The sequence below is a fragment of the Stenotrophomonas sp. SAU14A_NAIMI4_5 genome, from assembly GCF_003086795.1.
Lineage (GTDB): Bacteria > Pseudomonadota > Gammaproteobacteria > Xanthomonadales > Xanthomonadaceae > Stenotrophomonas.
In genome coordinates this window covers 1,824,650-2,052,607 of record NZ_CP026003.1, presented here as the reverse complement: position 1 = coordinate 2,052,607, position 227,958 = coordinate 1,824,650, and the positions used below count along the sequence as shown (strand labels likewise).

The 227,958-nt window shown below is 66.2% G+C and carries 204 protein-coding genes, 1 tRNA gene, 1 other RNA gene and 4 pseudogenes (2 of these 210 only partly in view); 88 read left to right on the top strand and 122 right to left on the bottom strand.

Translation table 11 applies throughout. From position 1 onward, the window contains the following. Both C1925_RS09710 and C1925_RS09705 read right to left on the bottom strand, forming a co-directional pair. Window positions 1-97 carry the 5' portion of a CheR family methyltransferase gene (locus C1925_RS09710; protein WP_108759365.1) on the bottom strand. The gene continues 728 nt to the left of window position 1, outside the view, so 97 of the gene's 825 nt are visible here — the first part of the coding sequence; its start codon is at window positions 95-97; its stop codon lies off the left edge, out of view. Next, complete coding sequence (locus C1925_RS09705; protein ID WP_108768688.1) at window positions 94-3,198, bottom strand: response regulator; 3,105 nt, start codon at window positions 3,196-3,198, stop codon at window positions 94-96. Before C1925_RS09705 ends, C1925_RS09710 begins: the two co-directional genes overlap by 4 nt. Window positions 3,199-3,375: 177 nt before the next feature. Between C1925_RS09705 and C1925_RS09700 the strand changes: the two genes are divergently transcribed. Both C1925_RS09700 and C1925_RS09695 read left to right on the top strand, forming a co-directional pair. Next, on the top strand, window positions 3,376-4,506 hold the full coding sequence (locus tag C1925_RS09700; RefSeq protein WP_108768687.1) for a PAS domain-containing sensor histidine kinase: 1,131 nt from the start codon (window positions 3,376-3,378) through the stop codon (window positions 4,504-4,506). Continuing rightward, a complete protein-coding gene (locus tag C1925_RS09695; RefSeq protein ID WP_108768686.1) occupies window positions 4,499-4,858 on the top strand; it encodes a response regulator in 360 nt (119 codons plus the stop codon). Before C1925_RS09700 ends, C1925_RS09695 begins: the two co-directional genes overlap by 8 nt. Window positions 4,859-5,063: 205 nt before the next feature. Here C1925_RS09695 and C1925_RS21220 read toward each other — a convergent pair whose 3' ends face one another. The 3 genes from C1925_RS21220 to C1925_RS09690 all read right to left on the bottom strand — a co-directional run bounded on the left by C1925_RS21220 (window position 5,064) and on the right by C1925_RS09690 (window position 5,899). Continuing rightward, window positions 5,064-5,174 (bottom strand): DUF3827 domain-containing protein, encoded by a 111-nt coding sequence (locus tag C1925_RS21220; RefSeq protein WP_216822000.1) that lies wholly within the window; start codon window positions 5,172-5,174, stop codon window positions 5,064-5,066. 92 nt (window positions 5,175-5,266) lie between these two features. After that, on the bottom strand, window positions 5,267-5,443 hold the full coding sequence (locus C1925_RS21110) for a hypothetical protein (RefSeq protein ID WP_174213507.1): 177 nt from the start codon (window positions 5,441-5,443) through the stop codon (window positions 5,267-5,269). Window positions 5,444-5,822: 379 nt separating this feature from the next. Further along, window positions 5,823-5,899, bottom strand: a tRNA-Arg gene (locus C1925_RS09690). Between the two features lie 119 nt (window positions 5,900-6,018). Between C1925_RS09690 and C1925_RS09685 the strand changes: the two genes are divergently transcribed. The 6 genes from C1925_RS09685 to C1925_RS09665 all read left to right on the top strand — a co-directional run bounded on the left by C1925_RS09685 (window position 6,019) and on the right by C1925_RS09665 (window position 11,941). Further along, complete coding sequence (locus tag C1925_RS09685; protein ID WP_108768685.1) at window positions 6,019-6,657, top strand: phosphatase PAP2 family protein; 639 nt, start codon at window positions 6,019-6,021, stop codon at window positions 6,655-6,657. 83 nt (window positions 6,658-6,740) lie between these two features. Continuing rightward, window positions 6,741-7,112, top strand: coding sequence for a hypothetical protein (locus tag C1925_RS21105; protein ID WP_174213506.1), 372 nt, complete (start codon window positions 6,741-6,743; stop codon window positions 7,110-7,112). Between the two features lie 80 nt (window positions 7,113-7,192). Then, entirely contained in the window at window positions 7,193-8,302 is a 1,110-nt protein-coding gene (locus C1925_RS09680) for a polysaccharide biosynthesis/export family protein (RefSeq protein ID WP_108768684.1), read from the top strand. Window position 8,303: 1 nt separating this feature from the next. Then, complete coding sequence (locus C1925_RS09675; protein ID WP_108768683.1) at window positions 8,304-8,987, top strand: YjbF family lipoprotein; 684 nt, start codon at window positions 8,304-8,306, stop codon at window positions 8,985-8,987. 3 nt (window positions 8,988-8,990) lie between these two features. Then, entirely contained in the window at window positions 8,991-9,743 is a 753-nt protein-coding gene (locus C1925_RS09670) for a capsule biosynthesis GfcC family protein (protein ID WP_108768682.1), read from the top strand. Beyond that, entirely contained in the window at window positions 9,743-11,941 is a 2,199-nt protein-coding gene (locus tag C1925_RS09665; RefSeq protein ID WP_108768681.1) for a YjbH domain-containing protein, read from the top strand. Before C1925_RS09670 ends, C1925_RS09665 begins: the two co-directional genes overlap by 1 nt. A 66-nt stretch (window positions 11,942-12,007) precedes the next feature. On the opposite strand, the gene C1925_RS09660 is transcribed toward C1925_RS09665, so the two are convergent. Then, window positions 12,008-12,442 (bottom strand): low molecular weight protein-tyrosine-phosphatase, encoded by a 435-nt coding sequence (locus C1925_RS09660; protein WP_108768680.1) that lies wholly within the window; start codon window positions 12,440-12,442, stop codon window positions 12,008-12,010. A 115-nt stretch (window positions 12,443-12,557) separates the two neighbouring features. Next, the gene (locus tag C1925_RS09655; protein ID WP_174213505.1) at window positions 12,558-14,168 is read right to left on the bottom strand and encodes an undecaprenyl-phosphate glucose phosphotransferase; all 1,611 of its coding nucleotides are present in this window, start codon (window positions 14,166-14,168) and stop codon (window positions 12,558-12,560) included. 239 nt (window positions 14,169-14,407) lie between these two features. On the opposite strand from C1925_RS09655, the gene C1925_RS09650 reads away from it, so the two are divergent. The 7 genes from C1925_RS09650 (at window position 14,408) to C1925_RS09620 (ending at window position 20,973) form a co-directional block, all read left to right on the top strand. Beyond that, window positions 14,408-15,940: an aldehyde dehydrogenase family protein gene (locus C1925_RS09650; protein ID WP_108768678.1), complete on the top strand. Its 1,533-nt coding sequence runs from the start codon at window positions 14,408-14,410 to the stop codon at window positions 15,938-15,940. Further along, on the top strand, window positions 15,940-16,743 hold the full coding sequence (locus tag C1925_RS09645; protein WP_108768677.1) for an SDR family oxidoreductase: 804 nt from the start codon (window positions 15,940-15,942) through the stop codon (window positions 16,741-16,743). Before C1925_RS09650 ends, C1925_RS09645 begins: the two co-directional genes overlap by 1 nt. A gap of 112 nt (window positions 16,744-16,855) precedes the next feature. Next, on the top strand, window positions 16,856-17,140 hold the full coding sequence (locus C1925_RS09640; protein ID WP_108768676.1) for a DUF4190 domain-containing protein: 285 nt from the start codon (window positions 16,856-16,858) through the stop codon (window positions 17,138-17,140). A gap of 5 nt (window positions 17,141-17,145) precedes the next feature. Continuing rightward, window positions 17,146-17,916 carry a class I SAM-dependent methyltransferase gene (locus tag C1925_RS09635; protein WP_108768675.1) on the top strand — a complete coding sequence of 257 codons (771 nt, stop codon included), beginning with the start codon at window positions 17,146-17,148 and terminating at the stop codon, window positions 17,914-17,916. An 8-nt stretch (window positions 17,917-17,924) separates the two neighbouring features. Next, window positions 17,925-18,980, top strand: a complete 1,056-nt coding sequence (locus tag C1925_RS09630) for a quinone-dependent dihydroorotate dehydrogenase (RefSeq protein ID WP_108768674.1) — start codon at window positions 17,925-17,927, stop codon at window positions 18,978-18,980. A gap of 8 nt (window positions 18,981-18,988) precedes the next feature. Then, complete coding sequence (murB, locus tag C1925_RS09625; protein WP_108770669.1) at window positions 18,989-20,053, top strand: UDP-N-acetylmuramate dehydrogenase; 1,065 nt, start codon at window positions 18,989-18,991, stop codon at window positions 20,051-20,053. A 50-nt stretch (window positions 20,054-20,103) separates the two neighbouring features. After that, window positions 20,104-20,973 carry a DMT family transporter gene (locus C1925_RS09620; RefSeq protein ID WP_108770668.1) on the top strand — a complete coding sequence of 290 codons (870 nt, stop codon included), beginning with the start codon at window positions 20,104-20,106 and terminating at the stop codon, window positions 20,971-20,973. A gap of 887 nt (window positions 20,974-21,860) precedes the next feature. Here C1925_RS09620 and C1925_RS09615 read toward each other — a convergent pair. Then, complete coding sequence (locus C1925_RS09615) at window positions 21,861-22,868, bottom strand: aminoglycoside phosphotransferase family protein (protein ID WP_108768673.1); 1,008 nt, start codon at window positions 22,866-22,868, stop codon at window positions 21,861-21,863. 126 nt (window positions 22,869-22,994) lie between these two features. After that, on the bottom strand, window positions 22,995-23,606 hold the full coding sequence (locus C1925_RS09610; protein ID WP_108770667.1) for a TetR/AcrR family transcriptional regulator: 612 nt from the start codon (window positions 23,604-23,606) through the stop codon (window positions 22,995-22,997). A gap of 105 nt (window positions 23,607-23,711) precedes the next feature. Between C1925_RS09610 and C1925_RS09605 the strand changes: the two genes are divergently transcribed. Then, window positions 23,712-24,788, top strand: coding sequence for an MBL fold metallo-hydrolase (locus tag C1925_RS09605; RefSeq protein ID WP_108768672.1), 1,077 nt, complete (start codon window positions 23,712-23,714; stop codon window positions 24,786-24,788). Window positions 24,789-24,859: 71 nt separating this feature from the next. On the opposite strand, the gene C1925_RS09600 is transcribed toward C1925_RS09605, so the two are convergent. Beyond that, complete coding sequence (locus tag C1925_RS09600; RefSeq protein WP_108768671.1) at window positions 24,860-25,114, bottom strand: hypothetical protein; 255 nt, start codon at window positions 25,112-25,114, stop codon at window positions 24,860-24,862. A 161-nt stretch (window positions 25,115-25,275) separates the two neighbouring features. Next, the gene (locus C1925_RS09595) at window positions 25,276-26,055 is read right to left on the bottom strand and encodes an NAD(P)H-dependent oxidoreductase (RefSeq protein ID WP_108768670.1); all 780 of its coding nucleotides are present in this window, start codon (window positions 26,053-26,055) and stop codon (window positions 25,276-25,278) included. Between the two features lie 84 nt (window positions 26,056-26,139). Here C1925_RS09595 and C1925_RS09590 point away from each other — a divergent pair, with 84 nt between their 5' ends. Next, on the top strand, window positions 26,140-27,033 hold the full coding sequence (locus C1925_RS09590) for a LysR substrate-binding domain-containing protein (RefSeq protein ID WP_108768669.1): 894 nt from the start codon (window positions 26,140-26,142) through the stop codon (window positions 27,031-27,033). 57 nt (window positions 27,034-27,090) lie between these two features. Here C1925_RS09590 and C1925_RS09585 read toward each other — a convergent pair whose 3' ends face one another. From C1925_RS09585 to C1925_RS09545, 9 genes are all read right to left on the bottom strand, one after another. Continuing rightward, window positions 27,091-28,062, bottom strand: a complete 972-nt coding sequence (locus C1925_RS09585) for an ABC transporter substrate-binding protein (protein ID WP_108768668.1) — start codon at window positions 28,060-28,062, stop codon at window positions 27,091-27,093. Window positions 28,063-28,075: 13 nt separating this feature from the next. After that, a complete protein-coding gene (locus C1925_RS21445; RefSeq protein ID WP_108768667.1) occupies window positions 28,076-29,827 on the bottom strand; it encodes an amino acid ABC transporter permease/ATP-binding protein in 1,752 nt (583 codons plus the stop codon). Further along, window positions 29,824-30,384 (bottom strand): GNAT family N-acetyltransferase, encoded by a 561-nt coding sequence (locus tag C1925_RS09575; RefSeq protein WP_108768666.1) that lies wholly within the window; start codon window positions 30,382-30,384, stop codon window positions 29,824-29,826. The genes C1925_RS21445 and C1925_RS09575 overlap by 4 nt, the downstream gene beginning before the upstream one ends. After that, a complete protein-coding gene (locus C1925_RS09570; protein ID WP_108768665.1) occupies window positions 30,381-31,601 on the bottom strand; it encodes a M20 aminoacylase family protein in 1,221 nt (406 codons plus the stop codon). The genes C1925_RS09575 and C1925_RS09570 overlap by 4 nt, the downstream gene beginning before the upstream one ends. Before the next feature lie 4 nt (window positions 31,602-31,605). Further along, window positions 31,606-32,949, bottom strand: a complete 1,344-nt coding sequence (locus tag C1925_RS09565; protein ID WP_108768664.1) for an LLM class flavin-dependent oxidoreductase — start codon at window positions 32,947-32,949, stop codon at window positions 31,606-31,608. Window positions 32,950-32,967: 18 nt separating this feature from the next. Next, entirely contained in the window at window positions 32,968-33,945 is a 978-nt protein-coding gene (locus C1925_RS09560; protein ID WP_108768663.1) for an LLM class flavin-dependent oxidoreductase, read from the bottom strand. A gap of 14 nt (window positions 33,946-33,959) precedes the next feature. Then, window positions 33,960-34,322, bottom strand: a complete 363-nt coding sequence (locus tag C1925_RS09555; RefSeq protein ID WP_108768662.1) for a DUF3088 family protein — start codon at window positions 34,320-34,322, stop codon at window positions 33,960-33,962. Between the two features lie 168 nt (window positions 34,323-34,490). Then, window positions 34,491-35,072, bottom strand: coding sequence for an FMN reductase (gene msuE, locus C1925_RS09550; RefSeq protein WP_108768661.1), 582 nt, complete (start codon window positions 35,070-35,072; stop codon window positions 34,491-34,493). A gap of 16 nt (window positions 35,073-35,088) precedes the next feature. Then, a complete protein-coding gene (locus C1925_RS09545) occupies window positions 35,089-37,674 on the bottom strand; it encodes a TonB-dependent receptor (protein WP_108768660.1) in 2,586 nt (861 codons plus the stop codon). Between the two features lie 234 nt (window positions 37,675-37,908). Here C1925_RS09545 and C1925_RS09540 point away from each other — a divergent pair, with 234 nt between their 5' ends. Then, window positions 37,909-38,901 carry a helix-turn-helix domain-containing protein gene (locus C1925_RS09540; RefSeq protein ID WP_108768659.1) on the top strand — a complete coding sequence of 331 codons (993 nt, stop codon included), beginning with the start codon at window positions 37,909-37,911 and terminating at the stop codon, window positions 38,899-38,901. Here the strand turns inward: C1925_RS09540 and C1925_RS09535 are convergent. Next, window positions 38,873-40,339 carry an HD domain-containing protein gene (locus C1925_RS09535; protein ID WP_108768658.1) on the bottom strand — a complete coding sequence of 489 codons (1,467 nt, stop codon included), beginning with the start codon at window positions 40,337-40,339 and terminating at the stop codon, window positions 38,873-38,875. The two genes, C1925_RS09540 and C1925_RS09535, sit on opposite strands and share 29 nt — an antisense overlap. Continuing rightward, window positions 40,336-41,751 carry a radical SAM protein gene (locus C1925_RS09530; protein WP_108768657.1) on the bottom strand — a complete coding sequence of 472 codons (1,416 nt, stop codon included), beginning with the start codon at window positions 41,749-41,751 and terminating at the stop codon, window positions 40,336-40,338. The genes C1925_RS09535 and C1925_RS09530 overlap by 4 nt, the downstream gene beginning before the upstream one ends. A 43-nt stretch (window positions 41,752-41,794) precedes the next feature. On the opposite strand from C1925_RS09530, the gene tmk reads away from it, so the two are divergent. Beyond that, on the top strand, window positions 41,795-42,430 hold the full coding sequence (gene tmk / locus C1925_RS09525) for a dTMP kinase (protein WP_159097506.1): 636 nt from the start codon (window positions 41,795-41,797) through the stop codon (window positions 42,428-42,430). A 5-nt stretch (window positions 42,431-42,435) separates the two neighbouring features. Here the strand turns inward: tmk and C1925_RS09520 are convergent, their stop codons facing one another. Together C1925_RS09520 and C1925_RS09515 are read right to left on the bottom strand one after the other, a co-directional pair. Further along, window positions 42,436-42,936, bottom strand: a complete 501-nt coding sequence (locus C1925_RS09520; RefSeq protein ID WP_108768655.1) for a hypothetical protein — start codon at window positions 42,934-42,936, stop codon at window positions 42,436-42,438. Window positions 42,937-43,027: 91 nt separating this feature from the next. Continuing rightward, window positions 43,028-43,615 (bottom strand): TetR/AcrR family transcriptional regulator, encoded by a 588-nt coding sequence (locus C1925_RS09515; protein WP_108768654.1) that lies wholly within the window; start codon window positions 43,613-43,615, stop codon window positions 43,028-43,030. Between the two features lie 345 nt (window positions 43,616-43,960). Here C1925_RS09515 and C1925_RS09510 point away from each other — a divergent pair, with 345 nt between their 5' ends. After that, window positions 43,961-44,131 carry a CsbD family protein gene (locus C1925_RS09510; RefSeq protein ID WP_079221650.1) on the top strand — a complete coding sequence of 57 codons (171 nt, stop codon included), beginning with the start codon at window positions 43,961-43,963 and terminating at the stop codon, window positions 44,129-44,131. A gap of 124 nt (window positions 44,132-44,255) precedes the next feature. Further along, a complete protein-coding gene (locus tag C1925_RS09505; protein WP_174213539.1) occupies window positions 44,256-44,600 on the top strand; it encodes a response regulator in 345 nt (114 codons plus the stop codon). Here C1925_RS09505 and C1925_RS09500 read toward each other — a convergent pair. After that, on the bottom strand, window positions 44,557-47,457 hold the full coding sequence (locus C1925_RS09500; protein WP_174213504.1) for a PAS domain S-box protein: 2,901 nt from the start codon (window positions 47,455-47,457) through the stop codon (window positions 44,557-44,559). The genes C1925_RS09505 and C1925_RS09500 overlap by 44 nt on opposite strands. 216 nt (window positions 47,458-47,673) lie before the next feature. Here C1925_RS09500 and C1925_RS09495 point away from each other — a divergent pair, with 216 nt between their 5' ends. Next, window positions 47,674-48,105 (top strand): BLUF domain-containing protein, encoded by a 432-nt coding sequence (locus C1925_RS09495; protein WP_108768651.1) that lies wholly within the window; start codon window positions 47,674-47,676, stop codon window positions 48,103-48,105. Window positions 48,106-48,123: 18 nt separating this feature from the next. Here C1925_RS09495 and C1925_RS09490 read toward each other — a convergent pair whose 3' ends face one another. The 3 genes from C1925_RS09490 to C1925_RS09480 all read right to left on the bottom strand — a co-directional run bounded on the left by C1925_RS09490 (window position 48,124) and on the right by C1925_RS09480 (window position 49,973). Continuing rightward, the gene (locus C1925_RS09490; protein ID WP_174213503.1) at window positions 48,124-48,408 is read right to left on the bottom strand and encodes a hypothetical protein; all 285 of its coding nucleotides are present in this window, start codon (window positions 48,406-48,408) and stop codon (window positions 48,124-48,126) included. 62 nt (window positions 48,409-48,470) lie between these two features. Beyond that, window positions 48,471-48,902: a BLUF domain-containing protein gene (locus C1925_RS09485; RefSeq protein ID WP_108768650.1), complete on the bottom strand. Its 432-nt coding sequence runs from the start codon at window positions 48,900-48,902 to the stop codon at window positions 48,471-48,473. A gap of 129 nt (window positions 48,903-49,031) precedes the next feature. Continuing rightward, window positions 49,032-49,973, bottom strand: a complete 942-nt coding sequence (locus C1925_RS09480) for an AraC family transcriptional regulator (RefSeq protein WP_254051417.1) — start codon at window positions 49,971-49,973, stop codon at window positions 49,032-49,034. Between the two features lie 100 nt (window positions 49,974-50,073). Between C1925_RS09480 and C1925_RS09475 the strand changes: the two genes are divergently transcribed. From C1925_RS09475 to C1925_RS09450, 6 genes are all read left to right on the top strand, one after another. Further along, the gene (locus C1925_RS09475) at window positions 50,074-50,907 is read left to right on the top strand and encodes an oxidoreductase (RefSeq protein ID WP_108770665.1); all 834 of its coding nucleotides are present in this window, start codon (window positions 50,074-50,076) and stop codon (window positions 50,905-50,907) included. A 183-nt stretch (window positions 50,908-51,090) separates the two neighbouring features. Further along, window positions 51,091-52,683, top strand: coding sequence for a sensor domain-containing diguanylate cyclase (locus C1925_RS09470; RefSeq protein WP_254051416.1), 1,593 nt, complete (start codon window positions 51,091-51,093; stop codon window positions 52,681-52,683). Window positions 52,684-52,803: 120 nt separating this feature from the next. Beyond that, complete coding sequence (locus C1925_RS09465; RefSeq protein ID WP_254051415.1) at window positions 52,804-54,570, top strand: sensor domain-containing phosphodiesterase; 1,767 nt, start codon at window positions 52,804-52,806, stop codon at window positions 54,568-54,570. A gap of 114 nt (window positions 54,571-54,684) precedes the next feature. Beyond that, window positions 54,685-55,134 (top strand): chemotaxis protein CheW, encoded by a 450-nt coding sequence (locus C1925_RS09460; protein WP_108768647.1) that lies wholly within the window; start codon window positions 54,685-54,687, stop codon window positions 55,132-55,134. 105 nt (window positions 55,135-55,239) lie between these two features. Further along, window positions 55,240-55,800, top strand: coding sequence for an alpha/beta fold hydrolase (locus C1925_RS09455; protein ID WP_108768646.1), 561 nt, complete (start codon window positions 55,240-55,242; stop codon window positions 55,798-55,800). A 662-nt stretch (window positions 55,801-56,462) separates the two neighbouring features. Beyond that, window positions 56,463-56,819 carry a hypothetical protein gene (locus C1925_RS09450; protein WP_108768645.1) on the top strand — a complete coding sequence of 119 codons (357 nt, stop codon included), beginning with the start codon at window positions 56,463-56,465 and terminating at the stop codon, window positions 56,817-56,819. 105 nt (window positions 56,820-56,924) lie between these two features. On the opposite strand, the pseudogene C1925_RS09445 reads toward C1925_RS09450, so the two are convergent. Then, a pseudogene (locus C1925_RS09445) lies at window positions 56,925-57,059 on the bottom strand (SDR family oxidoreductase); the annotation flags it as partial. A 348-nt stretch (window positions 57,060-57,407) separates the two neighbouring features. On the opposite strand from C1925_RS09445, the gene C1925_RS09440 reads away from it, so the two are divergent. Further along, window positions 57,408-58,667, top strand: coding sequence for a hypothetical protein (locus C1925_RS09440; protein ID WP_108768644.1), 1,260 nt, complete (start codon window positions 57,408-57,410; stop codon window positions 58,665-58,667). Between the two features lie 151 nt (window positions 58,668-58,818). Here the strand turns inward: C1925_RS09440 and C1925_RS09435 are convergent, their stop codons facing one another. From C1925_RS09435 to C1925_RS21285, 3 genes and pseudogenes are all read right to left on the bottom strand, one after another. Further along, the gene (locus C1925_RS09435; protein ID WP_108768643.1) at window positions 58,819-59,601 is read right to left on the bottom strand and encodes a 3-hydroxybutyrate dehydrogenase; all 783 of its coding nucleotides are present in this window, start codon (window positions 59,599-59,601) and stop codon (window positions 58,819-58,821) included. Between the two features lie 73 nt (window positions 59,602-59,674). Then, window positions 59,675-59,962: pseudogene (locus tag C1925_RS21290) on the bottom strand (type 1 glutamine amidotransferase domain-containing protein); the annotation flags it as partial. Further along, window positions 59,955-60,113 (bottom strand): annotated as a pseudogene (locus C1925_RS21285) (DUF2958 domain-containing protein); the annotation flags it as partial. The pseudogenes C1925_RS21290 and C1925_RS21285, both read right to left, overlap by 8 nt. Window positions 60,114-60,431: 318 nt before the next feature. Between C1925_RS21285 and C1925_RS09420 the strand changes: the two are divergent. Beyond that, window positions 60,432-60,725 (top strand): helix-turn-helix transcriptional regulator, encoded by a 294-nt coding sequence (locus C1925_RS09420; RefSeq protein WP_108768641.1) that lies wholly within the window; start codon window positions 60,432-60,434, stop codon window positions 60,723-60,725. Window positions 60,726-60,868: 143 nt separating this feature from the next. Here the strand turns inward: C1925_RS09420 and C1925_RS20945 are convergent, their stop codons facing one another. Beyond that, window positions 60,869-62,041, bottom strand: coding sequence for a hypothetical protein (locus C1925_RS20945; protein ID WP_159097505.1), 1,173 nt, complete (start codon window positions 62,039-62,041; stop codon window positions 60,869-60,871). Window positions 62,042-62,201: 160 nt separating this feature from the next. Further along, window positions 62,202-62,438 (bottom strand): annotated as a pseudogene (locus C1925_RS09415) (DUF932 domain-containing protein); the annotation flags it as partial. A gap of 434 nt (window positions 62,439-62,872) precedes the next feature. Here C1925_RS09415 and C1925_RS09410 point away from each other — a divergent pair. Next, on the top strand, window positions 62,873-63,541 hold the full coding sequence (locus tag C1925_RS09410) for a hypothetical protein (RefSeq protein WP_108768640.1): 669 nt from the start codon (window positions 62,873-62,875) through the stop codon (window positions 63,539-63,541). Window positions 63,542-63,653: 112 nt separating this feature from the next. On the opposite strand, the gene C1925_RS09405 is transcribed toward C1925_RS09410, so the two are convergent. Further along, a complete protein-coding gene (locus tag C1925_RS09405; protein ID WP_108770663.1) occupies window positions 63,654-64,001 on the bottom strand; it encodes a DUF2958 domain-containing protein in 348 nt (115 codons plus the stop codon). 423 nt (window positions 64,002-64,424) lie between these two features. Between C1925_RS09405 and C1925_RS21280 the strand changes: the two genes are divergently transcribed. The 12 genes from C1925_RS21280 (at window position 64,425) to C1925_RS09345 (ending at window position 79,702) form a co-directional block, all read left to right on the top strand. Beyond that, a complete protein-coding gene (locus C1925_RS21280) occupies window positions 64,425-65,522 on the top strand; it encodes a hypothetical protein (RefSeq protein WP_108768639.1) in 1,098 nt (365 codons plus the stop codon). After that, window positions 65,522-66,433, top strand: coding sequence for a hypothetical protein (locus C1925_RS09395; protein WP_108768638.1), 912 nt, complete (start codon window positions 65,522-65,524; stop codon window positions 66,431-66,433). Before C1925_RS21280 ends, C1925_RS09395 begins: the two co-directional genes overlap by 1 nt. Further along, the gene (locus C1925_RS09390) at window positions 66,430-67,347 is read left to right on the top strand and encodes a restriction endonuclease (RefSeq protein ID WP_108768637.1); all 918 of its coding nucleotides are present in this window, start codon (window positions 66,430-66,432) and stop codon (window positions 67,345-67,347) included. Before C1925_RS09395 ends, C1925_RS09390 begins: the two co-directional genes overlap by 4 nt. 36 nt (window positions 67,348-67,383) lie before the next feature. Next, a complete protein-coding gene (locus C1925_RS09385; protein WP_108768636.1) occupies window positions 67,384-68,682 on the top strand; it encodes a hypothetical protein in 1,299 nt (432 codons plus the stop codon). Beyond that, window positions 68,669-69,844 carry a hypothetical protein gene (locus C1925_RS20940; protein WP_159097504.1) on the top strand — a complete coding sequence of 392 codons (1,176 nt, stop codon included), beginning with the start codon at window positions 68,669-68,671 and terminating at the stop codon, window positions 69,842-69,844. Before C1925_RS09385 ends, C1925_RS20940 begins: the two co-directional genes overlap by 14 nt. Before the next feature lie 65 nt (window positions 69,845-69,909). Continuing rightward, window positions 69,910-72,930: a DEAD/DEAH box helicase gene (locus C1925_RS09375; RefSeq protein ID WP_108768634.1), complete on the top strand. Its 3,021-nt coding sequence runs from the start codon at window positions 69,910-69,912 to the stop codon at window positions 72,928-72,930. 15 nt (window positions 72,931-72,945) lie between these two features. Next, on the top strand, window positions 72,946-74,880 hold the full coding sequence (gene qatA / locus C1925_RS09370; RefSeq protein WP_108768633.1) for a Qat anti-phage system ATPase QatA: 1,935 nt from the start codon (window positions 72,946-72,948) through the stop codon (window positions 74,878-74,880). Beyond that, a complete protein-coding gene (gene qatB, locus C1925_RS09365; protein WP_108768632.1) occupies window positions 74,880-75,764 on the top strand; it encodes a Qat anti-phage system associated protein QatB in 885 nt (294 codons plus the stop codon). The genes qatA and qatB overlap by 1 nt, the downstream gene beginning before the upstream one ends. Beyond that, window positions 75,761-77,128 (top strand): Qat anti-phage system QueC-like protein QatC, encoded by a 1,368-nt coding sequence (qatC, locus tag C1925_RS09360; RefSeq protein ID WP_108768631.1) that lies wholly within the window; start codon window positions 75,761-75,763, stop codon window positions 77,126-77,128. The genes qatB and qatC overlap by 4 nt, the downstream gene beginning before the upstream one ends. Before the next feature lie 10 nt (window positions 77,129-77,138). Next, complete coding sequence (qatD, locus tag C1925_RS09355) at window positions 77,139-77,942, top strand: Qat anti-phage system TatD family nuclease QatD (RefSeq protein WP_108768630.1); 804 nt, start codon at window positions 77,139-77,141, stop codon at window positions 77,940-77,942. Then, window positions 77,942-79,165: a TIR domain-containing protein gene (locus tag C1925_RS09350; protein WP_216821999.1), complete on the top strand. Its 1,224-nt coding sequence runs from the start codon at window positions 77,942-77,944 to the stop codon at window positions 79,163-79,165. The genes qatD and C1925_RS09350 overlap by 1 nt, the downstream gene beginning before the upstream one ends. 177 nt (window positions 79,166-79,342) lie before the next feature. Continuing rightward, window positions 79,343-79,702, top strand: a complete 360-nt coding sequence (locus C1925_RS09345; protein WP_108770661.1) for an AlpA family phage regulatory protein — start codon at window positions 79,343-79,345, stop codon at window positions 79,700-79,702. A 24-nt stretch (window positions 79,703-79,726) separates the two neighbouring features. Here C1925_RS09345 and C1925_RS09340 read toward each other — a convergent pair whose 3' ends face one another. From C1925_RS09340 to ndk, 14 genes are all read right to left on the bottom strand, one after another. Next, window positions 79,727-80,983 (bottom strand): site-specific integrase, encoded by a 1,257-nt coding sequence (locus C1925_RS09340; protein ID WP_108768629.1) that lies wholly within the window; start codon window positions 80,981-80,983, stop codon window positions 79,727-79,729. Between the two features lie 300 nt (window positions 80,984-81,283). Further along, window positions 81,284-82,849: a glutamine-hydrolyzing GMP synthase gene (gene guaA, locus C1925_RS09335; RefSeq protein WP_054171531.1), complete on the bottom strand. Its 1,566-nt coding sequence runs from the start codon at window positions 82,847-82,849 to the stop codon at window positions 81,284-81,286. Window positions 82,850-82,958: 109 nt separating this feature from the next. Then, window positions 82,959-84,416, bottom strand: coding sequence for an IMP dehydrogenase (gene guaB / locus C1925_RS09330; protein WP_108747812.1), 1,458 nt, complete (start codon window positions 84,414-84,416; stop codon window positions 82,959-82,961). Window positions 84,417-84,998: 582 nt separating this feature from the next. Next, on the bottom strand, window positions 84,999-85,877 hold the full coding sequence (gene folD / locus C1925_RS09325) for a bifunctional methylenetetrahydrofolate dehydrogenase/methenyltetrahydrofolate cyclohydrolase FolD (protein WP_108768628.1): 879 nt from the start codon (window positions 85,875-85,877) through the stop codon (window positions 84,999-85,001). Between the two features lie 266 nt (window positions 85,878-86,143). Further along, window positions 86,144-87,979 (bottom strand): monovalent cation:proton antiporter-2 (CPA2) family protein, encoded by a 1,836-nt coding sequence (locus C1925_RS09320; RefSeq protein WP_108768627.1) that lies wholly within the window; start codon window positions 87,977-87,979, stop codon window positions 86,144-86,146. Between the two features lie 30 nt (window positions 87,980-88,009). After that, window positions 88,010-88,210, bottom strand: a complete 201-nt coding sequence (locus C1925_RS20935; RefSeq protein WP_159097503.1) for a hypothetical protein — start codon at window positions 88,208-88,210, stop codon at window positions 88,010-88,012. A 23-nt stretch (window positions 88,211-88,233) separates the two neighbouring features. After that, window positions 88,234-89,370, bottom strand: a complete 1,137-nt coding sequence (gene moeB / locus C1925_RS09315) for a molybdopterin-synthase adenylyltransferase MoeB (RefSeq protein ID WP_108768626.1) — start codon at window positions 89,368-89,370, stop codon at window positions 88,234-88,236. Window positions 89,371-89,586: 216 nt separating this feature from the next. Further along, window positions 89,587-90,984, bottom strand: a complete 1,398-nt coding sequence (der, locus tag C1925_RS09310) for a ribosome biogenesis GTPase Der (protein WP_108768625.1) — start codon at window positions 90,982-90,984, stop codon at window positions 89,587-89,589. A gap of 15 nt (window positions 90,985-90,999) precedes the next feature. Beyond that, window positions 91,000-92,208, bottom strand: a complete 1,209-nt coding sequence (gene bamB, locus C1925_RS09305; protein ID WP_108768624.1) for an outer membrane protein assembly factor BamB — start codon at window positions 92,206-92,208, stop codon at window positions 91,000-91,002. Further along, window positions 92,208-92,846 (bottom strand): tetratricopeptide repeat protein, encoded by a 639-nt coding sequence (locus C1925_RS09300; protein WP_108768623.1) that lies wholly within the window; start codon window positions 92,844-92,846, stop codon window positions 92,208-92,210. The genes bamB and C1925_RS09300 overlap by 1 nt, the downstream gene beginning before the upstream one ends. A 64-nt stretch (window positions 92,847-92,910) precedes the next feature. Beyond that, a complete protein-coding gene (locus tag C1925_RS09295; protein ID WP_108768622.1) occupies window positions 92,911-93,777 on the bottom strand; it encodes a helix-turn-helix domain-containing protein in 867 nt (288 codons plus the stop codon). 19 nt (window positions 93,778-93,796) lie between these two features. After that, window positions 93,797-94,600, bottom strand: a complete 804-nt coding sequence (locus C1925_RS09290; protein WP_108768621.1) for a tetratricopeptide repeat protein — start codon at window positions 94,598-94,600, stop codon at window positions 93,797-93,799. Beyond that, window positions 94,587-95,792 (bottom strand): 23S rRNA (adenine(2503)-C(2))-methyltransferase RlmN, encoded by a 1,206-nt coding sequence (rlmN, locus tag C1925_RS09285; protein ID WP_079221620.1) that lies wholly within the window; start codon window positions 95,790-95,792, stop codon window positions 94,587-94,589. The genes C1925_RS09290 and rlmN overlap by 14 nt, the downstream gene beginning before the upstream one ends. A gap of 10 nt (window positions 95,793-95,802) precedes the next feature. Further along, on the bottom strand, window positions 95,803-96,228 hold the full coding sequence (ndk, locus tag C1925_RS09280) for a nucleoside-diphosphate kinase (protein WP_008265389.1): 426 nt from the start codon (window positions 96,226-96,228) through the stop codon (window positions 95,803-95,805). Window positions 96,229-96,548: 320 nt separating this feature from the next. On the opposite strand from ndk, the gene C1925_RS09275 reads away from it, so the two are divergent. The 3 genes from C1925_RS09275 to C1925_RS09265 all read left to right on the top strand — a co-directional run bounded on the left by C1925_RS09275 (window position 96,549) and on the right by C1925_RS09265 (window position 101,001). Continuing rightward, entirely contained in the window at window positions 96,549-97,202 is a 654-nt protein-coding gene (locus C1925_RS09275) for a TetR family transcriptional regulator (protein WP_108768620.1), read from the top strand. A gap of 53 nt (window positions 97,203-97,255) precedes the next feature. Next, window positions 97,256-99,628, top strand: coding sequence for a 3-hydroxyacyl-CoA dehydrogenase/enoyl-CoA hydratase family protein (locus C1925_RS09270; RefSeq protein ID WP_108768619.1), 2,373 nt, complete (start codon window positions 97,256-97,258; stop codon window positions 99,626-99,628). 164 nt (window positions 99,629-99,792) lie between these two features. Beyond that, on the top strand, window positions 99,793-101,001 hold the full coding sequence (locus tag C1925_RS09265) for an acetyl-CoA C-acyltransferase (RefSeq protein ID WP_108768618.1): 1,209 nt from the start codon (window positions 99,793-99,795) through the stop codon (window positions 100,999-101,001). 433 nt (window positions 101,002-101,434) lie between these two features. Here the strand turns inward: C1925_RS09265 and galU are convergent, their stop codons facing one another. The 8 genes from galU to cmk all read right to left on the bottom strand — a co-directional run bounded on the left by galU (window position 101,435) and on the right by cmk (window position 109,742). Next, window positions 101,435-102,316: a UTP--glucose-1-phosphate uridylyltransferase GalU gene (galU, locus tag C1925_RS09260; RefSeq protein ID WP_108768617.1), complete on the bottom strand. Its 882-nt coding sequence runs from the start codon at window positions 102,314-102,316 to the stop codon at window positions 101,435-101,437. Beyond that, on the bottom strand, window positions 102,317-104,227 hold the full coding sequence (locus tag C1925_RS09255) for a nucleoside-diphosphate sugar epimerase/dehydratase (protein ID WP_108768616.1): 1,911 nt from the start codon (window positions 104,225-104,227) through the stop codon (window positions 102,317-102,319). A gap of 15 nt (window positions 104,228-104,242) precedes the next feature. Further along, window positions 104,243-105,220: a glycosyltransferase family 4 protein gene (locus tag C1925_RS09250; RefSeq protein WP_108768615.1), complete on the bottom strand. Its 978-nt coding sequence runs from the start codon at window positions 105,218-105,220 to the stop codon at window positions 104,243-104,245. 3 nt (window positions 105,221-105,223) lie between these two features. Continuing rightward, window positions 105,224-106,402: a lipopolysaccharide assembly protein LapB gene (lapB, locus tag C1925_RS09245; protein WP_108768614.1), complete on the bottom strand. Its 1,179-nt coding sequence runs from the start codon at window positions 106,400-106,402 to the stop codon at window positions 105,224-105,226. 6 nt (window positions 106,403-106,408) lie between these two features. Next, window positions 106,409-106,693, bottom strand: a complete 285-nt coding sequence (locus C1925_RS09240) for a LapA family protein (RefSeq protein WP_108768613.1) — start codon at window positions 106,691-106,693, stop codon at window positions 106,409-106,411. Between the two features lie 77 nt (window positions 106,694-106,770). After that, entirely contained in the window at window positions 106,771-107,076 is a 306-nt protein-coding gene (locus C1925_RS09235; protein WP_005409286.1) for an integration host factor subunit beta, read from the bottom strand. An 89-nt stretch (window positions 107,077-107,165) separates the two neighbouring features. Beyond that, on the bottom strand, window positions 107,166-108,851 hold the full coding sequence (gene rpsA, locus C1925_RS09230) for a 30S ribosomal protein S1 (protein ID WP_012510790.1): 1,686 nt from the start codon (window positions 108,849-108,851) through the stop codon (window positions 107,166-107,168). Between the two features lie 213 nt (window positions 108,852-109,064). Next, window positions 109,065-109,742 (bottom strand): (d)CMP kinase, encoded by a 678-nt coding sequence (gene cmk, locus C1925_RS09225; protein ID WP_079221613.1) that lies wholly within the window; start codon window positions 109,740-109,742, stop codon window positions 109,065-109,067. Window positions 109,743-109,939: 197 nt separating this feature from the next. Between cmk and ykgO the strand changes: the two genes are divergently transcribed. From ykgO to C1925_RS09195, 6 genes are all read left to right on the top strand, one after another. Continuing rightward, window positions 109,940-110,065 carry a type B 50S ribosomal protein L36 gene (gene ykgO, locus C1925_RS09220; RefSeq protein WP_054656844.1) on the top strand — a complete coding sequence of 42 codons (126 nt, stop codon included), beginning with the start codon at window positions 109,940-109,942 and terminating at the stop codon, window positions 110,063-110,065. Window positions 110,066-110,214: 149 nt separating this feature from the next. Beyond that, complete coding sequence (locus C1925_RS09215) at window positions 110,215-110,544, top strand: hypothetical protein (RefSeq protein WP_108768612.1); 330 nt, start codon at window positions 110,215-110,217, stop codon at window positions 110,542-110,544. A 39-nt stretch (window positions 110,545-110,583) separates the two neighbouring features. After that, entirely contained in the window at window positions 110,584-111,621 is a 1,038-nt protein-coding gene (locus tag C1925_RS09210; RefSeq protein WP_108768611.1) for an agmatine deiminase family protein, read from the top strand. Between the two features lie 160 nt (window positions 111,622-111,781). Continuing rightward, window positions 111,782-112,669: a carbon-nitrogen hydrolase gene (locus C1925_RS09205; RefSeq protein WP_108768610.1), complete on the top strand. Its 888-nt coding sequence runs from the start codon at window positions 111,782-111,784 to the stop codon at window positions 112,667-112,669. 14 nt (window positions 112,670-112,683) lie between these two features. Beyond that, window positions 112,684-113,214: a GNAT family N-acetyltransferase gene (locus C1925_RS09200; RefSeq protein ID WP_108768609.1), complete on the top strand. Its 531-nt coding sequence runs from the start codon at window positions 112,684-112,686 to the stop codon at window positions 113,212-113,214. Then, entirely contained in the window at window positions 113,207-114,439 is a 1,233-nt protein-coding gene (locus tag C1925_RS09195; protein ID WP_174213502.1) for a TraB/GumN family protein, read from the top strand. The genes C1925_RS09200 and C1925_RS09195 overlap by 8 nt, the downstream gene beginning before the upstream one ends. 141 nt (window positions 114,440-114,580) lie before the next feature. On the opposite strand, the gene C1925_RS09190 is transcribed toward C1925_RS09195, so the two are convergent. Genes C1925_RS09190 through C1925_RS09180 form a run of 3 tightly spaced genes read right to left on the bottom strand, consistent with a single transcriptional unit; the run spans window position 114,581 to window position 122,342 of the window. Further along, window positions 114,581-117,664: an efflux RND transporter permease subunit gene (locus C1925_RS09190; RefSeq protein WP_108768607.1), complete on the bottom strand. Its 3,084-nt coding sequence runs from the start codon at window positions 117,662-117,664 to the stop codon at window positions 114,581-114,583. Then, window positions 117,661-121,125, bottom strand: coding sequence for an efflux RND transporter permease subunit (locus tag C1925_RS09185; RefSeq protein WP_108770660.1), 3,465 nt, complete (start codon window positions 121,123-121,125; stop codon window positions 117,661-117,663). Before C1925_RS09185 ends, C1925_RS09190 begins: the two co-directional genes overlap by 4 nt. A gap of 56 nt (window positions 121,126-121,181) precedes the next feature. Further along, window positions 121,182-122,342 (bottom strand): efflux RND transporter periplasmic adaptor subunit, encoded by a 1,161-nt coding sequence (locus C1925_RS09180; RefSeq protein ID WP_108768606.1) that lies wholly within the window; start codon window positions 122,340-122,342, stop codon window positions 121,182-121,184. A 206-nt stretch (window positions 122,343-122,548) separates the two neighbouring features. Between C1925_RS09180 and C1925_RS09175 the strand changes: the two genes are divergently transcribed. Together C1925_RS09175 and C1925_RS09170 are read left to right on the top strand one after the other, a co-directional pair. Then, window positions 122,549-122,938, top strand: coding sequence for a c-type cytochrome (locus tag C1925_RS09175; RefSeq protein WP_108746511.1), 390 nt, complete (start codon window positions 122,549-122,551; stop codon window positions 122,936-122,938). Between the two features lie 9 nt (window positions 122,939-122,947). Next, on the top strand, window positions 122,948-123,409 hold the full coding sequence (locus C1925_RS09170) for a cytochrome c (protein ID WP_108768605.1): 462 nt from the start codon (window positions 122,948-122,950) through the stop codon (window positions 123,407-123,409). A gap of 174 nt (window positions 123,410-123,583) precedes the next feature. Here the strand turns inward: C1925_RS09170 and C1925_RS09165 are convergent, their stop codons facing one another. Next, window positions 123,584-125,467: an ATP-binding cassette domain-containing protein gene (locus C1925_RS09165; protein ID WP_108770659.1), complete on the bottom strand. Its 1,884-nt coding sequence runs from the start codon at window positions 125,465-125,467 to the stop codon at window positions 123,584-123,586. A gap of 280 nt (window positions 125,468-125,747) precedes the next feature. Here C1925_RS09165 and dbpA point away from each other — a divergent pair, with 280 nt between their 5' ends. Further along, window positions 125,748-127,124, top strand: a complete 1,377-nt coding sequence (gene dbpA, locus C1925_RS09160; protein WP_108768604.1) for an ATP-dependent RNA helicase DbpA — start codon at window positions 125,748-125,750, stop codon at window positions 127,122-127,124. Window positions 127,125-127,202: 78 nt separating this feature from the next. Here dbpA and C1925_RS09155 read toward each other — a convergent pair whose 3' ends face one another. Next, window positions 127,203-127,742: an adenine phosphoribosyltransferase gene (locus C1925_RS09155; protein ID WP_108768603.1), complete on the bottom strand. Its 540-nt coding sequence runs from the start codon at window positions 127,740-127,742 to the stop codon at window positions 127,203-127,205. A 297-nt stretch (window positions 127,743-128,039) separates the two neighbouring features. On the opposite strand from C1925_RS09155, the gene C1925_RS09150 reads away from it, so the two are divergent. Continuing rightward, complete coding sequence (locus tag C1925_RS09150) at window positions 128,040-130,463, top strand: membrane-bound PQQ-dependent dehydrogenase, glucose/quinate/shikimate family (RefSeq protein ID WP_108768602.1); 2,424 nt, start codon at window positions 128,040-128,042, stop codon at window positions 130,461-130,463. 101 nt (window positions 130,464-130,564) lie between these two features. Continuing rightward, window positions 130,565-131,419 carry an IclR family transcriptional regulator C-terminal domain-containing protein gene (locus C1925_RS09145; protein ID WP_108768601.1) on the top strand — a complete coding sequence of 285 codons (855 nt, stop codon included), beginning with the start codon at window positions 130,565-130,567 and terminating at the stop codon, window positions 131,417-131,419. A gap of 78 nt (window positions 131,420-131,497) precedes the next feature. On the opposite strand, the gene pcaC is transcribed toward C1925_RS09145, so the two are convergent. The 15 genes from pcaC to C1925_RS09070 form a co-directional block, all read right to left on the bottom strand. Beyond that, window positions 131,498-131,884, bottom strand: coding sequence for a 4-carboxymuconolactone decarboxylase (gene pcaC, locus C1925_RS09140; protein WP_108768600.1), 387 nt, complete (start codon window positions 131,882-131,884; stop codon window positions 131,498-131,500). 22 nt (window positions 131,885-131,906) lie between these two features. After that, complete coding sequence (gene pcaD, locus C1925_RS09135) at window positions 131,907-132,692, bottom strand: 3-oxoadipate enol-lactonase (RefSeq protein WP_108768599.1); 786 nt, start codon at window positions 132,690-132,692, stop codon at window positions 131,907-131,909. Between the two features lie 26 nt (window positions 132,693-132,718). Further along, window positions 132,719-134,062: a 3-carboxy-cis,cis-muconate cycloisomerase gene (locus tag C1925_RS09130; protein ID WP_108768598.1), complete on the bottom strand. Its 1,344-nt coding sequence runs from the start codon at window positions 134,060-134,062 to the stop codon at window positions 132,719-132,721. A gap of 90 nt (window positions 134,063-134,152) precedes the next feature. After that, a complete protein-coding gene (gene pcaG, locus C1925_RS09125) occupies window positions 134,153-134,716 on the bottom strand; it encodes a protocatechuate 3,4-dioxygenase subunit alpha (protein ID WP_108768597.1) in 564 nt (187 codons plus the stop codon). A 4-nt stretch (window positions 134,717-134,720) separates the two neighbouring features. Continuing rightward, window positions 134,721-135,431 (bottom strand): protocatechuate 3,4-dioxygenase subunit beta, encoded by a 711-nt coding sequence (gene pcaH, locus C1925_RS09120; RefSeq protein ID WP_079221590.1) that lies wholly within the window; start codon window positions 135,429-135,431, stop codon window positions 134,721-134,723. A 69-nt stretch (window positions 135,432-135,500) separates the two neighbouring features. Further along, window positions 135,501-136,709, bottom strand: a complete 1,209-nt coding sequence (gene pcaF / locus C1925_RS09115) for a 3-oxoadipyl-CoA thiolase (protein ID WP_108770658.1) — start codon at window positions 136,707-136,709, stop codon at window positions 135,501-135,503. A 7-nt stretch (window positions 136,710-136,716) separates the two neighbouring features. Further along, window positions 136,717-137,364: a 3-oxoacid CoA-transferase subunit B gene (locus tag C1925_RS09110; protein ID WP_108768596.1), complete on the bottom strand. Its 648-nt coding sequence runs from the start codon at window positions 137,362-137,364 to the stop codon at window positions 136,717-136,719. Beyond that, complete coding sequence (locus C1925_RS09105; protein WP_079221588.1) at window positions 137,361-138,041, bottom strand: 3-oxoacid CoA-transferase subunit A; 681 nt, start codon at window positions 138,039-138,041, stop codon at window positions 137,361-137,363. Before C1925_RS09105 ends, C1925_RS09110 begins: the two co-directional genes overlap by 4 nt. Before the next feature lie 171 nt (window positions 138,042-138,212). Continuing rightward, entirely contained in the window at window positions 138,213-139,532 is a 1,320-nt protein-coding gene (locus C1925_RS09100) for an MFS transporter (protein ID WP_164073143.1), read from the bottom strand. A 53-nt stretch (window positions 139,533-139,585) separates the two neighbouring features. Continuing rightward, window positions 139,586-140,437, bottom strand: a complete 852-nt coding sequence (aroD, locus tag C1925_RS09095; protein ID WP_254051413.1) for a type I 3-dehydroquinate dehydratase — start codon at window positions 140,435-140,437, stop codon at window positions 139,586-139,588. A 35-nt stretch (window positions 140,438-140,472) separates the two neighbouring features. Further along, window positions 140,473-141,786, bottom strand: coding sequence for a carbohydrate porin (locus C1925_RS09090; RefSeq protein ID WP_108768593.1), 1,314 nt, complete (start codon window positions 141,784-141,786; stop codon window positions 140,473-140,475). A gap of 22 nt (window positions 141,787-141,808) precedes the next feature. Then, window positions 141,809-143,320, bottom strand: coding sequence for a NosD domain-containing protein (locus C1925_RS09085; protein WP_108768592.1), 1,512 nt, complete (start codon window positions 143,318-143,320; stop codon window positions 141,809-141,811). 855 nt (window positions 143,321-144,175) lie between these two features. Beyond that, the gene (locus C1925_RS09080; protein ID WP_108768591.1) at window positions 144,176-145,741 is read right to left on the bottom strand and encodes a YdiU family protein; all 1,566 of its coding nucleotides are present in this window, start codon (window positions 145,739-145,741) and stop codon (window positions 144,176-144,178) included. 31 nt (window positions 145,742-145,772) lie between these two features. Beyond that, on the bottom strand, window positions 145,773-146,462 hold the full coding sequence (locus C1925_RS09075) for a glutathione S-transferase (RefSeq protein ID WP_108768590.1): 690 nt from the start codon (window positions 146,460-146,462) through the stop codon (window positions 145,773-145,775). 120 nt (window positions 146,463-146,582) lie between these two features. Then, the gene (locus C1925_RS09070) at window positions 146,583-146,792 is read right to left on the bottom strand and encodes a cold-shock protein (protein ID WP_004153307.1); all 210 of its coding nucleotides are present in this window, start codon (window positions 146,790-146,792) and stop codon (window positions 146,583-146,585) included. A gap of 302 nt (window positions 146,793-147,094) precedes the next feature. Here C1925_RS09070 and C1925_RS09065 point away from each other — a divergent pair, with 302 nt between their 5' ends. Further along, on the top strand, window positions 147,095-147,580 hold the full coding sequence (locus C1925_RS09065; protein WP_108768589.1) for a YaiI/YqxD family protein: 486 nt from the start codon (window positions 147,095-147,097) through the stop codon (window positions 147,578-147,580). Window positions 147,581-147,597: 17 nt separating this feature from the next. On the opposite strand, the gene C1925_RS09060 is transcribed toward C1925_RS09065, so the two are convergent. Then, the gene (locus C1925_RS09060) at window positions 147,598-148,476 is read right to left on the bottom strand and encodes a pseudouridine synthase (RefSeq protein ID WP_108768588.1); all 879 of its coding nucleotides are present in this window, start codon (window positions 148,474-148,476) and stop codon (window positions 147,598-147,600) included. A 150-nt stretch (window positions 148,477-148,626) separates the two neighbouring features. Between C1925_RS09060 and C1925_RS09055 the strand changes: the two genes are divergently transcribed. From C1925_RS09055 to C1925_RS09045, 3 genes are all read left to right on the top strand, one after another. Then, complete coding sequence (locus tag C1925_RS09055; RefSeq protein ID WP_108768587.1) at window positions 148,627-149,175, top strand: YaeQ family protein; 549 nt, start codon at window positions 148,627-148,629, stop codon at window positions 149,173-149,175. After that, the gene (locus tag C1925_RS09050; RefSeq protein WP_108768586.1) at window positions 149,172-150,356 is read left to right on the top strand and encodes an NAD(P)/FAD-dependent oxidoreductase; all 1,185 of its coding nucleotides are present in this window, start codon (window positions 149,172-149,174) and stop codon (window positions 150,354-150,356) included. Before C1925_RS09055 ends, C1925_RS09050 begins: the two co-directional genes overlap by 4 nt. A 91-nt stretch (window positions 150,357-150,447) precedes the next feature. Beyond that, window positions 150,448-152,517: an EAL domain-containing protein gene (locus C1925_RS09045; protein ID WP_108768585.1), complete on the top strand. Its 2,070-nt coding sequence runs from the start codon at window positions 150,448-150,450 to the stop codon at window positions 152,515-152,517. Window positions 152,518-152,643: 126 nt separating this feature from the next. Here the strand turns inward: C1925_RS09045 and fabV are convergent, their stop codons facing one another. The 6 genes from fabV to queA all read right to left on the bottom strand — a co-directional run bounded on the left by fabV (window position 152,644) and on the right by queA (window position 160,620). Next, a complete protein-coding gene (gene fabV / locus C1925_RS09040) occupies window positions 152,644-153,903 on the bottom strand; it encodes an enoyl-ACP reductase FabV (RefSeq protein WP_108768584.1) in 1,260 nt (419 codons plus the stop codon). A gap of 923 nt (window positions 153,904-154,826) precedes the next feature. Then, window positions 154,827-155,807 (bottom strand): protein translocase subunit SecF, encoded by a 981-nt coding sequence (secF, locus tag C1925_RS09035; protein WP_108768583.1) that lies wholly within the window; start codon window positions 155,805-155,807, stop codon window positions 154,827-154,829. A gap of 15 nt (window positions 155,808-155,822) precedes the next feature. After that, complete coding sequence (gene secD, locus C1925_RS09030) at window positions 155,823-157,679, bottom strand: protein translocase subunit SecD (protein WP_174213500.1); 1,857 nt, start codon at window positions 157,677-157,679, stop codon at window positions 155,823-155,825. 61 nt (window positions 157,680-157,740) lie between these two features. After that, window positions 157,741-158,085: a preprotein translocase subunit YajC gene (gene yajC / locus C1925_RS09025; protein WP_057498089.1), complete on the bottom strand. Its 345-nt coding sequence runs from the start codon at window positions 158,083-158,085 to the stop codon at window positions 157,741-157,743. A 137-nt stretch (window positions 158,086-158,222) separates the two neighbouring features. Next, window positions 158,223-159,353, bottom strand: a complete 1,131-nt coding sequence (gene tgt / locus C1925_RS09020) for a tRNA guanosine(34) transglycosylase Tgt (RefSeq protein ID WP_079221572.1) — start codon at window positions 159,351-159,353, stop codon at window positions 158,223-158,225. 199 nt (window positions 159,354-159,552) lie between these two features. Continuing rightward, window positions 159,553-160,620, bottom strand: coding sequence for a tRNA preQ1(34) S-adenosylmethionine ribosyltransferase-isomerase QueA (gene queA, locus C1925_RS09015; RefSeq protein WP_108768581.1), 1,068 nt, complete (start codon window positions 160,618-160,620; stop codon window positions 159,553-159,555). Between the two features lie 210 nt (window positions 160,621-160,830). Here queA and C1925_RS09010 point away from each other — a divergent pair, with 210 nt between their 5' ends. After that, window positions 160,831-162,327, top strand: coding sequence for an aminotransferase class III-fold pyridoxal phosphate-dependent enzyme (locus tag C1925_RS09010; protein ID WP_108768580.1), 1,497 nt, complete (start codon window positions 160,831-160,833; stop codon window positions 162,325-162,327). A 102-nt stretch (window positions 162,328-162,429) separates the two neighbouring features. After that, window positions 162,430-163,023 (top strand): TIGR00730 family Rossman fold protein, encoded by a 594-nt coding sequence (locus C1925_RS09005; protein ID WP_079221569.1) that lies wholly within the window; start codon window positions 162,430-162,432, stop codon window positions 163,021-163,023. A 22-nt stretch (window positions 163,024-163,045) separates the two neighbouring features. On the opposite strand, the gene C1925_RS09000 is transcribed toward C1925_RS09005, so the two are convergent. Beyond that, window positions 163,046-165,850 carry an EAL domain-containing protein gene (locus tag C1925_RS09000; protein ID WP_108768579.1) on the bottom strand — a complete coding sequence of 935 codons (2,805 nt, stop codon included), beginning with the start codon at window positions 165,848-165,850 and terminating at the stop codon, window positions 163,046-163,048. A 263-nt stretch (window positions 165,851-166,113) separates the two neighbouring features. On the opposite strand from C1925_RS09000, the gene C1925_RS08995 reads away from it, so the two are divergent. The 5 genes from C1925_RS08995 to C1925_RS08975 all read left to right on the top strand — a co-directional run bounded on the left by C1925_RS08995 (window position 166,114) and on the right by C1925_RS08975 (window position 170,346). Then, window positions 166,114-166,668: an RNA polymerase sigma factor gene (locus C1925_RS08995; RefSeq protein ID WP_275427005.1), complete on the top strand. Its 555-nt coding sequence runs from the start codon at window positions 166,114-166,116 to the stop codon at window positions 166,666-166,668. After that, on the top strand, window positions 166,665-167,684 hold the full coding sequence (locus tag C1925_RS08990) for a hypothetical protein (RefSeq protein WP_108768577.1): 1,020 nt from the start codon (window positions 166,665-166,667) through the stop codon (window positions 167,682-167,684). The genes C1925_RS08995 and C1925_RS08990 overlap by 4 nt, the downstream gene beginning before the upstream one ends. Window positions 167,685-167,718: 34 nt before the next feature. Beyond that, window positions 167,719-168,315, top strand: coding sequence for a YigZ family protein (locus C1925_RS08985; protein WP_108768576.1), 597 nt, complete (start codon window positions 167,719-167,721; stop codon window positions 168,313-168,315). After that, window positions 168,308-170,080, top strand: a complete 1,773-nt coding sequence (locus C1925_RS08980) for an ABC transporter transmembrane domain-containing protein (RefSeq protein ID WP_108768575.1) — start codon at window positions 168,308-168,310, stop codon at window positions 170,078-170,080. Before C1925_RS08985 ends, C1925_RS08980 begins: the two co-directional genes overlap by 8 nt. 71 nt (window positions 170,081-170,151) lie before the next feature. Beyond that, window positions 170,152-170,346 carry a hypothetical protein gene (locus C1925_RS08975; RefSeq protein WP_108768574.1) on the top strand — a complete coding sequence of 65 codons (195 nt, stop codon included), beginning with the start codon at window positions 170,152-170,154 and terminating at the stop codon, window positions 170,344-170,346. A 206-nt stretch (window positions 170,347-170,552) separates the two neighbouring features. Here C1925_RS08975 and C1925_RS08970 read toward each other — a convergent pair whose 3' ends face one another. From C1925_RS08970 to C1925_RS08960, 3 genes are all read right to left on the bottom strand, one after another. After that, entirely contained in the window at window positions 170,553-171,683 is a 1,131-nt protein-coding gene (locus C1925_RS08970) for a prephenate dehydrogenase (protein WP_108768573.1), read from the bottom strand. Then, window positions 171,680-172,588, bottom strand: coding sequence for a pyridoxal kinase (gene pdxY, locus C1925_RS08965; RefSeq protein ID WP_108768572.1), 909 nt, complete (start codon window positions 172,586-172,588; stop codon window positions 171,680-171,682). Before pdxY ends, C1925_RS08970 begins: the two co-directional genes overlap by 4 nt. Window positions 172,589-173,235: 647 nt before the next feature. Then, a complete protein-coding gene (locus C1925_RS08960) occupies window positions 173,236-174,435 on the bottom strand; it encodes an MFS transporter (RefSeq protein ID WP_108768571.1) in 1,200 nt (399 codons plus the stop codon). Between the two features lie 73 nt (window positions 174,436-174,508). Between C1925_RS08960 and C1925_RS08955 the strand changes: the two genes are divergently transcribed. Then, a complete protein-coding gene (locus tag C1925_RS08955) occupies window positions 174,509-175,306 on the top strand; it encodes a helix-turn-helix transcriptional regulator (RefSeq protein ID WP_108768570.1) in 798 nt (265 codons plus the stop codon). 128 nt (window positions 175,307-175,434) lie between these two features. Here the strand turns inward: C1925_RS08955 and dnaJ are convergent, their stop codons facing one another. From dnaJ to hrcA, 4 genes are all read right to left on the bottom strand, one after another. Next, the gene (dnaJ, locus tag C1925_RS08950; RefSeq protein WP_108764837.1) at window positions 175,435-176,562 is read right to left on the bottom strand and encodes a molecular chaperone DnaJ; all 1,128 of its coding nucleotides are present in this window, start codon (window positions 176,560-176,562) and stop codon (window positions 175,435-175,437) included. Window positions 176,563-176,716: 154 nt separating this feature from the next. Beyond that, window positions 176,717-178,639 (bottom strand): molecular chaperone DnaK, encoded by a 1,923-nt coding sequence (gene dnaK / locus C1925_RS08945; protein WP_108768569.1) that lies wholly within the window; start codon window positions 178,637-178,639, stop codon window positions 176,717-176,719. A 185-nt stretch (window positions 178,640-178,824) separates the two neighbouring features. Beyond that, entirely contained in the window at window positions 178,825-179,340 is a 516-nt protein-coding gene (gene grpE, locus C1925_RS08940; RefSeq protein ID WP_108768568.1) for a nucleotide exchange factor GrpE, read from the bottom strand. Window positions 179,341-179,403: 63 nt separating this feature from the next. Further along, window positions 179,404-180,468: a heat-inducible transcriptional repressor HrcA gene (gene hrcA, locus C1925_RS08935; RefSeq protein WP_108768567.1), complete on the bottom strand. Its 1,065-nt coding sequence runs from the start codon at window positions 180,466-180,468 to the stop codon at window positions 179,404-179,406. 114 nt (window positions 180,469-180,582) lie between these two features. On the opposite strand from hrcA, the gene recN reads away from it, so the two are divergent. After that, window positions 180,583-182,259, top strand: a complete 1,677-nt coding sequence (gene recN / locus C1925_RS08930) for a DNA repair protein RecN (protein ID WP_108768566.1) — start codon at window positions 180,583-180,585, stop codon at window positions 182,257-182,259. A 114-nt stretch (window positions 182,260-182,373) separates the two neighbouring features. On the opposite strand, the gene C1925_RS08925 is transcribed toward recN, so the two are convergent. Continuing rightward, window positions 182,374-183,291 carry a LysR family transcriptional regulator gene (locus C1925_RS08925; protein WP_108768565.1) on the bottom strand — a complete coding sequence of 306 codons (918 nt, stop codon included), beginning with the start codon at window positions 183,289-183,291 and terminating at the stop codon, window positions 182,374-182,376. A gap of 97 nt (window positions 183,292-183,388) precedes the next feature. Here C1925_RS08925 and C1925_RS08920 point away from each other — a divergent pair, with 97 nt between their 5' ends. Beyond that, window positions 183,389-184,639, top strand: a complete 1,251-nt coding sequence (locus C1925_RS08920; protein ID WP_108768564.1) for an SGNH/GDSL hydrolase family protein — start codon at window positions 183,389-183,391, stop codon at window positions 184,637-184,639. Between the two features lie 60 nt (window positions 184,640-184,699). Here the strand turns inward: C1925_RS08920 and fur are convergent, their stop codons facing one another. After that, a complete protein-coding gene (gene fur / locus C1925_RS08915; RefSeq protein WP_005409235.1) occupies window positions 184,700-185,107 on the bottom strand; it encodes a ferric iron uptake transcriptional regulator in 408 nt (135 codons plus the stop codon). 103 nt (window positions 185,108-185,210) lie between these two features. Here fur and bamE point away from each other — a divergent pair, with 103 nt between their 5' ends. After that, complete coding sequence (gene bamE, locus C1925_RS08910) at window positions 185,211-185,600, top strand: outer membrane protein assembly factor BamE (RefSeq protein WP_108768563.1); 390 nt, start codon at window positions 185,211-185,213, stop codon at window positions 185,598-185,600. A 36-nt stretch (window positions 185,601-185,636) separates the two neighbouring features. Here the strand turns inward: bamE and C1925_RS08905 are convergent, their stop codons facing one another. After that, window positions 185,637-185,894 carry an RnfH family protein gene (locus C1925_RS08905; protein WP_108768562.1) on the bottom strand — a complete coding sequence of 86 codons (258 nt, stop codon included), beginning with the start codon at window positions 185,892-185,894 and terminating at the stop codon, window positions 185,637-185,639. Window positions 185,895-185,897: 3 nt separating this feature from the next. Next, on the bottom strand, window positions 185,898-186,323 hold the full coding sequence (locus C1925_RS08900; RefSeq protein WP_079221549.1) for a type II toxin-antitoxin system RatA family toxin: 426 nt from the start codon (window positions 186,321-186,323) through the stop codon (window positions 185,898-185,900). Window positions 186,324-186,380: 57 nt separating this feature from the next. Between C1925_RS08900 and smpB the strand changes: the two genes are divergently transcribed. Beyond that, window positions 186,381-186,884: an SsrA-binding protein SmpB gene (smpB, locus tag C1925_RS08895; RefSeq protein ID WP_079221548.1), complete on the top strand. Its 504-nt coding sequence runs from the start codon at window positions 186,381-186,383 to the stop codon at window positions 186,882-186,884. 84 nt (window positions 186,885-186,968) lie between these two features. Here smpB and C1925_RS08890 read toward each other — a convergent pair whose 3' ends face one another. Continuing rightward, window positions 186,969-187,541 (bottom strand): hypothetical protein, encoded by a 573-nt coding sequence (locus C1925_RS08890; RefSeq protein WP_108768561.1) that lies wholly within the window; start codon window positions 187,539-187,541, stop codon window positions 186,969-186,971. 220 nt (window positions 187,542-187,761) lie between these two features. Here C1925_RS08890 and ssrA point away from each other — a divergent pair. From ssrA to C1925_RS08875, 3 genes are all read left to right on the top strand, one after another. Next, window positions 187,762-188,154, top strand: a transfer-messenger RNA (tmRNA) gene (ssrA, locus tag C1925_RS08885). A gap of 154 nt (window positions 188,155-188,308) precedes the next feature. Further along, entirely contained in the window at window positions 188,309-188,683 is a 375-nt protein-coding gene (locus C1925_RS08880; protein WP_108768560.1) for an NINE protein, read from the top strand. A gap of 89 nt (window positions 188,684-188,772) precedes the next feature. Next, a complete protein-coding gene (locus C1925_RS08875) occupies window positions 188,773-189,243 on the top strand; it encodes a hypothetical protein (protein ID WP_108768559.1) in 471 nt (156 codons plus the stop codon). 16 nt (window positions 189,244-189,259) lie between these two features. On the opposite strand, the gene C1925_RS08870 is transcribed toward C1925_RS08875, so the two are convergent. After that, the gene (locus C1925_RS08870) at window positions 189,260-189,715 is read right to left on the bottom strand and encodes an isoprenylcysteine carboxylmethyltransferase family protein (RefSeq protein WP_108770657.1); all 456 of its coding nucleotides are present in this window, start codon (window positions 189,713-189,715) and stop codon (window positions 189,260-189,262) included. Window positions 189,716-189,836: 121 nt separating this feature from the next. Here C1925_RS08870 and C1925_RS08865 point away from each other — a divergent pair, with 121 nt between their 5' ends. Next, window positions 189,837-191,846 carry an alpha/beta fold hydrolase gene (locus C1925_RS08865; RefSeq protein WP_108768558.1) on the top strand — a complete coding sequence of 670 codons (2,010 nt, stop codon included), beginning with the start codon at window positions 189,837-189,839 and terminating at the stop codon, window positions 191,844-191,846. 20 nt (window positions 191,847-191,866) lie between these two features. Here C1925_RS08865 and C1925_RS08860 read toward each other — a convergent pair whose 3' ends face one another. Next, the gene (locus C1925_RS08860) at window positions 191,867-193,975 is read right to left on the bottom strand and encodes a TonB-dependent receptor (RefSeq protein WP_254051412.1); all 2,109 of its coding nucleotides are present in this window, start codon (window positions 193,973-193,975) and stop codon (window positions 191,867-191,869) included. Between the two features lie 177 nt (window positions 193,976-194,152). Here C1925_RS08860 and C1925_RS08855 point away from each other — a divergent pair, with 177 nt between their 5' ends. Together C1925_RS08855 and C1925_RS08850 are read left to right on the top strand one after the other, a co-directional pair. Further along, the gene (locus C1925_RS08855; RefSeq protein ID WP_108768557.1) at window positions 194,153-194,392 is read left to right on the top strand and encodes a hypothetical protein; all 240 of its coding nucleotides are present in this window, start codon (window positions 194,153-194,155) and stop codon (window positions 194,390-194,392) included. A 129-nt stretch (window positions 194,393-194,521) separates the two neighbouring features. Further along, window positions 194,522-195,379: an endonuclease/exonuclease/phosphatase family protein gene (locus C1925_RS08850; protein ID WP_108768556.1), complete on the top strand. Its 858-nt coding sequence runs from the start codon at window positions 194,522-194,524 to the stop codon at window positions 195,377-195,379. A gap of 16 nt (window positions 195,380-195,395) precedes the next feature. Here C1925_RS08850 and C1925_RS08845 read toward each other — a convergent pair whose 3' ends face one another. The 7 genes from C1925_RS08845 to C1925_RS08815 all read right to left on the bottom strand — a co-directional run bounded on the left by C1925_RS08845 (window position 195,396) and on the right by C1925_RS08815 (window position 203,630). Further along, window positions 195,396-195,659, bottom strand: a complete 264-nt coding sequence (locus C1925_RS08845) for a hypothetical protein (protein WP_108768555.1) — start codon at window positions 195,657-195,659, stop codon at window positions 195,396-195,398. Between the two features lie 150 nt (window positions 195,660-195,809). Further along, window positions 195,810-197,231, bottom strand: a complete 1,422-nt coding sequence (locus C1925_RS08840; RefSeq protein ID WP_108768554.1) for an efflux transporter outer membrane subunit — start codon at window positions 197,229-197,231, stop codon at window positions 195,810-195,812. After that, window positions 197,225-197,962, bottom strand: a complete 738-nt coding sequence (locus C1925_RS08835; protein WP_108768553.1) for an SDR family oxidoreductase — start codon at window positions 197,960-197,962, stop codon at window positions 197,225-197,227. Before C1925_RS08835 ends, C1925_RS08840 begins: the two co-directional genes overlap by 7 nt. Before the next feature lie 63 nt (window positions 197,963-198,025). Next, the gene (locus C1925_RS08830) at window positions 198,026-201,196 is read right to left on the bottom strand and encodes a multidrug efflux RND transporter permease subunit (RefSeq protein ID WP_108768552.1); all 3,171 of its coding nucleotides are present in this window, start codon (window positions 201,194-201,196) and stop codon (window positions 198,026-198,028) included. 127 nt (window positions 201,197-201,323) lie between these two features. Next, a complete protein-coding gene (locus C1925_RS08825) occupies window positions 201,324-202,544 on the bottom strand; it encodes an efflux RND transporter periplasmic adaptor subunit (RefSeq protein ID WP_108768551.1) in 1,221 nt (406 codons plus the stop codon). A 91-nt stretch (window positions 202,545-202,635) separates the two neighbouring features. Then, a complete protein-coding gene (locus C1925_RS08820; protein WP_108768550.1) occupies window positions 202,636-203,406 on the bottom strand; it encodes an SDR family NAD(P)-dependent oxidoreductase in 771 nt (256 codons plus the stop codon). Further along, entirely contained in the window at window positions 203,403-203,630 is a 228-nt protein-coding gene (locus tag C1925_RS08815; protein WP_108768549.1) for a hypothetical protein, read from the bottom strand. The genes C1925_RS08820 and C1925_RS08815 overlap by 4 nt, the downstream gene beginning before the upstream one ends. Before the next feature lie 146 nt (window positions 203,631-203,776). On the opposite strand from C1925_RS08815, the gene C1925_RS08810 reads away from it, so the two are divergent. After that, window positions 203,777-204,805 carry a LysR family transcriptional regulator gene (locus C1925_RS08810; protein ID WP_108768548.1) on the top strand — a complete coding sequence of 343 codons (1,029 nt, stop codon included), beginning with the start codon at window positions 203,777-203,779 and terminating at the stop codon, window positions 204,803-204,805. Window positions 204,806-204,907: 102 nt separating this feature from the next. Here the strand turns inward: C1925_RS08810 and C1925_RS08805 are convergent, their stop codons facing one another. After that, entirely contained in the window at window positions 204,908-205,798 is an 891-nt protein-coding gene (locus C1925_RS08805; protein WP_108768547.1) for a LysR family transcriptional regulator, read from the bottom strand. 119 nt (window positions 205,799-205,917) lie between these two features. On the opposite strand from C1925_RS08805, the gene C1925_RS08800 reads away from it, so the two are divergent. Both C1925_RS08800 and C1925_RS20930 read left to right on the top strand, forming a co-directional pair. Then, the gene (locus tag C1925_RS08800) at window positions 205,918-206,643 is read left to right on the top strand and encodes an SDR family oxidoreductase (RefSeq protein WP_108768546.1); all 726 of its coding nucleotides are present in this window, start codon (window positions 205,918-205,920) and stop codon (window positions 206,641-206,643) included. 268 nt (window positions 206,644-206,911) lie between these two features. After that, window positions 206,912-207,052, top strand: coding sequence for a hypothetical protein (locus tag C1925_RS20930; protein ID WP_159097501.1), 141 nt, complete (start codon window positions 206,912-206,914; stop codon window positions 207,050-207,052). 9 nt (window positions 207,053-207,061) lie between these two features. Here the strand turns inward: C1925_RS20930 and C1925_RS08795 are convergent, their stop codons facing one another. Beyond that, window positions 207,062-207,757 carry an OmpA family protein gene (locus tag C1925_RS08795; RefSeq protein ID WP_079221528.1) on the bottom strand — a complete coding sequence of 232 codons (696 nt, stop codon included), beginning with the start codon at window positions 207,755-207,757 and terminating at the stop codon, window positions 207,062-207,064. Window positions 207,758-207,895: 138 nt separating this feature from the next. After that, complete coding sequence (locus C1925_RS08790; protein ID WP_108770655.1) at window positions 207,896-209,311, bottom strand: deoxyribodipyrimidine photo-lyase; 1,416 nt, start codon at window positions 209,309-209,311, stop codon at window positions 207,896-207,898. Window positions 209,312-209,419: 108 nt separating this feature from the next. On the opposite strand from C1925_RS08790, the gene C1925_RS08785 reads away from it, so the two are divergent. Further along, on the top strand, window positions 209,420-210,004 hold the full coding sequence (locus tag C1925_RS08785; protein WP_108768545.1) for a hypothetical protein: 585 nt from the start codon (window positions 209,420-209,422) through the stop codon (window positions 210,002-210,004). A gap of 19 nt (window positions 210,005-210,023) precedes the next feature. On the opposite strand, the gene C1925_RS08780 is transcribed toward C1925_RS08785, so the two are convergent. The 5 genes from C1925_RS08780 to C1925_RS08760 form a co-directional block, all read right to left on the bottom strand. After that, complete coding sequence (locus tag C1925_RS08780) at window positions 210,024-210,392, bottom strand: DUF6547 family protein (RefSeq protein ID WP_108768544.1); 369 nt, start codon at window positions 210,390-210,392, stop codon at window positions 210,024-210,026. A 129-nt stretch (window positions 210,393-210,521) separates the two neighbouring features. Continuing rightward, complete coding sequence (locus C1925_RS08775) at window positions 210,522-211,148, bottom strand: inorganic diphosphatase (protein ID WP_108768543.1); 627 nt, start codon at window positions 211,146-211,148, stop codon at window positions 210,522-210,524. 11 nt (window positions 211,149-211,159) lie between these two features. Further along, a complete protein-coding gene (locus C1925_RS08770) occupies window positions 211,160-212,509 on the bottom strand; it encodes a metallophosphoesterase family protein (protein WP_254051429.1) in 1,350 nt (449 codons plus the stop codon). 11 nt (window positions 212,510-212,520) lie between these two features. Beyond that, complete coding sequence (locus tag C1925_RS08765; protein WP_108768541.1) at window positions 212,521-213,636, bottom strand: phytase; 1,116 nt, start codon at window positions 213,634-213,636, stop codon at window positions 212,521-212,523. Next, window positions 213,636-216,212 carry a TonB-dependent receptor gene (locus tag C1925_RS08760; RefSeq protein ID WP_108768540.1) on the bottom strand — a complete coding sequence of 859 codons (2,577 nt, stop codon included), beginning with the start codon at window positions 216,210-216,212 and terminating at the stop codon, window positions 213,636-213,638. Before C1925_RS08760 ends, C1925_RS08765 begins: the two co-directional genes overlap by 1 nt. 155 nt (window positions 216,213-216,367) lie before the next feature. Between C1925_RS08760 and upp the strand changes: the two genes are divergently transcribed. Beyond that, complete coding sequence (gene upp / locus C1925_RS08755; protein WP_108768539.1) at window positions 216,368-217,000, top strand: uracil phosphoribosyltransferase; 633 nt, start codon at window positions 216,368-216,370, stop codon at window positions 216,998-217,000. Between the two features lie 66 nt (window positions 217,001-217,066). Here the strand turns inward: upp and C1925_RS08750 are convergent, their stop codons facing one another. Further along, window positions 217,067-217,546 (bottom strand): SRPBCC family protein, encoded by a 480-nt coding sequence (locus C1925_RS08750; protein ID WP_108768538.1) that lies wholly within the window; start codon window positions 217,544-217,546, stop codon window positions 217,067-217,069. A gap of 152 nt (window positions 217,547-217,698) precedes the next feature. Here C1925_RS08750 and C1925_RS08745 point away from each other — a divergent pair, with 152 nt between their 5' ends. Next, window positions 217,699-217,989 carry a PsiF family protein gene (locus tag C1925_RS08745; RefSeq protein ID WP_108768537.1) on the top strand — a complete coding sequence of 97 codons (291 nt, stop codon included), beginning with the start codon at window positions 217,699-217,701 and terminating at the stop codon, window positions 217,987-217,989. 318 nt (window positions 217,990-218,307) lie between these two features. Here the strand turns inward: C1925_RS08745 and C1925_RS08740 are convergent, their stop codons facing one another. The 6 genes from C1925_RS08740 to rsmD all read right to left on the bottom strand — a co-directional run bounded on the left by C1925_RS08740 (window position 218,308) and on the right by rsmD (window position 223,152). After that, window positions 218,308-219,195: an MBL fold metallo-hydrolase gene (locus C1925_RS08740; protein WP_108768536.1), complete on the bottom strand. Its 888-nt coding sequence runs from the start codon at window positions 219,193-219,195 to the stop codon at window positions 218,308-218,310. Window positions 219,196-219,327: 132 nt separating this feature from the next. Next, window positions 219,328-221,058: a gamma-glutamyltransferase gene (gene ggt / locus C1925_RS08735; RefSeq protein WP_108768535.1), complete on the bottom strand. Its 1,731-nt coding sequence runs from the start codon at window positions 221,056-221,058 to the stop codon at window positions 219,328-219,330. Further along, window positions 221,055-221,336, bottom strand: a complete 282-nt coding sequence (locus C1925_RS08730; RefSeq protein ID WP_079221516.1) for a YfhL family 4Fe-4S dicluster ferredoxin — start codon at window positions 221,334-221,336, stop codon at window positions 221,055-221,057. The genes ggt and C1925_RS08730 overlap by 4 nt, the downstream gene beginning before the upstream one ends. 131 nt (window positions 221,337-221,467) lie before the next feature. After that, window positions 221,468-221,959, bottom strand: coding sequence for a hypothetical protein (locus tag C1925_RS08725; protein WP_108768534.1), 492 nt, complete (start codon window positions 221,957-221,959; stop codon window positions 221,468-221,470). A 78-nt stretch (window positions 221,960-222,037) separates the two neighbouring features. Next, window positions 222,038-222,547, bottom strand: a complete 510-nt coding sequence (gene coaD / locus C1925_RS08720) for a pantetheine-phosphate adenylyltransferase (protein ID WP_008267036.1) — start codon at window positions 222,545-222,547, stop codon at window positions 222,038-222,040. A gap of 26 nt (window positions 222,548-222,573) precedes the next feature. After that, window positions 222,574-223,152, bottom strand: a complete 579-nt coding sequence (gene rsmD, locus C1925_RS08715) for a 16S rRNA (guanine(966)-N(2))-methyltransferase RsmD (RefSeq protein ID WP_108768533.1) — start codon at window positions 223,150-223,152, stop codon at window positions 222,574-222,576. Between the two features lie 836 nt (window positions 223,153-223,988). On the opposite strand from rsmD, the gene htpG reads away from it, so the two are divergent. After that, the gene (gene htpG, locus C1925_RS08710) at window positions 223,989-225,875 is read left to right on the top strand and encodes a molecular chaperone HtpG (RefSeq protein WP_108768532.1); all 1,887 of its coding nucleotides are present in this window, start codon (window positions 223,989-223,991) and stop codon (window positions 225,873-225,875) included. 81 nt (window positions 225,876-225,956) lie between these two features. On the opposite strand, the gene C1925_RS08705 is transcribed toward htpG, so the two are convergent. Then, window positions 225,957-226,253: a flagellar basal body protein gene (locus tag C1925_RS08705; protein WP_108768531.1), complete on the bottom strand. Its 297-nt coding sequence runs from the start codon at window positions 226,251-226,253 to the stop codon at window positions 225,957-225,959. 130 nt (window positions 226,254-226,383) lie between these two features. Between C1925_RS08705 and ftsY the strand changes: the two genes are divergently transcribed. Then, window positions 226,384-227,688, top strand: coding sequence for a signal recognition particle-docking protein FtsY (gene ftsY / locus C1925_RS08700; RefSeq protein WP_108768530.1), 1,305 nt, complete (start codon window positions 226,384-226,386; stop codon window positions 227,686-227,688). Between the two features lie 83 nt (window positions 227,689-227,771). Further along, a protein-coding gene (gene mutY, locus C1925_RS08695) for an A/G-specific adenine glycosylase (RefSeq protein WP_108768529.1) crosses the window boundary here: on the top strand, window positions 227,772-227,958 show its 5' end (the start). 938 nt of this gene lie beyond the right edge of the window; only the first 187 of its 1,125 coding nucleotides appear in the window; it begins with the start codon at window positions 227,772-227,774; the stop codon falls past the right edge of the window.

Below are 227,958 nucleotides of genomic sequence, written 5' to 3'. Positions count from 1 at the left end.
AAGACACCGCGTAGCTGCGGAAGTCGTAGTGGTAGCGCTGGTACAGCGCCTCCAGCAGGACCTTCAGCTCCAGGTCGAACAGCGCCTGCTCATTCATTGGCGCGAGCACCAGACCCGGCACAGCGAGACCAGCTTGTCGACGTCGATTGGCTTGGCAATGTAGTCGTTGGCACCGGCCTGCAGGCAGCGTTCGCGGTCATCGGGCATGGCCTTGGCGGTCAGCGCGATGATCGGCAGGTCCTGCAGGTGGCGCTGCGCACGGATCTCGCGCATGGCGGTCAGGCCATCCTTCTCCGGCATCATGATGTCCATCAACACCAGGTCGACCTCGCGCTGGGCCAGGCGATCCACTGCTTCCTGACCATTGCGCGCGATCTCCAGGGTCACGCCCAGCGGCTCGAGCACGCTGGACAGGGCGAAGATGTTGCGCACATCGTCCTCTGCCAGCAGGACGGTGCGGCCATCGAGCACAGTGTCGCGGCGGCGGGCCTCACGCAGCAGGCGCTGCTGGTCGCTGGGCAGGCTGGCCTCGACGCTGTGCAGGAACAGGGTCACCTCGTCCAGCAGGCGCTCGGGCGAGCGTGCGCCCTTGATGATGATGCTCTTGGAATAACGGCGCAGGCGCTGCTCTTCCTCACGGCTGAGCGCGCGACCGGTGTAGACGATCACCGGCGGGAAGCCGACGTCATCGTTGCCGGCCATGTGCTCCAGCAGGTCGTAGCCACTGCCGTCGGGCAGCGACAGGTCCATCACCATGCAGTCGAAGGTCACCGTGCTCAGCTGCTCCACCGCAGCGGCCAGGGTACCCACCGCCACGATCTGCAGCTGGTCGCGGCCCAGCAGCAGCTCCAGGTTGCGGCGCAGATCGCTGTCGTCCTCGACGATCAGCAGGCGGCGCACATCACGCTGGCTGGTCTGTTCCAGCTGCTCGATGGCAGCGGCCAACCGCTCGCGGGTCGCGGGCTTCACTGCGTAACCGATCGCTCCCAGCTCGCGCGCCACCTGGCTGCGGTCCATACCCGAGACCACGTGCACGGGAATGTGGCGGGTTTCCGGGTTGCGCTTGAGGCGTTCGAGCACGCTCAGGCCGGACACGTCCGGCAGGCCGATATCGAGCAGGATCCCGTTCGGCCGCAGCTCGCTGGCCAGGGTCAGCGCCTCTTCGGCGGTGGTCGCCACCACGCAGTCGAAATCAAGTTCATGTGCCAGCGACACCAGTGCCTCGGCGAAGCTGGCATCGTCTTCCACTGCCAGGATCAGGCGCCCGGCACGCTGGCGACGGCCACGATCATCGGCAACGCTGGTGCCGGCCACCGCCGGTGCGGCGGCCATCGCCAGCGGTGCGGCAGCGGCGACGTTCTGCACTGACGCCATCGGCGCCGGCGCCATCGCGGCCGGCTCGGCCGGCACATCGCTGGCCGGTGCACCCTGCAACGGCAGTTCCAGGATGAAGCAGCTGCCGCGACCCGGCTCGCTGTCCACCTGGATGTCGCCGCCCATGCGCACGGCCAGGTCGCGTGAGATCGACAGACCCAGGCCGGTGCCACCGTAGCGGCGACGGGTGCTGCCATCGGCCTGGCGGAAGGCTTCGAAGATCACCTGCAGCTGGTCACGGGCGATGCCGATGCCCGAATCGCAGACTTCGAAGCGGATGCGGCCATTGCCACCCGCACGCACGTGCAGGCTGACCTTGCCGTGCTCGGTAAACTTCACGGCATTGGCCAGCAGGTTCTTCAGGATCTGCTGCATGCGCTGGTTGTCGGCCACCAGCTGGGTCGGCGCCAGCGCGTCGGCCTCGATCTGCAGGGCCAGGCCCTTCTGCCGGGCCATCGGCTCGAACGTCTCGCGCAGGCGCTGCAGTACGCTGTCGACCACCACCACTTCGTCAGCCAGTTCCACATGACCGGCTTCGATGCGCGACAGATCGAGGATGTCGTTGATCAGCGCCAGCAGGTCGTTGTTGGACGACAGGATCGCGCGGGCGTACTTGACCTGTTCCTCGGTCAGCGTGCCGTCCTTGTTGTCCGCCAGCAGCTTGGCCAGGATCAGCGAGCTGTTCAGCGGCGTGCGCAGTTCGTGCGACATGTTGGCCAGGAATTCGGACTTGTAGCGCGAAGTCGCCGCCAGCTCGTTGCTGTTGCGCACCAGCTGGCCCTGCGCCACCAGCAGCGCCTGCTTCTGCGCTTCCAGCTCGTGGGTACGCTCTTCCAGCTGCACGTTGCTCTGTTCCAGCTCGACCTGCTGCTGTTCAAGGCTGGACTGCGACTGCATCAGGCTGCGGCTCTGCTCTTCCAGCTCCTCATTGGCCACGCGCAGTTCTTCCTGCTGGGCCTGAAGTTCTTCGCCCTGCCGCTGCGATTCTTCCAGCAGCACGACCAGCTGCGCGCGCAGCAGCGAGGCTCGCAGCGCCATGCCGAGCGTCTCGCCGCAGCGCTCCAGCAGCTCCGCATCCAGCGTGCGCTGGCCCGCGGCCTGGGCACGGCCCAGTTCGACCACGCCCACCACCGCGCCATCGCTGCTGATCGGCGCCAGGATGCGCTCGCGCACCGTCACCTGGCCCAGGCTGGATTGCAGCTGCAATGCATGCTGGTCGTCGCCCTGCACATGGCGGATCTGCTGGTCGCGCGCGGTCTGGCCCAGCAGCCCCTCCTGCAACGTCACCGAAGACGACAGCCCACTCGGCAGCGAGACGCCCCCGGTCAACTGCAGCCGACCGCCTTCGATGCGATACATCACGCCCACATCGGCCTGCAGCTGTGCGGCCAGGCTGACCATCGCCGCATCGGCAATCTGTTCGGGCCCCAGGTCGCCACGCAGGCTCATCGACACGGCGTTTTCGGCTTCCTGCAGCCACAGCGCACGCATTGCCTCGCGCCGGGCAGTGATGGCGCGCGAGACGATCAGCGCGATCATCAGGAAGCCAATGCCACCGATGGACCGGTTGACCAGGGAGAACGAGGAATTGGTGCTGGCCGGTGCCACGTTGTAGCCGATGGCCAGCAGGCCGCAGGCGATCACCGCAACGATGAATGGCGCCCGTGCACTGCGCTGGAACACGGTGACGCCGACGGCCATGAAATAGGTCAGCCAGGCCGCATAGCCCAGCGGAACCACCAGTTCCATGGCGATGGTCACTGCCAGCAACACGGCGGCAGCCATCCAGATCCAGCGGTCACGCGTTGTTGCACCAGGACGCATGCAGGCAGGTTCCAAAACACGAAAGGCCGATGATGTTACTCCCTGTCGCATTCAGCCGCATACGACCAATGGCACAGGTGTCGCGTGCACAAATCCTTCACGCTCGCCTGCCTACGGTCGCAGCCCTTACAGGGGTATTACTGATTTTACGTGGACGCTCTTGCTTCTACGCCCTCCGTGCTTACGGACACGTCCCGACAACTGCGATTGCTGATCGACAGCGTTCGCGACCATGCCCTGTACCTGCTCGATCCTCAGGGTATGGTCTGCAGCTGGAACCCGGGCGCCGAGCGGATCAAGGGCTACCGTGCCGACGAAGTCATCGGCACCCACTTCAGCCGCTTCTACCTGGCCGATGAACGCGAGGCCGGCGAGCCGCAGCGCCTGCTGCACCTGGCCGCACAGAACGGCCACGTGGCCAGCGAGGGCTGGCGGGTACGCCGCGATGGCTCGTCGTTCAGGGCCAGCATCGTCATCGAGGCGGTGCGCGAGAACGGCGAGCTGCTGGGTTTCGTCAAGATCACCCGCGACATCACCGAGCACTGGCAGGCCCAGCGCCTGCTGCGCGACGCCCAGCGCGCCCTGCGCCAGACCCAGCAGTTCGAGACCGTGGGCCGGCTCAGCCGCGGCCTGTCGCACGAGTTCAACAACCTGCTGACCACGGTCGGCAACGCGCTGGACCTGCTGTCGATGCGCCTGGGCAGTGACGCCCGCGCCGCCGAACTGCTGACCACCGCGCAAGCTGCCACCGACCGTGGCGCCCTGCTGACACGGCAGCTGCTGGCCTTCAGCACCGGCCAGACCCTGATCCGCGAGACGCTGGACATCAACCAGCAGATCCGCGAGTGGCTGCCCGGGCTGCGCAGCGCCTGCCCGCCCGGGGTCACCGTGGAAGCAGCACTGGCGCCGGGCCTGCCCCTGCTCAGCACCGACCCGTTGCAGCTGCAGACCGCACTTGCCAACCTGGTCGCCAACGCTGCCGACGCTACGCTCGGCGGTGGCCGCGTGCTGGTGGCCACCGCGCTTGAGCATCGGCTGGATCCAGACGCGGACACCGCGCTGCAGCGTCGATATGTGACACTAAGCGTCTGCGACGAGGGCCACGGCATGGCCCCGGACATCGCTGAACGGGCCACCGAGCCCTTCTTTACGACCAAGGACATCGGCAAAGGCAGCGGCCTGGGCCTCAGCCAGGTGTTCGGTTTCACTACCCAGAGCGGCGGCTTCGTTGATGTGTCCACCACGCCCGGTGTCGGCACCACGGTCAGCCTGCTGCTACCCGCAATGGAGGACCCCGCCCATGACTGATGACCCGCTCCGCGTATTGATGGTGGAGGACCAGTCCGATCTGCGCGAGATGATCGGCCTGGCGCTGCGCGATTTCGGCATCGATGTGGCAACCACGTCCGATGGCCACGAAGCCGTCGCCCTGATGCAGCGCGGCGAGCGCTTCGATGTGGTGTTCAGCGACGTCAGCATGCCCAACGGCATGTCCGGCATCGAGCTGAGCGAGCACGTGGCCCGCGACCAGCCGCACGCGCGGATGATCCTTTCTTCAGGGTATGCGCGCTCGCAGCTGCCGCCGTTGCCCGACCAGGTGGAGTTCCTGCCCAAGCCCTACCGGCTGCGCCAGCTGGTGGAGCTGTTGAAGCAGGATTGAGGCATCACCGCCGTGTGGTGGGTGCGGGAACCTTCATCCACGCATGGCGTGGATCTACAACCCCGGTGGTGGGTGCGGAAACCCCCATCCACGCGCGGCGTGGATCTACAACCCCGGTGGTGGGTGCGGACCGTTGGTCCGCACTGCGGAAACCCTCATCCACGCATGGCGTGGATCTACGGTCGCCTGCGCCGGCTCAACGCCTTTACCAGCGCATGAACAGCGTCACCACGAAAATGGCCAAGGCCACGCCGATGACGATCCACAACCCTCTGCTCTGGCGCCAGGAGGGCTTACGGGTGCCGGGGTTGTTCATCGCTTTCTCCATCGTGATAACAGGGATGGAACGAGCTTCGCGTGCTACATGTGGAGTGCGCGTGCATGGCCGCCACATGCGAACCAATGCATTCAGGAATCCGCGTCGCGGTCGACCCGCAGACGACTGACCCGCCAGCCGCCGTGCGAATTGAATCGCCCGGTGTCACCGGTCAGGCCGTAGCGCAGCGCCAACCAACCGGCGCGGACCGAGCCCACATGCCATTCCCGCACTTTCCTGTACGCATACCGAAAACGACGAGCTTGCATGGGCACACCCTAAGCGTGATGGTCATCACGATTTGCGGACGATAGCGCGAATTCATTTCGGCTGGAAGACACCCGCCAAGCCAAGCCCCATCAGCGTTTGCGACGGCGCCAGGCTCGGTCTGCGACATGGACGAGCCCAAGCAGGCAGGCGGCCACCAGCGCTACCTCACCAACGGCGAGCAACAGGTCCACGGGGATACTCCGGACGGCAGGGTCGCGGCCAGGTTGATGCCGTGGAAATGACGGCCAACCTGTGCTGCAGGATCACCGTAAGCGCAAACGGCCTCGCCGTTCTGCAGGGTGATACGCATTTCCGGCAATCGGGTGCGGATGAATGCGGGGAATAAGGGCGGCACTGCGAATGAGGCCGCCAGGAGCATGGTGACCCCGGCCCGATTCGAACGGGCGACCTTCCCCTTAGGAGGGGGACGCTCTATCCAGCTGAGCTACGGGGCCATTGGCAGCTGGGAAGGATACCGCGTCTGGCTGAATGGACCAAGCCACCTACCGTCGACACGGGTGTCAACGTCGCTATTCTGTCCGCCCCCACCCCACTGCCATCCGACCTTCGCCACATGATGACTCTCTGGGAGAGCCTGTCCGCCCTCGGCGACAGCCGCGCCCTGCTCCCGCTCGCCGTGATTCTGGCGTTGTTCCTGCCCGCCACATTCCGCCCACTGCAGTGGCGATGGGCCGCGGCCATCGCCGTGGTCGCCAGCGTCACACTGGCCAGCAAGATCGCCTTCATGGGCTGGGGCCTGGGTGTGGAGTCATGGGATTTCACCGGCATTTCCGGCCATGCCGCGATGTCCAGCACGCTTTATCCGGTGGTCTTCTGGTTGCTCGCCAGCGGCCGCAGCCGTCAGCCATCGGCCTGGGCGATCACCGGTGCCGTGCTCGCCCTGGCGATCGCGTGGTCGAGAGTACCGCTGCGCGCACATTCCCTTTCCGAGATCATCGTCGGGCTCGGAATCGGCTTTGCCGCGTCGCTCTGGGTGTTACGCGGCATGCGTTTGACTGGAATGAATCTGGCCGTGCGCGCCTATGCGGTGCTGCTGGCCATTGCGGCAGCTGTTGCCACCCCGACATTGCTGGCGGACCTGCACACCCATGACGTCGTCAAAGCCACAGCAAAGGCACTATCCGGCCGCGAGCGGGCGCTCGAACGTGACAACCTCCGCAGTTCGACCTCGCCAGTTGGTAACCGCCATTGACAGGCTGCCCCACAAACCTTGACAGCCAACGTTCATACACCGAACATACCCATGGAATTTTCCCTGACGGAGCAGGCCTCCCCATGTTCAAGAAGACGATCGCAGTTGTGGCCCTGGCGGCCTTTTCCGCCTCCCCGATGATGAGTTTCGCGCAGGAAGCGCAGGCTACGGCCGGCGCGGAGTCCTCCTCGGGAGCTACTGCCGCTGAAATCGCAGGCGCAGAAGCTGCTGGCGTCTCGACCGCTGCCGTGGTTGGCACCACCGTGATTGCAGTGGCGGCTGCTGCCGTTGCTTACAGCATCGGCGGCGACAGCACCAGCGGAAGCAACGATGGCGGCGGCGGCACCGATCCGGGCGGCCCGGGCCCGGGCGGCCCCGGCACCGGCGGCACGGGTGGCACCGGCGGTACTGGTGGCACGGGCGGCACCGGCGGTACGGGCGGCACCGGCGGCTGATCGACGCTCTGCGTACCACACAGGCCCTCGCCGGGCGCGACCCGGCGGGGGTTTTTTATGCCTGCCAGAATTTCATCCTCATGACCAACACCACCCCTCGCCTTCTTGCCGCCGCACTCACTGCGCTGGTGCTTTCCGGCTGCGCGCTCGCACCCGGCCAGCACCTGCGCCGCAGCGACGTATCCATTGACCGCCACAGCGGCGATGGCCAGCTGGAAATTGTCACCATCACTCCGAAGTTGATCGCACAGGAAAGTGCCGCGCGCGCGCAGAAGTCGCTGCCGGCTGCGTTGTTCGACTACCAACCTGCACCCTACAAGGTTGGCGCCGGCGACATTCTGTACGTCACCGTGTGGGATCACCCGGAACTGACGGTTCCGGCGGGCCCTCAGCAGCAAGGCACGTTGGCCGGCCGCCTCGTGCAGAGTGACGGCTCGATGTTCTACCCCTATATCGGCAAGGTGATGGCCTCTGGCAAGACGCCGATGGAGCTCCGGGAAGAGATCAGCAATCGCCTGGCCAAGTACGTTGAGTCGCCCCAGGTGGATGTGTCTGTCCTCACCTATGGCAGTCAGCGCGTCTGGGTCACCGGCGCTGCCCAGCGATCCTCGCCCATCGCACTTGGCACCTCGCCGCTGACACTGGCCGACGCGATCAGCCAGGCCGGCTTGGACAACCTGCAGGCCGACCTGTCGGGCATCCAGCTCAGCCGCGAAGGTGTGACGTACAACATCAATCTGGAAACCCTTGCCCGCGAGTTTGGCGGCCGCCAGCTGCTGCTCAAGGATGGTGACTCGATCTTCGTCCCTTATCTGGATCGCAAGGAAATCTTCGTGGTGGGCGAGGTCAATCAGCCTGGCGCGTACAGTTTCCGCACGGGTGACGTCTCGCTGAACCAGGCACTCGGTCGCGCGCGAGGGATCATGCAGCAGACTGCCAATGGCAATGCGGTGTACGTCATCCGCGGCAGCACCGACCTGCAGCAGGAGCCGTCAATGGTCTACCAGCTGGAGGCGCGCTCGCCCACCGCATTCGCGGCCGGCAGCCAGTTCCACCTGCAGCCGGGCGACGTGGTATTCGTCGGCGCCGCCGGCGTCAGCCGCTGGAACCGCTTCGTGAACCAGCTGCTGCCCTTTACCAACATCCTGTACAACGCAGCGCGTACCGGAACCGAAGTCAGGGACAACTGATATGGCCCGCATGGACGCGGCCAGCCAGCGGCCGGCACACCGCGCGCTTGCCGCGCTGCTTCCCGCCGTCGTCGCCACCCTGCTGTTCACCGGCTGCACCACTGGCAGCCGGTCCACGGCCGAGACCTTCCGGCTGATCACCTATCGCCCGGCACAGGCCACCACCGAGGGCGTGGCCAGCAACCGCTTCCCGCAGATACAGGTGGACACGCCCGACATCGTCGCCGTGGCCGTGCTGGGCTACATCGACGGAGGTCGCCAACAATGGTTTGCCGGTTCCCACGCGGTGTTCGAGCTGGACCGCCACGGCCTGCTGCTGGGCGGCAGCGGCCTTGGCCAGCAGTGGCACGCGCGGATCGACGGTGCATCGCCGTTCGATGACCTGCGCACGGTGACCACACCGGTGACCGTACAACGCCGCTATGACTGGGTTCCCGCCTACCAGGTCGACGTGGCCGTGACCGGCACCCTGAGCAAGGGTGCACTGGAACAGGTGGACATCCTCGGCACGCGCCGCACCCTCCAGCGTTTTGACGAACAACTGCAGGGCGGCGGCATGCACGGCCGCAATGTCTACTGGGCCGATCCGGCCACCGGCTTCATCTGGAAGAGCCGCCAGCATCTGGCGCCCGGCCGTATTGCTGAGCTCACCCAGCTCAAACCCTATCGCCCGGCCAAGGACTGAGCCATGACGTTTCGACTTTCCTGCGCGGCCGTCATCGCCGCGCTGCTTGCAGCCAGCGTCGCCCACGCGACCCCGGTGCGCATCGAAGGCGCGGCCGAGACGACCGGCACGCGCGAGCTGCCGGCCAATGCGCGCCTCGCCGACGCCCTGCTGCTGGCCCGCCCACGCGCTGACGCCTACCTGCTGGGCGCCAGCTTCGAGCGACCGCAGGCCCTGGAGAGCCAGGTGCGCCTTCGCGCCGGCCTGCAGTATGGCGCAGGCCAGCTGGCAGACTCCAGCGACCCGCAGCTTTCGGCGTTGGCGCAGACGCTGCAGGCATGGCTCGATGCACATCCGGCCACTGGGCGCATCACGATCACCAGCTCCGCGCGACTGATCCAGGTTCAGCCGGCAAACAACCCGGTGCTCGCCGCCGGCGATACGCTGCGCTTCCCGCAGCAGCCGCGCACGATCACCGTCATGGGCGCGGTCGGGCAAGCCTGCGTACTGCCCCACATCCCGCAGCGCGATGCACGCGACTACCTGCGCGACTGCCGTCCCAGCGCCCTCGCCGACCGCAACGACATCTTCGTGATCCAGCCCGACGGCCGGGTCCAGCAGCTGGGGGTCGCCTTGTGGAACCGCGCCGATCCCCAGGCCATTGCCGCCGGCGGCACGCTGTTCGTCCCTCTGCGCGCCTCGCTCCTCAAGCGCCTCGATCCGCTGTTCAACAGCGACTTCGCCGCGTTCATCGCCACCCAGCCAGTCAGCCCGTGATGACCAAGCCCTGCACGCGTGCGCGCTTGGCGCGCCCCGCCCGTTTCGCGCTGAGCGCGCTCGCCCTGTCACTGTCCTGCGCACTGCATGCCCAGGAAGCGCCTCCGCCCACCGCCAACGAGTGGGGTGGCATCGGCCTGCTGCAGACGCCGACCGCGCGGATGGCCGACGATGGCGACCTGAGCTTCACCGCGTCCCACAACACCAACTACAGTCGATACAACCTTACGTTGCAGCCAATGTCATGGTTGGAAGCATCGTTCCGCTACATCAACGTCACCAACTTGCGTTACGGGCAACCCAACGTCAGCGGCAGCCAGAACTACAAGGACAAGTCGATCGACTTCAAGGTCCGCATCTGGCGGGAATCACGCTGGCTTCCCGATGTGGCGTTCGGTGTCCGCGACATGGGTGGCACCGGGTTCTTTGCCAGTGAGTATCTTGTCGCAAACAAGAGCTTCGGGCCCTTCGACGCCTCTCTGGGCGTGGCTACCGGCTACATCGGCAATCGAGGCGACTTCAGTAATCCACTAGGAATCATCGATGACCGGTTCAAGGATCGTCGACCAATCGCGAACAGTGACATCACGAACGCAGGACGATTTGGGGTCAGCAACATGTTCAAGGGACCCGTCGGCATCTTCGGCGGCGTTTCCTATCAGACGCCACTGGACTCACTGATTGTCAAGGTTGAATACGACGGCAACGATTACAAGCATGAGCCTCGCGGATTCAACGTGGCCCAGCGCACCCCCATCAATGTGGGCCTGCTTTACGTTCCGTCCCGGAACGTTGAGCTGACGGCTGCCTGGGAGCGCGGCAACACAGCGATGTTCTCGCTCACCCTGCGCGGCAACCCGGGCAACTCACCTGCGGCGCCGAAGCCGTTCGACCCGTCACCGCAGCGACTGCTGCCCGCAACCGCCGTCACCGAGCAACGCGCAGCCGTCGCCAGCAGCGATGCCTCCGGTGCCGGCGCCGCACCCGCCACCAGCACCGACTGGGCAGCAGTCACTGCCGAACTGCAGCGTAATGCCGGCTTCCGTGTCGAGCGCATCTCCCGCCGCGGTGACGAGCTGTACATCGATGGTTACCAGACCCGCTACCTGCACGCCGCCAAAGGCCTGGGGCGCGCCACGCGCATCCTTGCCAATGCGACCGGCGATGACTACGACTGGTTCACCCTGCGCACCACCCGCGTGGGCATGCCGATCGCCGACCTGTCGATCAACCGCGAAGCGTTCGCCGGCTACCTGGACGGCACCGTCAGCGAAGACGTCCTGCGCCGGAGCACGGAACTGCAGGCGCCCGACGCGCGTGCGCGGGAGACGCTGTACAAGCCCAAGCGCTCACCGTTCGGTGGCGGCTTCAACGTCGGCTACCGGCAGAACCTCGGCGGTCCCGACGGATTCATCCTCTACCAGGTGGCCGCCAACTATTCGGGCAGCCTGTTCCTGCGTGACAACATCTGGCTGACCGGCACCGTCAGTGCCGACGTCACCAACAACTACCACAAGTTCAAGTACAACGCCCCCAGCCGCCTGCCGCGCGTGCGCACGGACATCCGCCAGTACCTGACCACCTCCGACGTCATGCTGCCTAACCTGCAGGCCAACATCGCCGGGCGACTGGCACCGGACCTGTATGGCATTGCCTATGCGGGCTACCTCGAGTGGATGTATGCCGGCGTCGGCGGCGAGCTGCTGTACCGCCCCAGCGGCGAACGCTGGGCGGTCGGCGCGAACCTCAACCGGGTACAGCAGCGCGACTACGACCAGCACTTCGGCCTGCGCGATTACCGCATCACCACCGGCCACGCCACGTTCTTCTACGCGTTTGACGCCCGTGAGCGCATCATCGGCTCGCTTTCGGTTGGCCAATACCTCGCAGGCGACAAGGGCGCGACACTGGACCTGGCCCGCGTGTTCGACAACGGCGTGACCATGGGTGCCTATGCAACCAAGACCAATGTCTCGGCGCGCGACTTCGGTGAAGGTAGCTTCGACAAGGGCATCTACTTCAGCATTCCGCTCGATGGCTTCCTGCCGCGCTCCACCCGTGGTCGTGCCGCGTTCAACTGGAATCCGCTGATCCGCGACGGCGGTGCGATGCTCGGGCGCAAATACGGCCTGTACGGCATGACCGGCGACCGCGACGAGCGCTTCTTCTACGACAACCTGCGTACTGTCGGCGATTGAAAGAAAGGCCGGGAGCTTACTGCTCCCGGCCTTTCATCTGTCGCGCCCCTGGCAGGTCGCGGGTGTTCAGAGGTAGCGCACCCAGCCTTTAACGCCCTCATCCATCAGCGTGTAGACGTGCTCGAACGCAGCACGCTGCTGGCGATAGGGATCGGGAATCTCGCGATCGGACTGCCACTTGCCCAGCAGGAAGGTCTTTCCCGATGCCTCCGGCGCGATCTCGATGATGCGATGGACGTGCTTGCGCTCCATCACCAGCACCAGATCCGAAGCCCCCAGGATGCTGCGGTCGATCTGCCGCGCACGATGGCCGCTGCCATCCAGGCCATGCTCGACCAACAGCGCCTGTGCGGTGGCGTCGACACCATGGTTGACCAGGGCCCCCAGGCCGGCCGAGGACACCGTGATGCCCTTGCCCTGCACTGCTTCACGCAGCATCACTTCAGCCGACGGACTACGGCAGATGTTGCCGACACATACAACCAGAATATTCTTGAACACGGACTACGGCTTCCATCAGTTCTTCGATACATGAAACGCAGCGCCCGGTCGCTGCTGCAGACCGGGCGCTTCCACGTGGACGGGGCCGGCGCAACGCCGACAACAGCCTCAGTGCCTAGTATGCCGACTTCTGGCCCAACACCTTGAATGCCGTCATCACAATGATGCGCACATCCAGCGTCGGGCTCCAGCGGCGGATGTAGTCGATGTCGTACTGCACGCGCTTTTTCATCGAACGCAGCTCGGGGGTCTCGCCCCGCAGCCCATGCACCTGTGCCCAACCGGTGATACCCGGCTTCACGTAGTGGCGGTGCATGTAGCGGTCGATCAGGCGCTCGTAGTGGTTGTTGTGCTGCACGGCATGCGGCCGCGGCCCGACCACCGACATGCTGCCGCCCAGCACGTTGAAGAACTGCGGCAGCTCGTCCAGGCTGCTGCGGCGCAGGAAGGCGCCGAAGCGGGTCACGCGCGGATCGTTGCGGGTGGCCTGGGTGATCTTGTCCGAAGAACCTTCCGCATGAACCCGCATGGAGCGGAACTTCAGCATCGAGAACTCCTTGCCGCCCAGGCCATGGCGGCGCTGGCGGAACAGCACCGGGCCAGGCGAGCTCAGCTTGACCCCGATGGCCAGCACCGCGAACACCGGCGCCAGCATGATCACCGCCAGACCCGCCACCAGGATGTCTTCCACGCGCTTGGCCAGCCGGAAATTGTGATCCGCCAGGCCTTGGCGCACACCGATCATCGGCACGTTGCCGACCTGGTGCACGCCCGGATTCAGGGTGCCCCAGCCCGTGGTGTCCGGGATCAGCCGGACCGGCACCGGGAAGCGCTCGATCTGCTTCAGCATCGCCTTCATGTCACCGGCGTCGCCCGGGGTCATCGACACCCACAGCTGATCGAATTCGCCACGATGCTTGTCCATGTAGCGCGGCAGGTCAGCCAGCACTCCCAGGCAACGGGGTGTATCACCGCCACGACGGACTGCCAGATCGCCCTTGGCGGAGAAGTAGCCGACCACTTCCTTGCCCAGCTCAGGCTTGCCGCGCAGCAGGCGGTGCAGCTTCAGCCCCGACGAGCGCAGGCCGACCAGCAGCACGCGCTCGCGATCCAGGCCGCGCGCGCGCAGGCGGTGCAGTTGCACCCGCAACAATACGCGCACGCCCACCATGCCGATCAGGCCTGACACATACCAGGTCAGCAGCCAGCGCGTGGGAACGGCCCCGGCCATGTCGACCAGGACCGCATAGAAGGAGAACAACCCGAAACTGCAGGACCATGCCAGCAGCAGCACCCACAGATCCACCACGAGGCCGCGTCCACGCCAGGCCCGGTACACCGGCCCGATCATGAAGCAGACCATCGCGCTCAGCAGCACGGCGCCAAACACCACCCGCTGCGACGGGTCCGGCGCGGCCGAACCATAGAACACCATGTGGGAAAGAATGGCGGACACCGGGACTACGAACAGATCCCCGAGGCGCAGCGCCAGTTCGAGGGCGGCACGCGCCTCGACACGTCGACGTGATCGAGTGGGGTGGCTGGCAAGCTCTTCTACGGATCCATGTAGCACGAGACAACTCCTATGACAGTTCCGCAGATCCGGCGAGATCCCAAACAGCGCCTGCCTCCCCAGGAAGCGCCTGCATTTTGTTGCGGGAAGATTGAATACCGATTGATTGTGTCCGAACTCCGTCACAAAAGATAGCAGCAAGCTGACGTTCATGGACGTCATAACGTCTCAAACCGAGATGCAGACCGCTGATTTTTATCACTTTGCATGGATTTGAACCGCCTCAAATCGTGACGCCCGCGCCGTCAAGCGTTTGGCGCCAAGGCCCCCAACCCCACCCCGCACTGCACCAAGCCCCGCCACATCCCTCTGCTACCATCGCCGGTTCAGTCCGCCGCATCCCCCACCTGCCCGTGGCGGCACCAACTACGTAACGAAACACAGGAGTCTGCATGTCTTCCGAGCTGCTCAAGTCCCTTGGTCTGGACGCGATCAACGCTGGCACCTACCTGGGCAACGGGGAATGGTCGAGCGCCACCGGCGGTGAGCTGATCACCCCGGTCAACCCGACCACCGGCGAGCCGATCGCGCAGGTCCGCGCCACCACCGAGGCCGAGTACGAAACCGTCATTACCCGTGCCCAGGAAGCCTACAAGACCTGGCGCACCACCCCGGCCCCGCGCCGCGGCGAAGCCGTGCGCCTGTGCGGCGAAGCGCTGCGCAAGCACAAGGACGCCCTGGGTTCGCTGGTCGCACTGGAAATGGGCAAGAGCAAGCCCGAAGGCGACGGCGAAGTGCAGGAGATGATCGACATCGCCGATTTCGCCGTGGGCCAGAGCCGCATGCTGTACGGCTACACCATGCATTCGGAGCGCCCCGGCCACCGCATGTACGAGCAGTACCATCCGCTGGGCCTGGTCGGCATCATCTCGGCCTTCAACTTCCCGGTCGCGGTGTGGAGCTGGAATGCCTTCCTGGCCGCCATCTGCGGTGACATCTGCATCTGGAAGCCGTCCAACAAGACCCCGCTGACCGCCATCGCCTCCATGCGCATCTGCAACGACGCGCTGCGCGAAGCCGGTTTCCCGGACATCTTCTTCCTGGTCAACGACGCCGGCACCGCCCTGTCGGAAAAGATGGTCGACGACCGCCGCGTACCGCTGATCAGCTTCACCGGCTCGACCCAGGTCGGCCGCACGGTCAACGAGAAGGTCGCCCGTCGCCTGGGCCGCTGCCTGCTGGAGCTGGGTGGCAACAACGCCATCATCCTCGACGAGACCGCCGACCTGAAGCTGGCCGTGCCGGGCATCGTGTTCGGTGCGGTCGGTACCGCCGGCCAGCGCTGCACCACCACCCGCCGCCTGATCGTGCACCGCTCGATCTACGCCGACGTGCTGGCCACCCTGGTCAAGGCCTACAAGCAGGTGGAAGGCAAGATCGGTGACCCGACCGATGCCGCCAACCTGATGGGCCCGCTGAACAGCGACGGTGCCGTGCAGCAGTTCCTCGATGCCATCGCCCAGGCCAAGGCCGCTGGCGGCACCATCGAAACCGGCGGCACCCGCATCGATCGTGCAGGCAACTTCGTGCTGCCGGCCATTGTCTCGGGCCTGAAGAACAGCGACGCCGTGGTCCAGCACGAAACCTTCGCGCCGATCCTGTACGTCATGCCGTACGACAGCCTCGATGAAGCCATCGACATGCAGAACGGCGTGCCGCAGGGCCTGTCGTCCTCGATCTTCACCCAGAACCTGAAGACCGCCGAGAAGTTCCTGTCGGCGGCCGGCAGCGACTGCGGCATCGCCAACATCAACATCGGTACGTCCGGTGCGGAGATCGGCGGCGCGTTCGGTGGCGAGAAGGACACCGGCGGTGGTCGTGAGTCGGGTTCGGATGCGTGGAAGGTCTACATGCGCCGCCAGACCAACACCATCAACTACTCGGATTCGCTGCCGCTGGCCCAGGGCATCAAGTTCGACCTGTAATGGCAGAGGTTTCGGCCATTGCTGCGGGTCAGAGCCCCTCCGGGGATCTGACCCTCGACTTCAGCGGCCGCCGCGTACTCATCGCCGGCGGCAGCAAGGGCATCGGCCGTGAACTGGCGCTGGCATTCGCCGGCGCCGGGGCACGGGTCTCGGTCTGCGCCCGCGGCCTGCCCGGGCTGCAGGCACTGCAGGCCGACGCCGAGGCACAGGGCACGCCTGTGCATGTTGTCGCGGCCGATCTGGCCGAGGTCGAGCAGATCGGTGGCTGGCTGCAGGCCGCCGCCGATGCGCTCGGCGGCATCGACGTGCTGGTCAACAACGCCACCGGCTACGGCATGGCCGACGACGAGGACGGCTGGGCGGCCAGCCTGCAGATCGACCTGATGGCGGCCGTGCGTGCCTCCCGCCTGGCCCTGCCCTGGCTGCGGGCCTCCGATGACGCCTGCATCCTCAACCTGTCCTCGATCGCCGCGCAGCAGCCCCGTCCCGGTGGCGCGCCGTATGCGGCGGCCAAGGCCGCACTCTCGCACTACACCAGCTCGCAGGCGCTGGCGTTGGCGGCGGACCGCATCCGGGTCAATGCCATCGCGCCGGGCTCGATCGAGTTTGCCGATGGCCTGTGGGACCGACGCCGCGTGGAGGATCCCGCGCTGTACCAAGCCACCCTGGCGCGGATCCCGTTCGGCCGCTTCGGCCACCCGCGCGAGATCGCCGACGCCGCGCTGTTCCTGTGCTCGCCGCTGGCGCGCTGGATCACCGGCCACGTGCTCAACGTGGATGGTGGCCAGGTGTTGATGGGCTGAAGCTGGGTCGCGCGCCGCGCTCGCCGGGCATGGCCCGGCGCTGCCGCGCTGCCGCCCATGGGCTTGCCGGCCCGCAGGCACTATCATGTGTGCACTGCCAAGGAGGATCCCCATGAGCGTGGCACCCCGACAGACAAGCGGCCTGGCCGTCCTCAGCCTGGTGCTGGGCATCGCCAGCTGGACCGTGCTGCCCTTCGTGGCCAGCATCGTGGCCATCATCACCGGGCACATGGCCCGCAGCGAGATCCGCCGCCGTCCCGCCGAGCTGGAAGGCGATGGACTGGCCCTGACCGGCCTCATCCTGGGCTGGTTGAACGTGATCATGCTGGGCCTGGGCCTGCTGGTCCTCGTCCTGTTCTTCGGCGGTCTGGCCTGGCTGGCCACGCTGTCGAACTGACCGCCATGAGCGCGTCGGACAGCACTGAACGCTTCAGCAGCCGGGTCGCCGATTACGTGCGCTACCGCCCGGACTATCCCGCTGCCCTGATGGACTGGCTGCATGGGCCGATGGCCGTGCCCACCGCGGCGCTCGTCGCCGACATCGGAGCCGGCACCGGCATTTCCAGCCGCCAGTTCCTGGCCGCCGGCCATCCGCTGGTGGCGGTGGAGCCGAATGCGGCCATGCGCGCGGCGGCCGAGCAGTGGCTGGCACCGCAGTTTCCGCTGTTCCGCGCCGTCGATGGCCGCGCCGAGGCGACCGGGCTGGCCGATGCCAGCGTCGATCTGGTCAGCGCCGCGCAGGCCTTCCACTGGTTCGACACCGTGGCGGTGCGTGCCGAATGGCAGCGCATCCTGCACCCGGGCGGACTGGCCCTGATCTACTGGAATTCGCGCCTGCTCGATGCCAGCCCGTTCCTGGTCGGCTACGAGCAGCTGCTGCTGGACTACGGCACCGATTACACCGCGGTGGCCGAGCGCTACCAGGACGACGCCACCATGCAGGCCTGGTTCGGCCCCGGCCTGCGCGGCATGATCGAGCTGCCCAACGTGCAGCACCTGGACTTCGACGCCCTGCGCGGGCGCCTGCTGTCTTCTTCCTACGCACCGCAGCCCGGGCACCCGCGCCATGCGCCGATGCTGGCGGCGTTGCAGGACCTGTTCAACGCCCATGCGGTGGATGGACAGGTCGCCTTTGAATATCGAACCCGAGCCTTCCTCGGCACGCTGGACTGAACCGACGCATGTATTCGCTTGCCCGCCCCTTCCTGTTCTCGCTCGACGCCGAGCGCGCCCACGGCCTCGGTCTGTCCGCACTGGACCTGGCCTACCGCACCGGCACCACGCCGCTGCTGGCCGCACGCATCGCGCCGATGCCGAGCACGGTGTTCGGGCTGACCTTCCCCAATCCGGTCGGCCTGGCCGCCGGCCTGGACAAGAACGGCGAGCACATCGATGCCTTGTTCGCGTTGGGCTTCGGCTTCGTCGAGATCGGCACCATCACCCCGCGCCCGCAGGATGGCAACCCGAAGCCGCGGCTGTTCCGGCTCCCGATGCACCAGGCCATCATCAACCGCATGGGCTTCAACAATGCCGGTGTCGATGCGCTGGTGCGCAACGTCGAGCGCGCGCGCAACCGCCGCGGCCTGCTCGGCATCAACATCGGCAAGAACAAGGACACCCCCAACGAGCAGGCGGTCGATGACTACATCGCCTGCCTGGACAAGGTGTATCCGCTGGCCGACTACATCACCGTCAACATCTCCTCGCCCAACACCGCGGGCCTGCGCGAGCTGCAGGAAGAGACCGCGCTGCGCCAGCTGGTCAGCCAGCTGCGCGACCGCCAGGAAGCCCTGGCCGCGCAGCACGGCCGCCGTGTGCCGATGCTGGTGAAGGTGGCGCCTGACCTGAGCGAGCGCGACATCGACGCCGCCGCCCGCGTGCTGGGCGAACTGCAGGTGGACGGCGTGATCGCCACCAACACCACCATCGATCGCAGCGGCATCGCCGGCGATCCGCTGGCCAGCGAGGCCGGTGGCCTGTCCGGTGCGCCGGTGCTGGACCAGTCGACCCTGGTGCTGCGTCGCCTGCGCGCACGCCTGCCCGAATCGGTGCCCCTGGTCGGCGTGGGTGGCATCCTTTCCGGTGCCGACGCGGTGGCCAAGATGGCCGCCGGCGCCGCCCTGGTGCAGTGCTACAGCGGCCTGATCTACCGAGGCCCGTCGCTGGTGGCCGAGTGCGTGGAGGCGATCCGTCGCCGCCGCGAAGCGCCCAGCCGTGGCGCGGTGGCGCCGCTGTGAGCGCGCCCATGGACGGCCACGACACCTCCGCCGCACCGCTGCGCTGGACCCTTACCGAAAACGCCCCGCTGCAGGGATTGAACACCTTCCACGTGCGCGCCAATGCGGCGCAGCTGCTGGAACTGCACGACCCTGCCCTGCTGCCGGACGTGCTGGCCCTGCCCAGCGTGGCCAACGGCCCGCTGCTGGTGCTGGGCAGCGGCAGCAACGTGCTCATCGCCGATGACCTGCCGGGCACCGTACTGGTATTCGGCAACCGCGACATCAGCTTCCTCGAACACCGTGCCGACCACGCGGTCATCCGCGCCGGCGCCGGTGTGTCCTGGCACGGCCTGGTGATGTGGTCGCTGCAGGAAGGCCTGTCCGGCCTGGAAAACCTCGCGCTGATTCCCGGCACGGCCGGTGCGGCGCCGATCCAGAACATCGGTGCCTATGGCGCGCAGGTGGGCGAGTTCATCCAGACCGTCGAAGCCTGGGACTGCCAGGAGCAGGCCTGGGTGCGCATGGACAACGAACAGTGTGGCTTCGGTTATCGCGACAGCGTGTTCAAGCAGCAGCCCGACCGCTACCTGATCACCGCCATCGAACTGAGACTGCCGCTGCTGCACGACCTGCGCATGGACTACGCCGGCATCCGCGAGGAACTGCAGGCACAGGGCGTGGAGCTGCCCAGCGCGGTGGACGTGGCCAATGCGGTCATCACCATCCGCCGCCGCAAGCTGCCCGACCCGGACGTGCTGGGCAACGCCGGCAGCTTCTTCAAGAACCCGGTGCTGCCGCTGGAACAGGTGGAGGTGCTGCAGCAGCATTTCCCCGAGCTGCCGGTGTTCCCGGCCGAGCGCGATGACCAGCGCAAGGTCTCGGCGGCCTGGATGATCGACGCCTGCGGCTGGAAGGGTTTCCGCGAAGGCGACGCCGGCGTGGCCCCCAGTCATGCACTGGTGCTGGTCAACCACGGCAACGCCACCGGCGCCGAACTGCTGGACCTGGCACGACGCATCTCCGCCTCGGTGCTGGAGAAATTCGGCGTGCCGATCGAACCGGAGCCGCGCCTGCTCGGCGCCCAGTGGTGAACGCCACGGCACGGCCCGCGCTCGCCACCCCGGCGCGGGCGGCGCTGCTGATGCTCGCCAGCACGATGGCGTTTGGCCTGATGGCCATCGCCATCCGCTATGCGACGCGCTACGTGCCGACCCAGGAAGTCGCGTTCTTCCGCAACGCGTTCGGCCTGCTGGCACTGTTGCCGATGCTGCTGCGGCCGGGCCGTGCGCCGCTGAAGACCCAGCAGCTGCCGCGCTATTTCGTGCGCAGCGCGATCGGCCTTGGCTCGATGCTCTGCGCGTTCTGGGCGTTGGGCCACCTGCCCCTGGCGCAGGCGGTGTCGCTGTCCTATTCCACACCGTTGTTCGTGACCATCGCCGCAGTGCTGTGGCTGGGTGAAACCGTGCGCGTGCGGCGCTGGGCGGCGGTGGTGGTCGGTTTCATCGGCGTGCTGGTGATCGTGCGGCCGGGCACGGCGGGGTTTTCCGCCGGGAGCCTGATCGCCGTGGCAGCAGCCCTGCTCAGTTCGCTGGTGGCGATCCAGATCAAGCAGCTGACCCGCGTGGACAGCGCCGACACCGTGGTGCTCTACACCTACGTGTTCTGGGTACCGCTGTCGCTGGTCCCGGCCGTGTTCGTGTGGGTCTGGCCCACCGGCATGGCCTGGGTGTGGCTGGTGGCGACGGGCGTGATGGGCACGGTCGGCCAGCTGCTGTGGACGCGCGCTTTGCGCTTGGGCGAGGTATCGGCCCTGACCCCGATCAGCTTCCTGCAGCTGCCGCTGGTGACGCTGTGTGGCTGGCTGTTGTTTGATGAAAGCGTGGACCGTTGGACGCTGATCGGTGCCGGCATCATCCTGGCGGCGAATGCGTATATCGCGCACCGCGAGGCAGTGCTGGCACGGCGCGCCGCGAGCGTGGCAGCGACGGCGGCGGCCAAGCCGGCGGAGTAAGGGTTGTTCGGCAGGGCTTGCAGCCCTGCACCTGCGGTAGTGCCGGCCGCTGGCCGGCAACCTCAAGATCAAGAGCGGCATTCCGCGGGATGGCGGGGCGGTGTGGGTGGTCAGGACACGCCGTAAACCCATCCATGGGGGCTCGATGGCGCCATCCATGGCGCCAACGGTCCTGCCCACCCACACCGCCCCGCCTTCGACAGTTTCCTGCGGCTGTTGGGAACTGCTGGTGGTGGGTGCCGACCGTTGGTCGGCACATCTGTCAGATGTCGAATGAGTCATCCACGCATGGCGTGGCTCTACTGGGACATGCGGCTGTTGGTAGGTGTCGACCGTTGGTCGGCACATCTTTCAGATATCGAATGAATTCATCCACGCATGGCGTGGCTCTACTGCGACAGGCGGCTGTTGGTAGGTGTCGACCGTTGGTCGGCACATCTGTCAGGTATCGAATGAATTCATCCACGCATGGCGTGGCTCTACTGCGACAGGCTGTTGGTAGGTGTCGACCTTGGTCGATACGATCTTTCTATCAGATATCGAATGAATTCATCCGTGCCGACCAACGGTCGGCACCCACCAACAGCAGCGTCATGCCATTCCGACAGATCGCGGAGGTCTGTCGAAGGCGGGGTGGGTCCGGTTGAGGGGGTGTGAGCGGCATGGATGCCGCGACCAAGCCCCCATGGGTGAGAGCGTTTTGCTTGCGAAGCACTGCTTCGCAAGCGCCCGAACGCACAGCCGCCAGCGGCTGGGCCGGACCCCGGAGGGGGGTTTACGGCGTCCCCCTCAACCGGACCCACCCCGCCAACCCACGGAAAGCCCGCTTTTGCCGTTGCCGTCGCCGTTGCATTGAGCAGGTGCAGGGCGCAGCCCTGCCGAAACCCCTACACCGCGCTGTAGGCCCGTTCTGCCGCGCAGAACACATTCCCCGGTGCGAACAGCTCGCCCAGATGATGCAGCGCCTGCCGACGCTGCTGCGGCGGCCGGTAACCGCCCTCCACGCCCATCAGCATCTGCTGGAACGCCACCAGATCCTCCAGGATGCGCACATGCCGATACCACGCGATCCACTGCGCATCGCCCAGGTCATCGCCATACCCCTCGGCAAACCCCTGCGGGCGCTCGCGCCCCCAGCGGCCACCCACTGCTGCCCCGACGAACATCAGGTCGCGCTCGCGCGGCGCCAGTGACAGACCGTCCCAGTCGATCAGGTGCAGCGCCCCGTCGTGCCCCATCAGCAGGTTCCCCGCGTGCAGATCGGTATGGCAGGGATGCAGCAGCGGCTCACGCTCGGCCAGCGCCTGCTGCAGCGCCAGCGCACGCCGGTGCAGCGCGGTGATGCGCACGCGCTGTAGCGCCCACACCGCGTGGAAGGCACGCCCCCAGCGATCCTGCGCGGCGGGCAATGCCGCCGGTTCCTGCAGCCAGTGCCCTACCATCTCAAGTGCCTCGCAGCACAGCGATTGCCGCGGCAGTCCTTCGGCCAGCGCCTCCGGCAGCTGCGCCGTGTGCAGGCGGCGGAGAATTTGACCCAGACGCTGCCATTGCGCCGCACTCAACGGCGCTTCGAAACCGGACTGCCCTTCGATATACGGGAACAGCGTGAACTGCAGGCCCCAGCGCTGCACCGACGCACCACCGGTCATGGCCGGCCACGGTGCCACGATCTCCTCGATGCCCAGCGTGCCGCGCAGCCAGTGCAGACCGTCCCACACCTGCGGCGCCACCTGGTAGCTGCGGCACTTCAACCACCACTGGCTGCCGCGCGCATCGATGCGGAACACGCTCGCGTTGGCGTCGGCACCCACCACGCGCGGGACCACCGCGGTGGCGGTGATGCCGTAGGACTGCTGCAGTACTTCATTGATCTGCTGCGCCGACGCGAAGGACATAAGGCGGTCTTGCCGTGGAATCCTGACGCAGTGTCGCAGATGGCCAAGTCGGTTCGATGGCGATCCCGTCACAACACCGCATCAGTGGTCAGCGATGCGCTGCTATGTCGCAGTCGCTGGCACAGCTCAGCGTGCGTAGAACCCCAGGAACATCGCCACCGCCGATTCGGCGACCTTGCGCCGTTCGACCGGGCCCAGCGGCGGCTGGCCCATGGTGACCTGCGGCCAGAACGCGAAGCCCTTCACCAGGCCCTGCAGTTGGTGGTCGGCGAATTCCGGATCGACCTCACGCAGGCGTCCATCGGCGATGGCGGCGCGGATCCATGCGCTCACGCCACCTTCCTTTTCGCCCATGCGGCAGACAATCGCCTGCGCACGCTCGGGCGAATGGATGATCTCGGCCATCGCCACACGCGCCAGGTCGATGAAGTTGGCATCGCCCAGCAGGTCCAGTTTCTGCCCGAGCAGCTGCAGCAGCTGCACGTCCAGCGGCTGGTCGGCGCGGTACGGCAGCACCACGGCGGCCATGCTGCTTTCCCACAGCTCTTCGAGGATGTGGCCGAACAGCTCTTCCTTGCTGGGGAAATGGTTGTAGACCGTGCGCTTGGACACGCCGGCCGCCGCGGCGATGCGGTCCATGCTGGTCGCCTCGTAGCCGGCGCTGCGGAACTCCTCCACGGCCGCGCGCACGATGGCTTCGCGTTTGCGGTCGGTCAGGCGTTGCGGGGCACGGGACATGGCAGGGAACCAGGAAACTGAACGGATGCGCATATTTTACACCGACCAGTGTACTTTCCTGAAATCGGGAACTACACTGTGCAGTGTACCCAGCGGACGTCCCCGATGAAGCGCCTGCTCCTCATCCTCCTGATCGGAACCCTTGCCGTGACCGCCTATACCTTCTGCAAGTCGTGGTCCCTGCCCGACTTCCCTGATTCTCCGCAGTACCGTGATGGCCGGTTCCAGAATGTCCTGCCGAAACCGGCGATGGGCCTGCGTGCGGGCGTCGAGCTGTGGTGGACCTTCCTGTTCAACCGGCCCAAGGGCACCGTGCCGACCGACCCGATCCCGGTGCAGGCGCTGGACCGTGCCACCTTGGACGCCGCACCGGACCGCACCCTGTTCCGGCTTGGCCACTCCACGATCCTGCTGAAGCTGCGCGGCCAGTACTGGCTGACCGACCCGGTGTTCTCCGAGCGTGCCTCGCCGGTGCAGTGGATGGGCCCGGCACGCTTCCACGCACCGCCGATCAGCATTGAAGACCTGCCGCCGATCGCAGGCGTGATCCTCTCGCACAACCATTACGACCATCTGGACCATGCCGCGGTGATGCAGCTGGCCGGCAAGACCGCGCGCTTCATCGCGCCGCTGGGCGTGGGCGACCAGTTGATTGCCTGGGGCGTGGATGCGGCAAAGGTCGAGCAGCTGGACTGGTGGCAGTCGACCGAGGCCAACGGACTGCGCCTGACCGCAACGCCGGGTCAACACTTCTCCGGCCGCGGCCTCGGTGACAGCGATCGCAGCCTGTGGGCCTCGTGGGTGATCCAGGACGGCGATTTCCGCGTCTTCTTCAGCGGCGACACCGGCTATTTCGACGGCTTCAAGGCCATCGGCGAGAAGTACGGCCCGTTCGACCTGACCATGATCGAGACCGGCGCCTACGACAAACGCTGGGCCTTCGTGCACATGCAGCCCGAGGAGACCCTGCAGGCGCACCTCGACCTGCGCGGCAAGTGGCTGCTGCCGATCCACAACGGCACCTTCGACCTGGCCCTCCACGCATGGCAGCAGCCGTTCGAGCGGATCACCGCGCTGGCGGCGGCGAAGAACGTGCCCGTGGCTACGCCGATCATGGGCCAGGCGCTGGACATGCAGGCGCCTGTGGCGGGTACGCGATGGTGGGAGACGGCGAAGCTGTAACGCAGCCCGGTAGAGTCGAGCAATGCTCGACTGTTTTCTGCTCTCCGCGGAACGCAGTCGAGCGCGCTTATTTACCCGGCCAGATCCAGGTTCACATCGACCAGCTCGGCACCAGGTACGGCGCTTTGCACGTGTTCAAGCGCAGAGGCCAGCGCAGATGCAGCACTCTCAGACTCCCTGTAGAAGGCCAACGCCAGGTACCCCGGTTGACCGCTTCCCAACAGTGCATCATCGCAACCTGCATCGGCCAGGCACTGCTCGATCAGGTCGATGTCATGGGGGGCGTGCGGCAGGCGATATGTGAGCGTGAAGGTGAATTCCACCACGGGGAGTCTCCGGCGACAACGCGGCACAGGGCTCTTGCACCCTACCGCCTGTGCCCAGCAGCGCCAGAGCCATCTACGACACCCGCGCTCTGGTAGCTGCCAACCTTGGTTGGCGCTCTCCGTCGACCAAGGTCGACGGCTACCCGAGCGCCCCAAGGCGATCACCCTTGCTGGTGAATCCCAAGACCCTCGGCTCCTTCTGCCAGACCCGGCCGCAGTTCCAGCGAAGGAAACAGGTAGTCCCCTGCGTTCTGCCGGCGGTACGGAATCACCGCGTCAGTGGCCAGGCCATCCAATCGCCTGCCCAGCCCTTCCAGCACGTCCGCCACGTTCTGCTTGCCCACCTTGCTGCTGCGGTAGATCACGTGGGGCGGCAACACATCGAAACCGGGATAGAACAGGATCCCGTGCTGGATCGGGAACAGCAGATCATCGATCGGACCGTTGATGCCGCGGGCGGCGTAGTGCGACTCCCAGCCACCGGTGGTCACCACCAGCATCGCGCGCTTGCCGGCCATCACGCCCTCGCCATAGCGATCGCCCCAATGGTGGTCCGAATGCTCACCCACGCCATAGGCGAAGCCATAGGCGTAGACCCGGTCGATCCAGCCCTTGAGGATCGCCGGCATCGAGAACCACCACAACGGGAACTGCAGGATGACCGTGTCGGCCCAGCGCAGCTTGTCCTGTTCGGCGGAAATGTCGTCACTCTGGCGGCCATTGGCATAGGCCTCGCGCGAATCCAGCGAAGCATGGAAAGGGCGCTGCGGATCGCGCCCCGGATGGTCATCGCCATCGATCGGCGCCTTCCAGCGCATGGCGTACAGGTCTGACACCTGCACGGTATGTCCTGCCGCCTGCAGGCGCTGCACGGCGAAGTCCTTCAGCGTGCCGTTGAGCGAGGTGGGTTCGGGATGGGCGTAGACAAGCAGAACGTTCATGGATCACCAGATCAGGGAATGCCGATGACGATAGGCAGCATCACGCTATAGTTGAAATGAATTCCCGCAATTGCCCCCATTGCCATGGACAATATCCTGCGTCGCATCGACCTCAACCTGCTGGTGACCCTGCAGGCGCTACTGGAAGAACAGAACGTGACCCGCGCGGCCGAACGCCTGCACCTGGCCCAGCCCACCGTCAGCATCCAGCTGGCGCGGCTGCGTGACTTGTTTGATGACCCGCTGCTGCTGCCGGGTTCGCGCGGCATGCGCTGTACGGCCCGCGCCGAGGCGCTGCGCGAGCCGCTGGCCGAAGCACTGGAAGCGGTCCGGCGCACCGTCGCGCCGGTGCAGGCGTTCGATCCTGCCCGTGCACAGCAGACCTGGCGGATCATGGCGTCGGACTTTGGCGAATCCACCGTGGTGCTGCCTGCACTCCCAGGCATCCGCGATGCCGCGCCGGGCACACGCCTGGCGGTGGTCAGCCTGGCGCCGGCGCAGATGGTGGCGCAGGGCGAGCGTGGTGAGATCGACCTTGCCATCCACATCGCGTCTGAAGCGCCGCCGTCACTGCATCAGCGTCCGCTGTTCCAGGAGCGCTATGTACTGGCCGGCCGGCGCGACCATCCGAAATTGAAGCGGCGGCCGACGCTGAAGCAGTTCTGCGCGTTGCAGCACGCGATCGTGTCCCCCGATGGCGGCGGCTTCCACGGCAACACGGACAGCGCGCTGGCGCATGTCGGCGCCCGCCGCGAGGTCGTGCTGTCGGTGCCGCACTTCCTGTTCCTGCGCAGTGCCCTGCTACGCACCGACCTGGTCGCGATGATGCCTTCGCGCCTGGTGGAGGCTGACCCTGCGTTGAAGGCGGTGGAGGCACCGATCGACGTGCCGGGATTCGAGATGATGCTGTTCTGGCACGAGCGTGTGCATCGCGATCCCGCGCATCGATGGCTGCGGGAGCGTCTGGCAGCCCTGTAGAGGCCAACCTTGGTTGGCGCGTCCCGTCGACCACAGTTGGCGGCTACCAAAGCGTGGTCACAGATCCGGCAAGCCCGGCGGATTGGTCTGCGACTGCGGCACGGCCTCTTCGGCCAGGTTCCAACGCGCCAGGGCCTGCGCATATGTGCCGCTGCGGATCTGCGTGTTCAATGCTGCGGTGATGGCGTCGGCCAGGCCGCTGCCCTTGCGGGTAGTTGCCGAAATCGCCGCCGCATCCGGCCAGCCGCCGGGGAACAGACCGACCCGGCGCACCTTGCCATCGCGCGCCGAATAGGCGCCCGTAGCGTTCGGCTCGAACGACACATCGGCACGCCCGGTGATCACCGCCAGCCGCCCCACCACCGCATCGTCGAAGTACTGGTACTCCACCGGCTTCAGGCCGGCGGCGATGTTCTGCTGGTCCCAGTGGCGCAGGATCTGGTCCTGGTTGGTGCTCGCGCCCACCACCACCTTCAGCCCGGCCACGTCGGCCGGCTTCTCGATCTTCTGGATCGGCCCGTCGGTGCGGGTGTAGATGCCCAGCAGGTCGAACCGGTAGCTGGAGAAGTCGAACTTCTTCTTGCGCTCCTCGGTCACCGTCACGTTGGACAGCACCGCATCGTACTTGCCGGATTCCAGTCCCAGCGGCCAGTCAGGCCATGCCACCGGCACCAGCACCAGCTTCAAGCCCAGGCCATCGGCGATCAGCTTGGCGATGTCCGGCTCGACCCCCACCACCTGCTTGCTGTCGGCACCGTAGTCGGCCAGCGGCAGCTGCGCCGGATGGGTTGCCACGGTCAGCACACCGGGGGTCACGAAACGATAGCCAGCCGGAATCAGCGCCTGCGCCTTCGGGTCAGGCGTGCCGGTCAGCGCAGGCGCATCGGCACCGGCCAGGGTCACACTGGCGGCAGGCGCATCAGCGGGCGCGCGCACGCGGGAGTAAACGATGCCGGCGATGCCGATGACCAGCACAGCGCCGATCAACAGGGTGCTGCGCGAGGGGCGGCGGGATGCTGCAGGCCTCATGGAAGTCCTCGGGTTACAGGGTCTTGGCCAGAAAATCGGCCGTGCGTTGCTGGCGTGGGCGCTCGAACAGCGCCTCGGGGCTGCCCTGCTCGATCACCCGCCCCTGGTCCATCATCACCACGGTGTCGGCCACGCGCCGGGCGAAGCTCAGTTCGTGGGTGACGATCACAAGGGTGGTGCCGGAGCTGGCCAGCTCCTCGATCACGCTCAGTACTTCGGCCACCAGTTCCGGGTCCAGCGCCGAGGTCGGCTCGTCAAACAGCAGCACCTTCGGCTGCAGCGCCAGTGCACGGGCAATGGCAATGCGCTGCTGCTGGCCACCAGACAGCTGCCGCGGGAAGGCATCGGCCTTGTCGGCCAGGCCGACACGCTGCAGCAGGTCGCGCGCCTGCTGTTCAGCCTGCGCACGCGGCAGGCCACGCACGGCGATCGGCGCCTCGATGATGTTTTCCAGCGCGGTCAGGTGCGGGAACAGGTTGAAGCCCTGGAACACCATGCCGACCTCGGCACGTCGGCGGCGGATCTCGCGCTCGGGCAGCTCGTACAGCGTGTCCCCGTCGCGGCGGTAGCCGATCAGCTGCCCGCCCACGGTCACATAGCCACCGTCGGCGCGCTCGAGATGGTTGATCAACCGCAGCAGGGTCGACTTGCCCGCGCCCGAAGGACCAATCAGCACGGTCACGCTGCCGGCGCGCAGCTCAAGGTTCACATCCTCCAGCACCGTCTGTTCGCCGAACACCTTGCCGACACCGTGCAGCGCCACCGCGGCGCCCTGCCCGGGCTCGACCTGGGCCGCGACACGCGGTCGGCTGGCCACGCGCGGTTCCCCCTGCGCTGCGGGCCTTACCGGTGAGGACACCCGCGAGATGCTGCGCTCGCGCTGCAGCTGGCCACGCGCGAAACGCTGCTCCACCCGCCGCTGCAGCAGCGACAGCACGGTGAGAATGACCAGGTACCAGACCGTGGCCACCATCAGCAGCGGCACCACCTCCAGGTTGCGCCGGTAGATCACCTGCACGGTGTAGAACAGCTCCGGCAGTGCCAGCACGTAGACCACCGAGGTGCTCTTGGCCAGCCCGATCACATCGTTGAAGGCCGCCGGCAGGATCGAGCGCATTGCCTGCGGCAGGATGATGCGGCGTACCTGGCGACCGCGCGGCAGGCCCAGCGCCGCGGCGGCTTCGTACTGCCCATGGTCGACCGAGAGGATACCGCCACGGATCACTTCGGCCGAGAACGCCGCCTGGTTCAACGTCAGGCCCAGCACCGCCGCGGTGAACACACCGATCAGCTGCGTGGTCGGGTACGAGAACAGGCTGATGCCGGTGAACGGCACGCCCAGTTCGATGGTGCTGTAGAGGTAGCCGAGGTTGTTCAGCAGCAGCAACAGCACCAGCAACGGAATCGAACGGAACAGCCACACGTACCCCCATGACACCGCCGACAGCAGCGGCGAGCCGGAGACGCGGGCCAAGGCCAGCAGCGTGCCGAGCGCGAAGCCCAGGCCGGTGCCCAGCGCGGTCAGCAGCAGGGTGCGGCCCAGCCCTTCCAGCACCGGGCGCGCGAAGAACCATTCGGCAAACGTGCCCCAGCCCCAGCGCGGGTTGCCCAGCACCGACTGCAGCCCGATCAGGATCAGCGCCAGCGCGAGGACCGTACCGACGGTCTGCAGCGGATGCCGCGCCGGTACGATCTTCAAGGCGGGCGCGGGCACGTTTGCTGGGCGCGCGGCGATGCCCTCCAGCGCGGTGGACGGCGTGCTCATGCATGGGCTCCGTGCAGCAGTGCAGCACTGGCCGCCGGCAACGGCGCCGACGCGTGCAGGTGTTTCTCGAATGGCAGATGGGCGATGGACGCCGGGTCCGCCTGCAGATCGAACAGCGCGGTGTAGCCATGGCTGAGGTACAGGCCCACCGCCTCGGGCTGGCGGAAGCCAGTGGTCAGGAACACGCGGCGATAGCCCTGGCGTGCGGCTTGGTCTTCCAGCTCCTGCAGCACGCGACGGGCAATGCCCTGGCGGCGCAGACCGGGCAGCGTCCAGATCCGCTTGAACTCGGCGGTGTCCGCGTCGCGGTGCGGCATGAAGGCGCCGCCGGAGATGGCGACGCCATCGCGCAGCAGAAGCACGAAGGCCCCCACCGGTGCGGCAAACGCCTGCGCCGGGTAGCGCTGCAGCTCCTCGCGTGCACTCCCGCCGACGCGTCCGCGCACATCGGCGTAGCGCCTGTCGTACTCCTGCTCCAGGCCATCGAACAGCGGCCGCGCCAGTGGATCATCCACCGAGGTGTAAAGGAAGCGCTCGTTGTCGAACTGCACGCTCATGCCGCGTCCTCCACCAGATAATGCTCGGCCAGGCGCGCCCACAGGCTGGCCGCCGGGGCGATGGCTGCGTCGTTGAACACGTAGCGCGGGCTGTGCAGCGGCGCGCTGTCGCCGTTGCCGACGAAGACAAAACTGCCGGGCCGCGCCTGCAGCAGGAAGGCGAAGTCCTCGCTGGCCGTACGCGGCGCGAACGCCCGCACCACCTGCGCCTCACCAAAGCCCTGCCGCGCGACCTCGCGGATGTAGGCGGTCTCCTGCGGATGATTGATGACGCTGGGGAAGCCGCGCGGGAATTCGATCTCGGCACGCGCACCAAACGCAGCGGCGGTCTGCTCGGCAATGTCGGTGACCCGGCGGCGCAGGGTGTCGCGCACTTCCGGCAGGTAGGCGCGCACGGTCAGCTTCAGCTCCACCACGTCGGGAATCACGTTGGCCGCCTGCCCGCCGTGGATCGAGCCCACGGTGACCACGCCCATCTGCCGCGGGTCCACGTTGCGCGAGACCACGCTCTGCAGCGCAGTGATGATGTGCGCGGCCACCAGGATCGGGTCGACGCTGCCCTGCGGCTCTGCGCCATGGCCGCCCTTGCCGATCACCTTCAGCCGCGCCCAGTCCACCGATGCCATCGCCGGCCCATCGACGAAGCCGAAGTGCCCCACCGGCACGCCCGGCCAGTTGTGCAGGCCGTAGATGGCATCCACCGGGAAGCGCTCGAACAGGCCGTCCTCGATCATCTTCGAGGCACCCGAACCGGTCTCTTCGGCCGGCTGGAACACAAGCTGCAGGGTGCCATCGATGCGCCCGTGATGGGCCAGGTAGTGCGCCGCCGAAAGCAGGATGGCGGTGTGGCCATCATGCCCGCAGGCGTGCATCAGGCCTTCGTTCTGGCTGGCATAGGCCAGGCCGGACGCCTCCTGGATCGGCAGTGCGTCGATGTCCGCGCGCAGGCCCAGCCGGCGACTGCCCTGCCCACGCTGCAGCGTGCCCACCACGCCAGTGCCACCGACGCCCGTGGTCACCGCATAGCCCCACTCCTGCAGCAGCTCGGCCACGCGGGCGCTGGTGCGATGTTCCTCGAACGCCAGTTCGGGGTGGCGGTGCAGATCGTGGCGCAGGGCGATGGCTTCTTCGGCGCGTGCTGCGATCTGCGGCAGCACACCGATCGTTTCATCGTGTCGGCGGGCGTGGCCCGGGGCGACCGGCAGTTCTCCGCTCATCGTCCTACCCCACCTTCCGCGCCGGCTCGGCGTCGGTCGCATGGCGGCTGGCCTTGCGCGGCAGGCCCAGATGGTCGCGCAGGGTCTGCCCCTGCAGCTCGCGCTGGTGGTAGCCACGCGCCTGAAGAATCGGCAGCACCAGCTTCACGAAATCATCCAGGCCCTCGCGCTGCGCGGCAAAACCCAGGATGAAGCCATCGCTGGCACCGGCATCGAACCAGCGGATCAGTTCGTCGGCCACGTGCTGCGGCGTGCCGATGAAGTTCGGCCGCGGGCTGACCGCCTGCAGCGCCACCTGGCGCAGGGTCAGGCCCTGCTCGCGGGCGTCCTGCTTGATGCGGTCGGTGGTGGAGCGGAACGAGTTGCTGCCGATGTCGCCCAGCTCAGGGAACGGCGCATCCGGGTCGTACTGGCTGAAATCATGGTGGTCGAAGAAGCGCCCCAGATAGGCCAGCGCATCGTCCAGGCTGGCCAGCGCGGCAATGGCCTGGTACTTGGCCTCGGCCTCGGCCGCCGTATGACCAACGATGGGGCCGATGCCGGGGAAGATCTTCACGTCGTTGCCGCTGCGGCCATGGGCGATGGCCGAATTCTTCACCTTCTGGGTAAACGCACGCGTCTCTTCCAGCGAAGGCGAATGGGTGAACACCGCATCGGCGTACTTGCCGGCCAGCGCGATGCCATCATCGGACGAACCTGCCTGGAAGATCACCGGCTGCCCCTGCGGCGAGCGCTGGATGTTCAACGGGCCTTCCACCTGGAAGAACTTTCCCTTGTGGTCCAGGCGGCGGAATTTCTCCGGCGCGAAGAAGGTGCCGCTGTCGCGCTCACGCACGAAGGCATCGTCATCCCACGAATCCCACAGGCCCTGCACCACGTCCAGGTACTCATCGGCAATCTGGTAGCGCAGCGCATGCTCCGGGTGCGGGCGGCCGTAGTTGCGGCCCGAGCCTTCCAGTGGCGAGGTCACCACGTTCCAGCCGGCGCGGCCACCGCTTAGCAGATCCAGGGAGGCGAACTGGCGGGCGACGGTGAACGGATCGCTGTACGAGGTCGACAGCGTGCCGGCGAGGCCGATCTTCTTCGTCGCGGTCGCCAGCGCGGACAGCAGCGAAATCGGCTCGAAGCGGTTGAGGAAGTGCGGGATCGACTTCTCGTTGATGTACAGGCCATCGGCAACGAAGCCGAAGGCGATGCCGTTGTCCTCGGCGGTGCGCGCGATGTCGATGTAGAACTGCAGGTTGACGCTGGCGTCGGTCGGGTTCGAGGGATGCTTCCAGGCATGCATGTGGCTGCCGGGGCCCTGCAGCATGATGCCGAACGGAATGTGGCGCGGAGGGGTGCTCATGGGGGTCGCTCCTGCAGGTCAGGCCACCGCCGCGCGCGGCGCGGGCGACAGCAGTTCAAGGGATGTCAGGCGGGCATCCAGGTCGGTCACGGGGGTGTCGAGGATGAATTCACCCACCCCAAAGCGCCGGTGCAGTGCGTCCAGTTCGCCCCGCACGTGCGCGGCATCACCGGACAGCACGCTGGGACGGGTTTCCTCGATGCGGAAATCGCTCACCCCGACCTGCCGCGCGTACTCGGCGGCGGCTTCCGGGCTGGGCAGGTTCACCGTCTGACCCGGGCCGAGGTGCAGCTTGTAGACGCGCAGTGCACCGATGTGGCGTGCGGCGGCTTCGCTCGTGGGCGCAGCGAAGGCGACGGTGGCCAGCAGCGGCGGCTGTGCAGACACCGCGCGATAGGCCTCGAACGCCGCTTCGATATGGGCTGGATCGCCATCGAAGTGCGCGGCATAGACGAAGCGCCAGCCGAGCTCGGCCGCCTGTCGCGCGCTCTGCGGGCTGGCGCCCAGCAGGAAGCGTTCGGGTGCACTGTGTGGCACAGGCCGCGCCTGCGCGTCTTCCTGCGTGCCGGACAGATAGCCTTCCAGATCACGCAGCTGCTGGGCGAAGTCGGCGAAGGCCGGTCGACCCGCGGCCAAAGCTGCGGTCGAGGCCGGCAGCCCACCGGGGGCCTTGCCCACGCCCAGATCCACGCGGCCCGGCGCCAGCGCTGCCAGCAGGTTGAAGTTTTCGGCCACCTTGTACGGTGCGTAGTGGCGCAGCATCACCCCGCCGCTGCCGATGCGGATGCGCCGGGTCTGCGCCAGCACCCACGCCGCCAGCACTTCCGGCGCCGGGCTGGCGAGGGTCGGTGCGGCATGGTGTTCGGCGAACCAGTAGCGGTGGTAGCCGAGTTGTTCGGCACGCTGCGCCAGCTGCAGGCTGTTGCGCAGTGCCTGCTCGGGCGTGCCACCGTCGGCCACCGGGCTCTTGTCCAATACGCTGATCAGGTAGCTCATGCGCGCGTCCTCGCTCAGGGATGGGCCACGGGAATGCCGAGCAACCCGTTCAGGGCAGCCAGGATGGGTTCGGCACCGGACACGTACTGGCGCTCGTGGTGGGCACCGTTGGCGTGTTCGCTGTGCACGCCCTGCGGCAGCACCAGCTTGGGCAGCGACTGGTCCTGTTCGCCGATCTCGGCAATCACTTCGCGGCGCGGCCGTGCAAAGCCGATCCGGCGCACGTCCAGGTGTGCATCCAGGCCATCGATGCTCGACAGCGCGCCTTCCAGCAGCAGGCTGTGGCGGCAGAAGAAACGCTGCCCGGGCAGCTGGCCGTCCTCGAACTCGCGGTCCAGCAGGAACAGGATGGGTTTGGGGGTTGCGTCTACAGCCACGGGGTCGTCCTCATCAGGTCCGGCACCGCAGTGCCGCTTCGTCTTCGATGCTAGAGAAGGCCGGCGCTGCATCTGCGCCATCGCGCGACAATCGGCGGTCAGATCCGGCCACGCAGATGCGCCTTGGCCATAAGCAAAGCGCCGCCGGTTATGCCGCGCGCTCGCCGCTTACGCGATACGCCGCAATGGCGCGGGTGCAGCGACCGCCTGCACCGCCAGGTGTCCAGCGGCACGATCGGCCGCCAGCGCGATGCGCGCCTGCAGCGCCGCGCTGTTGATTTGCGCGCCATCGAAGTCGGCCGGCGTGGCATACACCCCGATCGGCAGCGTGTACGCCTGCAGGAAACTGAACAACGGGCGCAGCTGGTGGTCGATCACCAGTGCATGGCGCTCGCTGCCACCGGTGGCGGCCAGCAGCACCGGCGTGTCCACCAGCGCCTCCAGCTCGATGAAATCCACCAGGTGCTTGAACAGCCCCGGGTAGGAACCGCGATACACCGGCGTGGCCACCACCAGCAGATCCGCCGATTCCACGGTGGCCAGTGCCTGCTCAACGGCCGGTTCTACCTCGGCACGCGTCAGCGACTGCCCCAGCGAGCGCGCGATCGGCGCCAGCTCCACCAACGTCACGCTGGCATGCAGGCGCTCCTGCAGCGCGTCCAGCAGGTGTCGCACCAGCAGCAGCGTCCGCGACGTCGCCGAACTCGACGGCGAACCAATCAATGCAACCACGTTCAATGCAGATGACATGCAATGCTCCTTTCAATCAAAACCGGAAATTGACCCGCCCGTACCAGAACGCACCCACGGTGCTCAGCACATCGCCGGTATCCCAGGTGGTTTCGATGCTGGCCACGTCGCTGGCGCTGCGCGCGTACTCGGGCACCTTGCGGGTGCGCTTGTCGAACAGGTTGTTGATGCCCAGCGTCGCGCTCCAGCCGCCGCCCAGCTCGACGCCGCCGGACAGATTGGTCACCAGCACCGGCGGCTGCTTGTACTCCACGCCGTTGTTCAGGCGCTTGATCGGGCCGTAGTAGGTGAAGTCCAGGTTCGAGCGCCAGCGCCCGTTCTGCCAGCCCAGGCCCGCCACCTGCGTGTAGCTGGGCGTGCGGAAGCGCAGTGCGTATTCGCTGGATTTCGTCAGCAGGTTGATGTTCGGCAGGCCCTGCAGCGCGGCAGGAATGTCGCTGACCTTCTGGATGGTGGTACGGCCGACGTTGGCCGCGTAGGTCCAGCGCAGCTTGCCCCACGCGGTGTCCTGGTTCGCTTCGAGGGTCAGCTCCACGCCGCGCGTACCGGTATTGCCGACGTTGGTGAAGTAGCTGGCATAGAACGCATCGCCGGGCAGGATGCTGATGCCGGCCGTGCCCAGCAGCGCATCGATGGTGCTCTTCTGCGCCGCGGTCAGCACCGTGCCGCTGTTGTCGGTGATGTTGGCCGGGTCCTGCGCGTTGTAGCCGATCTGGCTGGACTGGCCCAGCTGCCCACGGATGTCGATCTGGTAAGCGTCCACCGCCAGATGGAAGGCCGGGCTCGGGTCCCAGGTGACGCCCAGGCTGTAGTTGGTGGCCTTCTCCGGCTTCAGCGGCGTCGCACCGAGCGCAACGGCCGCCGGCGATGACACCTGTGCCACCAGCGTGGTGCCGCACGGGCAGCTGCCGGTGGCCTGGTAGAACTGTGCCCCCAGGCTCGGCGCATGGAAGCCGTTGCTGACCGTCGCGCGCACGCCCAGCGCATCGGTGAAATCAAACCGCGTGGTCAGGCGCCCGGTCGACACACTGCCGAAGTCCGAATGGTCTTCCCAGCGCGCGGCTGCATCCAGGTACCAGCGCGAGGTGATGTTGCTGGCCGCGCCCACGTACACCGCCTTGCTGTTGCGCGTGGCCTTCACCGCATCGGCGGTGGAGTAGCCGACGAAGGCGGCGGCACCGAATCCGGTGTACGACTCCCACTGCCCTGCCCCGCGCTCGTACTGTTCATGCTGGTACTCGGCACCGGCACTCACCTCCAGCGGCGAGGCCAGCGCGGCGACGTCGAAGCCACGACGCAGGTCGAGGTTCGCGATGCCCTGCTGGTAATCCAGCTTGCCGTCATAGAAGTCGGTGGGCGAGCCCGGGTACGGCAGCGAGAAGTTGGCCGAGTTGCGCGTGTAGGTGCGCACCGTGCTGCGGTTGCCGGTCAGGCTGGCGTCGTAATCCCAGCCCGCCAACTGTCCCTTCACCCCGGCACTGCCGGTGTACTGCTTCTCCTTGGTCTCCAGGACCGGCAGGAAGCCGTCGGGCCAGACGCTCAGCACGCTCGGTGCCTTGTAGGTGGTGAAGATCGTCGCTGGCAGGCGGAAGTTCTGGATGGCCTGCGCGCTGCGGTCACTGGCGGTCGCCGTGGCGTAGAACTGGGCGTTCTCGCCCAGGCCGTGGCCGGCGTTCAGTGCAAAGGACTTCAGCGAATACGACGGCGAACTGAGGATGGTATTGGCTTCTGCATCGCGCGTGGCCTCGGCCGGGTTCGGCGTGGCACCGGCGGGAAGCTGGTTGTTCGGCCGCAGCGCGACCAGATTGCCGTCGGCATCCACTGCCGGATAGCTCAGGTAGCCATCGATGTAGCGCCGCGTGCGGATGGCGTGGTGCTGGCGGGTGGTTTCGCCAGACAGGTTGACGAAGCCATCCTCCCCCCACGGCAGGCCGACGTTCGCGCGCACGCTGGTACGCGTGCCGTCGCCGTCGATGCTCTGCCCGCTTTCCACCGAAACATCGCCACCCTGCGCCTGCGACTTCAGGATGACGTTGACCACGCCGGTGATGGCATCGGAGCCGTAGATGGCCGAGGCGCCATCGCGCAGCACTTCGACATGGTCAATGGCCGCCACCGGAATCAGCGCGAGGTCGGCCCAGGCGTGGCCGGGATAGCCGCCACCGTTCGCACCGCTGACATAGGCGCTGGCATTGCGGCGTTTGCCGTTCACCAGCACCAGCGTGTAGCCCGGCGACAGGTTGCGCAGCTGGTAACCGCGGATCAGGCTTTCCTGGTCGCTCTGGTAGCCGCCGATCTGGCTCAGTGACGGCAGGCTGCGCTGCAGCGCTTCCAGCAGGTTGGCCTGGCCGGTGGCGGCCAGGTCTTCGGCGGAGATCACGTCGATGGGCGTGGAACTGTTCTTGACCGTGCGCGTACTGGAGCGTGAGCCGGTGACCACCACTGCATCCAGGGTGGACGCGGCGAGGTTGGCCGAGGTTGCCGTGGCCGCACTGGCAGGCGCATCGGCGTCCGCGTCGGCGGCATGGGCGGTGGTGGCGGCCAGCGCGGCCGCGATCAGGACAGCAAGGGTATTCAGGACAGGCGAATGGGCGGCAGGCATGGGGGCTCGTGGGGGTGGGCCGGAGACACACCTCCATTCAAAGACCCGAGCCGGCGACGCAACAGCCGATATCGCGTCACCCAACCGTCATATCCGGCCAGCCACATGACCGCTGGTAATGACCTTACGCAAGGGGTGATGCCAGGGGTCAGATCCCTTCCATATACCCCGCTGGCATCTGCACATGCCCGCACGCCACTGCGCGCACCGCAGCCGCCTCGGTAGCATCAAGCCATGAGCATCGACCCGACCGCGCCCACCGTCGCCATCGTGGCCTGCCACGGCCAGGGGCTGTTCGAGTTCGGCTGCGCGGTCGGCCTGTTCGCGCCCATCCGCCCGGAACTGGGCGTGGCCTGGTATCGCACCCAGCTCTGCGCCGGCGAACCCGGTGCACTGCGCATGCTCGGCAGCGCCCAGGTGCAGCTGCCCTACTCGCTCGCTGCCATCGACGACGCCGACATCATCGTCATCCCCGGCTGGCGCGAGCCCAGCGAACGCCCACCGCAGGCGCTGCTGGACGCGCTCATCCGCGCCCATGCGCGTGGCGCACGCATCACCTCCATCTGCTCGGGGGCCTTCGTGCTGGCCTGGGCCGGCCTGCTCGATGGCCGCCAGGCCACCACGCACTGGCGGCTCACCGAAGCGCTGGCGCGCGACTTCCCGCGCATCCACGTGCGCGAGGATGTGCTGTACGTCGACACCGGCGACATCATCACCTCGGCTGGCTCGGCAACCGGCATGGACATGATGCTACACATGGTCCGCAAGGATTACGGCGCGCGCGTGGCCAACCTGGTGGCCGAGCGCCTGGTGCTGGCACCGTGGCGCGATGCCGAGCGAAGCCAGCGGGTCAGCCGGGCCATTCCCAACGGCGAACCCACGCGGCTGGCCAAGCTGATGGAATGGATGCGCCACAACCTGCGCGAGGCGCATTCACTGGGCAGCCTGGCCGAGCAGGCCGCGTTGAGCCAGCGCACCCTGCAGCGGCAGTTCCTCGAAGCCACCGGCCTGTCACCCATCGACTGGCTCATCCGCGAGCGCGTGGCGTTTGCCCGCGAACTGCTGGAATCCACCGACCGCCCGCTGCAGTGGGTAGCCGAACAGGCCGGCTTCGGCTCGCAGGAATCGTTCCGCCGGCATTTCCGCGGGCTGGTCGATGCCAGCCCGACGGAATACCGCAACCTGCATCGCGGTGCGCTCAGTGCGGATCGGCTGGTGGGGTGCTGATCATCCCGGCGCGTTCCAGCTCGGCCGCGACAGCCACTTTCAGGCGCTCGGTGATCGCATCCTCCAGCCGCTCACCCAGCCCCTTCACCGTGTCATCGTAGTAGATGCGATGGATGGTGAATGCCGCAGCACTGGCAACAATTGGCGACACCGATGCGATATCAACGATCAGGCCGCCATGCGCAACGTTGATCTGTTGCGGATGCCCACCCTCGATACGCCTTTCCGTGTACAGCTTGCGGGGATAGGTATCGTAGTGGCATGAATCCTGCCAGATGCCAGCGTCACCCGTGAGCGCGGCACAGGCTGCTTCACAGGCGTTGTGCAGGACACCGACGCGTTCACTGGCCGACAGCGCCATGTAGCCACGATGCTTCACCGCGAGGCCTTCGGCGATGCGCCAGACATCATGTCTGGGGTACGAACGCCGCTCGGCAAAGCGCTTGGCCAGTTGGCTGACCGCCTCGTCCGGTGCAGCCAGGAACAGATGCAACGAGCCCCAGAACAGCGAGTCATCCAGCACCAGGGTGTGCTCGAGGTTGCCCGGTTCGCGGAAGAAGTGCACCAACGGATGGGTGTCGCTCAAGCCGGCCTTCTCTGGAGCGTCCTCACCGATCAGTTCGAACACCCGCACCATCAGCCTCGAGAACATGTGCTCGAACCCACGTGTACGGTGATGCAGGTACAGGGTGGGATAGAGCTGGAACACGGTCACCATGAACTGCTCGATCGAGATGAACGCCTTGCTGTCGACGTAGAAGAACTGGCCGGACGAACGCGTCCCCAGGCGCAGGTGATCCACCAGCCAGTCGAGATCGATGCCGCCGGAGGACACGCCAGCGAAGTACGGATCGCGCTTTGCGTAGTCGAGGCGATCGGCATCCAGCTGGCTGGAGACGATGGACGTGTAGATGCAGTCCGGGTCCTGCTTCTCGATCATCGCAGCCACTTCCTCGGCGAAGCCATCACCGCCGATGCGCTCCAGCACCTGCGCCACGGAGGTCTCGGTCACGATGCGGCGGCTCAGCTTCTCGTGGTTGACCGCGTCCTTGAACTGCTCACCTACCTCGGGGTGGGTCTCGATGAACTTCTCCATCGCGTGCTCGAATGCATGGCTGAACATGCCATGGCCTACGTCGTGCAGCAGCGCTGCCGCCAGGCAGGCCTTGCCCTTGCGTGACCAGTCATCACCGCGGCCCTTTGGCTCCACCACCGACAGCAGACGCTTGGCAACGCCATACACCCCCAGCGAATGGGCAAACCTTGAGTGCGTGGCCGAGGGAAACACGTGGTCGGAGAACCCCAGCTGCTTCACCCGCCGCAGCCGCTGGAAGTACGGGTCCGACAGCAGGTTCTTCAGTTCCAGCTCGGCCGCGCCTTCAAACTTCACCGCCCCGTGGATGGGGTCCTTGATGGTCTTGCTCGTATCCACAGTCACCTCGTCGTTCTCTGGTTCATTGTCGGCGCATCGCCAGCGGTCCGGAAAGGCAGCCTTGCCGGATCCGAGCGGGCCACGTCGTGGTCGAAATCGTTCCTCCCATAGTCCCGCGGGTAATACGAAAACTGCTTGAGCCGGAAATACTGGTCTGCATCCATGTAGCGGCGCGACAGCTGCAGACTCAAGTGTTCGGCATCGGTGGCATCGATCTCGTGGCTTGGATGGATACGGCTGATGCCGGTCTCCTGCGCGCTGCCCGCATCGATGGTGCGCGCGCCCAGTTCAACCAGCTCGTGCAGAAACGGGTCGGCCGTCTTCGGTGGCCCGTACGCCACCACCGGGCCCACCGACACACCGGCGATGCAACCGGCATGCTCATCCAGCCACTGCTGCGTCTCGCCCAGGGTCCTGGCCGTTTCGCCGCCATAGATCAGCACGTTCACCTTGGCCTGCACGCCCTCACGCGCGCAGGCGTTCAGCAGCCGCGAGGCGCGGTCCAGGTAGCGGTCGGGAAACCGCGACTTGTTCATCGCCACGATCTGCTGCGGCGAAGCAGTCTCCAAACCGAGGTCCAGGACCTTCATCCCCGCCGCGGCCAGCGCCGCGATGGTGTCCTCGGTCAGCGCGTCCACCCGGCTCTCGGTCCGCCACGCAATCTGCAGGGTGTCGCGCTGCACGCACTCGGCCAGCGCTTCGGCCCAGCGTGAGGTGGGCACGAACATCGAGGCCTGCAGGTAGGGCCGGATCTCGCCGCCGGCGTACTGCGCCTGTACGGCCTTCATCGTCGTCCACAACCGTTCGGCCGGGCCCAGCTTGTCCACGGGGATGTCACGTTCCTCGCAGAAGCCGCAGCCCATGCCGCACCCGCGCGACGCCTCCACGCTGGGCTGGTAACGCAGGTAGCCGTCCACCAGCGGGTGCTGCAAGGGCCGGTCGGGCCGCGGCACGCGCGGTCGGCCCATCTCCGGCAGGCCGGTCAGCAGCGCCTCGATGTACGGCTCGGCCAGCCCTGGCACGAACACCTCGGCCTCGGGCAATTTGCCGCGCAGCCACTCCGGGTCGGGGCCCACCACCCAGCGCCCGCCGACGACGATGCGGCAATCGGGCAGCGCGCGCCGGATCAGCGTGCAGAACGTGCGCGCCCACGGCAGCGCATGAAAGCTGGGCAGGGACAGCATCAGCGGATACACCGAGGGCAGCCGGCCCGATTGCAGCAGCGCTGCAACGACACTCTCGGGCGTCTCATGTTCACCGTGCACGACAGAAGTGTCGTATCCGGCCAGAGACAAGGTCGTCGCCAGCGAAAGCGCGCCGTAGTTCAAATACAGCTGCCGCCGCGCCAGCGCATGGTCGCGCTTCTTTGGCGAGGACATGCCTGCCGATACGAACACCACTGCCTCGGAGTGCTTCATGCCATGCTCAAAACCGTCGTTAATGATTTATAGGGCAGACACGATGGCTTTTGTCACGTTTGAAGGGATAGATGGCAGTGGAAAGACGACGCAGGCCAAGCGTCTGGTCGCAGCATTGGGCGAACGCGGCATTGAGGTCGTCGCTGCGAAGGAGCCCGACGGTGGCCATATCGGCCCGGAAATACGGGCAATCCTGGTGAAACAGCGCGCGCGCAGGCTCGACGCCTACGAAGAAATGCTGCTGGTTTCCGCCGCGCGCCATGACCACGTCCGAAGCGTGATTCGCCCAGCGCTTGATGCGGGGTCGTGGGTTGTTTGCGACAGATTCATCGATTCAACGTTCGCTTTCCAGGTCTTCGAGAACACGGTGTCCGAGTTGTTCTCCGATGTCGTTTCGAACCATGTCACCGGCCAGACGCGTCCGGACTTCACCTTCATCCTGGATCTCGATGCCAAGACGGCTTTGCAACGTCGTGATGCAAATGCACCTGCGCGACACAGCGACCCGGCCGAGGCGCATCGCAACTTCGGTCGCATCCGTCGCGGCCTGCTGGAGGCGGCGCGGCGTGATCCGCAGCGCTGCCACGTGATCGACGCCACGGGCAGCGAGGAATGGATCACCGCGCAGATCCTTGATGTGCTGCAGGCCGCCGGCCGACTTCACCCGATCGCAGCCTGATGGCATCAGGCCCGCGCATGTTTGTTGCGCGCATGGATGCGCCAGCACTGCGCGGCGAAGCCGATCACGAACACCACCGCGCAGCCCAGCAACACCTGCAGCACCACCGGTGCCAGCGGCGCGGCGGCAATGGGATGGCCCACCGGCACGCGGGTCAGCGTTTCGTTGGTGCCCGGCACCAGTGACAGCAGGAAGCTGAAGGACAAGGCGAACGTCGACAGGTACGGCGCCAAGCGGCCTAGGAAACGCAGCCGCCCCGCGAACACGCCGCCGAAGGCTATCAGCAGCACGATCACCCCGAACGCATGGCCGGGGTTCAACCCGCCGGTGCTGGAGATGGTGAAGGCCGTCGCGACCGACAGCACCAGGCCCAGCAGGTAGAGCTTGCCCGAGCGCGTGGCCGGGTCGATCGCGCGATGGCGGATGAAGCCATACAGGCCGGCCAAGACCGGGATCAGGCTGACGGCAGTGTGGATCGCGCCGAGGGTGGACAGGGGGTGTGCCATGGGATGTCTCCGAGAATGATTAAACCTACTAGTAGGTAGGATTTAAGGGTAAAAAGAAGGCCCGCGTTGCCGCAGGCCCATCACACAAACCTCAGGCTGCCGCGCTGACCCGCGCGATGGCCAGGCGCGCCAGCGCCGCAAACGTGGCCGCATCACCCAGGCCGCGCGCGGCCAGCATCGCGCCGTGCACCGATGACATGAACGCCTTGGCCTCATCCGCTGCCGAACCCTGCAGCCGCAGCTGGCCGGTCGCCGCGCCCTTCTCCAGGGTCAGCGCCAGCCAGCCACTGAGATCCTCGAAATGGCCGCGCACTTCATCGGCAATCTCGGCCGGAATCATCGGCGCCTCGGCGGCCAGCATCGCGCAGATGCAGAACGAGGACGTGCCGCCGGCAATGCAGCTGGACCAATAATCCACGTAGGCATTGAGCTCCTGCAACGGGTCGCCCAGCTGCCGGTCGAGCAGCGCCAGGCCCTCGCGCGCCTCGGCCCGGTAGAGCACCACCACCGTCCGCACCAGATCCGCCTTGCTGGGGAAGTGGTGATGGATGCTGGCCTTGCTGATGTTCACCCGCGCCGAGACGTCGGCGTAGCTGAAACCGTTGTAGCCGCCGGCTTCCAGCAGCGAACGGGCGTGGGCGAGAATCTCGTGGGCTTTGGGGGAGAGCGGGTCTTTCATGGGGACTCACCCTACTAGTAGGTAGATTCGCTGTCAATCCGCCGGGCATGGCCCGGCGCTACCGGGGGTCGTCGCCTCGCGACCCTGTTGGCTGGGGGTCGTGGCCTCGCCACGCTGTTGGTGGGTGCCGACCGTTGGTCGGCACGCTGTCGGGTCCGCGGGCCATAACTCGATGCTCGCCAGGCATTGCTTTGCGCCACCGAGGGGCCGCGCCGCATTTCCCGCCAGGCATGCCCAGGCGCTACCGGCGTGAGGATGGCGCTCGCGTTTCTTTCACTGGCACGCCACCCCCGCGCACGCAGGATCGAAGCCCCCATCCCGGGCTTTCCAGAAAGGTGTTCTGCAATGGACAAGAATCGTACCGAAGGTGCCAAGAACCAGGTCAAGGGCACGGTGAAGGAAGTGGCCGGCAAGGTCACCGGCAACAAGACGCAGGAACTTGAAGGCAAGGCACAGAAGGGCGTTGGCAAAGTGCAGAGCGCCGTCGGCAAGGCCAAGGATGACGCGCGCCACTGATTCACTGGAATACCGCCGCGCCTCATCACGCGGCTTCCGGGTGCCCTCAATCGAGGGCATCTGCAGCTCCGCCACATGCATCGAGAACTCCCCCGCTGTGACTCCACCGACGACGCAACGCATCCTGCTTGTAGAGGATGACACGGCCATCCGCGAACTTACCGAGGATGTCCTGTCCGAGAGCGGCTACGAGATCACTGCGGTTGGCGATGCAGAAGCGGCGGTTACTGCGCTGTGCAGCGCCGGGTCGTTCGATCTGCTGATCTCGGACATCCGGCTGCCAGGCATGAATGGTTGCGAGCTCGCGCGCCACGCGATGGGCCGTGACCCCGCCCTGCGCGTCCTGCTGATGACCGGCTACGCTGGCCAGTTCGCGGGCGATCCGGAGATCCTGCCCCGCCACATACCCCTGCTGCGCAAGCCGTTCACGCTGCGGGAGCTTCTGAAGTCGGTGCACTCCACGATCTGAATTCCCCTGCCAGCAACCGGTCTACGCGCCGCTCGAGTTCTACGGCAGAGAAGGGTTTGGTCAGAATCTCCATGCCCGCCTCAAGGTGCTCACCGCCCACCGCCGCAAATGCTGCGTAGCCGGTGATGAACAGGACAGGCATCGCCGGTCGCGTCTGCCGACCCGCGTCGGCAACCTGGCGTCCATTCAATGCTCCCGTCAGGCCCACATCGGTCACCAGCAGGTCGAACGAATGGTCAGTCGCCAACAACGAAAGCGCCTCGCTGCCATTCGCCGCTTCGGTCACGTGATGACCCTGCGTGCTCAGGACATCGCGCACCAGCGCCCGGATGGACGCTTCATCCTCAACCAGCAGCACTGAGCGGCCCGAGAGCATTGGCATGGTTGAGGCATCGGCCACGGGCTCGGCGCAGGTCGCCGGCGCGGGGCTGAACTGCGGCAGATAAAGGCTGATCGTGGTGCCCTGCCCCGGCGTGGATTCGACGTCCACCTGCCCGCCCGACTGCCGGGTAAACCCGTAGATCATCGAAAGGCCGAGCCCGGTGCCCTGGCCGATCGGCTTGGTGGTGAAGAACGGTTCGAATACCTTCTCCAGCACGCTGGCATCCATACCGGTCCCGGTATCACACACGGAAAGGCGCACGTACGTCGCTGCGGGCAGTCCAAGCTGCTCACCGCGTGCGCTTGTCACCACCTCGATGTCCGAGGCGATGACCAGCGTTCCGCCTTCGGGCATGGCGTCGCGGGCGTTGATGCAGAGATTGAGCAGGGCGTTCTCAAGCTGCGGCGCATCCACCAGTACGTCATCGCCGCCGTCCTGCAGTCGCGTTTCAATGCCGATCGAAGGCCCGATGGAACGACTGAGAATGTCCAGCATGCCGCTTACCAGCGTGGAAACGCGCACCGACGATGGTGCCAGGGTCTGCCGCCGCGAAAACGCGAGCAGACGTTGGGTCAGTGCCGCAGCCCGGTCGGCGCCACCTCGAGCCATCTCGAGATAACGCTGCAGATCCTCCACGCGTCCCTGCCCCACCCGCAGTTCCAGCAGCTCCAGACCCATCGAAACAGCGGTCAGCATGTTGTTGAAATCGTGCGCGATGCCGCCGGTCAACTGGCCCAGCGATTCCATCTTCTGGCCCTGCCGCAGACGCTCTTCCATGGCCATCAGTTCGGCCGTTCGTGCCTGCACCCGCTCCTCCAGGGTCAGGGTCAACTGTTGCAGACGCTGCTGGGCAATGCGGCGGTCGCTGATGTCAGCCGCTGCACCAAACCACTCCCGTACCTGCCCGTCCTCATCCAGCAGCGGCACGGCACGCATCTGCAACCAGCGAACCTCGCCGTCGGGCATCAGGCTGCGGTGTTCCACCTCCAGCGCCGAACCCGTTTCGCGTGCCTGTTCGATGGCGGCATCCACGGCGTCACGATCGGCAGGATGGATCAACTGATCGCGCCACGACCCGCCGGCCTCGCGAAGGTCCGCGGCGCCGCCCTGGCGATAGATCAGGTTTACCTGCTGCCAGTCGGCAGAAATGGCGTACAGCGACTGCGTTGCTGCAGCAACCAGCGCCCCCAGTCGTCGCTCGCTCTGTACCAGCGCTTCGGAAGCGTGTCGCTCGGCCGTGCGGTCGCGGAATACCACCACATAACCCACGGCCTCGCCTTCATGGCCACGCAGGACCGCCATTGAACCATGTGCCCAGAACCGATCCCCGTCGCGCCGACGCAGCCAGCGCTCACCGCTCAGACCTCCCCGCAACCGCGCCTGGTCCATGTTGTAGCGGAAGCGGCCGGCCAGTCGGTCATCGTCCAGGTAGAGCACCTCTCCATGACGGCCCAGCACTTCGGACTCATGCCAACCGAGTATCTCCTCCGCGCCGCGGTTCCACAGGGTCACCAGACCGTCCATGTCGAAGGCGATGATCGCGTAGTCACGGGCACTGTCCATGATCTGCCGGTGCCGCGCCTCGGTCAGCGAGAGGTGACGCTCAAGCGCCACCTGCGGCGTCAAGTCCAGGCCCTGCACGAAGATGCCGTTGACCCGCCCCGCCTCGTCCTTGCACGGCTGGAACACCACGTCGACGATATGGCGCGGATCGCTGCCGGCCTGCGCGATGCCGCTGTCGTAGGCCACCTTGCGCCCGATGTACGGCTCACCCGTGCGGTAGACCTCATCCAGCAGATGCAGATACCCCTGGTCCAGCACCTCCGGCAACGCCTCGACAATGGGGTGGCCAATCACCTCGCGGTGCCCGATCAGGCTTGCATAGCCCGGATTGACCAGCTCGATGCAATGTTCCGGCCCGGTCAGGAACGCCATGAACAGCGGGGACTTCTCGAACAGCGCGATCAGCCGTTCGTTCTCGCGTGCCAAGCGATCCTGCGCCACCACCATGCCGGTCACTTCCTTGGTCACGCAGAAGGCGCCCGCGACCTTTTCCTCGTCCCCGTACAGCGGGGAGAACGAGAACGTCCACCAGGTGTCTTCCGGCGTCCCATAGCGGTTCATCGCCACCGGCACATTCTCGAAACGCGACCCCTTCCCGGCAAAAGCCTGCTCGATCGGCTCGCGTACTGCAGGCCACGCATCGGCCCAGAGGCTGCGCAGCGGTGCGCCCATCGCTTGGTCCAGGCGCGGCCCCAGGATCGGTGCATAGGCATCGTTGAACAGGAAAACCAGCTCGTCGCCCCAGACCAGGTACATGCTTTCCGGGGAATTGAGCATCAATTCCACCGCACAGCGCAGTGAAGCGGGCCACTGCGCAACGGCCCCAAGGGCTGTCGCCGACCAGTCGTGATGACGGACACGCTCGGCCGCAGCGCCTGCAGCACGGGGGAATACGGGAAAATGGGGCTGCATTTCAATTCCTGGAGAAAAGCGGGAGTCGCAGCACCCCAGGGGCATCCGGCCCGCTGCAGAAAGTGAGACTGTCGACACCAATGTACGGCATCGGGGCGCACGCCGCCGTCAACGGATCCCCCGCGCAGCGCTTGCCCGCAGAACGCGTGAGCAAAGCCTCACGCCTCCCCGAAGGCGGCTCCGTATAGTGACGCGCGTCACATACGAACCCCTTCCATGCTCCGTGCATTTGCGTACTCCAGCCACATGTCGGCTGGCCTTTCCGATGACAAGATCCGCGGCATCATCTCCCAATCGGCCTCGTTCAATCGCGTTGCAGGCGTCACTGGGGCATTGCTCATCAGTGGGCAGCAGTTCTTCCAATACCTCGAGGGCCCCCCGGACGGGCTGACGACCGTCATGCATCGCATTCACGAAAGCCGCTCGCACCACGGCCTGGTGCAGGTGCTGGATGCCCCGATCGAAACGCGTGCGGTGCCCTACTGGGCAATGACCCGGGTCGAAACCGGCCAGACCATCGTCTCCGGCCTGGTCAACGCGCAGTGGGACGAGTTCGGGCGCCGCGCCACCGTGGCCAGCCCCGGCATGGAGCTGCTTGCCTCGCTGCTGCGCCCGCACTTCCCTGCCTTGGGCGGTGCAGCAGCGTAAGCAAGGTTGAGCGCGGCGTCAGGCGGCCTCGCGCCGCCCCAGCGAACCCATCGTGAAGATATAGCCCGCCTCCAGCAGGAAGCCACGCATGCGCTGCTCGGCAGTCCGTGGGCAGGAGATCAGCTCTGGGCCGTACAGGGCGTAGACCCAGTGGTCTTCGCCCAGCTGCTCGCGGCGCACACCCGAACGCGGCGACTGGCAGGCCCAGGTCCACGCCTCGCGCAACCGTTCCGGGCCGATCGATTGCCCATTGCGCAGCCGGAAACTCAGCCAGCGCACCATACCGCCGTTCGATTCTTCCATGCTTCCCCCTCGTGTGAGCAGCCACCCTAGCCGCTCACCCCGTCATGCCGGAGTGAGCACGCTCACGCGTGCGGCAGCTCCCAGAAGTCCACCAGTGGCGCCAGCCCCGGCACCGCACGGCGGTCCTCGCGCACCGTGGGGAAATGCCGCTTCCATTTGCCCGCGGCGATGGCGTGCAGGGCCGACACGTCCACGCTGCGGCAGACCATCGACCAGGTGCGGAAGTAGCGCTCGCTGACCGCTTCATCAAACTGCACCACGACATTGCCATGGCGCGTGGCGGCCTCGATCCGGCTGAAAACCTGGTAGATGGCCTCTTCCGGGCCTTCCAGATACTGGAAGAACCGATGCCCATCGAACAGCAGCACGCCGGTCACCGACAGCGCCTGGTTACGCGCCATGGCATCGATGAGCAGTTCGTCTATCGAATCGGCGGCCAACGGACACGACACGGTGCTCTGGTAGGCCAGCGCACGCAAAGGCAGGGCAGACATGGGGACTTCCGGAAAGGAGAATGACGCGACGTAGAAAGTCGTGCCGGAGGTGGAAACGCGTGCGTCACGTTAACCAGCCGCCTGTGCGGGTCTTGTGACTATCAGCCGACACGCGCGTCCGGTCAGTCCTCAATGCGACGACACATACACCGCATCCACCGGCGCCGGCGGCAGTGCGAAGCTGCGCCGCATCCGCGCCACCTCCGCTGCGGGCGGCAGCGCGAACAATCGCTTGAACTCCCGATTGAACTGCGAGGCACTGGCGTAGCCCACTCCCAGCGCGGCCGCCTCGGCCGTCATGCCCTGGCGCAGCATCAGCAGGCGCGCCTGGTGCAGCCGGGTCGACTTCACGTATTGCATCGGCGAGGTACCGGTGATCGCACGGAAGTGATCGTGGAAGGTCGGCACGCTCATCTCCGCCTCGGCCGCCAACGCGTCCACATCCAGCGCCGTCGCGTAGGCCGCATGGATATGCCGCAGCACCTTGCCGATGCGGCCAAAGCGCCCGCGCATCGCCAGTGCCTCGCGCATCGCGCCACCCTGTGCACCGGTCAGCACGCGGAAATACAGCTCGCGCACCAGCGCCGGGCCGAGCACCGCCGCCTCCAGCGGATCACCCAGCGCCTCCAGCAGACGCAGCACGGTGGCCTGCATCGCCGGCTCCATCGGGCTGGCCATCATGCTCTGCGCCGGTGCTGGCACAGCATCCGCGTGCGCCTCCAGCTCCAGCATCAGCTCCGCGGCCAGCTGCAGGTCCAGGTGCAGGTAGATCGCCAGCAGCGGCGCGTCGGCGCTCGCCTCGGTTTCCATGGTGAACGGCACCGGCACCGACACCGCCAGGTAATGCTGCGCGTCGTACTGGTAGACCTTTGCGCCCATGTAGCCGCGCTTCACGCCCTGGCAGACGATCACGATGCCCGGGTCATACAGCACCGGCGTCCGCGCCAGCGGCCGGTCCGAGCGCAGCAGGCGCACGCCCGGCAGGGCCGTCAGCGTGTAGCCCTCCTGCGTGGCCTGCGCCTGCAGCAGGCCGACCATGCGCGCCTGCAGCGACGGTTCAACAGCGGGCACGGGCACCTCAGAGGAATAGGCAAGAATGACCGAATCCTAGGCCTGGGCCGCCTTCCAGGCAAGCACTAACGTGCAAGTCCCGCAACCGAGACCCATGACCATGGCGACCTCCCGCCTCTTCCTCATCACCGGCGTCAGCAGTGGCTTCGGCCGTGCCCTGGCCGAGCAGGCCCTGCAGGCCGGCCATCGCGTGGTCGGCACCGTGCGCAGCGAAACCGCCCGCAGCGACTTCGAAGCCCTCGCCCCCGGCAAGGCATTCGCGCGCCTCTTGGACGTCACCGATGCCGACGCCATCGATGCCCTCGTCCGCCATATCGAAACCGACATCGGCGCCATCGACGTGCTGGTCAACAACGCCGGTTACGGCCACGAAGGCGTGCTCGAGGAATCGACACTCGCAGATCTGCGCAAGCAGTTCGAGGTGAACGTGTTCGGCCCGGCCGCCCTCATCAAGGCCGTACTGCCGCACATGCGCGCGCGCCGCCGCGGCCACATCCTCAACATCACCTCCATGGGCGGCTTCATCACGATGCCGGGCATCGCCTGGTACTGCGGCAGCAAGTTCGCGCTGGAAGGCATCAGCGAAGTGCTGGCCAAGGAAGTGGCCGGCTTCGGCATCCACGTCACCGCCGTCGCGCCCGGTTCGTTCCGCACCGATTGGGCCGGCCGTTCGATGGTGCGCTCGCCACGCGCGATCGGGGATTACGACGCCCTGTTCGACCCCATCCGCAGCGCGCGCGAGGCCAAGAGCGGGCAGCAGCTGGGCGACCCGTTGAAGGCCGCGCAGGCCATGCTGCAGCTGATCGACAGCTCCGCCCCGCCCGCCCACCTGCTGCTGGGCAGCGATGCGGTGCAGCTGGTGCGCGGCAAGCTGCAGGATCTGGCTGCCGGTATCGAGGCGTGGGAGGGCCTGAGCCGTTCCACCGACGGCTGAGCCGGCTTGGCCGCTGCGCTCGCCGGGCATGGCCCGGCGCTACCGGGGCACGACCCTGTTGGTGGGTGCCGACCGTTGGTCGGCACGCTGCCAGGCCCTTGGTCCACGTGAAGGCCGCGCGCACGGTTCGCCCTCCCCCCGGTTGTAGCCTGAGCGCCTACCAGCAGCCAGGGAGGCGCGAGGGTGAATGCATCGATCCGGCAGGTGAACCTGCAGCGGCTGATCCTCGCGCTCGCCACGCTGTCGGCACTCGTCATGCTGGCCAATACGCTGTGGGCCAGCTACCAGGTGCAGCACCAGCAGCTCGTCGAAAAGAGCCTGGAAGCCAACCGTGTGTACGCCCACTCGCTGGCCCAATCCACCCAGCACTTCGTATTGAACGCGCAGCAGCAGCTCGCGCTTGGAGCCGAGCGGCTCAGTCGTGGCCTCGGCCAACCGACCGCCCATGACGATGAAGTCGAGCGCATCAAGCTGCAGACCGATGCCTTCAACAGCGTCATCGCGGTGAACGCGCAGGGCGTGGTGGTCGGCACTTCGCCCGCGCTGCCGGAACTGCAGGGCAAGGCGCTCACCAGCGCCGCCAACCGCAAGGCCCTGCAGCAACGGCTGCCGATGGTCAGCGATCCGTTCATGGCCCACACGGGGAACCTGGTCGTCACCCTCTCGCACCCGGTGTTCGATGCCGACGGCGAGTACGCCGGCTACATCACCGCCTCCATCCACCTGCGCGACCCGAACGTCCTGCATTCCCTGCTCGGCACGCACCCCTACGAGGATGGTTCGTACCTGTACGTGGTCAGCCGCGATGGCACCGTGCTCTACCACCCCGAGCCGGACCGGGTCGGACAGGCCGCCACCCGCAACGCCGCCGTCGATGCACTCAGCCAAGGCCGCGCCGGCGCACTGCATTCGCACAACAGCCACGGCGTACACATGCTGGCTGGCTTCGCACCGGTGCCCGCTGCCGGCTGGGGCATCGTCGCCCAGCGTCCCATCGAAGCCGCCACCGCGCCCATGGGCAGCCTGTTCGGCACCGTGCTGCGCAATGCCGCGCCGCTCGGCCTGCTGTCGCTGGTCCTCATCTGGCTGTGCTCGCGACGCATCGCCGCGCCGCTGCAGCAGCTGGCCCGGCACGCACAGGAAGGCGATGTCGGCGCCGCCATGTCGCGGGTCAAGGCGGTCAATTCCTGGTATTTCGAAGCCGCCCAGCTGAAGCAGGCGGTGCTGGTCAGCTTCCGCAATCTCAGCGACCGCATCGGCAAGCTCGACCTGGCCGCGCTCACCGATCCCCTCACCCAGCTGCTCAACCGGCGCGGGCTGGAACGCGCGCTCAGCGCGCTCACCGCCTCCGGCGTGCCGTTCGGGGTCATCACCCTCGATGTGGACCACTTCAAGGAGGTGAACGACCGCCACGGCCACGACGCCGGTGACCAGGTCATCGCCGGCGTTGCCCAGAGCATGCGCGCCAACGCCCGCCCGCAGGACGTGCTGTGCCGCCTCGGTGGCGAGGAGTTCCTGGTGCTGCTGCCGGAGGTCACTGCCGAAACCGCGCTGCAGGTGGCCGAGCGCCTGCGCGCCGCCATTGAAGCGCAGGCCTTCCCCAAGGTCGGGCACGTCACCATTTCCGCCGGGGTCAGCCATTACCCGGAAACCCAGGCCAACCCCGATCTGGCCATCCGCCAGGCCGACAAGGCGCTGTACCGGGCCAAGCACGGCGGCCGCAACCGTGCCGTGCTCTACCGCAGTCGCAACCCTCGGCCTGCAGCGCCCTCTTGACGTGGTGCTTGCTGCGTCTACACGGCACCACCGCAATACACCTGCAACTCTGGCTTTGCTCACAGTTCAAGGCATTGCGACGATCTGGCTCCCGCGCTCCCGTTCAACCGGTTAAAGCACATGGCCCCTACCCGCTCTGAAGAACGCATGTCGACATTGGGCAGCCTGGATGCCCTGGATGAGGTTGTCAGCAGTTCACTGGACCGCCTCACCGAGCTGGCCACGCGCCTGTTCCAGACCGAAGTGGCCTTCGTTTCCCTCGTTGAGACTGAACGGCAGCGGATGATCGCGCGGCAGGGCCTGGATGCTGCCGAAATGCAGATCGAGCATTCCATCTGCGCTCACACGATCCGCTCGGCCGACGGCATGGTGGTCGCCGACCTGCGCGCCGACCCTCGCTTCGCGGGCAACCCGCTTGTGGTGAAGCCGCCACATCTTCGGTTCTACGCTGGCGCACCGCTGCTGGCCAAGAATGGCGTAGCCATTGGCGCCCTCTGCGTAATGGACCCGGCAGCCCGAACGTTTTCCGAAGACGACCGCAGGCAGCTTCAGACACTGGCCATTGCGGTCATGAATGAGCTTGAGCTGCGGGTCCTCACGGGCCGCCGCGACCCTGTCAGCGGACTGCCCAACCGTCATCAGTTCGCCCTCGACTACGCCGCCTGGTCGGCACGCGCCCCACAGCGCGTGTGTGTGGCCGTACTGGTAGACGTGCTGGATCTGCCAAGGGCAAATGAAGCTGGGCAGGTGCTGGGCATGGCCCCGCTGGAAGCGCTCATCCGCCGCGCGGGTGCGCGCATCAAGTCTGCCCTGGAAGGCGTCGCCGAGGTCTACCACGTGGGGGTAACCCGGTTTGCATTCGTGTTGAGGAAATCTGACGGTGAGGCTGCCGAGCGGATGGTGAACGAGCTGCAGGGCCGCCTGACCCGCCCCATGCTTGCTGCCGCCGTACCGATGTCCCCGATGTTCCATGCAGGCCTGTGCGAAATCGAACTGGACCGCCACAGCGCCGACGATGTCCTCCGGCGCATGCTGATCGGCCTGCACTGCGCGCACAGCACCGGCGCACCGTTCTGCTGGTACTCAGCCAGCCGGGATGCCGGCTTGAAGCGCGGCTATCGTCTGGCGACCGACGCCGAGCGCGGACTTCTGAATGATGAGTTCTATCTGGTGTACCAGCCGCGCTATCGCGCGCGGGATCTGGTGCCGGTGGCCGCTGAGGTGCTCCTGCGCTGGAACCATCCCGACCTGGGCGCAGTGAGCCCGGCCGAATTCATTCCCGTGTTCGAACGCACTGCACTGATGGAGGTGGTGACCGACTGGGTACTGGACCGTGCATTGACGCAATTGGCCCAGTGGCGTCGGGAAGGGATTTCGATGGTGCTGTCCATCAACCTGTCGCCACGTGATGTTGCACGTGTTGGCATGGCCACCCGCCTACTTGCGCATATCGAGAGGCACGGCCTGCGCTGCCAGGATGTGGAGATCGAAATTACCGAAGGCGAGTGGCTTCGCGCGGATTCCCCGCCCGGCGAGCAACTGAAAGAGCTGGCTGCTGCGGGAGTTCGCCTGGCCGTGGATGATTTCGGCAGTGGCTACAGCAACTTTGGCTACCTCACCGAATTGCCCATCCACACGATCAAGCTGGACAAGTCGATGATCGACGACCTTTCCACGGATACCCGCGCGCAACTGAAGGTGCAGGCAGTCATCAGACTGGCCCAAGGCCTGGGTTACAACACGGTGGGCGAAGGTGCAGAGACCCCTGGGCAGGTGGCCCTGCTGCAGGCGTACGGCTGCGACGAGATCCAGGGCTTTGCGTTGTCACGCCCGGTAAGCGCCACGGACCTGGCCGAACTGCAGACGGTGCCGTACGTTCTGGCATGAGTCATACGCCGGGCTGAACGGGGCTGAGTGCGTTCATCTTCTTCGCACACTGTTGTCGAGGCGAAGCGGGCATGATGGCGGCGTAGCAGCAATGCCCCTTCCACTGGATTCCTTTTGCAGCCGTCTTCCTCTTCGGCCGGATCACCGGCCTCGCCGTCGCGTTCTTTCTTTGAATACCTGGCCGTACGGGCCGGTGAGCAGTGGTTTGCGGTGGATGTCCAGGCCGCCGTCGAGATCCGCGGCCAGGAGACCTTCGACCGCCCTGTGGGCGAAGGCGGGCCCAGGCTGACCGTCCGCGGGGACGCCCTGCGCGTGGCCGATCTGCGCCGCCTCAGCGGGCTGACACCGTTTACCTATACCTGCCCGGCGATGACGCTGGTGCGGGCCGGCGTGGATGTGATCGGCCTGGCCGTGGATGAAGTGGGCGATATCGAAAGCGTGCCACGCAAGCAGCTGCGCGCCGCCAATCCGCTGGGGTATGTGTTCTGCAGCCAGAGCATTGCCATGGCCGACAACGGCGAGATCCCGCTGATCGACCCCGCCCTGCTGATCGCAGCACCGTAGCGCCGAGCCCACCCGGTAGCGCCGGGCCATGCCCGGCGAGCACAGCGGCCCGGCACCGCCGGCAGCCCACGAGCAACCAACGACATCACCACACCCACCATCGGCATGCCCCACACCGGCCGTACCGATGACCGCGTTTCCCCCGGCCAGCACCCGGAACGCATCACCGCCATCGTTTCGCAGAATGGCAACGCCTATGAAGAAGGCCTGGGCGAACTGTGGGAACCGATCAATCGCTACTGGAGCGCGCCGACCGCAGCCAACCGCGATGCACTGCGCGGCATGTTCACCCCGGAAAGCATCCAGTGGCAGTACACCCACGGCGCGCCGGATGCGATGCGCATCGCGCCGGAAACCTACACGCTGGACAACGAGCGCCTGGCGCGCCCGGGCAATCTGGATATCCAGCTGGACCTGATGCTGGATTACCGCACCAATGTCGTGATGTACCCGCAGCTGCAGAAGTACTTCCGCGACCGCAAGCCGCCGCTGCTGGCGGTGTGGGGGCGGAACGATGCGATCTTCATTCCGGCCGGTGCCGAAGCGGTCAAGCGCGATCTGCCGAAGGCGGAGGTGCGTTTCTATGACACCGGGCATTTCGCGTTGGAAAGCCATGTGCAGGAGATTGGGCCGGTGATCCGCGCGTTCCTGGATGCGAATCCGTAAGGGCCGTTTGCGCGGGCCACGTTCGCGCCTGCGTGCGCCAACTTCGCGCTTCGCCCGACCAACCCTCTGCTAGCGCCGGGCCATGCCCGGCGAGCGCAGCGGCCGCATGACGCATCCGGCACGACAAATCGGCCGGATGCGTCACGTCGTTCTACGCATCGGGTCGCCCACACGTTCGGCCGGAATGCTTCATACAACGACTGGTAAGCGAGAAGCGTCACGCGCCTCACTCCAATGCGGGCCGTTTGCGGCATTGCATGTCGTCTGCACGAGTGCCTGGTCGCGCCCGCGTCATCCCTTGTCGCTTCCGCCATTGCCGGTGCGTGCGACACTCTTTCCCGCTCTCTCGATTCATCCGCACGTTTCGGATTTTTCTCATTGAAGCGAACGTGCATGCGTAAACATCATGGCGCGCCACCGACAACGGGTGGCCGGGTCTGCAAACCCGTGTGGCAAAAGCGACTGCTGTTTGCGCTTGCCCGTCGGCACCGACCGGAAACCGGTGCCGGCGGGCAATCCGTCGGCCTGTATGGCGGGCGGTGCGTGGGGGTCCACGGACCCACCGGTCTATTTCGCTTAGCTACCCGGTTTGCAGCCACGCACCGTCCGCCACCCGCTTCCGCGCGGTGGCGCTGTTAAGTACAGCCACGGAAGCCGACGCCATGAGCACCCGCAAGAACCCGCCCTTCTCCGTCGATGACTCGATCAACGACGACAACAACCCCTCCTCCGACCTCAGCACCTTCCAGGGCTGCCTCAAGCGCATCCGCGATGGCGAAGGCTCCGATGGAATGTTGTGGCCGGAAGAGAACCTCTCCGAAGGGCGGCGGCAGTCGCTGGCCCGGATTGATCGCGCGGCCGTGGCGATCCTCACAGCCGTCGAAATGCTGCACGCAGCAAGCCGCTGCGAGTCAGTAGCCACGCCCAACCGTCACCTGGACGAAGGCGTGGTTGAGGGACTGTTCTTTGCCTGCCGGGAGCTGGCCGAACTGGTTTGCAGGGAAGTCAGGCCCGCCTGACGCCGCCGCGCTGCGCGCTCGCGGGGCATGGCCCCGCGCTACCACCCTGCCCCGGTAGCGCCGGGCCATGCCCGGCGGGGAATCAAACATCCCGCGCAGCCACGCTTAGCGTGCGGTCCAACCACCATCCATCGGAAGCGCCGTGCCCGTCATCTGCGCCGCGGCGTCCGACGCCAGAAACACCACCATCTCCCCAAGCTGCTCCGGCGTAACAAATTGCAAGGACGGCTGCACTTTGGCTGCCCAAACGTTGACGCTACCTGTTTGCATCTACTTGTACATCACCATCCTCGTGGAGACTTGTACCAAGCGGGCGATGCAGGTGATTCAGAAAACGGGAGCTGCCGGTCCACTAGGTGCGCGTGCTCTCGCTCGATGCGTAGCAAATGACGCTCAGCATGCGGGAAAGAGACCTCAATCCTTCAGAGCCATCACCGATCACCTGTTGGTGGACATTGCAAGTACGTGGAATTTCCGCTAAATCATCCTAGTAAGAAAGCTTACGAGTCTTTTCCCTTGTTTGCCGATGGAGTGTCTTGCGCTGCAGGACGCTGGCCAGCAGGCAGCTGTTTCTAGGATGAGCAAACCATGTGCGACCTACCCATTGCCGACGCAATATTCTCTGCCATCCTGAACAATGACATGGCCGCGATCGGCGCCATCGAAGAGCGCCGCTCCGGGGAATGTGCGTACATTCGCACCGTACTCTGCACCGACGCTCCGGGTGCGGTTGACTTGGATCTCGGACTGGGCGCTTCTTCAAGCCAGTACGTGACCCCGTTCTTCAAGGGACCGCGTGCACTTTTCCTATCAGCAGGAACCGCCATCGACGCCCGACTAAACGGCGGCAGCTCCAGTGTCCAAATCGATTTCTCGCTCAGCTTTGATTCCAATTTCGCGGAGAAGCTTCGGGCGGTTGTTGCTGGCGAGAACATCCAGCAAGTCGAACGCGACAGGGTCGTCGAAATTCTCATGCTGAAGGCTCAAAACAACCGTGTCCAATTCGATGTAATGCCCTTTCTTATAGAGAACACGCGACTAGTCCGGGAGGATCCTTCCAATGGGCGCCCATTGAATACACTGATCGCATTCCGCATGCTCGACCACCTCGATTGGGACGCCTTGCGACGTGATGCCAGCCAGCTCGTCTTCGACACCCCGCCGCAGAATCTGAGGGACCGGCTCAGATCCGAAGCCGATGCGTTCCTGCTCGAACTGCAGAGCAGTGAGGAGATAGCGCGTCTTGAAGCCAACAGCATTCGAACGCGTGCGTTGCTACTACGTTTCGCTCGACTCTGGCACGGGCCCGGCACAAGAGACAAGGGCCGAATACTGGGCGAGCTTCTCCATTTTTGCATTGACACCCTAGGGTCGATATCACTAACCGAGCTGCATCTGATCTGGAGTGGCATGATCACCAATCAGGGCTCCCCATTCTTCGGGCCAATCATTGGGAAATCTGCTGGAATGCTGCAGAAGATTCGCGGCATGGCCTGGGACATGACGTTGCTACGCGCAATGGAGAAGACCGCTACTAAGAATGAGGGAGATACATTTTTTATCCCCTATTTCGTGTCGCTCGATCGGCGTTGGCGCGATCTGCTTCGTCTAACTCCCGTAAGTATGATGGTGATGGATGATGAAAATCGTCGTGTACTCTTCGCCAGAATTGACGAACTGGATTTTCAACGTGCTCTCGGAAATTGCGCCCCAGCCGCACTGCAATCAGAGATGGCACCCGAAAAGGTCGAGGCGCGCCGCACATCTGCGCGAAACGTCGATCTCGGAACAGTACAACGGCTCGCCGAAGAAGAAGAGCGCCACTGTGTGGCACTGGGATTGACTTGATTGCGCGCAGAAAGGATCCGGGCCCTGAAAGAGCGCCTGGATACGCCGCCCTAGGCTGGCTGAACCGATAGCCGGTTCAGCCAGGCGCAACGCTGCGTCGTGTGAAATCACGCCGCGACAGGTCAAAGGCAGCGGCCTACTAGCGCACCCGTTATCGCGCTGTCCAACCACCATCCATCGGAAGCGCCGTGCCCGTCATCTGAGCCGCAGCATCCGACGCTAGAAACACCACCATTTCCCCAAGCTGATCCGGCGTCACGAACTGCAGCGAAGGCTGCTTTTCAGCCAGCAGCTCACGGGCGGCCGACTCCTGGTCGGTTCCCTCCCGCTTCGCCAGCGCAGTGATCTGCTTCTCAACCAGCGGGGTCCGCACCCACCCCGGGCAGATGGCATTGGCCGTGATGCCCGTGCCCGCGTTCTCCAACCCGGTCACCTTGGTAAACCCAACCACGCCATGCTTGGCCGCCACATACGCCGACTTGTTCACTGAGCCCACCAGGCCGTGCGCCGACGCGATGTTGATGATGCGGCCCCATCCCTGCTGCTTCATGTGCGGCAAGGCCGCCGCCGTTGCATGGAACACCGCCGACAGATTCAGCGCCAGGATCGCATCCCACTTCTCGACGGGGAATTCCTCGATCGAGGCGGTGTGCTGAATGCCCGCGTTGTTCACCAGGATGTCGATGCGGCCCATCGTAGCAACGGTGTGGGCGATCATCTCCCGCACAGCCTCGCCAAGCGAAAGATCGGCGCCGTCATGCGCCACCCGTACACCGAACTCGGTCTCCAGGCTGGAGCGGATGCGTTCGATGTCCTGCGCATCGCCGAAGCCATTCAGCACGATGTCGGCACCTTGCCTCGCCAAAGCGGTCGCGATGCCAAGACCGATACCGCTGGTGGAGCCAGTAACTACCGCGACCTTTCCAGAGAACATGGGGGAGATTCCTTAGGACGGAGGCCCAAGTGTAGATCCACGCCACGCGTGGATGGTCCTGCTCAGCGCCCCATCACTTCAGCCGCTCAACCAACCGCTGCCCCACTTCCTGCGCCGAAGCCGGGTTCTGCCCAGTGATCAACTCGCGATCCACCACCACGTGGCCGGTCCACGGCGTGGTGTTGCTGCTGAAGCGCGCACCCGCCCGCTCCAACCCCGTCTGCGGGTAGAACTTCATCTCACCGCCGCCCAGCATCGGCTTGGCCTGCTCTTCTTCCTGGTTGCTGATCACCGTCATCTGATAACCGCTGTAGATCCACTTCGGTGTAGTGGGCTTGGCTCCCGCTTCCAGCTTCGCTACGATCGAGCGACACCAGCAGCCAAGTCACATGCGCGTCCGGGGTGAATAGGCGCGCCACGGGCAGCGGGTCGAGCCGCTGTCTAGCGGCGAGCGCCGCGCCGTGAGCCAGCAGCCGGGCGCGTTCATCAGCGGTGACAAGCGGCAGGGTCATAGGCAGCTTCTCCGCTTAACCGAGGATGCACGGATGCGCTTTGGTGTCGAAGCGCAGAACCGCCGAAACGCATCCGTGCATTTGTGTGGAAGCACGGATGCGCAAACCATCGCATCCGCAGAAGAACAGAAGCGCCGAGGCGGAATTGCCAGAAGCCGGAAAGACACGGATGCGATTCCCCGGTTCTGTCGGAATCCGTAGATGCGGATCTCCGTAAAAGCACGAAAGCGGCCTTTCAGCCACGAATGAACACTATAGATTGAAGCTCTATAGGGCGCAACGAGCTGTCATCTTGGTTTTTATGGGGAAACCAAGTTAGTGACAGCAAAGCACTCATTGGCAACGGCAATACGGACAGTCAGGAAGGCGCGAGGCTTGAGCCAGGAAGCGTTCTCCGACGTGTCCAGTCGCACCTATATGAGTACGCTGGAACGCGACTTGAAAAGTCCGACTCTGCACAAGCTGACCGAGCTGTGCGAGGTCATGGAAGTGCATCCGCTGACGCTGTTGACGCTGGCCTACGCCGGCGACGACGCGCATAAGTTCGATGAACTGCTGGCGCAGGTGCGCCAGGAGTTCGAGGCTGTTTTGAAGGAACGCGACGCTCCCTAGTGCGTTTGGATTCCGCGGGTGGTGCGCACAGGCCGACAGGCACTAAGGCTTGAAGGATTGACGCCAAGCGGACGTGACGCCACGGCACGGCTCATAAGCATGGCGAGGTATCGCGCCAACATGAGGCTAGATAAACGCTCCCCTTATTTTGGTTCCATTTCAACAAGCGATTTTATCTTTGTGAGCGAATCATGAATTTTCTCAAAAAGACTATCATAAATTATTTCGTGAGACGCATTCGATGCGTCGATGAAAAGTCTTTCGTTTATTGTCTTGGTTTTTGTCATTACTGTTTCTTGAGACTGCAAGTGACAAACATTTATTCTGTAGTCATAAAGCACAAAGAATGGCGACATTATTGCTCGTGCTTCAGTTTGGTTAGATAGATTCTCAATAACACCCTGAAGTAACTTCAGCCCGCGTGCTCCAGGCGCAATTTTGACATCACGAGAAACTAGAAACTCTTTTAGGAAATCTTCGTTTAGTGATTCAATAAATATTCGATTAAGTGATTCGACAACTGGCGCCACATGTCGATCTTTCCAAAAAATCGGTTTCTGCAACCCTGCAATAGTTACTCCAATCTCATTCGGAAGTTTATAAAGGCTATTGCCATAAAGGATTTTTACTTTATCGGAGATTTCCCGCCTTAAATTCAGGCAGATATTCTCGATGGCGCCCTCTGACCAATGATTTTCAATTTGCGCATCAAAAAAGTCAGAGTGAATATCAAATGCAGAAGGAATATTCTCCGAAAGCAAATATTGCTGCTCTTTGATTGGCAGTTTATCAATGTCGCCAAGCCACATAATTACCTGTTTGCTGGCATTGACGCCAAATGATATTTGCCATTCATCGCCCTGGGCTATGCTGCCGTATGTTCCCGAAAATATATCAATTGTGTATTTGGGATTTTGAGTGTACTTGTTTAAGACTTCATTATTGAAATACACAGGAGCAAGAAATCCGTCGTGGCTGAAGTCACTCCCCAGCCCCGGTATGGAAAGATACTCAAGGTTAGAGTATTCAAATTGAACAGAATGGCAAAAATTGTCGAATCGCTTGTTTTGTATGTGAGGTGGCGGCGCGATTCCGTCAATAGATGACTTCCCGTCCTTCTTGGCTATTTCAACAAGCTTTTCTAGTACGACATCGGTAAATGGAGTTTTATAAAGTTTGCTGTCGCGGCCATCACGCAAATACGGCATCCCCTTTGTTCTAACAACAACACCATTAAAGCTGTCCTCTACCTCGTCAAATGTCAATTCCAAATTTTGTCCATCGTCAGTTTTATAAGAATCAATTCGTTCTATCATAAGTTGCAATCCGTTTAATATGCTGTTGAAGATGGATAACTTGCCGCCCAGTACCTTGGTGCATCATTTGAGGGGGTTCGAGACGATCACTTTACAGCCAGTTATCACACCTAGCAGCAAGAATAGGAAGCGGCAGGGGCTGCTCCTGCCGCCTTGAAGTTCAGGCCTTCAACTGGCGCAGGCCATCGGCCAGCATCCAGAGAGCACGGTTGAGGCGCACATCGGAATCAATGCCCTGCACGGGGCGGGTCTGCTGGCGGCGTCCGTTGGCACTGCGGCCATGCAATCCGCCTTTGGTCAGGTTTTCCTGCGTGCGATTGAACACGCTCCACAAGTCCGGGCGGCGGTCATCGAACCGGCGCGGCATCAGGACTTGCGATTCGGTGATGGGCGCGGGGGCCCTGTTGCCACCGTCTTTCCTGAGTTCATCACCCGCGGCCAAAGGAGCACGCGGACGGGGCCGTCAAGGAAAGGAAACAAGCGCAGGGTTGGTGCGGCCCGCAGGCGCAGCCGAGGACACGACCCTGCGCGCCTTGAAGGCACACAGACGCGGGCTACAGGCGCGGACAAGGTGATGAAGTCAGGAGAGACGGCTGGACATGGCAACGGCCGCCTCGATGTGCAGACCGCACGCAAGCGAAGCGCGCAGGCCCGGAGCTGGAACCCGGGCCGGAGGCGTCAGCGATGAGGAAGGCTGGCGAATGCCAGTCCCGTCAGGGATAAGCGGATAGCGAACCTGGAGCAGCGCGATCCGCGAAGCGGAGACGCACAATTTATTCGTTTATTCTCTACGCTTGATATGCGCAACTTGCACTCGATGAAGGGGAAAAAATGAAGATGATGCTGGCCAGTGAACTTCATGCAGGCGATGTTCTGCTTTGCTACAAAGATGCAAAAATCGACCCAATTGGTAAAGGCATCAACCGAGTAACAAACAGCGAATACACGCACGCTGCGATTTGCATTAGCTCCGGCACTGCGGCAGAGGCAACGGTTCGAGGTGGGGTGTCCAAGGTTGAGATTGAAGACCTCATCAAACGGTACGATCATGTCGCGGTATTCCGTCAACCTGATGCGTGGCAACCTCCAGAGCGCGTGCAAGCCGCAAATGCATTTATAGATTCCATCGTGGCCTCTGGAGCTAAATACAACTTGCGCGACGTAGTAACTTTCAAAAAAAGAAATGAGATTCACCAGCTATCGCTTACCGACCAGCTCCATGCGTACTTCAACGGAACCTACGCTCCAGCGCCAGTCGAGAAAGGTAGTTATTTCTGCTCTGAGCTTGTGGCAAGCTGCTTTGTCGTCACCGGCTTCTTAGATCCTAGCGCAGCCGTCGTCTACAAATCAGATCTCACTTCGCCTGGTGCATTAGGGAGAGATCCAACTTTCGGAACGTTCTGCGGTTATGTTTCGACCGTGCCAAATTACTCGGTTCCGGCTACGGATGAGTTTATCAACCACTCGACATTCAATGAGATATTCGGCAGTGGCGCATAACAGCGAGGTTCGGCCTTGGCAATTGAAAGCGTGATATTGAAGCCCACTGTTTGTCGTGGTACGGACGCAGCATAAAACGCGCGCCGCCCGAAGGGCGGCGCGCTTGCTCTGATCACACGATGATCTGCCCGGCGTGCCGCGCATTGCGCGCATAGGCACTCAAGCGTTTCTCCGCACGGATGTGCAAATCGCGCTCGATCGGCAAGCTTAGTCGCCCGCGCAAGATCGCCAGCTCCTGCAAGCTGACCCCGCCAAGTTCGGGCATCCCCAGGCCCAAGTCGCACAAACCAAAGGCGTGGTCGTGATCGTCCGGGCCAATCTCGATCAGCAGCCAGGACGCGCCGGCGTCCGGCGTGAACAGCTTGACCACGGGAGCCGGATCGAAGTCAGGGTTATCCAAGGATTCGCGGCCATTGGCCAGCAACAGAAAGCGTTGTTCGTCGGTAATGCATGCTCTCATGGCGATCCCCGGTTGCACTGGCAGAGTTACCCGGAACCGTCGCCAGCTTGGCGCAGCACAGCAGTCAGGGGGCAAACCAGGTCGCGAGGACGCCAGCGCCATGGGCGCGCCGCCGTTGACGGCGAGAAAGCCGTGGTACGGTGAAGGAAACAGCAAGAGCGCCCTCCCCTCGCAGCTATCCGCAGGCAGGTAGGCGAGGCGCACAGGCCTGCAGTGGCCGATGGCGTCGGGGGCCCGCGACTCGGCCCGAGGCGCGGGGCGTAGCCCGCGAACCTAACGCTGGAACGCCAGGGCGCTCACTGAACCTTCCTTAGCCCAAGCACAGCCGGCCTCACTTTCACTGCGCAGTAAAAATTGCAATTTCGCTGAATATTCGGCATAGTGTCGATATTTACTGAACAGTGAACAAACCATCCGTGCCTTATGCCTGAGTCCTCATCCCTGACCGAACAACAGCTGATCGCGCGCTTCATCGAGGCTTTGCGCGAGCTTCCAGAGGTACGGGCAGACCTCGACCATAGGGAGCCCACCGGGAAGTATGGCGACCGTGGGTACGATGCTCAGGTGGATTTGCACGTCGCCGGCAAGTCCTTCGTCTTACTGCTCGAAGCCAAGAAAGCCGTCTTTCCGCGAGATGTCCGCCAAGTGATCTGGCAGCTTCGGGCGTCAAGCCACAGCAGCCCAACAGCGCACGGGGACGAACCCCTGGCGCTTCTCGTAGCAGAGTCCATTTCCCCCGGCGCGAAGGAGCTGCTCAGAAGCGAGCGCGTGGCCTATTACGACAGCGGCGGCAGCCTGTATCTACCCGCGCCCGGCGCCTACCTCTACGTCGATAAACCTCCGCCCAAGGCGCTGACGAAGTCGGTGCGGACGCTGTTTACCGGGCGGCGCGCCCAAGTGCTTCATGCCCTGTTGGTTCAGCATCAGAACTGGTTTGGCGTCACAGAGCTGGCACAGCAGGCGATGGTGTCGCCTGCCACCACATCACAGGTGCTGACCGAGCTGGAGCGCTTCGACTGGCTGGAGTCGCGTGGGCAAGGCCCGAGCAAGGAGCGCCACCTTCGCGAGCCGGCAGCATTGCTGAACGCCTGGGCTAAGCAACTCGCCACCATTCGTCCGCTAGCCCTGCGCCGGTACTACGTGCCAGACACAAAGGCCGACACGCTGGCGGCGCGGATCGGCCGTGCCTTCGACGCGCACGACGTCCAGTACGAGGTCAGCCACGAGGCCGCCGCGCAACGCTATGCACCGTTTCTTTCCAACGTCTCCCAGGTGCGCGTGAGGGTACTGATCGGGGCGAACGCCGATGCCGCGATCGGCGACTTGGATGCACGTGTCGTCAACGAAGGCGCTAACTTGGGCGTCATCGAAGCCAAGTCTCCGGGTGAGCTGTTGTTTCGCGAGCAGATGGGTGGCCTATGGCTGGCTAGCCCAATCCAAATCTATCTCGACCTGTTGCGTGGCGAAGGCCGTTCCAAGGAAATGGCCGAGCACTTCCGCAAAGAAAGGATCGGCTTCTGATGGCCAAGCCCGCAACGCTCGACGGTTATAGCGACCAGTACACGGTGGACTGCGAACGTGTCCTCGTGACGCTGCTGCGCGGTCTCGGGCCGTGGAAGGATTCGGTCTACCTGGTTGGTGGGCTCACACCACGGTATCTCGTCGCCGCGCGACCGCCTGTGGTTCCGGCGCACGCAGGCACCCTGGACGTGGACATCGTGATCGACCTGCAAATCCTGGCCGATACCGAGGCGTATCACACGCTGGAGGACAATCTCAAAAGAATGGGCTTCGAGCGTGCCGAGAACGAAGCTAGGAAAAAACTCTCGTGGCGTTGGCAGACTCGCACCGAACATGGTGCACTGATGGTCTTGGAACTACTGGCGGACGCCCCAGATCTCGCCGGCGGCAAGGTACAGCCCCTGCCGACCGAGGGAACGATCTCGGCCCTGAACATCCCGCATTCATCGATTGTCTTCGACCTGCATCAGGTTACCGAAATCCAGGCGGAGCTGCTGGGTGGCAACGGCGTCGCCACCGAGAAGATCAAGCATGCCAATCTCGTCAGCTTCACCTGTCTGAAGTCCTTCGCGTTCGACCAGCGATTCGAGCGTAAAGACGCACACGATCTGATCTATTGCATCGAGCACGCGCCCGAAGGCATGGACGCCGTGGCCGAACACTTCCGCAAACAGAGAGCTGGCAAGCATGGCGCCGTCATCGAGGCCTCGTTGGCAATCCTGCGTAGCCGTTTCACCAACGACGAGAAGACAGAGGGGTATCGCAAGGATGGCCCCGTGTCGGTTGCCAAGTTCGAGCTGGGCGAAGGCGATGATCCCGAGCAACGCGAGGCGCGGGCGTTGCGGCAGCGTCAAGTCAACGACCTGATTGAACAACTTCTTGCACGGCTCGCCGATGGGAGCGCCGAATGAGTTTTCCCGCAGACATTCAGGGCTGCATGAAGGACTGCATCCTGTCGCTGTTCTGGCCACGAAAAGACATCGTCGGCTTCTTCGAGAAGCATGGCTGTACGAAGGCAGAGATCGCTTCCGTGCAGATTGAAGGTGACAGCGCCCTCAAGCGGCACGAAGTCATTGAAACGCTGTTCGCGGCGCTGGCTGCTCGGTCAGACAGCGGTCTCGGGCCTTTCCGCGCAATGCTCCAGTCGCTGTTGAACTGGTCGCACTTCGATCAATACTACTTCGAGAAACTGCGTAAGCTAGATAGAGCAACCGCGACCCGGAATTTGGAGCACCTGCGTCAACTCCAGGAAATTCGGGACGCTAAGATCAAAACAGATCGTGAGCGCCGCGCGGCGCAAGAAGCGGCGCGTCAGCAACCGACCGCGTCGCTTGATGAATTACGCACCGAATACCTCGATCTGCTTGCCAACAAGACCTCGCGGCAGCAACGAGGCTACGCGCTGGAACGCATCTTGGCCGACCTGGCTCGCCTTTCACGGTTGGAGGCCACTGAAGCCTTTCGCGTCAACGGCGAGCAAGTAGATGGAGCCGTGAAGTTCGATGGCGAACACTACCTCATTGAAGCCAAGTGGCAAGAGCGGACCGCCAGCAATGAGCCGGTATACCAATTCGCAGGCAAGGTGTCCGGGAAGCTTTACGGCCGAGGCCTCTTTATCTCTGTGAATGGTTTCAGTCCGGACGTCATCAGGAGTCTCGTCATGGGCAAGGAGATCCAGACGCTCTTCATCGACGGGGAAGACCTGATTCTGGTGCTAGAGGGACACCTCACGTTGCGAGATATGATCGACCGTAAGGTAAAGGCGGCCCAGACAAAGGGGCTGATCTACGTGCATCCGATTTCAGGTTCCGAGAAGAAATCGTAGGCGAATCACCGATAGGGAATTCAAGGGGGAAAATTTATGGATCGTGAGGCTATCGGCCGGCGGGCGCAAGATGTACAGTCTGGCCTGCGTGACGTCTCGGATTTGCGCGTGTCGGCCACAATACCGATCACGCGACAGATCGGCATGGCAGCGCAACTCGCTGTCCACATCCGTGGCCTGGACATCATCGAGAACATCGTTGGGTTCCACGGTTTTTGCAGTAATCTAGGTATCTCATCGGATTCGCTGCCTACTGTGCTGGGCACGCTGGAACAGATCGGTTGGATACGCGTAGTTCCAAATGTCTATGCACCAACGCGCATTGAGGAATCCATCCCGTATTTTCAAGAGGTCTACGGGGCGCTCGGCGAGCAGTGGTCGCTGCGCAGGCCTGGCGAACTTGAGCAGGCGACGATGGCAATCATTGATCGGCTCACCGTCGCGCCGGTACCTCTTGAAACTTTGGCGTCTGAGCTCGGACTGAAGGCAACTGACATTCAAACGGTTGTGGATATCGGTGACCTGGGTGGCTACCTCCGGCAATACGACTCACCGAGGGACCGCGTTCCGATTCTCTACGCGCCGCTCTTCTCCGAAGAGAATCCCGAGACGTTGCTGAATTTCATTGCAAAGAATCCAGGTGCGCACGGCGAAATCGAAGCCGTCTTCCGCGCGGCGAAATCACATCCTGGCGCACCAATCAGCACTCTTGAGCAGAGCACCCCATTGGTTGTGGAGCTGGTCAACGAGAACATCCTGCGTGCACCCGCCATTGTGTCATCTGGTGGCACACAGTCGTTTGCATTCGCGCCCTTCAAGACCACCCAACCCCGCGCCATAGTTGAGAAGGCTCGTATCATCTTGGCGTGTGTTCGCTATGGCGAGGGTTATTCCTCCATCACCAAAATTTCGGACCCTAGCTCTATCTTGAGAGGGCTTAGGGACCGGAAGATGATTGGACGTACGCCACATTCCAATATCCAGTCGCAATACGCCGCTGCGGCAAATATGGGAGTGGGATGGATCGAGCCCGAGAACGGGCGTTTCCGATTCCGCCTGTATGACACCGAGGACAACCTAGCCGCAGTAGACCTAGCTATTGCCATGTGCTCCGGTCAGAGCGAGGACGTGGCGTCATCGCTGCTCTTGCCAGCCGAGGTCAAGGGCTATTTCACGAGGGCTGAACCAGGCGGCCTACTTCTTCCAGAGGCAAACCGGAAGCGTGCGCGCGATCTTATCGCCACGCGCAAACTGGACCCCAATACGCGCACCGCCGCACGACTTGGGCGCGCGCTGCTCGACGACTTGCGAGGGATTCATCGTGTCATCAAGTGATCAAGACCATTCCTACAAGTTGCAGGGCAAACGCATGGCCTGGGCACTAGGCTATGTGCCACTGATCAACGTACCCGTAACTCTGCCTGCAGATACCAACTCTCGCGCAGGTACCGACTTAACCGATGCCGACGTGCTCGGCTTTCGCTTCAGCCCAAGCGGGGGCGTCTCGCGGCTTCTGATCGATTGCAAGACCACCACTGGCAGAGCTGTCGATCGGGTCCTATGGGTTAGAGGACTGCAGGACGTTCTTCACCTCGAGGAGCTATATCTTTTCAAGAAGAAGGTTCCCGAAAACGCACGTTGGCTAGCCCACGAACTGAAGGTTAATTGCCTTGATGAAGGCGAGTTACATGAGCTCGATACTCGACTCGGATTAAATCGTCTAAAGGGACCATACTTTGACGGCAGTGGATACGAGAACATCGAAACGCTGCTTGCGTTCCCGAAGGGAAGCGAATACCGCGCCGTGGCCCAGTTTCTTCGGACGACACTTTGGACGCTAAAGCCTGCACATAGGGTTCTTACGCTACTAAATCTCGGCCAGCAAAAGGATCTACATAGAAAACTACGTTTGGATGATCGGGCTCATATGTGCCTAGTTCTTCTTGCCACACGAGCCCTCGCAATAAGTCTTGGGCTGCTGATAAGTGAGTTGAATGTCGTGGACGTTCTCAATGTAGAGTCGCGGCTACGCGAGGAGCTTCACGGCGGGGCAGAGTCGCTCGCTCAGAAGGTGCGTTTTGCAGACGCAATCCGTCGACTGACGGGGGACGCCGATTCCCAACAGGCTATTGATCACGAGGAGTTTCCCCGCCTGCTTGAGGAGGTCAACCGATTGCTGATCAGACGTTATGCTTTAAACGACGCCATCCGGATCACGGATCTGGCGTTGCACTACTTCGCGGCCGGTACGGGCACACTGCCTCGACACTTGAGCGGCAGCGATTCCAATCTTTCGGCAAAAATGGCCTCCGACATCCTTGCTCTCTTTGTAAAGAGCAACTCTCTCGATACCGGTTTTTCGCGCGCGATCATAAGTTTGCTTGCCACGACGCCCGAAGTCGTTTCCGAGCAGAGCGATGATCAGCGTCAAGAGGTCTCAGGCAAAGGGGAACAAATTTCGCTGCTAGCGCCACTCCCCCCTTTAGAAGAGAGATAAGGCGCGCGTTGTGTGTCCATGCAGGTGAGCAGACCTTTCTAGGAACTGTCGGGTGAGGAATTGGCGTGACGATAAAAGCGATTTTCGTTGGCATCAACAAGCATCTCGATAACTCTATCCCCGAATTGAGCGGAGCGCGACGCGACGCGACAGCGTTGTGGGCGTTGTTCACCGATACGATCGAAGGCCTGAGTGCACGTCTGCTGGTAGACGAAGCCGCGACACACACGGAAGTTTCAAGCGTCATGCTCGGTACCTTGGCTGCCGCGAGCGCGGACGACGTGGTGGTCATCGCGTTCGCCGGGCATGGCTCGCCAGATGGCAGCTTGGTGCTGTTCGACACGAACGCGAGTGACCTTGCAGGAACGGCCCTGTCGATGGCCGGTTTGGCGGATGCCTTCAAAGCAACGAAGGCCCGTGCAGTCCTGTGTATCCTTGACTGCTGCTTTAGCGGTCAAGCGCCGGCGCGCGTGCTGGAGACGGCAGCTCGCCCGCGCAGCGGGTTCGCACTCACCAGCATTTACGGTGAGGGACGCATCCTCCTGGCCGCCTGCGCAAGCAATGAATCTGCATGGGAGCAACCGGGCACGGGGCACGGGCTACTCACACATGCGGTGATCGAGGCCCTGACCGGCGACGCCGGCGAATCGGTCAGCTTCCCCGAGATCGCGGGCGAGATCATCCGATTGGCACGGGTGGAGGCCGAGCGCATCAGCGTCACGCAAACTCCCGTGTTCCTAGGCAACGTTCAGGGCGGCCTGACGTTCCCGGTTCTCAAGCGCGGCGACAACTACGCCGCGGTCTTTCCCGCCAAAGCCGTGCAGCAGATGTCCGGATCGTTCGCGGAGTTTTCCGCACACGGCTTTCCGCCCGAGATCGTCGAGCGATGGTCAGCAGACTTTCCTCAAGGCCTCAACACACTGCAGCTCAAGGCCGTCAACGAGTTCGGCGTACTCAGCGGCAATTCCTTGTTGGTGGTTGCCCCGACGAGTTCAGGCAAGACGATGGTCGGCGAGGTGGCGGCGATCCAGGCGGTCACCGCTGGTAAGAAGGCAGCGTTCCTCTTGCCCTATCGCGCACTGGTCAACGAGAAGTTCGAGGAGTTCACCGAGCGATATACGTCGGTAGGGCTGCGCGTCGCACGTTGCAGCGGCGATGCCACTGACGGCATTGGGCCCGTGCTGGCTGGGCGTTATGACCTGGGCTTCTTCACTTACGAGACTTTTCTCAACCTCGCCCTGGGCTCGCCACGGCTTCTGACACAGCTCGGCCTGGTCGTGCTGGACGAGGGGCAGTTCATCACCGACCCGCAGCGTGGCATCACCGTCGAACTGATCTTCTCGCTGCTCCTCCGGGCCCGCCAGCGAGGTATCGAGCCGCAGCTCGTCATCCTGTCGGCGGTCATCGGCAATCTGAACAGCTTCGACCGATGGCTTGGCGTTCCGCTCCTTCTGTCGCGCGAGCGGCCCGTGCCGCTGATCGAAGGCGTGCTCGACCGACGCGGAACATTCCAGTACGTCGATGCCGATGGGAGCACGAAGACCGAGGCCTTACTGCCTTCAAACCGCATCGTGCAGCGCCGGGACAAGCCCAGTTCCCAGGACGTGATCGTGCCCCTGGCACAGCAGCTGGCGGGACAAGGCGAGAAGCTGCTGATCTTTCGCAACATGCGAGGCCCCGCCCAAGGTTGCGCGAAGTATCTCGCCAAGGAACTGGGTCTTCGGCCAGCAACCGCCGTCCTCGACGTTCTGCCGACACAGGATCTGACCGGTGCCTCACAGGACTTGCGGGAATGCCTAAGTGGGGGCACCGCGTTTCACAACACCAACTTGCTGCGGGCGGAGCGCGAGGCCGTGGAGCGAGGGTATCGCAGCGCCTCGGGTGGCATTCACGCGCTGGTCGCCACAACAACACTGGCGGCCGGCATCAACACGCCGGCGTCGACGGTCGTGCTCGCGGAAAGCGAGTTCGTCGGTGAAGACGGCCGGCAATTCACGGTGGCCGAATACAAGAATATGGCGGGTCGTGCCGGACGGTTGGGCTTCAACGAGATTGGCAAGGCCATCATCCTGGCGGAAACGCCGACGGAACGTGCGCAGCTCTTTCAGCGCTACGTGCTGGGCGTGCCCGAGGACGTGAAGTCTTCCTTCCAGCAGCGCGATCTGCCGACATGGACGTTGCGCTTGCTTAGCCAGGTGCGCGGCGTTCGCGCCGATGAAATTCCGGGCTTGCTGGTCAACACGTTCGGAGGATATTCGGCGTCGCGCGCGAATCCGCAATGGATCGCGATAGTGGAGCGGGACGTAACCACGCTTGTTGATCGCCTCCTGCAGGCGGGACTGGCCGAGCGCGAAGGCGATCTCATTCACTTGACGCTGCTCGGGCGCGCCTGCGGCTCCTCATCATTATCGTTCGAGTCGAGCTTGCGTCTGGTCGAGTTGATGGGACACCTTAACGTAGCGCAGACGCCGCCCGCCCACATCCTCGCGATGGTGCAGGTATTGGATGAATTGGATGCCATCTACACGCCAGTCATGAAGAAGGGCCAATCGGAGAGCGTGCGCGCCGGCGAGGCATCGCAGCGCTTCGGGCATCAGATGCCTCAGATGCTGCAGCGGTATTGTCGCGACCAGATCGAGTTCTGGGCTCGCTGCAAGCGCGCGGCGCTGCTTCATGACTGGATCGAGGGAACGCCCGTTGACGTGCTGGAGAAGCGCTACTCCACCACTCCATTTGGCGGGGCCATCGGCTACGGAAACATCATCGGCATTGCCGATGCGACGCGCTTTCACTTGCGCTCCGCGCATCAGATTCTCGCAACGCTATTCCCTGATCAACCTGATTTCCTCAAGGGCTTGGACGAGATTCTTCAGCGGCTCGAATTCGGGCTGCCCTCCACCGCCCTACCCCTCACGAAGGTTTCGGTGCGGCTGACACGCGGCCAATGCCTGGAATTGTTGTCCATCGGTGTTCGCAACGAGGATGACCTGAAGAATCTGGACGACGACCGACTTCGCCACTGCGTGGGGGCAGGCACAGCCACACTATTGCGCCCGCGGAGTGATGCGGCTGGCGTTGGCGTATGAACGGGAAAGAGACTAATGATCCTGACCGATAACGAAACCAAAGTTGATCTGCTGAACAACGAGGCCATTGCCACCACGATCATCGGGCTGCTTCGCGCGAAGCCCGACCATCCGGTGACGATCGGCGTGCACGGCGACTGGGGTGCGGGAAAGTCCAGCGTACTCGAAATGATCGAGGCTGGCTTCGCCGATCAGGAAGATGTCCTGTGCCTCAAGTTCAATGGATGGCGCTTCCAAGGCTTCGAGGACGCCAAAATCGCCTTGATCGAGGGAATCGTCACAGGCTTGGTCGAAAAACGTCCAGCACTAAAAAAGGCGGCAGTGGCCGTCAAGGATGTTTTCAGTCGCATCGACTGGCTGAAGGTCGCCAAGCGGACCGGGGGCCTGGCCCTAACCGCATTCACCGGCATCCCGACGCCCGAGCAAATCGGAGCCATCGTCGGCTCACTCGAAGCACTCGTGGCAGACCCCGCCAAGCTCCTCACGAAAGAAAACCTTTCGACAGCTATTGACGAGGCGAAGGCCGTCCTGAAACCGGGTGAGTCCAAGAACGTGCCTGAGGAAGTGGAGGCCTTCCGCAAGGCATTCGACCAGCTCCTGAAAGATGCAGGCATCAAACAGCTTGTCGTCCTGATCGACGACCTTGACCGATGCCTGCCCGACACCGCCATTGAAACGCTTGAAGCCATTCGGCTGTTCGTGTTCACCGCGCGAACGGCCTTCGTCGTCGCGGCCGACGAGGCAATGATCGAATACGCTGTGCGTAAGCACTTTCCCGATCTGCCCGATAGTACCGGGCCGCGAGACTATGCCCGCAATTACCTCGAAAAACTCATACAAGTTCCGTTCCGCATCCCGGCCCTGGGTGAAACCGAAACGCGGATCTACGTGACGTTGTTGCTCGCTGGCGCCGAAGTTGGCGAGAACGACGAGAACTACGGGAAGCTGATCGCTGTAGCGCGAGAGAAGCTGAAACGGCCGTGGACCAGTGGCGGTCTGGATGCCGCGACGGTTAAGACAGCGCTCGGCCAACAAGCCGAGAAGGCAAACAATGCGCTGGCGCTCAGCGACCAGATCGGACCCATCCTCGCAAGCGGCGCAAAGGGCAACCCGCGCCAAATCAAACGCTTCCTCAATACGCTTTTGTTGCGCGAGCGCACTGCGACTGCACGCGGTTTTGGCGACGACATCAAGCTCCCCGTACTCGCGAAGCTCATGCTCGCAGAACGATTCATCCCAAGGTTGTTCGAGCAAATCGCGTTCGTCGCAGCGATCCATCCACAAGGGCTGTGTGAAGACCTCGAAACGCTGGAGAAGAGCCTGGTGTCGGCTGACGGCAAGGATAGCGAGTCGAAGGGGCAAAAGGCCGCCGAAGCGGTGCCCGCCTCCGACAACGCCGTGTTGAACGAGTGGAAGTCGTCGGAGACGGTGCGCGACTGGGCGCGCCTCTCCCCGAAGCTATCAGGAATCGATCTGCGCCCCTACTTGTTCGTCACAAAGGACAAGAAGGACTACTTCGGTCCGGTGTCGGTACTCGGCCACCTAGCTGGCGTGGTCGAGAAACTGTTCGGCGGCAAGATGACCGTCCAGGGCTACGAAGCCGAGTTGAAGCAGCTCGTGCAGCCCGAAGCCGAAAAGGTGTTCGAGGCAGTGCGCAGCAAGATCATGAGCACGGGCACCTTCGATACCAGGCCTGCAGGCATCGATGGTCTCGCCGTCCTTGTGAAGGCGCAGCCTGGACTCCAGAGCCGGTTGATGGATTTCCTGGAGGCACTGCCTAGTGGCAAGTGTGGGCCTTGGGCTGTCAGCGGCTGGCAAGGCGTCATCAAGGACAGCGAATGCGCTGCTCGCCTGACGAAGCTGCTGGGAGACTGGAGCAAGGTCACCAATAACCCCGGCCTCAAGGCCAGCGCCGAAGCGGCGCTCAAAGATTTGAAGGGAGGACGTTGATGGGAACCTCGACGGCTTACGGCGGCCCTGGCGGCGGAACACCGCTTGTTCCGTCATGGTTGGGTGACGCCGATGGCGCGGGCGCCCCTGCAGCCCCTCCTGGCGACGGCGCAGTCCCTGACGGCCAGCCGCCAGTGGACGGCACCGCGCCGCCGGTGCCGCCGAACCGCGCCCCCATCCCCAAAACGGCAGACCCGCAGCGTTTCTCCGGTGCTCGCAACAGCTTCACGCGATTTGCCGGTTCTGGCGGCAGCGACCGTGCCAACCTGGGCCGCGCAGTCTCAAGATACGTCTCAACATCAGCCGGCGGCGCGCGCCAGGCTGCCCGACGTATGGGTGCCTCGCGCGGAGCGGGTGCACGGCTGCTTGGTTTTCTGGCCGATGCACAAGCAAGGGGTGTGCGCGAGGCACTGCGGGCGCTGGACCTGGAATCACTGGCCGGACGACCGCTCACGGAAATCTTCGTCGGCCTAGCCGACTACGTCTGCCCAGGCGCGGGCACCGTCGATGAAGGCATCGCCCGCGAGGCGTACATTGAAACCATCGTTGAACTGGCAAGTGAAGGGCTTACCGATTTGACCACCTTCACGCCGGATCAGATGCAGACAGTCTTCGAGCTGTATGCCACACACGCGATAGAAGCCCGCATCTGCAACGACATTGGCACAAAGGCCGTGACCATGCCAGCGGACACGCAAGCTGCGCACCGCGTCGAACAGCAGTTGCGCGACTTCATCCGGGGCGGGGTGAGCGATGCGCTGACGCGGGCCCGTGCGGACACGCCGAATCTCACGCCCGAGCGAATTCAGGGTTTCGTCGATGCGTTGTACGAGTCTGCATTTGCAATCTTGCAAACCCTGGGCGATGCGGAGGCGGACCAATGAAGCGACAACTCCTGGCGGGCCGCTTCGGTCCTGACGACAGCTTCGATGTGACGGCGGGCGCCGATGAACAAAGAACCTACCTGCAACTCGTTGCCGGCGAGAAGTCTTTGGATCATGGCATCGGTGGCGCGCTGACTAGCTTGAAGAAAATCGGTTTGTTTCCCTCGGAGATCGGCATTGACCTGCTGGTCTTGGCCGCCCATGTCCATGCGGCGGACACACGCATCTCTCGCACCGAGCAATCGCAGGACTCATGGACGCGCGAGATACGACTGGTTGTGCCGGTAAGCGATCCATCTCGCTGGACCGCTGCGGCACCGACTCTCAAGAAGTCTCTGGATTTTCTGACGGGCGATCGCTGGACGATCGGGTTCAGGGCACGTCCAGATCGGTTCGCGACGATCACCCAAGCAGCGCCTCCGAGTCTGATCGCTCCTCCCTTTGATGCCGTCAGCCTGTTCTCGGGTGGATTGGACAGCTTGATCGGGGCCATCGATCTGCTAGAAGACGGCGCCACTCCCCTACTGGTCAGCCACTTCGGCGAGGGCGCGACGAGCGATGCTCAAGGCAAGCTGTTCGCAGGTTTGAAGAAGCACTACGTCAAGTCATCTTTCGAGCGTTTGCGGGTCGGCATGACCTTCGTGGATGGTCTTGTGGAAGGCGTCGGCGGCGAGAACAGCACACGAGGCAGGTCGTTCCTGTTCTTCGCTCTCGGAGTGTTCGCGGGTACTGGGCTTGGGCGGCGTTTCATCCTGCGTGTCCCCGAGAATGGGTTGATCGCGCTAAATGTGCCTTTGGACCCCCTGCGGTTGGGATCAAACAGCACCCGCACCACGCATCCGTATTACATGGCGAGGTGGAACGATCTGCTCGTCGCACTTGGCATCGACGGCGAGATCCGGAACCCATACTGGGATAAGACGAAGGGCGAGATGGCCGCAGCCTGCCGCAACCCAGACCTCTTGAAAAAACTGGCGACAGATTCGTTGTCGTGCTCGTCGCCCGCCAAGGCCAGATGGCTAGGACATGGTATCGAACAATGTGGCTATTGCCTGCCATGCCTCATCCGTCGCGCAGCGTTGACAGCAGCATGGGGGACCGGGAACGACCCGACGACGTACACGGTACCCGATCTTCATGCAAAGCCGTTGGACACACGCCAGGCGACAGGAGTGCAGGTCAGGTCGTTCCAGTACGCTATCGAGCGCTTGAAGGGCAAGCCCCAGCTCGCGAACCTCTTGATCCACAAGCCCGGCTCGCTTGCCGATGAAGCCGCACACTTGGACCAGCTTGCCGACGTCTACCGTCGCGGCCTGGGCGAAGTCGCACGACTCATCGACGGTGCAGAGGCGAAACCAAGATGAGGGTACGGGCATGATCGCCACTGCGGGCCTCGTGGACTTCCACTGCCATCTTGACCTCTACCCGGACCATGCAGCGGCGGTCCTGGATGCGGAGGCGTCCGGCGTGTTCACGCTGACCGTAACGACGACACCTCGCGCGTGGCCCCGCAATCACGAACTCGCGCAGCGCACAAAGCATGTTCGAGCAGCGCTGGGGCTGCACCCCCAACTGGTCGCGGAGCGTGAAAGCGAGATCGAGCTGTGGGATCGGCACCTTTCGGAGACGCGCTATGTTGGCGAAGTCGGATTGGACGCCGGTCCCCGATTCTTCAAGTCGCTCGATGCGCAGAAGCGCGTCTTCCAACATGTGTTGCAGCGTTGCGCGCAGGCCGGCGACAAGATCATTACGGTCCACAGCATCAGATCGGCCAAGGCGGTACTCGATCTCGTCGAAGCGAATCTACCGCCCGAGCGCGGAAAAATCGTTCTCCACTGGTTCACGGGAACCAAGAGAGAGGCGAAGCGCGCGTTGGAGCTGGGCTGCTACTTCTCCATCAACGCGGGAATGCTTGCCAATGAGAGGCATGCACCGATGGTGCAGGCTATTCCCTTGGATCGGATGCTGACGGAAACCGATGGTCCATTCACAAAAACGGATGATCGCCCATCTAAACCTGCCGATGTTGCTGTAGCGATCGAAGCGCTTAGTCGGCTACACGGGATGCCAACTTCAATGGTTGTCGCTACGATACGGGCGAATCTGCGTACCCTACTCGAACCGAATGATGGAGCGAAGAACAGTCCACCCCCTCCGTCTGGGGTTGCCGACTCTTAATGGAGGCTGCCGAAGTGCCCAAAAAATTTCATGTTGCCTTGTCCTTTGCCGGCGAAGATCGTGTGTATGTCGACGCCGTGGCCAAGGCGTTGCGAGCCGAAGGCGTCGATGTCTTCTACGACAAGTTCGAGGAAGTCGATTTGTGGGGCAAGGATCTGTACACACATTTGAGCGATGTCTACCAGAACCGAGCCATCTTCACTGTCATGTTCGTTTCCGACGCATACCGGAAGAAATTGTGGACGAACCACGAGCGCAAGAGTGCCCAAGCCCGTGCATTCACCGAAAGCCACGAATACATCTTGCCGGCCTTTTTTGATGAGACTGTCGAAGTGCCTGGTCTCTTGAAGACGACAGGACACATTGCTCTTAAAGATCGTTCGCCCGCTGCCCTGGCCGAACTCATCATCAAGAAACTGCGAAAGGCCGGTGTACGCCTGAAGCAGGCCTTTTCATACTCGGACGAGGCCAAGGCGGATGTGGACTTCCCGCTAAAGAACGGAAACAAAATCGCCGGTCTCATTAAGGCGATGAAGACCTACAACTGGTACCAGCAGAACCCGGCCGTCGTGGCCGTACTTGAACTCGATTGGGGCAAGATCAGCGCTAACGAAGCCTTTGTGCTGGGCCGTAATCTATATCAATGCGCTTGTGGAAATGAGAATCGGGCGGTCGCGTTCTTGGACAAGCTGCGCCAGGAGTTGGCGTCCATTCCAATCGAGCGGGCGCTTGACCTGTTGAACGGGATGTTCTTCGAGGTCTACTTCAATGCTGCTGGTGAGTTTCGTTCCGGCAAAATCAAGGGACGGTGTTTAGAGAAGCTCCTGGCTATCCAAACGGTGAAGAAGTACGAGTCCGCAATGCTATTCATCCAGCGGACGCTTGAACCATATCGCGACGAGCTTCCGTTTGTGCCTTCCACTGCGCCACAGGAAGTGGTTGTGGAGTTGAGCGTTAAGCGAAGTGCTCCACCGCTCATCAAGGCGCTGAAGATTGGGGGACGCAGTCTGCTCAGCGAAGATAAGGACAGCGATAGCCCAGATGGGCGGGTGTGGCGGTTGTCATTCCGTGGCTTCACAGTCAAGGAACTGAAGGCGCAACTTGCCGATGAATGGAGCATTCCCCTCGCCTTACTAAAAATTGAGTCCGACCGGGAGATGGACTCGAAACTTGAACTTGAACTCCCGGACGGGGTGAGCATTCGATGGCCAGCGCGCACATGATGTTGATGCGTGTTTTTTGCGCGTGCCGATGAGCAGGCGGTCCACCGCGTCGCGAGAGATCGTCCGAAGTCCAGTTCTGGAGACAGTCCAAGAGCGCACCGAGTTCGCTGCGCTACGCCCCAACAAGTTGTCCCGATAGGTACCGAACGTCATCATGTCTCCATGCAGTGTGTGCTCATGGAGTCCGAGGTGGAACAGCTATCGAAAACATCCAACGCGCTCCCATTACCGGGGACGGAAGCCTACGAGGCGCTGCCGCAGTTTCCGCATCGCAGCCCCCTTCCTTTCCGGCGCACCATTCGCCGTGAAGAACTGCGGCAGATCGTCCCCTTGGCCGAAACGACGATCTACGAAATGGAGCGACGCGGCGAGTTCCCGCGTCGCTTCAACCTGACGCCGCGCTGCCTCGTGTGGGACTTGGCCGAAGTGGAAGCTTGGGTCGAGCACCGCAAACAAGCCCCTCGCGGCGGCGTCTCGAAGCCGGATGTCCACCTAAGAAAAACCCGCCCTGTCCGGGTAGGTTCGAGCGAGGAATGAATCTGGGCAGCGGCTCTCATCCAATCAAGCCATCGCACTCAACGCCGGCACTACCGCGTTCTCCGGCATCAGCTTCGGCACGTTGGTCTGCCCGTCGACCCAGGCATCGACCATGTTGGCCCACTCCTGCAGCATGTGGCGCCGCTGCTCGGCATACTCGGCCTTGTTGTAGATCGAGCGTGAGGAACGCCCGTCCTCGTGCGCCAAGCATTTCTCGATCCAGTCGCGGTTGAAGCCGATCTCGTTGAGCAGCGTCGAGCTGGTACGGCGCAGGTCATGGACGGTGAACGGCTCTAGCGGCAGGCCAGCGGCTTTGGCCCGTTCCGCCACGATCTGCGTGACCCGGTTGAGGGTCGCGTTCGACATGCAGCGGTCGGCGTCATAGCGCGACGGCAGCACGAACTTAGAACCGGCCGCGCACGTGTGCAGCGCCACGAAGATGTCGAGCGCCTGGCGCGAGAGGTAGACCACGTGGGGGTTGCGCCCTTTCATCCGTTGCTTCGGGATGGTCCAGGTCGCGTTCTCGAAATCAACCTCATCCCAGGTGGCTTGGATCAGCTCGCTCTTGCGCACCAACGTCAGCAGGATCATGCGTAATGCCAGCCGGATGGTCGGATAGGTCGCCACAGATTCCATCTGTCGTGCCATCAGGCGGATCTCAAGCGGCGACAAGGCGCGATCCTTCGGCACGAAGGTCGCGATCGACGCAGCTCCCACATCGGCAGCGGGGTTCTCCACTTTCTCGCCATGCAAGATGGCAAAGGCATAGATCTGCTTCACGATGTCGCGGATGTGCACCGCAGTGGCGGGCGCTCCGCGCTCCTTCACCTTGTTGCACAAGGCTCGCAGATCGTCGGAAGCAATTTCGTTGAGCTGCCTGTTCTCGAAGGCCGGCAGGATGTCCCGATCAACGATGCTCCTACGCATCGCTTTGGTGCTGTCGGCCATCCGGGCGCCCACCAGCCACTTCGCGGTCATCTCGCCGAAAGTCTTGGCGGCGGTCAGGCGGCGCTTCTCGCGCTGCTTCTCCAGCGCAGGGGACTTGCCCTGAGCGACGGCCTTTTTGGCGTCGATCAGCTTTTCACGGGCAAGAGCCAGCGAAATACCGGCAGGTCCGTAGCGGCCAATGGTGAGGGTTTCGCGGCGTCCATTGAGACGGTAGTCGTAGCGGAAGGTGACGGTACCGGTTGGCGATACCGTTACGTACATCCCGTCGCGGTCTGAAGCCTTATAAATCTTGGACTTAGGCTTGAGATTGCGCAGTGCGGTGTCGGTAAGCATCGAGGTTTTCTCCTGTTTCGTGACGGCTCTTACCGTCAGGGGCCAGGAGACCTGCTGATGCCGGGAAAGCCGCATAAAACAAGCTTTCCCGAGGAGACCTTTACCGTCAAAGACGGGTTTGGTCTAAATAGTGAACGGGACGGTCTTAATCCGGCCCTCAGTTCTTACCGCCAGTTCAACCGCCAACCAGATTTGCTGGCCGGCGATAGCCACCGATAGCAATCGTGACGTATTTTCTTTTAACTCAATACGTTACGTAAGTTTTACGATAGTCAGCGACAGTCTCCGAAGGACCTGATTTCACTCCCACTCAATAGTAGCCGGCGGCTTCCCCGAGATGTCATAGACAACCCTCGACACCCCCCGCAACTCATTGATGATCCGGTTGCTCACCGTACCCAGGAACTCATACGGCAGATGTGCCCAATGCGCCGTCATGAAATCAATCGTCTCCACCGCACGCAGCGCAATCACCCACTCATAAGCGCGCGCATCGCCCACCACGCCCACTGACTTCACCGGCAGGAACACGGCAAACGCCTGGCTGGTCTTGTCGTACAGGTCCGCCTTGCGCAGCTCATCAATGAAGATGGCATCGGCCTTGGCCAACAGCTCGGCGTACTCACGCTTCACTTCGCCCAGGATACGCACGCCCAGGCCCGGGCCCGGGAACGGATGGCGGTAGACCATGGTGCGCGGCAGGCCAAGTTCGACGCCCAGGCGGCGCACTTCGTCCTTGAACAGCTCGCGCAGCGGCTCCACCAGGCCCAGCTTCATGTGCTCCGGCAGGCCGCCCACGTTGTGGTGGCTCTTGATCACGTGCGCCTTGCCGGTCTTGCTGCCGGCCGACTCGATCACGTCCGGGTAGATGGTGCCCTGCGCCAGCCACTTGGCGTTCTTCAGCTTGTTCGACTCTTCGTCGAAGATTTCAACGAACAGGTTACCGATGATCTTGCGCTTGGCTTCCGGGTCGCTCACGCCTTCCAGCGCGCTGAAGTAACGGTCGGCGGCATTCACGCGCACGACCTTCACGCCCATGTGCTCGGCAAACATCGCCATCACCTGGTCGCCTTCCTGCCAGCGCAGCAGGCCGGTATCCACGAACACGCAGGTCAGCTTCTCGCCGATGGCCTTGTGCAGCAGCGCGGCCACGACGGACGAATCGACGCCGCCGGACAGGCCCAGGATCACTTCGTCATCGCCCACCTGTTCGCGCACGCGGGCGATCTGGTCGTCGATGATGTTGGCGGCGGTCCACAGGGTCTGGCAGCCGCACACATCCACCACGAAGCGGCGCAGCAGCGCCTGGCCCTGCAGGGTGTGGGTCACTTCCGGGTGGAACTGCACGCCGTACCAGCGCTTTTCTTCGTTGGCCATGGCGGCCACCGGAATGCGGTCGGTGGTGGCGGTGATGGTGAAGCCCGGCGGCGCGACGGAGACGTGGTCGCCGTGGCTCATCCAGACATTCAGCTTCGGCTCGCCGCCGTGGTCGCTCAGGCCCTTGAACAGTGCATCGGGGTTGATGACGTTCACTTCGGCGTGGCCGAACTCGCGCTGGTCAGCCGCTTCGGTGGCGCCGCCCAGCTGGGCAGCCAGGGTCTGCATGCCGTAGCAGATGCCGAAGATCGGCAGGCCGCTGTCGAACACTTCCTGCGGTGCGGCCGGGGCGCCCGGCAGCGTGGTCGATTCCGGGCCGCCGGACAGGATGATGCCCTTGGCGCCAAACGCCGCGATCTCGGCCGGGTTGTGGTCCCAGGCCCAGATTTCGCAGTAGACGCCCAGCTCGCGGATGCGGCGGGCGATCAGCTGCGTGTACTGCGCGCCGAAATCGAGGATCAGGATCTTGTCGTTATGGATATTGGTCATGGCGCCCTGGCAATGCAGTAGGGAAAACGAAACTTCAAATAATTTGCTGCGGCAGATGGAAAAAGAGGAACGGGAATCAGCTTCCTCGTTCCTCTTTCTCCGGCCCGCGTCAGGCGCGGTAGTTCGGCGGTTCCTTGGTGATCGTCACGTCGTGGACGTGACTCTCACGCTGGCCGGCGCCGCTGATCTTGACGAACTTGGGCTTGGTGCGCATGTCGTCGATGGTGGCGCAACCCACGTAGCCCATGGTGGCGCGCAGGCCGCCCATCAGCTGGTGGATGATGCCGCCCACCGGGCCGCGGTACGGCACGCGGCCTTCGATGCCTTCCGGCACCAGCTTGTCGGCGGTGGCGGCGTCCTGGAAGTAGCGGTCCTTGGACCCCTTCTCCATGGCAGCCAGCGAACCCATGCCGCGGTAGCTCTTGTACGAACGGCCCTGGTACAGCTCGGTCTCGCCCGGCGATTCCTCGGTACCGGCCAGCAGGCCGCCGACCATGATGGTCGAGGCACCGGCGGCCAGCGCCTTGCCGATGTCACCCGAGTAACGGATGCCACCGTCGGCGATGAGCGGGATGCGGTCCTGCAGGGCTTCGGCCACCAGATCGATGGCGGTGACCTGCGGCACGCCGACGCCGGCGACGACGCGGGTGGTGCAGATCGAGCCCGGGCCGATGCCGACCTTGACTGCGTCCGCGCCGCTGTCCAGCAGCGCCAGTGCGGCTTCGCCGGTGCAGATGTTGCCACCGATAACCTGCACGTGCGGGAAGTTCTTCTTGACCCAGGCAACGCGGTCCAGCACGCCCTGCGAGTGGCCGTGCGCGGTATCGACCACGATCACGTCCACGCCGGCGGCAACCAGCGCTTCCACGCGGCGGTCGGTGTCACCACCCACGCCGACGGCAGCGCCGACCAGCAGGCGGGTCGACAGATCCTTGGCGGCGTTGGGGAAGTCGGTGTTCTTCTGGATGTCCTTGACGGTGATCAGGCCACGCAGGGCGAAATCATCGTTGACCACCAGCACCTTTTCGATGCGGTTGCGGTGCAGCAGCTGCAGCACTTCATCGCTGGCGGCGCCTTCCTTGACCGTGACCAGGCGATCCTTCTTGGTCATGATGTGGCGGACCGGATCGTCCAGCTCGGTCTCGAAGCGCATGTCGCGATGGGTGACGATACCGGCCAGCAGGCCGTCGCTGCCCACCACCGGCACGCCGGAGATGTTGTGCGCCTGGGTCAGGGCCAGCACGTCGCGGATGGTGGTTTCCGGGCCGACGGTGATCGGGTCGCGGATGACACCGGCCTCGAACTTCTTGACCTTGGCCACTTCCGCGGCCTGCTGTTCCAGGCTGAGATTCTTGTGGATGATGCCCATGCCGCCGAGCTGGGCCATGGCGATGGCCAGGCGGGCTTCGGTGACGGTATCCATGGCCGCAGACAGGATCGGAAGCTTCAGCTTCAGGTCGCGAGTCAACCGCGTTTCGAGGTTGACGTCCTTGGGCAGGATGGTCGAGTGGGCGGGGACGAGCGAGACGTCGTCGTAAGTGAGTGCTTCAGCCTGGATGCGCAGCATCGGCATACCCGAGATGTGGGGAAGCGCGACATTTTACCCCTTTTTCACGCCCCGTGGGAGGGGGTGGATGCGACGCAGTGTCGCGCGGGCGGGGCCTTTGGAATGTGCCGACCAACGGTCGGCACCCACCAGAAGCCAGCCCGGCCTGTTTTTGGTAGGTGCGGACCGTTGGTCCGCACTACCCGGCAATGTGCCGACCAACGGTCGGCACCCACCAAGAGCCGGTCTTCGGCCTGCTTTTGGTAGGTGCGGACCGTTGGTCCGCACTGTCCGGCAATGTGCCGACCAACGGCCGGCACCCACCAGAAGCCAGCCCGGCCTGTTTTTGGTAGGTGCGGACCGTTGGTCCGCACTGTCCGGCAATGTGCCGACCAACGGTCGGCACCCACCAGAAACCAGCCCGGCCTGTTTTTGGTAGGTGCGGACCGTTGGTCCGCACTACCCGGCAATGTGCCGACCAACGGTCGGCACCCACCAGAAGCCAGCCCGGCCTGTTTTTGGTAGGTGCGGACCGTTGGTCCGCACTGTCCGGCAATGTGCCGACCAACGGTCGGCACCCACCAACCCACCAGGAGCCGGCAATCAGCTCAGCGCTTCCGCAGCTTCCAGCGTGTTCTGCATCAGCGTGGCCACGGTCATCGGGCCGACACCACCCGGCACCGGGGTGATCCAGCTCGCCCGCTCCGCCGCAGCCTCGAAGCCGACATCGCCCACCAGGCGGCCGTCTTCCAGCCGGTTGATGCCGACGTCGATCACCACCGCGCCCGGCTTCACCCACTCGCCCGGCACGATGCCCGGGCGGCCCACGGCCACCACCAGGATGTCGGCATTGCGCACGGCCTGTTCCAGCACGTCCTTGGGGGTGAACTTGTGGCAGCTGGTGACGGTGCAGCCGGCAATCAGCAGCTCCAGGCCCATCGGCCGGCCGACGTGGTTGCTGACACCCACGATGGTGGCGTTGCGGCCGCGCACCGGCTGGTCGGTGTGGCCCAGCAGCGTGGTGATGCCGCGCGGGGTGCACGGGCGCAGGCCGAATTCACGCAGGGCCAGGTGGCCGACGTTTTCCGGGTGGAAGCCGTCCACGTCCTTGCGCGGGTCGATGCGCTGGATCAGGCGGCGCGCGTCGGGAATGCCCGGCAGCGGCAGCTGGATCAGGATGCCGTTGATCTTCGGATCGGCGTTCAGCTGGTCGATCAGGGCCAGCAGTTCGGCCTCGCTTGTGCCGGCCGGCAGATCGTAGTCATGCGCTTCGATGCCGACCTTTTCGGCCGCACGGCGCTTGTTGCGCACGTACACGGTCGACGCCGGGTCGCCACCCACCAGCACCACGGCCAGGCCGGGGCGGCTGCCACCGGCAGCCACCCGGGCGTCGACGCGCACCTTCAGGCTGTCGAGCAGGTCCTCGGCAATACGGCGGCCATCGAGGATGCGGGCAGGAAGCTGGGCGGCGGAGTCAGTCATCGAATGCGGGGGCAGGCGGCGGCGGGGACGCTATTGTCCCTGATTCAGGCCCCCTCGCCCACCGGGATGTGGCAGCGGGGTCGGATCCCTTTGCCTCAGGCAAAGGGCTCTGACCCCACCGACCAAGCTCAGGTACCGGTAGTGCCGGCCGCTGGCCGGCAACCTCATGAGCGCAGCAATGCCGGCCAGCGGCCGGCACTACCACCGTCACGCAACCAGCACGGGGTCAGAGCCCTTTCCGTTGGAAAGGGATCCGACCCCTGCCCTCAATCCTCTTCTTCTTCCGGCACCTGGTCCGCATTCAACGTGCGGGCCTTGCGCTTGGGCGCGGTGAACGGGGTCGGGGTCGGCACGCCCGGCAGCGCGCTGCCGAACACCATGTGCGCGCCAGCACGCAGGCTGCCGCCGGCCATTTCCAACTCGAAGCGCTCGGCATCGCGCTCGCGGATCTGCTCGGCGATCTCCTGCGCGTCGTCCTCGTCCGCACCCAGCTCCATCAGCGCGGCCTGGCCGAACATCAGCGCCGATTCAAACGTCTCGCGGATCTGGAAATCGACGCCGGCATGAATCAGCCGCAGCGAGTGCTCGCGGTCGAACGAGCGCACCAGCAGCTTGGCCTGCGGGAATTCATGCGCGACCAGTTCAACGATGCGGTCGGCATCCTCGGCATTGTTCACGCACACCGCGATCGCCCGTGCGGTACCGGCGCCGGAGGCATGCAGCACGTCAAGACGCGTGCCATCGCCGTAATAGATCTTGAAACCGAAGCGCTCGGCGTTATGGATCATCTCCACGTCGTTGTCGATGATGGTCACGTCCACGTCGCGGGCCAGCAGCGACTGGCTGGCCACCTGGCCGAAGCGGCCGAAGCCGATCATCAGCACGCTGCCGGACAGGCCGTCGGCGGTGTCCACGCCTTCCAGGCTCACTTCCGGCTTCGGCGCCACGCGCTTGTAGACCAGCACCACCAGCGGGGTCAGCGCCATCGACAGCACCACCACGGCGGTGAAGTTGGCATTGATATCCATGTCGATGACGCCGGCACTGGCCGCGGCGGAGAACAGCACGAAGGCGAATTCGCCGCCCTGCGCCATCAGCACGCCGCGGTCCATCGCCTGCGCGTGGTCGCTGCCCATCAGCCGCGCCACCACGTAGATGCACAGCGCCTTGGCCGCCATCAGCGCCAGCACCAGGCCGACGATCATCGGCCAGTTGCCAGCCACCACGCCCAGGTCCAGCGCCATGCCCACGCTGAGGAAGAACAGCCCCAGCAGGATGCCGCGGAACGGCTCGATGTCCGCTTCGATCTGGTGACGGAAGGTGGATTCGCTCAGCAGCACACCGGCAAGGAACGCGCCCATCGCCATCGACAGGCCGGACAGCTGCATCAGCAGCGCCGCACCCAGCACCACCAGCAGCGCGGCGGCGGTCATCACTTCGCGTGCTTTCGATTCGGCAAGCAGGCGGAACAGCGGATTGAGCAGGAAGCGGCCGACCAGCACCAGGCCGACGATGGCGCCGACGCCGATCGCCACCGACAACCAGCGCGAGCCCTCGCCATCGGCACTGCCGGCGCTCGGTGCCATCCACGCCACCAGGGCCAGCAGCGGCACGATCAGCAGGTCTTCGAACAGCAGGATGGAGACGATCTTCTGCCCCGACGGCAGCGCGATGTCACCACGCTCGGCCAGCAGCTGCATCACCACCGCGGTGGAGGTGAGCACGAAGCCGGTGGCGCCGATGAAGGCGACCTGCCACGGCAGGCCGAACAGTTTGGCGATGCTGGTCAGCACCAGCGCGCAGGTGACGATCTGCAGCGTGCCCAGCCCGAAGATTTCCTTGCGCAGGCTCCACAGATGCGAGGGGCGCATTTCCAGGCCGATGACGAACAGGAACATCACCACGCCCAGCTCGGCCGTATGCAGGATCGCCTGCGGGTCGGAGAACCAGCCCAGGCCGAACGGTCCGATCGCCAGGCCCGCGGCGAAGTAACCCAGCACCGAACCCAGGCCGAGCCTGCGGAACAGGGGCACCATCACCACTGCCGCGCCCAACAGGGCCACGACCTTGACCAGTTCGCTGGTCGCTGCTTCTACCGCCATGCGGTGTATCCCCGAAAACCGAAATCGGCCTCAACGATAGAGCAAGTTTTCTGACGGCAATAGCATCGACGTTGCGTTTAGTTGTGCCGGAAATGGAACGATGGCGGGATTGATACCCAGCATCGTTCCGGAATAGCCGACATTCATCCACGCATGGCGTGGATCTACTGGATTATCGCGGCGTGTCATCGACGCATCGCGTGGATCAACGCCGCAGTAGATCCACGCCATGCGTGGATGAGGGTGCGCAGCGATCACCCGCCCCGGCAGAACGCGGCGTAATCGATGTACCCCGGGAACGGCACCCCGGGCGCGCACACCGGACATTGGGGATCAGGCTGGATACGGGTTTCGCGGAAGCGCATGCCCAGCGCATCGAAGCGCAGCAGCCGGCCAACCAGCGGCTCGCCGATGCCCAGCAGCAGCTTCAATACCTCGGTAGCCTGCAGCACCCCGGCCAGCCCGGGCAGCACGCCGAGCACGCCCGCCTCGGAACAGTTGGGCGCGAACTCCGGCGGCGGCGGTTCAGGGAACAGGCAGCGGTAGCACGGGGCCACGCCACGCTGGCGGCCGGCGTCAAACACGCTTACCTGCCCGTCAAAGCGCTCGATGGCGGCATAGACCATGGGCGTCGCGTGCTTGATGCAGGCGTCGTTGAGCAGGTAGCGCAGCGGGAAGTTGTCCGAGCCGTCCAGCACCACGTCGACGCCGTCCAGCAGGCGATCGACGTTCTCCGAGGTCACCCGCTCGGGCACGGCTTCGACCTCGATGGACGGGTTCAAGGCCAGCAGGCGTTCGCGCGCCGAATCGACCTTCAGCTGGCCGACGCTGGCCTCGGTATGCACGATCTGCCGGTGCAGGTTGCTGCGCTCGACCCGGTCATGATCGGCAAAGCGCAGATGCCCTACCCCGGCCGCGGCCAGATAGAAGCCGGCTGGCGCGCCCAGGCCACCCGCGCCCAGCACCAGCACGCGCGACTGCTGCAGGCGGCGCTGGCCAGCCTCGCCCACCTGCGGCAAGAGCAGATGGCGTGAGTAGCGGTCGTAGAAGTCGCGGTCAGCGGCATCCAGCATCGGTTGCACCAATGGCAGCCCCTGCTCGCGCCAGGCCACGGTGCCGCCAGCCACGGAGGCCACGTTTGAATAGCCTGCGGCCAGCAGCGCCTGTACCGCGTCGGCCGATCGCTTGCCGCTCTGGCAGATCAGCAGGATGTCCTGGCCCTGGACCGGCAGGTGCGCGGCCGGGTCGGCCAGCAGGTCACCCTTGGCCACGCCACGCGCGCCCTCGGCCATGCCACCGGCACGCTCATGCGCCTGGCGCACGTCGATCAGCACTGCACCGTGGGCCACGCGCGCCTGCGCCTGCTGTGGGGAAAGCTCTGGAATGCTCATGCGCCCATTGTAGGCCGCAGCCGCCGGGCACGGCCCAGCGCGGTAGAGTCGACCGTTGGTCGACTGCGCTTCGCCCAATGCCAGAACCCCGCGCTGCGCGCGGTAGTCGACTGACAGTCGACTCTACCCCGTCGATTTCCCCCGTTGGTTTCCCCCGGTCGGTTTTCCCGCCGGGTTCCAACGAAAAAGGCGGCCCTGCGGCCGCCTTCTCTTGGATCACTTGCCCTTGACGTGCTTCATCAAGCGCCGCTTGGCCTTGACCTGCCGCTCGGTGAGGACGTTCTTCTTGCCCTCGTACGGGTTGGTACCCTCGCGGAAGATGAAGCTCACCGGCGTGCCGATCAGCTTGAAGCGCTTGCGGAAGAAGTTCTCCAGGTAGCGCTTGTACGATTCCTGCAGCTCCTTCAGGCGCGTACCGTGCACGATGAAGGTCGGCGGGTTGGCGCCGGCCGGGTGCACGTAACGCAGCTTGGAGACGTGGCCGCGGATGGTCGGCGGCGGGTTGGTCTCGTAAGCCATCTCCAGCGCCTTGTTCACTTCGCTGGTGGTGAAGGTCTTGTTCGCCGATTCGTGCGCACGGTGCACCGCACGGAACAGCTCACGCAGGCCCGAACCATGCTTGGCCGAAATGCGCACCGACTCGGCCCACGGCACGAAGCCCAAACGCAGCGACAGCATCGTTTCCGCCTGCTCGCGCTGGTATTCGGTCAGGCCATCCCACTTGTTGATGGCGATGACCAGCGCACGGCCGGCGTCCAGCACCGCGCCCAGCACGGTGGCGTCCTGGTCGGTCACGCCTTCGGTGGCGTCCAGCATCAGCACGGCCACCTGGCACTGCTCGATGGACTGCATGGTCTTGACCACCGAGAACTTCTCGACGACCTCGTCCACGCGCGAACGACGGCGCAGGCCGGCGGTATCGATCAGGCGGTATTCGCGACCGTCTCGCTCCAGGTCCACGGCGATCGAGTCTCGCGTGGTGCCCGGCACGTCCGAGGCGATCATGCGTTCTTCGCCAAGGATGCGGTTGACCAGCGTCGACTTGCCCACGTTGGGGCGGCCGACGAAGGCGATGCGGATGCGGTTCGGATCGTTGTCCAGCTCTTCGCCGCTGCCTTCTTCGGGCAGGCGCTGGATCACTTCGTCCATCAGGTCATCCAGACCCTGGCGATGGGCGGCCGACACGGTCAGCATTTCGCTGAAGCCATACCGGGCGAATTCCGAGCGGACGGTGTCCTCGTCGGTGCCGTCGATCTTGTTGATCAGCAGCAGCGTCGGGCGCGACAGCTTGCGCAGCCAGGCCAGGATCTCGTCATCCATCGCCGAGGTGCCCTCGCGGGCATCGACGACGAACAGGATCAGATCGGCTTCGGCCGCAGCGGCGCGAGCCTGGCGCGTGGTAGCGCCGGCCAGGCCTTCCTCTTCCTCGGCAATACCGCCGGTGTCCACGACGAGGAAGTGGTTGTCCTCGTCCAGACGGCAGACGCCGTAGTTGCGGTCGCGGGTGACGCCGGGCTGGTCATGGACCAGGGCGTCACGCGTGCGGGTCAAAGCATTGAAAATAGTCGACTTGCCGACATTCGGCCGTCCAACCAGGGCGACCAAAGGCAGCATCGCGATTACTCCGTATTAATTTGCCAACCGGAATGCGGTCAGCTTGCCATCAACATTCTGCACCAGCAGCACCCCGTCGACGACGATTGGCTGGGCCAGCAGGGCGTCACCGCCGCTCTTGGCCCGCGCCGCCATCGCGCCGTCGGAGGCCTGCAGCCAATGCAGGTATCCCTTGTAGTCACCGACGACCACATAATCACCCTGCAGCGCAGGGCCGGTCAGCGAACGTCGCGCCAGACCGGTCTGCGACCACATCGCGGTGCCGCTGGTCTTGTCCAGGCCGAACACGCCGCCCTTGGGGTCGGTAACGAACACATTGCCCGAAGACACCGCCACGCCGCCGGCACCGCCGTGGTCGCGCGCCCACAGCGGGCGACCGGTCGGGCCTTCGATGGCCATGGTCTGGTTCTTGAAGCTGCTCACGAACAGCGTATTGCCTTCCAGCACCGGAGCGCCGTCGACGTCGGCCATGCGGTCCAGCTCGGTACGGCCTTCGGGGCTGCCCACGGTCTGGTCCCACAGGGTGCGGCCATCCTGCATGGCCAGGGCGGCGACAGCGCCGTCATCCTTGCCGATGAACAGCACGCCCGGACCGGTGACCACCGGCGCGTTGCCACGCACGGTCAGCGCCGGCAGCTCGCTGGGATTGAACCACTTCTGGGTGCCGTTGGAGGCTTCGAACGCGGTGACGCGGCCATCATTGCTGCGCACGAACACCAGGCCCTGCGACACGGCCGGGGCCGAGATCACTTCGCCCGGCACGCGGGCGCGCCACTTCTCGCTGCCATCGTTGATGTCCAGCGCGATCACCTGGCCATCGAGGGTACCGATGACCACCAGGTTCTCGCCGACACCCGGGCCGCCGGACAGGCGCAGCTTGGCCTTCTTCTTTTCCTTCTGCGGCTCCCAGGTCCAGACCTTCTTGCCGGTCTCCAGGTCGATGGCGTGCACGCCACCGGTGATCGCCGCAGCGAACACATGGCCATTGGCCACGGCCGGGCCCTGGCGCACGCCGATGCGGCGCTCGCCCTTGCCCAGGTTGACCGACCAGGCCTTGTTGACCTTCAGGGTCGGCTCGAACTTGACCAGTTCGGCCGGCTCCTGCGCCTTCTTGGCGGCGGCATCCTTACCGGCGAACCAGCCCTTCATGGTGCTGCAGCCGGCCAGTGCCATGCCCAGCAGCAGGACGGAGGCGACGCGCGTAATCATGACCTTCTGACTCATCAAACCGACTCCGCAGGGGCGGCGACGGTGCCGCCAGCGTCCATAACCTTGGTTTCCAGCACACGCCGCTGCGGTGCTGCCACGTCCAGCGTCTTAAGCGCCTTCTCATACTGCTCACGGGCCGCGTCACGCTTGCCCTGCGCCAGCAGCGCATCGCCCTGGATTTCCAGGCTGCCGCTGTCGGTGGCGCTGCCAAGCAGCTTGATCGCTTCGTCGCTCTTGCCGGTGGCCACCAGCAGGCGGGCCACGCGCTGGTCAACCACGCGCTGCAGGTCGCCTTCGACCTTCACGCCGCGCAGGGTGGCCAGTGCTTCTTCGTTCTTGCCGGCATCGACCTGCGCCTTGGCCAGCTGCAGGGCCGCCAGGTCGCCATAGATGCTGTTCGGGCCAGCCTCCAGCGCCTTGACCGCCTTTGCCGCGTCATCCAGCTTGTTCCCCTGCAGGCCAACCAGCGCCTTCTGGTACTCGACATTGGCCGAGGCCAGCTTGCCGCCCTGGTTGGTCTGGTACCACTGCCAGCCGGCAATGGCGCCGATGGCGATCGCTACGCCACCGAGGATGCTGGCGCCATTCTTCCGCAGCCAGCTGCGGACACGTTCACTTTGTTCGTGCTCGTCGAGCAGATCGTCGATCGCCATGCGTACTCTCGCCCCGCCCGTAGGGAGGGACCATTGGGATTATCGAAGGTGGTGAAACCGCGTCTCAGTGTGAAACCGGGACAACGGAGCCTTCAGAGGATACCTGAAAGCGGGCCACGTTGGCTCGCTGGTAGGGAGTCAGATCGACGATAGCGCCGTTCTGCTGAACCTGGACCGCCGAAGCGTTGCCCAGGGTCACGCGGCTCACCTGGCCGGGCGTGAAGCTGCGGGTCTCGCCGGCCTTGATCAGCGCCTTCTCGACCGAGCCGCCATCGGGGCCAGCGATATCGACCCAGCTGTCGCCACTGAACTGCATGTCCAGGTTGGCGGTAGCCGGGGCGGCCGGGGCCGGGCGCGGCACCGGGGCCAGCGAGGCCACGTAGGGGGTGGCTGCCGGCTTGGCGGCGGCAACCGCCGGCTCGGCACTGGCGGCCGCAGGTTCATTGCCGACCGAGGACGGGGCCACCGGCACGGCGGCCGGCACCACGTCCAGCGAGGCCGTGTTCGGGGTCGCCGGGGTGTTGTCGAAGTGGCCGCGGGTGGCGAACCACACCGGCACCGCCAGCACCGCGGTGATACCGACATACAGCATGCGCCGGCCGAGGTTCTCGGCGATGCGGCGGGCACGCGGGGTATGGGTATGGCTGACCAGGGTGGGCGGAACGACCGCACCGACCTGGGCCTGCTCCAGCAGCTGGCTGATATCCACGTTCAGCAGGCGCGCATAGCTGCGCAGCTGGCCACGGACGAATACCGGGGCGCCGAGCTTCTGCCACTGCTCTTCTTCAAGCGACTTGACCACCTGGACCGGCATGCGCAGGCGCTGGCCGACATCATCAAGGGTCAGTCCGGCCGCCTCGCGGGCCTGGCGCAGGCGGGTGCCGCAGCCGGCCGCAGTATCGAGAGCGCTCACAGTCTGGTCATCAATCACAATGCATCAACCCTGGAGGTTAGGAGCCCGCGTCCTGCGGAAATTCCTGTCGAATCCGCTGCAGATAACGATCGGATGCCGCCTGATCGCCCAGTCGCGCCTCGATTTCAGACGCAAGTTGTAACACGGAACGTGTGGCCGGTGCAGCCGCAATCCTACGTTCGGCGAAGGCGCGCGCCTCGAAGAACTGGCCACGGCGGACGTTGAGCTGGGCCATCGCCTCGAGTGCGACCGGGTTGGCCGGCACCATCACCAGCGCCGCGCGCAGGTCGCGTTCGGCGCGCTCGACCTGCCCGGCATCGAGCGCACAGCGACCGGCATTGGCCAAAATGCCGCCTGCCGAAGCGCTGCCAGGAAGCTGCAGCGCACGGTCGAACCACACCAGCGATTCGGCGGGATTGCCGTTCTGGCACAGCCAGGCGCCGTAGTTGTTGAGCACGTCAGGGCGCTGCGGTGCCAGTTCGGCGGCGCGGCGGAAGCCCTCGCCAGCCTGCTGGGTACGGCCGCGACGGTCGTCGATGCCGGCCATCAGCATCACCCCGTCCACGCCCTTGGGCTTGAGTTTGATGGCCTGTCGCACCTTGCGCTCGGCCTCGTCCAGGTTGCCCACCTGCATGTCGCGGGCTGCCAGCGCCAGCTGGTCCTGGTAACGGAATTCCTCACGGACGCCCGGCGCATCGCGCACATGGCGTTCCGGGGCGATTTCACCGCCGCGGGTGTATTCCTCGGGGAGGTGCGATTTGGTGGTCTTGCTGCAGCCACTGGCCGAAACGGCCAGCACCCCTGCAATCAGGACTGGCCAGAGGCGGTCATGCGGCCGCATCGCTCCCCTTCCCTGCCTGCAACGTCTTGTTGAACTCCGCCTGGCGGCGGGTGCGGTCCATCACCTGGCCCTTGAGCTGGCCACAGGCGGCGTCGATGTCGTCGCCACGGGTGCGGCGGACCATCGTCAGCACGTTGCTGTCGAGCAGGATCTTCTGGAAGGCGCGGATGTGCGCTTCTTCCGAACGCTCGTAGCGGGTGCCCGGGAACGGGTTGAACGGGATCAGGTTGACCTTGCCCGAATCCTTGGCCTGCACCGCGTTGTCGAACTGGCGCATCAGGCGGGCCAGCTCACGGGCATGCTCGGGCTTGTCGTTGATGCCCTTCATCAGGGTGTATTCGAAGGTGACCGATTCGCGGCGCTTGTTGGCGCGCAGGTAGCGTGCGCACGAAGCCATCAGCTCGGCGATCGGGTACTTCTTGTTGAGCGGCACCAGCGTCTCGCGCAGCGCATCGTTCGGCGCGTGCAGCGACACCGCCAGCGACACGTCGCTTTCGGTGGACAGGCGGTCGATCTGCGGCACCAGGCCGGAGGTCGACAGGGTCACGCGCTTGTTGGCCAGGCCGTAGCCCAGATCGTCGCGCATCACGCTCATGGCGCGCACGACGTTGTCGAAATTCATCAGCGGCTCGCCCATGCCCATCATCACCACGTTGGTGAGGCGGCGCATCTGGTGCGGCACGTTGCCCAGGTGGCGTGCAGCAACCCACACCTGGCCGATGATCTCGGCGGTGGTCAGGTTGCGGTTGAAGCCCTGGGTGGCGGTGGAGCAGAACGTGCAGTTCAGGCCGCAACCGACCTGCGAGGACACGCACAGCGTGCCGCGGGTCTTGTCGGGGATGTACACGGTCTCGATGGCGTTCTTGCCATCCACGCCCATCGCCAGCAGCCACTTGTGGGTGCCGTCGGCGGAGGGCTTGTCGAACACGATGTTCGGAACCAGCACCTCGGCATGGGCCTGCAGCTTGGCGCGCAGGACCTTGCCGAGGTCGGTCATTTCATCGAAATCGGTGACGTAGCGATGGTGGATCCACTTCATCACCTGATGGGCACGGAACTTCTTCTCGCCGAGAACCTCGACGAAGAACTTCTCCAGGCCCGCGCGATCGAGGTCGAGCAGGTTCTGCTTGCCAGCCGTGGGTGCCGACTTCGGCAGCGGCTGGATGGCGGGGGACTGTACGACCTCATTCACGGCATTACTCTCAGCGCGAGACGACTTCGGTGGCGGCGAAGAAGTACGCGATTTCAATCGCGGCATTCTCGACCGAGTCCGAGCCGTGGGCGGCATTGGCATCGATGGATTCGGCGAAGTCGGCGCGGATGGTGCCCGCAGCGGCTTCCTTCGGGTTGGTGGCGCCCAGCAGGTCGCGGTGGGCCAGGACGGCGTTCTCGCCTTCCAGGGCCTGGATCATCACCGGGCCGGAGATCATGAACTCGACCAGCGCGTTGAAGAACGGACGCTCGCGGTGCACGGCGTAGAAGCCTTCGGCTTCACGACGCGACAGCTGCTTGTACTTGGCGGCCACGACCTTCAGGCCGGCCTTCTCGAAGCGGGCGTAGATTTCGCCGATGACGTTCTTGGCAACGGCGTCCGGCTTGATGATCGAAAGGGTGCGCTCCAGCGCCATGGGATGTCTCCAATGGAATCGGGCCGCTGATGGCCCGAAGGGTAACATGAAAAAAACCCGCGTCGGGACGCGGGCTTAGCCTGATAAACGTAGGCGAATTGTAAGAGATCCTGCCCAGTAGTGCCAGCCCATGGCTGGCAGGCCTGATGCCCGGCATTTTCGGCCCGCGGGCTCCCATTCAGGATCGCCGGCTGCCAGCCACGGGCTGGCACTACTGAATCCCTTGTAACCGTCCCGGCCATTTTGCTGCACTGCAAAATGCCATACGCCCCCGTCTGGTCCTAGTATCAAACAATCGTTTGATTAAGGTCCGCCGCCCCATGGCCAAGCCCGCCCACTTCTCGACCAAGGACCGGATCCTCGGGGCCGCCGAGGAGCTGTTCGCCCTGCATGGCTTCGCCGGCACCTCCCTGCGCCAGGTCACCAGCCAGGCCGACGTCAACATCGCGGCGGTCAACTACCACTTCGGTTCCAAGGAAAATCTGGTCAACGAGGTGTTCCGCCGCCGCATGGACGAGATGACCAGCGTGCGCCTGGCCCAGCTGGAGCGCGCCCGCAGCGAACACCCCGGCGAACTGCGCCCGGTGTTGGCCGCCTTCGTCGAGCCCGCCCTGGCCATGGCCCAGGACCGGCAGAGCGGCGGCGCCTTCGTGCGGGTGATCGCCCGCGCCTACGCCGAGAAGAACGACAACCTGCGCAAGTTCCTGTCCGACCACTACGGCCACGTGCTGCGCGCGTTCGGCAAGGCCATCGCCGAGTGCGTGCCGGGCCTGAGCAAGGAAGAGCTGTACTGGCGCCTGGATTTCCTGGCCGGTTCGCTCACCTACGCCATGGCAGATTTCGGCCTGATCAAGCGACCCGCAGGTGTCACCGAAGCGGCGCATCGTGCCAATGCCGCCCATGAACTGATCCATTTCGCCGAAGCCGGGTTCCGCGCCGCCGCACGCGGCAGTGCCCTGCCCGCTTCCCCGTGATTCCACCGGGTGTGACCCACCCAGTAACTGCTGACCAACAAAGGCCCTACACCATGTCCAATTCCCTGCTAGTCCGCCGCGCCGCCGTGCTGGGTGCCGGCGTCATGGGTGCCCAGATCGCCGCCCACCTCACCAACGCTGGCGTCGACACCGTGCTGTTCGACCTGCCCGCCAAGGAAGGTCCGGCCGACGGCATCGTGCTGAAGGCGATCGCCAACCTGGGCAAGCTGAGCCCGGCACCGCTGGCCAGCAAGTCGCTGGCTGAAGCCATCACCCCGGCGAACTACGAGTCGGGCCTGGACCAGCTGAAGGACTGCGACCTGATCATCGAGGCCATCGCCGAGCGCATGGACTGGAAGCAGGACCTGTACAAGAAGATCGCCCCGTTCGTGGCAGACCACGCGGTGCTGGCCTCCAACACCTCGGGCCTGGGCATCAACAAGCTGGCCGACGTGCTGCCGGAGCAGCTGCGCCACCGCTTCTGCGGCGTGCACTTCTTCAACCCGCCGCGCTACATGCACCTGGCCGAGCTGATTCCGGCCACCACCACCGATGTCGCCGTGCTGGAAGGCCTGGAAGCATTCCTGGTCACCACCCTGGGCAAGGGCGTGGTGTACGCCAAGGACACCCCGAACTTCATCGGCAACCGCATCGGCGTGTTCTCGATCCTGTCCACCATCCACCACACCCAGGAATTCGGCCTGGGCTTCGATGAAGTGGACGGCCTGACCGGCCCGCTGGTCGGCCGCCCGAAGTCGGCCACCTACCGCACCTCCGATGTGGTCGGCCTGGACACCATGGCCCACGTCATCAAGACCATGGGCGACACCCTGCCGAATGACCCGTGGCATGAATTCTTCAAGTCGCCGAAGTGGCTGGACGCGCTGATTTCCAAGGGCGCGCTGGGCCAGAAGACCGGCGCTGGCATCTTCCGCAAGGTCGGCAAGGACATCGTCGTCCTCGACCTGGAAAAGCAGGACTACCGCCCGGCCGACCGCACCGCCGCGCCGGAAGTGGTCGAGATCCTGAAGATCAAGAACCCGGCCGAGAAGTTCGCCAAGCTGCGCGAAAGCCAGCACCCGCAGGCGCAGTTCCTGTGGGCGACCTTCCGCGACCTGTTCCACTACAGCGCCTACCACCTGGCCGACATTGCCGAGACCGCGCGCGACGTGGACCTGGCCATCCGCTGGGGCTACGGCTGGTCGCTGGGCCCGTTCGAAACCTGGCAGGCCGCCGGCTGGAAGCAGGTCGCGCAGTGGATCGCCGATGACATCGTGGCCGGCAAGAGCATGAGCAGCGCGCCGCTGCCGGACTGGGTGTTCGATGGCCGCGACGGCGTGCACGCCGCCGAAGGCAGCTACAGCCCGTCGCGCAACGCCAAGCTGCCGCGTTCGGCGCTGCCGGTGTACCAGCGCCAGCGCTTCCCGGATCCGCTGCTGGGCGAGAAGTTCGCGCCGGGCGAGACCGTGTTCGAGAACGACGGCCTGCGCATGTGGCACGACGGCGACGGCATCGCCGTGGTCAGCTTCAAGACCAAGATGAACACCGTCTCCGACCAGGTGCTTGATGGCCTGCAGGAATGCGTCAGCCGCGCCGAGAAGGATTTCCAGGGCCTGGTGATCTGGCAGCAGAAGGAACCCTTCTCCGCCGGTGCCGACCTGGCCGGTGCCCTCGGCCTGCTGCAGGCCGGCAAGGTCGACCAGTTCGAAGAAATGGTGGCCAACTTCCAGCGTACCAGCCAGCGCATCAAGTACTCGCTGGTGCCGGTGGTTGCCGCCGTGCGCGGCCTGGCCCTGGGTGGCGGCTGCGAATTCCAGATGCACAGCGCCAAGACCGTGGCCTTCCTGGAAAGCTACATCGGCCTGGTCGAGGCCGGCGTCGGCCTGCTGCCGGCCGGTGGTGGCCTGAAGGAACTGGCCGTGCGTGCCTCGCAGGCGGCCGGCCCGGGCGGTGACGTGTTCGCCGAACTGAAGAAGACCTTCGAGACCGTGGCGATGGCCAAGGTGTCCAACTCGGCGGTCAACGCCCAGGAACTGGGCCTGCTGCGCAGCACCGACAAGGTGGTGTTCAACAGCTACGAGGCGCTGTACATCGCCAAGGCCGAAGCACGTGCACTGGCCGAAGCCGGTTACCGCCCGCCGCTGCCGGCACGCCGCATCCAGGTGGCCGGTGACGTGGGCATCGCCACCTTCAAGATGATGCTGGTCAACATGCTGGAAGGCCGTTTCATCAGCCCGTACGACTACGAGATTGCCGAGCGCATCGCCACCGTGCTGTGCGGCGGCAAGGTCGACCGCGGCACCCTGGTGGACGAAGAGTGGCTGCTGACCCTGGAGCGCAAGCACTTCGTCGAACTGGCCCAGCAGGAAAAGACCCAGGCCCGCATCGCGCACATGCTGAAGACCGGCAAGCCGCTGCGCAACTGATTGATGGCGGGTGCCGGCTGCGGCCGGCACTCCTCCGCCCTGGTAGGTGCCGACCGCTGGTCGGCACTCCTCTGCCCTGGTAGGTGCCGACCGTTGGTCGGCACTCCGGCTGTAGCAGTCGAGCATGGCTCGACTCTACAAAACCCATTCGAGAGATCACCGCAATGACCAAGCAAATCCAGGACGCCTACATCGTCGCCGCCACCCGCACCCCGGTTGGCAAGGCGCCCAAGGGCATGTTCCGCAACACCCGCCCCGACGACATGCTTGCGCACGTGCTGCGCAGCGTCGTTGCCCAGGCCCCGGGCGTGGACGTCAACCGCATCGATGACGCGATCATCGGCTGCGCGATGCCGGAAGCCGAGCAGGGCATGAACGTGGCGCGCATCGGCGTGCTGCTGGCCGGCCTGCCGAACACGATTGCCGCGCAGACCGTGAACCGATTCTGCTCCTCCGGCCTGCAGGCCGTGGCGCAGGCCGCCGACGCGATCCGCCTGGGCAACGCCGACCTGATGCTGGCCGGCGGCACCGAGTCGATGTCGATGGTGCCGATGATGGGCAACAAGATCGCGATGGCCCCGAGCGTGTTCGACAACGACCACGTGGCCATTGCCTACGGCATGGGCATCACCGCCGAGAAGGTGGCCGAAGAGTGGAAGGTCTCGCGCGAAGAGCAGGACGCCTTCGCCCTGGCCTCGCACCAGAAGGCCATGGCCGCCATCCAGAACGGCGAGTTCAAGGACGAGATCAGCCCGTACGAGATCGTCTCGCACCTGCCGGACCTGGCCGACGGCCAGCGCATCCTCACCCGCAACAAGATCGCCGACACCGACGAAGGCCCGCGCCCGGATTCCTCGGCTGAAGGCCTGGCCAAGCTGCGCCCGGTGTTCCGCAACGGCCAGTTCGGCGGCACGGTCACCGCCGGCAACTCCTCGCAGATGAGCGACGGCGCCGGCGCGGTGCTGCTGGCCTCGGAACAGGCGATCAAGGACTACGGCCTGACCCCGCTGGCGCGTTTTGTCAGCTTCTCGGTGGCCGGCGTGCGCCCGGAAGTGATGGGCATCGGCCCGATCGCCGCGATCCCGAAGGCCCTGAAGCAGGCCGGCCTGACCCAGGACCAGCTGGACTGGATCGAGCTCAACGAAGCCTTCGCCGCGCAGTCGCTGGCGGTGATCCGCGATTGCGGCCTGGACCCGAGCAAGGTCAACCCGCTGGGCGGCGCGATCGCCCTGGGCCACCCGCTGGGTGCGACCGGCGCGATCCGTACCGCGACGCTTCTGCACGGCCTGCGTCGTCGCCAGCAGAAGTACGGCATGGTGACGATGTGCATCGGCACGGGCATGGGCGCGGCGGGTATTTTCGAGGCGCTGTAAGGTTCAGAGCGTTGCCTCGTTGGGCTTCATGGCGTGGGCCGGGTCGGCAGGACTGCCAACCCGTCCCTCCCAGCCTCCCCGCGGCGGAAGGATGAGCAAAGGCAGAAGCAGTAGATCCACGCCATGCGTGGATGCTCTTGCTGTAAAGCCGGGGTCAGAGCCCTTTGCTGCGCAAAGGGATCTGACCCCAACAAGCAAAAAAGGCAGCCATGGGCTGCCTTTTTTTGCTTTTGCCTTTTCCCTTGATTCCGCCCTTCCCGTCCGCGACGCACGGAAACTGTCGAGAGGGGGCGGATGGCCCTCTCCAAGACCGTTGGCGCCATGGATGGCGCCATCGAGCACCATGGAGGGGCTTTGGCGTGTCTTGGAGAGGGCCATCCGCCCCCTCCCCCACGTATCAATCAAGGCGCAGAACGGAGCGCTCGAAAAACCCTCACTCTTCCGCCAGCATCTCCGTCAGCTTCGCGCGCGCCGGCTTCGCCAGCTTCTTGTTCTCCAGCGCGAAACGGATCGTCGCTTCAACCAGGCCCAGATGGGTGCCGCAGTCGAAACGGGTGCCCTCGAAGCGGTAAGCATCCACTTCCTCGGTCGCCAGCAGCGAAGCGATCGCATCGGTCAGCTGGATCTCGCCGCCGGCACCGGTGCCGGTGGATTCCAGCAGCTCGAAGATCTTCGGGCTCAGCACGTAACGGCCGACCACCGCCAGGTCGCTCGGTGCGTCCTCCGGCTTCGGCTTCTCCACGATCTGCGAGATGCGGCCCTTGCGGCCGTCGAACGCCTCGGTCGCCACGATGCCGTAGCTCGCGGTGTTCTCGTGCGGCACGTCTTCCACCGCGATCACGCTGGCACCGCTGGCCTCGTTGAGGTCGGCCATCTGCTTCAGCGCGCCGTCGCCGCGGTTCCAGATCAGGTCGTCGGGGAGCAGCACGGCGAACGGTTCGTCACCGATCACCGCCTTCGCACACAGCACCGCATGGCCCAGGCCCAGCGCTTCGGCCTGGGTCACGAAGACCGCACGTACACCCTCGGGCAGCACGTGGCGGATCATCTCCAGCTGCTCGTGCTTGCCCGCACGCTCCAGCTTCTGCTCAAGCTCGTAGGCCTTGTCGAAGTAATCGGCAACGGCGTGCTTGTAGCGGTTGGTGATGAAGATCAGGGTGTCACACCCTGCCTCGATGGCCTCATCGACGGCATATTGGATAAGCGGACGATCGATGATCGGCAGCATTTCCTTCGGAACCGTCTTGGTTGCCGGCAAAAAGCGCGTCCCGAGCCCTGCCACTGGAAAAACAGCCTTACGAATTCGCTTGCTCATTTAATGCCTGTTGGCCTCACGTGCCGGAAAGGGAACCACTTTAGCGGAAGAGATGTATGCGTCCTGTTCAATTGGAGAGAATTCCGGCATGGTCGCGAACAGTACTTCCCGAATCGTATCCGTGTCGTACTCGGCGATAGCGTCACGCAGTCTCGGCACGTTGCCCAGAACGATGTCGCGCGAGAACGTGCGCACGCCGGCTTCCAGCACCTTGGGGTGCGAGGTCGGCCGGTAATCCTCGTCCGAATAGAACAGGGTCTCGTGCAGCTTCTCGCCCGGGCGCAGCCCGGTATAGATGATCGGAATGTCCTTGTACGGCTGCTTGCCGGCCAGACGGATCAGCTGCTCGGCGAGCACGCGGATCGGCACCGGCTCACCCATGTCCAAGGTGTAGATGGCACCGTGCGACGCCGACGCCGCCGCCTGCAGGATCAGCTGGCAGGCTTCGGGGATCGTCATGAAGTAGCGGGTCACTTCCGGGTCGGTCACCGTGATCGGGCCGCCGCGCAGGATCTGCTCGCGGAACAGCGGCACCACGCTGCCGGCCGAGTCGAGCACGTTGCCGAAGCGCACGGTCACGAAACGGGTGTGCGTGGACTTCTGGTCCAGGCTCTGGCAGATCATCTCGGCGTAGCGCTTGCTGGCGCCCAGCGCGTTGACCGGGTCGACCGCCTTGTCGGTGGAGATGAACACGAAATGCTCGACGCGCGCTTCCATGCACGCACGCGCCACGTTCTCGGTGGCGAGGATGTTGTTGCGCACGGCTTCGCGCAGCTGGCGCTCCAGCACTGGCACATGCTTGTAGGCGGCCGCATGGAAGGCGGTATCGACCGGGTGCAGTGACAGCGCGTGACGCATCACCGCCGGGTCGCCGACGTCGCCGAGCACGGCTTCGATCTGCACGTCGGGGAAACTGCGGCGCAGCTCGGCCTCGATGGTCAGCAGCAGCAGCTCGCTCATTTCCAGCATGACGATGCGCCCGGCACCGTGGCGCGCGCACTGGCGGCACAGCTCCGAGCCGATCGAGCCGCCGGCACCGGTCACCATCACCGTGCGCCCGCCCAGCCAACCGCGGATCAGGTTCCAGTCCGGCATGATCGGCTTGCGGCCGAGCAGGTCCTCGATGGCGACTTCCTTCAGCTGGCCCGGCAGCGACTGGCCCTGCAGGATGTCGCTGAGCTTGGGCACGGTGCGGAACGGGATGCCGGTGCTCTCGCAGATGGCCACCACGCGCTGCATGCCCACAGAATCCAGCGACGGGATGGCGATGACCAGCAGCTTGGCCGCGGTTTCGCGGGCCACGGCAGGGGCATCGTCAAGGGTGCCCAGGACCGGCAGGCTCTGCAGCTTGGCACCACGCAGGTGCGGGGCGTCGTCCAGCAGGCCGACCGGCTCGAAGTTGCCCGAGCGGCGCAGGTCGCGCACGAGGGTCTCGGCAGCCTGGCCGGCGCCCAGGATCAGCACGCGACGCGCGGTCGAATCGGACTGCAGCGCCTGATAGTCCTTCCACGCGCGATACAGCAGGCGCGGCGCGCCCAGCAGTGCCGACAGCGCGAACGGATAGATCACCAGCACCGACAGCGGCACGCCGTTGAAGCGCTTCCAGGCCAGTACCAGGACGATGGCGACCAGGCCGACGAAACTGGCCTTGAAGATGTTCAGCAGGTCGCTGACGCTGGCGAACCGCCACAGGCCGCGGTACAGGCCGACCCGCCAGAACACGATGCCCTGCAGCGCCAGCACCAGCGTCGTATCGACGTTCCACAGGGGCAGCGACGGGGCGTCAGGCAGGATGGAGTAACGGCCGGCATGCAGCAGCTGCCAACAGGCCCAGACCATGAACAGGTCATGGCAGACGATGGCCGTGCGAGGCAACAGGCCAAGAATTCTGTCCCGCCAGGGTGAAGACATATTTCGCGTAATTCCTTATCGGTGGCGCAATCCATTGCGCAGGAGGAGCCAAAGCAGGGTCAGCGCGGAAATCCACGCGACCGCTACGGCAGCCTCCCACCTCGGCTGCAATCTGGTGCAAACATAGAACACTGTAATGCTGAACAGGCCTACAACAAAGTACATCGCTGTGACCTGGGCGTGGCTGGCTCCTGCCTGCACCGCGCGTTGGTAAACGTGCTGGGTGTGGGGTTCCATCCAGCGCTGTCCTGAAAGGATGCGCGCCAACAGCGTGAAGCCCGCGTCCACAAGGAACGGGGAAATGGGCACCAGCAGCAGCAACCAGTTGATTTCCGTACGCAGCGCGGCCACGGCCAGCACCACCGAGACCGCATAGCCCAGCGCGCCACTTCCGACATCGCCCATGAAAATGCGCGCGTTCGGGAAGTTGAATGGCAGGAACCCTAGGCAGGCCAGTCCCAGCGCGATGGCCACCAGCGAATACGGCCACGGCAACACCAGCGCGAAGCCCAGCGCCGCCACGACTGCCTGGCTGCTGGCGATGCCGTTGATCCCATCCATGAAATTCCAGATGTTGATCAGCGAGGCGGTGAACGCCAGCACCAGCAGGGCCAGCAGCCAGCTGCCGCCATGCACCTTGACCAGCGCGGCCAGCAGGCCGGCGGCGATGAAATGGACCAGCAGGCGGCGCAGGGCCGGCAGCGGCCGGTGGTCGTCCCACCAGCCGATGCCTGCCACCAGCACCAGGCCGAGGCTGGCCACCAGCAGACTGGGAATGGCTACCGGCCACGCCCACATGGCGGCGACGGCGGCCACCAGCAGGCTGATGACGATGGCGATGCCACCGCCGCGCGGGGTCGCCACGCTATGGCTGCGGCGTTCGCCGGGCTGATCCATCAGCTGCCGGCGCAGCGCGTAGCCACGCGCCGCCCAGGTCAGTGCGGCGCTGAGCAGGGCCAGCCCCAGCAGCGCAGCCATCACCAGCCAGGCCATGGCTCAGAGCACCGCGTAGTTCAGCAGCGGCTTGACCGTGCCCCATTCCTTGCAGCTCGGGCACTGCCAGTGGTGGGTACGCGCGCCGAAGCCGCAGCGCGTGCAGCGGTAGGCCGGGTTACGCACCAGCAGCTGGTCGGTGATGTGCTTGAGGTCGTGCAGGGTGGCGGTGGAATCGGCGCCTTCGGCCAGGGTCAGGTCGATCAGCGCCGATTCGCCGCGCACGGACGGGCGATCCTTCAGCTGGCGGCCCAGGTAGGCACGCGCCGGAGCCACACCTTCCTGCTCTTCCATCAGGCGGGTCAGTGCCAGCACCGGGGCGATGCCGCGGTAGTGCTCGGTCATTTCCGACAGAAACGCACGCGCACCGCCGAGGTCGCCTACCTTGCGGTAGTTCTCCATCAGCGCCGGCAGCAGCTCGGGCAGGTACTCGGGATCGTTGCGCGCGGCGCGCTCGAAGGCGCGCACGGCAGCCTCGGCATTGCCGGCATCGGTTTCCAGGCGGCCTTCGATGATGCCGGCACGCACCGACATCGCATCGGCCTGGTACGCGCGGGCAATGGCCGCCCTCGCCTCTTCCAGCTTGCCGGCGCCACGGAAGCGCTCTGCCAGCTCGCATTCGAACTGCCCGATCAGCTTGCCCATCGGCTCGCCGGTCACATCTTCGAAGCGGGTGGCGTTGTCGATGGCCTTCTCCCAGTCGCGCTCGGCCTGGTAGATGCCGATCAGGTGCTTGAGCGCCTGCGGTGCGCGCTGGTCCAGCTGGGCCAGTTCGGTGAACACGGTTTCGGCGCGGTCCAGCAGGCCGGACTTCATGTAGTCCTCGCCCAGCGCCAGCAGCGCCTGCACGCGCTGCGCGTCGCTCAGGTCGTTGCGGTTGACCAGGCCCTGGTGCAGGCGGATCGCGCGATCCACTTCACCACGACGGCGGAACAGGTGGCCCAGCGCGACCTGGGTCTCGAAGGTTTCCTTGTCCAGCTCGGCGATGTGCAGGAACAGCTCGATGGCCTTGTCCGGCTGCTCGTTGAGCAGGTAGTTCAGGCCACGGAAATAGGTGCTGGACAGGTGGCTGACCTGGTTGTCGCCGTGGCGTTGCCCGCCGCGCCGTCCAATGACCCAGCCGGCCAGCGCCGCCAGGGGAAGGAACAGGAAGAACCAGAACCACTCGGTGACGAAATCCATCTTCGATCAGCGTCCATCAAAAGATTGGGAGGGGGAAACCGGCGCCACCGGGGCGGCAACCGACTTGTTGGCGCGGCGCAGCTGGGCGTAGAGCGGAATGACCACGCTCACCAGCACCAGGCCGGCACCGACGATGACGCCGATCAGCAGCGAAGCGATGATCGCCACGCCGATCGAGGTCTTGAATTGGGTAAACAGCAGGTTGATGGTCATCTCGTCCATGTTCATGGCACCGATGATCAACCCGAGAAGCAGCACCGCCAGCAGGACCAGCAGACGAAAAACCTTCATGCGACAGCTCCAGTGGCAGGAGGTCGTAGCTTATCCGACTCGCCGCGGTATTCGCACGCGGTGACGCGACGGGACACTCAGGCCGGATCGGCGTCCAGCGGCAGCACGCTGCTGACCCGCTCACGCAGTTCCTTGCCCGGCTTGAAATGGGGAACGTGCTTGCCCGGCAGGGCGACCGATTCGCCGGTCTTGGGGTTGCGGCCCAGGCGCGGCGGACGGTAGTGCAGCGAGAAGCTGCCAAAGCCACGGATTTCGATGCGATCCCCCGCAGAAAGGGAACCGCCCATCATTTCCAGCAACGACTTCACCGCCAGATCGACATCATCGGCCTTCAGGTGCGCCTGGCGGCGCGCGAGGATTTCGATCAGTTCGGATTTGGTCATTGCCGGCTCACATCAGGGGTCACTCACCCTGAAACGGCCCGGGCAGGATGCCCGGGCCGTCCAGGAAACAACGTACAGCGTAAGGCCGATTACTCGGACTTGTTGCCGCTCAGCTGTGCACGCAGCAGCGCGCCCAGCTGGGTGGTGCCGCTGGCAGCCGAGGAGGACTGGTATTCCTCCAGCACTTCGCGCATTTCCGCGTCGTCCTTGGCCTTGATCGACAGCTGCAGGGTACGGCCCTTGCGGTCCATGCCAACGAACTTGGCTTCGACCTTGTCGCCGACCTTCAGGTGCTGGGTGGCGTCGTCAACGCGCTCGTTGGCGATGTCGCGTGCCGAGACGTAACCTTCGATGCCGTCAGCCAGCTCGATGATCGCGCCCTTGGCGTCGACTTCCTTCACCACGCCTTCGACCTTGGAGCCCTTCGGATTGGCAGCCATGTACTGGCCGAACGGATCCTGCTCCAGCTGCTTCACGCCCAGGGAGATGCGCTCGCGCTCCGGATCGACAGCCAGGACGACGGCGTCCAGGGTATCGCCCTTCTTGAAGTTGCGAACGATGTCTTCGCCAGTGGTCGCCCAGCTGATGTCGGACAGGTGAACCAGGCCGTCGATGCCGCCGTCCAGGCCGATGAAGATGCCGAAGTCGGTGATCGACTTGATCTGGCCCGACACCTTGTCACCCTTCTTGTGGGTGGCAGCGAAGGTTTCCCACGGATTGGCGGCAACCTGCTTCATGCCCAGCGAGATACGGCGACGCTCTTCATCGACGTCCAGCACCATCACTTCGACTTCGTCACCAACCTGCACAACCTTGGACGGGTTGACGTTCTTGTTGGTCCAATCCATCTCGGAGACGTGCACCAGGCCTTCGACGCCCGGCTCGATCTCAACGAACGCGCCGTAATCGGTGACGTTGGAGACCTTGCCGAAGACGCGGCTGTTGGCCGGGTAACGACGGGCGATGTTATCCCACGGATCTTCGCCCAGCTGCTTCAGGCCCAGCGAAACGCGGTTGCGCTCGCGGTCGAACTTCAGCACGCGCACGTCCAGCTCGTCGCCGACGTTCACGACTTCGGACGGATGGCGCACGCGCTTCCATGCCATGTCGGTGATGTGCAGCAGGCCGTCGATACCGCCCAGGTCCACGAACGCGCCGTAGTCGGTCAGGTTCTTGACGACACCCTTCAGGATCGCGCCTTCCTGCAGCTTGTCCATCAGCTGCTCGCGCTCTTCCGAGTGCTCGCTTTCGACGACAGCGCGGCGCGAAACCACGACGTTGTTGCGCTTGCGGTCCAGCTTGATGAGCTTGAACTCGAGTTCCTTGCCTTCCAGGTAGGCCGGATCGCGCACCGGGCGCACATCGACCAGGGAACCCGGCAGGAAGGCGCGGACATCCTTGATGTCCACGGTGAAACCACCCTTGACCTTGCCGCTGATGCGGCCGGTGATGGTTTCGTTCTTTTCCAACGCTTCTTCCAGCTCGTCCCACACCATCGCGCGCTTGGCCTTCTCGCGCGACAGGACGGTTTCGCCGAAGCCGTTCTCGATGGAGTCGAGGGCGACCTTGACGATGTCGCCTTCGGCGACGTCGATTTCGCCAGCGTCGTTACGGAACTGTTCGATCGGCACGATGCCTTCGGACTTCAGGCCAGCGTTGATCACCACGACGTCGCCGCGGACTTCAACAACGGTACCGCTGACGATGGCGCCCGGCTTCAGCTTGGCCAGGTTGGCCTGGCTGGCTTCAAACAGTTCGGCAAATGATTCGGTCATTAGATTTACTCTGTTGGACACATGGGTCGGTTGGCTTCCTAATCGGGGACATGCCCCACTGAAGACCGTTACCGCCCGCCTGTTGGTCGACCCCGGAAAAGCAGGTCGTGTGTAGTAGGAAAACCGCCACGCATCATTGCGCGACGGAGCTGGTACAGCACTGCTATGCGCGACCACCACCGATGATGCTGGTGGCACTCCCGCGCGAACGGATCAGGCAGCCGGAACCGGAAGCAGATCCATCACTCGGGCAACGACATCATCGATGCCGATGCCTGTGGTGTCGATGAGGACAGCATCGTCTGCCGGCTTCAGGGGCGCCACGGTACGCTGAGCATCACGGGCGTCGCGGGCCATGATCTCGCGCAGGAGGTCATCAAAGTTAACAGAAACCCCCTTGTCTTTCAACTGCTTATGCCGGCGCTCGGCGCGCTCCTCGGCACTGGCGGTCAGGAAGACCTTGTAGGGGGCGTCCTTGAAGATCACCGTGCCCATGTCGCGGCCATCGGCGACCAGCCCCGGCAGCTCCCTGAATGCCCGCTGGCGCTCCTTCAGGGCCGCACGGACCTCGGGAATGGCGGCAATGGCCGAGGCCAGCGCGCCGGTGGTCTCCAGGCGCAGCTCGTCGGTGGCATCGGTGCCGTTGACCATGACCCGCATCGACTCACCCTGTTCAACAAACTGAACATGGGTGTCGAAGGTGCAGCGAACCAATGCCGAGGCATCGGAGGTATCGATGTCGGCCCAGCTCGCGGCCACGCCCACCGCCCGGTACAGGGCGCCTGAATCCAGGTAATGCCAGCCCAGGCGGCGCGCCACGATGCGGCTGATGGTACCCTTGCCGGCCCCCGAAGGGCCGTCGATGGTCAGGACGGGAGCGAGTGGATTCATGGGGGTCCTAGCGCGTGTGAAGGGGCCATTCTAGCCCCTGCCCAAGCCCCCGCGCAGAGACTTTCGCGCAACCACTTGAAACGACGACAAAAAGCCCGGTAGAATGGCGGGCTTGAACGAGCGCCAACTGCCGATTGTCTTGCGCATATCGCGGCCACGCTCCACCCGAACAACTACTGTTTACGCCGAGGTATGCCATGAAAATCCTGTCCTCCCTGAAGTCGGCGAAGGCCCGTCACCGCGACTGCAAGGTCGTCCGTCGTCGTGGCAAGATCTTCGTCATCTGCAAGTCGAACCCGCGTTTCAAGGCGCGTCAGCGCTAAGCCTCACGGCCTCCGGGCCGCGGCTGGTCCCACGCGGGACCGACCCGATGCAAAGAACCGCCTTCGGGCGGTTTTTTGTTGCGTGCAGCTTTTTTTCCTGCCGTTTTTTGCTGTAATCGCCTTTCTTGACCACTGGGGAGTAGATCGAGATGAAGCATTACCTGAGCACGCTGGCCGTCCTGGCCACCCTGGCCGCCGCCACACCGGCGCTGGCCGATACCCTGCTGGTCGACCGCGCCGCTGAAAAGCCGGCCGGTGCCCTGCCCGTCCGTGGCCAGAGCATGCAACAGGTGCAGTCGCAGTTCGGCGCGCCGAGCGAGCAGCTGCAGCCGCGCGGCGGGCAGAAGCGCCAGTGGCCGACCATCAACCGCTGGGTCTACCCGCAGTTCACCGTCTACTTCGAGAAGCAGAAGGTGATTGACGTGGTGGCCAACAAGGCGGATCCGAACGAGATCGGCCCGAAGCCGCCGATCCGCTGAACCCCCTACCCGCCACTGGCGGGCCTGTGTAGCGAGACCATGAACCAGACCCTTCGTTTTCCTGCCGAATGGGAAGCCCAGAGCGGCGTCCTGATTGCCTGGCCCACCGCCGACACCGACTGGGCCGACCGCCTGGGCCAGGTGGAGGAGACCTACATCGCGCTGGTCGCGGCCATCACCCGCTTCCAGCCGGTGCTGATCTGCGTGGCCGACGACGATGTGGAGACCTATGCCGAAATGCGGCTGCGCTCCAACCGCATCGACATGGAGCGGGTCCGCTTCACTACGGCGGCCTACGACGATACCTGGCTGCGCGACTCCGGCCCGATCACCCTGCGCGGCGCCGACGGCAGCTTCCAGCTGCTGGACTTCCGCTTCACCGGCTGGGGCGGCAAGTTCGACGCCACCCTGGACGACCAGCTGGTGGGCGCGCTCGACCAGGCCGGCGTGTTCAACAACGCACCGGTGCGCAGCATTCCGTTCGCGCTGGAAGGCGGCGGCATCGAGACCGACGGTGAAGGCACCCTGCTGACCACCTGGAAGTGCCTGCACGAGCGCCACCCGGACCGCGACCGCGCCAGCCTGACCGCCGACCTGGCCGACTGGCTGCAGCAGGACCGCGTGCTGTGGCTGGACCACGGCTACCTGGAAGGCGACGACACCGACGCCCACATCGATACCCTCGCCCGTTTCGCCTCGCCTGACAGCATCGTCTACCAGGCCTGCGACGACGAGAGCGACTCGCACTACGCCGAACTGCAGGCGATGGGCAACGAGCTGGCCGCGCTGCGCACCAAGGATGGGCAGCCGTACCGCCTGTTCCCGCTGCCGTGGGCACAGCCGGTGATCGACGAAGGCCGCCGCCTGGCTGCGTCGTACGCCAATTACCTGATCGTCAACGGCGCGGTGCTGATGCCGGCCTACGGCGACCCGGCCGACGACCTGGCCCGCGACGTGCTGGCCCAGGCCCACCCGGGCCGCGAGATCGTGCAGGTGCCCTGCCGCTCGCTGATCTGGCAGAACGGCAGCCTGCACTGCATCACCATGCAGCTGCCGGAAGGGCTGCTGAAGGCATGATGGTAGTGCCGGCCGCTGGCCGGCAACCATGCAATGCCTGATGGATCCACGGGATTGCCGGCCAGCGGCCGGCACTACCCGCCGCGCCATTCAGCGCGCGACACGCCGTCGCCGTCCATCCGCGCTAACATGCTGGTTTTCCCCCGCAGGAACGCCCCGCATGAACTCGCGCAGCCCCCTTACCGTCGCCCTGATCCAGGAGCGCAACCACGGTGATGCCGCCGCCAACCTGGCGGTGATCGAAGCACGCGTGGCCGAGGCGGCTGCGCAGGGCGCGAAACTGGTGCTGCTGCAGGAACTGCACAACGGCCCGTACTTCTGCCAGCACGAGTCGGTGGACGAGTTCGACCTCGCCGAGCCGATCCCCGGCCCGAGCACCGAGCGCCTGGGCGCCCTGGCGAAGAAGCATGGCGTGGTGCTGGTCGGCTCGCTGTTCGAGCGCCGCGCCGCCGGCCTGTACCACAACACCGCCGTGGTCTTCGAGAAGGACGGCACCCTGCTGGGCAAGTACCGCAAGATGCACATCCCGGATGATCCGGGCTTCTACGAAAAGTTCTACTTCACCCCGGGCGACATCGGCTTCACCCCGATCGACACCTCGGTGGGCCGCCTTGGCGTGCTGGTGTGCTGGGACCAGTGGTACCCGGAAGCGGCGCGCCTGATGGCGCTGGCCGGCGCCGAGCTGCTGCTCTACCCCACCGCCATCGGCTGGGACCCGGACGACGTGCAGGACGAGAAGACCCGCCAGCGCGACGCCTGGGTGCTGAGCCACCGCGGCCACGCCGTGGCCAACGGCCTGCCGGTGCTGAGCTGCAACCGCGTGGGCCACGAAGCCTCGCCGCTGGGCGCATCGGGCATCCAGTTCTGGGGCAACAGCCACGTGCTGGGCCCGCAGGGCGAATTCATCGCCGAAGCCGGCACCGATGCCACCGTGCTGGTCTGCGACGTGGACCTGCAGCGCAGCGAGCACGTGCGCCGCATCTGGCCGTTCCTGCGAGACCGTCGCATCGATGCGTACGGTGACCTGCTCAAGCGCTACATCGACTGAGCCGGAGACCTGCCATGGCCGTCCTCATCCGTGATGCCGGCCCGGCCGACATCGCTGCGATCACCGCGATCTACGCGGTGGAAGTCACCGACTTCGTCAACACCTACGAGTACGACGTGCCCGACCAGGCCGAGATGCTGCGCCGCATGCGCGACATGCTCGACCGGGGCTTCCCCTACCTGGTCGCCGAGATCGACGGCCAGGTCGCGGGCTACGCCTACGCCAACACCTACCGCACCCGCGTCGCCTACCAGTGGACCGTGGAGAACTCGGTCTACGTCGATGCCGCTTTCCAGGGCAAGGGCGTCGGCACCGGCCTGCTGCAGGCGCTGATCGACGCCTGCGTGGCGCGCGGCTACCGGCAGATGGTGGCGGTGATCGGCGAGCCGACCAACACCGCTTCCATCAAGCTGCACGAACGCTTCGGCTTCCACCTGGTGGGCGTGTTCAAGGGCCTGGGCCGCAAGCACGGCCGCTGGCTGGACACCGTGCAGATGCAGCGCGCGCTCGGCGATGGCGCCGACACCGCACCTTCCAATGAATGAATCCATGACTGAAACCCTTCCCGAAACCGGCGACGATCTGTTCGCCGGCCAGCCGGTGCGCGTTGTTGAACGCGACGGCGTGCGTTACACCCTGCTGGGCACCGCCCATGTGTCCCACGCCAGCGTCGAGGCGGTGGAAAAGGCCATCGACAGCGGCCGCTTCGATGCCGTGGCGGTCGAGCTGGACCCGCAGCGTCTGCAGGCGCTGAGCGACCCGGATACGCTGGCCAAGCTGGACCTGGTGGAGGTGATCCGCAAGGGCCGCGTGGCGCTGTTTGCCGCCAACCTGGCGCTGTCGGCCTACCAGCGCCGCCTGGCCGAACAGCTGGGCATCGAGCCCGGTGCGGAGCTGAAGCGCGCGGTGGACCTGGCGCGCGAGCGCGGCCTGCCGGTGCAGCTGATCGACCGCGAAGTCGGCCTGACCTTCCGCCGCGCCTCGCAGCGTCTTGGCTTCTTCGGCAAGCTGAAGCTGGTGGCCGGTCTCGGCGCGGGCCTGTTCTCCTCGGAGGAAGTGGGCGAGAACGAGATCGAGAAGCTCAAGCAGGGCGACATGCTGGAATCGAGCTTTGGCGAATTTGCCAGCGAAAGCCCGGCGCTGTACGAGACCATCATCGGCGAGCGCGACCGCTACATGGCCACGCGCCTGCGTGAGGAACACAACCCGCAGCTGCGCGAGGTACTGGCCGTGGTCGGCGCCGGCCATCTGGCCGGCCTGGCCCGTTACCTGGAAACCGACACCGCCGAACCGGCGCCGCTGCGCGCGGAACTGGAAGCGGTGCCGAAGAAGCGCAACATTCCGTGGTTCACCCTGGGCATCCTGGCCATCGTGATCACCGGTGTGGGCGTGGGCTTCTACCGTGGCGGCCTGGGCGTGGGCACCGAACTGCTGGCGACGTGGGCGATGTACACCGGCGGTCTGGCCGGTATCGGCTGCCTGCTGGCCGGCAGCCACCCGCTGAGCATCCTGACCGCGATCGCAGTGGCACCATTCAAGCCGTTCCGCCTGAGCATTCCGACCGGTGCGTTCTCGGCGCTGGTGGAAGCGCGCCTGCGCAAGCCGGCCTATGAGGATTTCCTCAAGCTGCGCGACGATGCGCAGAGCTTGAAGGGCTGGTACCGCAACCGCGTCACCCGCGTGGTGCTGACCTTCATGCTGACCAACCTGGGCAGCATGCTCGGCCTGTGGCTGACCGCCGGCAAGGTGTGGGGCCAGGTCGCGGGCTGATTGCCGCGCCCCGCCGGGCATGGCCCGGCGCTACCGGTAGCTGCCAACCTTGGTTGGCACCGCCATGCCCAGCGACAAAAAAACGGGGGAGACCGCCCCACTACGACCGGTCTCCCCCCACCACAAACACGTTGTCACGCGTTACACCCGGGCAGCGCCTGGTTCCGCGATGTCCAGCCCGCGCGCGCGCCGGATCAGGCGTGTGACCGCACTGCGCAGGTCATCCAGCACCGCGTAGATGGTCGGCAGGAACAGCAGGCTGACCACGGTCGAGAACGCCAGGCCGCCGGCAATCGCGCGCGCCATCGGCGCGTACTCCGGGCCATCGCCGAACATCTGCGTGTTGGTCAGCGAGATCGGCACCATCGCCAGGATCGCCGTGCCCATCGTCATCATGATCGGCCGCAGGCGCTCGCGTGAGCCTTCCACCAGCGCCTGGGTGCGGCCCATGCCGCCGCGGCGCAGGTTGTTGATGTGCTCGATCATCACGATGCCGTTGTTCACCACCACGCCCATCAGCACCAGGATGCCGATGAAGGACATGATCCCGAACGAGGTACCGGTGATCCAGAACAGCCAGAACACGCCGAAGATCGAGAACAGCACGCCGCTCATGATCGCCGCCGGGAACAGCAGCGACTCGAACACCGCCGCCATCACCACGTAGATCATCACCAGCGCGATGAGCAGGTTGAACACCATCTGCTGCATCGCTTCGTTGTCGTTGCCGTAGTCACCGCCATCGAAGGTGAAGCCATAGCCGGCCGGGAAGCTCATCGGTGTGAGCACCGCTTCCATGGCCTTGCGGCCATCGGGCGCCGTGACCTTCTCGGCCAGGTTGGCCTTGATGGTCAGGGTGGTCTGGCGGTTGGTGCGACCGATCTGGGTGGCCGAGGAACCCACGTCCACGCTGACCAGGCTGAGCAGCGGCACGCTGCGGCCATCGCCGGTACGCACGCTGTAGCTGGCCAGGTCTTCCGGGCTGCTCTGCTCGGCGCCGGCAAAGCGCACCCACACCGGCACTTCGTTGTCGCCGCGACGGAACTCGCGCAGCGGCGCACCCCGCAGGGCAAGGCCGACGAAGCTGGCCACCTGCTCGGCATTGAAGCCGAACGCAGCGGCGCGCTCGCGGTCGACGTGCACCTTCAGCTCGCCGCCCTTCTCGCCATTGTCGATGCGCACGTCGCGCAGCTCGGGGCGCTGGGCCAGCAGCGGCAGCACTTCCTGGCCGATCTCCTGCAGCATGCTGCTGGAATCACCCACCAGCTGCACCTGCACGCCCTGGTTGCCGTTGCCCCCATCGCCACCCTGGTTGCCGACGAAGTAGTCGGTACGCGCCGACTTCGGCAGGCCCTTGCGGATCTCCTCCTGCAGCGCCTTGATGTCCTTGGCGTACTTCTCGTCGATGGTCACCGTGGTCGAGCTGCCTTCCTGCTCGCTGTACCAGGAATAGACCTGCTGCACGTGCAGGCGCTCGCGGTTCTGTTCCACCCAGGCTTCGACGCGGGCCACTTCCTCTGACATCTGCCGGTAGGTGTAGGCGCCCTTCCACATGTAGCCGATGAAGATGTCCTTGCCACCGCCGCCGCCGAACATATCGACCTTGGTCAGCTTCATCGGCACCAGGCTGACCAGCACCACCAGCAGGATGCCGAGCAGGCTCCAGCCGCGATGGCGGAGCGACCAGTCCAGCAGGCGCGCATAACGGCGCTGCAGGCGGGCGATGACGCCGGTCTGCGAGTGCAGCAGCTTGGGCGTGGCCATGCGCGCGGACAGCATCGGGATCAGGCTGACCGCCACCAGCCACGAGGCCAGCAGCGAGACCGAGATGGTGATCGCGATCTGCGCCATGAAGATGCTGATGTTGTTGGTCTCGCCGAACAGGTTGGGCACGAACACGATGCAGTGGCACAGCGTGCCGGCGCTGAGTGCGATGGCCACGTTGCGGGTGCCGATGATCGAGGCCAGCCGCGGCTGCCCCGGCATGCGCTCGCGTTCCTGGTAGATGCTTTCCACCACGACCACGGCGTTGTCCACCAGCATGCCGACCGCCAGCAGCAGGCCCATCATGGTCAGGATGTTCAGCGTCACCCCGGCGAAGTACATGAAGCCCAGGGTGATGGTGAAGCAGATCGGGATCGCCAGGGTCACCATCAGGGTGGACGGCCAGTGGCGCAGGAAGAAGAACAGCACGGTGACCGACAGGATCAGGCCGACCGCGCCGGCCTCGGCCAGTTCCAGCAGCGAGGAGGTGACCGCCTTGCCCTGGTTGTCGATGACCTTGATCTGCACGTCGCGCATTGAATCCTGCGCGCGGATCGCCTCGACCTCGGCCAATGCAGCGCGCGAGACATCCACCAGGTTGGCGCTGCGTTCCTTGAAGATGTCCAGGCCGATGGCCGGGTTGCCGTCGAGGCGACGCCCGTAGTTCATCCGCGCCGGCTTCAGCCGCACCTCGGCGATGTCGCCCAGGCGCAGGCCCTTGGCGTTGATCACCAGGTCGCGCATTTCCTGCAGGTCGGTGATTTCGCCCACCGGCTGCACGCGCACGCGCTGGCCGTTGTCGTTGATCTGCCCGGCCGAGATCGAGAAGTTCAGCGTGCGCAGGCGGTCGCTGAGTTCGTTGATGCTCAGGCCGTGCGCGCTGAGCCGGTCGGGATCGATGGCGATCTCGACCTCGTTCGGCGGTGCGCCGGTGATGTCCACGCGGGCCACGCCCGGGATGCGCTCGATGCGCCGCTTGAATTCGCGGTCGAGCATGTCATAGGCGGAGGTCAGGTCGGTGGCACTGGCCAGGCGCACCTTCAGCACCGGCTGGTCGCTGCTGGACCACTTGAACACGTTGTAGCGCTGCAGGTCGTCGGGCAGGTCGCTGCGGATCGCATCGATGCGTTCGCGGGCATCGGAGGCGGCGATGGCGATGTCACGGTCCCAGTCGCTGAACTCGATGAAGATCGAGGCCGCTTCCGAAGTGGCCTGCGAGCGCATGCGCTTGATGCCGGTCATCGTCGCCAGTGATTCCTCCACCGGGCGGATGATGGTCCGCTCGACCTCTTCCGGGGTCGAGCCGGTGTACGGGATCTGCACGAACAGGAACGGCGCGGAGATGTCCGGCAGCGCTTCCAGCGGCAGCCGGAACGAGGCGATCAGGCCGACCACCACCAGCGACACAAAACACATGATGGTGGTGACCGGGCGGCGGATGGAGAACTCGGCGACGCTCATGCCGGTTCCTCCGCGCCGCCACTGTGGCCACCCTCGGCCGCGTGCAGGCCTTCACCGGCATGCTTGCGGCCGCGCTCGCGGTAGTAGGCATCGCCGCGGCGATCCATCAGGTCGTAGACCACCGGGATGACCAGCAGGGTCAGCAGGGTCGACACCAGCAGGCCACCAATGACCGTGATCGCCATCGGCGCGCGCACTTCGGCGCCCTCGCCCATCGCCACCGCCAGCGGCAGGAAGCCGAACAGCGTGCACAGCGTGGTCATGATGATCGGCCGCAGGCGCGAACGTGCACCTTCCACCAGCGCCTCGTGCTTGGCCACGCCGGCCTCGCGCAACTGGTTGACCTTGTCGATCAGGATGATCGCGTTCTTGGTGACCAGGCCGACCAGCAGGATCAGGCCGATGAACACCACCACCGAGATCGGCTTGCCGGTCAGCATCAGCGCCAGGATCGCGCCGACCAGGGCCAGCGGAATGGTGAACAGGATGACGAACGGATGCAGCAGCGATTCGAACTGCGAGGCCATCACCAGGTAGACCAGGAAGATGGCCAGGCCGAAGGCGAAGATCAGCGACTTGGCGGCCTGTGCCAGCTCCTCGCCCTGGCCACCGATGTGCAGGCCGACGCCCGCACCCAGCGGCTGCTCGGCCACCATCTGCTGTACTTCGCGCATGGCCGCGCCCAGGTCGATGTCGCGCAGGTTGGCCGAAACCACTGCCACGCGGGTCTGGTCGGCGCGATGGATCTCGCTGGGGCCGGTGGTGGCGACCACGTCGGCCACCGCATCCAGGGTGACCGGGCGACTGCTGCCCGGGTTCACGATCAGCCGGCGGATGCTCTCCACGCTGGCACGGTCGCCTTCCTGCGCACGCACCAGCACATCGATCTTGCGGTCGCGGAAGCTGTAGCGGGTGGCCACGTCGCCACGCACCTTCTTCACCACCACATCGGCGATCTGGCGGGTGGTCAGGCCCAGCGCACCGGCACGCTCCTGGTCGAAGCGGATCTGGATTTCCGGGAAGCCCTCTTCCACCGTCGACTTCACGTCGGCGTAGTGGGCATTGCCGCGCAGCAGTGCGGCCAGGCGCTGGCCAGCCTGCTCAAGGGTGGCCATGTCCTGCCCGCGCAGCTCGATTTCCAGCGGCGTGGAGAAGCTGAACAGTGCCGGCCGCGCGAAGTCGACCTGCGCACCGGGGTGCTGGCCCATGGTGTCGCGCAGGCGCTCGGTGATGTCCGCCTCGGTGCGTGCGTTGCCGCCGCCTTCCATCACCACGGTCAGCTTGCCGATGTTCTCGCCGCTTTCGGTCGGGCTGGCATCCAGCCGCGTGCCGCTGCCGCTGACGCCGTACAGCGAGGCCACGCCTTCGCCATTGCCGTGGGCCAGCTGCAGCTCGCGCACCAGTGCGTCGGTCTGCTTCAACGGGGTCCCGGCCGGCAGCTTCACCGTCATTTCGAAACGGTCCTGGGCCAGCTGTGGGATCAGGTCGGCACCGAGCATCGGCACCAGCGCCATGGTGCCGACAAAGGCCAGCGCAGCCATCGACAGCACCTTGCCCGGATGCGCCAGCGCATTGGGCAGCAGGCGCAGGTAGCCGCGTTCGGCACCGGCATAGGGCTTCATCGCGATGTCGCTGGCCTTGCGCATGACCGGCCCGACCACGGCGACCACGCCGCGCCACACGCGCACCACCAGCCAGGCCAGGGCGAAGAAGCTCCAGCGCACGCCGGCCACGAAGCCACGACGGCCCAGCGCGACCGGCTTCTGCCAGCGGCTTTGCGGACGCCACGCTTCGGCGGCGGCTTCTTCCGGGAAGGCCAGCGGCGGCCGGCCCTTCAGCGAACTCAGCATCGGGATCAGGGTCATCGACACCAGCAGCGAGATCGCGATGGCGATGGCCACGGTCAGTGCCTGGTCGCGGAACAGCTGGCCGGCGATGCCATCGACGAACACCAGCGGCAGGAACACCGCGATGGTGGTCAGGGTGGAGGCGACCACCGCCATGCTCACTTCGCGGGTGCCGACAATGGCCGCCTGCAGGATGCCCAGGCCGCGTTCGCGCGCCTTGGCGATGCTTTCCAGCACCACGATCGAGTCATCCACCACCAGGCCGGTGGCCAGCGCCAGGCCGCCCAGCGACATCACGTTCAAGCTCAGGCCGAGCTGGCCCATGAAGAAGAACGTGGCGATGATCGAGACCGGCAGCGACAGGCTGATCACGAAAGTCGACCAGCCATCGCGCAGGAACAGGAAGATGATCAGGATGGCCAGCAGGCCGCCGATCACCGCATCCTTCTTGACGTCGCTGATGGCGTGTTCGATGAAGCGCGACTGGTCCTCGATGGTGGTCAGTTCGGCATCGCCGGGGAAGGTGGCCTTGATCTGCTCCAGGCGCTTGCGCAGCGCCTCGGCGGTGGCCACGGTATTGGCGTCGCCTTCCTTGTAGATCGCCAGCTCGACCGATTCCTTGCCGCCCAGGCGGATGATCGCTTCGCGTTCCTTGTAGCCCTGGCGCACGGTGGCCACGTCCTTCAGGCGCACCGGCACGCCGTTGGCGACCACGCTGGAACCGCCACCGGACGAGGCACTCTGCGCCGCCGACGCCGCAGCGACTGCCGCGGCCGAGCCGGTGGACGCGGCGATGTTGAACATCTGCTGCAGGGCCGAATCGGCCGCGCTGCCGTTGGACGACTGGGTAGTGACCAGCAGGTTGCGGATCTCTTCCAGATCGGCGAACTGGTTGACGGTACGCACCAGGAAGCGCTGCGAGCCCTCCTCCAGGCGGCCGCCGGAGATGTTGATGTTCTCTTCCTTCAACCGCTTGATGACGGTGTCGATCGGCAGGTTGAGCTGGGCCAGCTTCTGCTGGTCGATGTCCACCTGGATCTCATCCTCCAGGCCACCGCCCACCTTCACCGCGGCCACGCCGGTCACCGGCTCCAGCTTCTTCTTCAGGTCTTCGTCGGCATAGCGGCGCAGGCCGGTCAGTTCGCGGATCGCGTCTTCATCGCTGGCCGGGGTGGCCTTGGTCGACAGCACCAGGCGCATGATCGGCTCGGTGGACGGATTGAAGCGCAGCAGCACCGGGGCCTTGGCCTCCAGCGGCAGGTTCAGCGCTTCCATCTTGTCGCGCACCTCCAGGCTGGCCTGGTCCATGTTGGTACCCCAGGCGAACTCGAGCACGACATCGCTCTGCCCGGTGCGCGAGACCGACTTCAGCTTGCGCAGGTTCTTGACCACGCCCACGGCTTCTTCCACCGGCTGGGTGATCAGGCTTTCGATTTCGGTGGGTGCCGCACCGGTGTATTCGGTGCGCACGGTCAGCGTGGGATAGCTCAGGTCGGGCAGCAGGTTGACCTTGAGGTTGTTCAGCGCGATCAGGCCGAACAGCAGCAGCGTGACCGTGCACATGGCGATGGTGACGCGGCGGCGGGTGGCGAATTCCACCAGACCACCGCGCATGCCGGCAGAGGCGCCGTCGCCGGCCGGCGAGGCACCGTGGTCGTGTCCCGGGCCGCTCATTGCTGGCTCCCGGCCTTGTCTGCGGGCGTCGCCTTGGCGGCCACGGTGGCCGGCTTGGCCTTGGCCGCCTTGGGATCGGCGATGACCTGCACAGCGGTGCCGTCGCGCAGGGCGACCTTGCCCGCGGTGACGATCTGGTCACCCGCGGACAGGCCTTCGCGGATCTCCACCCACGGGCCCTCGGCATAGCCCAGCTTGACCGGCACGCGGGCCACCTTGCCTTCGCGCACGCGGAACACGGCCGGCTCGCCATCGTCCAGCAGCGCCAGACGCGGCACCACCAGCGCGTCGGCGCGCTGGTCGTAGTCGATGCGGATGCGTCCGAACATGCCCGGCTGCAGTGCGTGCTCGGTGCCGTTGAAGGCGCTGACCACGCGGAAGGTGCCGCTGCCCGAATCGACCACCGGGGCGATGCGGTCCACCGTGCCGGTGAAGCTCTTGCCCGGCAGTGCGTCGGCCGACAGCACGACCGGCTGGCCGGCGCGCAGGGTGGCCAGTTCGCGCTCGGGCACGTTGAGGGTGGCCTCCAGCTGCGAGTTGTCGACGATGCGGAAGATCGGCGTGTTGATCTGCACGAAGTTGCCGGTCTTGATCGACCGCGAGGCGATCACCCCGGAAATCGGCGCCACCACCGTGGTGTAGGACAGTTCCAGCGTGGCCAGGCGGTACTGCGCGCGCATGTTTTCCAGGTCGTAGCGCAGCTGGTCGACGTCGGAAGCACTGACCATCTGCTGGCCGACCAGCTTCTGTGCGCGCTGGTAGTTGTTTTCCAGCTTGCGCATCTGCGCCTCGCTCTGTGCCACGGCCAGACGCGCGCGGTCCGGGTCCAGGCGCACCAGCGGCTGGCCAGCGGTGACCCGCTGGCCCTCCTCGACCAGCACGGCCAGGGCCACGCCGGAGGTCTTGGCCACCACCTGCGATTCGGCGCGCGGCTCCAGTGCGGCGGTGCCGGTGTAGCTGGCGGCCACCGCGCGGTGGCTGGCCACGGCTACTTCCACCGGCACGGCGTCGACCTTCTTCTCGTCCTTGGTTTCAGCCGCCTTGGCGTCGGCGCTGGGGCCGGCAGCGCAGCCGCCCAGCAGCAGGGAGGTGGAAATCAGCAGGGCAGCGGCACAGAGTCCAGTGCGGCGGCCGGGCAGGAAGGTTGGGTGCGACATCGTCAGATCCCTGGAGGATGCGTGGGCAGGTGTGGTAGCAAAGTAATGCACCACTTCACGGCAACACCATATCCCAAAGGTCATGGTGCCTTCACGCCGCTGGTCGGCCCGCCCCCATTTCAGCTAGATGAAACCTGAGGCTATACTCGGGTCGTTCCGTACCCCACGCCGGAACGACCAGACCCGAATCCCCGGATAACGACATCATGCGCCCGCAGCCGCTCGCCGCTTGTCTCGCTCTGGCCGTCCTCCTGCCCCTCGGGGCCGCCGCACAGCCCGCTCCTGCTCCTGCAGCACCCGCCCCGGCTCCTGCCCAGGCCACCCCGCCCGCTGCCGCCGCTCCGGCCGGCAACTTCGACAATGGCCGGGTGCTTGCCTATACCTGCCAGGGCTGCCACGGCATTACCGGTTACAAGAACGCGTACCCCAGCTACCGGGTACCGAAGATCGGTGGCCAGACCCAGCAGTACCTGACCCAGGCCCTGACCGAATACCGCCAGGGCAAGCGCCGGCACCCGACGATGCAGGCGCAGTCGATGAGTTTCAGCGAACAGGAGATCGCCGATCTCGCTGTTTACCTGTCCACCGTCAAGTAAGGCCCGCCCATGTCGAAAGCCGCGCACACGATGCGTCACGCCATCGCCCTGTCCGTTGCCCTGCTGCTGGCGGCCTGCTCGCAGTCGCAGGTGGAAAGCAGTGAGAAGTCGGCCGGCGACCCCGGCCACGCCAGTGGCGAACACGGTTCGTCCTCCTCGGCCGGCCTGCCGCCGGGCCGCGAGGCCGCCGGTGAAGCCCGGGCCAACGTGAAGGGAAAAGCGACCAACCAGAGCTGCATTGATTGCCACGGTGCCGACGGCAATGCGCCGATCGACCCGACCTACCCCAAGCTGGGTGGGCAGTACGGCGATTACCTGGCCCATGCCCTGCAGGCCTACCGTGCCGGCGACCGCCAGCATGCGTTGATGACCCCGCAGGCGAAGGACCTGAGCGACCAGGACATCGCCGACCTGGCCGCCTACTTCGGCAGCCGGCCGAGCCAGCTGCGGGATCTGCACGGGGTGAAGTGACGCCGGCATTCCGGTGGGTGCGGACCGTTGGTGGTGGGTGCGGACCGTTGATGGTGGGTGCGGACCGTTGATGGTGGGTGCGGACCGTTGGTCCGCACGGATGGATCACCCATCCACGCATGGCGTGGACCTACAGGTAGGTGCGGACCGTTGGTCCGCACGAATCCCCCGCAATCAGCCTTCCAGCTCTTCCCAACGTGCGTACGCGGCATCCAGATCGGCCTGGACCTTGGCCAGTTGCTGGGTATGCGCGGTCACTTCGGCGCTGCTGCGGGTGTAGAACGACGGGTCGTTCATCGCCGCGGTCAGGCCTTCCACGTCGCCTTCCAGCTTCTCGATGGTCTTGGGCAGCTGTTCCAGCTCGCGCGCTTCCTTGTAGGCCAGCTTGCGCTTGGGCGCGGCCGGGGCCGCCGCCGCAGCAGCGGCCGGTGCAGCAGCAGCCGGCTTGACCACCGGCGCCGCCGCAGGCGCGGCCACGCTGGCGGCATAGCGCTGCCAGTCGGTGTAGCCACCCACGTACTCACCGATCACGCCGTCGCCTTCCATCACCAGCGTGGAGGTCACCACGTTGTCGATGAAGTCACGATCGTGGCTGACCAGCAGCAACGTGCCGGTGTAGTCACCCAGCAGCTCTTCCAGCAGCTCCAGGGTTTCCACGTCGAGGTCGTTGGTCGGTTCGTCCATCACCAGCAGGTTGGACGGCTGCGCGAACAGCTTGGCCAGCAGCAGGCGGTTGCGCTCACCACCGGACAGGCGGGTGATCGGCGCGCGCGCACGCTCGGGGGTGAACATGAAGTCCTGCAGGTAGGCATGCACGTGCTTGCGCTTGCCGTTGAACTCGAGGAAATCACGGCCTTCGGCCACGTTCTCGATCGCGCTCCAGTCTTCGCGCAGTACCGCACGGTACTGGTCGAAATAGGCGATCTGCAGGTTGGTGCCGGCGTTGACCTCCCCCTTCTGCGGCTGCAGTTCGCCCAGCAGCAGCTTCAGCAGCGTGGTCTTGCCGCTGCCGTTGGGGCCGATCAGACCGATGCGGTCGCCACGCAGGATGGTGGTGGTGAAGTCGCGGACCATGGTGCGCTCGCCGAAGGCGAACGAAATGTCCTTGACGTCGATGACCTTCTTGCCGGAGCTGACGCCCTGCGCGGCTTCCATCTTGACGTTACCGCTGAGTTCGCGGCGCTGCGAACGCTCGTTGCGCATCGCCTTCAGGCGGCGCACGCGGCCTTCGTCGCGGGTGCGGCGGGCCTTGATGCCCTGCCGGATCCAGACTTCTTCCTGCGCCAGCAGCTTGTCGAAGCGGGCGTTTTCCTGCGCCTGTGCGTTCAGGCGCTCCTCGCGGCGGCGCTCGTAGTTGGCCCAGTCGCCCGGCCAGCTGGTGACCTGGCCGCGGTCGATCTCGACGATGCGGGTGGCCAGCGCGCGCAGGAAGCGGCGGTCATGGGTGACGAACACCACGCTGCCGCTCCAGCCCTTCAGGAAGGCTTCCAGCCAGTCGATGGCCTCGATGTCGAGGTGGTTGGTCGGTTCGTCCAGCAGCAGCACGTCCGGGCTGGACACCAGCGCGCGGGCCAGCAGCACGCGGCGCTTCATGCCGCCGGACAGGCGGCCGAACTCGGCCTCGCCGTCCAGGTCGAGCTTGGTCAGGGTTTCGCTGACGCGCTGGTCCAGGCCCCAGCCGTTGGCGGCGTCGATCTTGGCCTGGACGTTGCCCAGGGCTTCACCGTCGAAGACCTCGGCGTGGCTGAGGTGGTGGAATTCGGCCAGCCACTGGCCCAGTTCGCCCAAGCCATCGGCCACGACGTCGAACACCGAGCCGGCAGCGCCATGCGGCACTTCCTGCTCCAGGCGGGTCACGCGGACGCCCTGCTGCACGCGGACTTCGCCATCATCGGGCTTGTGGTCGCCGGACAGCAGCTTGAGCAGGGTGGATTTGCCGGCGCCGTTGCGGCCGATCAGGGCGATGCGTTCGCCCGGCTCGATCGACAGTTCGGCCTTTTCCAGCAACAACGGGCCGCCGACGCTGAAGTCGACGTTCTGTAGGGTAATCAGAGGCATCCCGCTATTGTACGGGTTGGCGGGCCCGCCGGGCGGCGGCAGCGAATAGCGCCAGGTCAACGTCATCCACGCATGGCGTGGATCTACTGGATCGCGCGTGGTGGATCCGCGCCACGCGTGGATGCGGCCCACCCCCGGTAAATCCACGCCATGCGTGGATGGACCCATCCGTGCGGACCAGCGGTCCGCACCCACCGATGGCGATGCCCGGTAGATCCACGCCATGCGTGGATGAAGGGCCCGCAGCAGGCTCCGGCCCCGCACGCAGGTACAATGTGCCATGACTGACTTTTCGACCCTGCCGCTGAGCCCGGCCCTGCAGCCCGGCCTGGACGCCCTCGGCTACACCACCCTTACGCCGATCCAGGCGCAGAGCCTGCCGGCGATCCTCGATCGCCGCGATGTGATCGCACAGGCGCCGACCGGCAGCGGCAAGACCGCCGCCTTCGGCCTGGGCCTGCTGCAGGCCATCGATCCCAGCCTGATCCGCGTGCAGGCGCTGGTGCTGTGCCCGACCCGCGAACTGGCCGACCAGGTCGCCAAGCAGATCCGCAAGCTGGCCACCGGCATCCCCAACCTGAAGCTGCTGCTGCTGGTCGGTGGCGTGCCGCTGGGCCCGCAGCTGGCCTCGCTGGAAGGCCACGATCCGCACGTGGTGGTCGGCACTCCCGGCCGCGTGCAGGAACTGGCCCGCAAGCGCGCGCTGAACCTGGGCGCGGTGCGCACCCTGGTGCTGGACGAAGCCGACCGCATGCTGGACATGGGCTTTGAAGAGCCGATCCGCGAGATTGCCGGCCGCACCCACAAGGACCGGCAGAGCCTGCTGTTCTCGGCCACCTTCCCTGACAGCATCCGCGAGATCGCCCGCGACCTGCTGCGCGATGCGCTGGAAGTGACCGTGGAAGGCGCCGACCAGGCCCCGGCCATCCGCCACCTGTTCTGCGAAGTGGAACCGGCGCACCGGCAGAAGGCGCTGGCCGGCCTGCTGCTGAAGTACACGCCCGAATCGGCGGTGGTGTTCTGCAACACCCGCAAGGACGTGGACGAGGTCGCCAACTCGCTGCAGCAGTTTGGCTTCTCGGCGCTGGCCCTGCATGGCGACATGGAGCAGCGCGACCGCGAGGAAGTGCTGCTCCGCCTGGCCAACCGCAGCTGCAACGTGCTGGTGGCCAGCGACGTGGCCGCGCGCGGGCTGGACGTGGAAGAGCTGGCGGCGGTGATCAACTACGAGCTGCCCACCGACGTGGAGAGCTACCAGCACCGCGTGGGCCGTACCGGCCGCGCCGGTGCCAGCGGCCTGGCGATCAGCCTGGTGGCCGGTCGCGAGAAGAGCCGCGCCGAGGCCGTCGAAGCCCATCTGGGCCAGCCGCTGGACTGGCAGAAGACGCCGCTGGCGACGTCGCGCCCAGCCGAGCTGCCGCAGGCGGCCATGCGCACCCTGCGTATCGATGGTGGCAAGACCGACAAGCTGCGCCCGGGCGACATCCTCGGCGCGCTGACCGGCGATGCCGGCCTGTCGGGCAAGCACATCGGCAAGATCGCGATCTTCCCGACCCGCTCCTACGTGGCCATCGCCCGTGAGCAGGTCAACAAGGCCGTGGCGAAGCTGGAAGCCGGCAAGATCAAGGGCCGCCGCTTCCGCGTGCGGATGATGTGACGGTCAAGGTCTCCGCCGGGCATGGCCCGGCGCTACCTGCAGGCTGTTGGTAGCGCCGGGCCATGCCCGGCGAAGCAATCAGAACACCAGTTCGGTGTGCAGCGGCAGATCCGCTTCCCAACGGCCGCGGCCACCCAGGCCGTCCAGCTCGACCAGCACGCCGGCGCCGACCACTTCGACACCCAGTCGGCGCACCAGCGACAGCGCGGCACCCAGGGTGCCGCCGGTGGCCAGCACGTCATCGATGATGGCCACGCGCGCGCCGGCCGGCAGCGCGTCGGCGTGCACTTCGATGCAGTCGCTGCGGTATTCCAGGGTGTATTCCTCGCGCAGCACCTTGCCCGGCAGCTTGCCCGGCTTGCGCACCGGCACGAAGCCCACGCCCAGTTCCAGCGCCATGGCGGCGCCCAGGATGAAACCACGCGATTCGATGCCGACGATGGCGTCCAGCTGCTGCCCGCGCCAGCGGTCGGCCATGGCCGTGATCGCGCCGCGGAAGTCTTCGCCGTGGGCGAGCAGCGGCATGATGTCCTTGAACAGGATGCCGGGCTTCGGGAAATCGGCGATATCGCGCAGGCGCGAGGCCCAGGCGGGGACGGCCACGGTGGCGTCGGTCATTGCAGCTACCAGCTTGTATGGCGGCATAGGGTAACCGGTTCGCCCCGGCGCTGCCCGTTCCCGGCACCACCGCGCCGCTGCGTTCCACCCATGGCCCCGCAGCATCACGCCAAAATCGCACAAACGTGCGATAATCGCCCTAACCGGCCATTCACCCCGCCTGCGTCATAAGCAGGCAGACGCCTGCCCGCCGCCATGGCCCGCAGCCGCCCGGGATGCCGACGGCCCCCGCCACGCTTGGCGCGCGCGGGGCTTTCCCGCCTCCGCGCGGGTTTTTCGCAATGAGGTTCATGCAACGTGGACGAGACGACGAAAGTTCCGGCCCTGTGCCGTGTGCTGGTGGTCCTGCTCGGCATCCTGGTGACTCTGTTCGGCCTGGCTCTGCTGGTCGGTGGTGTTCGCCTGGTAATGCTGGGGGGCAGTTGGTATTTCCTGCTGATGGGTGCGGTTTCGGCCGTGGCCGGCGTACTGCTGGTGATGCGCCGGCCGAACGGTGCGCTGCTGTACGGCCTGGCCTTCGTGGCCACGCTGGTGTGGGCGCTGGTGGATGCAGGCTGGGAGTTCTGGCCGCTGGTCTCGCGCTTGGTGATGCCGGCCGTGCTGGCCCTGCTGGTCGCACTGGCCTGGCCGGTACTGCGCCGCAGCCGCGGCCAGGTCGCCGGCCGTGGCGCCTACGGCGTGGCCGCGGTGCTGCTGGTCGGCCTGCTGGGCACGGCCTTCTCCGCCTTCCAGCCGCGTCCGGTGCAGACCGCACAGGGCACGACGCCGCCGGTGGTGCCGGTGGCCAAGGGCGCTGAGCAGCGCGACTGGATGCACTGGGGCAACACCACCGCCGGCACCCGCTTCGCCGCGCTGGACCAGATCACCCCGGCCAACGTGAAGGAACTGCAGGTCGCCTGGACCGCGCACACCGGCGACGTGCCGGAAAGCAACGGCTTCGGTGCCGAGGACCAGAACACCCCGCTGCAGATCGGCGACACCCTGTACCTGTGCACCCCGCACAACCAGGTGATCGCCATCGACGCCGACTCCGGCAAGCAGCGCTGGGCCTTCGATCCCAAGGCCACCGCGCCGAACTGGCAGCGTTGCCGTGGCCTGGGCTACTTCGATGCGACCACTGCACCGGCAGCCGCAACGACGGCTGCACCGGCACCCGCGCCGCAGCCGGCCACCGAGACCGCCAGCGCCGGCCCGGCCCTGTGCGAAAAGCGCATCCTGATGACCTCCATCGATGCGCGCCTGTTCGCGCTGGATGCGAAGACCGGCGCGCTGTGCCCGGACTTCGGCAGCAACGGCGTGGTCGATCTGAAGACCGGCATGGGCGAGATCAAGCCCGGCTTCTACACCCTTACTGCCGCACCGCTGGTGGCCGGTGATCTGATCGTGGTCGGCGGCCGTGTGGCCGACAACATCGAAGTGGGTGAACCGTCCGGCGTGGTGCGTGCCTACAACGTGCGTACCGGCGCGCTGGCCTGGGTCTGGGACCTGTCGAAGGAAACCCCGGATGTGCCGCTGGATCCGTCGATCCACTACACGCGCGCCACGCCGAACGTGTGGACCTCGATGGCCTACGACCCGCAGCTGGGCCTGGTCTACCTGCCCACCGGCAACACCACGCCGGACCAGTGGGCCGGCGAGCGCACCCCGCAGGATGACAAGTACAGCTCGGCCGTGGTCGCGCTGGACGTCGCCACCGGCAAGGAGCGCTGGGTCTACCAGACCGTGCACCACGATCTGTGGGATTACGATCTGCCGGCGCAGCCGACCCTGACCGACGTGCCCGACGGCAAGGGCGGCACCCTGCCGGCCCTGCTGCAGATCACCAAGGCCGGGCAGATCTTCATGCTCAACCGCCAGACCGGCGTGCCGATCAGCGAAGTGCGCAACATCCCGGCGCCGCAGGGCAATGCCGAAGGCGAACGCTATGCCGCGACCCAGCCGCTGTCGGTGGGCCTGCCGCAGATCGGCGCGCAGACGCTGACCGAGTCGGACATGTGGGGTGCGACCCCGATCGACCAGATGCTGTGCCGCATCCAGTTCAAGCAGTTCCGCTACGACGGCATGTACACGCCGCCGGGCGAAGACCTCGCGCTGCAGTGGCCGGGTTCGTTGGGTGGCATGAACTGGGGCAGCGCCTCGGTCGACCCGACCACCGGCTACCTGTTCGTCAATGACATGCGCCTGGGCCTGTGGACCAAGCTGATCCCGCGTGCGCAGATGACCAGCGGCGCCGGTGGCGTTGAAATGGGTGCGGCCTCGCAGACCGGTACGCCGTACGGCTCGCTGCGCGACCGCTTCCTGTCCAAGCTGGGCATCCCCTGCCAGAAGCCGCCGTTCGGCACGATGTCGGCGATCAACCTGGCCACCCGCCAGCTGGTCTGGCAGGTGCCGGTGGGCACGGTGAAGGACACCGGCCCGATGGGCATCAAGATGGGCCTGCCGATTCCGATCGGCATGCCGACCCTGGGCGGTTCGCTGTCCACGCAGTCGGGCCTGCTGTTCTTCGCCGGTACGCAGGACTACTACCTGCGCGCCTACGACAGCCGCACCGGTGAGGAAGTGTGGAAGGCCCGCATGCCGGTCGGCAGCCAGGGCACGCCGATGACCTACGTCTCGCCGAAAACCGGTCGCCAGTACGTGGTGATTTCCGCCGGTGGCGCACGCCAGTCGCCGGACCGTGGCGACTACGTGATCGCCTACGCGCTGCCCGAGCGCAAGTAAGCCGTGCCACGCGGTGCAGCCTGCATGGCTGCGCCGCGTGGGTACCGGTTGCCGGTTCCAGCGCTTACCATGCAAGGTCGAACCTGATGAAAGCTGCTGCCATGCCTGCCGTTCCTCCCAGCCGCCGCCCCAAGCGCCCGCCTGCGCCACCGCAGGATCGTGGCCTGGCCCATGAGCTGATGCAGCAGATCCAGGACAACCAGGGCGACCCGGATTTCATGACCTCGCTCGGCCGCGGCCTGGCTGTACTGAGCGTGTTCTCGCAGCACCCGCGCGAAGTGACGATGTCGCAGATCAGCACCGATACGGGCATCTCGCGCGCAGCGGTACGGCGCGTGCTGTACACGCTGGAAAAGTTGGGTTACGTCGGCGAACAGGGCCGTGGCTTCGTGCTGCTGCCGCGCGTGCTGGGCATGGGCGGCGCCTATGTCGCCTCGTCGTCGATGACGGCGGCGGCGCAACCGGTGCTGGATGCCCTGCGCGATGACGTGCACGAATCCTGCTCGCTGGGCGTGCTCGACGGCGATGACATACTGTACGTGGCGCGCGCGGAAACCGTGCGCATCATGTCGATCGGCCTGCGGGCGGGCAGCCGCCTGCCGGCGTACTGCACCTCGATGGGCCGCGTGCTGCTGTCGGCGCTGCCGCGCGACACGCTGGAAGGCTATCTGGAACGCAATCCGCTGCGGCCGCGCACCGAACGCACGGTCACCCGCATGGACGATTTCCTCGACCTGCTGGAAAAGGTGCGCCGCGAAGGCGTCTCGCTGGTCGACCAGGAACTGGAGATCGGCCTGCGCTCGATCGCCGTGCCGGTGCATTCGCGCAGCGGCGAGGTGGTGGCCGCGCTGAACATCGGCACCCAGGCGGGCCGCATCGGCCTGGGCGTGATGCAGACCCAGCTGCTGCCGCGCCTGCGCGAGGCGGCGCAGCGCTTGGGCATGTTGTTGAATTGACGCAAAGCCGCCGGGCACGGCCCGGCGCTACCGGGGCCGCGCGGTGGTAGCGCCGGGCCATGCCCGGCGGATTCCGTATCAGCGCTCCGAAGCCTGCTCTTCCAGGATCGGCTTGGCCAGCGCGAACGCGTGATTGGCCGCCGGCACGCCGCAGTAGATCGCCGCCTGCAGCAGCACTTCCTTGATCTCCTCCGGCGTCACCCCGTTGTTGCGGGCGGCGCGGATGTGCAGCTTGAATTCCTCGTCATGGCCCAGCGCCACCATCATCACGATGGTCAGCAGCGAGCGCGTGTGCCGCGGCAGTCCCTCGCGGGTCCACACCGTGCCCCATGCCGTGCGGGTGATGAAATCCTGGAATTCAGTCGTGAATTCCGTGCGCGCCTGCAGCGAGCGGTCGACATGCGCCTCGCCCAGCACCTGGCGGCGCACCGCAAGGCCGGCTTCGTAGCGTTCCTGTTCGTCCATCGTCGTCATCCTGTTGAGTGATTCAGTGCGGCGCGGAAAGATGCGCGGCCAGTGCGTCAGTGAACGCCTGCGGCGATTCCAGGTTGCAGATGTGGCGGCCTGCTACAGCGGCATAACGCCCCTGCGCCACGCCCTCGGCGATCGCCTGCAGCTCGGCCGGCACGCAGACCGGATCGTCATCACCGGCAATGGCCAGCAGCGGCACGCCGATCCGGCCCAGCACATCACGGAAGTCGGCCGTGCCCACCGCGTTGCAACAACCGGCGTAGCCTTCGACGCTGGTGGCCAGGAAGCGCTGCAGGATGTCTTCCACCTGGCTGGCATGGGTCTGTGCGAAGCCGGCGGTGAACCAGCGCTCACGGGTGCCATCCACCAGCGGCAGCAGGCCATCGTGCTGGACCTGGGCGATGCGCGCCTGCCAGCCGTCCAGCGTGCCGATCTTCGCTGCGGTGGCGGCCACGGTGAGCGTACGCAGGCGGCTGCCGGCATGCACGCCCAGCCACTGCCCGGTCAGGCCGCCGATTGACAGGCCGCAGAAGTGGCTGCGCTCGATGCCGAGGTGATCCCACAGGGCCAGCACGTCGGCGCCCAGCTCGGCCACGGTGTACAGGCCCGGCGGCGCACTGGAATGGCCATGGCCGCGACGGTCATAGCGCAGGATGCGGTACTGCGAGGCCAGCGCATCCACCTGCGGCTGCCACATGCCCAGGTCGGTACCGAGCGAGTTGCAGAAGGTCAGCCACGGGCCATCGGCGCGGCCTTCGGTCTGGTAATGCAGGCGATGCTGCGGAAGGTCGAGGAAGGGCATGGGGGCTCCAGCGTTGAACGTAGGGATTAGCCGCGCGCGAGCACGCGGTCGATCCAGGTATCGGCCATGCCGCGCCAGCTGTCGGCGGCGAACAGGGCATCCAGTTGTGCGGGCGAAAGCTGCGCGGTGACCTCCGGCGTCTGCGCCAGCACCTCGCGCAGATGCAGCGACTGCGCCAGTGCCTGCTTGGCCGCCTGTTCCACCAGCGCATGCGCGGCCGGCTTGCCGATGCGCTCGCCCAGGGTGACCGCCAAGGCTTCGGCATAGAGCAGGCCACCATGGCTGTCCAGATGGTGGCGCATGCGCTCGCGGTCCAGCTGCAGGCCCTGCACCACCACGGTCACCTGGGCCAGGCTGCCGGCGCACAGGCGCACGATCTCCGGCACCGTGTCCCACTCGGCATGCCACTGCCCGGCCGCGCGCTCGTGCGGCTGCGGCATGGCAGCGAACAGCGTCGACAGCAGGCCAGGCACGCGCGTGGCCGCGGCAATGGCGGCCACGCAGCCGACCGGGTTGCGCTTGTGCGGCATCGCCGAGGAACCGCCCTTGCCCTCGCCCGCCGGCTCGAACGCTTCCGCCACCTCGGACTGCATCAGCAGCACGATGTCGGTGGCGATCTTGCCCAGGCTGCCTGTCAGCAGCGCGAACACGCTGCCGAACTCGGCGATGCGGTCACGCGCGGTGTGCCAGGGCAGCGCCGGCAACGGCAGCTGCAGCTCGGCGGCCAGGGCTTCGGCCACGTCCAGCCCGCGCGTCTGCAGCGAGGCCAGCGTACCGGCGGCACCGCCGAACTGCAGGACCAGGGTGTCTTCGGCCAGCGCATCGAGGCGCCGCTGGCTGCGCTGCAGCGCATCGAGCCAACCGGCGGCCTTCAGGCCGAAGGTGACCGGCACCGCCTGCTGCAGCAGCGTGCGCCCGGGCAGGCCGGTGCCGCGCTCGGCCTCGGCCAGCCGCGCCAGCGCGGTACACAGCAGTTGCAGGCGCGCCTGCACGTGGCTGACCGCCGCGCGCAGCTGCAGCATCGCGCCGCTGTCGATGATGTCCTGACTGGTCGCGCCCCAGTGCACCCAGCGCGCAGCTTCGGCGTCGCTCGCTTTGACCTGTGCGGTGAGTGCCTTGACCAGTGGAATGGCCGGATTCCCAGCCAGTGCGGTCGCCGCCGACAACGCGGGAATCGCATACAGATCGGCGCTGCACGCCGCTTCGATCGGGGCCAGCGCAGCGGCGGGGATCACCCCGCACTGCACCTGCGCGCGCGCCAGGGCGCGTTCGACATCCAGCATCGCCTGCAGGCGTGCTTCATCACTGAACACGGCGTCGACGGCGGGGTCGCCGAACAGACCGCCCAGCAGCGTTGGGGAGTGGCTCATCGGTGCAGTCCATCCTGGGTGGCCACAGCTTACCCGCGCCCGCTGCACGCGGGCGTGGAGTGGCCGGAAGGCGCGTTGGCCGCGCCGCGATCAGTAAGCGAAGAACACGGTCTCGTCCGGGCCCTGCATGCGCACGTTCCAGTGGTACAGGCCCTTGCCCTGCGCCTGTGCGACCAGGGTGTGGCGGCGCTCGGCGGGCACCAGCGCGAGGATGCCATCCTCGCCGTTGCCGGCTTCATCACTGAAGTAGATGCGGCCACGGGTGGCCTGCAGCAGGCCGCGCATGAATACCAGCACCACCAGGTGCGGTGCCTGCGGCTCGCCACGCAGGCCCGGCACGCGGCCCGGCTTGACGGTGGTGAAGGCGAAGCGGCCCTGGTCGTCGGTGGGCACACGGCCCCAGCCATCGAAGGCCGGATCGTGGTCATCACGGCGCGGGTCTTCGCCATGGGCGTAGATGCCCTGCGCGTCGGCCTGCCAGATTTCCAGCACGGCATCGGACACCGGCGTGCCATTGCCATCGAATACCTGGCCCTGCACTTCGATGCGCTCGCCCTGCGCGGTGGCCGGGGCGATCTCGGTGCGGTACAGCGGTTCCAGGCCCAGGCGGTAGTACGGGCCCACGGTCTGCCACGGAGTGGATTGGAAACTCATGGTCTTACTCCCAGACGGTCATCTTGCGACCGCGCAGCACGATGTCGAAGCGGTAGCCGAGCGCGAATTCGTTGGCGGTGTTTTCCCAGTCGAACGAGGACACCATGCGCTCGCGCGCCTTGGCGTCGTCCACGCAGTTATAGATCGGGTCGAACGCCAGCAGCGGGTCGTTGGGGAAGTACATCTGCGTGACCAGGCGCTGGCCGATGCCATCGCCATGCAGCGAGAAATGGATGTGCGCCGGGCGCCAGGCGTTGTAGTGGTTGCGCCACGGGTACGCGCCCGGCTTGATGGTGGTGAACCGGTAGCGGCCTTCGCTGTCGGTCAGCACCTGGCCGGTGCCCTTGAAGTTCGGGTCCAGCGGCGCATCGTGCTGGTCGCCCTTGTGCAGGTAGCGGCCGGCGGCGTTGCACTGCCAGACCTCGACCACGGTGTTGCGCACCGGGCGGCCGTTCTCGTCCAGCACGCGGCCGCTGACGATGATGCGCTCGCCCTGCGGCTGGCCGGGGAAACCGGCGGTCAGGTCTGCGGCATGCTCACCCAGGGTGATGCGGTTGATGCTCGGGCCGGTCACTTCCGAGAGCGTCACCGGGATGGCGATCGGGTCGGTACCCGGGCCACGCAGCGCGGTGGAGGCATACGGCAGATGGATGCGCGGCGGCTGGCTGCCGGGGTACGGCTTGCGGTAGCCGCGCAGTTCGGTGGGATCGCTCATGGCGTACTCCTGTTGGCGAGCGGCCCGAAGGCCGCGGCTGTCTTGCAGATCATGGATACGGGGGAAGGCTTACACGCGCTCGATGGCCAGCGCCACGCCCTGCCCCACGCCGATGCACATCGTCGCCAGGCCGCGGCGGCCGCCACTGGCCTCCAGCTGGCGCAGCAGGGTCAGCGCCAGGCGCGCGCCACTCATGCCCAGCGGGTGGCCCAGGGCGATGGCGCCGCCGTTGGGGTTCACGTGCGCGGCATCGTCGGCCAGGCCGAGCTGGCGCATGCAGGCCAGGCCCTGCGAGGCGAACGCTTCATTCAGTTCGATGGCATCGAAATCGGTGATGGTCAGGCCCAGCCGCGCCATCAGCTTCTGGCTGGCCGGCACCGGGCCCATGCCCATGATCGCCGGCTCGACGCCGGCGCCGGCAAAGCCGAGGATGCGCGCGCGCGGGGTCAGCCCCAGCGCCTTCACCTGCTCGCCCGAAGCGAGCAGCAATGCGGCGGCACCGTCGTTGATGCCCGAGGCGTTGCCCGCGGTGACCGTGCCCGGCTGGCGGAACAGCGGCTTCAGCTTGGCAAGCGCCTCGGCGGTGGTATCGCCGCGCGGATGTTCATCGCGGTCGACGGTCACGGTCTCGCCGCGCTTGCGGCCTGGCACGTCCACCGCCACGATCTCGCCGTCGAAGAAACCGCGCGCCTGCGCGGCGGCGGTGCGCTGCTGGCTGCGCAGGGCGAATGCATCCTGGTCCTCGCGGCTGATGCCGTAGCGCTCGGCCACGTTCTCGGCGGTCTGGCCCATGGTCTCCACGCCGTGCAGTTCGCGCAGGCGCGGGTTGATGAAGCGCCAGCCCATGGTGGTGTCTTCGATCTGCTGGTCGCGTGCGAACGGCGAAGTCGCCTTGCCCATCACGAACGGCGCGCGCGACATCGATTCAACGCCACCGGCAATGGCCAGGCCGAGTTCGCCGGCGGCGATGCCACGGGCCACGGTGCCGATCGCATCCAGGCCGGAACCACACAGGCGATTGATCGTGCTGCCCGGCACCGTCACCGGCAGGCCGGCCAGCAGCAGGCTCATGCGGGCGACGTTGCGGTTGTCTTCGCCGGCCTGGTTGGCACAGCCCAGGTAGACATCCTCGACCAGCGCCGGATCCAGCTGCGGGTGGTGCGCCAGCAGCGCCTTCAGCGGAATCGCGCCGAGGTCGTCGGCGCGCACGCCGGACAGCGCGCCGCCGTAACGGCCGATCGGGGTGCGGATGCCATCAACGATATAGGTTTCGTGCAGGCTCATCTCAGGCTCCCTCGGCCAGTGCCAGCGGCAGGCCGGTCAGTTCACGCAGTTGTTCGATGTCCATGCCCTCGACCATCTCCAGCACGGTCGCGCCGTCGGCGCCGAGGTCGAACACCGCCACATCGGTATACACGCGCGACACGCAGCGCAGGCCGGTCAGCGGGTAGCTGCATTCGGCCACCAGCTTGCTCTCACCCTTCTTGGTGAACAGGTCCATCATCACGAAGACCTGCTTGGCACCGATGGCCAGATCCATCGCGCCGCCCACGGCGGGAATCGCGTCGGGCGCGCCGGTGCTCCAGTTGGCCAGATCACCGTGTGCCGACACCTGGAAGGCACCGAGCACGCAGATGTCGAGGTGGCCGCCGCGCATCATCGCGAACGAATCGGCATGGTGGAAATAACAGCCACCGGTGAGCAGGGTGACCGGCTGCTTGCCGGCGTTGATCAGGTCCGGATCTTCCTGCCCGGGGGCCGGCGCCGGGCCCATGCCGAGCAGGCCGTTTTCCGACTGCAGGAAGATCTCCTTGTCGGCCGGCAGGAAGTTGGCCACCGTGGTCGGCAGGCCGATGCCCAGGTTGACGTAGGCACCTTCGGGAATATCGCGCGCCACGCGCGCAGCCATCTGTTCGCGGCTGAGCTTGTTCATGCCTGCACTCCTTCTGCGGCCACCGGCACCACGCGCTGCACGAAGATGCCCGGGGTCACCACGGCCTCCGGGTCCAGTTCGCCCAGCGCCACCACTTCACGCACCTGTACGATGGCGCAGCGTGCGGCCATCGCCATCAGCGGGCCGAAGTTGCGCGCGGTCTTGCGGTACACCAGGTTGCCCCAGCGGTCGCCACGGTCGGCCTTGATCAGCGCGAAGTCGGCATGCAGCGGGTATTCGAGCACGTAGTGGCGGCCATCGATCTCGCGCGTTTCCTTGCCCTGCGCCAGCTCGGTGCCGTAGCCGGTAGGGGTGAAGATCGCGCCCAGGCCGGAACCGGCGGCGTGGATGCGTGCGGCCAGGTTGCCCTGCGGCACCAGCTCCAGTTCGATCTCGCCAGCACGGTAAGCCGCATCGAAGTGCTGCGAATCGGCCTGGCGCGGGAAGGAGCAGACGATGCGGCGCACGCGCTTGTGCTTGATCAGCGCAGCCAGGCCGGTATCGCCGTTGCCGGCGTTGTTGTTGATGATGGTCAGTTCGCGCGCGCCCTGTGCAATGAGCGCATCGATCAGCTCATCGGGCATGCCGGCGGTACCAAAGCCGCCGATCATCACGGTGGCGCCATCATGGATATCGGCCACCGCTGCTTCCACGCTGGCCACGGTCTTGTCGATCACTGCATTGCTCCTTGCCCTGCCTTCCGGCGGTCATCGCCGCCACGCTGCAGGGCCACTGCGAAGGGAAAACACGACCCGGACATGGTCGCCACGGCGCCCCGTCCGGTCAATGCGATATTCGGACCATTGATTCGATAATCGCACATTGAGTGAACTGCGCCGCCCATCGGTTCAACGCCGGTTCTGGCCGACGCCGACGCGCAGGCCGAGGCACGCCCACGCCGCCAGCAGCAGCGGCAAGGCGCACAGCACGTACAGCGCGGACGGCTGCCAGTGGCCATCGACCAGCACGCCCACGGTCAGCGGCGAGAGGATCGCGCCGACGCGGCCGATGCCGATGGCCCAGCCCAAGCCAGTGGTGCGCACTTCGGCGGCGAACACCACCGGCGCCGCCGCGTACAGGCCGGCCATCGCCGCGAACAGCGCCGCACCGATCACGAAGGCCAGCGGGAAGGCCACGCCCAGCTGCGTGTTGAACGCCGCAAAGCCCAGCATCGACACCATCGCCAGCAGCAGCGCGCCTGCGGTCAGCTTCGACAGCGACCAGCGCGAGGCCAGCCAGCCGAACAGGCTGCCGCCGACGATGCCGCCCAGGTTCAGCAGCACGCCACCGGTGATGCCCTGCTGCGCCGACACGCCAGCCGAGACCAGCAGCTTGGGCGTCCAGCTCAGCACGAAATAGAAGGCGAACATGTGCAGGAAGAACGCCAGCGCGATCAGCAGCGCGACGCGGCGCAGGTCACCCACGAACAGCGCCGCATAGCCCTGGCGCTGGCCATTGCGCACCGGTGCCGGCGGCAGCGCCTGCAGTTCCGGCATGCGCATGCGCGACAGCAGCGCGTTCAGCCGCGGCAGCGCATTGGCCGGGCGACGCGCGACCAGGAAATCCAGCGATTCCGGCAGGCACTTCAGTACCAGCGGAATGCACAGCAGCGACGCGCCTGCGCCGATCAGGAACACGCTGTGCCAGGACCAGTGTTCCAGCATCCACGCCGCCAGCAGGCCGCCGGCGGTGGCACCGATCGGATAGCCGGTGGCCTGCAGCGCGACCGCCGTGCTGCGCCACTTGGCGTTGGCGTACTCGGCGGTGATCACGCCGACACCGGCCAGCATGCCGCCGATGCCGATGCCGGTGTAGACGCGCAGCGCGCCCAGCTGCCAGGCGTTGGCGGCCAGCGCCGACAGCGCCATGCCGCTGGTGAGGATCAGCAGGCAGCAGACGATCATCGGCCGCCGCCCCCAGCGGTCCGCCAACGGCGCCAGCAGGAACGAACCCAGCGCCATGCCGACCAGGCCGGCACTGAGCATCAGCCCCAGCACCTTGCCCGACAGTTCCCAGTCCGCCGACACGTGCGGCGCGGTGAAGGCCATGACCATCACATCGAAGCCATCGAGCATGTTCAACAGCACGCAGATGGCGATGGCGGTCCACTGGAAGGGACTCATCCGTTCAAGGACAAGCGGCGGTGCAGCGGCGGAGGCGTGGCTCATGGTGCGATTTCCTGCAACAGCGTGGTGCGGTGGAACGTCCGGCGGGGAAGGTCTCAGTGACCGGCCTGGCTGGATGCATGGATGACCTGCAGGACGTCCTGCAGGCGATCGACCTCGACCTGGCCCGGCGCCGACGGGGTGCCGATCATGCCGAAGGTCAGGGCCTGGCCGAAGGTTTCGCCGGCCAGGCGCGAAACCACGCCGGTGCCGCCCATCGACATGGTCAGCAGCGGCTTGTCGCTCTGCTGGCGCACCTGCCAGGTGGCATCGAGCAGGGCCAGCACGTCGCCGGCATCACGCGGCATCACCGCGATCTTCAGCACGTCGGCGCCCAGTGCCTGCTGCTTCAGCAGGCGCGCGACGATCTCCTCGCGCGGCGGCGTGGCATGGAAGTCATGGTTGGACATCACCACCTTGACCCCGGCCTTGTGCGCCTGTGCCACCAGCGACTGCACGACCTTCGGGTCGCGGAACATCTCCACGTCGATCAGCTGGGCGACGCCGCCGCGCAGCAGCGTGGCGTACAGCGCACCGTAGTCGGCATCGCTGATCGGCTTGGCGCCGCCTTCGGCCTTGGTGCGGAAGGTGACGATGACCGGCTTGCCGCCCAGCGTGGCCTGGATGCGCTTGCCCAGCGCGACCAGTGCCTTGCCGTCGGTGGCGATGTCCAGGTAGTCGATGCGCCACTCGGCGATGTCGGTGGACTTGCTGGCAGCAATCGCGGCGGCCTGCTGCAGCGCGACTTCAGCGGTGGCACCGGTGATCGGCACGATGGTGCGGGGGCTGCCCTCGCCGATGCGCAGCTCGCTGACCTGCAGCACCGCCGGCGGCGGTGCGGCCAGGGCCAGCAGGGGGGAGGCGCTGAGCGCACCGGCGAGGACAACGGAAGCGAACGGGAATTTCATGACAGTCACCAGAGCGTGGAAGGAGCGCGCGGCCATCAGAAGGTCACCTTGGCCTGGACACCGACGGCCCAGGCGTTGTCGGTACCGCTGTAATTGAACGTGCCCGGGTTGACGATGTACTGCACGTCCGGGCGGATCATCAGCCACGGGTTCACCTGGAAGCTGTAGGACAGTTCGAACAGCTCCTCGGCCTGGCTGAGGTTGTACAGCGGCGAATCCGTGGGCACGCCACCGCTCATCAGCGTGGCCCGGCGTGCATCGACCAGGCGGTCATTGATGTCGGCGCCGACGTAGCCCAGCGCGATGCTGTCCTGCGCGCGCGAGCCGATGCCCTGGTAGACGCCACCCAGCGCGTACCAGCGCTTGATCTGCGCGGTATCGGTGTCGGACACCATGTACTGCGCGAAGGCGGTGAGGCCGCGGCTCGGGTCGGCTGATTCCTGGGTCAGGCGCTGCTCGGCCAGCACGTAGGCGCCGTGGCGGCCGGTGGTCGGCGAGGTGTCCAGGCCGCGCTTGTCCACGCGCGAGGTGTCGTAGTAACCACCGAACTTATACACGCCGGCGTAGCGACTGCCCTTGGCTGGAGTCCAGGTCACTTCCACCGGGAACAGCGAACCGGTGGTGCCCGAGACGAACGGACGGAACGCATTGCGCTCGATGTTGCCACCCAGGTTCGGATTGACCTGGAACCAACCGGTGCGCACGTTCACCGCCGGGCTGATCTGCTGCGCGAACTCACCGCCCCAGCGCGCCATCGGGTAGTTGTACCAGCCGCTGTTGCCGGACATCGCCAGCGGGTGCGCGCAGAAGGCGGCGTTGACGAAGTGGGTCAGCAGGCTGTGCAGGCCGAACTGGTTGCCCATCGCGTAGTAGCCCAGCTTGTAGTACGACTGGCCTGCGTTGAAGGTCTGGTCGTAGCTCAGTTCGGTCAGGCGCGTGTACTGGCCGCCGTACGCTTCCTGGATCGGGAAGCGGTTGCCGACGAAGTCCACCGAGGTGCTGCGGCCGCGACGGTCGTTGAGGGTGAAGTGGAACGCACCGCCGTCCCAGCCGGCCAGCTTGCCCATGTCCAGGTCCATGCCCACGCGCACCTGCTGTGCATAGCGCGCGCCGGTCTCGCCGTAGCCGCCATCGACCACGCCCATGGCCTCGCCCACGTAATCGCCGCGGAAGGCGATGCCACGCTCGAACAGGTCGGTGCGGGTGCCGCCCCAATCGCCGGTGAGCGTCTTGCCTTCATAGCGGTTGCTGGACTGCGCGCAGGCCAGGGCCGGCAGCAGCGCGGTGGCCAGGATGCCCAGGGACAGGCCCAGTGACAGGCCCAGTGACGGGGATTTCGCAGGATTCATGATCGCGGTCTCGTGGAGGTGATCAGCGCAGCGACAGCGGCGCGCTCAGGGGGGAGGTGGCGCCCTGCGCCGAGGTAACGGTGGCGGTCAGGCTGCCGGCAGCGGCAGCATCTGCCCCGGCGCCAAGCGGGAAGGTGAAGCTGCCCTGCCCCTGCGCATCGGTGCGAGCTTCGACGCTGCCCAGCACCAGCTCGGCTTCGCTGCCGTTGGCGGCGCGGTTGCCGAACACTTCCACCTGGTAGCGGGAATCCGGCACCCCCTGGAAGCGGCCGTTGAGCTGGCGCTGCGTGCCCTTGGCCTGCACGGCGGTCAGCTGCGGCGCGGCCTGGCCCAGGTTGGGCAGCGGCTGGCAGTCGGCCTGGCCGGTGGCGGTGCAGATGCGCGCACGCTTGGACGGATCGTTGTCGACGCCACGGCCGCGCGAGCCGACGAAGCTGGCGTGCTCCAGGCCCGGCACACCGAACACGATGGCACCGCGCGGCTGGCCCTTCACGCAGGCGCCGCCGGCTTCGCAGCGCTCGATCGGCAGGCCGTTGCCGTAGATGCGGTTGGCGGTGAAGCGGTTCGGCGCACTGACCGGCTGCGGGCGCACGCCGATGCCGATGCCATTGCCGGTGATGGTGTTGCCATCGACCACGTTGCCGCTGCCGGTGATGCTCAGGCCCAGCGAGTTGCCGGTGAAGGTGTTGGCGGCGATGTAGTTGCGGTTGCCCCAGTTGATCTGCAGGCCATCTGAGTAATCGACGAAGCGGTTGTGGACCACGCTGTTGTCATTGCCCCACAGGATCTCGATGCCCTGCGAGGGCTCCGGGTTGGCGCGGGTGGACTGGAACAGGTTGTCGGCCACCAGGTTCCAGGCCGCGCCACGGGTCAGCTCCAGGCCGTCGCCGTTGTCGAGGAACTCATTGCGCACGATGCGGTTGTGCACGGTGGTGGTGGCGGTGGACTGGCCCTTGCCGTCGTCGCCGGTGAGCATGATGCCGGCGCCTCCCTTGTTGGCGACGATGCGGTTGTCATGGATCTCGTTGTGGCTGGAACGGTTGACCAGCACGCCGATGCAGAAGTTGCGGATCTCCAGGCCGGCCAGCTCCACGCCCTGGGTATCGCGCAGGACCAGGCCCGGCAGCGTGGTGGTGCGCACGTTGGTACCGGACTGGCCGGGTTCGGCGCCCGGGCAGGCATCGGTGCCGGTGCCGGTGACGTAGGCCGAGCCGTCGATGGCGACGTACTGGCCATCGCGCGCCCACGACGTGCCGATGATCTGCACCGGGCCCTTGATCTCCGGCAGCGGCGCGGCCGGCTTGATGACGTAGGGCGCGGCGCCGACGGCGTCGATCTCGATGCGGTAGCGGCCCGGTGCGGCGTTGGCGGTGGTGATGGCCCAGCGCAGCGAGCCGGCGTTGGCATCGTCGGCATAGCGGTCCACGCGCAGGACCTGCAGGGCTTCGCGCGGCGGTTCGGCCTGGTAGGCCAGCGCCAGCGACGGCAGCACGGCAAGCAGGGACAGGGAAACAACGGACAGACGACGGCGCATGCGAGCACTCCGCACAGGTGAAGGGAAATCCGGCGGTCTTCCCCTGCACCTGGCTTCAGCACCGGACAGGCTGCTGCCCTCGCCCCGCCAGGGGTGGATCGCTTGGACTGCTATGAAACTGTGGGAGTGAAATTAGGTTTATCGCACTGCACCATTCAAGTGCGGTAATCGACTACGTGTGCGAATACCGCACTGAATGGGTAATACCATCGTTGTAGGGGGTGTTGTCGGCAGGGCTGCCGCCCTGCACCTGCTCAATGCAACGGCAACAGCAACGGCAACGGCAACGGCAACGGCAACGGCCAAGGCAAGAGCGGCATTCCGTGGGATGGCGGGGCACTGTGGGTTCGCGGGGACGCCGTGAACCCATCCATGGGGGCTTGGTCGCCGCATCCATGCGGCTCACACCCCGCGAACCCACAGTGCCCCACCTCTGACAGGTTCACGCGGCTGTTGGAACCTGCTGTTGGTGGATGCCGACCGTTGGTCGGCACATCTGTCAGATATCGAATGAATTCATCCACGCATGGCGTGGATCTACTGGGGCGCGCGGCTGTTGGTAGGTGTCGACCTTGGTCGACACGATTTTTCGACAAGACATCGATATCCAACCCCGTGCCGACCAACGGTCGGCACCCACCAACAGCAGCAACCAACAGCCGCGGGAAACTGTCGAAGGCGGGGTGGGTCCGGTTGAGGGGGTGTGAGCGGCATGGATGCCGCGAACAAGCCCCCATGGACGGGTTTACGGCGTCCCCCTCATCCGGACCCACCCCGCCATCCCACGGATAGCACGCTGTTGCTGTTGCCTTTGCCTGTAGCGGGTGCAGGGCTGCAAGCCCTGCAGAGAAACCCCTACGAACTGCAGGAAAGCATCGAGCACCCGGCACGGTGATCCGCCCACGCCGGCCGCTTGCCGACATAGTGCTCCAGCCCCGGCCGCTCCGTGTACGGATCACGCAGCACCTCCTGCAGCGCATGCACGCCGCCCAGATCGCCCTGCTCCGCCCGGTCGATCGCTTCCTGCGCCAGCCAGTTGCGCAGCACGTACAGCGGATTGGCCGCCGCCATCTTCGCCAGCCGTGCCTCCGCCGTCAGCGGATCGGCACGTAACCGCGCCGCGTACTCCTGCAGCCACTGCTGCAGCGGCGCCTGCACCGCCTGCCGGCGCGCGTCGTCGTAGTACACCGCGTCCAGCACCCCGACATCCGGCACCGCCGGGTCCACGCGCATCAGTGCGCGCCACGCCAGGGTCATGTCCATGCCGCCTTCCTGCAGCAGCTGCTGCCAACGCAGGTACAGCTGCAGGTCTTCGTCATCGGCGGCAGCCAGGCCCAGCTTGGCGGCGGCATCGCGGCGCGTGCAGGCGACGAAAGTGGACTGGAACGCGGCCAGCCCCGCCTGCAGCGGCTGCACGTCGGCGAACAGCGGCGACAGCGCCTGCGCCAGCCGGTTGAGGTTCCAGTATGCGACCTGCGGCTGGGTGCCGAAACGGTAGCGGCGGCCCTGGGCGTCGGTGGTGTTGGGCGTCCAGTCCGGGTCGTAATCCTCCACCCATCCATACGGGCCGTAGTCGATGGTCAGGCCCAGCACGGACAGGTTGTCGGTGTTCATCACCCCGTGCACGAAACCGACGCGCATCCAGTGCGCCATCAGCTCGGCGGTGCGCGCCGCGATCTGCGCGAACCAGTCGCCGTACAGCGCCTCGCCCTCGCCCTGCAGTTTGGGGAAATCGCGCGCGATGCAGGCATCGGCCAGCTGCTTCAGCAGCGCGGTCTCGCCACGCGAGGCCGGCAGTTCGAACGTGCCGAAACGGATGAATGACGGCGCCACGCGGCAGACGATGGCGCCCGGTTCGGCGCGCGGGTGGCCGTCGTAGAACATGTCGCGCACCACGTCTTCGCCGGTACCGACCAGGGACAGGGCGCGCGTGGTCGGCACGCCCAGGTGATGCATCGCTTCGCTGCACAGGAACTCACGGATGGACGAGCGCAGTACAGCGCGACCATCCGCGCCGCGCGAATACGGGGTCGGCCCGGCGCCCTTCAGCTGCAGCTCCCAGTGCCGGCCATCAGCCGCCACCAGCTCACCCAGCGAAATCGCGCGGCCATCGCCCAGCTGGCCCGCCCAGTGGCCGAACTGATGGCCGCCGTAGTTGGCCGCCCACGGCTGCATGCCGGCGTACAACGCGTTGCCGCCAAACACCTGGGCGAAGTCATCGTCCTGCACGTCGGCCGCCTCGAAGCCGAGCAGCGCGGCAACCTCCGGCGACCAGGCCAGCAGGGTCGGCGCGGCGACCGGCGTCGGCATCACCGATGACCATGCGGCACCGCGCACTTCGCGGCGGCGCGGGCCGCTCTCGGGGTCGCCCGGGAGGGCGGTCAGCAGGCGGTTGTCGAAACGGGGGGCGTTGGTATCCATCCCCACAGAATGGGGGCGGCAGAGCCGCGCCTCAATCGCCGCGCAGGGCCTGCAGGGCGCCGCCCTTGGCCTCGGCGCGCTGGTAGGCCGGACGCTCGCCGATGCGCGCGAGGAAACCACGTAGCGCCGGCTTGTCGTCCAGTCCGCCACCACGGGCTGCGGCGGCCTGGATCGGGAAGCTCATCTGGATGTCAGCCGCGGTGAAACGGTCGCCCGCGAACCACGGGCTTTCAGCCAGGCGCCGCTCCATCCACTCCAGGTGCAGGCGCCGCTGCGGGCCGATGAAACTGCGCTCGGCCTTGTCGGCGATGCTGCGGGCGATCGGGCGGGCAAAGAACGGCATCGGCGCAGTGCGGATGCGACCGATGACCAGGGTCAGCAGCAACGGCGGCATCGCCGAGCCTTCGGCGTAATGCAGCCAGTAGCGGTAGTCGATGCGCTCGGCAGCCTCGGCCGGCATCGGCGCGGGCGAAAGCTGGCGCCCGGTGTCGTAGCGGTCGGCCAGGTAATCGAGGATGGCCCCGGACTCGGCCAGCACCAGATCGCCCTCCTGCAGCACCGGCGATTTGCCCAGCGGATGCACCTGGCGCAGCGCGGGAGGTGCCAGCAGCGTCTTCGGGTCACGCGGGTAGCGGCGCAGTTCGTAGTCCAGTCCCAGCTCTTCCAGCATCCACAGCACGCGCAGCGAACGGGAATTTTCCAGGTGGTGGACGATGCGCATGGGTGGGCTCCAATGGGAAGCGCGCATCGTACCGTGCGGGGGTGCATGCATCGCGCGCACAAAAAAACGCCGGAAGCTTTCGCTTCCGGCGTTTCTGGCTACCAAACGGTAGCAGACGGATTAGACCGCCTGCACCTGGTCAGCCTGCATACCCTTCTGGCCCTGGACGGCGATGAAGGTAACCTTCTGGCCTTCCTGCAGGGTCTTGAAGCCGGTGCCCTGGATGGCACGGAAGTGCACGAACAGGTCCGGGCCGCTTTCCGGGGTGATGAAGCCGAAGCCCTTGGCGTCGTTGAACCACTTGACGGTGCCGGTCTGACGATCAGACATTTGACTAACTCCTGAAACACATGTTGAAAAAATCGCAGCCACCGGGAATCGGGGCCGAGACTGAGTTGCAGGCGTTGGTAAAGCGGATCGATGAGCGGATCGTGAGATCAACTGCACCAGGCCACGATTCACGGTGACCCTAGCAAACACAGTGGGTCGAACGATACGCGTGTTTTGGGGAAAAAGCGATAGCCCTGATATTCATTCGCTCCGCCTGCCCCGCCAGGCGTGGCAAGGCTTGGCGCCGGATCGAGCCTAAACCCGAGTCCCCATTCAGGATTTTCCTACCCTACACTGGGTAGATGACTGAAGCTGAAACCCAAGCTGAACAGGGCCAACCAAGGATCTGGGTCGACGCAGACGCCTGCCCCGGTGTCATCCGCGACATCCTGTTCCGCGCCGCCGAGCGGGTCGGCCTGGAACTGACCATGGTCGCCAACCAGTGGATCCGCACGCCACCCTCGCGCTGGCTGCGCTCCATCCAGGTGCCGCAGGGCCTGGACGTGGCCGACAGTGCCATCGTCGAACGGGTGGCCGCCGGCGACCTGGTGGTCACCCAGGACATACCGCTGGCCGCGCTGGTGCTGGAAAAGAAGGCCGTCGCCCTGAACCCGCGCGGGCAGCTGTACACCGCCAACAACATGGCCGAGCGGCTGTCGATGCGCAATTTCATGGAAGAACTGCGCGGCGCAGGCATCCAGACCGGCGGCCCGCCGCCGTTGGGCCAGCGCGACCGCCAGCTGTTCGCCGCCGAGCTGGACCGCTGGCTGGCCCGTGTGAAGCCGTGAGGCTGCAACCGCGCTGATCAGCGCCTTTCCGGCAGCTGCAACGCGCGCTCGCTGCTGAACGCCCGCCGCTCCCCGCTCAGCGGGTCCTGGAACGCCAGGGCCCGCGCCAGCAGCTGCAACGGCGGCGCCTGCAGCCCGTCCACGGCCGGAACCAGCTTCGGATAGAGATCGTCCCCGAGGATCGGCGCGCCCAGCGCCGCCATGTGCACGCGCAGCTGGTGCTTCCTCCCGGTTTCCGGCCGCAGCCGGTAATGCCAGATCGCCCCGTCGGCAGCCATCACCTCCACCTCGGTGCGCGCGTTCGCCTCGCCCGGCACTTCGGTCATGCGGAAGAACGGTTCGCCGGCCACGATCCGGCTCCGTCGCTGCAACGGGAACTGCAGGTCCGGCAAGGCCAGCGCCAGCGCCTCGTAGGTTTTGTCGATGCGCCGCTCGCGGAACAGGCGCTGGTAGGCGTCACGCGAATCCGGCCGCTGCGAGAACAGCACCAGCCCGGCGGTGAGCCGGTCCAGCCGGTGCAGCGGCACCAGTTCGGCGTTGCCGGTCTGCGCCACCAGGCGCGCCAACAGCGTCTCGCGCACGTAGCCGCCCGCAGGGGTCACCGGCAGGTAATGCGGTTTGTCGGCCACCAGCAGGTGCTCATCCTGATAGAGGATGCGCTCGCTGAATGGAATGGACGGCTCGTCACTGACCTCACGGAAGTAGAGGATCTCCAGCCCGACCTGCCAGGGCTGGTCCGCCGCGAGCGCCCTGCCCTGCGCGTCCTGCACTCGGCCGCGGGCGAAACGGTCCTGCCACTGCGCGCGGTCGATGCGCGGGAAACGCGCGCACAGCCCGTCGAGCAGGTTCGGCCAGTCCCCTGGCGGCAGCTGCAGGCGGCTGGGCAGCGTCGTCATGTCCAATCCATAAACGAGCAATCCATCAACGAGTAATCCATCAGCGGGAAGACAGCAAGCGTGCCACCGTTGACGCCCGGCAGACACCCCGACCACGGACACCCCTCGGACAAACCTCTATCATGGTCGTCTTTAGTGCACGGATTTCCCATGGCCCTCACCGCCACCATCCGCAAGGCCGAGCTGCAGATCAGCGACATGGATCGCGGCTACTACGCGACCCACAACCTGACCCTGGCCCAGCACCCGTCGGAAACCGACGAGCGCCTGATGGTGCGTCTGCTCGCCTTCGCCCTCAACGCCGATGATCGCCTGGAGTTCGGCCGTGGCCTGAGCACCGACGACGAGCCGGACCTGTGGAACCACGATTACACCGGCGACATCCTGCAGTGGATCGACCTCGGCCATCCCGATGAGTCGCGCATCCGCAAGGCCTGCAACCGCAGCCGGCAGGTGCAGGTGGTGAACTACGGCGGCAATGCCTCCGATATCTGGTGGAACAAGCAGGGCAAGGCCCTGGCCCGCTTCGACAACCTGTCGGTGGTCGACCTCGACGGCGCCTTCGTCGAACAGTGGGGCCAGCAGATCCAGCGCGCCATGCGGTTCAGCGTGCTGATCCAGGATGGCGAAGTGCAGATCATCAACGACCAGATGCAGCTCGACATCATTCCGAACTGGCGCAAGCGCGCCAAGGCATGAACACGATCCGCTGCGACGTGCTGGTCATCGGCGCCGGCGCGGCTGGCCTGATGACCGCGATCACCGCCGGCCAGCGCGGCCGCCACGTGCAGGTGATCGACCATGCCAACAAGGTCGGCAAGAAGATCCTGATGTCCGGTGGTGGCCGCTGCAACTTCACCAACACCGGCACCACCCCGGCCAACTTCGTCTCCGCCAACCCGCATTTCTGCAAGTCGGCCCTGGCGCGCTACACGCCGTGGCACTTCATCGAGATGGTGGACAAGCACGGCATCGCCCATCACGAGAAGGAGCTGGGGCAGCTGTTCTGCGACATCTCGTCCAAGCAGATCGTGAAGATGCTGGTGGACGAGTGCCAGGCTGCGGGCGTGCAGATCCGTACCGACTGCGGCGTGCAGCGAATCGAGCACGGCAGCGATGGCTTCCGCGTGCACACCAGCCAGGGCCTGTTCCACTGCGCGTCGCTGGTGGTGGCCACCGGCGGCCTGTCCATCCCGAGCATGGGTGCCACCGGCTTCGGTTATGAGCTGGCCCGCCAGTTCGGCCACCAGGTGCTGCCCACCCGCGCCGGCCTGGTGCCGCTGACCCTCAGTGGCACCCACCAGGAGCGGCTGGCCGACCTCAGCGGCGTCGCCCTGCCGGTCGAGGCGCGCTGCAACGGCAAAAGCTTCCAGAATTTCATGCTGCTGACCCATCGCGGCGTCAGCGGGCCGGCCATCCTGCAGATCTCCTCGTTCTGGCAACCCGGCGATGCACTGGAGCTGGACCTGCTGCCGGGCCAGGACGCGACCGAGTGGCTGCGGCAGATGAAGCGCGACCGCCCAGCGGCCGAACTGCGCACGGTGCTGGCCGAGGTGCTGCCCAAGCGCTTGGCCCAGCGCCTGTGCGAACACTGGCTGCCGGACCGCCCGGTGCGGCAGCTGGACGAGCCGGTGCTGCGCCAGGCCGGGCAGCTGCTGGGCGCCTTCCCGCTGGTGGCCAGCGGCACCGAGGGCTACCGCACCGCCGAGGTCACCCTGGGCGGCGTGGATACCGCCGAGGTGTCGTCGGCCACGATGGAATCCAAGCGCGTGCCCGGCCTGCATTTCGTCGGCGAAGTGCTCGACGTGACCGGTTGGCTGGGCGGCTACAACTTCCAGTGGGCCTGGGCCAGCGGCCATGCCGCGGGCAGCGTGGTGTGAACCGCATCGCCGTTCCAACGCTGCAAGGGGCGCGCGCATGGACGGACTGGCGCGCATCGTGTATCTAGATTTGCAGATTGGGGAGCAGTGCATGCAGAACGCGAACGACATCACCATCCGGCTGCTGATCGTCGATGACAGCGGCGAGAACGCCGAAGCCATCGTCAGCACCCTGCGCAACAGCGGCATCGCCGTGCGCCCGTGGCGGCCGCAGGATGCGGCCGAGCTGTCGCAGGTGCTGGCCAGCCAGGCCATCGACCTGGTGCTGGCCTCGCCGTCGCAGGGCATCCCGCTGCCACTGGTGGCCCAGCACATCGCCGCCAGCGGCAAGGACATCCCGCTGGTCCTGCTGGCCGATCGCATCGACGAGGACGAACTGGTCCAGGCCAGCAGCAACGGTGTCCGTGCCCTCGCCCTGCGCCAGCGCAACGACCACCTGCTGGCGGTGGTGCGCGACCAGTGGGTCGACCTGCAGGCGCGCCGTGGCCTGCGCCGCATCGAGGCGCAGATGCGCGAGACCGAGCGCCGCTGCGATGCCCTGATCGCTTCTTCGCGCGACCCCATCGCCTATGTCCACGAAGGCATGCACATCCGTGCCAACGATGCCTATCTGGACATGTTCGGCTATGAGGACTTCGACGATATCGAAGGCATCTCGCTGCTGGACATGGTCGCCGCCCAGCACGTGGACAGCTTCAAGCAGCTGCTGAAGTCGCTCAGCCGTGGCGAGGCGCCGCCGCCGCAGTACCAGCTGGACGCGCGCCACCAGGATGGCAGCGCGTTCCCGGCCACCATGGAATTCACCGCCGCCACCTACGAAGGCGAATCCTGCCTGCAGGTGGTGTTCCGCCGCCGCCTGGAACTGGACACCGAACTGGCCCGCGAGGTCGAAGACCTGCGCCAGCGCGACCAGGTCACCGGCCTGCTCAACCGCCCCACCTTCATGCTGCAGGTGGAAGATGCGGTGGCCCAGGCCGGCCGCAGCGAGGGCCAGTTCGGCCTGCTGCTGGTCGAACCGGACCACTACGCGCGCCTGATCCCCGATATCGGCCTGGACTCGGCCGACACCCTGATCGGCGCGATGGCCGCGCTGCTGGCTGAAGTGGTGGGCGAAGACGCGCAGATGGCGCGCTTCGGCGAACACAGCTTCGCGGTGCTGCAGTCCGGCCCCTACGCACAGACGCTGGCCATGGCCGAGCGCATCCGCGAAGCCTTTTCCGCACACGTGTTCACCATCGGCGCGCGATCGGCCACGGTCACCGTCAGCCTTGGCGGCGTGCAGGTGGGCGAGAAGATCGCCAGCATCGGCCAGGTGCTGGCGCGTGCCAGCGAATGTGCGCAGGCTGCTGCCGCCCTCGGCAATACCACGCGTATCTTCGACCCGGCCGCGGTCGACCGCATCGAGGAAGAGCGCGTGCAGCGCTGGGTCGCGCGTATCCGCGAGGCGCTGGCCGGCGACGGCTTCCAGCTGCACTACCAGCCGGTGCTGAACCTGCAGGGCGAGCCGCTGGAACTGTACGAGGCCTACCTGCGGCTGGAGCACAACGGCGAGCTGCTCAGCCCGACCGCCTTCCTCGGCATCGCCGAGGAGCACGGCCTGCTGGGCGACATCAACCGCTGGGTCGTCTCGCAGGCGATCAGCGTGCTGGGCGCGCGTGCGCGCGTCGGCCATGACACCCAGATCCTGGTCAAGGTCACCCCTGAGTCGTTCGACGACCCGAAGATGATCGCCACGCTGCGCCAGCAGCTGCAGGCACAGGGCGTGCCGGGCGAGCGGCTGTGGCTGCATGCGCCGGAGGTGAAGGTGTTCACCCACCTGCGTGCCGCGCAGCAGTTCCTCGCCGACGTCGCCCCGCTGGGTTGCCGGATCGGCCTGGAGCAGTTTGGTTCGGGGCTGGATTCGTTCCAGCTGCTGGCCCACTTCGAGCCGCAGTTCCTCAAGCTGGATCGCGGCTTCACCAGTGACCTGGCGGCGACCCGCGAGAACATCGACCGCATCAGCCAGATCACCGCGCGTGCGCAGGAAGCCGGCATCCGCACCATTGCCGAGTTCGTCAGCGATGCCAACTCGATGACCCTGCTGTTCAGCGCGGGCGTCGACTACGTGCAGGGCGATTTCGTCGGCCCGGCACTGCCGTCGATGAACTTCGATTTCGGCTGAATCCGCTGATGCCGGCCAGCGGCTGGCACTACCACCGACCGCGGAGGTAGCGCCGGGTCATACCCGGCGAGCGCAGCGGCATCCACGGCATCCGCCGGGCATGGCCCGGCGCTACCGCCTATCGCGTCAGGTCAGATCGACCAGGTTGGCGATCTTCACGTCCGGGTTGACGTCGGCTTCGTAATCGACGCCTTCCACGCCGAACCCGAACAGGCGCAGGAAATCGGCCTTGTAGCCGGCCAGGTCGCTGATCTCGTACAGGTTCTCGTTGGTCACCTGCGGCCACAGCTCCAGCACCTTGCCCTGCACTTCCGGGGCCATTTCCTTGTAGTCGGCGCGCAGGCGGCCTTCCTCGTCCACCAGGGCGACGGTACGGCCCTGGCCATCGACCAGGTCGTGGCGCAGGCGGTCGACGGCCACGCCGTCAGCCTTGCCGCCGTAGAGGATGTCGTACAGCACGTCGAGCTGCTCGATGCAGCCTTCGTGGGTGCCCTGCGCCTTCATCACCTTGAACAGCAGCGACAGGTACAGCGGCATGGTCGGGATGGCCGAGCTGGCCTGGGTGACCACCGCCTTCAGCACCGACACGCGGGCGTCGCCGCCGATCTTCGCCAGCGATGCGCGCAGGCCCAGCACCTTGTCGTCGAGGTCCTTCTTGGCTGCGCCGATCGAACCGTTCCAGTAGATCGCCTGGGTGATTTCTTCGCCCACGTAGGTGAAGGCGGTGGTGGTGCAGCCGTTGGCCAGCACGCCGGCCTCGGACAGCGCATCGATCCACATCTGCCAGTCTTCGCCGCCCATCACCGCGACGGTGCCGGCGATCTCCTCGGCCGTGGCCGGCTGCAGATGGGTCTCGGTCAGCACTTCCTTGTCGGTATCCAGGCCGCGCAGGACGATCGGCTCGCCGATCGGCTTCAGCGTCGAGCTGATGATCTCGCCGGTCTTCGGGTGCTTGCGGCGCGGCGCGGCCAGGCTGTAGACCACCTGGTCGACCTGGCCGAGGTCGGCCTTGATCATCTCGATGGTCTTGGCCTTCACTTCATCGGAGAAGGCATCGCCGTTGATGCTCTTGGCGTACAGGCCGGCTTCGTCGGCGTACTTGTGGAACGCGGCGGAGTTGTACCAGCCCGCGGTGCCCGGCTTGGTTTCGCTGCCCGGGCGCTCGAAGAAGATGCCCAGGGTCGCGGCGCCGCTGCCGAAGGCGGCAGTGATGCGCGCGGCCAGGCCGTAGCCGGTCGAGGCACCGATGACCAGCACGCGCTTGGGTCCGTTCTGGATCGGCGGGCGGGCGCGGATGTAGTCGATCTGCTGCTTGACCGCGGCCTCGCAGCCGGTCGGGTGGGTGGTGACGCAGATGAAGCCGCGGACGCGCGGTTTGATGACCATGGATACCTCGGGTTGGCAGATGCGGCGCACGGGGCGCTCAGCAGGAATACGGGCGCGCGCAGGCGCGCGCGAACCGCAGGATCGTAGTGCGCGGGGGAAGATTGCACAACCGACGCTGGCGTAGGGTGGGGTTTTCTTTTTGCAGGGCTTGCAGCCCTGCACCTGCTTCAAGCCACAGCAACGTCAACGTCAACGTCAAAAGCTGGGGTCCTGAGAGTTGGCGGGGTGGGTCCGGTTGAGGGGGACGCCGTGAACCCATCCATGGGGGCTTGGTCGCGGCATCCATGCCGCTCACCCCCCCTCAACCGGCCCCACCCCGCCTTCGACAGTTCTCCGCGATCTGCCGGAACAGCTTTCTGCTCTGGTGGGTGCCGACCGTTGGTCGGCACGGGGTCGGATATCGATGTCTGACAGAAAAATCGTGTCGACCAAGGTCGACACAGTAGAGCCACGCCATGCGTGGATGACTCATTCGATAGCTGACAGATGTGCCGACCAACGGTCGGCACCCACCACCAGCCGCGCGCCCCAGTAGATCCACGCCATGCGTGGATGAATTCAATCGATAACTGACAGATGTGCCGACCAACGGTCGGCACCCACCAACAGCCGCGCGCCCAGTAGAGCCACGCCATGCGTGGATGACTCATTCGATAGCTGACAGATGTGCCGACCAACGGTCGGCACCCACTACCAGCAGTTCCCAACAGCCGCGGGGAACCGGTCTGGGGCAAAGCCCCCTGAGTCAGGGGGCGGCCGCGAAGCGGCGGGGGTCTGGGAGCTGGTAAGTGGGGCCCACGGTTCGCACAGCGAAGCGTGGGAGCGACAGCGCGCATGCGATGACGCGTACCAGGGCTGCAAGCCCTGCAACACAAAAAACCCCGCTTGCGCGGGGTTCTCTGTGTACTGCGTGCAGCGGGGGCTTACGGGCGACGGGCCAGGGCCTCGACGTCCTTCGCCTTCGGCAGCAGATCCTGCTTGGTCACGCGCAGCGCACCAATGGTCAGCATCGGCACCGCCACCAGGATCGAGGACAGCACCACGATCACCGCACCAATCATGTGCGTCTCGGCCAGGCCTTCCATCGAGCTGCCGCCGTACAGGTACAGAGCCAGCGCCGACAGGAAGAACATCACCGCGGTGATCACCGTACGCGACAGCGTCTGGTTGATCGAACGGTTCAGCACCTCCATCGGCTCGGCACGCAGGCTGCGGAAGTTCTCTCGCACGCGATCGAACACCACGATGATGTCGTTGATCGCAAAGCCCATCACCGACAGCAGGCCGGCCAGCACGGTCAGGTCGAACTCACGGCCCAGCAGGGACACGTACGCCACCGTCACGATCAGGTCGAACATCGCCACGATGCTGGCGGTAACCGCGAACTTCCATTCGAAGCGCACTGCAATGTAGATCAGGAAGCCAGCCAGCATGAAGATGGTGGCGTACAGACCGTTCATCGCCAGGTCCTTGCCGATCTGCGGACCGACGAAGGCGGTACTCAGCACGGTGGCCTGGTTGTCAGCGGTGGACAGCGCCTTGACCACTGCCGCAGCGGTGGCCTTGTCCTCGTCGGCGGCCGCACCGGTACCCGGTGCATGTTCGCCGTGCGGGGCCAGGCGGATCAGCAGGTCGGTGTTGCCACCGACGCTTTGGACCTGGGCGCCGTCAAAGCCACCCTCCTCGAGCTTGTCGCGTACCTGCTCGACGTCCACGGCCTTTTCAAAACGGGTTTCGATCAGGGTGCCGCCGGTAAAGTCCAGGGCGTAGTTGAAGCCCTTGAAACCGATGATGCCGATCGATGCCAGGAACACGATGATCGTGACGACCATCGCGACATGGCGCCAGCGCATGAAGTCGATCTGGGTGTCGTTCGGGAGGATGTGCAGCGGAAAAATTTTCATGTGCGAGTCGTCCCGTCAGATGGCCACGTTCTGGAGCTTCTTGCGACGGCCATAGATCAGCGTCGCCAGGGCGCGCGACACGGTGATCGCAGTGAACATCGAGGCGAAAATACCGATGATCATGGTCAGGGCGAAGCCCTTCAGCGGACCCGTGCCGAAGGCGAACAGGGCCACACCGACGATCAGGCCGGTCAGGTTGGCGTCAAGAATGGTGCCCGAAGCACGTTCGTAACCGGTCACGATCGCGGTCTTGCCCGGCACGCCGGCACGCAGCTCTTCACGGATACGCTCGTTGATCAGCACGTTGGCGTCCACTGACAGACCGACCGACAATGCCAGGCCGGCGAAGCCAGGCAGGGTCATCGTCGCGCCGAACAGTGACATCACCGCCACCACGATCAGCAGGTTGAACAGCATCGCCAGCGAGGTGATCAGGCCGAACATACGGTAGTAGACGGTGAAGAACACCAGGGTGAACAGGAATGCGTAGACCACCGCAGTAATACCGTTCTTGACGTTCTCCGCACCCAGGCTCGGGCCGACCACGCGCTCTTCGACGAAGTCCATCGGCGCGGCCAGCGAGCCGGACTTCAGCAGCTTGGCCAGGTCCTCGGCTTCCTTCTTCTGCAGACCGGTGGTCTGGAAGTTCTTGCCGAACACGCCGTTGATGTTGGCCACCGAGATCACTTCCTCGTTGACCTTGAAACCACGCACTTCCTGGCCGTCAACGACGGTCACGGTCGGCACGCGCTCGGTGTACACCACGGCCATCGGCTTGTTCACGTTGGCGCTGGTGAAGTCGAACATGCGCTGGCCGCCGACGTTGTTCAGCGTCACGCTGACCGCCGGGGCACCGCTGTTGGTGTCGGTCACCGCCTGTGCGCCGACCATCTGGTCGCCGGTGACGATCACGCGCTTGTTCAGCAGGATCGGGCCGCGGCCATCACGCTGCTGGTAGACCTTGGCTTCCGGCGGGATGCGACCGGAGGCGATCGCGTCCTGCGCATTGCCCTCGACCACCGCACGGTATTCCAGGGTGGCGGTGGCACCGATCATGCGCTTGGCTTCTGCGGTGTCCTGCACGCCCGGCAGCTGCACGACCACGCGGTCGGCACCCTGGCGCTGGATGATCGGCTCGGCCACGCCCAGCTGGTTCACGCGGTTGCGAAGGGTGTTGATGTTCTGCTCGATGGCGCCGTTGGCGATCTGGGTGATTTCCGCTTCCGGGATGGTCACCGTGATGCGGCTGCCGCTGACGTCGTAACCCAGAGTGGGCTGCGACTTGACCAGCGCCGTGCGGGCGTTGGCAGCAGCATCGTCACCGGCCGACGGGCTCAGGTTGGCCACGATGGTGTTGTCAGCGCGGCGTTCGACCGACTGGTACGGAATGCGCGCGTCACGCAGGGTGCTGCGCACGTCTTCGGTGTAGGCGTCCAGGCGCTTGTCCAGCGCGGCCTTCTGGTCGACCTGCAGCACGAAGTGCACGCCGCCCTGCAGGTCCAGGCCCAGCACCATCGGGCGGCCGCCCAGCTTGGCCAGCCAGTCCGGCACGGTCGAGGCCAGGTTCAGGGCCACCGTGTAGTTCTCGCCAACGGTGTCACGCAGCGCATCGCTGGCCGCGGACTGGGACTTCAGGTCCGCCAGGCGGACGATCAGGCTTTCCCCTTCCTTCTCGGCGCCGATCGTGGTGACACCGGCCTTCTTCAGGTCGGCCAGCACACGGTCGCGCAGCGCGTCGTCGACCGTGCCGCCACGGTTGGCGGTGATCTGGACGGCGGGGTCCTTCTGGTAGATGTTGGGCAGCGCGTACAGGGCACTGAGCGCCAGTACGATCAGGATGACGACGTACTTCCAGCGTGGAAATTCGAGCATTGCTTGGGTCCCGCGCGGCGCCATCCCCGGCGCCGCGGTTGTGCATCAGAAAGGGAGTGGCTTACTGGGCCGACTTCAGGGTACCGGCCGGCAGCACGTTGCCGACAGCGCCCTTCTGCACGCGGATGCGCACGTTGTCAGCCACTTCGATGGTGATGAAGTTGTCGCCGATGTCGGTGACCACGCCGGCGATGCCGCCGTTGGTCAGCACTTCGTCACCGCGCTTGATCTTCTCCAGCATGGCCTTGTGCTCCTTCTGCCGCTTCATCTGCGGGCGGATCATCAGGAAGTACATGATGGCGATCAGGATGATCGGGAACAGCAGCGTGGTCAGGCCCATGCCCTGCGGTTGGCCGCCGGCGGCCTGGGCGTGGGCGGCGGGAATCAGGAAAGCAAGCAGGTTCATCGTTGGTCCTTTGGTTGGGCGGCGCTCAGGCCCGTTTGACGGGCACAGGGTGTCGACCGCGGATCTGGGTCAGCCTTGAAGTATGCCACGGCCCCGGACGTTCGTCCTTGGGCCGTTCGGCAGGGGTGCTGCGGGCGTTACAGGGGCGGCGCGACCGCCCCGCGTGCTGCGTAGAAGGACTCGCGGAAGGCCTGGAAGGTTCCCGCCTCGATGGCCGCACGGATGTCGGCCATCAGCTTCTCGTAGTAGAACAGGTTGTGCAGGGTGCCCAGCATCGGCGCCAGCATCTCGTTGCAGCGGTCCAGGTGGCGCAGGTACGAGCGGGTGTAGCCGCCGCTGCAGGCCACGCAGCCGCAGCCCGGCTCGATCGGGTCCATGTCGCGCGCATACTGCGAGTTGCGGATGCGTACGGTGCCGAACGAGGTGAAATAGTGACCGTTGCGGGCATTGCGGGTCGGCATCACGCAATCGAACATGTCCACGCCGCGGGCCACGCCCTCGACGAGGTCCTCCGGCCGGCCCACGCCCATCAGGTAGCGTGGGCGGTCGCCCGGCAGCTCCGGGTCCAGGTGGTCGAGCATGGCGTTGCGCTCGTGCTCCGGCTCGCCCACGGCCAGGCCGCCGATGGCGTAGCCGTCGAAGCCGATGGCCTGCAGGGCCTCGGCCGAGCGGCTGCGCAGGTCGGTATGCACGCCACCCTGGACGATGCCGAACAGCGCCGCGTCATTGCCCAGCTCGTCATGCGCGTTGCGGCTGCGCTGCGCCCAGCGCAGGCTCAGCTCCATCGAACGGCGGGCGACGTCCTCGGTGGCCGGGTACGGGGTGCACTCGTCAAAGATCATCACCACGTCCGAATCGAGCACCTTCTGGATCTTCATGCTCTCTTCCGGGCCCAGGAACACGCGGGCACCGTCGGTGGGCGAGGCGAAGGTCACGCCCTGCTCGGTGATCTTGCGGCGATGGGCCAGCGAGAACACCTGGAAGCCGCCGGAGTCGGTCAGGATCGGGCCATCCCACTGGCAGAAGCCATGCAGGCCGCCGTGGTCGGCGATGATGTCCAGGCCCGGCCGCAGGTACAGGTGGAAGGTGTTGCCGAGGATGATCTCGGCGCCCAGCGCGCGCACCTGGTCCGGCAGGATGCCCTTGACCGAGCCATAGGTTCCCACCGGCATGAAGGCCGGCGTTTCCACCGTGCCACGCGGGAAGGTCAGGCGGCCACGGCGGGCACGGCCGTCGCGGGTCTGGAGCTGGAACTGCAATCGGGACATGGAGCGGTCGTTCAGGCAAATAGTCGCCTATTGTCTCCCAAAACCGCCTTCCCTGCTCCGGTAGCGCCGGGCCATGCCCGGCGGCGAGGTCCGCCGGGCATGGCCGGGGATACCGGATTCATCCACGCATGGCGTGGATCTACTGGACGGTAGTAGATCCACGCCATGCGTGGATGTCACTCCCGCCGGCAGGCAGAGGTCAACCCGCCTGCGGGAACAACAGCATCGCGTCGCCGTAGCTGAAGAAGCGGTAGCGCTGCTCGATCGCGTGCTGGTAGGCCTCGAACACGCGGTCCTTGCCGGCGAACGCGGAGATCATCATCAGCAGCGTGCTTTCCGGCAGGTGGAAGTTGGTCACCATCGCGTCGACGCTGCGGATGCGGTAGCCCGGGGTGATGAAGATCTGGGTCTCGCCGGCAAACGGCAGCAGTTCACCGTCGCGCATGGCGCTTTCCAGCGCGCGCACCACGGTGGTGCCCACGCCGATCACCCGGCCGCCCGCTTCACGGGTACGGCGCACCTGCTGGACCAGCTCGGCACCCACGTTCAGCCACTCGCGGTGCATCACGTGGTCCTTCAGGTCATCGGCGCGTACCGGCTGGAAGGTGCCAGCACCGACGTGCAGGGTGACGTGGCCGAACTCCACGCCCTTCGCCTTCAGCGCCGCCAGCAGCGGCTCGTCGAAATGCAGGCCGGCCGTCGGTGCGGCCACCGCGCCCACTTCACGGGCGAACACGGTCTGGTAGCGCTCGCGGTCGTCCAGGCCCGGCTCGCGCTGGATGTACGGCGGCAGCGGCAGGCGGCCGGCATGCAGCAGCCACTGCTCCAGCGACTCGGGCACGTGGAACTGCAGCACGTAGAACTCGCCGTCGCGGCCCAGCACCTCGGCCTCGCCACCGGCATCCAGGGCGATGCGGCTGCCGGCCTTGGGCGACTTGCTGGCGCCGACCTGGGCACGGGCCTGCTGGGCGCCGAGCAGCCGCTCGATCAGGATCTCCACGCGGCCACCGCTGGCCTTCTGCCCGAACAGGCGCGCCGGGATAACCCGGGTGTCGTTGAACACCATCAGGTCGCCCGGCTGCAGCAGCGACGGCAGGTCGCGCACCTGCACATCGGTGAAGGCGGCCGGTGCCGGCGGTACCAGCATCAGACGGCTGGCCGAGCGTTCGGCCAGGGGCGCCTGGGCAATCAGTTCGGCCGGCAGGTCGTAGTGGAAATCGGACTTCTTCAAGGCAGTGATCGGCAACAGGTCGACAATGGCGCGCATTGTACGTCCAGCGCCTGCGAGCCGGCGTGCTTCGTGCCGAACGTCGGGCAATATGCTGCTATGCAGCAGGTTTCTGCGGGGTTATCGCGCAAAAAAACAAGTGCTAGCATCGGGAAGGAAGTCCGCAGCACGAGCCCGCCCCAAGCGCGCGTGATGACGCGCGTTTTGCTTTTGAAGGCCCGTGCGACCCAACGTTTCAGGAGATCTGCAATGAGCTTCATCGAACGCCTCGCCCCCCTCCGCGCCCAGCCCGGCACCCGCCTCACGACCGGCCTGGACGACGCCACCCTGACCGCACTGTCCGCCCGCCACCCGCAGCTGGTTGCCGCCGTGGACGCCGCCGCCGCCGAGTTCGCGCGCGTGCAGCAGGAACTGGGGCCGCTGCTGGCGCAGGACGAGCAGGCGCAGATCGATGCGATGCAGGACGGCTTCGTCAATTTCTATGCCGATGACGCGGTGACCCCGTACGTGGCGCTGGCCGCACGCGGCCCGTGGGTGGTCACCCTGAAGGGCGCGGTGCTGTACGACGCGGGCGGCTACGGCATGCTCGGCTTCGGCCACACCCCTGATGCGGTGCTCGAAGCGATGTCTCGCCCGCAGGTGATGGCCAACATCATGACCCCGAGCCTGTCGCAGCAGCGCTTCATCACCGCCCTGCGCGCCGAGATCGGCCACCGTCGTGGCGGCTGCCCGTTCGCCCGTTTCATGTGCCTGAATTCCGGTTCGGAAGCGGTCGGCCTGGCCGCGCGCATCGCCGACGTCAACGCCAAGCTGCAGACCGACCCGGGCGCGCGCCATGCCGGCGCCGCCATCAAGCGCGTGGTCATCAAGGGCAGCTTCCACGGCCGCACCGATCGTCCGGCGCTGTATTCCGATTCCAGCCGCAAGAGCTACCAGCAGCACCTGGCCAGCTACCGTGGCGAGGATTCGGTGATTACCGTCGCGCCGTACGACGAGGCCGGCCTGCGCAAGGTGTTCGAGGATGCCGAGCGCAACCAGTGGTTCATCGAAGCGGTGTTCCTGGAGCCGGTGATGGGCGAAGGTGACCCGGGCCGTTCGGTGCCGCCGGCGTTCTATGCGGTGGCCCGCGAGCTGACCCGCGCCCACGGCAGCCTGCTGCTGCTCGATTCGATCCAGGCCGGCCTGCGTGCCCACGGCGTGCTGTCGGTGGTGGACTACCCGGGCTTCGAAGGCCTGGATCCGCCGGACATGGAAACCTATTCCAAGGCGCTCAATGCCGCGCAGTACCCGCTGTCGGTGCTGGCGGTGACCGAGCATGCCGCGCAGCTGTACCGCAAGGGCATCTACGGCAACACCATGACCAGCAACCCGCGTGCGCTGGACGTGGCCTGCGCCACCCTGGCCCAGCTGACCCCGCAGGTGCGCGCCAACATCGCCGAACGCGGCGCCGAGGCCGTGCGCAAGCTGGAACAGCTGAAAAGCGAGCTGGGCGGGCTGATCACCAAGGTGCAGGGCACCGGCCTGCTGTTCTCCTGCGAGCTGGCCCCGCAGTTCAAGTGCTATGGCGCCGGCTCCACCGAGGAATGGCTGCGCCAGCACGGCATCAACGTGATCCACGGTGGCGAGAACTCGCTGCGCTTCACCCCGCACTTCGGCATGGACAGCGACGAGCTGGACCTGCTGGTGGGCCTGGTCGGTCGCGCCCTGCGTGAAGGCCCGCGCCGTGAGCAGGCCGCCGCCGCGTAACCCGCGCCAACGCGTCATAATCGACCAACACCCCGCCCGCGACCGCTGACCCGGTTGCCGGCGGGGCGTTTTCGTTTCCGCACCAAGAGACAGGAATCCCCCATGAAGTCCCTCTGCGTCTACTGTGGCTCCAACGCTGGCAGCAAGCCGGTCTACACCGAACGCGCCATGGCGCTGGGCGACCGCATCGCCCGCGATGGCATGCGCCTGGTCTACGGCGGCGGCAACGTCGGCCTGATGGGCACCGTTGCCAATGCCGTGCTGGCCGCCGGTGGTGAAGTGACCGGCGTCATCCCGCGCCAGCTGGCCGACTGGGAAGTGGCCCACCGCGGCCTGACCGAACTGGAGATCGTCGGTTCGATGCATGAGCGCAAGTCGCGCATGTTCGATCTGTCCGACGGCTTCGTCGCCCTGCCCGGCGGCTTCGGCACCATGGAAGAGATCTTCGAGATGCTCACCTGGCGCCAGCTCGGCATCGGCAACAAGCCCTGCGCCTTCCTCGACGTGGACGGCTTCTACGCCCCGCTGATCGGCATGATCGACCGCATGGTGGAAGAGCGGTTCCTGCACCCGGAACAGCGCCAGGACCTGTGGTACGGCTCGGACATCGACGAGATGCTGGCCTGGATGCAGGCGTACGAGCCGGCCCAGGCCTCGAAGTGGATCGACGAGAAGCGCCGCGCCGCGCTGCGCTGAGTCGCCGGACCTGCGCGGTGGCTCAGGCCACCGCGCGCGTCCACGGTGCCGGCCGCCCCAGCAGGTAGCCCTGGCCGTAGTCGCAGCCCAGCTCGAACAGGCTCTGCTGCTGGGCTTCGGTCTCGATGCCCTCGCCGATGGTTTCGATGCCCAGCGTGCGCGCCAGCGACAACACGCCTTCCACCAGCGCGCGCGTGCTCTGCGCCTCCGGGCCATGCAGGCCGGCGATGAAGCTCTGGTCGATTTTCAGCGTGCTGATCGGGAACCGGTGCAGGTAGGACAGCGCCGAGAAGCCGGTGCCGAAATCATCCAACTGCACCTGGATGCCCCGCTCACGCAGCCCCTTGAGGATGCGCAGCGTGTGCGGGCCATCATCCAGCAGCGCCACTTCGGTGATTTCCAGGCGCAACCGCTGCGGGTCGGCATCGTTGGCTTCCAGCAGGCCGAACAGGCGCTTGCTGAAATCGGCCGAGCGGAAGTGCCGCGGTGACACGTTCACCGACACATAGCCACGCCCACCGTCGGCCAGGCCGGCGATGACCTGCTCGTAGATCAGCCAGTCGACCTGCTCGATCAGGCCGCTTTCCTCGCCCAGTTCCAGGAAGGCGCCGGGCAGCAGCAGGCCGCGGCGCTCGTGCTGCCAGCGCAGCAGCGCCTCGTGGCCGACCACCTCGCCATCGGACAGGCGCACGATCGGCTGGTAGAACGGCACGAAATCGCGGTTGTTGATCGCCCGCCGCAGGTCCGCTTCCAGGTCCAGGCTGCGCATCGCCTGCTCGCGCATGTCCTCGTCGAAGATCGCGCAGCGGTCATGGCCCTGGGCCTTGGCCCGGTACATCGCCGCGTCGGCGTCACGCAGCAGTTCTTCGCCGGTGCGGTAGTGCGGGTTCCACAGGGCGATGCCGAGGCTGCCCGAGGGGAACAGCTCGCGCCCGGCGATCCACATCGATTCCTGCAGAGCCAGCAGCAGGCGCTGGCCGAAGTCCAGGGCCTGGCCGAGGCCCTGCGGGCACTGCAGCAGCACCGCGAATTCATCACCGCCCAGGCGCGCGACCACGTCGCCGTCGCCGGCCATGGACACAATGCGCTTGGCCACTTCCACCAGCATGCGGTCGCCGGCGGCGTGGCCGATGCTGTCGTTGACCAGCTTGAAGCGGTCCAGGTCCAGGAACAGCATCGCGAACACCGGGCCACCTTCGCGGCGGGCCAGGGCCAGCGCGTCCTGCAGGCGGTCCAGCAGGTGCAGGCGGTTGGGCAGGCCGGTCAGCGCATCGTGCATGGCCTGGTGGGTCAGGCGCTGCTCGGCACGCAGGCGCTCGGCAATCTGCCCCAGCAGCTTGTCGTTCACTTCGCCCAGCTCGCGGGTGCGCTCTTCCACGCGCTTTTCCAGCTCGGCATGCGCCGAACGCAGCTGCTGCTGGTCGCGCTGGCGGGCCAGGCCGGTGCCGATGTTCTGCGCCACGAAGGTCAGCAGGCGCTGGTCGTGCACGCTGAAGGCGATCTGATCGGTGTAGCTCTGCACCACGATCGCGCCGACCACCTCGTCGTCGCGCAGCAGCGGCACGCCCAGCCAGCAGTGCGAGCGCGCACCGGATTCACGCACTTCACCGGTGGCCAGCAGCGCGTCGATCTGCGCCCGCGAGGCCAGCAGCGGGCGCCGGTGGCGCACCACGTATTCGGTCAGGCCGCGGCTGAACGCACGCGGCGCGCGCGAGCTGTTGTGCTCGTCCACCGAATAGACGAAATCCAGGCCGTCGCCGCGTGCGTTGACCAGGGCGATGTAGAAATTGCGCGCATCCAGCAACCGGCCCACCACCCCGTGCACCTGGCCGTAGAACTGGGCCAGGCTGTCGGCCGACATCGCCATTTCGGCGATGTTGTAGAGGGCGGTCTGCAGCTGTTCGCCACGGCGGCGCTCGGCCACTTCGTCCTGCAGGCTGCGGTTGGCGCGCTGCAGTTCCAGCGTGCGCCGTTCCACCTGCTGTTCCAGCCGCACCTGCGCCTGGCGCCGGTCCATCGCGGTCTGCACGTGCTGGGCGACGAAGCCCAGCAGCGCGCGCTCGGCCTCGCCATACAGCGCGGCCTGTTCATAGCTCTGCACCACGATGGCGCCACAGACGCGGCCATCGCGCAGCATCGGCACGCCCAGCCAGTCCAGGCTTTCCGGGCCGCGCTCGGGATCGTGCTCTTCCTCGGCATCGGCCAGCAGTTCACGCGACGGGCCACTGAGCGGCTTGCCATGGCGCAGCAGCGCCACGGTCAGGCTGCGCGGCATCTGCCCGGCGTCGTAGCTGATCGTGGGATCGGCCACGAACTCATCCACCTGGTCGGCGAAATACAGGAAGCGCATCTGGTCGCGCACATCGTCGTACTCGACGATGTAGCAGTTCTCCGCGTACATCAGCGAACCGAGCACGCCGTGCACGTGGCGCAGCATCTCGCCCATCTCCAGGTCGGCACCGGCCAGATCGGCGATCTGGAACAGTGCCTGCTGAAGGCGTTCAGCCTGTTCGAGTGCACGGATCTGCCCCGCCTGGCGGCCGCGCTGCAGGGCCAGCTCCATCGCCTGCCGCGATATCCCCCACCAGGCCTCCGACGGCGACCCGCCGCGCACCCGAAGCGACAGCTGTGCGCCGTCGTGCTCCCAGACAGCCTGCTCCCAAACAGTGTGCTCCCAGATCGTCTGGTCCCAGTCGAGCTCGGCTTCGCTGGCGCCCTGCGGCCAGCTGTCCTGCCCACGGCCCAGCTGCGGGTCGTTCCAGCCCACCCGCACGATCGCGGTGTCCGGCAGCAGCGCATGCAGCGCGCGCACCAGCGCCGTGCTCAAGACGGCCTCGTGAGGTGACAGCGATGACACACGGTCGGCTTGCGTGGACAAAATGACGTTCTCTTGGCGCCGCTACTGCGTCGCCTCCCCTGAGTGCGCGAGCATAACGCGGCACAGGGGGGGAAATGGAAGCCCGCAAACCCCGTTTCGTGCCCCCGGACGTTGTTCATGTGGACCCCCACCCACGAATTGCCGTGAACTGCGCCCTGCCCGCCCCCGCCACCGGCTATGCGCCACCGCCTGCAGGCCTTACCCTGTCTGCCGTGGAAGCGACCGCCCTGCCAACCGATGAAGCGCTGATGCTGGCCTGGGCGGGCGGCGACCTGCAGGCGTTCGAAAGCCTGTACGCGCGCCATCGCAAGCGCCTGTTCGGCTTCCTGCTGCGGCAGCTGCGCGATACCGCGCTGGCCGAGGAGATCTTCCAGGACGTCTGGCAGCGGGTGATCAGCGCGCGCGCCGGTTGGCAGCCCGATGCCGCATTCAGCACGTGGCTGTTCCGCATCGCGCACAACCGCCTGAACGACCATTGGCGTGCTGCCCGCCACCGCCCTGCCGCGCCGGCCGATGCCGATCTTCGCCTGGCCGCGCTGGAAGACGGGCAGACCCCGGAAGCTGAACTGTCTGAATTCGAGCAGCGCCGGCGCATCCAGCTGGCGATGGACGACCTGCCGCCCGAGCAGCGCGAAGTGCTGCAGCTGCGGCTGGAACAGGAACTGAGCCTGGAGGAGATCGGCCAGATCACCGGCGTCGGCCGGGAAACGGTGAAATCGCGGCTGCGCTATGCGATGGACAAGCTGCGTGCGGGACTGAAGGCATGAACCGAGACGACCCCCTGTCGCCTGAAGAACGTGCGCTGGCCGCCCTGATCGGCCGCCGCCACGACCAGGCCCCGCCCGCTGCGCTGGACGCGGCGATCCTGGCGGCCGCGCGCGCGTCGGTGTCCACGCCTGCCGGAGACGCTGCTGCCGGGGACGCACCCGCGGCAGCCGACAGCGCCCCACCGTCGAGCGTGCGTGCGCGCCGGTCGCGGCCGCGCTGGCCGGCGGTGTTCGGCATCGCCGCCTCGATGGTGTTTGCGGTCGGCATCGCCTGGCAGATGCGGCCGGAGCCGCCGGTCGTGCCGGCACAGGAAGCCCAGATCGTCGCCGCGCCCGTGGCCGACGAACGTGCCGCAGCCGATGCCCAGGCGCCGCAGGCCATGTCCGCTGCAGCAGAGATCGCGCGCCCACCGCCGCCTTCGCCGCTGCCCGCACCACAGGTGGCGCCTGTGGCACCGGCACCGGCGCCGTCTGCCAAGGCTGTCATTGCACGTGCGCCCGAAGCGCAGGCAGCCCCGCAAGCGGCCGAACCCGCACCGCGCATGGCCGCACGCAGCCGGCCTGCGGAGCCCGCTGCCGAAGCCGTCTTCGCGCCGCCAGCGCCTCCTGCACCCGCTGCACCCGCCGCAGCGCCGCCAGCGCCGGTCGCGTACTCGGCTCCAGCCCCAGCTGCAATGGAAATGGACTCGGTCCAGGGCGCAGCTGCGGCCAGCGCCGACGCGGTGCGCAGCCAACGCCGTGCGGCACCGGCGGCATCTAAGGCCAACGCCGGCGCACCGTCCAGTGCACCCGGCGTGATGCTGCGCCGGTCCAGCGATGCCGCGCTCAGCGCCACGGCGGTGCACGCCGAAGTGGCCGCCGACGCCTCGCTGCCGCGGCGGCAGTGGCTGCAGAAAATCCGCGAGCGCCGCGACAACGGTCAGCGCGACCTGGCCCGTGCCAGCCTGGAGCGCTACCTGCAGCTGTATCCCGAAGCGCGCCTGCCCAAGGACCTGCGCCCGCTGCTGGACGACTGAGGCAGGCCCGCGCCGACCCCGTAGAATGGTGGGAATGCCCGATACCCTCGCCCAGCCCGTCAGCCATACGCTGGACATCAAGCACAGCCGCTTCACCGCCCACGCCGCACCCATCGACAGCGGCGCGGGTGCACTGGCGTTCCTGCAGCAGGTGGCCGTGGCCGATGCCACCCATAACTGCTGGGCCTACCGGCACGGCCAGGATTACCGTTCCAGCGATGATGGCGAGCCCGCAGGCACCGCCGGCCGGCCGATCCTGGCGGCCATCGATGGCCAGGGCTTCGACCGCGTCGTGGTGGTGGTGACCCGCTGGTATGGCGGCATCAAGCTGGGTGCCGGCGGCCTCGTGCGCGCCTACGGTGGCACTGCGGCCGAATGCCTGCGCACCGCCCCGCGGCTGCCGCTGGTGGCGATGGCGCGCCTGCAGCTGCTGGCCGGCTTCGAGGACCTGGGCACCCTGCACGCCGCCCTGCCCGCCTTCGCCGCCGAAAAGCGCGATGAACAGTTCGATGCCAACGGTGTGCGCCTGCGGGTGGCATTGCCTGCCGACCAGGTCGATGCATTGAAAACCCGCCTGCGCGACGCCACCCGTGACCGTATCCGCATAGAAGATGACGACCAGGATGACTGACAAGGACGAGACGTCCGCTTCAACCCCGCCGCTGCGTCGCCTGGGCAGCCTGCGTACGCTGTGGCCGTTCGTGCGCCGCCACAGCGGGTTGTTCACCGCCTGGCTGCTGGCCCTGGCGGTCTCCTCGGCGGCCACGCTGAGCCTGCCGCCGGCGGTCAAGCAGATGATCGACCACGGCTTCAGCAGCGGCGGCCAGATCAACCGTGCCTTCGCCCTGCTGATGCTGGTGGCAGTGGTGATGGCCTTGGGCACCGCCGCGCGCTTCTACTTCGTGTCACTGCTGGGCGAGAAAGTCGTCGCCGACCTGCGCAGCCAGCTGTACGCCCACCTGATCCAGCTCGGCGCCGGCTTCCATGACCGCAGCCGCAGCGGCGAACTGGTTTCGCGCCTGACCGCCGATACCGAACTGCTGCGCAGCGTGGTCGGCTCGACCATGTCGGTGGCCCTGCGCAGCAGCGTGACCGTGGTCGGCAGTCTGGCCATGCTGTTCGTCACCAGCCCGCGCCTGGCGGCATGGTCGCTGCTGGGCATCCCGCTGGCGGTGCTGCCGATCATCGTCGGCGCGCGCAAGCTGCGCGTGGTCGCCCGCAACAGCCAGGACCGCATCGCCGATGCCAACAGCCTGGCCAGCGAGACCCTGGGCGCGGTGCGCACCGTGCAGGCGCATGCCCGCGAGCCCTACGAGCGCGGTCGCTTCGACCATGCGCTCGGCGATGCCATCACCGCCGCGCGCCGTCGCATCGGCGCGCAGTCGCTGGTCACCGCCAGCGCCATCCTGCTGGTGTTCGGCGCCATCGTCGGCGTGCTCTGGCTGGGCGCGCACGATGTCATCGATGGCCGCCTGAGTGCCGGCACCCTCGGCCAGTTCGTGTTGTACGCACTGATCGGCGGCGGCTCGGTGGGCGCGCTGGCCGAAGTCTGGAACGAACTGCAGCGCGCCGCCGGCGGCATGGGTCGTATCGGCGAGCTGCTGCAGGAAGACATCGAGATCCGAGCGCCCGCGCAGCCGCATGCGCTGCCGCAGCCGCTGCAGGGGCAGATCCAGTTCGACGACGTGGTGTTCCACTACCCGCAGCGGCCGGACCAGCCGGCGCTGGACCACTTCAGCCTGAACGTGCGTCCCGGCGAGACCGTGGCCCTGGTCGGCCCGTCCGGCGCCGGCAAGAGCACGGTGCTGTCGCTGCTGCTGCGCTTCCATGATCCGGCCAGTGGCCGCATCTGCGTGGACGGCCACGACGTGCGCGAGGTGGATCCGGCCGACCTGCGTGCCCAGCTTGCGCTGGTGCCGCAGCAGCCGACCCTGTTCGCCACCAGTGCGCGCGACAACATCCGCTACGGCCGCCTGCAGGCCAGCGATGCCGAGGTCGAAGCCGCGGCGCGTGCGGCCGAAGCCGATGGCTTCCTGCGCGCCCTGCCGCAGGGCTACGACAGCGAGCTGGGCGAGCGCGGCGCGCGCCTGTCCGGCGGCCAGCAGCAGCGCGTGGCGATTGCCCGCGCCCTGCTGAAGGATTCGCCCATCCTGCTACTGGACGAAGCCACCAGCGCACTGGATGCGCAGAGTGAGCACAGCGTGCAGCAGGCCCTGGAACGGCTGATGGCCGGGCGCACCACCGTGGTGATCGCCCATCGCCTGGCGACCGTGCTCAAGGCCGACCGCATCGTGGTGATGGACCAAGGCCGCATCGTCGCCGAAGGCACGCATGCGCAGTTGTTGGCTGAAGGTGGACTGTATGCGGAGCTGGCGCGGTTGCAGTTCGTCGATTGATTGACGGCCGGCTAACACCGGCCGGCCCAAGCTGGCGGCGAAACCGAAGGATCCGCTGAAGGAGGTGCACGATGTCGTTCCGTCAGTTCCCTGCAGTCGACGCCAATGGCGAAAGCCACATCATCATCGAGTTCAAACCCGATGCCAGCGGTAGCGGCCAGAAGGTGGAGACCAGTCCGCGCTATGAACTGGATGACGGTCGTCATCTGGTGCGCAATGGCCGTGAGTTCACCACCAGTGGCGGCGAGCTGCGGTTGACGATCTGAGGTTCGCCGGGCATGGCCCGGCGCTACCGGATCTGGCACAACCCCGCTCTGGTAGGTGTCGACCTTGGTCGACACGCTGCGCCCGCCGGGTATGAAAAATTGCGTGGTCAATTTTTCACCAACCATCTTGACAGCCTTGCCTGCCAAGGGCTGCGCGCGGTTATCCACACGTTTGCTCAGAAATCATCCACACCGCCTGTGGATGACTAGGCCTGCCCCAGCACCCGGCCGATGCCGCTGGCATCGACGGCCACCGCCGCCCGCGCGATGGCCAGCGGATCGCTGCCCGCCACGAAACCGATACGGAAATGCACCTCGCCGCCCGGCGTACGCGACGAGTGGATCGAGGCCAGGCTGATGCTGTGCTGCTCGAACACGTGCAGCAGCTCACGCAGTGAACCCGGCCGATCCTCCGGCAGGTGCACCGACAAGGCGTTGCGCTCGGTCAGGTCGGCCAGCAGGTAGCCCACGCGCTCGAAGGTGTAGTTGCCCGCGGCCAGCGCGGGCTCACCAAAGGCGTCGTGGTTGGCGGCCAGCAGCTGCTCGCGGAACCAGCCACGCGCCGCGTCGTCGCCCTGCCCGACCTGCGCCTGCAGTGCCTGCAGCTGGCCGACCAGCCGATCCAGCATCGGCGCCACGTAGGGGTTGCCGAACTGGATGTCTTCGTAGATCGCCGGGTTCAACGACAGGATGCGCGAGATGATCGCCGTATCCAGTTCAAACGAGGCCGAGCGGTACGGCATCATCGCGGCCAGGTCGCCCAGCTGCGGCTGGTATTCGCGCAGCACACCGGCCTGCGCCAGGTGGGTGGCATGCACCATGGCCTGCACCAGCGCCATCATCTGGTCGTGGTGCTGCGGCGTGGCGCGCACGCACTCGGCCTGCAGGGCCGCGCAGAGGCTGTCGACCCACGGCTGCCAGTGCTGCAGCCGCGCCTCGCAGACCACCATCACCCGGCCCTTCAAGGTCGGTGCCTTCGGCGGCGCGGTCATCGGGTGCAGGCCGACCACTTCGGCCTGCGAGGCCAGCATCGCCTGCACCGGCGCATCCTTCACCGAGGTGACGTCCAGCCACAGGCGGCCGTGTTCGCGGCCGGCCGACTGCTGCACATAGTCGGCGATCAACGCCGGCGTGTGCCGGATCGGTGCCGAAAACACCAGCACATCGGCCTGTGCCAGCAGCTGCTCGGGCGCATGCGAGGCCGGATCGGCCGGATCATGGCCGATCACCTGCAGCTGCATGTGCTGCTGGAAGAAGCGGGCCAGCCAGCGCCCGTAGGCGCCGGCACTGCCAACGATGCCGACCGTGCGCGGCGTGCGCGTCTGCAGTCCGCTCATGCCACGCGTTCGGCGTGGAAGCGGGTGGCCTCCGCCAGCGCGGCAGGCGCGGCAGCGACCACGTCGAACTCCTCGAAGCCGTTGGCCAGGGTGGCTTCCAGCGCGGCATGGGTACCGGCGATGGCGCGCGAAATGGCCTGCTGCATCGTCTCGCCGCGCAGCAGGAAGGACACCACCAGCGACATCAGCACATCACCGGTGCCGGCCACATCCACCGGCAGCAGCGGCGAAGTCCAGCGCCAGGTTTCCTCGCGCCCAACGGCCAGGGTCACCAGTTCGCCGGGGTTGCCGCCCACACTGTGCGCGATCACCCACTGCGGGCCACGCGCCAACAGCGCGCGCGCGGCGGCGATGGCATCGGCCTCGGCCAACGCAGGCATGCCGGTCAGGCGATTGAGCTCGAAGGCATTGGGCGTGACCAGCCAGGCGTGCGGCAGCAGGCGCTCGGCGAAGATCGTCTCCAGACCGGGTTCCACATAGGGGCCGGTGTGGGTGTCACCGATCACCGGGTCCAGGCAGTAGCGCAGCTGCGGACAGGCCGGCAGGATCTCGTCCAGCCAGTCGGCGAAGGCGGCACCGTTGGCGGCGCTGCCGAAGTAGCCGGAGACCAGCATCTTCGCCCGCTGCGGCAAGCCGCGCTCGCGGGTGCCGAGCAGCAGGTCGGCGAACCAGTCGGCGGGCAGCACGCGGCCGCGGGTGGTGTCGTAGAACGGCGCATTGCTGAGCAGGACGGTCGGGATTTCCGCCACGCGCACGCCGAGGGCGCGCATCGGCGGGACGGCGGCGCTGTTGCCGGCGTGGCCGTAGACGAGCTGCGACTGGACGGAGATGACGTCGATCGGCGAGGGCCCGTCGGGGCGCTGGCGACGGCCGTGGAGCAGGTGGTTGTCGAGGGATTCGCTCATGCCCGCATTCTACGCCCAAGGGGGTTTTCGGCAGGGCTTGCAGCCCTGCACCTGCTCAATGCAACGGCAACTGCAAAAGCCGGAGCGGCATTCCGTGGGATGGCGGGGCGGTGTAGGTGGTCAGGACACGCCGTAAACCCATCCATGGGGGCTCGTAGGCGCCATCCATGGCGCCTGCGGTCCTGCCCACCCACACCGCCCCGCCTCTGACAGTTTCCCGCGGCTGTTGGCAAATGCAGCTGTTGGTGGGTGCCGACCGTTGGTCGGCACATCTGTCGGATATCGAATGAATTCATCCACGCATGGCGTGGATCTACTGGGACACGCGGCCGTTGGTAGGTGTCGACCGCTGGTCGACACGATTTTCCCGTCGGATATCGATATCCAACCCCGTGCCGACCAACGGTCGGCACCCACCAAAGCAGAACGCTGTTCCGACAGATCGCGGAAAACTGTCGAAGGCGGGGTGGGTCCGGTTGAGGGGGCGTGAGCCGCATGGATGCGGCGACCGAGCTTACATGGACGTACTTGCAGCGTCCCCCTCAACCGGACCCACCCCGCCAACCCACGGAAAGCCAGCTTTTGAAGTTGACGTTGCCGTGGTTTGCAGCAGGTGCAGGGCTGCAAGCCCTGCAAACCCCAACCCCTCAGTGAGCAGCAGGACGCGACGGCGGCAGCCAGGCCGCGATGATGCCCAGCAGCGGCAGGAACGCGGTCAGCTGGTACACGTACTCGATGCTGGTCTTGTCCGCCAGCAGACCCAGCACCGCCGCACCCAGCCCACCCATGCCGAACGCGAAGCCGAAGAACAGCCCCGACACCATGCCGATGCGGTGCGGCATCATCTCCTGCGCATACACCACGATGGCCGAGAACGCTGACGAGAGCACGAAGCCGATCAGCACCGCCAGCACCGTCGTCCAGAACAGATCCGCATGCGGCAGCGCCAGTGCAAACGGCGCCACGCCCAGGATCGAGGTCCAGATGATCGGCTTGCGGCCGATGCGGTCGCCCAGCGGGCCACCAAGGAAACCACCGGCCGCCGACGCCACCAGGAACGCGAACAGGTGCAGCTGCGCCTGCGCCACCGGAATACCGAAATGGTGGATCAGGTAGAAGGTGAAGTAGCTGCCGATGCTGGCCATGTAGAAGTACTTGCTGAAGATCAGCACCAGCAGGATCGCCATCACCCGGGCCACGGTGCGGGTCGGATGACGCGGGGCGACCGTGGCCTGCCCGACCGGGCGCGGGGCGCCCAGATGCAGCGCATACCAACGGCTGACATAGGTCAGCAGGGCAATGCCGATCAGCGCGGCGCCGGCAAACCACGAGGCGGCGTGCTGGCCATACGGCACGATCACCGCGGCGGCGATCGGCGGGCCCAGGGCAGTGCCGAAGTTGCCGCCGACCTGGAACACCGACTGGGCCAGACCGTGGCGGCCGCCGGACGCCAGCCGCGCGATGCGCGAGGCTTCCGGGTGGAAGATGGCCGAACCGATGCCGACCATCGCCGCGGCCAGCAGCACCATCGCGTAGTTCGGCGCGAAGCCGAGCAGCAACATGCCGCACAGGGTCGAGGCCATGCCGATCGGCAGCGAATACGGTGCCGGCTTGCGGTCAGTGACCAGGCCGACCAGCGGCTGGAAGATCGAGGCGGTCAGCTGGTAAGTCAGCGTGATCAGGCCGATCTGGGTGAAGCTGAGGTTGAAGCCTCCCTTGATCACCGGATAGATGGCCAGGATCAGCGACTGCATCATGTCGTTGACCATGTGGGAGGTGGAGATCGCCGCCAGCACGCCGCGGGTCGAGCTGCGGACGGTGGGGGCGGGTGTAGCCAGGCTGGACATGGTGCGCAGTCAGGTTGGGGGCGAGCCCTGCATGCTACGGTGCCCTCCCCCTCCCTTCCGCCGCGTTCTGGTCATGCCATATCGCAAAAAGGACACTCCCTGCTCGATCCGGGAATCCGCGCCCTGGAACGAGGTGCCCGGCCACCGGCCGGTGACCTGCCGGGTCAAGGATTACCCGGCAGGCACCCGGGTATCGCCGCACCGCCATCGCCGTCACCAGCTGGTCTATGCCATGTCCGGGCTGATGGTCGTGCGTTCGGAAGTCGGCCGCTGGGTGGTGCCTTCCACCCGCGCCATCTGGATGCCAGCCGGCATGGCCCACGCGGTGGACTGCATCGCCGATGTGCACATGCGCAGCCTGTACATCGACCCGGCGTTTGCCCCGCAGTTGGCCACCGAGGCCTTCGCGGTGCAGGTTGCGCCGCTGCTGCGCGAACTGCTGCATGCAGCGACCCTCATCGAGGGCGAGCACGAGGACGACAGCCGCGATGGCCGCGTGGTGCGCCTGCTGCTGGATGAACTGCACCGCATGGACGTGCTGCCCCTGCACCTGCCGACGCCGGTCGATCCACGCCTGCAGCGCATCTGCCAGCACATCCAGAAGCATCCCGGCGACGAGGCCACGCTGCAGGACTGGGCCGAAGCCCTGGCGGTGGATGTGAAAACCATCCAGCGCCACTTCGCCAGCGAACTCGGCATGACCTTCGGCCAGTGGCGGCAACAGGCCCGGCTGCTGGCGGCGATGGAACGCCTGGCCGTGGGCGAAAAGGTGATCGATGTGGCGCTGGCAATGGGCTATGACAGCCCCAGCGCGTTCACCAGCATGTTCAAGCGGCAGCTGGGGCAGACCCCGGCGGCGTTCTTCCGCTGATTCGGCAAGCCGCATCCACGCATGGCGTGGATCTACTTAGGTACGGCACGCCCGTCTGCACCGATCGCCCACAAACGAAAACGCCGGGCATGGCCCGGCGCTACCGTTCTACGTTTCCGTTCAAGAGCTCAGGACGTCATGCGGTCCCAGAAGCCCTTCACGCCATCCATGAAGGTGGCCGACTTCGGCGAATGCTTGCGCGCTTCCTCGCCGACGAAGGTGGCTTCGAACTGCTCGAGCAGCTTGCGCTGGTCGTTGGTCAGGTTCACCGGGGTTTCCACCACCACGCGGCAGTAGAGGTCGCCTTCGCTGCGGCTGCGCACCGAACGCACGCCCTTGCCGCGCAGGCGGAACAGCTTGCCGGTCTGGGTCTCGGCCGGGATGCGGATTTCCGCTTCGCCGCCGAGGGTGGCCACGCGCACGGTGTCGCCCAGCGCGGCCTGCGAGATGCGGATCGGCACTTCGCAGTGCAGGTCATCGCCATCGCGCTGGAAGATGTGGTGCTCGCGCACGCGCACTTCCACGTACAGGTCGCCCGGCGGCGTACCGGCGGGGCCGGCCTCGCCTTCGCCCTGCAGGCGGATGCGGTCGCCGGTATCGACGCCGGCCGGCACCTTCACCGACAGCACCTTGTCTTCCTCGATGCGGCCGTTGCCATGGCAGGTCTTGCACGGCTTGGCGATGATCTGGCCACGGCCGTTGCAGTTGTGGCAGGCCTGCTGCATCGCGAAGATGCCACGCTGGATGCGCACCTGGCCGCGGCCATGGCAGACGTTGCAGGTCTCGACCTTGCCGTCTTCGGAGCCACTGCCATCGCAGTCGCCGCACTCGGCCAGGGTCGGGATCTCGATCCGGCGCTCGACGCCGCGCACGGCCTCTTCCAGATCCAGTTCCATCACGTAGCCGATGTCGGCACCGCGACGGGCCTGGCGCTGACCGCCACCGCCGCCACCAAAGATGTTGCCGAAGATATCGCCGAAGATATCGTTCATGTCCGGGCCGCCCGGACCGCCACCGCCACCCATGCCGTGCTCGAACGCGGCGTGGCCGTGGGCATCGTACATGCGGCGCTTGTTGCCGTCGGACAGCGTTTCGTAGGCTTCCTTGCACTCCTTGAAGGAGGCTTCGGCCGCCGCATCACCCGGGTTGCGGTCCGGGTGGAACTTCATCGCGCAGCGACGGTAGGCCTTCTTCAGCTCTTCGTCGGTGGCGGTGCGGGCAACGCCCAGCACTTCGTAGTAATCGCGCTTGCTCATATCGTGGATCGCATTCCGGAAAGTCGGGATTCGTCAAAGCGGAAGAGCGGAACCAGGTCCGCTCTTGCGTCGGGCGCCCCGACACGCCGGTGGGCGGTCAGGACCCTGGTACGACAACGGGACGCTGGCGGCCAGCGTCCCGTGTCGGTCCGGATCAGGACTTCTTGTCGTCCTTGACTTCGGTGAACTCGGCGTCCACCACGTCATCCTGCGCCTTGCCTGCGTTGCCGGCGTCGGCACCCGGGGCACCGCCCTGGTCGGCCGAAGCGGCGGCGAACAGCGCCTGGCCGGCTTCTTCCAGCACCTTCGACTTGGCTTCGATCTGTGCCTTGTCGTCGCCCTTCATCGCGGTTTCCAGGTCGGCCAGAGCCGCCTCGACCTTGCCGATGACATCGCCGCCGACCTTGCTGCCGTGCTCGGTGATGGCGCTGCGGGTGCCGTGGATCAGGGCATCGGCCTGGTTACGGGCCTGCACCAGTTCCTGGAACTTCTTGTCTTCTTCGCGGTTGGCTTCCGCGTCGGCGACCATGCGTGCGATCTCTTCCTCGGACAGACCCGAACCGGCCTTGATCTCGACCTTCTGTTCCTTGTTGGTCTTCTTGTCCTTGGCCGACACGTGCAGGATGCCGTTGGCGTCGATGTCGAAGGACACCTCCACCTGCGGCAGGCCGCGCGGGGCCGGCTCGATGCCGGACAGGTCGAACTTGGCCAGCGACTTGTTGAAGCGGGCCTGTTCGCGCTCACCCTGCAGCACGTGCACGGTCACGGCCGACTGGTTGTCCTCGGCGGTGGAGAACACCTGCGAGGCCTTGGTCGGGATGGTGGTGTTCTTCTCGATGATCTTGGTGAACACGCCACCCATGGTCTCGATGCCCAGCGACAGCGGGGTCACGTCCAGCAGCAGCACGTCCTTGACGTCGCCGCCCAGCACGCCGCCCTGGATCGCCGCACCCAGTGCCACGGCTTCGTCCGGGTTGACGTCCTTGCGCGGTTCCTTGCCGAAGAACTCGGTCACCGCCTGCTGCACCTTCGGCATGCGGGTCTGGCCACCGACCAGGATCACTTCGCTGATGTCGCTCGAACGCAGGCCGGCATCGTTCAGGGCGACGCGGCACGGCTCGATCGACTTGCGGATCAGCTCGTCGACCAGCGATTCCAGCTTGGCGCGGGTCAGCTTGATGTTCAGGTGCTTCGGACCCGACGCGTCAGCGGTGACGTACGGCAGGTTCACTTCGGTCTGCTGGGCGCTGGACAGCTCGATCTTGGCGCGCTCGGCGGCGTCCTTCAGGCGCTGCAGGGCCAGCGGATCCTTGCGCAGGTCGATGCCCTGGTCCTTGTTGAACTCTTCGACCAGGTACTCGATGACGCGATTGTCGAAATCTTCGCCGCCCAGGAAGGTGTCGCCGTTGGTGGCCAGCACTTCGAACTGCTTCTCACCGTCGACGTTGGCGATCTCGATCACCGAGACGTCGAAGGTGCCGCCGCCCAGGTCGTACACCACGATCTTGCGATCCTTGTTGTCACCCTTGTCCAGGCCATAGGCCAGCGCGGCCGCGGTCGGCTCGTTGATGATGCGCTTGACGTCCAGGCCGGCGATGCGGCCGGCGTCCTTGGTCGCCTGGCGCTGGCTGTCGTTGAAGTAGGCCGGCACGGTGATGACCGCTTCGGTGACCTTCTCACCGAGGAAGTCCTCGGCGGTCTTCTTCATCTTTTCCAGCACCTTGGCCGAGATTTCCTGCGGCGCCATCTTCTTGGCATCGCTGGTCGACACCCAGGCGTCGCCATTGTCATGGGCCAGGATGCTGTACGGGACGTGGGCGATGTCCTTCTGCACTTCGGCGTCGGTGAACTTGCGGCCGATCAGGCGCTTCACCGCGTAGAAGGTGTTCTTGGGGTTGGTGACGGCCTGGCGCTTGGCCGAGGCGCCGACCAGGACTTCGCCGTCCTTGGTGTAGGCGACGATCGACGGGGTGGTGCGATCGCCTTCCGAATTCTCGATGACGCGGGCCTTGCCGCCGTCCATGATCGCCACGCACGAGTTGGTGGTGCCGAGGTCGATACCAATGATCTTGCCCATGGGGGAGACTCCTGAAGAATGCTTGTTGGTGTCAGTCCGGCCGGTCGGCCGGTGGATGAATGGGATGTGGGGGAGGCTCGTGGAACATTCAAGCCATCACCCGAACGCTGTGTTCAACCGTTCAAGGTACGCCGGGCCGGGCCCGGCGCTACCTGACGGCGATGGGCCGTTGCCGGCCCGGCGCGTCAATCGGCGGCCACGACCACCAGCGCCGGCCGCAGCAGGCGCTCGTTGAGCAGGTAGCCCTTCTGGAAAACGGTCACCACGCTGCCTGGGGCGGCGCCGGGGGCCGGCACCTGGCTGATGGCCTGGTGGTGTTCCGGGTTGAATGCCTGGCCGGTCGGGTCCAGCAGGACCAGGCCGTTGTCGGCGGCGACCTTCAGCAGCTGCTTGTAGGTCATTTCCAGCCCCTCGCGCAGCGGGTTGGCGTCGTCGCCGGCGGCCTTCAGGCCGGCATCCAGGCTGTCAAACACCGGCAGCAGCTCGCCCAGCAGCTTCTCGTTGGCGAACTTGCGGGCCTGTTCGATGTCACGGGCCACGCGCTTGCGCTGGTTCTCCAGGTCGGCGCGCTCACGCAGCGCATCGGCCTTGACCTGCTCGACCTCGGCGCGCAGGCGCTCCAGTTCGTCATGGGTGCCTGCGGCAGCGGCCGCATCGGCGGCGCTCTGCTGGGATTCGATATCTGGATGTTCTTGGTTCATGTCTGGGTCCCTGGCGGTCACTCTCCGCCTCCACCCACCCTAGTGTGGGCGGGATGCTGCGTTTCAAGCGTCTGTCGGCCCCGGACCGCGTCCCGGGGGCGAAAAGGCCGCCCCGAGCACGTCCGCGGTGGCCTGGACCAGGGGAATCACCCGGTCGTAGGCCATCCGCTTGGGCCCGATCACCCCCAGCACGCCCAGCACCTGGCCGTTGGCGGTATAGGGCGCGGTGACCAGCGAGACCCCCTGCAGCGGCATCATCCCGGTCTCTTCGCCGATGAAGATGCGCACGCCCGGGGCCTGGATGGTCCGCTCCAGCAGCTGCAGGATCTCGCGCTTGCTGGAGAACAGCTCAAAGAGCTCGCGCAGGCGCTCCAGGTCGGACAGGTCCTGCACCCCCATCAACCGGGTCTGCCCGGCCACCAGCATGTCGTCGGCAGGCGGCTGCAGGGCCTGCTCGGCCAGCTCGATGCTGTGCGCCAGCAGCTGCTCCAGCTCGGAACGGGCGTCGCGCAGCTCCAGCAGCAGGCGGGTGCGGATCTCGGCCAGCGGCAGGCCGGCGAAATGCGCATTGAGGTAGTTGGCCACCTGTTCCAGCTGGCCCGGCTCGAAGCCCTTGCGGGTCTCGATTACCCGGTTCTGTACCTCGTTGTCGGCAAACACCAGGATCGCCAGCACCCGGCGCCCGTCCAGTGCCACGAAATCGATCTGGCGGAAGGCGAACTGCTCGCGCCGCGGCGCGCTGACCACGCCGACGAAGTGGCTCATCGCCGACAGCAGCTCCGAGGCACTGCCGAGCAGGGCCTGGGTGCTGCCGCCTCCGGCCAGCTCATGGCGCAGCCGGGCCAGTTCGCCCTCGCCCGGCGGCTGCATCTGCAGCAGGCTGTCGACGAACACCCGGTAGCCATGCGCGGTCGGAATGCGCCCGGCCGAGGTGTGCGGCGAGGCCAGCAGGCCCAGGTCCTCCAGGTCGCCCAGGATGTTGCGGATGGTGGCCGGGCTGACCTCCAGGCCCGCCACGCGCGCCAGCGTCTGCGAGCCCACCGGCTCACCGTCCTGGATGTAACGCGCGATCAGCGTGCGCAGCAGATGGCGCGCACGCGGGGCAAGCTGGTCAGCGGAACCGTGCATGGAATCAACCTGTGAGACACGGACACTAGATAATGGCGGTGCGTCGCCTTGGCAAGTCATTGGACCACCCCGCCGCGCGTGCTAGCGTTGCGCGGCTCAGACACCCCTGTACCCATGCTCAGACATCTTTCGATCAAGGATTTTGCCGTCGTCCGCGCTACCGAGCTGGAGTTCGGACCGGGCATGACCGTCGTTTCCGGCGAGACCGGCGCCGGCAAGTCGCTGATGGTCGACGCGCTCGGCTTCCTGTCCGGCCTGCGCGCAGACAGCGGCGTGGTCCGCCATGGCGCCGCCCGTGCCGAACTGTCGGCCGAGTTCGCCCTGGACCAGCTGCAGGCCGCGCGCCAGTGGCTGGCCGACAACGAGCTGGACGACGAGGACCAGTGCCAGCTGCGCCGGGTGATCCGCGCCGATGGCGGCTCGCGCTCGTGGATCAACGGCCGCCCGGTGACCCTGGCGCAGCTGGCCGATCTGGCCGGGCGACTGGTGGAAATCCATGGCCAGCACGAGCAGCAGGCCCTGCTGACGCGCCCGTCGCAGCTGGCCCTGCTCGATGCCTATGCCCGCAACGAGGACGAGCGCCGCCAGGTGCGCCGCGCCGCTGCAGCCTGGCAGACCCTGGTCGACGAGTCGCTGGCCCTGTCGCAACAGGGCGACGTTTCCGACCGCATCGGCTTCCTTGAGCACCAGCTGCGCGAGCTGGACCGCGAGGACCTGGAACCCGAGTCGATTGTCGCGCTGGGTGCCAGCCACCGCCGCCAGGCCCACGCCAGCGCCCTGCTGAGCGCCTGCCAGGCGGCCAGCAACCAGCTCAACGGCGACGACGGCAGCTCGGCCATGGACCTGCTGCAGCAGGTACGCCACGAACTGTCGCGCCTGATCGAACACGACCCGCGCCTGGGCGAAGTGGACGGCCTGATCGAGAACGCCTCGATCCAGCTGCACGAAGCCCTGTCGCTGCTGGACCGCGTGCACGACGACCTCGATGCCGACCCGGAACAGTTCGAAGAAAACGAGCGCCGCCTCGGCCGCCTGCACGACCTGGCCCGCAAGCACCGCGTGCCGATGGACGAGCTGGGCGCGCAGCGCGAACGCATGCATGCCGAAGTGGAACAGCTGCGGGGTGCCGACGAGCGCCTGCAGCGCCTGGCCGGCGAGATCGAGAAGGCTGCCGCCGCCTGGCGCGTGCAGGCCGAGGTGCTCAGTGCCAGCCGCCGCAAGGCCGCTGCCGAGCTGTCGGCTACCACCACCGGCATCATCGCCGAGCTGGGCATGGGCGGCGGCCAGTTCCTGATCGAGCTGGAAGCGCAGGACAGCGGCAAGCCGGACCCGCAGGGCGCCGAGCGCGTCGAGTTCCTGGTGGCAGCCAATGCCGGCCAGCCGCCGCGGGCGCTGCGCAAGGTCGCCTCCGGCGGTGAACTGTCGCGTATCTCGCTGGCCATCGAAGTGGCCGCGCTGGACCTGGATGCGGTGCCGACCATGGTGTTCGACGAAGTCGACTCTGGCATCGGCGGCGCGGTGGCCGACATCGTCGGGCAGAAGCTGCGTGCCCTCGGCGAGAAGCGCCAGGTGCTGTGCGTCACCCACCTGCCGCAGGTCGCCTCCAAGGGCCACGCCCATTACCGGGTCAGCAAGGCCCCGGTGGAAGGCATGACCCAGAGCGCGGTGGAGAAGCTGGACACCAAGGCGCGCGAGGAAGAACTGGCACGCATGCTGGGTGGCGTGGAAGTGAGCAAGGAAGCACGCGCCGCGGCCCGCAAGCTGCTGGTCGCGTCGAGCTCGCTGGACTGACCGCCGTCATCCACGCATGGCGTGGATCTACAGATGGTGCCGTTCACGCGAGGACGGGCATCCGGTAGTGCCGGCCGCTGGCCGGCAACTGTCCTGCCGGCCAGCGGCCGGGCGTCACCCCAGCGGGCGCGCCAGATCCACGTGCTCCACCAGGAAGTCGAGGAACGCGCGCACCCGCAGCGGCAGGTATCCCCCCTGCCCCAGGAACACCGCGTGCACCTCTTCCAGGTCACCCGGGTTGGCCTCCTCCAGCACCGGCAGCAAACGCCCCGCCGCAATGTCAGCCTGCACCTGGAACGCCGCCAGCCGTGCCATGCCCAGCCCACCCAGCACCAGCTGGCGCAGCGCATCGCCATTGCTGGCGCGGGCATTGCCGCTGGGCAGCACCATCCGCTCGCGCCCGTCCTGCAGCACCGGCCAGCCCTGCATCGCCCGCGCGTGGCCGATATCCAGACGGTTGTGCGCCTGCAGCGCCTCGGCCGTGTGCGGCAGGCCATGGCGCTGCGCATAGGCAGGGGCCGCCACGATCATCATCCGGGTCGAGCCCAGCCGCCGCGCCACCAGGCTGGAGCTCTTTAGCGGCCCGGCGCGCACGGCCACGTCGGTGCGCTGCTCCAGCAGGTCGATCACCTCGTCGTTCAGGGTCAGGTCCACGCCCACCTGCGGGTTCTGCTGCAGGAACACGGGCAGCAGCGGCAGCAGGAAGTGCTGGCCGAAGGGCACGTTGGAATTGACCCGCAGGCGCCCGCGCGGCTCGGCGTGGGCGCTGGCGCAGCGCTCGGCCTCCTCCAGGTCGGCCAGCACGCGCAGGCCGCGCTCGTAGAACGCGCAGCCCTCCGGGGTCAGCTGCAGCTGTCGGGTGGAACGCTGCAGCAGACGCGTACCCAGCCGCTGCTCCAGCCGCGCCACCAGCTTGCTCACCGCCGAGGGCGTCATGTCCAGCGAGCGCGCGGCAGCGGAGAAACCGCCGGTCTCGATCACCCGCACGAACACTTCCAGTTCGCCGGATCGGTTGATGTCGGGTCGTGCCATGTCAGTGAATCCAGTTCACAGATGATTATCCATCCGCAGTCTAGTTCACAGATGGGCCTGGAATCACCATGGCGCTCCCATCTGCCGGGATTGCCCGATGAACCGCCTCCGCCATCTTGCCGCCACTGCCCTGATCGCCCTGTCCGGCACCGCCAATGCCGAGCCTGCCAGCCCCAACCACTGGGTCGCCAGCTGGCAGGCCAGCCCGCAACCGGTATGGGGGCCGGACTTCCTGTTCCCGACACTGTTGCCCGCCCAGCTGTACAACCAGACCTTCCGCCAGACCGCCCGCCTCAGCCTCGGCGGGCCGCGCCTGCGGGTGCGGCTGAGCAACGCCCACGGCACGCAGCCGCTGCAGATCGATGCGGCCAGCGTGGCGGTGGAGGCCGGTTCGGCGGCGCTGGCCCTGCGTTTCGATGGCCAGCCGGGCGTGCTCATCGCGCCGGGCCAGCAGCGCCTGAGCGATCCGCTCGCACTGCCGACCCGCAACCTGCAGCAGGTGCGGGTCAGTACCTACCTGGCCGGGCCGACCCCGCTGCAGACCTTCCACTGGGAAGGCCGCCAGACCAGCTGGATCGCGCCGGGCGACCAGAGCCCGGCGAGCACGCTGCACAATGCACGCCCCACCACGGCGCGCGCGTTGCTGGCAGGGATCGACGTCGAAGCACCGGCCAGCGCGCGCAGCGTCGTGGTCATCGGCGATTCGATCACCGATGGCGCCACCGCCACCCTGGACCAGGACCAGCGCTGGACCGACCATCTGGCCGCCCGTCTGGCCCCGCGTGGCGTGGCCGTGGTCAATGCCGGCATTTCCGGCGGCCGCCTGCTGCGCGATGGCATGGGCGCAGCCGCCCTCGCCCGCTTCCAACGCGACGTGATCGACCAGCCCGGCGTGGCCAGCGTGATCGTACTGATCGGCATCAACGACATCAGCTGGCCGGGCACGGCCTTCGCCCGCCACGAGCCCCGCCCAACGCTGGGCCAGCTGCAGGCTGGCTATCGGGCATTGGCCCAGCAGGCCCGCCGCCACGGCCTGCGCATCCTCGGCGCCACCCTGCCGCCGTTCGCCGGCGCCCTGCCCGGCACGCCACTGGAGGACTACTACGACGCAGACAAGGATGCGCTGCGCCGCCAGCTGAACGGCTGGCTGCGCACGGACAGTCCCTTCGATGCGGTGGTCGACCTGGATGCGGCCCTGCGCGACCCGGCGGAACCGTCGCGGATGGCCGCTGCCTTTGATTCCGGTGACCACCTGCACCCCGGCGATGCCGGCAACCGGGCCATGGCCGAGGCGGTGGACCTGGAGGCGCTGACAGAGCCATCCACGCATGGCGTGGATCTACTGTAAACAACGAAAAACCCCGGGCACGCCCGGGGTCTTCGTACATCCGCAGCTGGCTGCAACGCCTTACTTGCGCTTCTTGCGCACGTACAGCACCAGCGAGTGCTCTTCCAGCTCGTAGCCGTGGTCTGCGGCGATCTTGCGCTGCAGCTCCTCGATCTCGTGGCTTTCGAACTCGATGATCTTGCCGCTGTCCACATCGACCATGTGGTCGTGGTGGCCGCCGCGGTCCAGCTCGTAGACGGCCTGGCCGCCTTCGAAGTTGTGCTTCAGCACCAGGCCGGCGGCCTCGAACTGGGTCAGCACCCGGTACACCGTGGCCAGGCCGATTTCATCGCCGTGCTCCAGGAGCTGGCGGTAGATGTCTTCGGCGGTCATGTGGTGCTGGGCATTGCGCTGCTCGAGCAGCGCCAGGATCCGCATCCGCGGATGGGTCACCTTCAGGCCGACTTTACGCAGGTCGTGGGTTTCCATAGGTCTCCGTTCATTGGCGATTTAGCGCCAGCTGCCTCGGATTGGGTCGCGGTGGCACGCCGGGAGTGTATCATCGGTTTGATTTCCCCAACCGCCAGTACCGATGCGCAATCTTCTGTTGGTCGCCGCCGTCGCCCTGTCCACCACCGGGTGCGGCATCATCTACAAGCAACCCATCTATCAGGGCAACCTGATCCGGGAAGATGCCGTGTCCAAGCTGCAGGTCGGGCAGAGCAAGCAGCAGGTGAACGCCCTGCTGGGCACCCCGTCCGTGCCGGACCCGTTCCACGCCCAGCGCTGGGACTACACCGCCAGCCAGCGGATCGACCGTCTCGGCCGTACCGAAGTGAAGAACTTCACCGTGTACTTCGAGAACGACGCCGTCACCCGTTGGGAAGGCGACTACTTCCCGGCCAACGACAAGGCCCTGGCCCAGCAGATGGTCCGCCAGTTCGGCCGCAACCTGGCCAAGGACAAGAAGAAGAGCCGCTGAGCCCTTCAGCCCGCCCCTCGGGGCGGGACCCTGGAATCAATCGCCGCGCGCGCGACGCCGGCGGTTTTCCTTGGGATCGGCCTGCAGAGGCCGCAGCAGCTCCACCCGATCGCCATCCAGCAGCGCCTGCTGCGGGCGTGCCAGCACGCCATGCACGGCGGCGGCCGGACAGTCGCCACTACCCTCCAGGGCGGCGGCGGCAATGGCCTCGGCCACGGTCGCGCCTTCCGGCAACTGCAGCCGGCGTGACAGCACCTGCTGCGGCCACGCCAGCACCACCTCGACCTCGATCATCGCTCAGCCCTCGTCGGCAACGCGGACGAAGTCGTTGACCATGCGGTCGGCCAGGCCCTGGAAACCGATTGCCAGCGCCGGCGCGAGCAGGCGGGATTTCGGCTCGAACTCCAGGGTCAGGGTGACCTTGCAGGCATCCTCGGCCAGGGCATGGAATTCCCAGCGACCGTGCAGCTGCTTGAACGGGCCGTCGCGCAGCTGCATATCGATGCTGTGCGGACGCTGCAGGGTGTTTTCAGTCTGGAACCAGGTGCTGAACGAACCCAGGCCCAGATCCAGGCGGGCGACCAGGCGGTCCTCGCCCTGTTCCAGGACGCGGGCGTCCGAGCACCAGCGGAAGCGGCGCGGATAGGCCTGGACGTCGTTGACCAGGTCGAACATGCGCGCGGCCGAGTGTTCGACCAGGGCGCTGCGGCGGATAGTAGGCATAAAGACGGCGCGTTTCGGCAATCGACCGGGCGGGCCCGAATCGGAGACAATACGGAAATGAGCAAGAACAGCGGCAAGGATAAAGCAAAGAACGCGACGGCCAACAAAACCATCGCGTTGAACAAGCGTGCCCGCCACGAGTACCACATCGAGGAACGCTTCGAGGCAGGCCTGGCCCTGCAGGGCTGGGAGGTGAAGTCGATCCGCGCCGGGCGCGGCAACATCATCGACGCCTACGCCTACGTGAAGCAGGGCGAGATCTTCCTGATCGGCGCGCAGATCACCCCGTTGATCCAGGCCTCCACCCACGTGGTGGCCAACGACCGGCGCGAGCGCAAGCTGCTGCTGCACCGGAACGAGATCGACAAGCTGGTCGGCAAGGTCGAGCGCGATGGCTACACGATCGTGCCCACGGCCATGTACTGGAGCAAGAACAAGATCAAGCTGGAAGTGGCGCTGGCCAAGGGCAAGCAGACGCACGACAAGCGCGATGCCGCCAAGGACCGTGACTGGGCGATCGAGAAGCAGCGCGTGATGCGTCGCGGAAACCGCGACGCGTAACAGCCGTATGTAGAGTCGAGCCATGCTCGACTTGGTTTTTTGGGACAGCCGAGCATTGGCTCGGCTCTACAGATAGGCGGGCGATCAGCCCGCCAGCATGCCCTGCCCGCGCATCCGCGGCGCCAGCGCCGCATGCATCACCGCCAAGTGCATCACCACCGCCAGCTCCGGCGCATGCCGGTCATCGCCGGCCCGCCACTGCTTTGCCAGCTGGGCCGCATCGTGAGGCAACAGGGCCAGCAGCTCCTGGTCATCCAGCGCATCGGCCTGGTGCTGCAGCTGCTGCGACAGCGCCCAGCTGCGGCGGACGTGGGTGAAGATGCTCAACGAGGCCAGGGTCAGCAGGGCAACCGCCGCCCCGTGCTCGAACCACAGCGCGATCACGTCCGGGCCCCAGACCATCACGGCCAGCACGGCCAGGGCCAGCATGCGCCAGCCCGGCACGAGGGCCTGGTCGCGTCGCGGCCAGTACACCACCACCGCGCTGGCCACCAGGAACACCGCCGCCGTCGCCGGCAGCGCGGTCAGGCAGGCCGCCGTGACGATCGCGGCCAGCACCGCCCAGACCCAGCCGGGCGGCAACGCGCGTCGGCGGTAGTCGGCGCCCACCGGCCCGATCAGCTGTCGCAGGCTGCGTTGTTGGATGGTGTCAGTCACCCGGGGTCTCCGTGTCGTTCCTGGCTCGGATGTTGGCCGCCAGTGTGTCGCAAAATCGTGCCAATGAAGTTAGCAATCCGCTATGACAACGGCTCTACAACTTGTTGCGGATTGCCAAGGTGACTGTTCAGCTGTTTTGCCGTAGCATTGCAACCGTTGGGCAGGCCCGGCACGTGGCAACACGCACTTGGCCTAGTACCTTGCAGAACTTGAAGAAACCGGGGGTGCATTGGTTTCGACGGGGGTTGTGAAGTCGCCTGGCGCATGCCGAGGGGGTAGCTGTCCTCGTAAATCCAGCTGCAAAACTCTAGTTGCCAACGACGACAACTACGCTCCGGTCGCTCTCGCAGCCTAAAAACTGCGGTGCGTGACCTTCTGCCGACTTAGGCGGAGCCTCGAAACTGCTTGTGTCCATGCTCGCAGCGTAGAGTCATTATCATGGAATCGCGCTGGGCGGCTGCCTGTCAGTCCGGCACTAGAACAAAACAGGCTGGTTCCCGGGTGCGCTTTGCACACCGTGCTGCTCGGGGATGAGATTCAACGGTGAGCTAAGCATGTAGTGCTGGGGACGGAGTGCCTTCGGACGGCGGTTCAATTCCGCCCACCTCCACCATCTGTACCGCCCTTCGGGGCACGAAAAGCCGGACAATCCCGTCGATTGGGGTCCGGCTTTTTTGTTGCCTGTTCTACGGCCGCATTTCGCCCGATACCCCCGATAATGTCGCTTTGGACCGGCGGATCCCCCGCCCAGCACAGGGAACAGAACGATGGCGTTGGTGAGTTGCATGGAGTGTGGCCGCGAAGTCAGTGACAAGGCCGCCAGTTGCGTCGGCTGCGGCGCCCCGATCGGCGCCACCCGCCCGACCCCGCCGCCGCTGCATGCGGCACCGGTGTACGCCGCCCCTTACGCACAACCGCAGCCGGTCGCGCGTGCCCGCGTCGCCTACGTCCTGCTGGGCCTGTTCCTCGGCGGCCTGGGCATCCACAACTTCTACGCCGGCTACCACGGCCGTGCCGTGGCCCAGCTGGTGATCACCCTGCTGCTGGGCTGGCTGTTCATCGGCCTGCTCATCACTGGTCTGTGGGCGCTGATCGAGATCATCACCGTGGATACCGACGCCGCCGGCGTGCGCATGGTCTGAGTTCCGCGCTTCGGCCCGTGCAATCGCCTGCGGGCTGACCCACACTCGATCCGTGCCCGACCACGACCCCCATGCCAGAAGGACCTGCCATGAAACGCCAGATCACCGCCCTGCTCCTCGCCCTGGCCACCAGCACCGCCCTCGCCGCAGCGCCGACGGGCAAGGGCACTGCCGCCCTGGAAACCCTGCTGGCCTGCAAGGCCGGCTCGGACTTCACCGAGGCCCAGGCTGAAAAAGCGCTGCAGTCTGCCGGCCTGACGCACCTGCGGGGCGGCGTGTTCGAGGTCCAAGGCGGCAAGGTCGCCCTGTTCGGCGGCAGCGTGGACAGCGCCAGCGTCGACATCGCCCCGGGCGGCAGCAAGAGCCTGCATGTCTATCTGAAGGACGTGGCTGCCCCGCAGGTGGGCCGCCAGCTGTCGGTCACCACGGTCAATGAAGACGCGGAGACCGAAGCGCCCTCGTACATCCGCAAGGTGGACGCAAAGCACACCCTGCATGTCGGCGCCGCCGATGATTACGAGGGTTACTCGGCGTCGGTGACCTGCCAGATCGCCGGCTGAGCGCAGGCGCCCTGCCCTACAGCCAGCGCCGCACGTCGCGCCGGAAGGCGGCATAGTCGGCGCCGAACCGGGCAGACAGTACCCGCTCCTCCGGCAGGATCTGGAAGCGGGTGATCCAGCCGACAAACAGCGGCACCACCAGCAGGGCTGCGGCACTGCCCAGCCACAGCATTCCGCCCAGCAGCACCAGCGCCTGCCCCAGGTACATCGGGTTGCGCGTGTGGCGGTAGATGCCGCCGGTCACCAGCGCCGTGGCGGCGGCCGGGCGCAGCGGATTGACCGTCGTCCGTGCGCGGCGGAAAGCCAGCTTGGGCAGCAGGTTCAGGGCCAGGCCCAGCAGCATCACCAGCAGCGCCATCCAGCCCGGCACCGGCAGAGCGGGCCACGGCCAGGCCCGGGCCAGCGCATCGCCCAGCACCCCGCACAGCAGCATCACCAGCGGCGGCGGAATCCGCGTTTCCAGCAGGTGCATCGTCATTCCCTGAAATGCCCTGCCAGCGATGGTGCCACAGTCCGTCCAGCGCGCGTTTAGCCACGTGCTTCCGCGTTGACACCCCGGCCGCTAGAGTGGCGCCACCGCGCTGGAGGATCGCATGGCAACCACGGGCTTCGGCGTCATCCGCCACACGACCCTCATCATCACCATGCTGCTCCTGCTGAGCGGCTGCGCCACGCTGCGCCAGTTCGGCCCCTCGGTGCAGGTGGCCTCGGTCACCCCGGGCCAGTACATCGCGCTGAAGCGCGGCGACATCCTCACCAGCGGCAGGCTGAGCGCGGCGACCACCGAAACGCTGCGGGTGGCCGGCCTGGATGAAACCGCCTGCGCCAAGCCCGGCCCGTCGTGCATCGAGGCGATGGAAGCGAGCATCGTGGTGCGCGAGGAGGACAAGCGCTCGGCGCTGGCCGAACTGTGGCTGCAGCAGGCCATGGCCCTGCCCGTGCCCAAGGCCAAGCGCGAAACCACGCCGGCGATGCGGGTGGCCGACGCCGGCTTCCAGCCGCGACTGGATGCGTGGATGCACGTCGCGCGGCAGGCCTATGCGTATCTGTTTTTCACCGAGCGCACCGCCAACCAGCGCGGTTTTGAAGACCGCCAGACCCAGGTGCGCGACTACTACAACCTGGCCGTGCAGGAAGCCGCGGTGATGTTGTTCGATGCGTATTCCAGCCACCAGGCGGGCAACGACAGGAGCCGCCTGCGGCTGGGCCGCTGGACCTTCGTGCTGGCGCCGCCCGATGAAGGTGCCGCGCAGGATACGCGCGAGCCGATCGAACTGGTGGCGGCCGCCTCGATGTCCTTCACCGGCACCCTGCGCAGCGTGCACCGCCGCGATGGCTTCGGCGCCGAACTGGTGGCGGTGATGGCCGACCCGGCCACGACCGGCCTGGCCGCTGCCGCCAACGCCGACCAACCCGGGACGCAGGCCGCGCCACCCGAGCGCAGCTGGAGCGAGATGCCCTCGCCCTCGATGACGGTGCTGCTGCGTTTTTCCGGCGCCAACCTGTGGGAGATGCTGCACGACGACGAGCCGGAGCTGGAGATCCACGATCCGTACCAGATCGCGCAGGTGCAGCTGCATGGCGAGCAGGTGCCGCTGGCAGCCAACTTCACCGCCGGTTACGCGCTGTGGCTGGCCCGCTCCAACTTCAGCCGGCAGTCGCTGCGCTCGCTGTTCGGCGGCAAGGGCGGCATCGACCGGCCGCATCTGTTCATGATGCAGCCCTACGATCCGGACCGCCGCGTGCTGCTGATGATCCATGGCCTGGCCAGCAGCCCCGAGGCCTGGGTGAACGTGGCCAACGAGCTGATGCGCGACGATGAGATCCGGCGCGATTTCCAGGTCTGGCAGTTCTACTACCCGACCAACATGCCGATCGCCCTCAGCCACGATGCGATCCGGCACACGCTCGAAGACGTGATGCAGCACTACGATCCCAGCGGCAAGGCGGTGGCCTCGCATGACATGGTCGTGGTCGGGCACAGCATGGGCGGGGTGATCTCGCGGCTGATGGTGTCCTCGTCCGGCGACCATCTGGTGGACACGCTGCTGGCGACCACACAGCTGAGCCCGGCACAGCGCGAACTGCTGCGCACCAAGGGCCCGCCGCTGCTGACCTTCCAGCCCGAACCGGAAATCTCGCGGGTGGTGTTCATCGCCACACCGCACCGCGGTACCGACGTGGCCGGCACCCGCGTGGGGCGCTGGATCGGCCGCCTGGTGCGGCTGCCGCTGACCGTGCTGGAAGACGTGGCCAGCGCCGCCAACGACGGCCACGTCGACCGTGACGATGGCAAGCACGGCTACCAGATGAACAGCATCCAGAACCTGGACAAGGACGATCCGTTCGTGAAGGCGGTGGCCGACCTGCCGATGTCACCGCGCGTGCGCTACCACTCGATCATCGCGCGCGCCAGCGCCGACGGCCCGCTGGAAAAGACCAACGACGGGCTGGTGCCGTACTGGAGCTCGCACCTGCCCAACGCGGTGTCGGAAAAGGTGATCGTGTCCGGGCACAGCGTGCAGGAAGCCACGCCGGCGATCGTCGAACTGCGGCGCATCCTGCATGAGGACATGCAGGCGCATGATGGCGGGCAGAAGTAATCCTGCCCGCGCGGCGTGCCTCAGAAATCCAGGCTGTAACCCAGCGTCACCGTCCGCCCACGCCCGGCGAAGTACCGCGCTGGTTCGATCAGCGCGCTCTGCGAGTAATAGGTGATGTACTGCCGGTCGAACAGGTTGGCGATGCCCAGGTTCACCTTGCCCTTGGCAAGCCGGTAGTCCACGCCCAGATCGAACAGCGCGTAGCCGCTGAATTCCTTGGCGGCTTCGTCGAAGTTGCGGCTGAAGGCGTACTGCCCCTGCACGAAGGTGGACAGCTCCGGCGTCCACTGCGCCGACCACGTGGCGATGACGCGGTTCGGTGCGATGTTCAGGCCATCCAGGCGCGCATCGAGCCGGCCATCGGCGTTGCTGTCATAGCGGCCACGGGTCCAGGCGTAGGACAGGCCCAGGCGGTGCGCATCGTTCAGGCGGTAACGCACGCTTGCATCCAGGCCTTCGATGGCGGTCTTTTCGCGGGCGAGCTGGAACGCGCCGTCGACTGCGATGACGCGCGTGCCGTACTCGGAGCGAGACTGGAACGCACTGGCCTCGGCTTCCCACGACGGCGAGCGGTAGCGCACGCCGATCTCGCTGTTGCGGGTCAGCAGCGGCTGCAGCGAACGCAGCGATTCCACGTTGGTACCCGGCGTGTTGATCGAGCGCAGCACGCGGCCGACGTCGGGCATGCCGAACCCTTCGGAATAGCTGGCGAAGGTGTTGAAGCGCTCGGTCGGCGCGTACACCAGGCCGATGTTGCGCAGGTTCTGCTGGAACTTCAGCTTGCCGCCCTGCACCGCCACGCGGTTGTAGCGGTACAGCGTGGTGTAGCTGTCGATGCGCAGGTCGGCCTCTTCGCGGCGCCAGCCGCCCTGCACGGTCAGCTGCGGCAGCAGTCTGTAGTCGGCCTGCACGAAGCCGGCCACGCTGCTGTAGCGCGAATCGGGCACGTAGGTGCGGCCGGTGCCGTACAGATCCTGCTTGCCACTGTCGCGCAGCGTGTCCACGCCGGCAGTGATCTTCAGGTCGCCGCCGAGCAGGTCATCGCGACCAAGGCTCGTCTTGGAGCCCCACTTCGAGGCGGTCGAGCGCGACTGGTCATACAACGTCCCGACCGGTGCGATCAGCGGGTCCTGGAAGGTGGACGAGTTGTCCGCACCGAACAGGCCTTCAAATTCCTGGTTGAACACCATCGCCTTCAGCTCCATGCCCGCCAGGTCGTGGTGGGTGTAGCTGAGGCCTGTGGTCCAGGCATCGTTCCAGGCCGGCGTGCCCGGCGGCGTGCCGCGCACCGACGTCGTGGCGATGCCCAGATCGCGGTTGCCGGCCACCGGCACGTACTCGGCCTTGGACTTGATACGGTAGCGGTTGCTGCTGAACTGCAGCTCCTGGTTGTCGTCGATCCAGTAGCCCAGCTTGGCGTGCAGGTCATAGGCACGGGTCGACATCAGGTCGCCCTGGGTGACGTCCACGCCGATCGGCGTGCCCTCGCCGTCCACCCACAGGCCCTGGTCTTCATAACCGGCGCCGAGCAGGTAATCCCACTTGCCCTTGCTGCCGCTGATGCGGTAATCGGCGCGATAGCCGGTGGTTTCACCGCGCACCTCGGACGTCGGCAGCGTGGTCTGCACGCCCACGTGCTGGTTGACCGCACCCGGTTCCGGGCGCCGGGTGATGAGGTTGATGGTGCCGCCGGTGGCGCCCAGGCCGTTCATGGCGTTGGCGCCCTGGATGACTTCGATGCGCTCGACCAGCGCGTAATCGATCGTATGCGCTTCGCGACCGGTGGGTCGCAGCGGGTTCGACTGCGGAATGCCATCGACCAGGATCAGCGGCGTGCGCCCGCGCAGGGTCTCGCCGCTACCGTTCATCTTGCCGCGGCTGGGCGTGTACGACGGCAGCAGGCTGGACAGCACATCGGACGAATTGCTGCTGAGGCGCAGCTGCTGCTCGATCTGTTCCTTGCCGATGATGACCACCGTCTGCGGCGCGGTGGCGGCGTCCTGCCCGGTACGCGAGGCGGTCACGATGACCTTGTCCAGCGTCTGCGCCTCGGGCGGGGCCTGCTCGGCGTGGGCGTGGGCACAGACCAGCAACGAAATGGCGACCGTCAGCCGCGAATATCTCAGCACGTGAACTCCTCTTGGGGGGAGGGCGTGGCGATATGGCTGGCCCGGAACAGGGGCGTATCTTTCCCGACGTGTCGAAATGCGTCAAATCCATGCTGCTCTGCGACTACCCATCCAGCGGGCGCCGTGCTACATCGCAGAGGCGCATGTGCGCGATTGCAGAAAGCAAGGATGACGCTTATGAAACTGCAACTGGCTTCGCTGGCCGCACTGATGTTGGCCGCAGCAGCCCTTTCCCCGGCAGGGGTTTCCGCCGCTGGCCTGCCGGGATCGTCGACCACCCAGTGCGTACCGGTCAGGATCGACAACAGAACGGTGCATCAGCACTGCACGGTCACCCACACGTGGCCCGATGGCTCGATCACGACTTCGGAGTATTGGATCGACCAGAACGGCACCTGGTACATCCCGGCCAACTGACCACTGTGCAGTCCGCCGGGCGGTTCCAGCCGCCCGGCCTCGATCCAGCCGCCCATCCCGGCACACCTCCTCCTCCCGTTCCATGGCATGCTCCGTGAAACCGTTTTCATGGGATGGAGGGATTCCACGATGTTGTCGCGTCTTCGCCGGCCCGCACTGTGCGCGCTGCTGGCTCTTGCTCTGCCTGCCGCTGCCTGGGCAGCCCAACCGCCCGCTCCGCTGAAGGTGATGTCCTTCAACGTACGCACCCCGGCCGATACCGAACCCGGCAAGCGCTGGGACGACCGTCGCGACGTGATGGTCAAGGTCATCCTCGATGCGCACCCGGCCGTGGTCGGCACCCAGGAACTGGTGCAGGAACAGGCCACCTACCTGGCCGCCCACCTGCCCGGCTACCGCTGGTTCGGCGAAGGCCGCCGCGGTGGCGACGGCGACGAACACATGGGCGTGTTCTACGACACCAAGGTGCTGGCCATCGAGGAGTCGGGCAACTTCTGGCTGTCCGATACGCCGGACGTGCCGGGCAGCATCACCTGGGGCAACCTGTACCCGCGCATGGTCACCTGGGCACTGTTCCGCCGCCTGGACGATGGCCGTCGCTTCTACTTCATGGACACCCATCTGCCCTACCGCGACGAGGACGAGCCGCGCCGGATCAAGGGTGCCGAGCTGATCGCCAAGCGCCTGCAGACGCTTCCCGCCGACTTGCCAGTGGTGCTGACCGGTGATTTCAACACCGAGCCAGGCAGCGAGACCTACAAGGCGTTCACCCGCGTGCTGCAGGACACCCGCACCCAGGTGAAGGCGCCGAAGGGCCCGCGCGAGACCTTCCACGATTTCACCGGCAAGGCCACCGTGCAGCTGGACTGGGTGCTGGTGCGTGGCTTCCATGCACGCAGCTTCACCACCGACGACCGTCGCATCGGCGGCGTGCTGCCGTCGGACCACTTCCCGCTGGTGGTCGAACTGGACTGGCCGAAGCCCTGAGCACGTGCGGCCATCGCTACGGCGGTGGCCGCCTTCCCAGCAGGCGATACAGCGCCTGATGCTGGTCGCGCGCCTGGCAGATGCGTGCGGCGATGGCCAGAAACAGGCCGATGCCGACCAGGCCTGGCCCGAGCATCACATCGGGCAGGCGCAGGAAGCCGATGGCCACTGCCAACGCGGCCAGCACCAGCAGCGCCACCACCACTACGGACAGGCCTGCGCCAGGCAGGCCGGGATCGCCGAACAGCACCCGCTGCGTCGATTGCTTGTCGTCACTCATTGCCGCCGCTCCTTGGAACCTGCCCTATTAGTTACTACGGCGGGCCAGCGCTTCGGCAGAGTCAGAAGCGTCATGACGGCAGCGGGCCAGATACAACAAAGGGACGGATGCCTGCGCATCCGTCCCTTCGTGGGTACCGCAACCCTGCGGTTACTGCACCTGCGCCACGCTCGGCGCCTGCGGCGACTGCCCCCAGCCGCCCAGTGCCTTGTAGACACCGACCACACTCACATTGACCTCGGCCTCGGCTGCGGCCAATGCATCGTCGGCGGCCAGCTGCGTGCGCTGCGCATCCAGCAGGGTCAGGAAGTCCTCCGAACCCTCGCGGAAGCGGATCTGCGCCAGCGATTCGGCACGCCGCGCCGCCTGCGCCTGCTCGACCACGATGGCCAGCCGCGCCTGCTGCTTGGAGTAGCGGGTCAGCGCGTTCTCGGTGTCTTCCAGCGCCAGCAGCACGGCCTGTTCGTACTGCGCGGCCACGCCTTCGGCCTCGGCCTTGCTGGCACGCAGGCGTGCACGCACGGTGCCGAAGTCGAACGCCGCCCAGCTCAGCGACGGGGTCAGCGACCAGGCCTTGTTGTTGCCGTTGACCAGGCCGCTGGCATCGCCGCCGAGGAAGCCGACGAAACCGGACAGCGACAGCCGCGGGAACAGGTCGGCCGTGGCCACGCCGACACGCGCGGTGGCGGCGGCGAGGCGACGCTCGGCCACGCGCACGTCGGCACGCTGGCGCAGCAGTTCGCGGGTGTCACCCAGCGGCAGTGCCTTGGCAAACGCCGGCACGTCCTGCGGCGCCAGCATCGCGGTCAGCACTTCCGGGCGCTGGCCCAGCAGCACCGCCAGGCGGTTGCGCGACTGCGCCTCGGACACTTCCAGCAGCGGGATGTCGGCCTCGATCGCCTTCAGGCGGGCGCGGCTGCTCTGCACATCCAGTTCGCTGCCGGCACCCAGTTCCCAGCGCGCCTCGGTCAGCTTCTGCGTATCGCGCAGGTTTTCCAGCGTGTGCTGGGCCACCGCGATGCGCTTCTGCGTGCCACGCAGCTCGAAGTAGTTGCGCGCCACTTCGGCGGCGACCAGCACCTGCGCATCGGCCAGGTTGGCCTGCTCGGCACCGAGGTCGGCGCGTGCGGCCTCTGCAGCACGGCGCTTGCGGCCGAACAGATCCAGCTCCCAGCCCGCATCGAAGCCGAGCTGGTAGCTTTCACTGAACACCCGCTGCCCACCCAGCTGCGGATCGGGTTGCTTGCGGCGGTCGTAGCTGCCGTCAGCGGTGATGTGCGGGGCCTGGTCGAAGCGGCTCTCGACGAACACCGCACGGGCCTGGCTGACGCGGGCCACGGCCACGCGCAGGTCCAGGTTGTCCGACAGTGCGCCGTGCACCAGTTCTTCCAGCACCGGATCATCGAACTGCGCCCACCAGCTGGCCACCGGCGAAGCGGTGCTGTACACCGCCTGCTGTGCGCCCTGCAGGACCACCGGCTCCTGCGCCGGGGCCGTGTAGTTGGGGCCGACGCTGACACACCCGGCCAGCACCAGGCTGGAGATGGCCATCGCCAACGTGCGGATCACCATGGCAGCACCTCGCCCAGGTAGGTGAAGCTGCCGCTGGCGCCGGCTTCGCCGACCAGCGCCATTTCCACGCTGGAACGTGCGCCTTCGCTGATCTCGATTTCGCCGTTGCCACCGTTCATGTCGGTCTTCACGTAGCCGGGGTGCACGGTGTTGACCTTGATCGGGGTGTTGCGCAGCTCGTAGGCCAGGGCGAGGGTCCAGCTGTTCACCGCCGCCTTGGAGGCGTTGTAGGCCGGAACCTTGAAATCGTAGATGTCCGAATTCGGGTCGGCGTGCAGGGTCTGCGAAGCGAGCACGCTGGACACGTTGACGATGCGACCGGACGTGGCCTGCTTGACCAGCGGCAGGAAGGCCTGGGTGACCGCGACCAGCGCGTAGACGTTGGTGTCGAAGGTGCGGTGCCAGGTGTCCAGCGACTGCTCGGACGGCGCCTGCGCCGGGTTCTCGATCATGATGCCGGCGTTGTTGACCAGGATGTCCAGGCGGCCGTGGCGCTGGCGCACCTGTTCGACGGCCTCGGCGATGCTGGCGGCATCGGTCACGTCCAGCTGGATGGCTTCCACCGGCAGGCCTTCGCCCTGCAGCAGCAGCGCCTGCTCCACCGCGGTCTCGCGCTTGCGGCCGGCCAGCAGCGTGTGCACGCCGGCCTGGGCCAGCTGGCGCACGGTTTCCAGGCCGATGCCACGGGTGGCGCCGGTGACCAGCGCGATCTTGTTCTGATGGGTGTTCATGGATTCATGCCTTGGTTTGGGGGAAGCGGTCGCCGCTCGGGGCGGCGACCGCGGGAGTGCATGTCAGTGGTGGATGGTGGGCTCGCCGTGCTGCACCAGCTGGCCACCGCCGTTGCGGGTGACGAACTTGCGCAGGGCAACGTAGAACACCGGGGTCAGGAACAGACCGAACAGGGTCACGCCCAGCATGCCGGCAAACACCGTGATGCCGGTGACAGAGCGCACTTCGGCGCCTGCACCATGGGACAGCACCAGCGGCACGGTGCCGGCGATGAACGCGATGGAGGTCATCACGATCGGACGCAGACGCAGGCGGCAGGCTTCCAGCGCCGCTTCAACGATGCCCTTGCCGCCCATTTCCAGTTCACGGGCGAACTCGACGATCAGGATCGCGTTCTTGCACGCCAGGCCCATCAGCACCACCAGGCCGACCTGCACGAACACGTTGTTGTCACCACCGGTCATCCACACACCGAACAGGGCCGACAGCAGGGTCATCGGCACGATCAGGATCACCGCCAGCGGCAGCGACCAGCTTTCGTACAGCGCTGCCAGCACCAGGAAGGCCAGCATGATCGCCACCGGGAACACGATGAAGGCGGCCTTGCCCTGGGTGGCCTGCTGGTAGCTCAGGTCGGTCCATTCGGTGGTCATACCCACCGGCAGCACCTTGCCGGCGATCTCGGTCAGCTTGTTCATCGCTTCGGCCGAGGACAGCAGGCGCGGGTCGGCTTCGCCGGCCAGATCGGCAGCCGGGTAGCCGTTGAAGCGCAGCACCGGGTCCGGGCCGAAGGTCTGCTTGATGGTGACCATCGAACCGATCGGCACCATCTCGCCGCGATCATTGCGGGTACGCAGCTTGCCGATGTCTTCGACGCTCTCGCGGAACGGGCCGTCGGCCTGGGCGATCACCTGCCAGGTACGACCGAACTGGTTGAAGTCGTTGACGTAGGCCGAACCCAGGTAGGTCTGCAGGGTGTCGAACAGCTCGGTGAGCTGCACGCCCTGGGCCTTGGCTTTCACGCGGTCCACTTCCGCATCCAGCTGCGGCACGTTGGCCTGGTAGCTGGTGATCGGGAAGGCCATGCCCGGGGTCTGCGCGACGGTGCCCTGCATCGCCTGCACGGCATTCTGCAGCGCGCCGTAGCCCAGGTTGCCACGGTCCTGGATGAACATCTGGTAGCCGTTGCCGTTGCCCAGGCCGAGGATCGGCGGCGGCATCATCGCGAAGGCGAAGCCTTCCTGCAGCCCGGCGATCTTCTGGTTGATCTCGGCGTTGATCTGCGCAGCGGTACGACCATGACGCTCGGCGAACGGCTTGAGCGGAATGAACGCCACGCCGGTGTTGGGCGTGTTGGTGAACTGCAGCGCGTTCAGGCCCGGGAACGAAATGGTGTGGGCAACGCCATCGGTTTCCTGGGCGATCTTGGCGACCTTGCGCAACATTTCATCGGTACGCGCGATCGACGAACCTTCCGGCAGCTTCACGCCGGCGATCAGGTACAGCTTGTCCTGGGTCGGGATGAAGCCCGGCGGCACCACCTTGAAGACCAGGCCGGTACCAACCAGCAGGATCGCGTAGACCACGAACACCGCGCCACGACGGCCGAGGATCTTCGAGACACCACGCTCGTACTTCTCCGAGCTGGACTTGAAGAAGCGGTTGAACGGACGGAACACCCAGCCGAACAGGCGGTCGATGAGGCGCGTCGGCGCGTCCTTGGCAGCGTCATGCGGCTTCAGCAGGCGCGCGGCCAGGGCCGGCGACAGGGTCAGCGAGTTGATCGCCGAGATCACCGTGGAGATCGCGATGGTGACGGCGAACTGCTTGTAGAACTGGCCGGTGACGCCGGACAGGAAGGCCATCGGCACGAACACGGCGCACAGCACCAGCGCGATCGCGATGATCGGGCCGGACACTTCGCGCATGGCCTGGTGGGCCGCCGCGAGCGGGGTGAGGCCTTCCTCGATGTTGCGTTCAACGTTTTCGACGACCACGATCGCATCGTCGACCACGATGCCGATCGCCAGCACCAGGCCGAACAGGCTCAGCGTGTTGATCGAGAAGCCCAGCAGGTACAGCGCAGCGAAGGTACCCACCACCGACACCGGCACGGCGATCAGCGGAATGATCGAGGCGCGCCAGGTCTGCAGGAACAGGATCACCACCAGCACCACCAGGGCGATGGCTTCAAGCAGGGTAGACACCACGGCCTTGATCGAGTCACGCACGAAGATGGTTGTGTCATACACCGCCTCGTACTTCACGTCGGCCGGCATGGTCTTCTGCATCTCGTCCATGGTGCCGATGACCGCATCACGGATTTCCAGCGCGTTGGCGCCCGGTGCCTGGAAGATGCCGATACCCACCGCGTTCTTGCCATCCAGCTGCGAGCGCAGGGTGTAGTCGCCGGCGCCCAGTTCCACGCGGGCCACATCGGCCAGGCGCACGATCTCGCCGTCGGTGCCGCTCTTGAGCACGATGTCGCCGAATTCCTTCTCGGACTTCAAGCGGCCCTGGGCATTGATCAGGGTGAGGAACTGGCTGTTGGGCAGCGGTTCCGCACCGAGCTGGCCGGCCGAGACCTGCACGTTCTGCTCGCGCATGGCGGCAACCACGTCGCTGGCGGTCAGGCCGCGCGAGGCCACCTTGTCCGGGTCCAGCCAGGCGCGCATGGCGTAGTCACCGCCACCGAAGATCTGCGCATCACCCACGCCCGGAATACGGGCCAGCGCGTCCTTGACGTGCAGGCGGGCGTAGTTGCGCAGGTACAGGGTGTCGTACTTGCCATTGGGCGAGGTCAGGTGCACCACCATCAGGAAGGTCGGCGACTGCTTCTGGGTGGTCACACCCTGCCGGCGCACGTCCTCGGGCAGACGCGCCTGCGCCTGCGCCACGCGGTTCTGCACCTTCACCGCCGCCGCGTCCGGGTCGGTGCCCGGGCGGAAGGTGACGGTCATCTGCAGCACGCCATCGGAGCCGGCCACCGACTTGAGGTACATCATGCCCTCGACGCCGTTGATCGCCTCTTCCAGCGGGGTGGCCACGGTTTCAGCGATGACCTTGGGGTTGGCGCCCGGGTAGACCGTGCGCACGACCACCGACGGCGGCACCACTTCGGGGTACTCGCCGATCGGCAGCAACGGGATCGAGATCAGGCCGGCGGCGAAGATCACGATCGACAGCACCGCCGCGAAGATCGGCCTGTCGATGAAGAAACGGGAAAAGTCCATGGAGGAATTCCTGGGAAATGCCGCCGACGGGCAACAGCCGCCCTGCCCCTCGTCAAAATGACGAAGGCAGGGAAGGCTGCCGCTGGCGCCGGCAGCTAAGCGGAAACTTGGATCAGGAGACGGCGGATCAGTGGTTCAGGGCGGCGGTGGCATCGCGGCCCGGTGCAGCGGCCGGCGGCTGCATCGCCACCGCCTTGGCCTGCACCGGCATGCCCGGCATGAAGACCTTCTGCACGCCGTCGATGATGACCTTGTCACCCGCGGCCAGGCCGCTCTCGACGATGCGCAGGCCTTCGGCGGTGCGACCGAGCTGGATGTCGCGGCGCTGGGCCTTGCCATCCTTGTCGACCACGTACACGTACTTGCGGTCCTGGTCGGTCAGCACGGCCTTGTCATCGATCAGCATGGCCTGGAACTGGCCGCTGCCGAGCAGCTGCACGCGGGCGAACAGGCCCGGGGTGAACTGGCGGTCGGCGTTGTCCAGCAGCGCACGGACGCGGATGGTGCCGGTGCTGCGGGCCACCTGGTTGTCGAGGAAGTCGACCTTGCCGGTGTGAGGGTAACCCTCTTCACCGGACAGGCCGACCTTCACCGGCAGTTCGCTGTCACGCTCGCTCGGGCGTTCACCCTTGCGGGCCATCTGGGCGTAGCGCAGGAAGGTGCTTTCGTCGGCATCGAAGTACACGAACACCGTGTCCAGCGAGACCAGCGTGGTCAGCACGCTGGCGCTGTCGCCGGCGGTGACCAGGTTGCCGGCGGTGACCATCGCGCGACCGGCACGGCCGTCGATGGGCGCGCGCACCTTGGTGAATTCCAGGTTGAGGCGGGCGGCATCCAGTGCGGCCTGCGCGGCCTGCACCGCGGCACCGGACTGGTCGGCCGCGGCGCGACGCTGTTCGGCGGTCTCGGTGGAGATGGCCTGCTGCTCGGACAGGCGCTTGGCACGCTCGGACTCGCTGCGGGCCAGGCTGGCCTGGGTGCGGGCGCGGGCCAGTTCGGCGGCGGCGCGATCGTACTCGGCCTGGTAGCTGCGGGCGTCGATGGTGAACAGGACGGCGCCCTTCTTCACTTCTTCGCCTTCCACGTAGTTGACCTTGTCGATGTAGCCGGAGACGCGCGGGCGCAGTTCGACGCTCTGCACGGCCTCGACGCGGCCGCTGAACTCGTCCCACTGGCTGATCGGCTTGACCAGCACCGGGGCGGCACTGACCTGCGGCGGCGGCGGTGCGCCGGCCTCCTCGGCATGGCCGCCACTGCAGGCGGCCAGCACCGCGGCTGCGAGGATCGACACGCCGGCCATCGCCAGGCGACGGCTGAAACGATGTGGGGTGGTGTTGGGGGAAGTCATGGCATGCATCCGTACGGAAGGGGTGGTAGTGCGTGTAAATCGAAGATCGGTGAATCGGCGGCGTAGCCTGCGACCTCAACGATGGTTGAGGTCAAGCAACGCCTGCGGTGTCGCGCCACAGCGGTGGTAGGTCGAGGTTCAACAGGCCGCGAGGCAATTCCGCATCGCTGCTGTCGCAGCGGACGATGGCGCGGTTGTCGCGGCATCCATCGAGCAGGGACACCACGCGGCGGCCGACCAGCAGCGAGCTGGGCCACTCGATGCAGGCGTTGGCCGCATTGGCCGGGGTGCACACGGGGCTGCACACTTCCAGCATCTGCGCACGCACGCCCAGTGCCTGCGCTTCCTGGTGCACGACCTGCGCGTACATGCGCAGCGCGGCGGTGGTGATCGAGGTTTCACCGTAGCCAGCCCAGGGCTTGGCACCGGCCGGGCTGCCGATCATCACGTAGCGGCGGGCGTGCGGGTTGTCCTGCAGCAGCGGCAGCAGGTGGCGCACCGCGTGGGCGTGCGGCATCAGGTCGGCCTGCATTGCACCCAGCAGGGCATCGCCACTGCGGTCGATGACACGGCCGCGGTTGTACGGGCCGCCCATCGCCGCGACCACGGCGGCCAGCGGGCGCGGACGCTGCGCCACGCGTTCGGCCAGCACCCGTGCCGAGCCGTCGTCGCTGAGCGAACCCAGCATGGTCTGCAGGCCTGGCTCATCGGCGAACAGCTCGTGCAGCGCCGCCAGTCGGCCCGGGTCGCGCCCCACCACCAGGACCGGACTGCCGGCCTCCAGCAGGGCACCGACCACGCCCTGGCCGACGGCACCGGTGCCGCCGAGGACCAGGACTTCGGGCGTCAGAATCCCATTCACGGGACATTTCCTCCCAAATCCGGGATAGTCCCAATTCGACGCAGTCGGTCGCCCTGGCGGGGGACCAGACGGATCGAACTGCCGCGCTGGCTACGGACGGGCGCGGTGAACTCCCGGAAATCCTTGTGTACCAAGGAACTGGGGCGTGCTTCCACGGTCATGGCCTGGTCCAGAGCGTTCTGGCCGGCACGCCGGAAGTGGTCAAGAATGTTGCGCAGGCTCATGGGGGACGAGCTCCATTTCACGAATGGCGCCACGATAGACCTCAAACCTTTACTTGATTAGTCCGGATTAAGGGGAATAATCATCCCGTCCCCGGTCCAATCGATCTGTCACGATTGTCCCATCCCCGCCGTCCAGGATCCCGACCATGTCCCACGATCTCAACGAGACACTGATCTTCGTCAAGGTGGTCGAGCAAGGCAGCTTCATTGCCGCTGCCAAATCGCTCGGCCTGCCCAAGACCACGGTCAGCCGCAAAGTGCAGGAGCTGGAAACGCGCCTGGGTGCGCGCCTGCTGCATCGGACCACGCGCCGCCTCGGCCTCACCGAAGCCGGTTCGATCTATCACGAGCATTGCCAGCGCATCGCACGCGAACTGGAAGAAGCCGAGAGCGCGGTGAGCCAGTTGCAGTCCGGCCCGCGTGGCTGGCTGCGCTTCACCGTGCCCTACGCCATCGGCATCACCTGGATCGCGCCGCTGCTGGGCCAGTTCCATGCGCAGTACCCGGAAATCCGCCTGGACATGCACCTGGGCAACGAGAAGCTGGACCTGATTGCAGGCGAAGCCGATCTTGCGCTGCGCGTCGGCGCCCTGCCCGATTCCAACCTGGTCGCGCGCAAGCTCGGCAGCCTGCGTACGCAGGTGTTTGCCAGCCCGGCTTACATCGAACGCTACGGCGAGCCGCTGCACCCGGAAGAACTGCAGTTCCACCGCATCCTGGCCATGCGCAAGCCGTACCACACCGGCAATTCGCCGCGCTTCACCTGGCAGCTGGGCGAGAACGGTGGCGAGCTGCGCGATTTCCCGGTGACGCCACTGATGACCGCCAACGACATGTCGGCGTTGAACGGCGCGCTGGTGTGTGGCGAAGGCCTGCTGCTGACCGGCGACGTGATGGCCAAGCCGTTCGTCGAATCGGGCATGGTGCGCCGCGTGCTGGCCGGCTGGACCGGGCCGGAAGTGGACTTCAACGCGGTGTTTGCCGGCGGCCGCCTGGTTTCGCCGAAGGTGCGTGCCTTCGTCGATTTCCTGGTGGAGAAGCTCAACTTCGACGCCAACTACATGCTGGCGCAGTGCCCGGCGGCGAAGCTGGCACGGCAGCAGCAGGAGAAGGAAGACGCGGCGCTGGAAAGCAGTGGCAAGCGCATCCTCGAGAAGGTCACTGCTGCGGCATGATCGACGCATCCACGCATGGCGTGGATCTACTGCTCGACTGGCTTTTGTAGAGTCGAACCATGCTCGACTGCTTGAGCAGGAGCAGTCGAGCATGGTTCGACTCTACAGGTCGGAGAGCACGTGCTCGACCAGCGCGCGCAGCTTCGGCTCGGCCTGGCGACGGCTCGGGTAATACAGGAAAAAGCCTGCGAAACGCGGGCAATACGGCTCCAGCAGTGACACCAGTTCACCGCGCTGCAGCCACGGCCGCCACGTCTCTTCCATGCCGATGGCGATGCCCGCGCCGGCCAGCGCCAGGCGCACCATCACGCCCATGTCGTTGCTGGTGATTTCCGGCTGCACATCGACGCTGAACTCGCGGCCGCGTTCCTCGAATTCCCAGCGATACGGCGCCTTGCCCGGCGCACTGCGCCAGCCGATGCAGCGATGCCCGGCCAGGTCGCGCGGATGCGTGGGCAGCGTGTGCTGATCGCGGTACGACGGCGCGCACACCACCAGCTGCCGCTGCCGCGCCGATACGGGCACGGCGACCATGTCCTGGGCGATGACTTCGCCCAGGCGCACGCCCGCATCGAAGCCCGCGCCGACGATGTCGAACTCTTCATCGCTCACCGTGATGTCCAGCTGCAGCGCGGGGTGCTTTGCCGCGAAGCTGGCCAGGAGTGGCCCAGCGAGGAAGGCTTCGGCGATGGAGGAGACCGCAAGCCGCAGCTGTCCGGACACCGCGGCCTGGCGCCGTTGCGTGGCCTCCAGTGCGGTGTCCAGTTCGGCCAGGGCCGGGCGCACCGACGCCAGCAGTGCCTGCCCCGCATCGGTCAGGTTGACGCTGCGCGTGGTGCGCAGGACCAGGGCGATGCCCAGCGCCTGTTCCAGCTTGCTGATCGTCTGGCTGACCGCCGAGCGGGTCACGCCCAGCTGGTCGGCCGCACCGGTGAAGCTGCGGCACTCGGCCACCCGCTGGAACACGGCAAGGGCATTGAGATCGACAGACATTGGTTAGCAATCCTTAACAGGATGATCGGCAATCGCCATCTTATCGCGACAACGCGGGCGATCTACCGTGGCGACACCGGGTCCAGACCGACCCTTTCCATCCGTACAGGAGTCCTGCCATGAGCCTTTCCCGAACCATCCTCATCACCGGCGCGTCCAGCGGCATCGGCGCCGGCATCGCGCGCACGCTGGCCCAGCCTGGCGCACGCCTGGTGCTCGGCGCGCGCCGTGTGGACCGCCTGCAGGCACTGGCCGACGAACTGCGCGGGCAAGGCGCGCAGGTGCTGGTGCAGGCGCTGGACGTGACCCAGCGCGCGCAGGTCGACGCCTTCGCCGCCGCCGCGCTGGCGGAATTCGGCGGCATTGATGTAATCGTCAACAACGCCGGCGTCATGCCGCTCTCGCCGATGGCCTCGCTGAAGGTGGACGAGTGGGACCGGATGATCGACGTCAACATCCGCGGCGTGCTGCACGGCATCGCCGCCGTGCTGCCGCACATGCAGGCGCGTGGCCAGGGACAGATCATCAACATCGCCTCGATCGGTGCGTTGTCGGTGGTGCCGACTGCAGCGGTGTACTGCGCGACCAAGTACGCGGTGCGTGCGATTTCAGAGGGCCTGCGCCAGGAGCACCGCGAGCTGCGGGTGACCTGCATCCATCCGGGCGTGGTGGAAAGCGAGTTGGCTGACACCATCACTGATCCGGTCGCGGCAGAAGCAATGGTGCAGTACCGCGCCATCGCCCTGCAGCCCGATGCGATTGGGCGCGCGGTGCGGTTTGTGATCGAGCAGCCGGGCGATGTGGACGTGAACGAGATCGTGGTGCGGCCGACGGCGGCCGGGTGATGTGCTGGTGCCCCTGGTAGGGGTCGAGCTTGCTCGACCGCTCTGTGCCCTGGTAGGGGTCGAGCTTGCTCGACCGCTCTGTGCCCTGGTAGGGGTCGAGCTTGCTCGACTGCCTGAAAGCTACAAAGGCCAGAGCGTGCCGACCAAGGTCGGCACCTACCAGAGCCGGAGCCGTCGAGCGTGCCGACCCAAGAGCAGGACATGCGGCGGACGGTTCCATGGCGTGCCGAGCAAGGCTCGGCACCTACCAGAGCCGGAGCCGTCGAGCGTGCCGACCAAGGTCGGCATCTACCAGGAGCAGGGCATGCGGCGGACGGTTCCACGGTGTGCCGAGCAAGGCTCGGCACCTACAAAAAATGCCGCCTGCAAGGGCGGCATTTTTGTTCCGGCGTTGCCGGAACAGCAGTAACGCTGCGCGTTACTGCTTGAGCGGAATCACACGGATTTCCACGCGACGGTTCTGCGCGCGGCCGGCATCGGTGCTGTTGTCGGCAATCGGATACGCCTTGCCTGCACCCAGGGTTTCGATGCGGACCTGCTGCACGCCCTGCCCCACCAGGTACTGCGCCACCGAATCGGCGCGCTCCTTCGACAGGCGGTTGTTCACCGCATCGCTGCCGATGCTGTCGGTGTGGCCGACCACTTCGATCATGGTCTGGTTGTACTCGTTCAGCGTGCTGGCAACGCCATTGAGCGAGCCGTAGAACTGCGGCTTCAGTGCCGACTTGCCGAAATCGAAGGTGATGCCGTCCGGCAGGTTCAGGGTGATGTTGTCGCCCTGGCGCTGCACGTCGATGCCGGTGTTGGCGGTGCGCTCACGCAGGGCGCGCTCCTGGCGGTCCTGGTAGTTGCCGATGGCCGCGCCGCTCAGCGCGCCGATGCCGGCACCGACAAGCGCGTGCTGGCGACGCTCGGTGGCGCTGTTGCCACTCAGCAGGCCGGCGGCCACGCCGACGGCGGTACCGATCAGGGCGCCACGACCGGTGCGGTTCTGCTGCTCGGTCGGGTTGCCGTACTGGTCACTCTGCACATAGGAGCCGCCGGTGGCGCACGCCGTCAGCGCGGCAGCGGTCATCAGGGCCAGGGCGACATTGCGGGTGGTGTTGCGGATCATGGTGGTCTCCTTGGATGCCGGCCAGTGCGGCGTGCGAACGACCCGGAGGATATACAGCCCGGCGCGATGCCGGGATGATGGATGTGAAGGCCGGACGTGCTGCATTCAGCTTTCTGAGCCGGCCTTCATCTACCCGCTTTACTCGCCACCCGTGCTCCGATAGGCCGCCAGCGCGGCATCGCGACCTGCGGCCAGATCCACCAGCGGCGTGCGCGGATAGCCCGGCGCCTTGTCGGCCAGCAGCAGCGGATGCTGCCAGGGCGCGAAGCGCGCCTTCACCGGCAGCGCCGCCAGCTCCGCCACCCAGCGCGTGATGTAGCGCGCCTGCGGATCGAACTTCTCGGCCTGGGTAACCGGATTGAACACCCGGAAATACGGCGCTGCGTCGGCGCCGGTACCGGCCACCCACTGCCACCCCATCGTGTTGTTGGCCAGGTCGGCATCGACCAGCGTGTCCCAGAACCAGCGCGCGCCATGCAGCCAATGCGCGCGCAGATGCTTGCACAGGTAGCTGGCGACGATCATCCGCACCCGGTTGTGCATGTAGCCGGTGTGCCACAGCTCGCGCAGGCCCGCATCGACAATCGGCACGCCGGTGTTGCCGCGCTGCCAGTCATGCAGCTGCACAGCGCTGGGGTTGGCCCACGGGAAACGATCGAAGCGCGGATTGAGGTTCTCGTTCGGCGTCTTCGGGAAATGGTGCAGCAGGTGATAGGCGAAATCGCGCCAACCGAGCTGGCGCAGGTAGCCATCGATATCGGCATCGGTGCCGGCGCTGCGCAGGCCTTCCAGCGCATGGGCGATGCGCCACGGCGCGATCTCGCCGAAATGCAGGTGCGGCGACATCCGCGAGGTCCCTACCCGGTCCGGCAGATCGCGCTGCTCGCGATAGCCGCGCAGGGCGCCATCCTCGAATACCGACAGCGCCTCCAGCGCACCGGCTTCACCCGGCTGCCAGTGCTCCCAGAAGCCGGTGTCCCAGTCCAGCGTCGGCGCCAGCTGCAGTTCTTCCAGCGCGAGGCTGTCGACCTTGTGGACCGGCAGCCTCTTGGGCGCGGCCTGCAGCGCCGGCAGGCGCCAGTGGCTGAGCACGTTGCGCCAGTACGGGGTGAACACCTTGTACGGCTGCCCCTGCTGGGTCTCGATGTCCCAGGGCTCGAACAACAGGCTGCCGTTGCAGCTCTGCGCCTCGATGCCCTGCTCGCGCAGCGTGCGCTTGATGGTGGCGTCGCGCGGCTGGGTGGCCGGCTCGTACTTGCGGTTCCAGTACACCGCCTCGGCGCCGGTTTCCTCGATCAGTGCCTGCAGCGTGGCCAGGCTCTCACCGCTGCGCAGGACCAGCGCCGAACCGCGCGCGCGCAGGTCGGCATCGAGTGCGGCCAACGAGTGATGGCGCCAGGCATCCGACGCCGCGCCGGGCGTCCACTCGCCCTCTTCCTGCGGCGCATGGATATAGACCGGCACCACATCATGGCCGGCATCGAGCGCGGCCTGCAGGGCCGGATTGTCCTGCAGCCGCAGATCGCGGCGGAACCACACCAACGCTACCGACACGTGCATCGCCTTCGTTCTGGATGGCGCACATGATAGCCAGCCGCAGTGAAGGCATTGCACGCGGGTCCGTCTGCTAGGCTTCCGGGTCCGTTACCGGAACGCCCCCGCATGAATGACCTGCACGCTGCCTTCGCCCGTTTCGGCCCCCTGCAGGCCCAGCACGAACAGGACTGGCAGGGCCCGTTCCCGCTGCCGCCGGTGCTGGCCCGCTTCTATGCGCAGGTCGGACCGCTGGGGCGCGAGATCAACGCCAAGGTCGGCCATGCCGGCATCACCCTTCCCGGGCTTGAGGTGTGGGTGCCCCCGCTGCAGCGTCTGTGGAGCTACCAGGCCGGTTATCGCTGGAACGGCGTGGACGGCGAACCGATCGAGGACTGGCCCACCAACTGGCTGGTCGTGGCCGACCTCGGCGCCGATCCCTTCATCCTCGACATGGACGATGGGCGCATTCTGTTCGCACGGCATGGCTGCGGAAGCTGGGAGGCCGATGCGTTCTTCGACGACCTGCCGACCCTGATGGCGGCGCTGGCAGCCGCCGGTACGGTGTATCTGGATGCCGGCGACGATCTCTACAACGATGACGACGATGGCGGCATCCGCGCCGAGCACCAGGAAGCGGCCGTGCAGGCGGTGGCCCAGGTGCTGGGCGACCGGATCGACGCGGAGTCATTCATCGAGACGCTGCGGGGCTGAATCCACGCATGGCGTGGATCTACGGACCCTCGCTCTCCGGCCACTCCCAGTTGGTTGCACGACCGACAAAATCGCCATGAAGCCCCATGCCACTGCGGTCCACCGGCATGAGCTCACCGCCAAGATGCAGGGTGAGGCCTCGGCAGTCGATCCATTCCGTAAGGATCACCAGGGCATCGTGGATGGCTGCGCTACGTTCAGAGCGCAGCGCTTCAGCCACCCGTCGGCGTTGATCATCGGTCAGGCTGTGCGAGAGCGCATCGCCCGCCTGCTCACCCACCAGGGGCAGCATCTTCTCCAGGCGCTGGGCCGAAACACAGCCTTCGCTGCAACGAACCAGGTCATCGATGATCGTCTGGTAAGCCCGAGCAGGTGTTCTGGACGTCATAGGGCGGTTTCCATCATTCGGTCTGCTGATCCGAATGATGGAACCATCCTTTGCCTCAGGTCCATCACACAGGTTGCAAATCCAGCGAGAAGAAGCGGACGCAGGGAGTTCGTCCGATACCCCCCACGATCAACGCGAGGGCGCAGCCTCGAAGCGCTTCATCGCCTCGCTGATCAGCGCACGGGCTTCGGCGGCATTGCCCCAGCCATTGAGCTGCACCGGGTTGCGGCCGGCCGGCAGGTCCTTGTAGACCCGGAAGAACGCCTCGATGCGCTGCCGTTCGATCTCAGGCAGATCGGACAGGTCGCGGATGTTGGCGTAGGTCGGGTCGACCTTGTCGGTGGGCACGCCGATGACCTTCTCGTCGTGCTCGCCGCCATCGATCATCTTCAGGTAACCGATCGGACGGAAGCGCACGATTACGCCCGGATGCAGCGGTTCGCGGGTCAGCACCAGCGCATCCAGCGGATCGTTGTCACCGGCCAGCGTGCGCGGCATCGAGCCGTAGTTGGCCGGATAGGCCACCGGCATCGACTGGAAGCGGTCCACGTGTACGAGACCATCTTCCTTGATCTCGTACTTGGTGAAGCTGCCGGCCGGAATCTCCACCGCCAGGTTCACTTCGGCCGGGGCCTGCTTCGGCTGCGCGGCCAGGAACGGATGCAGCACGCTGTCGGCGGCGGTCACGGCACCGGCCACCAGCAACAGGGCTGCGCCGAGGGCGGCCAGCGGGGCGATGCGTCGAGTTGAGTTCATGCGGTCACTCCTCATTCCCAGCAACGGTCCGCCCGGCCCTTTGCGGTCTGCGCACGCGGGCAGTCACGCGGGGCGATGCGGTCTTCGCGCAGTTCCACGCGCTGCTTGGTACCTGCAGCGTCGCGGCGCAGCTCGAAGGCATCGTACAACCGGCCGGTGACGGTGCGTGCTTCGTAGCGCAGGTGCTGCGGATCGATCTTCAGCACCTGGAACAGCTGGGTATCCTCGGCCACCGGATCCATGGTCCGGCGTGCCTCGTCGGACAGGCGGTACTGCTTCGGCCCGGCCACCGTCACCACGTACTGCGGCGTGGCGGCCTCACCTTCGCCGCGGCGGCCGTAGGTGTGGTCGTGGCCCTGCAGCACCAGGTCGACGTTGTGGCGGCGCACGACCGGCAGCAGCACGTCGCGCAGCGCAGCGTTCTCGCGGCCTTCGCGCGGCGAATAGAACGCCTGGTGCAGCAGCACGATGGTCCACGGGTGCGGGTTGTTGGCCAGCACCTTGTCCAGCCACTGCGCCTGCGCCTGGGCGGTGCCCAGGTCGAGTGCGGAGGTGCCGTCGAGCACGGCCACGCGCACGTCCTGCACATCGAACCAGTAGGTGCTGCTGGCAGCCGCCGCGGCACCGTTTCCCGGCAGCGCGAACGTCACCGGCCAGTGCTTGCCCAGTACGCGGCGTTCCTGCGGGGTGTCCTCGAACTCTTCGAAGTACTCGTGGTTGCCGATGGCCGGCGCCACCAGGGTTTCCTGAGCCAGCCAGCTGGTGGCGGCGAACCACTCGCCCCATTCGCTGTCATCGGCACCGTCGCCACCGCTGACCAGGTCACCGGCGAACAGGCTCATGCGCGCCTCCGGTGCGGTCTTCTGCGCGGCACGCACCACGCGGCTGACATGGCTGAGGTTCTTGTTCTGGGTATCACCGAAGTACAGCAGGGTCAGCGGCTCGCCGGCCTTGCCCAGCGTGCGCAGCTGGTTCCAGGCACTCCAGCTGCCATTGCCCTGCACGCGGTACACGTACAGGGTGTCCGGCTTCAGCCCATCGACCTCGGCACGATGGTGGTGCGACACACCGTTCTCGGTCTGCAGCACCTGGGTCTTCGCGCGTACCTGGCGGATGCCCTCGATGGCCGGCGAATCACCGGCCAGGGCGATTTCCAGCAGCGGCGCCCGCACGCTGTCATCGGTACGCCAGGCCACGGCGAAGCCCTGGCTGGGATCGACCGACGGCGAGGCGACGATGCGGTCCGGCACGGTGGTGGCCGCGTAGTGATGGCTGCCCACCGGCACCTGGGTGTTCGGTTCGGCGGCGGCGAAGCCCAATGCGGGCATCGCCAACAGCAGGCCCAGCGCAAGGGCGTTCATGCAACGACGGCTCATGCGCCACACTCCAGCGGCAGCGACAGCTGCTTGGCGATGGCTTCCCAGTCGAAGGCCACCACGCCCTGGTCGTCATGCACGGCATACAGCGCGCCATGCGGGAAGCGCGGGGTCGGCTGCTGCATCATCCAGATGCCATCGGTGTTGGCGACCGTGTTGCCCTGGAAGGCACCGACCGGCTTCAGGGTATGGCGGTCGAACAAGTGGAACACACTGCGCTGCTTGCCCTGTTCGGTGGTGATCCACCAGCCGTCCTTGCCGCAGGTCCGCAGCATCACGCCTTCGGCCTGCGCCTTGAACACATCGCGGCCGAAGGTGGTGCCGGTGAAACGGCCGGCCAGCGTGTAGACCTTGAACTCGCTCGCGTAGGTTTCGTCTTCCTCGGCGATCAGCAGGCGGTCGTTGGCCGGGTCACCCCAGATCGACTCGACCACGCGCAGTGCGCCGGCTTCGCTGGTATCACCGATGCTGGCGGCCAGGGTCGCTTCGACCTTGGCGCCATCGCGGGTCACGTGGTACTGGCGCACGCGCTTATCCAGCTCGGCCAGCGGCGGCAGGATGTCCTTGCCCTGTGCGTCTTCGCCGTTGTCCCAGGAATCGGTGACGTAGACGCTGTAGCCATCGGCGCGGCGGTCGACCCACAGGCCATAGGGCTTGCGCAGGTCGTCGGCACCGAACACCGCCAGCGGGGTGAAATCGGGCAGCGAGAACACCTGCACGCGGTGGTTGTCACGCTCGACGATCCACAGCAGGTCGTCGGTGATCGAGATGCCGTTGGGGCGATCGAACTGACCCAGCGCGGTGCCGGCGGTGCCGACGTCGCGCAGGTGCTGGCCGGTGCTGCCGTCATACACCACCAGCTTGTCGGTAGCCTTGGCGGTGGCGATCAGCCAGGTCTTGCCGTCGGGTGCCTTCCAGGCGGCCGGCGAATCGATGTTGTCGTCCGGCGTCATCGGGCTGAGGAAGGCCTCGGCGATGGTCGACACCGAGCGTGCGGTCCCGGCCGGGGCCTTCGCGGCGGCATCGGCGCCGGCCGGAGCGGCCGCCGGCGTGCAGCCGGCGGCAAGGCAGGCAGCCATCGCGGCTGCCAGCAGGGTCATGCCACGCGCCATCACAGGGCCACCTTCAGGCCGACAGCGTAGGTGCGGCCGTACTCTTCCATCTGCAGGGTGCGCGAACGGGTGCCCTGGTACAGCTCCAGCGGCTTGTCGAGCAGGTTCTGCGCTTCGAAGTACATGCTGATGCGCGGGGTGAACTTGTAGTCCAGCGAGAAGTCGAGCTGGGTATTGGGCGCGACGTAGATGTCGAACGCACGGCCGGCACCGACGGTGTCCAGGTACTCGCTGCGATAGACCGCCGCCAGGCGCGTGCTCAGGCCGTACTTCTCATAGCCGATGTGCGCGCTGTACACGTGCTTGGAGGCACGCGGCAGCATGAACTCCTCGCCTTCGCGATCAGCGATGCCGGCATCGAACCTGGTGTCCAGCCAGGTGCCGCTGGCACCGACCAGCACGCCGTCCAGCGCGCCAGGCAGGAACGCCAGCTGCTGCTGCCAGTTGAACTCGGCGCCGCGCACGGTGGCCTTGCGGCCGTTGATCGGGCGGGTCACGTCGAGGCCATCGTAAGCCGGATCATTCTGGCTCACGGTCTCCACGATGTAGCCATCGATGGACTTGTGGAACAGGCCCAGCGAAACGATGCCGGTGGTGCCGATGTACTTCTCGACCGACAGGTCGATGTTCTTCGATTCGTAGGGATCCAGCTGCGGATTGCCCAGGCGCAGCTCTTCGTCACCGGCATTCAGCGCGCGGCGCGGCGAGATGTCACCGAAGGACGGACGCGAGACCGTCTTGTTGGCCGAGGCACGCAGCACCCAGTCGTCGGCCGCGTCGTAGCGCAGGTGCAGGCCCGGCAGCACGTTGGTGTAGCTGCGGTTGGCCTCCACCGGGCTGACCGTGTAGCCGTCATCGTCGTCCAGCTCGACGCTGTTGCCGGTGGCCTTGAAGCGGGTGTTCTCCACGCGCACGCCGCCGATGATGCGCAGCGATCCGATGTCCCAGGTGCCCATCGCGTAGCTGGCGAAGATGTCTTCGCTGGCGGTGTAATCCTCTTCCAGCGAGGTCGCGGCGTTGCCGGCCACGTCCTGCGGACGCGCGGTGTAGCGGCTGCCGTTCTGTGCCCAGTAGGCGCGCATGGCCGCTGAGCTCATGCCCTGCCCCATCACGCCATGGCGGTGTTCCGGATCGGCCGCCGTCCAGCTGGCCAGGTCGATGTCCGGGCCGCGGCGCAGTTCGCTCTCGTCCACGTTGACATCACGGTCGCGCCAGCGGCCGAGCAGGCCGAACTTGATGCTGCTGTTGTCGCCGTCGAAACGCACGTTGACCTGCGCGCTGCGCTCTTCGTCATTGACCTGCTTGGGCGAGATCACGAAGCGGTCGAACGCGTAGTTCGCGTTGTCCATCCAGTCGTTGCTGCTGAGCGTGTAGGTCGGCAGGCGGCTGCGCTGGTCCAGGGTGCCGGACATGTCGTCGGCATCCAGCTCGAAGCGCGCTTCCATCTCGTCGTTGACGCGCTCTTCGGTGCGGGTGTAACCGATCTTGTAGTCCACCACCGCGTTGGTCAGCTTGTTCTCGCCGCCCAGGCTGGCAGCAAAGGTGTTTTCCTTCTTGGTGCGGTAGCGCATGCGCTTCTGGATCGCATCGGCCGGCAGATCGTCCAGGCGGTACTGGTCGGTGCCGGTGGCCACCATGTCGGCGTCATCGAAGTTGTAGATCACGCGCTGGCGGGTTTCAGCGTCGTCGAACTGGCTGTACAGCGTGCGCAGGTAGTACTTGCTGTCCTCGTTCGGGCGCCAGTCCATGTTGAGGTTGGCACCGATGCGCTTGCGCTCGATCTCGTACTTGCGGTTCTGCAGGTTGATCGCGGTGACGTCACCGGGCTTCACGTCCTGCGGATCGATGTCACCATCAAGATTGTCGTACTCGACTTCGGTGTTGTCCGACTCGAACTTGCGGTTCTGGTAGTTCACGCCCAGCGCGATGCCGAAGGTGTCGGCGAACACTTCGCTGTAGTTGAACGAGGCCTTGGGGCTGGTCTCGCCGGACAGCTGCTGGTGGCTGGCTTCGATCTTGCCGCGCAGGCTGCGGCCGTCGCGGTCGAAGGCCGAGGCCGATTCGACCAGCACCGCGCCACCGATGGCGTCACCCGGCATGTCCGGGGTCGGCGACTTGACCACGCGCAGGCGCTCGGTCGAATCGGAAGGAATGACGTCCAGCGGCGCGGCGCGGCTGGAATCTTCCGGGGTACCCACGGCGATGCCATCGATGCTGACGCTGTTGAGGTTGGCATCCAGGCCACGGATGACCACGAAGCGGCCTTCGCCCTGGTCGCGGGTCACGCTGATGCCCGGCAGGCGCTGCAGCGACTCGGCCACGTTCTTGTCCGGGTACTGGCCCAAGGCATCGGAGGACACCGCGTCTTCGATGGCGTCGCTGCTGCGCTTCAGATCAACCGCGCGGACCTGCGATTCGAGCTGGGCGCGCACTTCGATGCGGTCCAGGTCGACCGCATCGGCGGCAACCACGCCGGTGGCGGCCAAGGCCTGCTGCCCGGCGGCCTGCAGCGGTGCTGCGGCCCCCAGCGCCAGGGTCACGGTGATGGCCATGGCCAGCGGAGTCTTGATGTGCACGGTGGAGCCCCATACCTGTGAAGAATGGGTCTGCAAGGTATGTCCGCAAAGTTGCACGGCGGTGACACCGTTCAGCACATTCATTGCATCCGGCGTGGGCTTCGCAGCGCCGATCCGGCAAAATGGAGGCCTCTCTACAGCCCCCATTCCCGACCATGAAGATCGTCGAAGTGCGCCACCCGCTGGTGCAGCACAAGATCGGCCTGATGCGCAACGCCGCGCTCAGCACCAAGGATTTCCGCGAACTGGCCAACGAACTGGGCACGCTGCTGGCCTACGAGGCCACCGCCGACCTGGAGACCGAGCCGCACACCCTCCCCGGCTGGGCCGGCCCGGTGACCGTGCAGCGCATCGCTGGCGCCAAGATCACCGTGGTGCCGATCCTGCGTGCCGGCCTGGGCATGCTCAGCGGCGTGCTGTCGCTGATCCCGGCCGCGCGCGTGAGCGTGGTCGGCCTGCAGCGCGATGAGGAAACCCTGCAGCCGGTGCCTTATTTCGAGCGCCTGACCGGCCGCCTGGAAGAGCGCGATGCGCTGATCCTGGACCCGATGCTGGCCACCGGCGGCACCCTGATCGCCACCATCGACATGCTCAAGCGCGCGGGCGCCCGCCGCATCAAGGGCATCTTCCTGGTCGCCGCACCGGAAGGCATCGAGGCGGTCAAGGCCGTGCACCCGGACGTGGAGATCTACACCGCGGCCATCGATGCCCAGCTCAACGACAAGGGCTACATCCTGCCGGGCCTGGGCGATGCGGGCGACCGCATTTTCGGTACCCGCGTGGTGTGATCCGGTTGAAGGGATCTGACCCCGGGGTCGGATCCCTTTCGCAGAAAGGGCTCCGACCCCAGGTCTTTACAGCCCGGCCGCCAGCGCCTGCAACTGGTCGATGGCCATGTTCCAACCATCGAAAAACCCCATCTGCTCGTGTTGGTCACGGACTGTCTTGTCCGGGTGCATGACCTGCGCGGTGTAGCGGCAGCCCTGCCCTTCGTCGGCGAAGGTAATGGCCGCGGTGAAGCCCAGCCACGGGGTCTGCGGCCGCCAGCCGCCGCCCAGCATCGAAGTGAACACCAGGCGCTGCTGCGGCACGATCTCGACGAAGCACCCCGGGTTATCACTGGTGCCGCCCTCCGGGCCCTGCATGAAGGTATGGAACGCACCGCCGGGGCGGAGCTCGAACGCACGCACCTCGGTGGTCCACGGCCGTGGGCACCACCACTGCCGCAACAGCTCAGGTTCGGTCCACGCCCGCCACAACGCCGCCCGCGGCGCGGCCAACACGCGGCTGATGACCAGATCGGTCTCCGGATGAGAGGCGGCAGCGGATGTCATGGACGTGCTCCAATGCGTCGGAAAGGATGCCCACCGATACGCTGATCGCTATCCCCAGGCAAGCGTTACCAGGACGATCGCGAATCTTCACGTCGTTTTCCAGCCAGCGGGCGAATGCTCCGCGCACCCGCACTGCACGCCCTGGAGATGCCATGAAAGCCTCGTTCCTGCTGGCCGCCGCCCTGCTCATCGGCCTGCCCCTGGCCGCCACCGCCGCCACCCCGCAACAGCAGCGCATGGCCGACTGCTCGGCCAAGAACAAAGGGCTGAAGGGCGACGCCTACAAGACCGCGCAGAGCGCCTGCCTGAGCGGCCACGCCACCGACACCAAGGCCGCCACCCCGCAGGAGCGCATGAAGCAGTGCAACGCCGATGCCGCGACCAAGAAGCTCGCCGGCGACGCCCGCAAGACCTTCATGAGCAGCTGCCTGAAAGCCTCGTAAGAAAGTCCATCGACTTCACCCAAATGGGGGTCAGAGCCCGTTGCGCAGCAACGGGACCCGACCCCATTGAACATCGATCTCTGACAGATGTGCCGACCAACGGTCGGCACCCACCAACAGCCACCGGCCAACTGTCAGAGGTGGGGCGGTGTAGGTGGGCAGGACCGTTGGCGCCATGGATGGCGCCATCGAGCCCCCATGGATGGGTTTACGGCGTGTCCTGACCACCCACACCGCCCCGCCGTCCCACGGAATGCCGCTCTTGATCTTGCTTCGGCTTCTGCAGGTGCAGGGCTGCAAGCCCTGCCGAAAAACCCCTTACCCCAACGCCCGCGCCTTCAGCTCCCCCTGCTCATGCAGGGTCACGAAACGCCCCTTCTCATCCCGCCCCAGCTGCGCCAGCGCCACCTGCGGGTCATGGGTGAAGAACAGATGCACGTTGCGCGCCAGCTTGTCTTCCAGGAAGCGCCGTTTCTCGTCGATCAGCAGCTCCGCATTGCGGTCGTAGCCCATGGTGATCGGCACGTGCACCCACGAGCGCCCCGGGATCAGGTCCGCACAGAACACCACGCCGCCGTGCGCATCCTCGCCGGCACGCGCGTGGCCGACGATCTCGGCCAGCATCAGGCCCGGCGTATGGCCGTCGCTGTAGCTGAAGCGCACGCTGCTGCCCAGCACCTTGGAATACTCGCCCTCCACCACTTCCAGGCGGCCAGTGGCCTGCAGCAGGCCCGGCAGTTCCGGAATGAAGCTGGCGCGGTCGCGCGGATGTGGCTGCAGCGCCCGCTGCCAGTGCTGCGCACCGACCACGAAGGTCGCGTTGGGGAACAGCAGTTCCGGCGAGCGGCCTTCGCTCCATGCTGCCAGCAGGCCGCCAGCGTGGTCGAAGTGCAGGTGGCTCAGCACCACCACGTCGATATCCTCGTGTTCGAAACCCGCCTCGCGCAGCGAATCGATCAGCACGTGCTGGCTTTCCTGCACGCCGTAACGGTCACGCATGCGCGGGTCGAAGAACGCACCGATGCCGGTCTCGAACAGCACGGTCTTGCCATCCAGCGGGCTGGCCAGCAACGCACGGCAGGCCAGCTCGATGCGATTGAGCTCGTCCGGAGCCGCCCACTTTTCCCACACCGCACGCGGCGCGTTGCCGAACATCGCACCGCCATCCAGGCGCTGCGAGTTCCCACGAATCGACCATAGTTTCATTCGGCAATTATCGAGGGCCCCCCGTTAAATAATCGCTAGCCGGAATTACGGGCCGGAAAACGCAGAACCCCGCCGGGTGGCGGGGTTCGGTGATTCTCATTTCGCCGGGCATGGCCCGGCGCTACCGCCGGATCAGTGCGCCGGTATTACCTGGGCGCTGCCCACCGGGTTGCGCGGGTCGCTGCCGCCGTAGAGCTTGTTGGCCTTGCGGTCCCACTCCACGGTCTGCAGGTTGCCCCACACGTGGCTGGAGCCGCGGCCACCGGCGGCGACGTCGCCCGGCAGGTCGATCTTGTGGCCCATCGCCTGCAGCTGCTTCACGGTGTCCGCGTCGAAGGCATCGCTCTCGGCCTCGATCAGGTCCGGCAGCCACTGGTGGTGGTAGCGCGGCAATGCGGCCACCTGTTGCGCGTCCAGGCCAGCGTCGTAGCCGAGGATGCCCAGCAGCACCATGGTGATGATGCGGCTGCCGCCCGGGGTGCCCAGCACCACCACCTTGTCGGCGTTCTCCATGAAGGTGGGCGTCATCGAGCTGAGCATGCGCTTGCCCGGCTTCGGTGCATTGGCCGCATAGCCCATCACGCCGAAGGCGTTGGGGGTGCCCGGCTTCAGCGCGAAGTCGTCCATCTCGTTGTTCAGCAGCACGCCGGTGCCCTTGGGAATCAGCCCCGAGCCGTACAGCAGGTTGACGGTCTGGGTGGCGCCGACGCGGTTGCCATCACGGTCGATGATCGAGAAGTGCGTGGTCTCGTCATCTTCCAGCGGGGTCGGGTTGCCCGACAGCAGGTCGCTGGGGGTGGCCTTGTCCGGGTGTATCGTGGCCCGCAGGCCCTGCGCGTAATCCTTGCTGGTCAGCACCTTCTGCGGGATCTGCACGAAGTCCGGATCGCCGAGGAAGAAGGTGCGGTCGCGGTAGGCGCGGCGCATCGCTTCCACCACCAGGTGGGTGCGGTGGGCCGCATCCATCTGCTTGATGTCCCAGCCTTCCAGGATCTGAAGCATGCTGGCCAGGGCGATGCCACCGGACGACGGCGGCGGCGCGGTGGTGATCTTCCAGCCGTTGTAGTCGAACACGATCGGCTCGCGCAGCTTGACCTGGTAGCCGGCCAGCTCGTCGGCCGTCCACTTGCCACCGGCCTGCTTCACGCCTTCCAGCAGCAGCTTGCCGGTCTGGCCCTTGTAGAAGCCATCGCGACCGCCGGCCGCCAGGCGCTCCAGGGTCTGTGCCAGCTCAGGCTGCTTGAACAGATCCCCGGTAGCGATCGGCTTGCCGTTGCGCAGGTAGACCTCGCGCGTGCCGGGGAAGCGCTCCATCACCTCGCGGCGCGAGGCGTAGCCCTTGGCCATGCGGTCATAGACCGGGAAACCTTCGCGGGCGATGCGGATGGCCGGCTGCAGCGAGGCCGACAGCGGCAGCTTGCCGTGCTTGGCCGACAGTTCCACCAGCGCGGCGGGAAGGCCGGGGATGCCGGCCGACCACGGGCCGTTGACTGAGCGGTCGCGATCCAGGTTGCCCTGTTTGTCCAGGAAGGCCTGCGGGGTCGCGGCCGCCGGGGCGGTCTCGCGCGCATCCAGCATGATGTCCTTGCCGGTGGCTGCATCGTGCAGCAGGAAGAAGCCGCCGCCGCCCAGGCCCGAGCTGATCGGCTCGACCACGGCCAGGGTGGAGGACACCGCCACCGCGGCGTCGAAGGCGTTGCCGCCCTGCGCCAGGATGTCGATGCCGGCCTGGGTGGCCAGCGCATGGCCACTGGCGATGGCCGCGCCATCAGGGCGCTCGGCACGGGCGGTGGTTTCGGCCCAGGCCAGCGGGCTCAGCACCAGGCTGAGCAGCAGCAGGGGGCGGACGATCAGCGTCTTCATTCGGATGGGGGCTCCGCGTAGAGTTCGGGGTGATCGTGCTGCAGTCGGCGCAACTTGGCCAGCAGCTGGACTTCCGTTTCCACGATCTCCGGGTCCGGATCGATGCATTCGACCGGGCAGACGACCACGCACTGTGGCTCGTCGAAGTGACCCACGCATTCGGTGCAGCGCGCAGGGTCGATCAGGTAGATGGTTTCACCCATCGAAATGGCCTGGTTCGGGCAGGCCGGCTCGCAGACGTCACAGTTGACGCAGAGCTCGTTGATTTTCAGCGACATGGCGATACTCCTCGCCCGCGCCTTGGGACAAGGACCGGCCCGCGCGGGCGCGCGGGTCGGTCAGGTCATCAGCGGCGCCCTTGCGGAGCGCCGCCCGGGCCATGCCGGAGCATGGCCGCCATGGCACGGTCTTACTTGGCTTCGACGAAAATGTACTCGGCGCCGGTCGGCTGCACGGCAGCCTGCACGCGGGCGTTGTCAGCGGACTGGCCGATGAAGACGACGCGCACGCCCTTCATGGAATCCGGCGAGACGTCCTTGAACACGGCCTGGATCATGTCAGCCATCTTGCCCGAGGCCGACGAACCGAAGGCCAGCATGTTGCCCGGCTGCACGCCGCGGGCCACGGCCTGGGTCGCGCTTTCGGTCTGGCGCTCGTACTTGGCCTGGAAGTCCGGGTCCGATTCCGGCGAGAGGTAATACAGGAACGGGCTGTTGGTGATGTTGCCCATGTTCTGGATCGCCACTTCCTGCAGGTACTTCTTCCAGCCTGCATCGTCTTCCTTGGCCGGAGCGACCAGGGCCTGCTTGGCGTCTTCGACCGGAGCGGCCTCTTCCTTCTTGCAGGCGGTGAAGGCCAGGGCAAACGAAGCGATCAGCATCGCGCGCATGGTGGTGTTCATGGGTTTCCTCCCGAGTGGTGCGTGTGGTTTACGTAATGGGGGTGCGTGGTACTACTGGCCCTGCCGCGCGGGCAGGATTTACGACTGCGCCGACTTCGCTTCGCGGACCTTGCGCAGCGCCTCGAGCACGGCGGCCGGCACGAAACCGGACACGTCGCCTCCCAGGCGGGCGATCTCGCGGACCAGCGAGGACGAAATGAAGCTGTGCTGCTCGGCCGGGGTCAGGAACAGGGTCTCGACCTCCGGGATCAGGTGGCGGTTCATGCTCGCCATCTGGAATTCGTATTCGAAGTCGGACACCGCGCGCAGGCCGCGCAGCAGCACCCCGCCCTGGACCGAACGTACGAAATGGGCCAGCAGGGTATCGAAGCCGATGACCTCGACATTGCTGTGGTGGCCCAGGGCGCCCCGGGCCAGCTGCACGCGCTGCTCCAGCGGCAGCGCCGGGCCCTTGGACGGGCTCTGCGCCACGCCGACCACGACCTTTTCGAACAACGGCGCGGCCCGGCTCACCAGGTCGATATGACCATTGGTGATGGGGTCGAACGTGCCGGGGTAGACGGCGATGCGGCGGTTGGCCACGGTCATGGGCGGTAGCAGATGTTCAGATGAGGTCAAAGTGTAGCAGTGGCGCGGCGGTACAGGGCAAAGCGCACCTCGCGGGTGCCGCCCTCGCGGTGCAGCAGCCATTCCGGCGGCAGCACGGGCACGTGGCCCGCCGGGGATTCCAGGTACAGCCAGGCATCGGCGGCGAGATGGCGCGGCAGCTGGGCGAGCACGTCCTGCCACAGGCCATCGGCGAACGGCGGGTCGATGAACACCAGCGTGGCCTGCTGGGCCGGCGCGCCCTGCAGCCAGCGCAGGGCATCGGCCTGGACGACGGTGACCTGCTCGGCCGCCTGCAGCTTGGCGACGGCGGCGGTCAGGTTGCGGCCGAGCTGGGCATCGCGCTCGACCAGGGTGGCGTGGGCGGCACCGCGCGAGACGGCTTCCAGGCCCAGCGCGCCGCTGCCGGCGAACAGGTCCAGCACGCGGGCCCCACCGAGCTTGGGCAGCAGCCAGTTGAAGAGCGTTTCGCGCACGCGGTCGCTGCTGGGCCGCAGGCCCGGCAGGGTCGGCACCGGCAAGCGGGTATTGCGCCAGCGCCCGCCGATGATGCGGACCTGGCCGTCATTGCCACCACGGCCGCTCACCGGCGCCCCCGGCGGGGGTTCTTCGAGAAATTCACCATGAGTGGGATTGTAGTTCGGCCGGGCGGCGCCCGGCACCCGCCGAATCAACGTCAAGGTCAACGTCAACTTCAAAAGCGGGCATTCCGTGGTATGGCGGGGTAGGTCCGGTTGAGGGGGACGCTGCAAGTACGTCCATGTAAGCTCGGTCGCCGCATCCATGCGGCTCACGCCCCCTCAACCGGACCCACCCCGCCTTCGACAGTTTCCTGCGATCTGTCGGAACGGCGTTCTGCTCTGGTGGGTGCCGACCGTTGGTCGGCACTGGGTTGGATATCGATGTCTGACAGACGTGTCGACCAACGGTCGACACCTACCAACAGCCGACGTGGCCAGTAGATCCACGCCATGCGTGGATGAATTCATTCGATATCTGACAGATGTGCCGACCAACGGTCGGCACCCACCACCAGCAGGTTCCAACAGCCGCGTGAACCTGTCAAAGGCGGGGCACTGTGGGTTTGCGGGGTGTGAGCCGCATGGATGCGGCGACCAAGCCCCCATGGGTGAGGGCGCTTTGCTTGCGAAGCACTGCTTCGCGAGCGCCCGAACGCACAGCCGCCAGCGGCTGGGCCGGACCCCGGAGGGGGTTCACGGCGTCCCCGCGAACCCACAGTGCCCCGCCATCCCACGGAATGCCGCTCCGGCCTTTGACTCTAAGGCTGCCGGCCAGCGGCCGGCACTACCAGCAGGTGCAGGGCGCAGCCCTGCCCGACCAACCCCTTGATTTCGGGACAATCAGCCATACCCCTTGGCCAGGCCGCACGCGCTGGCGCGGCATTGCACACGGAGCCCTATCGATGACCGAGACCACCCAGACCGAAACCCTTGGCTTCCAGACCGAGGTCAAGCAGCTGCTGCAGCTGATGATCCACTCGCTGTACTCCAACAAGGAAATCTTCCTCCGCGAGCTGGTCTCCAACGCCGCCGACGCCGCCGACAAGCTGCGCTTCGAAGCCCTGACCCAGCCTGCCCTGCTGGAAGGCGACAGCGAACTGCGCGTGCGCGTGAGCTTCGACGCCACCGCCCACACCATCACCATCGAAGACAACGGCATCGGCATGAGCCGCGCCGAAGCCATCGCCCACCTTGGCACGATCGCCAAGTCCGGCACCGGCGATTTCCTGCGCCAGCTGTCCGGCGACCAGAAGAAGGATTCGCAGCTGATCGGCCAGTTCGGCGTCGGCTTCTACAGCGCCTTCATCGTCGCCGACGAAGTGGAAGTGACCTCGCGCCGCGCCGGCCTGGCCGCCGCCGAGGGCGTGCGCTGGACCTCGCGTGGCGAAGGCGATTTCGACGTGGCCACGATCGACAAGGCCGAGCGCGGCACCCGCATCGTCCTGCACCTGAAGGATGGCGAGCACGACTTCGCCGACGGCTGGCGCCTGCGCAGCATCCTCAAGAAGTACTCCGACCACATCGGCCTGCCGATCCAGATGCCGAAGGAAGGCGAAGACGCCGCCGGCGAGTGGGAGACCGTCAACCGCGCCAGCGCGCTGTGGACCCGCCCGCGCACCGAGATCAGCGACGCCGAGTACAACGAGTTCTACAAGCACGTGGCGCACGACCACAGCGACCCGCTGGCGTGGAGCCACAACAAGGTCGAAGGCAAGCTCGAGTACACCTCGCTGCTGTACGTGCCTGGCCGCGCGCCGTTCGACCTGTACCACCGCGACGCGCCCAAGGGCCTGAAGCTGTACGTGCAGCGCGTGTTCGTGATGGACCAGGCCGAGCAGTTCCTGCCGCTGTACCTGCGCTTCATCAAGGGCGTGGTCGATTCCAACGATCTGTCGCTGAACGTCTCGCGCGAGATCCTGCAGTCCGGCCCGGTCATTGACTCGATGAAGGCGGCGCTGACCAAGCGCTCGCTGGACATGCTGGAAAAGCTGGCCGCCGACAAGCCGGAACAGTACGCCACGTTCTGGAAGGAATTCGGCCAAGTGCTGAAGGAAGGCCCGGCCGAGGACTACAACAACCGCGAGAAGGTGGCCGGCCTGCTGCGCTTCGCCTCCACCCGTGGCGAGGCCGATGCGCAGACCGTGTCGCTGGCTGATTACATCGGTCGCATGGCCGAGGGCCAGGACAAGATCTATTACCTGACCGGCGAGAGCTACAGCCAGGTGCGCAACAGCCCGCACCTGGAAGTGTTCCGCAAGAAGGGCGTGGAAGTGCTGCTGCTGACCGATCGCATCGACGAGTGGCTGATGGGCTACCTGACCGATTTCGACGGCAAGGGCTTCGTCGACATCGCCCGTGGCGACCTCGACCTGGGCGCGCTGGAAAGCGAGGCCGACAAGCAGGAACAGGAAGCCGCGGCGAAGGACAAGCAGGGCCTGGTCGAGCGCCTGAAGACGGTGCTGGGCGATGACGTGGCCGAGGTGCGCGTCTCGCACCGCCTGACCGATTCACCGGCGGTGCTGGCCATCGGCGAACAGGACCTGGGCCTGCAGATGCGCCAGATCCTGGAAGCCAGCGGGCAGAAGGTGCCGGACAGCAAGCCGGTGCTGGAGATCAACCCGGGCCACCCGCTGATCGCCAAGCTCGACGCCGAAGCCGATGGCGCGCGCTTCGACGACCTGGGCCGGGTGCTGTTCGACCAGGCCGCGCTGGCCGCCGGTGACAGCCTGAAGGATCCGGGCGCCTACGTGGCACGCCTGAACAAGCTGCTGCTGGAACTGTCGGCCTGATTGATGGGGTGGTCGCCGGGCATGGCCCGTCGCTACCGGGCGGTGACAAGCTTTTGTAGAGTCGAGCCGTGCTCGACTGCCCTACGCTTCCCGGTCCAGCAGCGAGCCCAGCATCTGGTCCTGGCGGCGGATCACCGTGGCGTTGGCGGCGAACGCCACCACTTCGGCCCTGGCCGCCAGCAGGTCGCCCAGCGGCGCCGTCGGGTCCGGATCGGCGGCGCTGACGGTGGTTTCCACCCCGCCCTGCTCCACCAGGCTGCGCTGCAACTGCAGGCGCTGCGCGTCCGGGGTGGCGAGGTTGGCCACATTGTGTGCGGCCACCTGCACGCCCTGCTGGGCCGCACGCATGCCGGACAGCGCAGTCTCCATCACGTTCATCGGTGGTCTCCGGGCCACCCTGCGCAGCCCCTCGGACCGGTTAACGGCCGCACCTGCGCAATCTTGAGTCCACATCGGGCCGACAGGCTCGAGTGGTAGCATATCCCTCTGATTTCAGCGCCTTTTGCCAATGCTCAGTTTTTTCCGCCGCAAGAAGCCCCAGGACGCCGCCACGCCGGACGCGCCCAAGACCCAGCATTACTCTGCTGACGAGCTGGCGGCGGCGTTCCCGTCCGCTGCCCCGGTCGAGGAAGCCCCGGCCGCGCCGGTCGCCACGCCGGCCAGCGTCGAGGCCGCCACGCCCGCGCCTGCGCCTGTCGTAGCGCCCGAGCCGCCGGTCGCCGCTGCGCCGCCTGCCCCGGCCCCGGAACGTGTCATCGCCCCGGAGGACTTCGAAGCCGAGGCCCTGGCTGCAGCCGCCGTGCTTGCACCGCTGGCCCCGGTCACCCCGGCCGAAGCGCCGGCCACGCCTGCCACGGACCTGCCGGTACTGGTCGATGCCGCCCCGGCCCCGGCCGGCAAGCCCGGCTGGCGAGAGCGCCTGCGCAACAGCGTCATCGCCCGCAGCTTCGGCGGCCTGTTCTCGCGCAATCCCAAGCTCGACGACGATCTGCTGGACGAGCTGGAAACCGCACTGATCACCGCCGACGTCGGCGTGGGCGCCACCACCGACCTGGTCGAGGGCCTGCGCAAGCGCATGAAGTCGCGCGAGTTCGTCGATGCCAATGCGCTGCTCGCCGCGCTGCGCAGCGAACTGATCGCGATCCTGCAGCCGGTCGCCAAGCCGCTGGTGATCGACCGCAACGCCAAGCCCTTCGTGGTGCTCACCGTCGGCGTCAACGGCGTCGGCAAGACCACCACCATCGGCAAGCTGGCCAAGCGCTTCAAGGACGAGGGCTACAGCCTGATGCTGGCCGCTGGCGATACCTTCCGCGCCGCCGCCGTGGCCCAGCTGCAGGCCTGGGGCGAGCGCAACGGCGTGGCCGTGGTCGCCCAGGGGCAGAACGCCGACGCCGCTTCGGTGGCCTACGACGCCCTGCAGGCCGGCAAGGCACGCGGCACCTCGGTGCTGATCGCCGATACCGCCGGTCGCCTGCACACCCAGTCCGGCCTGATGAACGAGCTGGGCAAGATCCGCCGCGTGCTCGGCAAGATCGACGAGACCGCGCCGCACGAAGTGCTGATGGTCATCGACGGCACCACCGGCCAGAACGCGCTCTCGCAGCTGCGCCAGTTCAATGCCGCGGTGAAGGTGACCGGCCTGGTGGTGACCAAGCTGGACGGCACCGCCAAGGGCGGCGTGGTGTTCGCCCTGGCCCGCGAGTTCGGCATTCCGATCCGCTTTGCCGGCATCGGCGAGCGCCCGGAAGACCTGCGCGTGTTCGATCCGGAAGCCTTCGTCGACGCCCTGCTGCCTGAAGCGCTGGGCGCCTGATACGCCGTGCAGCCACGCCTGGCGTGGCTCTACCGCAATCCAGTAGAGCCACCCCACGGGTGGCTGCCCTCCCCGGAACACCCATGCCCCGCCAGCCGCACGCCAGCGCCGCAACTAACCACGCAGACGGCTTCGTCGCCCACCTGCTGCACTGGTTCGACGATCACGGACGCCACGACCTGCCTTGGCAGCATCCGCGCAGTCCTTACCGGGTCTGGCTGTCGGAAATCATGCTGCAGCAGACCCAGGTGACCACGGTCATCCCGTATT

What these genes read in the sequence shown, in the direction of transcription:
- C1925_RS09705 (WP_108768688.1), bottom strand. Translation starts at nt 3,198, where the DNA reads ATGCGTCCTGGTGCAACAACGCGTGACCGCTGGATCTGGATGGCTGCC.
- C1925_RS09695 (WP_108768686.1), top strand. Translation starts at nt 4,499, where the DNA reads ATGACTGATGACCCGCTCCGCGTATTGATGGTGGAGGACCAGTCCGAT.
- C1925_RS21220 (WP_216822000.1), bottom strand. Translation starts at nt 5,174, where the DNA reads ATGAACAACCCCGGCACCCGTAAGCCCTCCTGGCGCCAGAGCAGAGGG.
- C1925_RS21110 (WP_174213507.1), bottom strand. Translation starts at nt 5,443, where the DNA reads ATGCAAGCTCGTCGTTTTCGGTATGCGTACAGGAAAGTGCGGGAATGG.
- C1925_RS09685 (WP_108768685.1), top strand. Translation starts at nt 6,019, where the DNA reads ATGATGACTCTCTGGGAGAGCCTGTCCGCCCTCGGCGACAGCCGCGCC.
- C1925_RS21105 (WP_174213506.1), top strand. Translation starts at nt 6,741, where the DNA reads ATGTTCAAGAAGACGATCGCAGTTGTGGCCCTGGCGGCCTTTTCCGCC.
- C1925_RS09680 (WP_108768684.1), top strand. Translation starts at nt 7,193, where the DNA reads ATGACCAACACCACCCCTCGCCTTCTTGCCGCCGCACTCACTGCGCTG.
- C1925_RS09675 (WP_108768683.1), top strand. Translation starts at nt 8,304, where the DNA reads ATGGCCCGCATGGACGCGGCCAGCCAGCGGCCGGCACACCGCGCGCTT.
- C1925_RS09670 (WP_108768682.1), top strand. Translation starts at nt 8,991, where the DNA reads ATGACGTTTCGACTTTCCTGCGCGGCCGTCATCGCCGCGCTGCTTGCA.
- C1925_RS09665 (WP_108768681.1), top strand. Translation starts at nt 9,743, where the DNA reads ATGACCAAGCCCTGCACGCGTGCGCGCTTGGCGCGCCCCGCCCGTTTC.
- C1925_RS09655 (WP_174213505.1), bottom strand. Translation starts at nt 14,168, where the DNA reads ATGAACGTCAGCTTGCTGCTATCTTTTGTGACGGAGTTCGGACACAAT.
- C1925_RS09650 (WP_108768678.1), top strand. Translation starts at nt 14,408, where the DNA reads ATGTCTTCCGAGCTGCTCAAGTCCCTTGGTCTGGACGCGATCAACGCT.
- C1925_RS09645 (WP_108768677.1), top strand. Translation starts at nt 15,940, where the DNA reads ATGGCAGAGGTTTCGGCCATTGCTGCGGGTCAGAGCCCCTCCGGGGAT.
- C1925_RS09640 (WP_108768676.1), top strand. Translation starts at nt 16,856, where the DNA reads ATGAGCGTGGCACCCCGACAGACAAGCGGCCTGGCCGTCCTCAGCCTG.
- C1925_RS09635 (WP_108768675.1), top strand. Translation starts at nt 17,146, where the DNA reads ATGAGCGCGTCGGACAGCACTGAACGCTTCAGCAGCCGGGTCGCCGAT.
- C1925_RS09630 (WP_108768674.1), top strand. Translation starts at nt 17,925, where the DNA reads ATGTATTCGCTTGCCCGCCCCTTCCTGTTCTCGCTCGACGCCGAGCGC.
- murB (WP_108770669.1), top strand. Translation starts at nt 18,989, where the DNA reads ATGGACGGCCACGACACCTCCGCCGCACCGCTGCGCTGGACCCTTACC.
- C1925_RS09620 (WP_108770668.1), top strand. Translation starts at nt 20,104, where the DNA reads ATGCTCGCCAGCACGATGGCGTTTGGCCTGATGGCCATCGCCATCCGC.
- C1925_RS09615 (WP_108768673.1), bottom strand. Translation starts at nt 22,868, where the DNA reads ATGTCCTTCGCGTCGGCGCAGCAGATCAATGAAGTACTGCAGCAGTCC.
- C1925_RS09610 (WP_108770667.1), bottom strand. Translation starts at nt 23,606, where the DNA reads ATGTCCCGTGCCCCGCAACGCCTGACCGACCGCAAACGCGAAGCCATC.
- C1925_RS09605 (WP_108768672.1), top strand. Translation starts at nt 23,712, where the DNA reads ATGAAGCGCCTGCTCCTCATCCTCCTGATCGGAACCCTTGCCGTGACC.
- C1925_RS09595 (WP_108768670.1), bottom strand. Translation starts at nt 26,055, where the DNA reads ATGAACGTTCTGCTTGTCTACGCCCATCCCGAACCCACCTCGCTCAAC.
- C1925_RS09590 (WP_108768669.1), top strand. Translation starts at nt 26,140, where the DNA reads ATGGACAATATCCTGCGTCGCATCGACCTCAACCTGCTGGTGACCCTG.
- C1925_RS09585 (WP_108768668.1), bottom strand. Translation starts at nt 28,062, where the DNA reads ATGAGGCCTGCAGCATCCCGCCGCCCCTCGCGCAGCACCCTGTTGATC.
- C1925_RS21445 (WP_108768667.1), bottom strand. Translation starts at nt 29,827, where the DNA reads ATGAGCACGCCGTCCACCGCGCTGGAGGGCATCGCCGCGCGCCCAGCA.
- C1925_RS09575 (WP_108768666.1), bottom strand. Translation starts at nt 30,384, where the DNA reads ATGAGCGTGCAGTTCGACAACGAGCGCTTCCTTTACACCTCGGTGGAT.
- C1925_RS09570 (WP_108768665.1), bottom strand. Translation starts at nt 31,601, where the DNA reads ATGAGCGGAGAACTGCCGGTCGCCCCGGGCCACGCCCGCCGACACGAT.
- C1925_RS09565 (WP_108768664.1), bottom strand. Translation starts at nt 32,949, where the DNA reads ATGAGCACCCCTCCGCGCCACATTCCGTTCGGCATCATGCTGCAGGGC.
- C1925_RS09560 (WP_108768663.1), bottom strand. Translation starts at nt 33,945, where the DNA reads ATGAGCTACCTGATCAGCGTATTGGACAAGAGCCCGGTGGCCGACGGT.
- msuE (WP_108768661.1), bottom strand. Translation starts at nt 35,072, where the DNA reads ATGTCATCTGCATTGAACGTGGTTGCATTGATTGGTTCGCCGTCGAGT.
- C1925_RS09545 (WP_108768660.1), bottom strand. Translation starts at nt 37,674, where the DNA reads ATGCCTGCCGCCCATTCGCCTGTCCTGAATACCCTTGCTGTCCTGATC.
- C1925_RS09540 (WP_108768659.1), top strand. Translation starts at nt 37,909, where the DNA reads ATGAGCATCGACCCGACCGCGCCCACCGTCGCCATCGTGGCCTGCCAC.
- C1925_RS09530 (WP_108768657.1), bottom strand. Translation starts at nt 41,751, where the DNA reads ATGAAGCACTCCGAGGCAGTGGTGTTCGTATCGGCAGGCATGTCCTCG.
- tmk (WP_159097506.1), top strand. Translation starts at nt 41,795, where the DNA reads ATGGCTTTTGTCACGTTTGAAGGGATAGATGGCAGTGGAAAGACGACG.
- C1925_RS09520 (WP_108768655.1), bottom strand. Translation starts at nt 42,936, where the DNA reads ATGGCACACCCCCTGTCCACCCTCGGCGCGATCCACACTGCCGTCAGC.
- C1925_RS09515 (WP_108768654.1), bottom strand. Translation starts at nt 43,615, where the DNA reads ATGAAAGACCCGCTCTCCCCCAAAGCCCACGAGATTCTCGCCCACGCC.
- C1925_RS09510 (WP_079221650.1), top strand. Translation starts at nt 43,961, where the DNA reads ATGGACAAGAATCGTACCGAAGGTGCCAAGAACCAGGTCAAGGGCACG.
- C1925_RS09500 (WP_174213504.1), bottom strand. Translation starts at nt 47,457, where the DNA reads ATGCAGCCCCATTTTCCCGTATTCCCCCGTGCTGCAGGCGCTGCGGCC.
- C1925_RS09495 (WP_108768651.1), top strand. Translation starts at nt 47,674, where the DNA reads ATGCTCCGTGCATTTGCGTACTCCAGCCACATGTCGGCTGGCCTTTCC.
- C1925_RS09490 (WP_174213503.1), bottom strand. Translation starts at nt 48,408, where the DNA reads ATGGAAGAATCGAACGGCGGTATGGTGCGCTGGCTGAGTTTCCGGCTG.
- C1925_RS09485 (WP_108768650.1), bottom strand. Translation starts at nt 48,902, where the DNA reads ATGTCTGCCCTGCCTTTGCGTGCGCTGGCCTACCAGAGCACCGTGTCG.
- C1925_RS09475 (WP_108770665.1), top strand. Translation starts at nt 50,074, where the DNA reads ATGGCGACCTCCCGCCTCTTCCTCATCACCGGCGTCAGCAGTGGCTTC.
- C1925_RS09465 (WP_254051415.1), top strand. Translation starts at nt 52,804, where the DNA reads ATGGCCCCTACCCGCTCTGAAGAACGCATGTCGACATTGGGCAGCCTG.
- C1925_RS09455 (WP_108768646.1), top strand. Translation starts at nt 55,240, where the DNA reads ATGCCCCACACCGGCCGTACCGATGACCGCGTTTCCCCCGGCCAGCAC.
- C1925_RS09450 (WP_108768645.1), top strand. Translation starts at nt 56,463, where the DNA reads ATGAGCACCCGCAAGAACCCGCCCTTCTCCGTCGATGACTCGATCAAC.
- C1925_RS09440 (WP_108768644.1), top strand. Translation starts at nt 57,408, where the DNA reads ATGTGCGACCTACCCATTGCCGACGCAATATTCTCTGCCATCCTGAAC.
- C1925_RS09435 (WP_108768643.1), bottom strand. Translation starts at nt 59,601, where the DNA reads ATGTTCTCTGGAAAGGTCGCGGTAGTTACTGGCTCCACCAGCGGTATC.
- C1925_RS20945 (WP_159097505.1), bottom strand. Translation starts at nt 62,041, where the DNA reads ATGATAGAACGAATTGATTCTTATAAAACTGACGATGGACAAAATTTG.
- C1925_RS09410 (WP_108768640.1), top strand. Translation starts at nt 62,873, where the DNA reads ATGAAGATGATGCTGGCCAGTGAACTTCATGCAGGCGATGTTCTGCTT.
- C1925_RS09405 (WP_108770663.1), bottom strand. Translation starts at nt 64,001, where the DNA reads ATGAGAGCATGCATTACCGACGAACAACGCTTTCTGTTGCTGGCCAAT.
- C1925_RS21280 (WP_108768639.1), top strand. Translation starts at nt 64,425, where the DNA reads ATGCCTGAGTCCTCATCCCTGACCGAACAACAGCTGATCGCGCGCTTC.
- C1925_RS09395 (WP_108768638.1), top strand. Translation starts at nt 65,522, where the DNA reads ATGGCCAAGCCCGCAACGCTCGACGGTTATAGCGACCAGTACACGGTG.
- C1925_RS09390 (WP_108768637.1), top strand. Translation starts at nt 66,430, where the DNA reads ATGAGTTTTCCCGCAGACATTCAGGGCTGCATGAAGGACTGCATCCTG.
- C1925_RS09385 (WP_108768636.1), top strand. Translation starts at nt 67,384, where the DNA reads ATGGATCGTGAGGCTATCGGCCGGCGGGCGCAAGATGTACAGTCTGGC.
- qatA (WP_108768633.1), top strand. Translation starts at nt 72,946, where the DNA reads ATGATCCTGACCGATAACGAAACCAAAGTTGATCTGCTGAACAACGAG.
- qatB (WP_108768632.1), top strand. Translation starts at nt 74,880, where the DNA reads ATGGGAACCTCGACGGCTTACGGCGGCCCTGGCGGCGGAACACCGCTT.
- qatC (WP_108768631.1), top strand. Translation starts at nt 75,761, where the DNA reads ATGAAGCGACAACTCCTGGCGGGCCGCTTCGGTCCTGACGACAGCTTC.
- qatD (WP_108768630.1), top strand. Translation starts at nt 77,139, where the DNA reads ATGATCGCCACTGCGGGCCTCGTGGACTTCCACTGCCATCTTGACCTC.
- C1925_RS09350 (WP_216821999.1), top strand. Translation starts at nt 77,942, where the DNA reads ATGGAGGCTGCCGAAGTGCCCAAAAAATTTCATGTTGCCTTGTCCTTT.
- C1925_RS09345 (WP_108770661.1), top strand. Translation starts at nt 79,343, where the DNA reads ATGGAGTCCGAGGTGGAACAGCTATCGAAAACATCCAACGCGCTCCCA.
- C1925_RS09340 (WP_108768629.1), bottom strand. Translation starts at nt 80,983, where the DNA reads ATGCTTACCGACACCGCACTGCGCAATCTCAAGCCTAAGTCCAAGATT.
- guaA (WP_054171531.1), bottom strand. Translation starts at nt 82,849, where the DNA reads ATGACCAATATCCATAACGACAAGATCCTGATCCTCGATTTCGGCGCG.
- guaB (WP_108747812.1), bottom strand. Translation starts at nt 84,416, where the DNA reads ATGCTGCGCATCCAGGCTGAAGCACTCACTTACGACGACGTCTCGCTC.
- folD (WP_108768628.1), bottom strand. Translation starts at nt 85,877, where the DNA reads ATGACTGACTCCGCCGCCCAGCTTCCTGCCCGCATCCTCGATGGCCGC.
- C1925_RS09320 (WP_108768627.1), bottom strand. Translation starts at nt 87,979, where the DNA reads ATGGCGGTAGAAGCAGCGACCAGCGAACTGGTCAAGGTCGTGGCCCTG.
- C1925_RS20935 (WP_159097503.1), bottom strand. Translation starts at nt 88,210, where the DNA reads ATGGCGTGGATCTACTGCGGCGTTGATCCACGCGATGCGTCGATGACA.
- moeB (WP_108768626.1), bottom strand. Translation starts at nt 89,370, where the DNA reads ATGAGCATTCCAGAGCTTTCCCCACAGCAGGCGCAGGCGCGCGTGGCC.
- der (WP_108768625.1), bottom strand. Translation starts at nt 90,984, where the DNA reads ATGCTGCCTTTGGTCGCCCTGGTTGGACGGCCGAATGTCGGCAAGTCG.
- bamB (WP_108768624.1), bottom strand. Translation starts at nt 92,208, where the DNA reads ATGAGTCAGAAGGTCATGATTACGCGCGTCGCCTCCGTCCTGCTGCTG.
- C1925_RS09300 (WP_108768623.1), bottom strand. Translation starts at nt 92,846, where the DNA reads ATGGCGATCGACGATCTGCTCGACGAGCACGAACAAAGTGAACGTGTC.
- C1925_RS09290 (WP_108768621.1), bottom strand. Translation starts at nt 94,600, where the DNA reads ATGCGGCCGCATGACCGCCTCTGGCCAGTCCTGATTGCAGGGGTGCTG.
- ndk (WP_008265389.1), bottom strand. Translation starts at nt 96,228, where the DNA reads ATGGCGCTGGAGCGCACCCTTTCGATCATCAAGCCGGACGCCGTTGCC.
- C1925_RS09275 (WP_108768620.1), top strand. Translation starts at nt 96,549, where the DNA reads ATGGCCAAGCCCGCCCACTTCTCGACCAAGGACCGGATCCTCGGGGCC.
- C1925_RS09270 (WP_108768619.1), top strand. Translation starts at nt 97,256, where the DNA reads ATGTCCAATTCCCTGCTAGTCCGCCGCGCCGCCGTGCTGGGTGCCGGC.
- C1925_RS09265 (WP_108768618.1), top strand. Translation starts at nt 99,793, where the DNA reads ATGACCAAGCAAATCCAGGACGCCTACATCGTCGCCGCCACCCGCACC.
- galU (WP_108768617.1), bottom strand. Translation starts at nt 102,316, where the DNA reads ATGAGCAAGCGAATTCGTAAGGCTGTTTTTCCAGTGGCAGGGCTCGGG.
- C1925_RS09255 (WP_108768616.1), bottom strand. Translation starts at nt 104,227, where the DNA reads ATGTCTTCACCCTGGCGGGACAGAATTCTTGGCCTGTTGCCTCGCACG.
- C1925_RS09250 (WP_108768615.1), bottom strand. Translation starts at nt 105,220, where the DNA reads ATGGCCTGGCTGGTGATGGCTGCGCTGCTGGGGCTGGCCCTGCTCAGC.
- lapB (WP_108768614.1), bottom strand. Translation starts at nt 106,402, where the DNA reads ATGGATTTCGTCACCGAGTGGTTCTGGTTCTTCCTGTTCCTTCCCCTG.
- C1925_RS09240 (WP_108768613.1), bottom strand. Translation starts at nt 106,693, where the DNA reads ATGAAGGTTTTTCGTCTGCTGGTCCTGCTGGCGGTGCTGCTTCTCGGG.
- C1925_RS09235 (WP_005409286.1), bottom strand. Translation starts at nt 107,076, where the DNA reads ATGACCAAATCCGAACTGATCGAAATCCTCGCGCGCCGCCAGGCGCAC.
- rpsA (WP_012510790.1), bottom strand. Translation starts at nt 108,851, where the DNA reads ATGACCGAATCATTTGCCGAACTGTTTGAAGCCAGCCAGGCCAACCTG.
- cmk (WP_079221613.1), bottom strand. Translation starts at nt 109,742, where the DNA reads ATGAATCCACTCGCTCCCGTCCTGACCATCGACGGCCCTTCGGGGGCC.
- ykgO (WP_054656844.1), top strand. Translation starts at nt 109,940, where the DNA reads ATGAAAATCCTGTCCTCCCTGAAGTCGGCGAAGGCCCGTCACCGCGAC.
- C1925_RS09215 (WP_108768612.1), top strand. Translation starts at nt 110,215, where the DNA reads ATGAAGCATTACCTGAGCACGCTGGCCGTCCTGGCCACCCTGGCCGCC.
- C1925_RS09210 (WP_108768611.1), top strand. Translation starts at nt 110,584, where the DNA reads ATGAACCAGACCCTTCGTTTTCCTGCCGAATGGGAAGCCCAGAGCGGC.
- C1925_RS09205 (WP_108768610.1), top strand. Translation starts at nt 111,782, where the DNA reads ATGAACTCGCGCAGCCCCCTTACCGTCGCCCTGATCCAGGAGCGCAAC.
- C1925_RS09200 (WP_108768609.1), top strand. Translation starts at nt 112,684, where the DNA reads ATGGCCGTCCTCATCCGTGATGCCGGCCCGGCCGACATCGCTGCGATC.
- C1925_RS09195 (WP_174213502.1), top strand. Translation starts at nt 113,207, where the DNA reads ATGAATGAATCCATGACTGAAACCCTTCCCGAAACCGGCGACGATCTG.
- C1925_RS09190 (WP_108768607.1), bottom strand. Translation starts at nt 117,664, where the DNA reads ATGAGCGTCGCCGAGTTCTCCATCCGCCGCCCGGTCACCACCATCATG.
- C1925_RS09185 (WP_108770660.1), bottom strand. Translation starts at nt 121,125, where the DNA reads ATGCGCGGTGGTCTGGTGGAATTCGCCACCCGCCGCCGCGTCACCATC.
- C1925_RS09180 (WP_108768606.1), bottom strand. Translation starts at nt 122,342, where the DNA reads ATGTCGCACCCAACCTTCCTGCCCGGCCGCCGCACTGGACTCTGTGCC.
- C1925_RS09175 (WP_108746511.1), top strand. Translation starts at nt 122,549, where the DNA reads ATGCGCCCGCAGCCGCTCGCCGCTTGTCTCGCTCTGGCCGTCCTCCTG.
- C1925_RS09170 (WP_108768605.1), top strand. Translation starts at nt 122,948, where the DNA reads ATGTCGAAAGCCGCGCACACGATGCGTCACGCCATCGCCCTGTCCGTT.
- C1925_RS09165 (WP_108770659.1), bottom strand. Translation starts at nt 125,467, where the DNA reads ATGCCTCTGATTACCCTACAGAACGTCGACTTCAGCGTCGGCGGCCCG.
- dbpA (WP_108768604.1), top strand. Translation starts at nt 125,748, where the DNA reads ATGACTGACTTTTCGACCCTGCCGCTGAGCCCGGCCCTGCAGCCCGGC.
- C1925_RS09155 (WP_108768603.1), bottom strand. Translation starts at nt 127,742, where the DNA reads ATGACCGACGCCACCGTGGCCGTCCCCGCCTGGGCCTCGCGCCTGCGC.
- C1925_RS09145 (WP_108768601.1), top strand. Translation starts at nt 130,565, where the DNA reads ATGCCTGCCGTTCCTCCCAGCCGCCGCCCCAAGCGCCCGCCTGCGCCA.
- pcaC (WP_108768600.1), bottom strand. Translation starts at nt 131,884, where the DNA reads ATGGACGAACAGGAACGCTACGAAGCCGGCCTTGCGGTGCGCCGCCAG.
- pcaD (WP_108768599.1), bottom strand. Translation starts at nt 132,692, where the DNA reads ATGCCCTTCCTCGACCTTCCGCAGCATCGCCTGCATTACCAGACCGAA.
- C1925_RS09130 (WP_108768598.1), bottom strand. Translation starts at nt 134,062, where the DNA reads ATGAGCCACTCCCCAACGCTGCTGGGCGGTCTGTTCGGCGACCCCGCC.
- pcaG (WP_108768597.1), bottom strand. Translation starts at nt 134,716, where the DNA reads ATGAGTTTCCAATCCACTCCGTGGCAGACCGTGGGCCCGTACTACCGC.
- pcaH (WP_079221590.1), bottom strand. Translation starts at nt 135,431, where the DNA reads ATGAGCGATCCCACCGAACTGCGCGGCTACCGCAAGCCGTACCCCGGC.
- C1925_RS09110 (WP_108768596.1), bottom strand. Translation starts at nt 137,364, where the DNA reads ATGAACAAGCTCAGCCGCGAACAGATGGCTGCGCGCGTGGCGCGCGAT.
- C1925_RS09100 (WP_164073143.1), bottom strand. Translation starts at nt 139,532, where the DNA reads ATGAGCCACGCCTCCGCCGCTGCACCGCCGCTTGTCCTTGAACGGATG.
- aroD (WP_254051413.1), bottom strand. Translation starts at nt 140,437, where the DNA reads ATGAAATTCCCGTTCGCTTCCGTTGTCCTCGCCGGTGCGCTCAGCGCC.
- C1925_RS09090 (WP_108768593.1), bottom strand. Translation starts at nt 141,786, where the DNA reads ATGAATCCTGCGAAATCCCCGTCACTGGGCCTGTCACTGGGCCTGTCC.
- C1925_RS09085 (WP_108768592.1), bottom strand. Translation starts at nt 143,320, where the DNA reads ATGCGCCGTCGTCTGTCCGTTGTTTCCCTGTCCCTGCTTGCCGTGCTG.
- C1925_RS09080 (WP_108768591.1), bottom strand. Translation starts at nt 145,741, where the DNA reads ATGGATACCAACGCCCCCCGTTTCGACAACCGCCTGCTGACCGCCCTC.
- C1925_RS09075 (WP_108768590.1), bottom strand. Translation starts at nt 146,462, where the DNA reads ATGCGCATCGTCCACCACCTGGAAAATTCCCGTTCGCTGCGCGTGCTG.
- C1925_RS09070 (WP_004153307.1), bottom strand. Translation starts at nt 146,792, where the DNA reads ATGTCTGATCGTCAGACCGGCACCGTCAAGTGGTTCAACGACGCCAAG.
- C1925_RS09065 (WP_108768589.1), top strand. Translation starts at nt 147,095, where the DNA reads ATGACTGAAGCTGAAACCCAAGCTGAACAGGGCCAACCAAGGATCTGG.
- C1925_RS09060 (WP_108768588.1), bottom strand. Translation starts at nt 148,476, where the DNA reads ATGACGACGCTGCCCAGCCGCCTGCAGCTGCCGCCAGGGGACTGGCCG.
- C1925_RS09055 (WP_108768587.1), top strand. Translation starts at nt 148,627, where the DNA reads ATGGCCCTCACCGCCACCATCCGCAAGGCCGAGCTGCAGATCAGCGAC.
- C1925_RS09050 (WP_108768586.1), top strand. Translation starts at nt 149,172, where the DNA reads ATGAACACGATCCGCTGCGACGTGCTGGTCATCGGCGCCGGCGCGGCT.
- C1925_RS09045 (WP_108768585.1), top strand. Translation starts at nt 150,448, where the DNA reads ATGCAGAACGCGAACGACATCACCATCCGGCTGCTGATCGTCGATGAC.
- fabV (WP_108768584.1), bottom strand. Translation starts at nt 153,903, where the DNA reads ATGGTCATCAAACCGCGCGTCCGCGGCTTCATCTGCGTCACCACCCAC.
- secF (WP_108768583.1), bottom strand. Translation starts at nt 155,807, where the DNA reads ATGAAAATTTTTCCGCTGCACATCCTCCCGAACGACACCCAGATCGAC.
- secD (WP_174213500.1), bottom strand. Translation starts at nt 157,679, where the DNA reads ATGCTCGAATTTCCACGCTGGAAGTACGTCGTCATCCTGATCGTACTG.
- yajC (WP_057498089.1), bottom strand. Translation starts at nt 158,085, where the DNA reads ATGAACCTGCTTGCTTTCCTGATTCCCGCCGCCCACGCCCAGGCCGCC.
- tgt (WP_079221572.1), bottom strand. Translation starts at nt 159,353, where the DNA reads ATGTCCCGATTGCAGTTCCAGCTCCAGACCCGCGACGGCCGTGCCCGC.
- queA (WP_108768581.1), bottom strand. Translation starts at nt 160,620, where the DNA reads ATGCGCGCCATTGTCGACCTGTTGCCGATCACTGCCTTGAAGAAGTCC.
- C1925_RS09010 (WP_108768580.1), top strand. Translation starts at nt 160,831, where the DNA reads ATGAGCTTCATCGAACGCCTCGCCCCCCTCCGCGCCCAGCCCGGCACC.
- C1925_RS09005 (WP_079221569.1), top strand. Translation starts at nt 162,430, where the DNA reads ATGAAGTCCCTCTGCGTCTACTGTGGCTCCAACGCTGGCAGCAAGCCG.
- C1925_RS08990 (WP_108768577.1), top strand. Translation starts at nt 166,665, where the DNA reads ATGAACCGAGACGACCCCCTGTCGCCTGAAGAACGTGCGCTGGCCGCC.
- C1925_RS08985 (WP_108768576.1), top strand. Translation starts at nt 167,719, where the DNA reads ATGCCCGATACCCTCGCCCAGCCCGTCAGCCATACGCTGGACATCAAG.
- C1925_RS08980 (WP_108768575.1), top strand. Translation starts at nt 168,308, where the DNA reads ATGACTGACAAGGACGAGACGTCCGCTTCAACCCCGCCGCTGCGTCGC.
- C1925_RS08975 (WP_108768574.1), top strand. Translation starts at nt 170,152, where the DNA reads ATGTCGTTCCGTCAGTTCCCTGCAGTCGACGCCAATGGCGAAAGCCAC.
- C1925_RS08970 (WP_108768573.1), bottom strand. Translation starts at nt 171,683, where the DNA reads ATGAGCGGACTGCAGACGCGCACGCCGCGCACGGTCGGCATCGTTGGC.
- pdxY (WP_108768572.1), bottom strand. Translation starts at nt 172,588, where the DNA reads ATGAGCGAATCCCTCGACAACCACCTGCTCCACGGCCGTCGCCAGCGC.
- C1925_RS08960 (WP_108768571.1), bottom strand. Translation starts at nt 174,435, where the DNA reads ATGTCCAGCCTGGCTACACCCGCCCCCACCGTCCGCAGCTCGACCCGC.
- C1925_RS08955 (WP_108768570.1), top strand. Translation starts at nt 174,509, where the DNA reads ATGCCATATCGCAAAAAGGACACTCCCTGCTCGATCCGGGAATCCGCG.
- dnaJ (WP_108764837.1), bottom strand. Translation starts at nt 176,562, where the DNA reads ATGAGCAAGCGCGATTACTACGAAGTGCTGGGCGTTGCCCGCACCGCC.
- dnaK (WP_108768569.1), bottom strand. Translation starts at nt 178,639, where the DNA reads ATGGGCAAGATCATTGGTATCGACCTCGGCACCACCAACTCGTGCGTG.
- grpE (WP_108768568.1), bottom strand. Translation starts at nt 179,340, where the DNA reads ATGAACCAAGAACATCCAGATATCGAATCCCAGCAGAGCGCCGCCGAT.
- hrcA (WP_108768567.1), bottom strand. Translation starts at nt 180,468, where the DNA reads ATGCACGGTTCCGCTGACCAGCTTGCCCCGCGTGCGCGCCATCTGCTG.
- recN (WP_108768566.1), top strand. Translation starts at nt 180,583, where the DNA reads ATGCTCAGACATCTTTCGATCAAGGATTTTGCCGTCGTCCGCGCTACC.
- C1925_RS08925 (WP_108768565.1), bottom strand. Translation starts at nt 183,291, where the DNA reads ATGGCACGACCCGACATCAACCGATCCGGCGAACTGGAAGTGTTCGTG.
- C1925_RS08920 (WP_108768564.1), top strand. Translation starts at nt 183,389, where the DNA reads ATGAACCGCCTCCGCCATCTTGCCGCCACTGCCCTGATCGCCCTGTCC.
- fur (WP_005409235.1), bottom strand. Translation starts at nt 185,107, where the DNA reads ATGGAAACCCACGACCTGCGTAAAGTCGGCCTGAAGGTGACCCATCCG.
- bamE (WP_108768563.1), top strand. Translation starts at nt 185,211, where the DNA reads ATGCGCAATCTTCTGTTGGTCGCCGCCGTCGCCCTGTCCACCACCGGG.
- C1925_RS08905 (WP_108768562.1), bottom strand. Translation starts at nt 185,894, where the DNA reads ATGATCGAGGTCGAGGTGGTGCTGGCGTGGCCGCAGCAGGTGCTGTCA.
- C1925_RS08900 (WP_079221549.1), bottom strand. Translation starts at nt 186,323, where the DNA reads ATGCCTACTATCCGCCGCAGCGCCCTGGTCGAACACTCGGCCGCGCGC.
- smpB (WP_079221548.1), top strand. Translation starts at nt 186,381, where the DNA reads ATGAGCAAGAACAGCGGCAAGGATAAAGCAAAGAACGCGACGGCCAAC.
- C1925_RS08880 (WP_108768560.1), top strand. Translation starts at nt 188,309, where the DNA reads ATGGCGTTGGTGAGTTGCATGGAGTGTGGCCGCGAAGTCAGTGACAAG.
- C1925_RS08875 (WP_108768559.1), top strand. Translation starts at nt 188,773, where the DNA reads ATGAAACGCCAGATCACCGCCCTGCTCCTCGCCCTGGCCACCAGCACC.
- C1925_RS08870 (WP_108770657.1), bottom strand. Translation starts at nt 189,715, where the DNA reads ATGCACCTGCTGGAAACGCGGATTCCGCCGCCGCTGGTGATGCTGCTG.
- C1925_RS08865 (WP_108768558.1), top strand. Translation starts at nt 189,837, where the DNA reads ATGGCAACCACGGGCTTCGGCGTCATCCGCCACACGACCCTCATCATC.
- C1925_RS08855 (WP_108768557.1), top strand. Translation starts at nt 194,153, where the DNA reads ATGAAACTGCAACTGGCTTCGCTGGCCGCACTGATGTTGGCCGCAGCA.
- C1925_RS08850 (WP_108768556.1), top strand. Translation starts at nt 194,522, where the DNA reads ATGTTGTCGCGTCTTCGCCGGCCCGCACTGTGCGCGCTGCTGGCTCTT.
- C1925_RS08845 (WP_108768555.1), bottom strand. Translation starts at nt 195,659, where the DNA reads ATGAGTGACGACAAGCAATCGACGCAGCGGGTGCTGTTCGGCGATCCC.
- C1925_RS08840 (WP_108768554.1), bottom strand. Translation starts at nt 197,231, where the DNA reads ATGGTGATCCGCACGTTGGCGATGGCCATCTCCAGCCTGGTGCTGGCC.
- C1925_RS08835 (WP_108768553.1), bottom strand. Translation starts at nt 197,962, where the DNA reads ATGAACACCCATCAGAACAAGATCGCGCTGGTCACCGGCGCCACCCGT.
- C1925_RS08830 (WP_108768552.1), bottom strand. Translation starts at nt 201,196, where the DNA reads ATGGACTTTTCCCGTTTCTTCATCGACAGGCCGATCTTCGCGGCGGTG.
- C1925_RS08825 (WP_108768551.1), bottom strand. Translation starts at nt 202,544, where the DNA reads ATGACTTCCCCCAACACCACCCCACATCGTTTCAGCCGTCGCCTGGCG.
- C1925_RS08815 (WP_108768549.1), bottom strand. Translation starts at nt 203,630, where the DNA reads ATGAGCCTGCGCAACATTCTTGACCACTTCCGGCGTGCCGGCCAGAAC.
- C1925_RS08810 (WP_108768548.1), top strand. Translation starts at nt 203,777, where the DNA reads ATGTCCCACGATCTCAACGAGACACTGATCTTCGTCAAGGTGGTCGAG.
- C1925_RS08805 (WP_108768547.1), bottom strand. Translation starts at nt 205,798, where the DNA reads ATGTCTGTCGATCTCAATGCCCTTGCCGTGTTCCAGCGGGTGGCCGAG.
- C1925_RS08800 (WP_108768546.1), top strand. Translation starts at nt 205,918, where the DNA reads ATGAGCCTTTCCCGAACCATCCTCATCACCGGCGCGTCCAGCGGCATC.
- C1925_RS08795 (WP_079221528.1), bottom strand. Translation starts at nt 207,757, where the DNA reads ATGATCCGCAACACCACCCGCAATGTCGCCCTGGCCCTGATGACCGCT.
- C1925_RS08785 (WP_108768545.1), top strand. Translation starts at nt 209,420, where the DNA reads ATGAATGACCTGCACGCTGCCTTCGCCCGTTTCGGCCCCCTGCAGGCC.
- C1925_RS08780 (WP_108768544.1), bottom strand. Translation starts at nt 210,392, where the DNA reads ATGACGTCCAGAACACCTGCTCGGGCTTACCAGACGATCATCGATGAC.
- C1925_RS08775 (WP_108768543.1), bottom strand. Translation starts at nt 211,148, where the DNA reads ATGAACTCAACTCGACGCATCGCCCCGCTGGCCGCCCTCGGCGCAGCC.
- C1925_RS08770 (WP_254051429.1), bottom strand. Translation starts at nt 212,509, where the DNA reads ATGAACGCCCTTGCGCTGGGCCTGCTGTTGGCGATGCCCGCATTGGGC.
- C1925_RS08765 (WP_108768541.1), bottom strand. Translation starts at nt 213,636, where the DNA reads ATGGCGCGTGGCATGACCCTGCTGGCAGCCGCGATGGCTGCCTGCCTT.
- upp (WP_108768539.1), top strand. Translation starts at nt 216,368, where the DNA reads ATGAAGATCGTCGAAGTGCGCCACCCGCTGGTGCAGCACAAGATCGGC.
- C1925_RS08750 (WP_108768538.1), bottom strand. Translation starts at nt 217,546, where the DNA reads ATGACATCCGCTGCCGCCTCTCATCCGGAGACCGATCTGGTCATCAGC.
- C1925_RS08745 (WP_108768537.1), top strand. Translation starts at nt 217,699, where the DNA reads ATGAAAGCCTCGTTCCTGCTGGCCGCCGCCCTGCTCATCGGCCTGCCC.
- C1925_RS08740 (WP_108768536.1), bottom strand. Translation starts at nt 219,195, where the DNA reads ATGAAACTATGGTCGATTCGTGGGAACTCGCAGCGCCTGGATGGCGGT.
- ggt (WP_108768535.1), bottom strand. Translation starts at nt 221,058, where the DNA reads ATGAAGACGCTGATCGTCCGCCCCCTGCTGCTGCTCAGCCTGGTGCTG.
- C1925_RS08730 (WP_079221516.1), bottom strand. Translation starts at nt 221,336, where the DNA reads ATGTCGCTGAAAATCAACGAGCTCTGCGTCAACTGTGACGTCTGCGAG.
- C1925_RS08725 (WP_108768534.1), bottom strand. Translation starts at nt 221,959, where the DNA reads ATGAACACCACCATGCGCGCGATGCTGATCGCTTCGTTTGCCCTGGCC.
- coaD (WP_008267036.1), bottom strand. Translation starts at nt 222,547, where the DNA reads ATGACCGTGGCCAACCGCCGCATCGCCGTCTACCCCGGCACGTTCGAC.
- htpG (WP_108768532.1), top strand. Translation starts at nt 223,989, where the DNA reads ATGACCGAGACCACCCAGACCGAAACCCTTGGCTTCCAGACCGAGGTC.
- C1925_RS08705 (WP_108768531.1), bottom strand. Translation starts at nt 226,253, where the DNA reads ATGAACGTGATGGAGACTGCGCTGTCCGGCATGCGTGCGGCCCAGCAG.
- ftsY (WP_108768530.1), top strand. Translation starts at nt 226,384, where the DNA reads ATGCTCAGTTTTTTCCGCCGCAAGAAGCCCCAGGACGCCGCCACGCCG.